235 protein-coding genes, 4 tRNA genes, 1 pseudogene, 3 riboswitches and 1 other annotated feature (1 of these 244 cut by a window edge) are annotated in these 230,686 nt (G+C 36.4%); of the genes and pseudogenes, 82 read left to right on the top strand and 158 right to left on the bottom strand.

Annotation, left to right across the window (positions count from 1 at the left end; translation table 11 throughout):
• Positions 1 to 245: 245 nt before the first annotated feature.
• From ACSBPO_RS04510 to ACSBPO_RS04500, 3 genes are read left to right on the top strand one after another with little or no spacing between them, the layout of a single operon-like run.
• Positions 246 to 575, top strand: a complete 330-nt coding sequence (locus tag ACSBPO_RS04510; RefSeq protein ID WP_442598890.1) for a PadR family transcriptional regulator — start codon at positions 246 to 248, stop codon at positions 573 to 575.
• Positions 562 to 1,152: an HAAS signaling domain-containing protein gene (locus tag ACSBPO_RS04505; RefSeq protein WP_442598889.1), complete on the top strand. Its 591-nt coding sequence runs from the start codon at positions 562 to 564 to the stop codon at positions 1,150 to 1,152. The genes ACSBPO_RS04510 and ACSBPO_RS04505 overlap by 14 nt, the downstream gene beginning before the upstream one ends.
• The gene (locus tag ACSBPO_RS04500) at positions 1,149 to 1,985 is read left to right on the top strand and encodes a DUF4097 family beta strand repeat-containing protein (RefSeq protein ID WP_442598888.1); all 837 of its coding nucleotides are present in this window, start codon (positions 1,149 to 1,151) and stop codon (positions 1,983 to 1,985) included. Before ACSBPO_RS04505 ends, ACSBPO_RS04500 begins: the two co-directional genes overlap by 4 nt.
• 74 nt (positions 1,986 to 2,059) lie before the next feature.
• On the opposite strand, the gene ACSBPO_RS04495 is transcribed toward ACSBPO_RS04500, so the two are convergent.
• Both ACSBPO_RS04495 and ACSBPO_RS04490 read right to left on the bottom strand, forming a co-directional pair.
• A complete protein-coding gene (locus tag ACSBPO_RS04495) occupies positions 2,060 to 3,382 on the bottom strand; it encodes a DUF4179 domain-containing protein (RefSeq protein WP_442598887.1) in 1,323 nt (440 codons plus the stop codon).
• The gene (locus ACSBPO_RS04490) at positions 3,375 to 3,899 is read right to left on the bottom strand and encodes a sigma-70 family RNA polymerase sigma factor (protein WP_442598886.1); all 525 of its coding nucleotides are present in this window, start codon (positions 3,897 to 3,899) and stop codon (positions 3,375 to 3,377) included. Before ACSBPO_RS04490 ends, ACSBPO_RS04495 begins: the two co-directional genes overlap by 8 nt.
• Positions 3,900 to 4,096: 197 nt before the next feature.
• On the opposite strand from ACSBPO_RS04490, the gene ACSBPO_RS04485 reads away from it, so the two are divergent.
• Positions 4,097 to 5,176: a serine hydrolase domain-containing protein gene (locus ACSBPO_RS04485; protein ID WP_442598885.1), complete on the top strand. Its 1,080-nt coding sequence runs from the start codon at positions 4,097 to 4,099 to the stop codon at positions 5,174 to 5,176.
• 323 nt (positions 5,177 to 5,499) lie between these two features.
• On the opposite strand, the gene ACSBPO_RS04480 is transcribed toward ACSBPO_RS04485, so the two are convergent.
• A complete protein-coding gene (locus ACSBPO_RS04480; RefSeq protein ID WP_442598884.1) occupies positions 5,500 to 6,069 on the bottom strand; it encodes a DUF1836 domain-containing protein in 570 nt (189 codons plus the stop codon).
• A gap of 124 nt (positions 6,070 to 6,193) precedes the next feature.
• Here ACSBPO_RS04480 and trhA point away from each other — a divergent pair, with 124 nt between their 5' ends.
• Positions 6,194 to 6,841 carry a PAQR family membrane homeostasis protein TrhA gene (trhA, locus tag ACSBPO_RS04475; RefSeq protein WP_442598883.1) on the top strand — a complete coding sequence of 216 codons (648 nt, stop codon included), beginning with the start codon at positions 6,194 to 6,196 and terminating at the stop codon, positions 6,839 to 6,841.
• A 37-nt stretch (positions 6,842 to 6,878) separates the two neighbouring features.
• Positions 6,879 to 7,343, top strand: coding sequence for an OsmC family protein (locus ACSBPO_RS04470; RefSeq protein ID WP_442598882.1), 465 nt, complete (start codon positions 6,879 to 6,881; stop codon positions 7,341 to 7,343).
• Between the two features lie 51 nt (positions 7,344 to 7,394).
• Here ACSBPO_RS04470 and ACSBPO_RS04465 read toward each other — a convergent pair whose 3' ends face one another.
• A complete protein-coding gene (locus ACSBPO_RS04465; RefSeq protein ID WP_442598881.1) occupies positions 7,395 to 9,209 on the bottom strand; it encodes a bifunctional metallophosphatase/5'-nucleotidase in 1,815 nt (604 codons plus the stop codon).
• Between the two features lie 167 nt (positions 9,210 to 9,376).
• Between ACSBPO_RS04465 and ACSBPO_RS04460 the strand changes: the two genes are divergently transcribed.
• The 7 genes from ACSBPO_RS04460 to ACSBPO_RS04430 all read left to right on the top strand — a co-directional run bounded on the left by ACSBPO_RS04460 (position 9,377) and on the right by ACSBPO_RS04430 (position 15,606).
• On the top strand, positions 9,377 to 10,000 hold the full coding sequence (locus ACSBPO_RS04460) for a YhbD family protein (RefSeq protein ID WP_442598880.1): 624 nt from the start codon (positions 9,377 to 9,379) through the stop codon (positions 9,998 to 10,000).
• A 12-nt stretch (positions 10,001 to 10,012) separates the two neighbouring features.
• Positions 10,013 to 10,735: a polymer-forming cytoskeletal protein gene (locus tag ACSBPO_RS04455; RefSeq protein ID WP_442598879.1), complete on the top strand. Its 723-nt coding sequence runs from the start codon at positions 10,013 to 10,015 to the stop codon at positions 10,733 to 10,735.
• Between the two features lie 21 nt (positions 10,736 to 10,756).
• Entirely contained in the window at positions 10,757 to 11,467 is a 711-nt protein-coding gene (locus ACSBPO_RS04450; protein ID WP_442598878.1) for a cytoplasmic protein, read from the top strand.
• A gap of 97 nt (positions 11,468 to 11,564) precedes the next feature.
• Entirely contained in the window at positions 11,565 to 13,112 is a 1,548-nt protein-coding gene (locus ACSBPO_RS04445) for a spore germination protein (protein WP_442598877.1), read from the top strand.
• The gene (locus tag ACSBPO_RS04440) at positions 13,109 to 14,212 is read left to right on the top strand and encodes a GerAB/ArcD/ProY family transporter (RefSeq protein WP_442598876.1); all 1,104 of its coding nucleotides are present in this window, start codon (positions 13,109 to 13,111) and stop codon (positions 14,210 to 14,212) included. Before ACSBPO_RS04445 ends, ACSBPO_RS04440 begins: the two co-directional genes overlap by 4 nt.
• A complete protein-coding gene (locus ACSBPO_RS04435; RefSeq protein ID WP_442598875.1) occupies positions 14,193 to 15,443 on the top strand; it encodes a Ger(x)C family spore germination protein in 1,251 nt (416 codons plus the stop codon). Before ACSBPO_RS04440 ends, ACSBPO_RS04435 begins: the two co-directional genes overlap by 20 nt.
• 1 nt (position 15,444) lies before the next feature.
• Positions 15,445 to 15,606, top strand: a complete 162-nt coding sequence (locus ACSBPO_RS04430; protein WP_442598874.1) for a hypothetical protein — start codon at positions 15,445 to 15,447, stop codon at positions 15,604 to 15,606.
• A 36-nt stretch (positions 15,607 to 15,642) separates the two neighbouring features.
• Here ACSBPO_RS04430 and ACSBPO_RS04425 read toward each other — a convergent pair whose 3' ends face one another.
• Both ACSBPO_RS04425 and galU read right to left on the bottom strand, forming a co-directional pair.
• Positions 15,643 to 16,248 (bottom strand): exonuclease domain-containing protein, encoded by a 606-nt coding sequence (locus tag ACSBPO_RS04425; RefSeq protein WP_442598873.1) that lies wholly within the window; start codon positions 16,246 to 16,248, stop codon positions 15,643 to 15,645.
• A 98-nt stretch (positions 16,249 to 16,346) separates the two neighbouring features.
• On the bottom strand, positions 16,347 to 17,210 hold the full coding sequence (gene galU / locus ACSBPO_RS04420) for a UTP--glucose-1-phosphate uridylyltransferase GalU (RefSeq protein WP_442598872.1): 864 nt from the start codon (positions 17,208 to 17,210) through the stop codon (positions 16,347 to 16,349).
• A 233-nt stretch (positions 17,211 to 17,443) separates the two neighbouring features.
• Between galU and ACSBPO_RS04415 the strand changes: the two genes are divergently transcribed.
• The 5 genes from ACSBPO_RS04415 (at position 17,444) to ACSBPO_RS04395 (ending at position 22,874) form a co-directional block, all read left to right on the top strand.
• Positions 17,444 to 19,114 carry a DUF6044 family protein gene (locus ACSBPO_RS04415; protein ID WP_442598871.1) on the top strand — a complete coding sequence of 557 codons (1,671 nt, stop codon included), beginning with the start codon at positions 17,444 to 17,446 and terminating at the stop codon, positions 19,112 to 19,114.
• 38 nt (positions 19,115 to 19,152) lie between these two features.
• Positions 19,153 to 20,181: a glycosyltransferase family 2 protein gene (locus ACSBPO_RS04410; protein WP_442598870.1), complete on the top strand. Its 1,029-nt coding sequence runs from the start codon at positions 19,153 to 19,155 to the stop codon at positions 20,179 to 20,181.
• Complete coding sequence (locus tag ACSBPO_RS04405) at positions 20,144 to 20,596, top strand: GtrA family protein (RefSeq protein WP_442598869.1); 453 nt, start codon at positions 20,144 to 20,146, stop codon at positions 20,594 to 20,596. Before ACSBPO_RS04410 ends, ACSBPO_RS04405 begins: the two co-directional genes overlap by 38 nt.
• A 125-nt stretch (positions 20,597 to 20,721) precedes the next feature.
• Entirely contained in the window at positions 20,722 to 21,987 is a 1,266-nt protein-coding gene (locus ACSBPO_RS04400) for an ATP-binding protein (RefSeq protein WP_442598868.1), read from the top strand.
• Positions 21,988 to 22,007: 20 nt separating this feature from the next.
• Positions 22,008 to 22,874, top strand: coding sequence for an aminoglycoside phosphotransferase family protein (locus ACSBPO_RS04395; RefSeq protein ID WP_442598867.1), 867 nt, complete (start codon positions 22,008 to 22,010; stop codon positions 22,872 to 22,874).
• A gap of 72 nt (positions 22,875 to 22,946) precedes the next feature.
• On the opposite strand, the gene ACSBPO_RS04390 is transcribed toward ACSBPO_RS04395, so the two are convergent.
• Genes ACSBPO_RS04390 through ACSBPO_RS04380 form a run of 3 tightly spaced genes read right to left on the bottom strand, consistent with a single transcriptional unit; the run spans position 22,947 to position 24,952 of the window.
• Positions 22,947 to 24,194, bottom strand: a complete 1,248-nt coding sequence (locus ACSBPO_RS04390) for a DUF4153 domain-containing protein (protein WP_442598866.1) — start codon at positions 24,192 to 24,194, stop codon at positions 22,947 to 22,949.
• 48 nt (positions 24,195 to 24,242) lie between these two features.
• Positions 24,243 to 24,458, bottom strand: coding sequence for a helix-turn-helix domain-containing protein (locus ACSBPO_RS04385; protein WP_442598865.1), 216 nt, complete (start codon positions 24,456 to 24,458; stop codon positions 24,243 to 24,245).
• Positions 24,459 to 24,469: 11 nt separating this feature from the next.
• Positions 24,470 to 24,952 carry a DUF2975 domain-containing protein gene (locus tag ACSBPO_RS04380; RefSeq protein WP_442598864.1) on the bottom strand — a complete coding sequence of 161 codons (483 nt, stop codon included), beginning with the start codon at positions 24,950 to 24,952 and terminating at the stop codon, positions 24,470 to 24,472.
• Between the two features lie 252 nt (positions 24,953 to 25,204).
• Between ACSBPO_RS04380 and ACSBPO_RS04375 the strand changes: the two genes are divergently transcribed.
• The 3 genes from ACSBPO_RS04375 (at position 25,205) to ACSBPO_RS04365 (ending at position 28,718) form a co-directional block, all read left to right on the top strand.
• Positions 25,205 to 26,713, top strand: a complete 1,509-nt coding sequence (locus ACSBPO_RS04375) for an ATP-binding protein (protein ID WP_442598863.1) — start codon at positions 25,205 to 25,207, stop codon at positions 26,711 to 26,713.
• 56 nt (positions 26,714 to 26,769) lie between these two features.
• On the top strand, positions 26,770 to 27,282 hold the full coding sequence (locus ACSBPO_RS04370; RefSeq protein ID WP_442598862.1) for a hypothetical protein: 513 nt from the start codon (positions 26,770 to 26,772) through the stop codon (positions 27,280 to 27,282).
• A 158-nt stretch (positions 27,283 to 27,440) separates the two neighbouring features.
• Positions 27,441 to 28,718, top strand: a complete 1,278-nt coding sequence (locus ACSBPO_RS04365; protein ID WP_442598861.1) for an MFS transporter — start codon at positions 27,441 to 27,443, stop codon at positions 28,716 to 28,718.
• An 82-nt stretch (positions 28,719 to 28,800) separates the two neighbouring features.
• Here the strand turns inward: ACSBPO_RS04365 and ACSBPO_RS04360 are convergent, their stop codons facing one another.
• On the bottom strand, positions 28,801 to 29,949 hold the full coding sequence (locus ACSBPO_RS04360; protein ID WP_442598860.1) for a thiolase family protein: 1,149 nt from the start codon (positions 29,947 to 29,949) through the stop codon (positions 28,801 to 28,803).
• A gap of 147 nt (positions 29,950 to 30,096) precedes the next feature.
• Positions 30,097 to 31,242: an acyl-CoA dehydrogenase family protein gene (locus ACSBPO_RS04355; RefSeq protein ID WP_442598859.1), complete on the bottom strand. Its 1,146-nt coding sequence runs from the start codon at positions 31,240 to 31,242 to the stop codon at positions 30,097 to 30,099.
• Between the two features lie 188 nt (positions 31,243 to 31,430).
• On the opposite strand from ACSBPO_RS04355, the gene ACSBPO_RS04350 reads away from it, so the two are divergent.
• Complete coding sequence (locus ACSBPO_RS04350; RefSeq protein WP_442598858.1) at positions 31,431 to 31,652, top strand: hypothetical protein; 222 nt, start codon at positions 31,431 to 31,433, stop codon at positions 31,650 to 31,652.
• 65 nt (positions 31,653 to 31,717) lie between these two features.
• Here the strand turns inward: ACSBPO_RS04350 and ACSBPO_RS04345 are convergent, their stop codons facing one another.
• The 3 genes from ACSBPO_RS04345 to ACSBPO_RS04335 form a co-directional block, all read right to left on the bottom strand.
• Entirely contained in the window at positions 31,718 to 32,791 is a 1,074-nt protein-coding gene (locus ACSBPO_RS04345) for an undecaprenyldiphospho-muramoylpentapeptide beta-N-acetylglucosaminyltransferase (protein WP_442598857.1), read from the bottom strand.
• Between the two features lie 453 nt (positions 32,792 to 33,244).
• Positions 33,245 to 34,015 carry a MerR family transcriptional regulator gene (locus ACSBPO_RS04340; RefSeq protein ID WP_442598856.1) on the bottom strand — a complete coding sequence of 257 codons (771 nt, stop codon included), beginning with the start codon at positions 34,013 to 34,015 and terminating at the stop codon, positions 33,245 to 33,247.
• Between the two features lie 97 nt (positions 34,016 to 34,112).
• Positions 34,113 to 34,646 carry an NUDIX hydrolase gene (locus tag ACSBPO_RS04335; RefSeq protein ID WP_442598855.1) on the bottom strand — a complete coding sequence of 178 codons (534 nt, stop codon included), beginning with the start codon at positions 34,644 to 34,646 and terminating at the stop codon, positions 34,113 to 34,115.
• Positions 34,647 to 34,827: 181 nt separating this feature from the next.
• On the opposite strand from ACSBPO_RS04335, the gene ACSBPO_RS04330 reads away from it, so the two are divergent.
• Both ACSBPO_RS04330 and ACSBPO_RS04325 read left to right on the top strand, forming a co-directional pair.
• Positions 34,828 to 35,178: an ASCH domain-containing protein gene (locus ACSBPO_RS04330; RefSeq protein WP_442598854.1), complete on the top strand. Its 351-nt coding sequence runs from the start codon at positions 34,828 to 34,830 to the stop codon at positions 35,176 to 35,178.
• A 13-nt stretch (positions 35,179 to 35,191) separates the two neighbouring features.
• On the top strand, positions 35,192 to 35,638 hold the full coding sequence (locus tag ACSBPO_RS04325) for a hypothetical protein (protein ID WP_442598853.1): 447 nt from the start codon (positions 35,192 to 35,194) through the stop codon (positions 35,636 to 35,638).
• Positions 35,639 to 35,676: 38 nt separating this feature from the next.
• Here the strand turns inward: ACSBPO_RS04325 and ACSBPO_RS04320 are convergent, their stop codons facing one another.
• The 12 genes from ACSBPO_RS04320 to ACSBPO_RS04265 all read right to left on the bottom strand — a co-directional run bounded on the left by ACSBPO_RS04320 (position 35,677) and on the right by ACSBPO_RS04265 (position 52,882).
• A complete protein-coding gene (locus tag ACSBPO_RS04320; protein ID WP_442598852.1) occupies positions 35,677 to 37,851 on the bottom strand; it encodes a PhoX family protein in 2,175 nt (724 codons plus the stop codon).
• A 154-nt stretch (positions 37,852 to 38,005) separates the two neighbouring features.
• Positions 38,006 to 38,536 (bottom strand): GDYXXLXY domain-containing protein, encoded by a 531-nt coding sequence (locus ACSBPO_RS04315; RefSeq protein ID WP_442598851.1) that lies wholly within the window; start codon positions 38,534 to 38,536, stop codon positions 38,006 to 38,008.
• Complete coding sequence (locus ACSBPO_RS04310; RefSeq protein ID WP_442598850.1) at positions 38,529 to 39,602, bottom strand: DUF2157 domain-containing protein; 1,074 nt, start codon at positions 39,600 to 39,602, stop codon at positions 38,529 to 38,531. The genes ACSBPO_RS04315 and ACSBPO_RS04310 overlap by 8 nt, the downstream gene beginning before the upstream one ends.
• Positions 39,603 to 39,900: 298 nt before the next feature.
• Positions 39,901 to 42,012 (bottom strand): methyl-accepting chemotaxis protein, encoded by a 2,112-nt coding sequence (locus ACSBPO_RS04305; RefSeq protein ID WP_442598849.1) that lies wholly within the window; start codon positions 42,010 to 42,012, stop codon positions 39,901 to 39,903.
• Positions 42,009 to 44,081 (bottom strand): EAL domain-containing protein, encoded by a 2,073-nt coding sequence (locus ACSBPO_RS04300; RefSeq protein WP_442598848.1) that lies wholly within the window; start codon positions 44,079 to 44,081, stop codon positions 42,009 to 42,011. Before ACSBPO_RS04300 ends, ACSBPO_RS04305 begins: the two co-directional genes overlap by 4 nt.
• Before the next feature lie 442 nt (positions 44,082 to 44,523).
• The gene (locus ACSBPO_RS04295; RefSeq protein WP_442598847.1) at positions 44,524 to 46,110 is read right to left on the bottom strand and encodes a DUF4179 domain-containing protein; all 1,587 of its coding nucleotides are present in this window, start codon (positions 46,108 to 46,110) and stop codon (positions 44,524 to 44,526) included.
• Positions 46,100 to 46,627 carry an RNA polymerase sigma factor gene (locus ACSBPO_RS04290; protein WP_442598846.1) on the bottom strand — a complete coding sequence of 176 codons (528 nt, stop codon included), beginning with the start codon at positions 46,625 to 46,627 and terminating at the stop codon, positions 46,100 to 46,102. The genes ACSBPO_RS04295 and ACSBPO_RS04290 overlap by 11 nt, the downstream gene beginning before the upstream one ends.
• 315 nt (positions 46,628 to 46,942) lie before the next feature.
• Positions 46,943 to 47,752, bottom strand: a complete 810-nt coding sequence (locus ACSBPO_RS04285) for a protein phosphatase 2C domain-containing protein (RefSeq protein ID WP_442598845.1) — start codon at positions 47,750 to 47,752, stop codon at positions 46,943 to 46,945.
• The gene (locus ACSBPO_RS04280; RefSeq protein ID WP_442598844.1) at positions 47,745 to 48,200 is read right to left on the bottom strand and encodes an HIT family protein; all 456 of its coding nucleotides are present in this window, start codon (positions 48,198 to 48,200) and stop codon (positions 47,745 to 47,747) included. Before ACSBPO_RS04280 ends, ACSBPO_RS04285 begins: the two co-directional genes overlap by 8 nt.
• 43 nt (positions 48,201 to 48,243) lie before the next feature.
• Positions 48,244 to 48,460: a binding site (T-box leader), on the bottom strand.
• A 69-nt stretch (positions 48,461 to 48,529) separates the two neighbouring features.
• Positions 48,530 to 49,012: a DinB family protein gene (locus ACSBPO_RS04275; RefSeq protein ID WP_442598843.1), complete on the bottom strand. Its 483-nt coding sequence runs from the start codon at positions 49,010 to 49,012 to the stop codon at positions 48,530 to 48,532.
• A gap of 103 nt (positions 49,013 to 49,115) precedes the next feature.
• Positions 49,116 to 49,838, bottom strand: coding sequence for a CPBP family intramembrane glutamic endopeptidase (locus ACSBPO_RS04270; protein WP_442598842.1), 723 nt, complete (start codon positions 49,836 to 49,838; stop codon positions 49,116 to 49,118).
• Positions 49,839 to 50,140: 302 nt separating this feature from the next.
• A complete protein-coding gene (locus tag ACSBPO_RS04265; RefSeq protein WP_442598841.1) occupies positions 50,141 to 52,882 on the bottom strand; it encodes a pullulanase in 2,742 nt (913 codons plus the stop codon).
• A 268-nt stretch (positions 52,883 to 53,150) separates the two neighbouring features.
• Here ACSBPO_RS04265 and ACSBPO_RS04260 point away from each other — a divergent pair, with 268 nt between their 5' ends.
• Entirely contained in the window at positions 53,151 to 53,753 is a 603-nt protein-coding gene (locus ACSBPO_RS04260) for a CBO0543 family protein (RefSeq protein WP_442598840.1), read from the top strand.
• Positions 53,754 to 54,083: 330 nt separating this feature from the next.
• Here ACSBPO_RS04260 and ACSBPO_RS04255 read toward each other — a convergent pair whose 3' ends face one another.
• Entirely contained in the window at positions 54,084 to 54,809 is a 726-nt protein-coding gene (locus ACSBPO_RS04255) for a DUF2161 domain-containing phosphodiesterase (protein ID WP_442598839.1), read from the bottom strand.
• Positions 54,810 to 54,977: 168 nt separating this feature from the next.
• Between ACSBPO_RS04255 and ACSBPO_RS04250 the strand changes: the two genes are divergently transcribed.
• The 3 genes from ACSBPO_RS04250 (at position 54,978) to ACSBPO_RS04240 (ending at position 57,752) form a co-directional block, all read left to right on the top strand.
• Positions 54,978 to 55,382, top strand: a complete 405-nt coding sequence (locus ACSBPO_RS04250) for an SET domain-containing protein (RefSeq protein ID WP_442598838.1) — start codon at positions 54,978 to 54,980, stop codon at positions 55,380 to 55,382.
• Positions 55,383 to 55,490: 108 nt separating this feature from the next.
• Positions 55,491 to 56,762: an NO-inducible flavohemoprotein gene (hmpA, locus tag ACSBPO_RS04245; RefSeq protein WP_442598837.1), complete on the top strand. Its 1,272-nt coding sequence runs from the start codon at positions 55,491 to 55,493 to the stop codon at positions 56,760 to 56,762.
• 132 nt (positions 56,763 to 56,894) lie between these two features.
• Positions 56,895 to 57,752: a hypothetical protein gene (locus ACSBPO_RS04240; RefSeq protein WP_442598836.1), complete on the top strand. Its 858-nt coding sequence runs from the start codon at positions 56,895 to 56,897 to the stop codon at positions 57,750 to 57,752.
• 65 nt (positions 57,753 to 57,817) lie between these two features.
• On the opposite strand, the gene ACSBPO_RS04235 is transcribed toward ACSBPO_RS04240, so the two are convergent.
• Complete coding sequence (locus ACSBPO_RS04235; protein ID WP_442598835.1) at positions 57,818 to 58,168, bottom strand: hypothetical protein; 351 nt, start codon at positions 58,166 to 58,168, stop codon at positions 57,818 to 57,820.
• 234 nt (positions 58,169 to 58,402) lie between these two features.
• On the opposite strand from ACSBPO_RS04235, the gene ACSBPO_RS04230 reads away from it, so the two are divergent.
• A complete protein-coding gene (locus ACSBPO_RS04230; protein ID WP_442598834.1) occupies positions 58,403 to 58,636 on the top strand; it encodes a hypothetical protein in 234 nt (77 codons plus the stop codon).
• Positions 58,637 to 58,803: 167 nt separating this feature from the next.
• Here the strand turns inward: ACSBPO_RS04230 and ACSBPO_RS04225 are convergent, their stop codons facing one another.
• From ACSBPO_RS04225 to ACSBPO_RS04205, 5 genes are all read right to left on the bottom strand, one after another.
• The gene (locus tag ACSBPO_RS04225; RefSeq protein WP_442598833.1) at positions 58,804 to 59,859 is read right to left on the bottom strand and encodes an ABC transporter permease; all 1,056 of its coding nucleotides are present in this window, start codon (positions 59,857 to 59,859) and stop codon (positions 58,804 to 58,806) included.
• Positions 59,837 to 60,580, bottom strand: coding sequence for an ABC transporter ATP-binding protein (locus ACSBPO_RS04220; RefSeq protein ID WP_442598832.1), 744 nt, complete (start codon positions 60,578 to 60,580; stop codon positions 59,837 to 59,839). Before ACSBPO_RS04220 ends, ACSBPO_RS04225 begins: the two co-directional genes overlap by 23 nt.
• 385 nt (positions 60,581 to 60,965) lie before the next feature.
• The gene (locus tag ACSBPO_RS04215) at positions 60,966 to 61,595 is read right to left on the bottom strand and encodes a TetR/AcrR family transcriptional regulator (protein WP_442598831.1); all 630 of its coding nucleotides are present in this window, start codon (positions 61,593 to 61,595) and stop codon (positions 60,966 to 60,968) included.
• A 114-nt stretch (positions 61,596 to 61,709) separates the two neighbouring features.
• Entirely contained in the window at positions 61,710 to 62,723 is a 1,014-nt protein-coding gene (locus ACSBPO_RS04210; RefSeq protein WP_442598830.1) for a DUF3231 family protein, read from the bottom strand.
• 119 nt (positions 62,724 to 62,842) lie between these two features.
• Positions 62,843 to 63,424, bottom strand: coding sequence for a YitT family protein (locus ACSBPO_RS04205; RefSeq protein WP_442598829.1), 582 nt, complete (start codon positions 63,422 to 63,424; stop codon positions 62,843 to 62,845).
• A gap of 180 nt (positions 63,425 to 63,604) precedes the next feature.
• Between ACSBPO_RS04205 and ACSBPO_RS04200 the strand changes: the two genes are divergently transcribed.
• Positions 63,605 to 64,003, top strand: a complete 399-nt coding sequence (locus ACSBPO_RS04200) for a hypothetical protein (RefSeq protein WP_442598828.1) — start codon at positions 63,605 to 63,607, stop codon at positions 64,001 to 64,003.
• 45 nt (positions 64,004 to 64,048) lie between these two features.
• On the opposite strand, the gene ACSBPO_RS04195 is transcribed toward ACSBPO_RS04200, so the two are convergent.
• A complete protein-coding gene (locus ACSBPO_RS04195) occupies positions 64,049 to 66,799 on the bottom strand; it encodes an EAL domain-containing protein (protein ID WP_442598827.1) in 2,751 nt (916 codons plus the stop codon).
• 86 nt (positions 66,800 to 66,885) lie between these two features.
• A riboswitch (cyclic di-GMP riboswitch) is annotated at positions 66,886 to 67,004 on the bottom strand.
• Between the two features lie 205 nt (positions 67,005 to 67,209).
• Between ACSBPO_RS04195 and ACSBPO_RS04190 the strand changes: the two genes are divergently transcribed.
• Entirely contained in the window at positions 67,210 to 67,737 is a 528-nt protein-coding gene (locus ACSBPO_RS04190; protein WP_442598826.1) for a sigma-70 family RNA polymerase sigma factor, read from the top strand.
• Positions 67,727 to 68,644 (top strand): hypothetical protein, encoded by a 918-nt coding sequence (locus tag ACSBPO_RS04185; protein WP_442598825.1) that lies wholly within the window; start codon positions 67,727 to 67,729, stop codon positions 68,642 to 68,644. The genes ACSBPO_RS04190 and ACSBPO_RS04185 overlap by 11 nt, the downstream gene beginning before the upstream one ends.
• Before the next feature lie 52 nt (positions 68,645 to 68,696).
• On the opposite strand, the gene ACSBPO_RS04180 is transcribed toward ACSBPO_RS04185, so the two are convergent.
• The 6 genes from ACSBPO_RS04180 to ACSBPO_RS04155 all read right to left on the bottom strand — a co-directional run bounded on the left by ACSBPO_RS04180 (position 68,697) and on the right by ACSBPO_RS04155 (position 73,665).
• Positions 68,697 to 69,008: a DUF4257 domain-containing protein gene (locus tag ACSBPO_RS04180; RefSeq protein ID WP_442598824.1), complete on the bottom strand. Its 312-nt coding sequence runs from the start codon at positions 69,006 to 69,008 to the stop codon at positions 68,697 to 68,699.
• A gap of 200 nt (positions 69,009 to 69,208) precedes the next feature.
• Positions 69,209 to 69,691: a Cys-tRNA(Pro) deacylase gene (gene ybaK, locus ACSBPO_RS04175; protein ID WP_442598823.1), complete on the bottom strand. Its 483-nt coding sequence runs from the start codon at positions 69,689 to 69,691 to the stop codon at positions 69,209 to 69,211.
• Between the two features lie 224 nt (positions 69,692 to 69,915).
• Positions 69,916 to 70,671 carry a carbon-nitrogen hydrolase family protein gene (locus tag ACSBPO_RS04170; RefSeq protein WP_442598822.1) on the bottom strand — a complete coding sequence of 252 codons (756 nt, stop codon included), beginning with the start codon at positions 70,669 to 70,671 and terminating at the stop codon, positions 69,916 to 69,918.
• A gap of 206 nt (positions 70,672 to 70,877) precedes the next feature.
• Positions 70,878 to 71,846 carry a sugar phosphate isomerase/epimerase family protein gene (locus ACSBPO_RS04165; RefSeq protein WP_442598821.1) on the bottom strand — a complete coding sequence of 323 codons (969 nt, stop codon included), beginning with the start codon at positions 71,844 to 71,846 and terminating at the stop codon, positions 70,878 to 70,880.
• Positions 71,846 to 72,886, bottom strand: coding sequence for a Gfo/Idh/MocA family protein (locus ACSBPO_RS04160; RefSeq protein ID WP_442598820.1), 1,041 nt, complete (start codon positions 72,884 to 72,886; stop codon positions 71,846 to 71,848). Before ACSBPO_RS04160 ends, ACSBPO_RS04165 begins: the two co-directional genes overlap by 1 nt.
• The gene (locus ACSBPO_RS04155; protein ID WP_442598819.1) at positions 72,883 to 73,665 is read right to left on the bottom strand and encodes a sugar phosphate isomerase/epimerase family protein; all 783 of its coding nucleotides are present in this window, start codon (positions 73,663 to 73,665) and stop codon (positions 72,883 to 72,885) included. The genes ACSBPO_RS04160 and ACSBPO_RS04155 overlap by 4 nt, the downstream gene beginning before the upstream one ends.
• 320 nt (positions 73,666 to 73,985) lie before the next feature.
• On the opposite strand from ACSBPO_RS04155, the gene ACSBPO_RS04150 reads away from it, so the two are divergent.
• Entirely contained in the window at positions 73,986 to 74,783 is a 798-nt protein-coding gene (locus ACSBPO_RS04150; RefSeq protein WP_442598818.1) for a helix-turn-helix domain-containing protein, read from the top strand.
• Between the two features lie 199 nt (positions 74,784 to 74,982).
• On the opposite strand, the gene ACSBPO_RS04145 is transcribed toward ACSBPO_RS04150, so the two are convergent.
• From ACSBPO_RS04145 to ACSBPO_RS04120, 6 genes are all read right to left on the bottom strand, one after another.
• Entirely contained in the window at positions 74,983 to 75,300 is a 318-nt protein-coding gene (locus ACSBPO_RS04145; protein ID WP_442598817.1) for a hypothetical protein, read from the bottom strand.
• A gap of 132 nt (positions 75,301 to 75,432) precedes the next feature.
• Positions 75,433 to 76,308, bottom strand: coding sequence for an aldo/keto reductase (locus ACSBPO_RS04140; RefSeq protein ID WP_442598816.1), 876 nt, complete (start codon positions 76,306 to 76,308; stop codon positions 75,433 to 75,435).
• Positions 76,309 to 76,418: 110 nt separating this feature from the next.
• On the bottom strand, positions 76,419 to 77,309 hold the full coding sequence (locus ACSBPO_RS04135) for a cation diffusion facilitator family transporter (protein ID WP_442598815.1): 891 nt from the start codon (positions 77,307 to 77,309) through the stop codon (positions 76,419 to 76,421).
• 146 nt (positions 77,310 to 77,455) lie between these two features.
• Positions 77,456 to 77,698, bottom strand: coding sequence for a hypothetical protein (locus tag ACSBPO_RS04130; protein ID WP_442598814.1), 243 nt, complete (start codon positions 77,696 to 77,698; stop codon positions 77,456 to 77,458).
• 109 nt (positions 77,699 to 77,807) lie between these two features.
• Positions 77,808 to 78,527: a YebC/PmpR family DNA-binding transcriptional regulator gene (locus tag ACSBPO_RS04125; RefSeq protein ID WP_442598813.1), complete on the bottom strand. Its 720-nt coding sequence runs from the start codon at positions 78,525 to 78,527 to the stop codon at positions 77,808 to 77,810.
• A gap of 165 nt (positions 78,528 to 78,692) precedes the next feature.
• Positions 78,693 to 79,190 carry a GNAT family N-acetyltransferase gene (locus tag ACSBPO_RS04120; protein WP_442598812.1) on the bottom strand — a complete coding sequence of 166 codons (498 nt, stop codon included), beginning with the start codon at positions 79,188 to 79,190 and terminating at the stop codon, positions 78,693 to 78,695.
• Between the two features lie 117 nt (positions 79,191 to 79,307).
• Here ACSBPO_RS04120 and ACSBPO_RS04115 point away from each other — a divergent pair, with 117 nt between their 5' ends.
• Both ACSBPO_RS04115 and ACSBPO_RS04110 read left to right on the top strand, forming a co-directional pair.
• Positions 79,308 to 79,445: a hypothetical protein gene (locus ACSBPO_RS04115; RefSeq protein WP_442598811.1), complete on the top strand. Its 138-nt coding sequence runs from the start codon at positions 79,308 to 79,310 to the stop codon at positions 79,443 to 79,445.
• A gap of 155 nt (positions 79,446 to 79,600) precedes the next feature.
• The gene (locus ACSBPO_RS04110) at positions 79,601 to 81,385 is read left to right on the top strand and encodes a M3 family oligoendopeptidase (protein WP_442598810.1); all 1,785 of its coding nucleotides are present in this window, start codon (positions 79,601 to 79,603) and stop codon (positions 81,383 to 81,385) included.
• Between the two features lie 54 nt (positions 81,386 to 81,439).
• On the opposite strand, the gene ACSBPO_RS04105 is transcribed toward ACSBPO_RS04110, so the two are convergent.
• From ACSBPO_RS04105 to ACSBPO_RS04095, 3 genes are all read right to left on the bottom strand, one after another.
• Positions 81,440 to 81,979, bottom strand: a complete 540-nt coding sequence (locus ACSBPO_RS04105; RefSeq protein WP_442598809.1) for a cysteine hydrolase family protein — start codon at positions 81,977 to 81,979, stop codon at positions 81,440 to 81,442.
• A 134-nt stretch (positions 81,980 to 82,113) separates the two neighbouring features.
• A complete protein-coding gene (locus ACSBPO_RS04100) occupies positions 82,114 to 82,626 on the bottom strand; it encodes a hypothetical protein (RefSeq protein WP_442598808.1) in 513 nt (170 codons plus the stop codon).
• Positions 82,610 to 83,095 carry a hypothetical protein gene (locus ACSBPO_RS04095; RefSeq protein ID WP_442598807.1) on the bottom strand — a complete coding sequence of 162 codons (486 nt, stop codon included), beginning with the start codon at positions 83,093 to 83,095 and terminating at the stop codon, positions 82,610 to 82,612. The genes ACSBPO_RS04100 and ACSBPO_RS04095 overlap by 17 nt, the downstream gene beginning before the upstream one ends.
• A gap of 93 nt (positions 83,096 to 83,188) precedes the next feature.
• On the opposite strand from ACSBPO_RS04095, the gene ACSBPO_RS04090 reads away from it, so the two are divergent.
• The gene (locus ACSBPO_RS04090) at positions 83,189 to 83,479 is read left to right on the top strand and encodes a hypothetical protein (RefSeq protein WP_442598806.1); all 291 of its coding nucleotides are present in this window, start codon (positions 83,189 to 83,191) and stop codon (positions 83,477 to 83,479) included.
• 70 nt (positions 83,480 to 83,549) lie between these two features.
• Entirely contained in the window at positions 83,550 to 83,807 is a 258-nt protein-coding gene (locus tag ACSBPO_RS04085) for a DUF2533 family protein (RefSeq protein ID WP_442598805.1), read from the top strand.
• A gap of 217 nt (positions 83,808 to 84,024) precedes the next feature.
• Here ACSBPO_RS04085 and ACSBPO_RS04080 read toward each other — a convergent pair whose 3' ends face one another.
• The 10 genes from ACSBPO_RS04080 to ACSBPO_RS04035 form a co-directional block, all read right to left on the bottom strand.
• The gene (locus tag ACSBPO_RS04080; protein ID WP_442598804.1) at positions 84,025 to 85,980 is read right to left on the bottom strand and encodes an LTA synthase family protein; all 1,956 of its coding nucleotides are present in this window, start codon (positions 85,978 to 85,980) and stop codon (positions 84,025 to 84,027) included.
• 271 nt (positions 85,981 to 86,251) lie between these two features.
• Complete coding sequence (locus ACSBPO_RS04075) at positions 86,252 to 86,446, bottom strand: hypothetical protein (RefSeq protein WP_442598803.1); 195 nt, start codon at positions 86,444 to 86,446, stop codon at positions 86,252 to 86,254.
• A gap of 113 nt (positions 86,447 to 86,559) precedes the next feature.
• Positions 86,560 to 86,850: a hypothetical protein gene (locus tag ACSBPO_RS04070; RefSeq protein ID WP_442598802.1), complete on the bottom strand. Its 291-nt coding sequence runs from the start codon at positions 86,848 to 86,850 to the stop codon at positions 86,560 to 86,562.
• 11 nt (positions 86,851 to 86,861) lie between these two features.
• Positions 86,862 to 87,521 (bottom strand): hypothetical protein, encoded by a 660-nt coding sequence (locus ACSBPO_RS04065; protein WP_442598801.1) that lies wholly within the window; start codon positions 87,519 to 87,521, stop codon positions 86,862 to 86,864.
• A gap of 146 nt (positions 87,522 to 87,667) precedes the next feature.
• Positions 87,668 to 87,895 (bottom strand): hypothetical protein, encoded by a 228-nt coding sequence (locus tag ACSBPO_RS04060; protein ID WP_442598800.1) that lies wholly within the window; start codon positions 87,893 to 87,895, stop codon positions 87,668 to 87,670.
• A gap of 69 nt (positions 87,896 to 87,964) precedes the next feature.
• Positions 87,965 to 89,155: an SLC45 family MFS transporter gene (locus tag ACSBPO_RS04055; RefSeq protein ID WP_442598799.1), complete on the bottom strand. Its 1,191-nt coding sequence runs from the start codon at positions 89,153 to 89,155 to the stop codon at positions 87,965 to 87,967.
• A 141-nt stretch (positions 89,156 to 89,296) separates the two neighbouring features.
• Positions 89,297 to 90,349: a DUF3231 family protein gene (locus ACSBPO_RS04050; protein WP_442598798.1), complete on the bottom strand. Its 1,053-nt coding sequence runs from the start codon at positions 90,347 to 90,349 to the stop codon at positions 89,297 to 89,299.
• A gap of 132 nt (positions 90,350 to 90,481) precedes the next feature.
• The gene (locus ACSBPO_RS04045; protein WP_442598797.1) at positions 90,482 to 91,237 is read right to left on the bottom strand and encodes an SDR family oxidoreductase; all 756 of its coding nucleotides are present in this window, start codon (positions 91,235 to 91,237) and stop codon (positions 90,482 to 90,484) included.
• Positions 91,238 to 91,481: 244 nt separating this feature from the next.
• Complete coding sequence (locus ACSBPO_RS04040; protein ID WP_442598796.1) at positions 91,482 to 91,748, bottom strand: hypothetical protein; 267 nt, start codon at positions 91,746 to 91,748, stop codon at positions 91,482 to 91,484.
• Between the two features lie 115 nt (positions 91,749 to 91,863).
• Positions 91,864 to 92,709 carry an STAS domain-containing protein gene (locus ACSBPO_RS04035; RefSeq protein WP_442598795.1) on the bottom strand — a complete coding sequence of 282 codons (846 nt, stop codon included), beginning with the start codon at positions 92,707 to 92,709 and terminating at the stop codon, positions 91,864 to 91,866.
• 174 nt (positions 92,710 to 92,883) lie between these two features.
• On the opposite strand from ACSBPO_RS04035, the gene ACSBPO_RS04030 reads away from it, so the two are divergent.
• On the top strand, positions 92,884 to 93,039 hold the full coding sequence (locus ACSBPO_RS04030) for a hypothetical protein (RefSeq protein WP_442598794.1): 156 nt from the start codon (positions 92,884 to 92,886) through the stop codon (positions 93,037 to 93,039).
• 105 nt (positions 93,040 to 93,144) lie between these two features.
• Here ACSBPO_RS04030 and ACSBPO_RS04025 read toward each other — a convergent pair whose 3' ends face one another.
• From ACSBPO_RS04025 to ACSBPO_RS04000, 6 genes are all read right to left on the bottom strand, one after another.
• Entirely contained in the window at positions 93,145 to 93,447 is a 303-nt protein-coding gene (locus ACSBPO_RS04025) for an MTH1187 family thiamine-binding protein (protein ID WP_442598793.1), read from the bottom strand.
• An 88-nt stretch (positions 93,448 to 93,535) separates the two neighbouring features.
• A complete protein-coding gene (locus ACSBPO_RS04020) occupies positions 93,536 to 93,925 on the bottom strand; it encodes a hypothetical protein (RefSeq protein ID WP_442598792.1) in 390 nt (129 codons plus the stop codon).
• Between the two features lie 235 nt (positions 93,926 to 94,160).
• Complete coding sequence (locus ACSBPO_RS04015) at positions 94,161 to 94,577, bottom strand: VOC family protein (protein ID WP_442598791.1); 417 nt, start codon at positions 94,575 to 94,577, stop codon at positions 94,161 to 94,163.
• Positions 94,577 to 94,990: a VOC family protein gene (locus tag ACSBPO_RS04010; RefSeq protein WP_442598790.1), complete on the bottom strand. Its 414-nt coding sequence runs from the start codon at positions 94,988 to 94,990 to the stop codon at positions 94,577 to 94,579. Before ACSBPO_RS04010 ends, ACSBPO_RS04015 begins: the two co-directional genes overlap by 1 nt.
• A 58-nt stretch (positions 94,991 to 95,048) precedes the next feature.
• Entirely contained in the window at positions 95,049 to 95,408 is a 360-nt protein-coding gene (locus ACSBPO_RS04005; protein ID WP_442598789.1) for a VOC family protein, read from the bottom strand.
• A gap of 67 nt (positions 95,409 to 95,475) precedes the next feature.
• Entirely contained in the window at positions 95,476 to 96,060 is a 585-nt protein-coding gene (locus ACSBPO_RS04000) for a histidine phosphatase family protein (protein ID WP_442598788.1), read from the bottom strand.
• 266 nt (positions 96,061 to 96,326) lie between these two features.
• On the opposite strand from ACSBPO_RS04000, the gene ACSBPO_RS03995 reads away from it, so the two are divergent.
• Positions 96,327 to 96,572, top strand: coding sequence for a DUF2164 domain-containing protein (locus tag ACSBPO_RS03995; RefSeq protein ID WP_442598787.1), 246 nt, complete (start codon positions 96,327 to 96,329; stop codon positions 96,570 to 96,572).
• A 121-nt stretch (positions 96,573 to 96,693) separates the two neighbouring features.
• Here the strand turns inward: ACSBPO_RS03995 and ACSBPO_RS03990 are convergent, their stop codons facing one another.
• The 10 genes from ACSBPO_RS03990 to ACSBPO_RS03945 all read right to left on the bottom strand — a co-directional run bounded on the left by ACSBPO_RS03990 (position 96,694) and on the right by ACSBPO_RS03945 (position 106,586).
• Positions 96,694 to 97,557, bottom strand: coding sequence for an aminoglycoside phosphotransferase family protein (locus tag ACSBPO_RS03990; RefSeq protein ID WP_442598786.1), 864 nt, complete (start codon positions 97,555 to 97,557; stop codon positions 96,694 to 96,696).
• A 290-nt stretch (positions 97,558 to 97,847) separates the two neighbouring features.
• A complete protein-coding gene (locus tag ACSBPO_RS03985; protein WP_442598785.1) occupies positions 97,848 to 98,183 on the bottom strand; it encodes a GNAT family N-acetyltransferase in 336 nt (111 codons plus the stop codon).
• 87 nt (positions 98,184 to 98,270) lie between these two features.
• Complete coding sequence (locus tag ACSBPO_RS03980; protein ID WP_442598784.1) at positions 98,271 to 98,567, bottom strand: NUDIX domain-containing protein; 297 nt, start codon at positions 98,565 to 98,567, stop codon at positions 98,271 to 98,273.
• The gene (locus tag ACSBPO_RS03975) at positions 98,542 to 98,736 is read right to left on the bottom strand and encodes a hypothetical protein (protein WP_442598783.1); all 195 of its coding nucleotides are present in this window, start codon (positions 98,734 to 98,736) and stop codon (positions 98,542 to 98,544) included. The genes ACSBPO_RS03980 and ACSBPO_RS03975 overlap by 26 nt, the downstream gene beginning before the upstream one ends.
• Positions 98,733 to 98,948, bottom strand: a complete 216-nt coding sequence (locus ACSBPO_RS03970; RefSeq protein ID WP_442598782.1) for a hypothetical protein — start codon at positions 98,946 to 98,948, stop codon at positions 98,733 to 98,735. Before ACSBPO_RS03970 ends, ACSBPO_RS03975 begins: the two co-directional genes overlap by 4 nt.
• Before the next feature lie 233 nt (positions 98,949 to 99,181).
• Complete coding sequence (locus ACSBPO_RS03965) at positions 99,182 to 100,201, bottom strand: DUF3231 family protein (RefSeq protein WP_442598781.1); 1,020 nt, start codon at positions 100,199 to 100,201, stop codon at positions 99,182 to 99,184.
• Between the two features lie 180 nt (positions 100,202 to 100,381).
• Entirely contained in the window at positions 100,382 to 101,095 is a 714-nt protein-coding gene (locus ACSBPO_RS03960; RefSeq protein ID WP_442598780.1) for an MBL fold metallo-hydrolase, read from the bottom strand.
• 837 nt (positions 101,096 to 101,932) lie between these two features.
• The gene (locus ACSBPO_RS03955) at positions 101,933 to 103,624 is read right to left on the bottom strand and encodes a methyl-accepting chemotaxis protein (RefSeq protein WP_442598779.1); all 1,692 of its coding nucleotides are present in this window, start codon (positions 103,622 to 103,624) and stop codon (positions 101,933 to 101,935) included.
• Between the two features lie 163 nt (positions 103,625 to 103,787).
• On the bottom strand, positions 103,788 to 105,902 hold the full coding sequence (locus tag ACSBPO_RS03950) for an MMPL family transporter (protein WP_442598778.1): 2,115 nt from the start codon (positions 105,900 to 105,902) through the stop codon (positions 103,788 to 103,790).
• Positions 105,903 to 106,010: 108 nt separating this feature from the next.
• Positions 106,011 to 106,586: a TetR/AcrR family transcriptional regulator gene (locus ACSBPO_RS03945; protein WP_442598777.1), complete on the bottom strand. Its 576-nt coding sequence runs from the start codon at positions 106,584 to 106,586 to the stop codon at positions 106,011 to 106,013.
• A 361-nt stretch (positions 106,587 to 106,947) separates the two neighbouring features.
• On the opposite strand from ACSBPO_RS03945, the gene ACSBPO_RS03940 reads away from it, so the two are divergent.
• On the top strand, positions 106,948 to 107,313 hold the full coding sequence (locus tag ACSBPO_RS03940) for a DoxX family protein (RefSeq protein ID WP_442598776.1): 366 nt from the start codon (positions 106,948 to 106,950) through the stop codon (positions 107,311 to 107,313).
• Between the two features lie 510 nt (positions 107,314 to 107,823).
• Here ACSBPO_RS03940 and ACSBPO_RS03935 read toward each other — a convergent pair.
• The 3 genes from ACSBPO_RS03935 to ACSBPO_RS03925 all read right to left on the bottom strand — a co-directional run bounded on the left by ACSBPO_RS03935 (position 107,824) and on the right by ACSBPO_RS03925 (position 110,024).
• Complete coding sequence (locus tag ACSBPO_RS03935) at positions 107,824 to 108,879, bottom strand: lactonase family protein (protein WP_442598775.1); 1,056 nt, start codon at positions 108,877 to 108,879, stop codon at positions 107,824 to 107,826.
• Between the two features lie 77 nt (positions 108,880 to 108,956).
• Entirely contained in the window at positions 108,957 to 109,415 is a 459-nt protein-coding gene (locus ACSBPO_RS03930) for a CBO0543 family protein (RefSeq protein ID WP_442598774.1), read from the bottom strand.
• A gap of 60 nt (positions 109,416 to 109,475) precedes the next feature.
• Positions 109,476 to 110,024 carry a hypothetical protein gene (locus tag ACSBPO_RS03925; RefSeq protein ID WP_442598773.1) on the bottom strand — a complete coding sequence of 183 codons (549 nt, stop codon included), beginning with the start codon at positions 110,022 to 110,024 and terminating at the stop codon, positions 109,476 to 109,478.
• Between the two features lie 338 nt (positions 110,025 to 110,362).
• On the opposite strand from ACSBPO_RS03925, the gene ACSBPO_RS03920 reads away from it, so the two are divergent.
• Positions 110,363 to 110,710, top strand: coding sequence for a hypothetical protein (locus ACSBPO_RS03920; protein WP_442598772.1), 348 nt, complete (start codon positions 110,363 to 110,365; stop codon positions 110,708 to 110,710).
• Between the two features lie 46 nt (positions 110,711 to 110,756).
• Here the strand turns inward: ACSBPO_RS03920 and nfsA are convergent, their stop codons facing one another.
• The 4 genes from nfsA to ACSBPO_RS03900 all read right to left on the bottom strand — a co-directional run bounded on the left by nfsA (position 110,757) and on the right by ACSBPO_RS03900 (position 114,580).
• Positions 110,757 to 111,506: an oxygen-insensitive NADPH nitroreductase gene (gene nfsA, locus ACSBPO_RS03915; RefSeq protein WP_442598771.1), complete on the bottom strand. Its 750-nt coding sequence runs from the start codon at positions 111,504 to 111,506 to the stop codon at positions 110,757 to 110,759.
• 193 nt (positions 111,507 to 111,699) lie between these two features.
• A complete protein-coding gene (locus ACSBPO_RS03910; protein ID WP_442598770.1) occupies positions 111,700 to 113,178 on the bottom strand; it encodes a SulP family inorganic anion transporter in 1,479 nt (492 codons plus the stop codon).
• Between the two features lie 361 nt (positions 113,179 to 113,539).
• Positions 113,540 to 114,073, bottom strand: a complete 534-nt coding sequence (locus tag ACSBPO_RS03905; RefSeq protein WP_442598769.1) for a GrpB family protein — start codon at positions 114,071 to 114,073, stop codon at positions 113,540 to 113,542.
• Positions 114,074 to 114,160: 87 nt separating this feature from the next.
• A complete protein-coding gene (locus ACSBPO_RS03900) occupies positions 114,161 to 114,580 on the bottom strand; it encodes a universal stress protein (RefSeq protein WP_442598768.1) in 420 nt (139 codons plus the stop codon).
• Between the two features lie 148 nt (positions 114,581 to 114,728).
• Between ACSBPO_RS03900 and ACSBPO_RS03895 the strand changes: the two genes are divergently transcribed.
• Together ACSBPO_RS03895 and ACSBPO_RS03890 are read left to right on the top strand one after the other, a co-directional pair.
• The gene (locus tag ACSBPO_RS03895; protein WP_442598767.1) at positions 114,729 to 115,295 is read left to right on the top strand and encodes an RNA polymerase sigma factor; all 567 of its coding nucleotides are present in this window, start codon (positions 114,729 to 114,731) and stop codon (positions 115,293 to 115,295) included.
• Positions 115,296 to 116,267, top strand: coding sequence for a DUF4179 domain-containing protein (locus tag ACSBPO_RS03890; protein ID WP_442598766.1), 972 nt, complete (start codon positions 115,296 to 115,298; stop codon positions 116,265 to 116,267). It begins immediately after the preceding gene.
• 63 nt (positions 116,268 to 116,330) lie between these two features.
• On the opposite strand, the gene ACSBPO_RS03885 is transcribed toward ACSBPO_RS03890, so the two are convergent.
• Together ACSBPO_RS03885 and fosM are read right to left on the bottom strand one after the other, a co-directional pair.
• Entirely contained in the window at positions 116,331 to 117,683 is a 1,353-nt protein-coding gene (locus ACSBPO_RS03885; protein ID WP_442600307.1) for a redoxin domain-containing protein, read from the bottom strand.
• A gap of 114 nt (positions 117,684 to 117,797) precedes the next feature.
• The gene (gene fosM, locus ACSBPO_RS03880) at positions 117,798 to 118,217 is read right to left on the bottom strand and encodes a FosM family fosfomycin resistance protein (protein WP_442598765.1); all 420 of its coding nucleotides are present in this window, start codon (positions 118,215 to 118,217) and stop codon (positions 117,798 to 117,800) included.
• Positions 118,218 to 118,318: 101 nt separating this feature from the next.
• On the opposite strand from fosM, the gene ACSBPO_RS03875 reads away from it, so the two are divergent.
• Together ACSBPO_RS03875 and ACSBPO_RS03870 are read left to right on the top strand one after the other, a co-directional pair.
• Positions 118,319 to 118,792 carry a hypothetical protein gene (locus tag ACSBPO_RS03875; RefSeq protein WP_442598764.1) on the top strand — a complete coding sequence of 158 codons (474 nt, stop codon included), beginning with the start codon at positions 118,319 to 118,321 and terminating at the stop codon, positions 118,790 to 118,792.
• A complete protein-coding gene (locus ACSBPO_RS03870) occupies positions 118,789 to 119,286 on the top strand; it encodes a hypothetical protein (RefSeq protein ID WP_442598763.1) in 498 nt (165 codons plus the stop codon). Before ACSBPO_RS03875 ends, ACSBPO_RS03870 begins: the two co-directional genes overlap by 4 nt.
• Before the next feature lie 47 nt (positions 119,287 to 119,333).
• Here ACSBPO_RS03870 and pepF read toward each other — a convergent pair whose 3' ends face one another.
• Positions 119,334 to 121,130: an oligoendopeptidase F gene (gene pepF / locus ACSBPO_RS03865; protein WP_442598762.1), complete on the bottom strand. Its 1,797-nt coding sequence runs from the start codon at positions 121,128 to 121,130 to the stop codon at positions 119,334 to 119,336.
• Between the two features lie 153 nt (positions 121,131 to 121,283).
• Positions 121,284 to 122,072, bottom strand: coding sequence for an MBL fold metallo-hydrolase (locus ACSBPO_RS03860; protein WP_442598761.1), 789 nt, complete (start codon positions 122,070 to 122,072; stop codon positions 121,284 to 121,286).
• Positions 122,073 to 122,232: 160 nt separating this feature from the next.
• Here ACSBPO_RS03860 and ACSBPO_RS03855 point away from each other — a divergent pair, with 160 nt between their 5' ends.
• Positions 122,233 to 122,661, top strand: coding sequence for a winged helix-turn-helix transcriptional regulator (locus ACSBPO_RS03855; RefSeq protein ID WP_442598760.1), 429 nt, complete (start codon positions 122,233 to 122,235; stop codon positions 122,659 to 122,661).
• 214 nt (positions 122,662 to 122,875) lie between these two features.
• On the opposite strand, the gene ACSBPO_RS03850 is transcribed toward ACSBPO_RS03855, so the two are convergent.
• Complete coding sequence (locus tag ACSBPO_RS03850) at positions 122,876 to 123,562, bottom strand: HAD family hydrolase (RefSeq protein WP_442598759.1); 687 nt, start codon at positions 123,560 to 123,562, stop codon at positions 122,876 to 122,878.
• A gap of 185 nt (positions 123,563 to 123,747) precedes the next feature.
• Here ACSBPO_RS03850 and ACSBPO_RS03845 point away from each other — a divergent pair, with 185 nt between their 5' ends.
• Together ACSBPO_RS03845 and ACSBPO_RS03840 are read left to right on the top strand one after the other, a co-directional pair.
• Positions 123,748 to 124,950, top strand: coding sequence for an MFS transporter (locus tag ACSBPO_RS03845; RefSeq protein ID WP_442598758.1), 1,203 nt, complete (start codon positions 123,748 to 123,750; stop codon positions 124,948 to 124,950).
• Between the two features lie 152 nt (positions 124,951 to 125,102).
• Positions 125,103 to 126,032, top strand: a complete 930-nt coding sequence (locus tag ACSBPO_RS03840; RefSeq protein ID WP_442598757.1) for a YitT family protein — start codon at positions 125,103 to 125,105, stop codon at positions 126,030 to 126,032.
• A gap of 65 nt (positions 126,033 to 126,097) precedes the next feature.
• Here ACSBPO_RS03840 and ACSBPO_RS03835 read toward each other — a convergent pair.
• From ACSBPO_RS03835 to ACSBPO_RS03795, 9 genes are all read right to left on the bottom strand, one after another.
• Positions 126,098 to 126,171: transfer RNA gene (locus tag ACSBPO_RS03835), tRNA-Gly, on the bottom strand.
• Between the two features lie 23 nt (positions 126,172 to 126,194).
• Positions 126,195 to 126,268 (bottom strand) — tRNA-Trp (locus ACSBPO_RS03830).
• Positions 126,269 to 126,412: 144 nt separating this feature from the next.
• Positions 126,413 to 126,488, bottom strand: a tRNA-Val gene (locus tag ACSBPO_RS03825).
• A 65-nt stretch (positions 126,489 to 126,553) separates the two neighbouring features.
• A tRNA-Glu gene (locus ACSBPO_RS03820) sits at positions 126,554 to 126,628 on the bottom strand.
• Positions 126,629 to 127,161: 533 nt separating this feature from the next.
• Complete coding sequence (locus ACSBPO_RS03815) at positions 127,162 to 127,836, bottom strand: AlkZ-related protein (RefSeq protein WP_442598756.1); 675 nt, start codon at positions 127,834 to 127,836, stop codon at positions 127,162 to 127,164.
• A gap of 16 nt (positions 127,837 to 127,852) precedes the next feature.
• Entirely contained in the window at positions 127,853 to 128,176 is a 324-nt protein-coding gene (locus tag ACSBPO_RS03810) for an Mpo1-like protein (RefSeq protein ID WP_442598755.1), read from the bottom strand.
• A gap of 123 nt (positions 128,177 to 128,299) precedes the next feature.
• The gene (locus tag ACSBPO_RS03805) at positions 128,300 to 128,782 is read right to left on the bottom strand and encodes a sigma-70 family RNA polymerase sigma factor (protein ID WP_442598754.1); all 483 of its coding nucleotides are present in this window, start codon (positions 128,780 to 128,782) and stop codon (positions 128,300 to 128,302) included.
• A 259-nt stretch (positions 128,783 to 129,041) separates the two neighbouring features.
• On the bottom strand, positions 129,042 to 130,019 hold the full coding sequence (locus ACSBPO_RS03800; protein ID WP_442598753.1) for a ring-cleaving dioxygenase: 978 nt from the start codon (positions 130,017 to 130,019) through the stop codon (positions 129,042 to 129,044).
• A gap of 241 nt (positions 130,020 to 130,260) precedes the next feature.
• A complete protein-coding gene (locus ACSBPO_RS03795) occupies positions 130,261 to 130,842 on the bottom strand; it encodes a GNAT family N-acetyltransferase (RefSeq protein ID WP_442598752.1) in 582 nt (193 codons plus the stop codon).
• A gap of 248 nt (positions 130,843 to 131,090) precedes the next feature.
• On the opposite strand from ACSBPO_RS03795, the gene ACSBPO_RS03790 reads away from it, so the two are divergent.
• On the top strand, positions 131,091 to 131,234 hold the full coding sequence (locus ACSBPO_RS03790; RefSeq protein WP_442598751.1) for a hypothetical protein: 144 nt from the start codon (positions 131,091 to 131,093) through the stop codon (positions 131,232 to 131,234).
• 155 nt (positions 131,235 to 131,389) lie between these two features.
• The gene (locus ACSBPO_RS03785; protein WP_442598750.1) at positions 131,390 to 131,914 is read left to right on the top strand and encodes a CBO0543 family protein; all 525 of its coding nucleotides are present in this window, start codon (positions 131,390 to 131,392) and stop codon (positions 131,912 to 131,914) included.
• Positions 131,915 to 131,958: 44 nt separating this feature from the next.
• Here the strand turns inward: ACSBPO_RS03785 and ACSBPO_RS03780 are convergent, their stop codons facing one another.
• Positions 131,959 to 133,134, bottom strand: a complete 1,176-nt coding sequence (locus ACSBPO_RS03780; RefSeq protein WP_442598749.1) for a M20 family metallopeptidase — start codon at positions 133,132 to 133,134, stop codon at positions 131,959 to 131,961.
• 301 nt (positions 133,135 to 133,435) lie between these two features.
• Here ACSBPO_RS03780 and ACSBPO_RS03775 point away from each other — a divergent pair, with 301 nt between their 5' ends.
• Positions 133,436 to 135,043, top strand: a complete 1,608-nt coding sequence (locus tag ACSBPO_RS03775; RefSeq protein WP_442600306.1) for a ribonuclease J — start codon at positions 133,436 to 133,438, stop codon at positions 135,041 to 135,043.
• 71 nt (positions 135,044 to 135,114) lie between these two features.
• Here ACSBPO_RS03775 and ACSBPO_RS03770 read toward each other — a convergent pair whose 3' ends face one another.
• Positions 135,115 to 135,501: a RidA family protein gene (locus tag ACSBPO_RS03770; RefSeq protein WP_442598748.1), complete on the bottom strand. Its 387-nt coding sequence runs from the start codon at positions 135,499 to 135,501 to the stop codon at positions 135,115 to 135,117.
• A 231-nt stretch (positions 135,502 to 135,732) separates the two neighbouring features.
• Between ACSBPO_RS03770 and ACSBPO_RS03765 the strand changes: the two genes are divergently transcribed.
• A complete protein-coding gene (locus ACSBPO_RS03765; protein WP_442598747.1) occupies positions 135,733 to 136,908 on the top strand; it encodes an LL-diaminopimelate aminotransferase in 1,176 nt (391 codons plus the stop codon).
• Between the two features lie 190 nt (positions 136,909 to 137,098).
• Positions 137,099 to 137,923 (top strand): STAS domain-containing protein, encoded by an 825-nt coding sequence (locus ACSBPO_RS03760; protein ID WP_442598746.1) that lies wholly within the window; start codon positions 137,099 to 137,101, stop codon positions 137,921 to 137,923.
• 42 nt (positions 137,924 to 137,965) lie between these two features.
• Here the strand turns inward: ACSBPO_RS03760 and ACSBPO_RS03755 are convergent, their stop codons facing one another.
• On the bottom strand, positions 137,966 to 138,391 hold the full coding sequence (locus tag ACSBPO_RS03755; RefSeq protein ID WP_442598745.1) for a VOC family protein: 426 nt from the start codon (positions 138,389 to 138,391) through the stop codon (positions 137,966 to 137,968).
• Positions 138,392 to 138,828: 437 nt separating this feature from the next.
• On the opposite strand from ACSBPO_RS03755, the gene ACSBPO_RS03750 reads away from it, so the two are divergent.
• The 4 genes from ACSBPO_RS03750 (at position 138,829) to ACSBPO_RS03735 (ending at position 140,936) form a co-directional block, all read left to right on the top strand.
• Entirely contained in the window at positions 138,829 to 139,257 is a 429-nt protein-coding gene (locus tag ACSBPO_RS03750) for a hypothetical protein (protein ID WP_442598744.1), read from the top strand.
• Positions 139,245 to 139,535 (top strand): YxcD family protein, encoded by a 291-nt coding sequence (locus ACSBPO_RS03745; protein WP_442598743.1) that lies wholly within the window; start codon positions 139,245 to 139,247, stop codon positions 139,533 to 139,535. Before ACSBPO_RS03750 ends, ACSBPO_RS03745 begins: the two co-directional genes overlap by 13 nt.
• Positions 139,536 to 139,662: 127 nt before the next feature.
• Positions 139,663 to 140,436: a hypothetical protein gene (locus ACSBPO_RS03740; protein WP_442598742.1), complete on the top strand. Its 774-nt coding sequence runs from the start codon at positions 139,663 to 139,665 to the stop codon at positions 140,434 to 140,436.
• 17 nt (positions 140,437 to 140,453) lie between these two features.
• A complete protein-coding gene (locus ACSBPO_RS03735) occupies positions 140,454 to 140,936 on the top strand; it encodes a hypothetical protein (protein ID WP_442598741.1) in 483 nt (160 codons plus the stop codon).
• Positions 140,937 to 140,992: 56 nt separating this feature from the next.
• Here ACSBPO_RS03735 and ACSBPO_RS03730 read toward each other — a convergent pair whose 3' ends face one another.
• From ACSBPO_RS03730 to ACSBPO_RS03710, 5 genes are all read right to left on the bottom strand, one after another.
• On the bottom strand, positions 140,993 to 142,171 hold the full coding sequence (locus tag ACSBPO_RS03730; RefSeq protein ID WP_442600305.1) for a M20 family metallopeptidase: 1,179 nt from the start codon (positions 142,169 to 142,171) through the stop codon (positions 140,993 to 140,995).
• A gap of 4 nt (positions 142,172 to 142,175) precedes the next feature.
• Positions 142,176 to 143,405, bottom strand: coding sequence for a Zn-dependent hydrolase (locus tag ACSBPO_RS03725; protein ID WP_442598740.1), 1,230 nt, complete (start codon positions 143,403 to 143,405; stop codon positions 142,176 to 142,178).
• A gap of 170 nt (positions 143,406 to 143,575) precedes the next feature.
• Positions 143,576 to 144,775: a hypothetical protein gene (locus ACSBPO_RS03720; protein ID WP_442598739.1), complete on the bottom strand. Its 1,200-nt coding sequence runs from the start codon at positions 144,773 to 144,775 to the stop codon at positions 143,576 to 143,578.
• Between the two features lie 245 nt (positions 144,776 to 145,020).
• Entirely contained in the window at positions 145,021 to 146,997 is a 1,977-nt protein-coding gene (locus ACSBPO_RS03715) for a hypothetical protein (RefSeq protein WP_442598738.1), read from the bottom strand.
• Positions 146,990 to 147,499, bottom strand: a complete 510-nt coding sequence (locus ACSBPO_RS03710; protein ID WP_442598737.1) for an RNA polymerase sigma factor — start codon at positions 147,497 to 147,499, stop codon at positions 146,990 to 146,992. Before ACSBPO_RS03710 ends, ACSBPO_RS03715 begins: the two co-directional genes overlap by 8 nt.
• Before the next feature lie 343 nt (positions 147,500 to 147,842).
• Here ACSBPO_RS03710 and ACSBPO_RS03705 point away from each other — a divergent pair, with 343 nt between their 5' ends.
• The 3 genes from ACSBPO_RS03705 (at position 147,843) to ACSBPO_RS03695 (ending at position 150,667) form a co-directional block, all read left to right on the top strand.
• A complete protein-coding gene (locus tag ACSBPO_RS03705; RefSeq protein ID WP_442600304.1) occupies positions 147,843 to 148,799 on the top strand; it encodes an alpha/beta hydrolase in 957 nt (318 codons plus the stop codon).
• Between the two features lie 352 nt (positions 148,800 to 149,151).
• On the top strand, positions 149,152 to 149,688 hold the full coding sequence (locus ACSBPO_RS03700; RefSeq protein ID WP_442598736.1) for a sigma-70 family RNA polymerase sigma factor: 537 nt from the start codon (positions 149,152 to 149,154) through the stop codon (positions 149,686 to 149,688).
• A complete protein-coding gene (locus ACSBPO_RS03695; protein ID WP_442598735.1) occupies positions 149,666 to 150,667 on the top strand; it encodes an anti sigma factor C-terminal domain-containing protein in 1,002 nt (333 codons plus the stop codon). Before ACSBPO_RS03700 ends, ACSBPO_RS03695 begins: the two co-directional genes overlap by 23 nt.
• 50 nt (positions 150,668 to 150,717) lie before the next feature.
• Here the strand turns inward: ACSBPO_RS03695 and ACSBPO_RS03690 are convergent, their stop codons facing one another.
• Positions 150,718 to 152,022 (bottom strand): MFS transporter, encoded by a 1,305-nt coding sequence (locus ACSBPO_RS03690; protein ID WP_442598734.1) that lies wholly within the window; start codon positions 152,020 to 152,022, stop codon positions 150,718 to 150,720.
• Between the two features lie 166 nt (positions 152,023 to 152,188).
• On the opposite strand from ACSBPO_RS03690, the gene ACSBPO_RS03685 reads away from it, so the two are divergent.
• The gene (locus ACSBPO_RS03685) at positions 152,189 to 153,412 is read left to right on the top strand and encodes a helix-turn-helix domain-containing protein (protein ID WP_442598733.1); all 1,224 of its coding nucleotides are present in this window, start codon (positions 152,189 to 152,191) and stop codon (positions 153,410 to 153,412) included.
• 132 nt (positions 153,413 to 153,544) lie between these two features.
• Here ACSBPO_RS03685 and ACSBPO_RS03680 read toward each other — a convergent pair whose 3' ends face one another.
• The 14 genes from ACSBPO_RS03680 to thiM all read right to left on the bottom strand — a co-directional run bounded on the left by ACSBPO_RS03680 (position 153,545) and on the right by thiM (position 168,012).
• The gene (locus ACSBPO_RS03680) at positions 153,545 to 154,693 is read right to left on the bottom strand and encodes an ABC transporter permease (RefSeq protein ID WP_442598732.1); all 1,149 of its coding nucleotides are present in this window, start codon (positions 154,691 to 154,693) and stop codon (positions 153,545 to 153,547) included.
• A gap of 12 nt (positions 154,694 to 154,705) precedes the next feature.
• Positions 154,706 to 155,899 carry an ABC transporter permease gene (locus ACSBPO_RS03675; protein WP_442598731.1) on the bottom strand — a complete coding sequence of 398 codons (1,194 nt, stop codon included), beginning with the start codon at positions 155,897 to 155,899 and terminating at the stop codon, positions 154,706 to 154,708.
• A gap of 14 nt (positions 155,900 to 155,913) precedes the next feature.
• Positions 155,914 to 156,849 carry an ABC transporter ATP-binding protein gene (locus tag ACSBPO_RS03670; RefSeq protein ID WP_442598730.1) on the bottom strand — a complete coding sequence of 312 codons (936 nt, stop codon included), beginning with the start codon at positions 156,847 to 156,849 and terminating at the stop codon, positions 155,914 to 155,916.
• 152 nt (positions 156,850 to 157,001) lie between these two features.
• Positions 157,002 to 157,670, bottom strand: coding sequence for a response regulator (locus ACSBPO_RS03665; protein ID WP_442598729.1), 669 nt, complete (start codon positions 157,668 to 157,670; stop codon positions 157,002 to 157,004).
• Positions 157,667 to 158,860 carry a sensor histidine kinase gene (locus ACSBPO_RS03660; protein WP_442598728.1) on the bottom strand — a complete coding sequence of 398 codons (1,194 nt, stop codon included), beginning with the start codon at positions 158,858 to 158,860 and terminating at the stop codon, positions 157,667 to 157,669. Before ACSBPO_RS03660 ends, ACSBPO_RS03665 begins: the two co-directional genes overlap by 4 nt.
• A 296-nt stretch (positions 158,861 to 159,156) precedes the next feature.
• Positions 159,157 to 159,543 carry a DUF1697 domain-containing protein gene (locus ACSBPO_RS03655; RefSeq protein ID WP_442598727.1) on the bottom strand — a complete coding sequence of 129 codons (387 nt, stop codon included), beginning with the start codon at positions 159,541 to 159,543 and terminating at the stop codon, positions 159,157 to 159,159.
• Positions 159,544 to 160,330: 787 nt separating this feature from the next.
• The gene (locus tag ACSBPO_RS03650) at positions 160,331 to 161,098 is read right to left on the bottom strand and encodes a 3-oxoacyl-ACP reductase (RefSeq protein ID WP_442598726.1); all 768 of its coding nucleotides are present in this window, start codon (positions 161,096 to 161,098) and stop codon (positions 160,331 to 160,333) included.
• 15 nt (positions 161,099 to 161,113) lie between these two features.
• Positions 161,114 to 162,559 carry an acyl-CoA reductase gene (locus tag ACSBPO_RS03645; RefSeq protein WP_442598725.1) on the bottom strand — a complete coding sequence of 482 codons (1,446 nt, stop codon included), beginning with the start codon at positions 162,557 to 162,559 and terminating at the stop codon, positions 161,114 to 161,116.
• 1 nt (position 162,560) lies between these two features.
• Entirely contained in the window at positions 162,561 to 163,667 is a 1,107-nt protein-coding gene (locus ACSBPO_RS03640; RefSeq protein ID WP_442598724.1) for a LuxE/PaaK family acyltransferase, read from the bottom strand.
• Complete coding sequence (locus ACSBPO_RS03635; RefSeq protein ID WP_442598723.1) at positions 163,664 to 164,971, bottom strand: solute carrier family 23 protein; 1,308 nt, start codon at positions 164,969 to 164,971, stop codon at positions 163,664 to 163,666. Before ACSBPO_RS03635 ends, ACSBPO_RS03640 begins: the two co-directional genes overlap by 4 nt.
• A 6-nt stretch (positions 164,972 to 164,977) precedes the next feature.
• On the bottom strand, positions 164,978 to 165,496 hold the full coding sequence (thiW, locus tag ACSBPO_RS03630; protein WP_442598722.1) for an energy coupling factor transporter S component ThiW: 519 nt from the start codon (positions 165,494 to 165,496) through the stop codon (positions 164,978 to 164,980).
• Between the two features lie 94 nt (positions 165,497 to 165,590).
• Positions 165,591 to 165,713, bottom strand: a riboswitch (TPP riboswitch).
• Between the two features lie 36 nt (positions 165,714 to 165,749).
• Positions 165,750 to 166,388, bottom strand: a complete 639-nt coding sequence (gene thiE, locus ACSBPO_RS03625) for a thiamine phosphate synthase (RefSeq protein ID WP_442598721.1) — start codon at positions 166,386 to 166,388, stop codon at positions 165,750 to 165,752.
• The gene (thiD, locus tag ACSBPO_RS03620; protein ID WP_442598720.1) at positions 166,385 to 167,200 is read right to left on the bottom strand and encodes a bifunctional hydroxymethylpyrimidine kinase/phosphomethylpyrimidine kinase; all 816 of its coding nucleotides are present in this window, start codon (positions 167,198 to 167,200) and stop codon (positions 166,385 to 166,387) included. Before thiD ends, thiE begins: the two co-directional genes overlap by 4 nt.
• Positions 167,200 to 168,012, bottom strand: a complete 813-nt coding sequence (thiM, locus tag ACSBPO_RS03615; protein ID WP_442598719.1) for a hydroxyethylthiazole kinase — start codon at positions 168,010 to 168,012, stop codon at positions 167,200 to 167,202. The genes thiD and thiM overlap by 1 nt, the downstream gene beginning before the upstream one ends.
• 266 nt (positions 168,013 to 168,278) lie before the next feature.
• Positions 168,279 to 168,388, bottom strand: a riboswitch (TPP riboswitch).
• A 197-nt stretch (positions 168,389 to 168,585) separates the two neighbouring features.
• Between thiM and ACSBPO_RS03610 the strand changes: the two genes are divergently transcribed.
• Entirely contained in the window at positions 168,586 to 169,404 is an 819-nt protein-coding gene (locus ACSBPO_RS03610) for a YitT family protein (protein ID WP_442598718.1), read from the top strand.
• A 41-nt stretch (positions 169,405 to 169,445) separates the two neighbouring features.
• Here the strand turns inward: ACSBPO_RS03610 and ACSBPO_RS03605 are convergent, their stop codons facing one another.
• Together ACSBPO_RS03605 and ACSBPO_RS03600 are read right to left on the bottom strand one after the other, a co-directional pair.
• The gene (locus ACSBPO_RS03605) at positions 169,446 to 169,586 is read right to left on the bottom strand and encodes a hypothetical protein (protein WP_442598717.1); all 141 of its coding nucleotides are present in this window, start codon (positions 169,584 to 169,586) and stop codon (positions 169,446 to 169,448) included.
• A 146-nt stretch (positions 169,587 to 169,732) separates the two neighbouring features.
• A complete protein-coding gene (locus ACSBPO_RS03600) occupies positions 169,733 to 171,022 on the bottom strand; it encodes an ATP-binding protein (protein WP_442598716.1) in 1,290 nt (429 codons plus the stop codon).
• A gap of 328 nt (positions 171,023 to 171,350) precedes the next feature.
• Between ACSBPO_RS03600 and ACSBPO_RS03595 the strand changes: the two genes are divergently transcribed.
• Positions 171,351 to 172,049 carry a Na-translocating system protein MpsC family protein gene (locus tag ACSBPO_RS03595; protein ID WP_442598715.1) on the top strand — a complete coding sequence of 233 codons (699 nt, stop codon included), beginning with the start codon at positions 171,351 to 171,353 and terminating at the stop codon, positions 172,047 to 172,049.
• A gap of 112 nt (positions 172,050 to 172,161) precedes the next feature.
• Here ACSBPO_RS03595 and ACSBPO_RS03590 read toward each other — a convergent pair whose 3' ends face one another.
• Complete coding sequence (locus ACSBPO_RS03590; RefSeq protein WP_442598714.1) at positions 172,162 to 172,746, bottom strand: vWA domain-containing protein; 585 nt, start codon at positions 172,744 to 172,746, stop codon at positions 172,162 to 172,164.
• 96 nt (positions 172,747 to 172,842) lie between these two features.
• On the opposite strand from ACSBPO_RS03590, the gene ACSBPO_RS03585 reads away from it, so the two are divergent.
• On the top strand, positions 172,843 to 173,349 hold the full coding sequence (locus tag ACSBPO_RS03585) for a hypothetical protein (protein WP_442598713.1): 507 nt from the start codon (positions 172,843 to 172,845) through the stop codon (positions 173,347 to 173,349).
• A 141-nt stretch (positions 173,350 to 173,490) separates the two neighbouring features.
• Here ACSBPO_RS03585 and ACSBPO_RS03580 read toward each other — a convergent pair whose 3' ends face one another.
• Positions 173,491 to 174,090, bottom strand: coding sequence for a hypothetical protein (locus ACSBPO_RS03580; protein ID WP_442598712.1), 600 nt, complete (start codon positions 174,088 to 174,090; stop codon positions 173,491 to 173,493).
• Positions 174,091 to 174,269: 179 nt separating this feature from the next.
• On the opposite strand from ACSBPO_RS03580, the gene ACSBPO_RS03575 reads away from it, so the two are divergent.
• From ACSBPO_RS03575 to ACSBPO_RS03560, 4 genes are all read left to right on the top strand, one after another.
• Complete coding sequence (locus tag ACSBPO_RS03575) at positions 174,270 to 174,452, top strand: hypothetical protein (protein WP_442598711.1); 183 nt, start codon at positions 174,270 to 174,272, stop codon at positions 174,450 to 174,452.
• Between the two features lie 187 nt (positions 174,453 to 174,639).
• Complete coding sequence (locus ACSBPO_RS03570) at positions 174,640 to 176,049, top strand: phospholipase D-like domain-containing protein (protein ID WP_442598710.1); 1,410 nt, start codon at positions 174,640 to 174,642, stop codon at positions 176,047 to 176,049.
• A 96-nt stretch (positions 176,050 to 176,145) separates the two neighbouring features.
• Positions 176,146 to 179,325 (top strand): DEAD/DEAH box helicase, encoded by a 3,180-nt coding sequence (locus tag ACSBPO_RS03565; RefSeq protein ID WP_442598709.1) that lies wholly within the window; start codon positions 176,146 to 176,148, stop codon positions 179,323 to 179,325.
• A gap of 349 nt (positions 179,326 to 179,674) precedes the next feature.
• Positions 179,675 to 180,967, top strand: a complete 1,293-nt coding sequence (locus ACSBPO_RS03560) for a serine hydrolase domain-containing protein (RefSeq protein ID WP_442598708.1) — start codon at positions 179,675 to 179,677, stop codon at positions 180,965 to 180,967.
• A 35-nt stretch (positions 180,968 to 181,002) separates the two neighbouring features.
• On the opposite strand, the gene ACSBPO_RS03555 is transcribed toward ACSBPO_RS03560, so the two are convergent.
• The 3 genes from ACSBPO_RS03555 to ACSBPO_RS03545 all read right to left on the bottom strand — a co-directional run bounded on the left by ACSBPO_RS03555 (position 181,003) and on the right by ACSBPO_RS03545 (position 183,743).
• Positions 181,003 to 182,073, bottom strand: a complete 1,071-nt coding sequence (locus tag ACSBPO_RS03555; protein ID WP_442598707.1) for a tellurite resistance/C4-dicarboxylate transporter family protein — start codon at positions 182,071 to 182,073, stop codon at positions 181,003 to 181,005.
• A 105-nt stretch (positions 182,074 to 182,178) separates the two neighbouring features.
• Positions 182,179 to 182,829, bottom strand: a complete 651-nt coding sequence (locus ACSBPO_RS03550) for a class D sortase (RefSeq protein WP_442598706.1) — start codon at positions 182,827 to 182,829, stop codon at positions 182,179 to 182,181.
• Between the two features lie 56 nt (positions 182,830 to 182,885).
• On the bottom strand, positions 182,886 to 183,743 hold the full coding sequence (locus ACSBPO_RS03545) for an LPXTG cell wall anchor domain-containing protein (RefSeq protein ID WP_442598705.1): 858 nt from the start codon (positions 183,741 to 183,743) through the stop codon (positions 182,886 to 182,888).
• Between the two features lie 416 nt (positions 183,744 to 184,159).
• On the opposite strand from ACSBPO_RS03545, the gene ACSBPO_RS03540 reads away from it, so the two are divergent.
• Positions 184,160 to 186,235 carry a hypothetical protein gene (locus ACSBPO_RS03540; protein WP_442598704.1) on the top strand — a complete coding sequence of 692 codons (2,076 nt, stop codon included), beginning with the start codon at positions 184,160 to 184,162 and terminating at the stop codon, positions 186,233 to 186,235.
• Positions 186,236 to 186,369: 134 nt separating this feature from the next.
• On the opposite strand, the gene ACSBPO_RS03535 is transcribed toward ACSBPO_RS03540, so the two are convergent.
• Complete coding sequence (locus tag ACSBPO_RS03535; protein ID WP_442598703.1) at positions 186,370 to 187,362, bottom strand: phosphotransferase enzyme family protein; 993 nt, start codon at positions 187,360 to 187,362, stop codon at positions 186,370 to 186,372.
• A 346-nt stretch (positions 187,363 to 187,708) separates the two neighbouring features.
• On the opposite strand from ACSBPO_RS03535, the gene ACSBPO_RS03530 reads away from it, so the two are divergent.
• Entirely contained in the window at positions 187,709 to 188,950 is a 1,242-nt protein-coding gene (locus tag ACSBPO_RS03530; protein ID WP_442598702.1) for an ATP-binding protein, read from the top strand.
• An 84-nt stretch (positions 188,951 to 189,034) separates the two neighbouring features.
• Positions 189,035 to 190,150 (top strand): AbrB family transcriptional regulator, encoded by a 1,116-nt coding sequence (locus tag ACSBPO_RS03525; RefSeq protein WP_442598701.1) that lies wholly within the window; start codon positions 189,035 to 189,037, stop codon positions 190,148 to 190,150.
• 98 nt (positions 190,151 to 190,248) lie between these two features.
• Here ACSBPO_RS03525 and ACSBPO_RS03520 read toward each other — a convergent pair whose 3' ends face one another.
• Positions 190,249 to 190,809: a sugar O-acetyltransferase gene (locus tag ACSBPO_RS03520; RefSeq protein WP_442598700.1), complete on the bottom strand. Its 561-nt coding sequence runs from the start codon at positions 190,807 to 190,809 to the stop codon at positions 190,249 to 190,251.
• A 115-nt stretch (positions 190,810 to 190,924) separates the two neighbouring features.
• Positions 190,925 to 191,266 (bottom strand): annotated as a pseudogene (locus ACSBPO_RS03515) (NUDIX hydrolase); the annotation flags it as partial.
• A gap of 171 nt (positions 191,267 to 191,437) precedes the next feature.
• Here ACSBPO_RS03515 and ACSBPO_RS03510 point away from each other — a divergent pair.
• On the top strand, positions 191,438 to 191,773 hold the full coding sequence (locus ACSBPO_RS03510) for a hydrolase (protein WP_442598699.1): 336 nt from the start codon (positions 191,438 to 191,440) through the stop codon (positions 191,771 to 191,773).
• A gap of 222 nt (positions 191,774 to 191,995) precedes the next feature.
• Here the strand turns inward: ACSBPO_RS03510 and ACSBPO_RS03505 are convergent, their stop codons facing one another.
• The 8 genes from ACSBPO_RS03505 to ACSBPO_RS03470 all read right to left on the bottom strand — a co-directional run bounded on the left by ACSBPO_RS03505 (position 191,996) and on the right by ACSBPO_RS03470 (position 198,196).
• On the bottom strand, positions 191,996 to 192,310 hold the full coding sequence (locus tag ACSBPO_RS03505) for a YciI family protein (protein WP_442598698.1): 315 nt from the start codon (positions 192,308 to 192,310) through the stop codon (positions 191,996 to 191,998).
• Between the two features lie 66 nt (positions 192,311 to 192,376).
• Positions 192,377 to 192,898, bottom strand: coding sequence for a GNAT family N-acetyltransferase (locus ACSBPO_RS03500; protein ID WP_442600303.1), 522 nt, complete (start codon positions 192,896 to 192,898; stop codon positions 192,377 to 192,379).
• Positions 192,899 to 193,194: 296 nt separating this feature from the next.
• On the bottom strand, positions 193,195 to 194,214 hold the full coding sequence (locus tag ACSBPO_RS03495) for a DUF3231 family protein (RefSeq protein ID WP_442598697.1): 1,020 nt from the start codon (positions 194,212 to 194,214) through the stop codon (positions 193,195 to 193,197).
• A 283-nt stretch (positions 194,215 to 194,497) separates the two neighbouring features.
• On the bottom strand, positions 194,498 to 195,001 hold the full coding sequence (locus ACSBPO_RS03490) for a cupin domain-containing protein (protein WP_442598696.1): 504 nt from the start codon (positions 194,999 to 195,001) through the stop codon (positions 194,498 to 194,500).
• Positions 195,002 to 195,062: 61 nt separating this feature from the next.
• Positions 195,063 to 195,485 (bottom strand): EamA family transporter, encoded by a 423-nt coding sequence (locus tag ACSBPO_RS03485; RefSeq protein ID WP_442598695.1) that lies wholly within the window; start codon positions 195,483 to 195,485, stop codon positions 195,063 to 195,065.
• Between the two features lie 434 nt (positions 195,486 to 195,919).
• On the bottom strand, positions 195,920 to 196,189 hold the full coding sequence (locus ACSBPO_RS03480; RefSeq protein ID WP_442598694.1) for a 2TM domain-containing protein: 270 nt from the start codon (positions 196,187 to 196,189) through the stop codon (positions 195,920 to 195,922).
• 306 nt (positions 196,190 to 196,495) lie between these two features.
• On the bottom strand, positions 196,496 to 197,521 hold the full coding sequence (locus ACSBPO_RS03475; protein ID WP_442598693.1) for an LCP family protein: 1,026 nt from the start codon (positions 197,519 to 197,521) through the stop codon (positions 196,496 to 196,498).
• A gap of 330 nt (positions 197,522 to 197,851) precedes the next feature.
• Positions 197,852 to 198,196 carry a lmo0954 family membrane protein gene (locus tag ACSBPO_RS03470; RefSeq protein WP_442598692.1) on the bottom strand — a complete coding sequence of 115 codons (345 nt, stop codon included), beginning with the start codon at positions 198,194 to 198,196 and terminating at the stop codon, positions 197,852 to 197,854.
• Between the two features lie 184 nt (positions 198,197 to 198,380).
• On the opposite strand from ACSBPO_RS03470, the gene ACSBPO_RS03465 reads away from it, so the two are divergent.
• Positions 198,381 to 199,304 (top strand): nuclease-related domain-containing protein, encoded by a 924-nt coding sequence (locus ACSBPO_RS03465; RefSeq protein ID WP_442598691.1) that lies wholly within the window; start codon positions 198,381 to 198,383, stop codon positions 199,302 to 199,304.
• Positions 199,305 to 199,495: 191 nt separating this feature from the next.
• Here the strand turns inward: ACSBPO_RS03465 and istB are convergent, their stop codons facing one another.
• Together istB and istA are read right to left on the bottom strand one after the other, a co-directional pair.
• Positions 199,496 to 200,254, bottom strand: a complete 759-nt coding sequence (gene istB, locus ACSBPO_RS03460) for an IS21-like element helper ATPase IstB (protein ID WP_442594255.1) — start codon at positions 200,252 to 200,254, stop codon at positions 199,496 to 199,498.
• Positions 200,254 to 201,537, bottom strand: a complete 1,284-nt coding sequence (gene istA / locus ACSBPO_RS03455; protein WP_442594257.1) for an IS21 family transposase — start codon at positions 201,535 to 201,537, stop codon at positions 200,254 to 200,256. The genes istB and istA overlap by 1 nt, the downstream gene beginning before the upstream one ends.
• Before the next feature lie 477 nt (positions 201,538 to 202,014).
• Between istA and ACSBPO_RS03450 the strand changes: the two genes are divergently transcribed.
• Positions 202,015 to 202,269: a WYL domain-containing protein gene (locus ACSBPO_RS03450; protein ID WP_442598690.1), complete on the top strand. Its 255-nt coding sequence runs from the start codon at positions 202,015 to 202,017 to the stop codon at positions 202,267 to 202,269.
• Between the two features lie 49 nt (positions 202,270 to 202,318).
• Here ACSBPO_RS03450 and ACSBPO_RS03445 read toward each other — a convergent pair whose 3' ends face one another.
• A complete protein-coding gene (locus ACSBPO_RS03445; RefSeq protein WP_442600302.1) occupies positions 202,319 to 203,506 on the bottom strand; it encodes an aminotransferase-like domain-containing protein in 1,188 nt (395 codons plus the stop codon).
• Between the two features lie 342 nt (positions 203,507 to 203,848).
• On the opposite strand from ACSBPO_RS03445, the gene ACSBPO_RS03440 reads away from it, so the two are divergent.
• The gene (locus ACSBPO_RS03440; RefSeq protein ID WP_442598689.1) at positions 203,849 to 204,685 is read left to right on the top strand and encodes an RMD1 family protein; all 837 of its coding nucleotides are present in this window, start codon (positions 203,849 to 203,851) and stop codon (positions 204,683 to 204,685) included.
• A gap of 50 nt (positions 204,686 to 204,735) precedes the next feature.
• On the opposite strand, the gene ACSBPO_RS03435 is transcribed toward ACSBPO_RS03440, so the two are convergent.
• The 5 genes from ACSBPO_RS03435 to ACSBPO_RS03415 all read right to left on the bottom strand — a co-directional run bounded on the left by ACSBPO_RS03435 (position 204,736) and on the right by ACSBPO_RS03415 (position 208,118).
• On the bottom strand, positions 204,736 to 205,161 hold the full coding sequence (locus ACSBPO_RS03435; RefSeq protein ID WP_442598688.1) for a PH domain-containing protein: 426 nt from the start codon (positions 205,159 to 205,161) through the stop codon (positions 204,736 to 204,738).
• Between the two features lie 39 nt (positions 205,162 to 205,200).
• Complete coding sequence (locus ACSBPO_RS03430) at positions 205,201 to 205,722, bottom strand: DinB family protein (protein ID WP_442598687.1); 522 nt, start codon at positions 205,720 to 205,722, stop codon at positions 205,201 to 205,203.
• A 59-nt stretch (positions 205,723 to 205,781) separates the two neighbouring features.
• Positions 205,782 to 206,222: an SRPBCC family protein gene (locus ACSBPO_RS03425; protein WP_442598686.1), complete on the bottom strand. Its 441-nt coding sequence runs from the start codon at positions 206,220 to 206,222 to the stop codon at positions 205,782 to 205,784.
• A gap of 82 nt (positions 206,223 to 206,304) precedes the next feature.
• Positions 206,305 to 207,504, bottom strand: coding sequence for an MFS transporter (locus ACSBPO_RS03420; protein ID WP_442598685.1), 1,200 nt, complete (start codon positions 207,502 to 207,504; stop codon positions 206,305 to 206,307).
• 413 nt (positions 207,505 to 207,917) lie between these two features.
• Positions 207,918 to 208,118: a hypothetical protein gene (locus tag ACSBPO_RS03415; protein ID WP_442598684.1), complete on the bottom strand. Its 201-nt coding sequence runs from the start codon at positions 208,116 to 208,118 to the stop codon at positions 207,918 to 207,920.
• A 391-nt stretch (positions 208,119 to 208,509) separates the two neighbouring features.
• Between ACSBPO_RS03415 and ACSBPO_RS03410 the strand changes: the two genes are divergently transcribed.
• Positions 208,510 to 209,073 carry a TIGR00730 family Rossman fold protein gene (locus ACSBPO_RS03410; RefSeq protein WP_442598683.1) on the top strand — a complete coding sequence of 188 codons (564 nt, stop codon included), beginning with the start codon at positions 208,510 to 208,512 and terminating at the stop codon, positions 209,071 to 209,073.
• Between the two features lie 47 nt (positions 209,074 to 209,120).
• Here ACSBPO_RS03410 and sstT read toward each other — a convergent pair whose 3' ends face one another.
• The 4 genes from sstT to ACSBPO_RS03390 form a co-directional block, all read right to left on the bottom strand.
• Positions 209,121 to 210,359, bottom strand: a complete 1,239-nt coding sequence (sstT, locus tag ACSBPO_RS03405) for a serine/threonine transporter SstT (protein ID WP_442598682.1) — start codon at positions 210,357 to 210,359, stop codon at positions 209,121 to 209,123.
• Positions 210,360 to 210,658: 299 nt separating this feature from the next.
• Complete coding sequence (locus ACSBPO_RS03400; protein WP_442598681.1) at positions 210,659 to 213,010, bottom strand: polyprenyl synthetase family protein; 2,352 nt, start codon at positions 213,008 to 213,010, stop codon at positions 210,659 to 210,661.
• Positions 213,011 to 213,522: 512 nt separating this feature from the next.
• Entirely contained in the window at positions 213,523 to 215,628 is a 2,106-nt protein-coding gene (locus tag ACSBPO_RS03395; protein ID WP_442598680.1) for a transglycosylase domain-containing protein, read from the bottom strand.
• A 47-nt stretch (positions 215,629 to 215,675) separates the two neighbouring features.
• Positions 215,676 to 215,876 (bottom strand): hypothetical protein, encoded by a 201-nt coding sequence (locus tag ACSBPO_RS03390; protein WP_442598679.1) that lies wholly within the window; start codon positions 215,874 to 215,876, stop codon positions 215,676 to 215,678.
• A 380-nt stretch (positions 215,877 to 216,256) separates the two neighbouring features.
• Between ACSBPO_RS03390 and ACSBPO_RS03385 the strand changes: the two genes are divergently transcribed.
• Positions 216,257 to 216,520 (top strand): CD3324 family protein, encoded by a 264-nt coding sequence (locus tag ACSBPO_RS03385; protein ID WP_442600301.1) that lies wholly within the window; start codon positions 216,257 to 216,259, stop codon positions 216,518 to 216,520.
• A gap of 107 nt (positions 216,521 to 216,627) precedes the next feature.
• Complete coding sequence (locus tag ACSBPO_RS03380; RefSeq protein ID WP_442598678.1) at positions 216,628 to 217,266, top strand: FusB/FusC family EF-G-binding protein; 639 nt, start codon at positions 216,628 to 216,630, stop codon at positions 217,264 to 217,266.
• Positions 217,267 to 217,347: 81 nt separating this feature from the next.
• Here ACSBPO_RS03380 and ACSBPO_RS03375 read toward each other — a convergent pair whose 3' ends face one another.
• The 3 genes from ACSBPO_RS03375 to ACSBPO_RS03365 form a co-directional block, all read right to left on the bottom strand.
• Positions 217,348 to 217,893, bottom strand: a complete 546-nt coding sequence (locus ACSBPO_RS03375; protein ID WP_442598677.1) for a GNAT family N-acetyltransferase — start codon at positions 217,891 to 217,893, stop codon at positions 217,348 to 217,350.
• Positions 217,894 to 217,952: 59 nt separating this feature from the next.
• Positions 217,953 to 218,129: a hypothetical protein gene (locus ACSBPO_RS03370; protein WP_442598676.1), complete on the bottom strand. Its 177-nt coding sequence runs from the start codon at positions 218,127 to 218,129 to the stop codon at positions 217,953 to 217,955.
• A gap of 492 nt (positions 218,130 to 218,621) precedes the next feature.
• Positions 218,622 to 219,542: a winged helix-turn-helix domain-containing protein gene (locus tag ACSBPO_RS03365; protein WP_442598675.1), complete on the bottom strand. Its 921-nt coding sequence runs from the start codon at positions 219,540 to 219,542 to the stop codon at positions 218,622 to 218,624.
• A gap of 116 nt (positions 219,543 to 219,658) precedes the next feature.
• Here ACSBPO_RS03365 and ACSBPO_RS03360 point away from each other — a divergent pair, with 116 nt between their 5' ends.
• From ACSBPO_RS03360 to ACSBPO_RS03350, 3 genes are all read left to right on the top strand, one after another.
• Positions 219,659 to 220,897 carry an MFS transporter gene (locus ACSBPO_RS03360; protein ID WP_442598674.1) on the top strand — a complete coding sequence of 413 codons (1,239 nt, stop codon included), beginning with the start codon at positions 219,659 to 219,661 and terminating at the stop codon, positions 220,895 to 220,897.
• Between the two features lie 13 nt (positions 220,898 to 220,910).
• A complete protein-coding gene (locus tag ACSBPO_RS03355) occupies positions 220,911 to 221,897 on the top strand; it encodes a S41 family peptidase (protein WP_442598673.1) in 987 nt (328 codons plus the stop codon).
• 466 nt (positions 221,898 to 222,363) lie between these two features.
• Positions 222,364 to 223,296, top strand: a complete 933-nt coding sequence (locus tag ACSBPO_RS03350; protein WP_442598672.1) for a hypothetical protein — start codon at positions 222,364 to 222,366, stop codon at positions 223,294 to 223,296.
• A 250-nt stretch (positions 223,297 to 223,546) separates the two neighbouring features.
• On the opposite strand, the gene ACSBPO_RS03345 is transcribed toward ACSBPO_RS03350, so the two are convergent.
• The 3 genes from ACSBPO_RS03345 to ACSBPO_RS03335 form a co-directional block, all read right to left on the bottom strand.
• Entirely contained in the window at positions 223,547 to 223,792 is a 246-nt protein-coding gene (locus ACSBPO_RS03345; RefSeq protein WP_442598671.1) for a glutaredoxin family protein, read from the bottom strand.
• Positions 223,793 to 223,879: 87 nt separating this feature from the next.
• Positions 223,880 to 224,596 carry an SDR family NAD(P)-dependent oxidoreductase gene (locus tag ACSBPO_RS03340; protein WP_442598670.1) on the bottom strand — a complete coding sequence of 239 codons (717 nt, stop codon included), beginning with the start codon at positions 224,594 to 224,596 and terminating at the stop codon, positions 223,880 to 223,882.
• Between the two features lie 177 nt (positions 224,597 to 224,773).
• A complete protein-coding gene (locus ACSBPO_RS03335) occupies positions 224,774 to 225,301 on the bottom strand; it encodes a DUF1456 family protein (RefSeq protein WP_442598669.1) in 528 nt (175 codons plus the stop codon).
• A gap of 296 nt (positions 225,302 to 225,597) precedes the next feature.
• Between ACSBPO_RS03335 and ACSBPO_RS03330 the strand changes: the two genes are divergently transcribed.
• A complete protein-coding gene (locus tag ACSBPO_RS03330; RefSeq protein WP_442598668.1) occupies positions 225,598 to 226,659 on the top strand; it encodes an LLM class flavin-dependent oxidoreductase in 1,062 nt (353 codons plus the stop codon).
• Positions 226,660 to 227,082: 423 nt separating this feature from the next.
• Here the strand turns inward: ACSBPO_RS03330 and bglX are convergent, their stop codons facing one another.
• The 3 genes from bglX to ACSBPO_RS03315 all read right to left on the bottom strand — a co-directional run.
• Positions 227,083 to 229,299 carry a beta-glucosidase BglX gene (gene bglX / locus ACSBPO_RS03325; protein ID WP_442598667.1) on the bottom strand — a complete coding sequence of 739 codons (2,217 nt, stop codon included), beginning with the start codon at positions 229,297 to 229,299 and terminating at the stop codon, positions 227,083 to 227,085.
• A 74-nt stretch (positions 229,300 to 229,373) separates the two neighbouring features.
• Positions 229,374 to 230,366, bottom strand: a complete 993-nt coding sequence (gene mgrA, locus ACSBPO_RS03320; RefSeq protein ID WP_442598666.1) for an L-glyceraldehyde 3-phosphate reductase — start codon at positions 230,364 to 230,366, stop codon at positions 229,374 to 229,376.
• Positions 230,367 to 230,434: 68 nt separating this feature from the next.
• Positions 230,435 to 230,686 carry the 3' portion of a carbohydrate binding domain-containing protein gene (locus tag ACSBPO_RS03315; RefSeq protein ID WP_442598665.1) on the bottom strand. It continues 2,682 nt past the right edge of the window, so the window shows 252 of its 2,934 coding nt (coding positions 2,683-2,934); the start codon falls outside the window, past its right edge; its stop codon occupies positions 230,435 to 230,437.

Below are 230,686 nucleotides of genomic sequence, written 5' to 3'. Positions count from 1 at the left end.
TGGTGTAAACTCTTTTCTATGTATACGTACAAAATGACATGTTAGCATCGAAATTTTTACTTTTAATAAAACTAAAACTTTTGTCCTGTTAATTGGAATTTTTTTCATTCAGTACCTTGCAATATTCAGTACTGTGTTATATGATAATACTTGTGGGAAAATTTGTTATTTTTTCACATTACTACTATACATTAGTCAGTACTAAACATGATAAGGTAACTGATAAAAACTAGGAGGTTAATTCCTTGAATGTTCAATTTAAAAAAGGGGTTCTCGAGCTCTGTGTACTGCTCCTTATTTCTAAAAAGGACCAATACGGATATGAATTAGCCCAAAATATATCCAATAAGATTGAAGTGGCGGAAGGAACCCTTTATCCATTGCTTAGAAGGCTAACAAAAGATGACTATTTAACAACATACTTAGCAGAGTCGACAGAAGGACCTCCAAGAAAATACTATTCTTTAACCCATCTAGGTAAAGAATATATGAATCTTTTGGTTGAAGAATGGAAGCAGTTTTCAACTGCTGTAAATCAATTTATAGAGGAGGGAATTGGAAATGATGCAAAATGAGTTTTTAACTAAATTGGAAGAATTATTAAGTAGAGTCCCTGAACTAGATCGTAAAGAAATGCTTTATGACTATCAGGAACATTTTGAAATTGGCTTAGCCAATGGGAAGAGCCAAAGAGAATTAATGGAAGAGTTAGGTGACCCTCATGTTATAGCCCGGGATTTGTTAGCTGAATACCGAATTGGAAGAACTGAAAAAGAAAAGGAAACGGAAACGGATGAAGTAAAGGATAAGCCTTCAACAAATATATTTCGATCTATTATTGCTGGGGTTAGTTTAAGTTTATTTAATCTCATTTTTATAATTGGACCTGTCGCTGGTCTATTTGGAGCTTATGTTGCTCTATGTGCGGTTTCATTTGCATTAACAGTACTACCCTTAGTGATCCTAACCTCCTATTTTCTAGGATATAGTTATGAAACCTTTGCTGTTAATTTCTTTGTGTCGCTTACAGCAATTAGTTTAGGTTTGTTAATGAGTATCGGTATGATTCAGCTCGGCAAACTTTGCTCAAGGGTGATTCTTCGATATATCAAATTCAATGTAAAAGTAATCAAAGGAGGTCAAGCGGCATGAAAAAACTAATCTACAGCTTGTTAGTATTATTTATTATTGGAGTAATAGGAACTTTAGTATCTGTCAGTGCCTCCGGCGGGTTTTCATTAGACACATATGATGTGAGTGACCAAGCAGTAATTAATAATACTGATATCTCTGAAATTGAAATGGACTTATCTTCTACTGATATATCTATGCATCCAACCGAGGATGAAAAAATCACTGTAGATTTTAACGGAAAAATAAGCAAGAAATTGAAAAATAAAATCACATTGGATGTACAAGAAAAAGGCAACAGGCTAAAAATCGGCTTAAAAGGGGAAGACCAAGTTAAATTAAATATTGGGGTATTAATCATTGATACCCAAGTGGATGTTTATTTACCGAATAAAGTTTATGATTCTTTAAAAATTGATAATTCATCTGGCGATATTGAAATGAAGGATTTAAATGTAAAGGAATTATCACTTGAAACAAGCTCTGGTGACATCATTCTTCATAACGTGAAAAGTAACAGTCATTTATTCCACACCTCTTCTGGAGAAATGAATCTTTCAAATGTTATAGGGGATTTGACACTTGAAAGTTCTTCTGGTGATATTTTTATCCAAAATGAACAAGCATCCGGTAATATTAACGCGAACACTAGCAGTGGAGATATTTCTGTTGAATTTCAGAAGGAACCGAAATCATTAAGCATCAATTTTGGTGCAAGCTCTGGCGAAGCTGATGTTACATTAAATGATGTGAATTATGAGGTGAAGTCAGAACATCAAGTAATTGGTAAAATTGGCTTAGGAGAATATAAAGTGAATGCTCACACTTCTTCTGGTGATTTTTATTTAAAATAAGATCTGTCCTAAAGCCTTTCAAAAAATCAAATAAAGAATGGCAGCTTACATCGGCTACCATTCTTTATTTTCTACTATTTTAATTTCACTTTTACCTTTCCTTCGATCCAAGCTGGGAAGAAGCTAATTTCGAATGATAAAGGGCCCTTTTGATTTTTCAGATTAGCTATTTGAACTCCAAACTCCTTCTCAATCTCCTGTTCCCCTATGCCACTAAAATAGGATGTTTCAGGATGAATTTCAGTTCCATTTCCATCCATAATTTTTCCGAAAACAAAATACGGGAAATCCTCACCATTTTTCATCGTAAAATCAAGATGGTCACCACTCACCTTAACACTTTTTAATATTTCACCTTTTGGTTGCTTCAGAATTTGTTGTTTTTCCGTGTCTACAACTACATATTTTTCAGCCTTATCAATAGCTTGCAATTTATCCATAACAAGATACAATTCCTTTGGTTTTCGGAAATAATTGCTTTGAAGATAAATAATCTCTTCGTCATCAGAGATTCTAGAGGCAGAAGTACCGTTTGTATTCTTGTTCCATGCCTCACCATTTTCATCCACAAGTCTTAAGTCCTTAAACTCTAGTATTTTCTTCGTATTATTCGGATCCATTTTTAGATGTACCGCTACTCTTAAGGGCTGTACTGTTGCTGTTAAAAACGTCATTTTTTGCCCTTCAATCTCAACCGTTTTATTAATTTGATACGTTTTTTTCGTTTGCATTTCTTTGTTAAGTGTAAAAGGAATAGTATAGCTGGACTCAATATCCCCTTTTAACTGTAAGTTAAGCTTATATTCCCCTAATTTGATAGGCTTTTTGAAGAAGTAATCTAGCGTTCCGTGATATGACCTTTCCCCTTCTTGCGAAAAGTGGGAAGACCCATATGATATAGATGACAAATCTAATTTCTCTCCATTTAAGCTTTCAATAATTGCTTTATCGATGTACAGCTCCTTCACTTTTTCATTTGATTCTAATGTGTAGAAAAGCACCATTCCACTTTCATCTGCAATGGCTCCATCAATCGTTACTTTTAATCCTTTATTTTCTTCAAAAGCTCCGATAGGCTGATAGTAATCATTTTCGATTGCTGACATCATTCCTTTGTCATAACGAATTAACTCTACTACTTTTTCCATTCCAGGAATCACCGTAATATAATCAGCAAATGCTGGTGACATTCGAATGGAAGTGAAAAAACCTATTAATAAGATGGCAGCTGCAGTCAAACTATACATCCATTTTTTTCGACTAGGTTTCCGTTTTTCTTCTACCTTCGCTTTTTGAAACCCAGCTAAAATCGCCTGGTCCAATGATTCTATCGATATCGGTATTTGGTCATACATTTTTTTATACTCATTTAATTTTTCTTCTTCATTTTTAAACATGGAAGTTCCCGCCCTTCTCTTCTAGCTTTCCACGAAGTGACTTTAGCGCTTTGTTGAGCCAAGTTTTTACTGTACCTTCTGGGCACTGCATCGAGCTGGCTATATCCTTAATTTTCAAATCATGAAAATATTTAAGCGTTAAGATTTCACGCGAACGCTCATCAAGGCTTAACATTGCATCCTTTATTTCCAGTTCCGCATGATTTTCGGCAGTACCCTGGGTCTGGATCATTTCGTTATCTACTATTACTCTCTTATTTCTTTTTAATTGGTCATTACAATAATTAATCATGATTCGAATGAGCCAAGTTTTAAAATAAGAAGTTTCCCGAACGGTGTGAATATTTTTATAGGCACGATACGTAACCTCCTGTATCGCTTCCAAGGCATCTCCCTCATTTCGAAAAAATGAAAGTGCCGCCTTATATAAATCAATCTTGTAAATATGAATCAGTTCTAAAAACGCTTCATCGTTCCCTTGAATCGCTTTTCGAACTAGTTGCTCATCAGTATTCATATCATCGCCCCCCTTACTTCCCTATGGTTGTATCTATTAGACATCCAAGTTGGAAAAAAGTTTTGTTATGTGAAAATTTTTTTATTTATTTCCATTATATTTATTTACCAAATAATGATAAAATGGTTTCTTGTAAATCAATCACTTATATAACTAACATAGAATTGCATTGAAATGGGATTAGGAGAGGAATGTACATGTTAAAAAAAGGTTTTATGGTGTTCGGAATTGCGTTAGTCCTACTAGTGGTAGGGTTTGTTGCTATGTTTGTTTTTTCTTCATCTTTTAACCCTAATAAATATGAAGGCAGTACATCTGAAAAAATTGCACAGTATATGGATGATAAAGGTGAAACTTTTCAAGGAACTGTGCTAGTTACAAAAGGTGAGGATACTATTTTTGAAGAAAGCTATGGATGGGCAGACAAAAAGAAAAAAATCAAAAATGATGTTCAAACTCAATATCAAATTGGCTCCATTACCAAATCCTTCACATCTGCAGCCATCTTAATGCTTGAAGAAGAAGGAAAGTTAAAAACGAGTGATACCATTGATCAATACCTCCCAAAGTTTCCAAGAGGGAATGAAATAACCATTCATCAACTATTGACTCATACTTCGGGAATCTATAATTACACGTCTGGTAATTTTAATCAGAAAAAAAAAGTATCACCTGAAGAGATTGTTCATTGGTTTGAAAATGAAGAACTAGATTTTGAACCTGGGAAAAAGTTTTCCTATTCTAACTCTAACTACATCTTACTAGGCTTGATTATCGAAAAGGTATCCGGTATTCCTTACGAACAATTTTTAGAAAAAAATATCCTTAAACCTGTTAATCTGAACATGACAACAGCAAATCGTAATGAAGCTGAGGGGCTTGCTGTTGGCTATAAAGGGACTAAAAAAGACACGTTAATGGATAACAGTATTCCATATGCTGCAGGAATGCTCATTTCTACCGTTGGCGATTTAGATGCTTATATCAAAGCCATCCATAAAGGAAACCTATTAAATGAAGAATCCCAAAAGGAATTATTTCGTCCAGAAAAGGAAGATTATGCTTACGGCTGGATGAACAAGGAAGTATTAGGGGAAAGAGTTCATATGCATAACGGGGGAATTAACGGATTCCGTTCTATTATGGAGTATTATCCCGAAAAAGATTATACAGTTATTGTCCTAAGTAACAATGTCATGACCAATGTTGACAGTATGGCTCTAGACCTTTCAGCTATTTTATTGAATAAAAAAGTAAATGTTTTCAATAGATATTAGGAAAAAGGATGGTGTAGTTCATTTGCACCATCCTTTTTATTTATTTTCTGACGGTGTTATAACTGAATGTTGATTTCAATGTGTTTGAAAAATAGACGGAAAAATTCCTTTTATTTTGAGAAATACCCATATTTCCTTTAAAATAAGGGGAGTTTTTCCGGTTATCCTATCCAAACCTTTGGGTTTCTGTTGTATTTAGAGCCGTTAAGCGGAATTTCTCCGCTTATATCTACTTCTTTAACTTCCTCTATATACATTAGCCGGAATTTCTCCGCCTATTAATTCATACCTACACGAAAATCAACAATGAATAATAACAAAGCCTATTTTTTTAAACTTGCAGGTAGCTCATCAATTAGTTTTTCCGCTGCTCTTCTATACATATTACTAATATTAGCTAAGGAGGCGATCATTAAAATTTGTTCTAATAAAGGATCATCCATATTCCCAATTCCCTCATTTACTTCTTCAGCATGAAGCTTTAATTCCTCATAAAAACTCTCAGCATTTTTAGTATGAATGGTTAGGTAACTATTATAGAACGCTTCTAAATCAATTTCTTCCTTTTCAATTTTGACATTAATACCATCAAGAGTTGACTTAATATCACCAATCGAAAGAGCTCCTTTTAGCTGATAAATTAAACTTATTAGGATCAGGTGCTCTTTCGAATACTTTTTATTTTTAATAGGGAAAAATAACTTTCCTTTTGCATAGTTATTAATCATCGTCTTCGTTAATACTTTTTCATCCTCATTTCGCTTAGAACGACTGAATTTATTTTCAAATAGTTGTATCACTTGGTCCATATACAAATCTATTTCCGGAATATCGTCTAAGTGAAGATTATGGTTTAAGCCCAGTTCTTCCATCCATTCTTGTAAATTTTTCATTACATTACCCTCTGTTTTCTTTCAAGATTATTTCTATTATAACGAATTAAATTATGATTGACTAGGTTCTGTTATCTATGTATCATTATATGTAGTATTAAAAACTACATAAAGGAGTGTTGATATGAATACTTATATTCGAGAGCCAATTAATGGACTCACCCATTTAGTCGGAGCCATTTTATCCTTCATTGCTTTACTAGCTATGGTCATCAAAACTTCGATGACGACTGGTTCACCGCTAGCCATTACAGCTGTTATTATTTTTGGCCTTAGTATGATTTTACTTTACTCTGCATCGGCCACCTATCATATGGTGATGGCACGAGACAAAGTGATTGCTTTTTTGAGAAGACTTGATCATTCCATGATTTTTATCTTAATTGCAGGAACTTACACTCCTTTTTGTCTCATAAGCTTAAAAGGGATAACAGGTTGGATTTTATTTTCATTAGTAACGACAATTGCTGTTTCAGGTGTCATTTTTAAGCTCGTTTGGTTTCATTGCCCAAGATGGCTATCAACCTCTCTTTATATTGGAATGGGATGGTTAATTATCTTTTTTGCGGCACCTCTATCAGAAAATTTAAGCCCTCAAGGTCTTTTCCTACTTATTCTTGGAGGCGTTTTATATACAATTGGTGGCGTCATTTATGGAACAAAACCGAAATTTTTAGAATTAAAATATATGGGCTTTCATGAAATCTTTCATATTTTCATTATGCTTGGAACCTTAGCACATTTCTTGTCTGTCTTTTTATATGTAATATAATAGACAGAAGAACTGCATGAAAATAGGAGGAACGGATTTGGCAGAGCATAGATTTCTTTTGAAGGCTAATTGGCCAGGATTACGTAATGATGTGGGAGACATTGAAACAGGCCATTTAAAAACAAAGGTCTCGATACCACCTGAGATGGATGGACCCGGTATCGGAACAAATCCTGATGAAATGCTCCTTGGGGCAGCTGCAACTTGTTATATTATCACTTTAGCTGCGATGATGGAAAGAAGTCGTTTAGAAAAGGATCAGTTAACCATGACGTCTGAAGGTATCGTGGATGTAACAAAAGGTGTTATTACGTATAAAAAAATTATTCATCGTCCGCATATCATTCTTAAACATGATTCATCGAAAAAGGATTTGCAATTAGCTGAAAAGCTGGCTAGAAAAGCAGAATCATCCTGCATGATTAGCCGTGCTATTAAGGGAAATGTGGAAGTCGAATTACATGCGACGATCGTAGTGAGTCTTAAAAATAAGCAGGAGTAGTTTCTAAATGGAAACTACTCCTTTTTTGCCTTTCTATAATAGTAAAATGTTTTAATACTGAACCTTCTGGATACGATTATCCAACTGATAAGTAAACGGATTTGGAAGTGATTTAAAATAATCCACCAGCGCATCCAAATCAACTGGTCCTATCACTTTATTTTGTGCTTGAGTAAATACCGTGAATCCATCTCCTCCACCTGCAAGGAAGGCATTAGCCGTTACCGTATAGGTTTGATTAGGGTCTATCGCAGTTCCATCTGGAAGGAGAATATTTAATACTTTTTGTCCAATAGGTAAGTTAGCATCCCATGTATAGGTAAATCCTGATATTTGAAGCATATTAGTTTTTGTGGTGCTCCATTGCTGATTTAAAACATCCCGGATTTGCTGACCTGTCATGGTCATTTTCACAAGGTCATTATTAAATGGCTGAACCGTGTAAATTTCTCCCCACGTAATGTCCCCAGGATTGATATCAGCACGAATGCCTCCAGGATTCATCAGCGCAATATCCGTTTTCATCACCGCCCTTTGTGCATCGGCAATTAAATCACCCATGACTGATTCGCCATTTGCATTTTGCATAGCAGTTAGATTTGAAGTAGTGGAACCTACTACTCTATTTACAATAGGTTCCACTTTCGCTTCGTATTTTTCAATCATCTGTTTAATTTCTGGATCTGGATTCATTCCTTCTTGGAAGGTGGTGACAATTTCAGCATTTTTGGAGACAATATCCTTTGTTTTTGGATCGATTTGGATATCAACATCCGAAAAAGCTGTACCGTACGAATAAGATTGTACCACTAATTTTTTATCAAACGTTGCATTCATATAAGCATGGTTGTGACCACCAAAAATAATATCTACTTCATCATCGACACCATTTGCAATCCTAACTAGGTCGCCTGTTGGATTTTCCCCATTTACACCTGAGGTTCCTGGGTTATGGGCTAATACTATGATGGATTTCACACCTTGTTTTTTTAACTCTGATGCATAACGGTTTACAGCTTCTACTTCGTCTGTAAACTTCAATCCAGCAACACCGCTTGGTACAACAACAGTTGGTGTTTCAGTTGTCACCACTCCAATAAAGCCAATTGGCATACCGTTTACTTTTAAAACTTTATAAGGTGGTAAGATTGTTTTACCCGACTTTTCATCGATTACATTTGCGACCACCCAGGGAAAGTTAGCACCAGCAAAGTTCCCTGTTTTTTCATGCGTTCCCCCGTTAATTAACCGAAGTAATTCCTTTACCCCTTCATCAAATTCGTGATTCCCTACCGTTCCAATTTTAAAACCAAGTTTATTAAGGATTTCTATCGTAGGCTCATCTTGTAAAAGAGCTGAAACAGGTGGACTTGCCCCTACCATATCCCCTGCCTGTACAAGTAATGTATTCGCATTTTCTGCTGCCCTTTGCTTTAAATAAGCTGCTAAAATGTCCACACGTCCGGCAGGTTTACCAGCGACTTTTCTAGTAACATTTAATTGACCGTGTAAATCATTTATTCCCAATAGTTGCACTTGAATAAAACGGTTGTTGGCCGCAGGTGGCTGTTTCTTTTCTTTACGTAATTCTAATTCTGGACGATTGGAAATATGACCATGGTATTCTTCAGATAACCCTTGATCATCAATTGACGTATTTGTTTGGTTTTGGTTGTCATATTGATTTTGAGCATTATTTGTTCTTAAAAGATTAACCTTATTCATTTCACCTTCTGTATTACCAACCCGTCTTAGTCCCTGACTATCTCCATTATTTTGACCAAGTTTTGATGCACCTTGATTCCCTGTACAGCCAATTAAACTCAAAATAGCTAGAGAAATAAAGACTTTATAAAACCATTTCATAACCTACCTCCTATTGCAGTCATTACTAACATTGGTATTTTTTGTGTCACAAGATAGAATTATTCAGTCCCTAAGACCCCACTAAAATTTGTAAAAAAGTTTTCCACCACGCCTTTACAATGTAACAGTGTTATGTTACATTGTTTTCATAGGAAGGTGAACGTAAAATGGTTAATGATTTAATTTCTAAAAAGGATTTATTAGATTTGACTGGTATTTCTTATGGTCAGCTTTATAGATGGAAACGGAAGAATTTAATTCCTGAGGACTGGTTCATACGAAAGTCAACATTCACAGGCCAAGAAACCTTTTTTCCAAAAGAAAAAATCTTAGAACGAATTGAAAAAATTCAATCGATGAAAGAAAATCTATCTTTAGATGAATTGGCTGATATGTTCTCTCCTTCTCTTGGAGATGTCCAATTAAATCCTGAAGAACTTTTAAAACGTAACATTGTTTCAAAACCTGTTCTCGACTTTTATTTAACCCATTATGGAGACATACAAGAATTCACTTTTGAGCGTATTTTAGAGCTCTTTATTTTAGAAAAACTTCTTCAGTCTGGAGAAATCAACCTTGAAGAAGGCAAAATGGTCTTGCAAGTTCTAAATGACCATTACAAAGAAGGGCAATCCACACACACCCAGTTACTATTTATTCGCAAACTTGGAATCTCTTCTTGTTTAATGGTCTCTAATGAAGAAAGTTTATACTTTGAAAAAGGCACTCGAGTCGTCGTTGTTCAATCGATTGCAACATGCACAGAAGAATTAAAAAGCAGATTACTGTAAGGAGGAGAAACAATGGTTACAGATAATAAATTAGGCGATTTGATGATAAATGGTTTTGGCAGTGCAAGCGGCGGTGAATTTGACCAGGTTAGTATTAATGGAAAAGGAACGGTCAATGGAGATCTGCAATGCCATCTTTTTGAATGTAATGGTTCTGGGGCTGTTAATGGCGATATAAAGAGTGAAAAGGTGAAGATTAGTGGGAACGCCAAAATAAATGGTAAAGTCTATACTTCTGATTTAAAGGTTGAAGGTCGAGGAGTCATTAAAGGTAATGTTCTTATGAGTAAAATGGTCGTTTCCGGCACTACATCTGTCGATGGGAATGTAAAAGGTGAAGACCTGAAAGTCCAGGGAAAGATTGTGGTGGATGGCGATTGTGAGGTTGAAGCCTTTAAGGCAGAAGGTCAGTTTAAAGTTGAAGGACTTTTAAGTGCAGAAACCATTGAAATTTATACGTACGGAGAATCGAAAGCTAAGGAAATTGGCGGCCAGACGATTAAAGTAAAGGAAAAATCGAACTTCCTTCTTAATCTTATAAAAACAGTTAAATCTGTACAACTAGAGGCCGATCTTATTGAGGGAGATCATATTACATTAGAAAATACAAAAGCCCAAGTGGTTCGTGGAAATCACATTATCATTGGTCAAAATTGCGAAATCGCACTTGTGGAATATAAAGATACCTTTAAAACAGAAAAAAATGGCTATGTAAAAGAAAATAGACAAATCTAGTGTCGGGGATGAGGGAGAAAAATGGCAGAAAAACGAAATCTAGTTATTAATGGTTCCGGAAGCTCTGGTGGAGGATCCTTTCATAAAATTAATATCCGTGGTGAAGGAACGATTACCACAGACTTTGATTGTGAGAGTTTTAAAACATTTGGTTCTAGTGATATATTAAAAAACGGCAAAGCCAATAAATTTGAAATTTTTGGTGAAACCGAGATTCACGGAAATCTTGAAAGCCAGCAAATGAAAATCTTTGGAACCACGGAAGTAGATGGTTATGCTCATGTAGGTAAAGCAAAAGTATGGGGAACGCTTGAGGTAGGAAACCGTTTTTATGGTGAAGAAGCTGATATAAAAGGCAGCCTTTCTGTAAAGGGAGACGCGGAGTTCGAAACATTTCGTTCATCAGGTGCTTTTGATATTAAAGGATTATTAAATGCTGGGACTATTGAAGTGAATGTACGTTTTGGACAGAGTTCTGCCAATGAAATAGGCGGAGATAAAATTACCGTAAAGAAAAAGCTTTCGTTCTTTCCATTTTTGAAAGGTGAAGGTTCTCTACATGTTAAGGTGATCGAGGGTGATGATATTTTTCTAGAAAATACAATAGCTGATATTGTACGGGGAAATAACGTTCAAATCGGCTCAGGCTGCGATATTAAAATGGTTGAATACAAAAATAGCTATAAGGTTCACCCTGATTCCAAAGTTACTGAGTATAAACAAATGAGCTAGATGCCTATATTGGCGTCTAGCTTTTTTTCGCCTACTTCTTACATAATTCTTATCTGATAGTGGGAAAATGTAGAAAAAGCTATTTAGAGAGGTTTCTATGTTTAAAAAAAGAATCAATAAGCTAATGGATAAATTGAAAATGGATGAGCAATATAGTGAACAATCTTCATTGAAAGATATCAATTTAAAGGAACAAATCATTGATTCTAGCTTAGAAAAAAATATTGAAACATTCCAGTTCCTTTATTCCATTCCAACTAATACGGATGTTAAAATTCGTCAGATTAAAATGAGCGGTTTTCCGAAAAAAGTAGCCATCTTGTATATCAGTTCCATTATTGATACCAAAATTATTGAAGATAACGTGATAAAAGCTTTACAACAAAATAACGACCCTTCAGCTAGGATCGAAAATATTATATCAGCGGAATCTGTAAACATTTTACAAAAAATAGAGGATATCTTAAAGGAAATTAACAAAGGAAGTGCAGCTCTTTTTGTGGAAGGTGAAGCAGAAGCATATTTGATTGGTGCTGCCAACTTCCAAGGTAGAAGTATAGAAAAACCTGAAAACGAAGTATCTCTTAAAGGCCCAAAAGAAGCTTTTAATGAAAAAGCGATGACCAATATTTCGCTTATCAGAAAAAAAATCAAAAATGAAAACCTTGTTGTAGAATCTACGACCATTTCAAAACGCTCAAAAAATGAGCTATATATTGTGTATATAAAAGATTTAGTGAACAATGAGCTTTTACAGAATGTGAAAGATAAGGTAAACAGTTTTGATATAGATGCCATCCAAAATCTTTCAATCTTGGAAGAACTGATAGATGAACGACCAAGGTCTCTTTTCCCAACGATATTATATACAGAGCGTCCAGACCGTGCTACTCATTACATTGAGGATAGTTTTATTGTATTACTGATGGAAAACTCGCCTGGTGCGTTAATTTTACCAGCCACCTTTTGGTCTTTTTATCATTCATCCGATGATCGCTATCTTCGTTTTTTATATGGCAATTTCACTCGTTTTATTCGTATACTCGCTTTATTTATCACATTATTTACATCTGCCATTTATGTAGCGATAACAAATTTTCATGCTGAAATGGTCCCTGCTGACCTTCTCTTAGCGATATCTGCAAATAGAGAAAAGGTTCCTTTTCCCTCATTTATAGAAGTGCTCATGATGGAAACAGCGTTTGAATTAATTAGAGAAGCTGGTTTAAGGGTGCCAAACCCTATTGGACCAACGATTGGGATAGTGGGAGCCCTTATTCTGGGTCAGGCTGCTGTACAGGCTAATATTGTAAGTCCAATTGTGGTTATTGTTGTCGCTTTAGGTGGGTTAAGCTCTTTTGCAGTCGGAGATATCAGTATGAATTTTGCTATAAGGTTGAGTAGATTTTTTATCATATTTTCAGCCGGGGTATTTGGTATTTATGGTATGACAGCCATCTTTACATTGGCTCTATTTTATTTTGTTTCCTTAAAATCCTTTGGTGTTCCATATTTAGCTCCAATGACTCCTAAATACATATCTTCACAAGATACGATTTTTAGAAAAATTATTAAAAACGAAAGATTTAGACCAGGATACTTAAAACCAAAGGATATCGAGAAAAAAGCGGGAGACACAAAATGAATCAATCAGGTGGAAAAATTGGAATAAAAGAATACGTAGCATTGGTCACTCTCGTAATCGGGACAAAATTAGCGGATAATACTCCTGCCATTCTATATGAGAAAATGGATAATGCAGCTTGGATGTCCCCTATCATTATTGGGATAAGTTCCATTATACCCATCTATTTTCTATTAAAGGTACTATCTTTATATCCAGATAAAGGTTTAATGGAAGTGTTCAAACATCTCTGCGGAAAATATATCGGTTACTTGATTGTACTGGTTTTATGGCTGATTGGTTCCTTTGCCATTATTATTGATTCTGCCATTTATACTGATATTATTGGAACAATGTACTTTACCAAAACACCAACACTCATCCTTTATCTAATCCTTATGGGTGTTAGTGCATATGGCGCTAAAAAAGGATTAGAACAAATTGGCTCAGTTGCCTGGTCGGTTATTTTTTATATAAAAATAACTTTATTCGTTGCATTAATTTTATCATTTAAGCAGGGAAATATTGATTATCTATTTCCCTTTCTAGGACAAGGTCAATGGGATATTTTGAAGGAAAGTTCACTGAAATTGTCTCTTTTTGCTGAATTTCTTTACTTAGGGATTATTGCTTCAAATATTAAATCATTTAAGTACTTTCGAAAAGGTACATGGATATCACTTATTATGTTAACGATTGAATTACCAGTTGCCATTGCATCTTTTTTAATTCTGTATGATTATGAACCATTAAAATTAGTGAACTACCCTTTCCATGAAACAATTCGGTACTTATCACTTGGCTTTTTATCAAATATTGAAACCTTCTTTTTCCCTTTTTGGTTGATATCAGCCTTTGTTCGCTTTTCTTTCTACTTATATCTATCTGGAATGATGTTTGGCTGGCTTTTTAAAATCAAAAATTTTGAATATGTCATTCCTTCTTTAGCGACTTTATTTATTTTTTTAGGAATGATACCTGAAACTCCAACCTTTCAGATTTACCATGTACGTGATAATTTGCTTACCCTTATCACTCCCTTCTATTTTTTCTTACCTATATTATTGTGGGTGATCGCTAAGTTAAAAGGAGAAACCAAAAATGATAAAAGTGATAGGTAAATCGTTATGTATGATACTTCCTTTACTCCTTATAAGCGGTTGTTGGGATCAAAAGCAGGTGGAAAAAAGGGCCTATGTTTATGCGATTGGTTTAGATAAAGCGGAAAAGGAAAATCGGTTCAAAATTACCTACCTTATTGTGAACCCTGAATACGGTACATTAGCAACAGGAGGAAGTTCTGACGCAAATCCATATGAAATAATCAGCTTCGAAACCCCGGATTTAATCACCTCTAGAAACCTTGCTAATGCAGTAGTGGCTAAGGAAATAACTTACGACTTATTAAAGGTATTTTTAGTATCAGAAGAGCTTGCTAGAGATGAAAATTTTATAAGATGGATTTATGATGCGACGAAGGACCGAGAAATTCGCAGAGATAATTATTTTGTAATAACGAAAGAAAAAGTTACAGATTTTTTAGAGGAGAATGACCCAAAACTAGAAACAAGAATCCAAACCTATTTTAATTTAATACTCGAACGTGGTATTGAAACAGGTATTATCCCCAAATCTGAATTACATAGATTTTTCAAAATAACAGAAGCAGATGCCGATTTATTTTTAGCCATATATGGAACCACTCGAAAGGAAGATGAAGAACAGCAACCTAAAGAAGAGGATGATATTTTGGCTGGCCAATTAAAAACAAAGGGCATCACTAATAAAACACAATTTCTTGGTTCAGCTGTTTTTAAAGAAGGAAAGATGATTGCAAAACTGACTGGGGAAGAAACTAGGATTTCCGTCTTATTAAACGATACACTAGATACCTCAGACATCTTAACGACGTATCCTGATCCTTTTGATGAGCGATTTCAAATTGCAGCGAGAATTGTGAAAAAAAGTCATAACAAAGTAAAGATGAATTTTAAAAATGGCCCAGGAGAAATAGATGTTACCGTCCCTTTAACCGTTGAAATATTGTCTGACCACAGTATGACAAACATTGGAAAAAGTTCACAAAAAAGGGAGCAGTTGAGAAAATTTCTTGAAGAAAAGTTAAGTCAAAAAATGCGAGTCTTTATAAAAAAGACCCAAGAAGAATTTAAAGGTGAGCCCTTTGGTTGGTCATTAATTGCCAGAAAGCAATTCCTAACCATCCCAGAATATGAAAAATTTGATTGGATGAAATCTTATCCAAATATGAAAGTAAATTTAAAAGTGGACGTTCATTTTGGGAAATTTGGAAAGCAAGGTGAAGTGCCTAATCTAAATAAAGTGAGGGATTAATTTGACTGCCTTTACGATTGTGCTAATCATCTTCATCTTTTTTTACACCGCAGGCTACTCTTTACAGCTCTGGAAAGAAAAAAATAAACTAGGCTCTATCTCTGTTTTTATTTTAGCCTTAGCACTTGTTGTGACACCATTCTTTACTGTGCTAAATAAATAAGGTGCCGTTTTTGGCACCTTTTTGTTTTTCTTCCTATTAACCTAGATTAGATTGTGTGACTGGCTGATATTTTCTCATTGGCCCCTTTTTTAAGGCATCTTTTAAATAGGACTCCCCGTTAGGACCCGTTTTCTTTAATAGCTCCATCAAGTATGTAATATCATCCATTGCTCTATGAGTTTGATATTTGGTAATGTTATGAGCCTGCAAGAGAGTTAAAAGTTTACTATTGGTAAAGCCATATTGTTTCCACGGTATACTTCTCATAGTACAATACCATTTTAACTCATTTATTTCTGGATACATTCGATACATAAAACTACGGTCAAATGATGCATTATGAGCAAAAACAGTCTCTGCCAAGTAGAAGTATTTTTTTATTTTCACATCTGGAAAATCCTTTCCACTAACTGCTTCATAAGGAATGCCATGCACTTGGAATGCCCTACTATAATTCCTCTTCGCTGTTGAGGAAATAGGTTCTCTTAAAAAGGAATCCTCTTCCTTTATATCAAGAATTTCTCCTGTATCTTCCCGATAGGAAAACAATTTCATGGCTAATTCGATGATTTCATCTGAATCAGGTCCAAGGCCAGTTGTCTCTACATCCAACATCAAACCTAGCTTTTCATTTATACTCAACACGATCCCCCGCTTATCCATAATAAAATAAGCATATAACAGCTAAGCGGGGAATTCCAGATAAAATAGCTGACTAGCAGCCTCCAATCATTTCCATGTTATTTTTCCATCAATCTTTTCATATAATCTTGTAATTTTCCCTTAAGATCAGGTCTTTTCATGGCAAAATCAATGGAAGCCTGTAAAAAACCGAACTTATCCCCTACATCATACCGATTTCCTTCAATGATATAAGAGAAAATATTTTCGTTGTTTAATAAGATATCTAAAGCTTCTGTAAGCTGAATTTCTCCATTTGAGTCCGGGGTGACACTTTCGAGAATATCAAAGATTGCAGGAGTTAAAATATACCTTCCGATAATGGCTTGAGTGGAAGGTGCCACTTCTGGTTTCGGTTTTTCAATAAGCTTTTTCACTCGAAACATATCGTCAAATGGTTCAGTATAATGGACAATCCCATATTTCTGTACATCTGACCACGGAACCTCTTTACAGCCAAGGATGCTTGAATGGACTTTATGATATTGCATGAGCATTTGTTTGAGGGCTGGAACTTCACTATCGATGATATCGTCACCAAGAAGGACAGCAAAAGGCTCATCTCCTATAAATTTTCTAGCACATAATACGGCATGACCAAGACCTAATGGTTCCTTTTGTCTAACGTAATGGATATCTACCATATTAGAGATACGATGGACCATTTCATGCAGAACATCCTTGCCTGTTTTTCTTAAAAGTAATTCAAGTTCGACAGACTTATCAAAATGATCTTCAATTGCACGTTTATTACGTCCCGTGATAATAATAATATCTTCTATCCCTGATTCAACCGCTTCCTCAATAATATATTGAATCGTAGGCTTATCGACGATCGGCAGCATTTCCTTTGGTTGTGCCTTGGTTGCCGGTAAGAATCGCGTACCTAATCCTGCAGCTGGTATAACCGCTTTTCTAATCAAACTTTTCCCCTCTTCCCTCTTTAGCCAGATTCAGATTACCTCTATATTATTTTATGCAGCTTTAAGGTTGGCCTAGTTCTTTCACATTCAACGAGTAAAATCATTCTTTATAGTTTTAAAAGCAATAAAGTTTTAGAAAAGATCCTTTGTAAAAAATGGATAGTTTGTATTTTAAATGCAAACCTTAAGGAAGAAGTAAGGAAAATCGGGTTTTAGAGGTGTAGAGATTGGGTTTGTTTAAAAACATCACGGAGCAAAAACTTTTATTCTTCGCTTTACTCGGCATTGCTATTTGTCTATCACCACTTTTTATCTTAGGTGAGGACGCTCATATTCGAGTACATGATAATTTAGACTCCAACCTTGCCTGGTATAAAGTTTTAACGAATAGCGGAGAAATAGTTGGGCCGATTGATGCCACTATTCTACAAGTGATAAATGGATTGCCACGAAACGCATTTGGAACTGAATTTAGCTTAATTGTTTGGATCTATGCTCTTTTTCCAACGATGTTAGCTTACGCCATCAGTCAAGCCATTACTCGAGTTGTAGCATTCTTGGGCATGTACCTTCTTCTTAAAAAACACTTCTTAACAAAAGATGAGTATGCCTTTATACGTATTGGTACTTCTCTGGCATTCTCCCTTACGCCCTTTTGGCCATCTGGAATGCTCAGTACACTAGGTATGCCACTGGCCCTTTGGGCTTTTCTAAATATTCGTAATGGCGAAAAAGCATGGACAAACTATTTTGTTCTAACTCTTTTACCCTTTTATTCAAGTATCGTTCTTGGTTTTTTCTTTTTTTTGAGCGCAATGGGAATATTTTGGCTTGTTGATGTCATTCGTGGAAAAGGATGGAACCCCCGTTTCTTTCTATCCATTGCCTATATGACATTGATTTTTTTTATGACTGAATATCGATTGGTTTACTCATTTCTTTTTGACGATGAACCCAATAGTCGAGATGAATATTTTCATGCCAGGCTTACCTTTTGGAGGAGTCTTCGATTAACATGGAAAAACTTTATCTACGGACACCATCATGCAGCAACGATTCATACAGCTGTCATTTTGCCAGTTATCTTCATTGCTCTTTTTTTCGTTATCTATAAAAAAATATGGAAGCAGGAAAGAGTATTTGTCATTTTGTTTTGGCTAAATCTCGCCCTTTCAGCTTGGTATGCCTTTTGGTTTTACAAAGGATGGCTACCTTTAACAGAGAGGTTTCATTTTTTAGATACCTTTAATTTTGCTAGATATCACTTTCTTAGGCCGTTAATTATTTATGTTCTTTTTGCCATTGCCCTTCGGATTATTTGGCTACAAGGTCGAAACTGGCGGAAATGGACAACTATACTAGTTTTAGCACAAGTGACCATTGGCTTCCTAGCAAATGAAGAAATAATTTATCAAAATAAACCTACATTTCGAGAATTCTTTGCTGTCCAGCAATTTAAACAAATTAAAGAACACATTGGGCTGCCACAAGAGGATTATCGGGTAGTAAGCATCGGACTCCACCCTGCTATTGCTCAATATAACGGTTTTTACACTCTTGATACCTATAACAATTTTTATCCTTTAAGCTACAAATATAAATTTCGTCAAATCATCGAAAAAGAACTAGCCAAAAACAAAACCATTCGTACTTATTTTGATACCTGGGGCGGCCGTTGTTACATTTTCACAGCAGAGCTTGGGAAGCATTATATGTTTAAGAAAAAATCCAAAAGGCACTTAAAGAATCTTGAATTAAATTTAATGCCTTTTAAGGAAATGGGCGGAAAATATATTTTCTCTGCTATTCCGATTGAGAATGCTTCTGATAACAACCTCATTTTGGACAAAGTATTTGAGTCAAAATCATCTGCTTGGAAAATTTATCTATATAAAGCGCTATAAGCATTTCAACTAGTGACTAAACATCAGGAGGACTTTTCATGAACGAACCGATACTAACGATTGTAGTCCCGTGTTTTAATGAACAAGATGTTTTACCCGATTCTATTACACAATTAAGTGATTTTTTAAAAAATCTGATCTCTAATCAGGCTGTTTCTGCCAATAGTAAGATTTTATTTGTGGATGACGGTAGTAAAGATCAAACATGGTCCATTATCTATAAAGAGAGTTTGCAAAATCAGCTAATTAAAGGATTGAAGCTTTCGCGAAATGTTGGCCATCAAAATGCCTTACTTGCTGGTTTATTTGCGGTAAAAGATGCCTCTGACTGTGTCGTTTCGATTGATGCTGATCTTCAGGATGATATCCATGTCATCAGTAAATTTATAGATAAATTTAAACAAGGTTATGAAGTTGTGTATGGGGTTAGAGAAAGCAGATCAACGGATACCTTTTTTAAAAGAAGTACCGCTCAATGGTTTTATAGGGTAATGAAGAAGATGGGAGTTGAGCTAATTTATAACCATGCTGATTTCCGATTAATGAGTAAACGTGCCCTTTCTGAGCTAGAACGATTTGAGGAATCTAATATGTTCTTAAGGGGGATTGTTCCTCTCATCGGTTACCGCTCTACTAGTGTTTATTATGACCGAAAGGAACGCTTGGCAGGTGAAACAAAATATCCATTAAAAAAGATGGTCTCCTTTGCTTTTGATGGAATCACATCCTTTTCGATTACTCCGATTCGTTTTGTATTAATGATTGGCTTCCTATCGTTTTTTATCAGTCTCATTTTTGGTGTTTATTTTGTTGGATTAAAGTTTTTCGGCAGCACTGAAACAGGCTGGACATCCCTGATTACCTCTGTCTGGTTAATAGGGGGTTTACAGCTAATCGCCATTGGTTTAATCGGAGAGTACATAGGTAAAATTTACAAAGAAACGAAACGCAGACCAAAATATTTTATCGATATTGATACATTCAACCTTCCAGTTCCACGTCATCTCATTCACGCGGAGGTCCAACCAGATGAATTATTTAACGTTGAGATTAGGAAGCTTACTTAAACGAAGCCATCCCTTCACTAGATTTTTACTCGTTGGAGTCATCAACACTTTAATGGGATTATCCATTATGTTTACCTGTTTTCATATCTTTGGATGGACGTATTGGATTTCTACCTTTATAGGAAATAGTATGGGGGCTGTTGTGAGTTATCTGCTAAATCGAAAATTTACTTTTAGCAGTAATGTGACATTGAAAAAAGGATTACCTAAATTTATTTTTGTTATCCTTTTTTGCTATTTTTTAGCCTTTTCGACAAGTGAATGGTTTTGTAATTGGATGACTTTCCTAAATTGGCAAACCTTTATGAGTCAGGAGGAACAATCGATTTTAGTAGGTTCATTCCTTTACACCCTATTAAATTATGGCGGACAAAAATACTTTGTTTTCGGAGTGTTGAAAACACGACTTTCTTAATGTTAGTCGTGTTTTTAGGTTTCTTTTTTTAAATCGGTAAATAACTTTTGAAAATAGACTGTACAAATGATATTTTTTATAAGGCAGTCATTTTTACTAGAATTTATTTAGCTGGAGGGTATTTTTTGATTACTCTTATAAAACCACTATTAGTTAACATCACGATCTTATTTTCTTTTACTTTTAATGCAAATTTGTTCTTTCCGTTTCAATCCAAGATCCCTCTTACTAAAAAACAAAAAGTCATTTATGGCTTAATCGGTGCATTTGGTGCTCTTCTTTGTATGTTTTATCCCATCGAAACTTTAGGTGAAACTTTTTTTGATTTAAGAATGATTGCCATACTCATCATTACTTTATATGGGGGATGGCTCTCTGGTGCCATTGTTTTAATAGTGGTATGTATTTTCCGATATGTTCTTGGCGGTAAGTTTATTTTAATAGGTATACTGGTATCTATTATGGCCTTTTTAGTTGGGATCGTTTTTCGAAAAATTCCAAAACGAACGTTACCATTATTCTTAAAAGGGTCCATTATCGTTCTATCCTATTTTGTCATCTATATAACCATTCTTTATTTTACTGTCCAATCTTTAGCTTTATCCTTTTATTTGATTTACTTTTTTGCCTTTTATCTAACTTTTATGGCCTTACTTTTCGTAATAGATATTTTAGTTCGGATTAATAAGCAGTTTGAGGAAATGGTCTATATGGATAAATTAACGACGATTGGTCAATTAACGGCTTCAATTGCTCACGAAATTAGAAATCCCATTTCAACCGTTCGGGGATTTATCCAATTTTTAAGCAAAGACACGAATGATGATCAATTCAAAAAGTTCTCCCCTTTAATCCTGGAAGAACTAGACCGAACGAACAGTATCATTACAAACTATTTAAAAGTAGCTAAGCCTGAACCCTTTCAAGTCGTCAATGTAAGATTGGACGAGATTATCAATGACTGTGTACAATTACTAAGACCTCTAGCATCCTATTATAATGTGACCATTGAGATTGAACATACAGCTCCATATTATATCAGAGGCGATGAGCAGCATTTAAAACAAGCATTTATGAATGTTATCAAAAACGGAATTGAATCGATAAAAGGGCAAGGTACAGTTTTGATCAGCCTTCAAGCAGATTATTTTAAAAATACGGTTGAGATTAAGATCAAGGACAATGGAAAAGGAATGACTCAAGAGCAGCTAAAACATATTGGATTGCCTTTTTATACAACTAAAACAAAAGGTACTGGACTAGGAAGTATGGTTACAAATAAAATTATCCGTGAAATGAACGGGGCAATAGAATATGATAGCGAACTTGATAAAGGAACTACTGTAACGATCAACTTCCCCATGCTTTCTGGCAAAGATATAAAAAATTGATGATTTAGGAGTGTTCTTGTTTGAGTGAACAAATAGTAAAAGATTGTTTAAATGAAAAGTATGGAGATTTTATCCCTATTCGATTAGCTGGCGGCTACACAAATGAAACGTTCTTATTACAAGGGACAGACCCCTTAGTGATTGCCAAGTTATCTCGTTCGTTAAATGGTGATGTAGAAAATGAAAAAAACGCTCTACTACTCCTTCGTGACACCGGGATAGCACCAAGATTCTTTGATTTTATTAAAACGAGTGAATATTTGATAACAGTCATGGAGTTTCGAGCTGGTAGGAACGGACAATCTATTTTAGATCATAATGAATTAGAAATGACAAAAGAATTATATAAAAGCTTAGGCGCTGCACTTGCGCGAGACATCCATTCTATTAAGTATAGTGATTCTGCTAAAGGGATAAGGGAATGTAATGTATATGAAGTGAATTATGATTTAGATTTTGTCCCTGAACCATTAAGAGAAAAATCTAAAGAAACCATAAAAGCCCTCCAAGATGAAAAAAAAGACTGGGTTTTAACACATGGTGATTATGGAATACATAATGTTTTATATTCGGATGCTAAAGAACTAATTGTCATTGATTGGGAATGGGCGGAATGGGCTAACCCTTTAACAGATATTGCATGGGTATGTTGGTTTACAAGATTACACTATCCTAATTATGCTAATGTTCTAAATTCATTGTTTACGAATGAATATAGTAGGAATGGCATCGCCTTCTTGTCTCCTGAAAAACTTCAATCATATTGTATTTATAAGGTTTGGAAGGTACTGTATAAAGTAAAAAATGCTCCTCAAGAAGTACAAGAGGAATGGGTTAGACGTTTGCAATGGACGTTTGAAACGGATATATTTGATTTTTTTAATTGAGAGAAGCTTGTGATAAAGGAATCACAAGCTTTTATAACTTTCGGTAGCTATCTGTACATTAATATAGCGTTTCTAATCAAAAATGATAGGAAAAGTAAATGTAACGAAAGCTGCCCAAAGTCCATAGACCGGCAAATACTTCGTAACAGCATCTTGTATAGATGAAGGTCCGGATTTGTTTTGTAGGAAACGCATATAGGAGAGCATAATCCAAATTAGATTTGCCCAGATAAGTATGTTTACTCCTAAAACAGCAAGTCTATTAGGTGTAATCCCATAAGAAGAAAGTCTGAACACAATAGCTGACAAAGCTACACTGTCAATGATTAGCGCAAGCACAATTAAGGCAAAATTGATATAATCTGAAATGTTCTTTTTCTCGTCTGAGTCGCTCTCGGTAATGGAAAATATCGTAACGGCCAATACACCAAGAAGGATACCGTTAAAAGCAATCAAGAAATTGCGGTCTAAGAATGGATTTTTTCCGACCCATATAACCGTTACAAGATAGACCAACAACGTGACCAGGACAAGAGGACTAAAAATTTTAGCTATATAGGGTGTAATGTTCTTAGCAAGCTTAAGATTCATTGAGACCAGGTATGCAGCCACAATCGCGAGAGCGGCAGCACCAAATAAAACGACATTACTAAAATAAAAGTCTTCTATATTCAAGCCGACAAAGCTAAATAACCGCATGGTTAATGCTGCCAGCACCATTCCGCTAACTGCCATGCTGGCGTAGAGAATACCATATTCCAAATTAAATTTAATATAGGCTAATCTTGTACTGCCTTTTGAATATTCATTTCCTGTAAATGCCAACCCTAACAATACCCATAAGAATATAGGAAGGTGTATATAAGCAAGGATCATACTGTCCTTATAATTTAAAGGCAGCATATTAAGATAAAACCCGGAAATTAGAAACAACACTGCTAGAGAATAAATAACACTTTTTTTCGGAGTATTATTGAAAACAAAATAGGCAGCGATAAAGGGAATGATACCAAAAACCAGATTAATGGGAGCAATGGCTTCTTGTTCAACAAAATGGAAAATGATCCTGGTGCTTATCCCGGCCAGAATAGCTAGAATGCCCATGACTAAGAAACCTTTTTGAAGCAAGGAGGTTTTTTCTGTATTAGCCGTCTCCTTGAAATGCAATCTTTCATACCAAAAGCCAAGAACCTGAGAATCAGGATTTTGTTCCCACGCGTGTAAGAATGACTTTTTAAAAGCTTTCGGGTCTTTTCTGTACATTTTCTCCAGTTCATGGGGATTAGCAATATTTTCAATAATAAGATTGTTAATGTCCATAGTCATACCTCCCCTAATATTTGTTAGACTACATTTCTTCCACAATGTTTAACGGTCTTCGTCACTCTTGTATTCTAAAATATCACCTGGCTGACATTCTAAAGCCTTACAAATGGCTTCTAAAGTGGATAATCGAATCGCTTTTGCCTTCCCATTTTTCAATATAGAAAGATTCGCCATTGTGATTCCAACCTTCTCCGAAAGTTCTGTTACGCTCATTTTTCTTTTTGCTAACATTACATCAATATTGATTATAATTGCCATTGTTATTCACCTCAGACTGTTAAATCATTTTCAGATTTTATAGCAATTGCTTCTTGTAATAGTTTTTGCAGGACAGCCGCAAAGACTGCAATAACCATCGATGCAAAAGGAACAACCAATCCGACCAAGATAACTCCTGGTGCGTCATCTACTTCCGCAAAGAGATAAAAGAGTGGCCAAACCAGCACATGCAAAATACTGATGGTGATTGCACAGTATTTGATTTTCTTTAAAGCTTTTACAGATAAATCGGAGAACGCATTATTTTTGTCAATATAGCGTAAGAGTTTGAAAGCCTGAAACAAAGCAAAGTAAAAAGGTATCGCTGATGCATCAAAAACGATGAAAACAAGATATTTTATTAATGAAAACTCTGGAAGCAATTTTGTTGATAGATGTGCCAACTCAGGCACCAAAAAGATGCACAGAGCAAGAACGGGGATTCCTAAAAGAATAACAGCTATTTTTAAAAACAACGTTGTTACTTTTTCCATAAAAAGCACCTCACTTATTTATTCTGATTTTGATTCTAATATATATTTTATTGTTTCTCAATAAATTTTTATTAAATTTAATAATAATTTTATTGTTAGGTTTTAATTTAGTAATAATAAAAAACATTTCTTATGTAAAGAAATGCCTAAACGTTAAACCAACGGTTATTTTGTCATCTATTGACTAGACAACAAGTTTAACGGAAAATAATTCTAATGAATGATTATTCGTTTTTAAGGAGCAGATTCCTTTTGGCATTAAAACGTGAATATAAGCACATGTTTAAGTACCTTTTAATTTATATAAGTGTGACGTTAATTCCTTCTCTGATCATTAGTTATTTTATCGCGCACAAGCAAGTAAATGATTGGAGGGATACTTATAAGGATAGAGCGCAATGGTATGCCAATTTTCATTCAATGACGATTGAAAATTTTCTTGGTGAAACCATCGGTAGCTTAGAAATGCTGGCAACGTCTATTAAAATCCAGCATAACAATCTAGATGAAATTAAGAGTATTCTCATTGAAACACATGGAAAAGATCCTCGTTTTTCGGGCTTCTATTGGGCTAATCCTAATGGTGATTTGGTTATTAGTACAAACCCTACCGACAAAATCGTCAATGTAAGCGATCGTGACTATTTTCAGCAAGCTTTAAAAACAAAGAACACAGCGATATCTGATGCACATATCGGGAGAGTCACAGGTCGATATATCGTGACAATTGCTTCGCCTATCGTCATTCGAGGTCAGGTTAATGGTGTTCTACTTGCTAGCCTACGATTAGATAAAATTGAGGAGAATATTAGAAGCCTACTTAAGGAAGAAAAAATTGTGGTAACGAATCAAGTTGGACAACCATTAATGAAAGCTGGACTCATTGAGCCACAAAATAATTATATTAAATCAAGCCAAAAAATTACGGAAATACCATGGACAATCACTGCCTTTATACACTCCGATGATGAAATGGTCTTTCGAAATTCCTTTATTCAGGATCTAGTTATCTTTCTTACGATAACAAATATTATTTTTTTATTAATGAAATATATACTTTTAAGACGGAAAGTAAAAAAGGAAAAAGAACTTGCAGAATTACAAAAACTCGAGCTCATTGGCAATCTTGCTGCAAGTACAGCCCATGAAATACGAAACCCTTTAACGGGAATAAAAGGTTTAATCAAATTAATGAATGAAGACAATCATGATTCAAAAATGAAATACTATTTTGATGTCATCCAGACAGAACTTGATAGAATCAATACCATTGTTAGTGAATTATTAGTGCTTGGAAAACCTTCCGTTCAAACATTAAAAACCTGTAATGCCAATGATATTATTGCTGAAATAGAGCCCATTCTTTATTCGGAGGCGAATTTTATGAATGTACAGCTGTCTGTTCATTATTCTCCTTTCGAGCTTTCTATTTCGTGTGTAAAGGACCATTTAAAACAGGTTATTTTAAATTTATCGAAAAACTCCTTACAAGCTATGCCTAATGGTGGAAAGCTTACGATTTCTTTGGAAAAGTGGGATGAAACTTGCGTTATTAAAGTTACTGATACAGGCGACGGAATGCCAAATGATACGATTAACCAAGTATTCAAACCATTTTTCACGATGAAAAAAGATGGTTCAGGATTAGGTTTAACTGTTTGTAAACGTATCATCGATACCCTTGGTGGCAACATCACTTTAACCAGCAAATTGAACGAAGGAACACAGGTGGAAATTACCTTGCCTCTTTCTAAAGACTGAGATTTACTGTTTTTTTTAATCAAGGGCAAATAGATGTACCAAAAGGAGTCATGAACGTGGAAAAAAAACAGGCTATCGAATTATCAAGGTTGATTGAGGCTTGGGGAGATTCTCATTCGTTACATTTTCAATTAGACAAATTAGATTCCATTAATAATCGGTTAGAGAACTTTCATCAGTGGACGAAAAATAAACCAATTATCGCTGGTTACAATATTACAAGGCTAGGAGAAAATAGTTATTATTTTTTATTTATCGATTGGCATCGGAACGATCATTATTATTTAGTCATATACACCCAAAATAAATCTACTACCCTTGCTGAAATAAGGCAGATCGTAGAAAATAATGACCAAATGGAACTCCAGTGGAAATATAATCCGTTGAAGCGTGATGGAAAAAACGATCAAAGAAAAGCATACTTTAAACAAGTATTTGGAGCGACCACTATTCACATACCTTTACCTAAAAATAGTGAAGAAGTAGAGATTTTTATAGAGCGACTTTTTAAACTTTGCTCTAATCGGGTTAAAGCTGACCGGATTGTAGAGGTTTTTCCTCTTTCCTAATTTAATATTATCACCATAAAAAACATCAATCTAATCGAGCTCGGTTGATGTTTTTATATTATTGATCTATATGACAGTAAAATTTATATAAATCTTAAAAATTCTTAATTTTTTTAATTCCATTTTCCTGTACAATATTGGTAAAGGGGGCAAATACCATGAAGCGTTTAACTAAGGAAGAAAATAGTTGGGTTTTCTATGATTGGGCAAACTCTGCTTATTCCATTATTATTACGACAGCTGTTTTTCCACTTTTTTATAAGGCAGCTGCGACTAATGCAGGTGTTAGTGCTGCAAATTCCACTGCTTATTTAGGCTATACTATTGCCATTGCAACCTTTATTTTAGCAATGTTAGGGCCCGTATTGGGTTCGATTGCTGATTATCAAGGGCTAAAGAAGAAGTTTTTCACCTTCTTTTTCTCATTAGGAGTAGCGGCTACAGCTCTTCTCGCATTTATTCCAAGTGAAAATTGGTTATTATTATTAGTTTGTTATACCATAACGGCTATCGGCTCTGCTGGTGCCAATGTGTTTTATGATGCATTTCTTGTTGATGTGACCTCGGAGGAACGCATGAATCGAGTTTCTTCTCGCGGATTGGGTATGGGCTATATTGGAAGTACCATTCCTTTTATCATAAGTATTGCTATTATTATTTTAGCTCAAACAAACACCATTCCCATTACAACTGGTACAGCTAGTAAAATAGCATTTTTAATAACAGCCGTTTGGTGGGGGCTATTTACCATACCGATGTTTAAAAATGTACATCAACGCTATTATATAGACCGTGAACCAAATCCCGTCATGAATAGTTTTAAACGTCTTGGCAAAACACTCAAAGAAATCAGTCACTATCGCGCCTTATTTTTATTTCTACTAGCTTACTTCTTTTATATTGATGGGGTAGGTACGATTATTTCGATGTCAACAGCTTATGGTTCTGACCTTGGCATTAGCTCTACCAATCTTCTAATCATCCTTTTTGTAACACAAGTGGTGGCAGCTCCATTCGCTATTTTATACGGGAGACTCTCTGAACGATTTACCGGTAAAAAAATGCTTTATGTTGGAATCATGATTTATATGGTGGTTTGTATCTATGCCTTTTTTCTAAAAACAACCTTAGATTTTTGGATTTTAGCCATGCTTGTAGCGACTTCTCAAGGAGGCATTCAAGCCCTAAGCCGTTCGTATTTCGCCAAGCTTGTTCCTAAAGAAAACGCCAACGAGTTTTTTGGCTTCTACAATATTTTTGGAAAGTTTGCTTCCATCATGGGACCATTATTAGTAGGGGTCACAGCCCAGATGACAGGAAATTCTAATAGTGGCGTATTCAGTCTCGTTATTCTGTTTATCATTGGTATCATTATTCTAGCGCGTGTTCCTGAACCGAAGGCCGACATTCCAAACTCGATTCAACAAACATTATAAGAACGACCAAAACCGCTTAGTCTGAAACTAAGCGGTTTAAATTTAGCCTATTAGGCACATTCCTCTATAGGGAAAGATAGGGTTATATACGTTCAATAATTGTGGCATTCGCCATTCCATGACCTTCGCACATTGTCTGTAAGCCAAAGCGTCCGCCAGTTCGTTCTAAATCATGCATCATACTTACCATAATCCTTGCTCCGCTGGCACCTAAGGGATGACCGAGAGCAATCGCACCACCATTAGGATTGAGCTTTTTCGGATCCGCACCAGTTTCCTTTAGCCAAGCCAGCGGCACAGGTGCAAATGCTTCATTCACCTCAAAAATATCAATATCCTCAATGGAAAGACCTGCTTTTTGTAAAGCTTTTTGTGTTGCTGGAATTGGCCCTGTTAGCATTAAAGTCGGATCAGAGCCCACCACTACTCTTGTGTGTACAAGAAATCTTGGCTTCAAGCCTAACTCTTCTGCTTTTTCACGGGACATAAGCAGTAATGCAGCAGCTCCATCACTAATTTGGCTAGCATTACCTGCATGAATAACTCCCCCTTCTATAAAAGAAGGTTTTAAGTTTGCTAGAACTTCTGGTGAGGTTTCTTTCCTTGGACCAGAATCAGCATTCATCACTGTTTTTTGTCCATCCGATTGTGACACTTCTATTGGAAATATCTCTCTTTTAAAATAACCTTCTGCTTGCGCCTTTAACGCCTTTTGGTGACTTTCATAGGCGTACTTATCAAGTTGTTCTCTAGTAAATCCATATTCTTTAGCAATTCGTTCGGCTGATAAACCTTGATGAATGATTTCATGCTGTTCCTTTAGTCGCTCGCTAAACGGTGCTCCTTGATAATTTGAACCAATTGGTACCCGTGACATGTTTTCCACACCACCCGCAATCACCACATCCATATCACCTGAAAGAATCGCCTGTGCTGCAAAGTGAACGGCTTGTTGGCTCGAACCACATTGTCTATCAATCGTTGTTCCTGGTACATGAATAGGAAATCCCGCAATCAGCGCGGCCACTCTAGCAATATCCCCCGCTTGTTCACTAGATTGAGTGACACAACCTAGAATCACGTCATCCACTATTGCCGGATCGATTCCTGCTCTATTTATTAATTCTTTTAATGTTTCTGCTGCTAAATCGTCAGGGCGAATGTCCTTTAACAAGCCATTTCTTCTCCCTACAGGTGTCCGTACGCCTTCTACTATGACTACTTCACGCATGTTCTACGTCCTTTCTAATGCCTTTTTAAAATTTATCCATCAAACTTGGGAGTAATTCCGTCAAGTTTTATGTTAATTCCGTCAAACTTGGGAGTAATTCCGTCAAGTTCACAATTTATACAAACTTGCAGGCATACTCATAACATTTTACAGGCCTAAGTTTTTCGCAATAATTGTTTTCATGATTTCATTTGTACCTGCATATATACTTGCTACAGGAATATCCCGATATCTTCTGGCAATCTCGTATTCTTCCATATAGCCGTAACCGCCATGAAGCTGCATACATTCTGAGGCAACTTTTCTCGCTGTTTCAGTCAGCTTCCACTTTGCCATTGAAACCTTGGTCACAATATTCTTTCCTTCTATATGCTCTCCGATTAATTGGTCTAAAAAAGTTCTTCCCATCTCAATGTCAGTTGCCATTTCAGCTATTTTAAATTGTGTATTTTGAAATTGGCTAACGGCTTTGCCAAAAGCCTGACGTGATTTCACATAATCGATTGTCATGCGGAGCATTTCTTCTGCGGCTACCTGTGCAGCAATTGCAACCACCAATCGTTCCTGCTGTAATTTTTCCATTAAATACAGAAAGCCTTTCCCCTCTTCACCAATTAAATTTGACTTAGGTACAAAGCAATCTTCAAAAATCAGTTCTGCTGTATCCTGGCAATGCAAGCCTACTTTATTGAGCTTCCTGCCACGTGAAAATCCAGGTGTATCCCTTTCAACTGCAATCAAACTTACACCTTTATGCTTTGGTATTGCTTTTGGATCTGTTTTACATGCGACGATAATTAAGTCAGAATGGATTCCATTTGTAATAAATGTTTTCGAGCCATTTAGGACATAGTGGTCATCCTTAAGAACAGCGGTCGTTTGGATATTAGCTAAATCTGATCCCACACCTGGTTCTGTCATAGCAATCGCTGTAATCATCTCGCCTGTTACACACTTTGGAAGCCATCTTCTTTTTTGTTCCTCAGTGCCATAGGTTGAAATATATGGAACAACGATATCATTGTGCAAGCTAATCCCTACTAAACCAGAACCCACCCGTTCAAGCTCCTCATTAATGACAGCAGAGTAACCCCAATCTGCTTCAAATCCCCCATAAGCTTCATCAAGATCAGGACAGAGATATCCTCGTTCCCCCATTTTCGTCCAAAAAAGCCTGGGAACCATTCGCTCTTCTTCCCACTTTTCATAAAAAGGATAGGCCTCTTTTTCAAGATATTTTCTAAACGCTTTGCGAAAAATATCATGCTCAGGCTTTAAGTAAGGATGGTTCATTTTTTCCCCTCCTATCTTTACTGCAGCTTCATCTCTCATTACTTAACAACTATTCAATGATCACTTCTATTATACTAAAAATTCAGTCAACTTACTTTCTTAAGTTTTTGTCCCAACATATGGATATTTCTATAAATACTGGAGAAATTAAACATGAATCTTTGAAAAAATCAGGAGGATTGTTTATTTTGAATTTATACAGCAACATGGAGTTTGAAATGAAAAGCACCTTTATTCCTAATATCAGTAAATCGGACAAATTAAAAGTCATAGAGGTTACAGACGGAAGTGTTATCGTTCAAATGGAAAATTCTAATTGCCGAGGCGTTTTTCCATTAGATAACTTTCAATATTGGATTAAAAGAAGCTCACTCGTTCATATAAATGAACATGCAAAAAAAACTTCTTAAGTATAACACTTAAATTGAAACACCTCTTATATCAATTATGATTTAAGAGGTGTTTATTATGGCGTTTATTTTTTTCTAATTTGATTGATTTCATCTACAAGTACCTTTAAGCCATTCCCTTGTACAGATGCTTTCATTGTAGCTTTATAGGTTTCTTTATTTTCTTGAAGCTTCTTTAAGTGATTGTTTAGGGTTTCACTATTCAGGTTTTCCTCTTCTAATGTTAAAGAATAGCCCTTTTCCTCAAAGGCCTTTGCATTTAGAATTTGGTCCCCTCTACTTTGTTTTTTACTTAACGGAATAATTAACATTGGAATTTTCAGTGCTAAAAATTCAAAAATGGCATTGGAGCCGCCCCTTGTTAAAACAAGATCGGTTGCTGCCAATATATCTGGTAATTCATCACTTACATATTCAAATTGTTTATATCCCGAAACCTGAGCTAAGGATTGGTCGACGTTTCCTTTTCCACAAAGGTGAACAATTTGATATATTTTCGTCAGTTCTGTTAATGAATCTCTGACGGTTTCATTAATTTTTTTTGCTCCTAAACTCCCTCCCATTATGGTTAATATCGGGAGCCTATCGTGGAATCCAAGGAGTTCTCTTCCTTTTTGGGCAGAACCAATTAATATTTCATTTCGTATAGGTGAGCCAATCACACGCGTTTTATCTGCTGGGAAAAACTTTTTAGTCTCTTCAAAAGAGGTAAAAATTCTTGTTGCAAATCTTTGCGAAATCTTATTCGCTAGTCCTGGTGTCATATCACTTTCATGAATATAAATAGGAATCCCCAGTGATTTAGCCGCCACTATAACGGGAACAGATACAAATCCACCTTTTGAGAAAACTAATTGTGGCTTGATTCGTTTTAACGTTGAGCGAGCTTCTAAACAGCCCTTTAAAACTCTAAACATATCAACGACATTTTCAAAATCTATATATCTTCTGAGTTTTCCACTTGTAATCGGATAATACGGGATATTTAATTTTTCAATTAATTCTTTTTCAATTCCCTTTTTCGATCCAATATAATGGATATCCCAATCTTCAAAACCAATTTCATTTATAATTGCTATATTTGGTGTCACATGTCCCGCAGAACCTCCACCTGTGAACACAATCTTCTTCTTGGACATAGTTCCTCCTGTAAAACCTTTATTTCATCATATATAGTATATTTCAAATCAAAATTAATCATGACAGAATCCGTTTGCTACGACAATAGCTACACGAAAAAAAAGCTGAAAAAATCAGCTTATCTCTGCTCCTTACATTATGAACTGCTTCATACATAAATACAAATGGTTAAATCCTTAGTGAAGCCCATAGACATCCGATTTAATCGGACACACGTTCCGTTAATTTAGGAAAACGATGTATTTTAAGAGGATTATCGGACTATGGTTCCGTTATTGCACCTAAAGTATGTCTTTTTCCAATTAAATATAGTGACTAACGGAAGCTGTGTCCGATAACATGGGGAAAAACGTTTATTTTAGCAAAATAACGGAACCTGTGTCCTATAATACAATTTGAAGGTTATAAAAAAATACACCTGATCCATAAATGATCAGGTGTACACCAAAGATTTATTTCTCTTGCATTCCAGTGTAAATCAGTATGGCATCTCTTAAAAATTCGGCGGTGCCAGGCTGTTTTTTATCATAATAAGCAGTAAACCGCTCATCATCTACATACATTTGGGCAAGACCGGCATGTGCTTCCTTACTGTATTCTTTCCAATAGTAAGTTAACCATTTTTTGTGTAAATCTGCCGCTTTTTGTGCCAGTTCGCATGCTGGGTCACCTGTCTTAAATGCTTCTGCTAGGGTTGACTGTACTTGGTCTGCAAGTGCCGTTACCTCTTCATATTGTTCTTGAGACATGTTCTTTAGCTTAGCGTTTGATTCTTCAACCCTCTCATCACCGTATTTTTTACGGATCTCCCCTCCATATTTCTTTTCGTTTTCATCTATCATTTTTTGTTTGAATCCTTCAAACTTTTCATGGTTGGACATTTGATCTATTCTCCCTTCCGTTAAAGCAATTGTTTTTTCAACATTTGCAATTAACAAATCCAATTGATTTCTTTTTCCAAGGAGCTTCACGCGATGTTCTCTAAGTGCCTTTTCTCTATCAAATGAAGGGGACATCACTATTTCTCTAATACTTTCTAGATTTACACCCAGTTCTCGGTAAAATAAGATTTGCTGTAGCCTATCCACTTCAGCTTGACCATAGATCCGATATCCAGATGAATTGATTCTTGCCGGCTTAAGAATCCCAATTTCATCATAATATCGAAGGGTTCTGGTGCTAATGCCTGCTAGATTACTTAGTTTTTGTATGGTATATTCCATGCGATAACCTCCTTACGAGATTAAGATACACCTTTACGTTACGTGAAGGTCAATTACTTTAACAAAATTTTTTCAAAAAAATAAACCACCTTTGCAATCATGCAAAGTGGCCATTTTTTGTTATTTGAGCAATTTTAATAATTTCTTCTAAATAGTAATAGGTATTAAATTTTCCTTGAGCGATTAATTTTCTAATTTCTTGAATCGTTGCCCATTTTACTTCACTAACCTCTTCGACCTGTAACTTACATTCTTCAAGACTAAAATCTTGTTGAATGAACCAAACATCACAAAAATTATTTTCTCTTTTTAAAGATAAAACAATTTCTGCATATCCCTTCTCTGCCTTCAACCCCACTTCTTCATACAGTTCACGCTGACAAGCAGTATAGCTATCCTCTCCTTTAATGGCGGAGCCACCTGTGATGGCCCACATATTAGGATTTGAGGAAACGGTACTTGCTCTTTTTTGAATTAAAAATTCCCCTTTGCTGTTTATGATCCATATATGGACAACTAAATGGTATTCATTTTCGTGAAGCTTTTCACCTCTAATAATGGTTCTGCCTGTTCTTTCTCTATTCTCATTATAAATATCCCAAACTTCCACATTATCCTCTCCAACACTCATTTTTCGTTTCGACCTCTGACCCGAGTTAAACTATAATTCTTCATAATCCGCGAAACTCCTTCTTTTCCTTTTTCGGAAGACTATTTCTAAAAAATTGGCTGGTGATTCTCACCACGTTTGGCACTTATTCTTATTTTATGATAGTGTAATGGAGTATTATATTTAAGGAGGATTTTTAAATATGACAAATCAACATGATTCAAATGCATTACCACCTAAAACTTGTTCAGTCGATCGTTTAGTTACGTTGCCAGCGGATGTTGAATTGGTACTTGCAGGTAAAAAAACAGCTACCCGTCGAAACGGCCGCTACGCTGACGTAGGAGAAATCATGACTCTACAAGGTAAGGATTTTGTAGTGGAGAAGGTTTATTCTCAATCTTTAGGCGAGTTAACTGACGAGCATGCCAAACAGGAAGGCTTTGAGACCGTAGAAGAGTATAAGCAATCCATTCTTTCTTATCACCCTGGTATGCCTTGGCTTCCACAAATGAGAGTTTGGGTGCATGAATTCCGTCCAGTTAACGAGTAAACAATTGTAAGATATGTATATTTTTTATCGTATCCTTCTTTTTTTACACGTGAGCAGCGTAATTATGTCAGTAGGACCCTTCTTTGTTTTAATTGCCATTGTAAAAAAGCTAAAGACAGCAGAAGGAAAAGTCCAAACCATCTACATAGATATTTTTCGTTTAACGGTAAGAATGGTGAAACATGCTGGTCATGTGTTGGTAGGCTCGGGGATTCTTTTAATCATATTAAGCGAATATTGGTCATGGAAAACCCCTTGGATCGTTGCCACACTCTTTGTCATGTTTGTATCCATTTTCTTCTTAGCTCGGGCATTTACACCTGTTCTTAAAAAATTTAATGAACCTAATCCAAATAAGGAGCTTCTGGTTAAAAAATTAACCCGTACCGTTTGGATTTATCTGTTCTTATTAATGACCATGCTTTGGTTCATGGTTGCAAAACCTGCCTTATGGCAATAAAAACTGGATGGCGCCTACGCACCATCCAGTTTTTTAATTTATTTTAAATTAGTGGGTAATGCAGAATACGTTACTTTGGAATCAAATTTAATAACTTGTTTTGCCCCCACATGGTAGATCTTGCTTTTGGTATCCATGCTATAAACACGGTATCCGCTACCTGAGTTTAAGGTTCGCACCTTCTCAAGACCTTTTGACGTTTGTTTGTATAAGGTAATTTTACCTTTTAACATAACTTTACCAATCTGACCTTCTTTTACTTCAACCCCATCCCAGTACTTTTTCTTTTCAGGAGCTGGCTTTTTTGGTTCATCTTTAGGCATTACAGTCATGGATGGTAATCCAGAAATATAACCAACTCCACCCGTTTTGTTGATACCTATTTCTCGATCTACCGCTTTTAGTAATTCTTCTTTGTTTACTGCCGTTATTTCTTTCCCGTCAACCTCATCACCAGGATGTTGGAAATTACTCATCAGGTAAGCAAAACCGTTCCGATCATCTGCCATTTGTAATCCAGTTGATTCGGCTCCAGTAGGAGTGGATAAAACACGTGATAACTCCTTCGTATCGACATTGTACGCCCATACAAAGTTGTTTGTATGCATACCACTGTCTTCACCAATAAACAACGTTCTCATTGCTTCTGAAAAGCTAAGATTATCTGGATTAGCAATCTTATCCGGGTTAGCTGTATTTCCATAAGCATCGGGAGTAGCAAGATCCTCACCTACTAACAATCCATTCATAGAAGAAGCAACATAAGCACTATGAATACTGTTCCCTTTATGATCTTTTTGGCCACCAGAAAGGTTAATTTGGAAAGTTACACCTGATTTTCTTTTTGGTAATTGAATATGGTCAGCAGGGTCTATACCTTTTGTATCCTTTTCCATTGATTTACTTACGTCTGACATCGCCACATATACTTTTTTATCTTTATTATTTACCGTCATACCCTCCATTTTATTAAATTCGGAAGTAGCTCCTAAGATGGCAGCATATCGACGTGATTCAAGAAAGGCAGCGGCTTTTTCCATACCTTTTTTAACCTTTAAATACTCCGTTTTTCCGTAAGAGTATTGCTTAATAGCTGTAAAACCTTCTGTAGGCTGATCAGAAGTTTCAAAGATGTCGCTAAATTTTGTTCCTTTATCAATGATTTTTTTAATTTCAGTATCAGTAGCATGTCCAAGGTTTATCCATTGAAGTTCACCAGACCCGCCATTTTCTGTACCCGTTTGATTAAACTTAGCCGCATATAACGTCCCTGAAGATAGGTCAGCAGCTTTGTCTGCCACATACATAAACATCATCGTGTTTGTACCATCATCTCCAAAGAAGACTGTACGGTTGTCTGCCATAACTTTCGATAATTCATGAGATTTTCGACCCATGCTATAGTGCTTGACTACTTTTGTAGAACCATCAGCATTTACTTTAATCTCTGGAACATATCCATAAAAATATGGGTTTGCTTTCTTTTCATCACCAAAATATAATTTGGCATAACTTTTTGTCCAAGTTGCTGCGGAAGATTCTGGATCAAATTCAAAGCTACGTGCATCTGGCTCATACTCTTCTGAACCTAAATGTGTGTTCCAAGGAGAAACAGAACCGTTACATGGGATCCAAAGCCCGTTCACTTCAGAAAAATCAATTTTCTTTACTTCAGCAACCGTTAACTCACCTGTATTTTTGTCTTGATTAAATTTAGTGAGAGACATAGATGCTGGTACTAAGCCGTAAGTTGAATTCCCTGCTGCATCCATTGTGTCATATTCATAATGAGTAACCATATATAGATTACCGTTTATTGGATTTAAAAAACTATTTGAATCTGGTGCATCCGATACAAAGTAAGTTTTTTCTGGAGTGCTTGGATCGACAATAGGATTTCCATTTACATCAATTGGAATCCCAGCTGCAATCTTTTCCCCTTTATTCGTTGCTACTTTATCTTCTGATTTGAATAAATAATGATATGTTAATGGAAACTTCTTAACGTCGCCGTTACTATATTTCACTTCTACAGATGCATCCGTATAGGTTTTCACCATTTGCTCTACGGTTGTTGGTGCCTTCATTCCATTAAACTTAACAGAATCAATTTTTACATCCTTCACAGATGCTGCTGTGGCAGGAGTAACAGCGGGAATCATCAGTCCAAGTGCTAAGGCAAATGCTAACGTCTTTTTATTAGAGTTTTTCATTGTAAGGATAACCTCCAGTTTTTTGTTGGTTACTACTCTTACTATTAAACTAAATAATTGTAAACGTAATATTAGATTGATATATAGTTTTTGTTATGAAATTATTAAGCTAAAGTAAAAAATGGATGGTTTCTAAGAACCATCCATTTTTTAACTATTTCTTCTTAATATCTACCAAATATGCATAACCATTTTTTACTTTTACTTTTGCTAAAACTTCACCCTTCGCAGCTGCATTTTCCCATTCAAGCCCTGTGTTATCTTCTACAAAGTATTTATCTAAACTATAGCGGATATTCGCTACTTCTTTTTGACCGATATCCGACCAAACATAACTAAGCTTCCCTTTAAGATAAATGCCCTTTTTAGGTTTTTGCAAGGTTACGTGAATAGGAACATGAACCCCATTCTTTTTTTCTAAGGCAACAAAAACGGTAACGTCACCATGTCCTTTATCCAGCTCAGCTAAGACATCCTTTTCCAACAAATTACGAGGCACTTCCTCTGCTTCATAACGGAGAGTGATATAATCGCCACGAAATAAATCTGATGGGTCAACCGGCTTAGTTTGAAGAAGGATTTCATCACCAACTAATAGCGTGTAAAGCGGAGTTACAGCCATAGCTAGTAAGATGAGAACTGGCAGTGCACATGCTAACCATAAATGTTTCGTTCGTTTAGTCATGACCAGTTCCCCCTTTTTTACGTTGTTTTTCAAAATAAAAACCGAAGCCGAGTAATAGTAGACCTCCGATGATAAAAACAAACGACTTTGGTAAAAACGCAAAAGAAATATCTAAATAAAAACGGAAAATCATGAAGCATAAAATAACGATACTTAATAAGCTTCCTCTTTTGATCAGATAAAATAAAAAAAGCACATATAATAGAGAAAAAGGAATATAAATCCAATCGTTTGGCCAAACATCCTCAAAGGATAATAGGAAGGCTGCTGCGCCGTGTACTAGGTGCCCTAGCGAAATATATACATTTCGGATGTTTGATCTAACCAAAACAAGTGCTAGCCCTAACACTAAATACACTAGTCCATATAGGTAGATCCATTCATCATCGCCTCTTATGAAAAAGTTTAATAGTGTTCCAATGAAAGCAAGTAGTTGTATTCCTGTAATAAAGCCTGTCACCTTTGAAAAACCGATTTTCTCATTTAGTACATAGATAGCTCCTATCCATAGGAGGATCCAATATGGGATAGTACCAGAAAACCAATCTAGTTGGTTACTTAAATAGATAAGAACAAACAATGAGGCTAGCATTAAAATCCATTTATCTTTTAATACCCAGGCAAGTGGTAAAATTCCTAATGACCACCATAAAAAGGCATCCTGAAATTCTCCTCCAAAGTTAAACATTTGTCCTATGAGGAAAATGCCTGCTCCAAATACGAAAACTCCTAAATAATAAAAGCTTTTTGACGTTTTGGGGTACTGAGTTTCCATCTTAAAACCGGCAAAAATACTTCCAACATACAATCCAAGTATAAGAATAAATTTGGCTAGTTTACCGATTTCACCCCAGTTGCTGGCGATAAAGCTAAGGATTCCAGCACCAATTAAAATCGAGCCAACATATAGAAGTGTCTTAGTAAAAGATAAACCTGGTTTTACTTCATATAAATCTTGAATATCCTTTGATTGTTCTGCTGTGATTCTCTCCGTTTCTTCAAGATAATGAATCTCTCTTTTTAACATTTCCAAATCTTTTGCTTTTAGGCTACGCTTTGTAGGCAAATTCTCACTCCTCTCTTTTTGCTTCATTATTATATTCACTATGACTATTTAATATAATTTTGTTTTTTCACCTTAAGTATAGCGTATTTTTTAAAATGATTGTTGCATTTTGACAAAGGTAGTTACACATAGAAAAAGAGCCCACAGTGAGCTCTTTAAATTTAAAAACCAAATTCCATCTTATATTATTTTAATAAACCACTTTCAATAAAATGACTAAGCAATCCCTAATCTATTCCAAATGAAAACCGACTAAACCAAACAAATATTTTCTCTTTTAAACTTATCTTTAAAAAATTCATCCAATTTTGAAAGTATCAATTATATTCTGTAAGTTTTCTGCTCTAACATTAAGTTCATTAACAGAAGATGCAATTTCTTCCATGGAAGCTAATTGTTCTTCTGTTGAGGCAGCAACCATTTGAGTATTCTCGTCTATTATTTTCACTTGCTGTGAAGAACTCAAAATAGAAATATTTAACTCTTCTGCTTTTTTAGACATCTCTTCAGTATAAACAACAACGTTTTTAATTTCATTTGCAACATCATTTGTTCTTCCATTTATACTAGAAAATGATTCCCCAGCTACTTGAATTAAAAGCATTCCCTCATTTGTTTCTTTTGAGACAGATTCCATTGAAGAAACAGTCAATAAAGTATCTTGTTGGATATCGAATATTAACTTCCGTATTTTCCCTGCTGAAGATGAGGACTCATCAGCCAACTTTCTTACCTCGTTAGCAACTACGGCAAACCCCTTACCATGTTCCCCTGCACGTGCTGCTTCAATGGCTGCATTTAAACTTAAAAGGTTTGTTTGCTCAGCAATAGATGTAATAACATCTAAAATTGTGCCAACTTCTTTTGAACGTTCGACTAATTTTTGTATTACCTTTAACGTTTCATTTACAGCCTGTTCTATCGTTTTCATTTGATTTATAGCTTCTTTTATATTCTCATTCCCTAATTCTGCCTCTTCTGTGGTTTTCAATGTAAACAGCGATACCTTTTGGGACCTTTCTGTAATAAACGATAGTTGTTCAGATAATTTTGTTACTAAATCCACATCACTATTTGCTTGAATAGATTGCTTCTCTATAAAGGATGCAACCTCTTCAATAGAAGAACTAATGGTATTGGTTGCTTGGGTCGTTTCTTCCGTAATAGCAAGAAGTTCTTGGCTTGCTGCCGCTACTTCTTGAGACACATTTTGGCTATTGAGAATTACTTCGCTAAACGATGATACCATTCTATTTAATGACTCACTTATTGTAGCAAATTCATCACGTGAATAAACTGAGATTTTCCCCGACAAATCTCCAGCTGCCACATACTCTGTGAACTTCTCTATGTTTAAAACTTGATTCTTAATTCCAAAATAAAATCCCAACACCAGATAAACTAGAAGAAGTATCCCCCCTGTTACAGAACCAATAACTACTTTCTGCCCTGATTTCATTTTTTGTATATCTGAGAGTAGTAATCCGTCAAGTTGTCTTGATTGGATTTCAAGTAGGCTAAATATTGAATTTATTGTATCAGTCGTTTTTTCAAAATATAGACCAGGCTCAATTGTAATTTTCTTTGCTGATAACAATTCTTTATCAATGATTTCAACTATTTCTCTTGCATTGTCAATAGAACTTGTAAATTCTTGTCCTATTGTTTTTTTGAAATTTGGATCTAGTTCAATGATTGTCTGATAGTTTCGATTGGTAGTAGTAATATATTCATCCATCATTTTCATTAGGTAAATAAGTTGAATTCGTTCCTCTTGCGTCATTGTTTGTCTCGTCGCAATTCCAACGCCTGTTGCTCTTGATTTCCCCATATATTCTGTGATTTGGGGTAGATTATTTACTAACAAATTGTTCAGGTGATTGTTTACCAAATTTGGATCTAATGAAAGGTTTGTTTCATCAGAATTATTAATTAAAATTTGAAACAATAGATTTATTAATTCGTTATGGATATTAATGCTATCGGGAATGGATAGATGAATGCTCTCTCTATCCACTTCGTTCCATTTGGCCTGAATATTTTTTATTCCATTAGACACCTTAGGTATATTTTCTTCCTGCTTAACATGCTTTTCTAATACGATTAACTGATCCTGAATTTTCAACTTAACTTCATTTAATTTGGATTCAGCTTCACGATCACCACTCAGCACATTTACGGTCAGGCCACGATGCTGTTGTGCTAATTTTATAAGTGGAAAAATTTCCTGTAAGACCTTAACGCCTGTGCGTTCTTTTTCAGCAAAAGATATTTCATTTTGAGTTTTAATTACCATGTTCATGGATAATACTGACACAGTTAAAAGGATAATGAGAAAGAGTACCATAAATTTTTTAAAAAATGATAATTGATTCAATAGCTTTACAGCGGGACCAAAAACTACTTTCATAATGGTGAATTCTCCTTAGTTTCTTTATTATCGGTCAATGGTGATAAGTAAATTAAAAGTTCTTTAAAAGGCAATGGTTTCGTATAAAGGTAGCCTTGTACTTCATCGCAACCCATCTGTTTTAATATTGTATATTGCTTAGGAGTTTCAACGCCCTCTCCGACTACCCTCATGCCAAGTTCATGGGCAAGCTTAATAATCATTGCTACAATACTTTTTCCTTCTTTATCCCCCGTTATCTTATTTACAAAGCTACGGTCTATCTTTAATACGTCCGTTCGAAATTCTTGAAGATAGTTAAGAGAGGAATATCCGGTTCCAAAATCATCTAAGCTAATGCTAAAACCATATTCACGAAATCGATTAATAACTCTGTTAACCCGCTCTTTATTATGGATAAATACTGATTCAGTAATTTCAATTTCAATAAAGGAAGATGGGATTCCCATGTTCTCAATCATTTCTATGTATTCATTCACAGAATTTACACTCAGTAATTGCTGAACTGAAAAATTAATTGATACCTTATATGAACTATGAAACTTTTCATTTATAATTTTTAACTTTCTACAAGATTCTTCAAAAACCCACTGGCCTATTGAAATCATTAACCCGTTTTGTTCTGCTACACAAATAAACTCATTAGGACTTATAATTCCTAATTCAGGATGATTCCATCTAATCAATGACTCAAATGAAACAATCTTATCTGTCACCGCATCAACTCTAGGTTGAAAATAGACTTCTAACTGATGGTTTCGAACGGCATTTCTTATGTCATTCTTAATTAAAAACGCGCGATAATTCAGAATAGCTAGAGATGTATCAAAAATCTTATATTGATTTTTCCCTTTTTCCTTTGCAAACTTCATTGAACTTGTTGTATAGGTAAGTAAAGTCTTCTTTTCCGCTGCATCAATTGGAAAATGACAAAGTCCCAAACTAATCGTCATATAGATATCATTTTCATTAACAATAAAAGGCTTTTTAAACATGTCCATCATTTTCTCGCCAACAGTTTTACAGAAATGTCTATCACCTGGTACAATTAAGGCGAATTCATCACCTGCTATCCGAGCAAGAAAGCTATCTTTCTTAAGATTAGTAGTTATTCGATTTGAAATTAACTGTAGAAGTTGGTCCCCTACCTCATGTCCAAATATGTCATTGATGTGTTGAAAATCATCGATATTAAATATAGCTAATACCCAATTATTCCGATTCTCCACCATGGTTTTTAGTCTTGATTTGAAAAACAATCGATTAGGCAAATTAGTCAAAGGGTCATAAAACTCTTTAACTTGTAACTGTTGCTTGATTTTTTTTTCTTCTGTTAAGTCTCTAAAGTTTATTACCATCCCATTAATTCCTGGGTGATCGTAAAAATTGGTCAAAATTAATTCATGAACATAATATAATCCGTTAACATGACGTGCTCGTATTTGGAAACGGACAGGCACTTGTGGATGCATCAATGCTTGATCATACTGTTGATAAAAATAGGAGCAATCCTCTCTATGTATCAATTGCACCACGCTTTGATTTAATACTTCACGTTCGTCCTTTTGGGTTATTTTCTTATATGTTGGACTCATATAACAAACATTAAAATTAGAATCGATGATGGCAACCCCTTCATTTGCATGTTGAATCATCGCATGGATCCGTTCTGCACTTTGATTTAATTCTTCCTCCATAAGTTTCTTCCGAGTAATGTCATTTCTAATAGACACAAATTGATAAGGTCTAGAATTTTTATCAAGAAAAGGGACAATGACAGTATCTACCCAATAGTTGGAACCGTCTTTTGCTTTGTTTTTTACTTCGCCTTTCCACACCTGTCCACTGCAGATGGTTTTCCACATTTGTCTAAAAAAATGGCTGGAGTGATATCCTGAATTAATTATTCGATGATCTTGCCCAACCAATTCTTCCTTTGAGTATTTAGAAAATTCACAAAATCTATCATTTACATATGTAATCTTTCCAGTTCGATCAGTAACAGCAATGATAGATGAAGCATCTAAAGCTTGTTCTAAATTACTAGAAAGAAGAGAATTAAATGCCAATGTATAGTCACCACTTTCACTTTAAAAGAGATATTTTTGTTTAAGTCAAGTCTAGGATGGTCTGAAATTGATGTGAGGCAATATCACACTTCAGCAAGAATCTTAATGATTGATACGAAATTTTAAAGACATCAATATTTTTAAAAAACATCAAAACAAATGACTTTTCTACTATATTTCTTATCCATTACTAGTTCAGATGTAACAAGCATTTAAACTATAGCACAGTGTTTACATTGTTATATCTATAAAATTCAGATGTCATAAATTGTTCAAGTTTAGAAAAAAATCCTATAACAATCTGTTGACAATTGTTATAATTTTTAAATACATTTACAATTTATACCTGTATTTATTTGACTCTTAAGGATTTTTAAAATCGGCTACATACAAAACAAATCGAGATAGAACTAAGTTCTACCTCGATTTAAACTAAAAACTATTAATCTAATGAAATTTTTACTTTTTTGTCTGAAAAAGATGTTTTTGTATATCCTTCAATATCAAATTGTACAGGAATAAATATATCTTCCTTATCTTCACTTACCATTTCAATATGGTGTTCAGATGAAAAGAATCTTGGCTGGTTAATACTGTTTAAGCGGTAGAAATAATCTTCATATTTATAAGTGGAACCGTCTTTATCAACATAAAACCCATTGATGCTTGATCCACCTGAACCATGGCCGTCTTTATTATAAAATTTTACATTTAGTACTTCATAATTTCGTTTTGATGATAACGCTTCTTTCAGCAAGATTTGTGTCGGATGTCCGATTTTAATTTCTTCAATGGAAATCTCATTACCTAGATATTCAAATGTTTGCGGAAACTTTTTTGTCATGTCGACTTTGTATTGTTGATGATCCTCTATGGTATAACCAACCGAACCAAATTGAATCTGAATTTCCTTTGGTTGTTCTAGGTAAAGTGAATCAAACATAGCTTCGGTTGAAATCCAACCATTTTTACCGCTGCCTACTCCGGTATAGCCAGTTTGTATACCTAGTCGATCATTTACATAATCCTTAATATTCGCTTCCAAACTAGAAATTTGAATATAGTTAAGCTTTTTCATAGGATCACCACTTTTATACCTATAGGACAACATGGTTACAGTTGGCGCAATGGTTAACTTCTCAATTACGACCGGATTTCCTTCCACTTGCGTTTCTATATTCAATTCATGAACAATCACATCATGTTTCTTTACTGGAATAGTGAAACTCCACTCTCCATCTATAAATTCATTTTGGCCAGTAGGTATACTTTTGTAAAACTCATTATTTGTTGAAGAATTTGCTACTTTTTCAAGTTTCTTTAACTCCAACTGAATACTTCCTTTTGCTACTGACAATGGTGCTAAGGCTAATCTACCTCTAAACACATTTTCAGAATCAGAATATAGTTTGAAATGACTTCTTATAGGTGACTCTTCACTATCTTTCCAAATTTGAGCTTGGTTCACTATTTCAAAGTCATCGTTGAAGTTAATCATATAGTTATTTTCATTCAATGTGTCCTCGATTTCATAGTAAATAAGAGTTTGGATATCATCTGCAACGACATTAGTAACCTTTACCTTGACTCCATTGCTTTCTGATACTAAGTTTAGATTTTCTGTTAAACCATGTTGAACATTCTTCTCGATTTTTTCATTTTCTTTGTGACTTAAATCTTGCCACCAATCCATTACCGATGTAAAACCATTGGTAGCAAACGCCGTGCCGACAAAAAAGGTTAGCAACAATCCCGCAACTAAGCCCATCGTAGCCTGCTTTTTGAATAACTTTTTATTTTTCTTCTGGGTACTCTCTACTTTGTGTTTCACATTTTTCATAAATTGATCTGGCACTTCAATCGATTCGTTTTCATGGTAGAGAATGGAGATCACTTCCTGAATTTTTCTCCAATCCTCTTGGCAACTTCCGCATTGTTGAAGGTGCTTTTCTACTTCTTGTCTATTTTTTTCACTTAGATTTCCTTCCAATAAATCTACTAAGCTTTCTTGAATAGCATTACAGTTCATTACCTTCACCACCCTCGATTACTTTTCTTAGCAAAATAAGTCCCCTATATAATCTGGATTTTATTGTCCCTACTGGTACCTTTAAAATCTCGGCAATTTCATCCTGTGAGAAACCCTTCATGTACTTTAAAATGATAATTTCTTTATATTTTTCATCCAGCTGAGCTAGTCCGTCTAGCACCTCTACCTTGGTCTCATGCTGACTCATATCTTCCGTAACAACGGGCCCCTCCATTTCTCTTTGCTTATTTTTTCGATAAAGGTTTCGACACTCGTTTATAAAAATAGAGGTTACCCATGTATCAAAATATTGCTCTTCCTTAAGCTGATGGATTTTTTCATGAACTTTGATAATCGTATTATGAAAAACATCCTCGACATCATGGTGACTTTTTAAATAGGCCCATCCGATTTTATAAAACTTTGATTTCCGTGTATCAAACCAATGGATTATGGCATTCATATCTTGTTTTTTTATCTTCTTTAACATCCTTGAATCCGATAAAGATACAATCACAATCGTCTCCGCTCCTTTCCCTTTGCTGCTTTATGTATCAATTAGAGTTTTTAAGTCTATGAAAAGTTCCATCACAATGAAAAAATTTTACAAAAGGCTGTTTTCGTATAGTTTGTAGTTTTCGTAAAAATCCCTAAAGCCGGATTTTTACAGGGTCTCTTAATTTGCGCTCAGCTCTTTTCTTCATTTCCTATGAGTTTCAACACCCTATATAGTGAAATGCTATTTATTAGTTAGAAAAAGCAACAAAGTTTCAGAAAAGAGCCTTTCAAAACAAAAAAATCGCCTAAATGGACGATTTAATTGCATCATAACTTATTTCATATCGCTCGGTAAACTAGCTTCTTCCTTTATATGTACAAACCAGGAAAGAATAGTGGTGCTGTCTCTCACATTTTTATCTCTAATTTCCTCTAACAGCATTTTGACACTTTCTTCATTTGAAAAGTTTGCAAATGGCTTATGGATTTCTTTAGGGTCTGTAAAAAAAGTATTCGGGCATTCTGTAAGACCATCTGTTGTAAGAAATAGTTGATTCTTTCCTTTTCTAAGTTCTTTTCTTCCAGTACTGTAACAAGGAACAGGCAAATCAAATGTATTCACCTGTCCTACCCATTGATAAAAACTTCTTTGATTTTGCTGGTATTCGTTTAAGGCAGATAATTCCGGATGAAACAAATATAGAATACAATCTCCTATTGATAACCACCAAAGAAACTTACCTTTTCTTGCTACGCATAAGCAAGCTGTTTCTCCTTGAACCTTTTGACATGCCTCTTTAAATGATTCACTTTGGAAAGTGGCTAAAAGTTGTTCATTTAAACGGTTGAAGGCTTCATTGATAGGTAGATCCAAACAATTTTGGATTTCCTTTTTATGATTTTGAAAAGTATGGATAACTAATTCAGCACTTTCAGCCGTATGGTGAGCATCTAACAGGATGACAAATTCCCAATCCTGCTCCTCATTGACCCAAATCAAACATCCATCTTCATTTTTATACTGCCCTTGAGCTGAGTTTCCGCCGAAGCGTCCCAACACGATCTGACCAATCGGATGTATATCTAGTTCATCTACATAATTCTCTTGACTCCCTACCCAGTAATACTCTTTTATTTTATTCATAATGATTCATCTCTAAGTAAGCTTTCAATCTATTACACAATTCTATTACCTTTTGATTGTTACCCATAGGAGCATTAGGTGCATCATAAACAGCAAAAGGTGCCCAATATTCTTCAGGTGTATGAGGATAGCGAGCAATAACATGCATATGAAGATGAGGAACAGCATTTCCTGAAACAACTGCATATACATGCTCCGCTTTTTCTGTCTCTTTTAAGGCTTTACTGATTCTTGCCATAATCATTCCGAATGCTTTTGCCTCGTCTGGGTTCATTTCTGCTAGCGTTGGAACATGTCTTTTTAAGTCAATCATCATATGACCTAAATAATTGGGCTGTCCATTTCGGTCAATATGTCCAACATAGACAAATTCGTCCTCATAAACAATGCTGCCTGCTGTTTGGATTTTCCCGTTATGCTTGTCACAAATAAAGCAATTTTCACTCATGATTCTTGTCCCTCCCCGAAAAAATAAAAAGCCTATCATCTCATAAAGAGACGATAGGCTATGCTAACGTGGTACCACTCTTCTTAGTTTGTAAACCACAAACTTTCTCAAGACTCGATTACGGGAGTAAACCGTTTAGACCTACTTTTTTCAGCCTAACCACTCCTAGGCGAGTTCGGGAATGGTATTGACTGTCTTTCACCAACCGACAGCTCTCTTCACAATACGAATTCCTTACTATTCCTAATCTCAGTGTTTTATATGGAAAACTTTTACTTATCTTATAAAACTTTGAAATATTCTGTCAAGTACTCTATGAAAAAATGGATCTATTTTTTCGTAGTAACCAAGCCTCGACCAATCAGATTTGCAGAAACTGGCTTCTTACCAATTTCCCTTGCCCAAACAGATAGTTGACCCATGTGATGTATTTCGTGGGCAATCATATGTCTCATTACTTCTCCCCATGTAAAAATTTCTATTTTCCCATCAGAATCGTGATCTTCTAATAATCGATTTTCCATATTCTCGTTCCAGCTCAGCACAAATTCTTCCACTTCGATATGAAAACGATTATTGAGTTCTCTTATTCTGTCTATGCTGCGATACTCTTCAAAATTCTCTTGAAAATCAGTTTTCCCTTGAATAATACGAATCCAGCTCCACTCCACATCGATAATGTGGAAGAGGGTATGTAGGATTCCCCCTACTCCTCCAGTGCGATTTACTAATAACTCTTCTTCCTTCACATCCTCACACCACTGTAACCACTCTTCCCTAACCATCCAATTATATTGAAACAAAGTTTGCATGATAGTTGCCTCCGATTCAATGATTCTCTTAATTTCCTAATTTTAACATATTCACTTAAAGTATACTAAATAGAAAAAAACTGCTTTTCAAAGAAAAACAGTTTTAAAGTAGAAATAACATACAATAGCTGTAAAAATTCCAAATGATATGAATGGTAATCGAAACCCACAGCGATCTTGTATATAGATAACTTAGCATAAATAAGAGACCCATGAAGCCGGCTGAGATATACGCGCCTGTATGACCTGCTGCAAAAACAACAGTCGAAAGGCTAATCAGAATGAGAACATGATATTTCCCCAACAAAAGCTTTGGTAATAAGCGGTATAGTATTTCTTCTTTTACTGGGGTGAGAATGGCAATAGCTAGGAAAATCAAAAATAAGGTTATCCAACTATAATGATCATTTGGATCTAAATTTAAGCTTTTTAATTGCTTGTCATTCGATTCAAGTTGATAAATTCCATTAACAATTTGTTGAAAAACAAAGTTTGTGACAAGAACACCAAGTATCACTATATAGGTTTTACGTTGTTTAAACACAGCAAGCTGCCAAGTTGTTTTTCTAAAAACCTGTAGCCTAAATGGTCGTATCATTAATATGACAAGGAGAACAATAATTGCATCTAGAAATAATCCCTGATAGGGTCCATTTAAAATTTTGTCACTAAATCTTGTTCCTGTTACTTCATCAAATATGACTAATGGAATAATAGAAGCAAACATGAGCAATCCATATACAAGGACAGCAAATATAAAGTGCTTCCATTTAAAAATGGAAGGGTCTATTGGAGGCTGAGAGTTTTTAAGTTCTAATTTTTCCATAAATGTGGTTCTCCCCATAAATAATAATCAAAATAATCATATCATGGTGGTCTATTTTTGTCTGAAGGCAGTTGTTACTAAGCTTGGATATTTGTTTTTTGTTTAAAATTTGGGATGTTTCCGACTTTGTCACAGGGTTATCCGACTTTCTTAAGTAGTTATCCGACTTTCTTTCGTACTTATCCGAGTTTTTCACAAATGTTTCCGACTTTGACACCATTCTGTCACATTCTTATGCAATTACCCCACCATTCATGTCCAAAAAAAAATGACCGCCACATCACGACGGTCATCCGATACTATTAGTTATTCATTTTAATTATCACACTTGTTAATGGTTCAATGGTGATGCTTGTTTTTGTTAGTGTAAATCCTGATTTTTTAGTTACTCCATTTACACTAGCTTCGTCACTATCTGCCAGCACTTTACCACTTGTGAGGTCTACCCCTAAAGTTAGTTTACGCGCCTTCGTATCACCATTCACAAATACATAATAAGCATCTTTACCATTAGATGATACATTTTTATAGCCAATTAAAACGTCCATTGACTTTATTTCCGGAGCTTCCATTAATGTGACATTAGAATCGACAAGTTCCTTCGTTGGTAATCTGAATGCGTCCGTTGATCTTCTAATGTTGATAAGACCTTTTGTATATTCCATCGTTTGTTTATGAATTCCTGGTTTCGTTACCTTATTCCAGTCAAACATATTGATGGCATCAGTAGAATCAAATGAGTTACGGATAAAGTAAGGTTGTTCAAATGGATTCCCGTTTTCATCCACCATATAAGTAAAGTCACTTTCTGGTTGTCCCTCAGCCAACCATTGCTTAGTACGACCATATTCTTGACCAGCATGGATAAAGGACGTACCTTGGCTTGTTAAAAGAATGGTGTTACCAAGGCGAATTCGTTTTTGAATTTCGTCCTCATGTTTTGCGGGATCCTTTTTAATCGAAAGCGCAATGATGTCATGAAGAGTTAAATCATCATGCGCTTCAATATATTGAACGACATCGCCTGGATCATCCGCAGTGAAGTTTCCTGGTTGTGCCTTAATATTGTTTAAGATTTTTTGGATACTTCGTGCCCCATTTGTGATAAATCTCGGCTGACCTTCAATACCATGCCCGGATTTTAATTCATTTCGGATATCGTCGGAGAATGAAGCAGCACTGTCAGTAAAGGCCATCCAACCTTGGTCCGCAGCCATTACGCTCTCCTCACCGTCATCACCATCATACAGTCTCCAACCTTCACCAATCATAACAACATTAGGATTGATCTTTTTGGCTTCATCATAAGCTAGCTGAATAGTATCCGCATCATGGTCTCCCATTAAGTCAAACCGGAAGCCATCCACCTTATATTCGTCCGTCCAGTATTTAATAGAATCTACTAATAGTTTTCGTGACATTTTATGAGTGGTTCCAAACTTACCGCCACCATAGCTCTCTTTCGGATTTCCATCAATGTCCATAAAATGATAATAGCTAGGGACAAGATCCTCAAAAATCTCTGCTCTTGGATTATGGTTGTATACGACATCAAGGACAACACCCATGCCCCTTTTATGAATTTCGGCAATCAGTTCCTTTAATTCTTCAATTTTTAACTCAGAATTAGCTGGATCCTCTGAATACATTCCTGTTGGTGAAAAATAGCCATGCGGGTCATATCCCCAGTTATAGTTATTTCCTTGCGAAGAATAGTTCATTTCTCGTTTATGATTTTCAAACTGATTTCCATTGTAGTAACTCATGATTGGTAACAGCTGGACATGGGTTACACCTAAATTAGCAATATAATCAAGCTTATCAATGAAAGCCTTGTACGTTCCAAACTGGGCATTTAATTCTGGCTCTATGCTTGGATCAGACGTAAAGTCTCTGACATGAACCTCATAAATAATTGAGTCTTCTCTTTTTTTGAATCCATCAATATTAGCATACTGAAGCTTAGGACCAAGCATGGAAGGTTCAACAATGGTTGCTTTTCCAACAGGGTCACTGCCTTTATCGTTAAATCCTGCGATCGATTTCGCATATGGATCTAGTGCAAGATTTGTTTGACCATACACATTTACCTTATATTGATAATAGTAACCTCTTAATTGGTCTAAGCCTGTATTTGTTTCATTTAAAGTGACTTCCCAAACTCCGTTATTTCCCTTCGTCATGGAGATATCTTCTTTAACGACTTTTTCCTGCTTATTTTTATCATATAACACAACGGAGACATTCGTTGCTGGCGGTGACCATAGTTTTAAGGTAGCTGTCCCATCTTGATGTAAAGTAGCCCCTAAATCATCACCATCATAAGCAAATTCTTGATCCAAAAGCTTCCAAGATACTCTAGCCCAAGTCTTATTTCCTTTATATTTAACTAGGTAAGAGTGATTTAAATCAAGTTCCTTAGAAGTAGTAATAATAAGATTCATCTGCTCTATCTTCACATCACTGATATCTATTTTTTCATCTTTATCATTTAGAATTTCGATATCATCCTTTTTAATCGAATCCAAGCTGACACTTAACTTAGCTTTCACTGTATTTTTAGTCATCACTTGAGCCGATTTTAAACCAGCTTCGAAGGAAGGCTCACTCACATAAACTTCTTCATTACCTTCTACCAACCAAAATTCTCGTTCTCCTGTAATCGGGAATACTCTATCTTTATCCATATCCTTCGTATCTCCTTTATGAGGAATAAAATTTAATCCATTTTTTATATCAATGACTTTAATATCCACATACTTGCCCCATTTTGATTCTTGATCAAACAAAACAGGACGGTTCCAATCTACAGCCAAATCGATAGCTTTTTTACTCTCATTCTGATTCCAAAGGTGTAATCCCCACCCATCGTAATCCGCTTGATTCCGATGATAATGAACCCTTATATATCCTTCTGGTACTGAGGAAACAGCAACCTTATCTTTATTTTCTTTTTTAGCGGGTTCGTCTGTTTTACACCCTGTTGTAATCACCATGAGGAATAAAATAATCAAAATGACAAATTTATTCATACTGTGTTTCAAATCTTCATACTCCCCTTTTTATAAAAAATGAGGTATTTCACCCACCTTTAAAAGTAGCACCTACTTTTTATTACGTTTTAAAAATTACGCAAGCGTTTGCACAAAAAGATATGACTAAACTAAAATTCAAAAGATATCTCCCCTATCCAAACGACTACTTAAAGTTTAACAGTACCTTTTCCAAGGTACAACAAACTTTTTCTAAATATGGAAGGCTGAATGAAATATTTCAAAAAAAGGACATAATATGTCTAAGGATGTGACTCTTATGTTTCATTTGGCTCAAGACTTCATTCTATTTTTTTATAACACCACTACCTTAGGAAATATATCTTACGATGAGGTAATAAAGGCAGAAAAAGTTTTTTATAAATTGCTTAAATCCTACTGGTACCAACAAAATTTTTTAACAGCACGATGGTGGTTGTTAATTTTTTTATCGATTGCCCCTCCATTTATTTGGTGGAAGTTTTTAGATAAAAAGAGAGTTATTGAAATTACTGCATTTGGACTTTTTTATGGAGTAGCTGCTATTATTCTCGATACAATTGGTAGTAATGCAATGATTTGGTCGTATCCAGTTCGCCTGTCACCTTATTTATATCCGCAAGTTTACCCTTACGATGTTGGTTGTGTGATTATTCCATTCATGTTGGTTTATCAAAAATGGGGTGAAAAATTTAAGAAATACTTCATCATGACAGGAATTCTTTCTTTTCTTTTGGCTTTTGTTGCAGAGGTGATCATGGAATGGCTCGATATTTACCATGGGTATAGTTGGAAACATGTCTATTCGTTCCCTGTTTATTGGCTGCTTGGGATTATTTGTTGGGGGATTATTACAAAGTTTAAAAAGTTAGAGCAGGAATAAAATTTTTATTATCAAAGATCTGTTATTATTCATTGTTGATTTTCGTGTAGGTAAGAGAATTAATAGACGGATAAATTCCGACTATTGTATATAGAGGAAGCTAAAGAAGCAGATAAAAGCGGAGAAATTCCGATTAACGGCTCTAAATACGACAGAAACCCAAAGTATTGGATAGGATAACCGGAAAAACTCCCCTATTTTTAAGGAAATATGGGTATTTCCCAAAATAAACGGAATTTTTCCGTTTATTTTTTTTACACATTGAAATCAACATTCAGTGATAACATAGCTATTATAAAAAGAAAAACGATACTCCTAATTGGGGTATCGTTACTCAGGATCATGTTCGATAAAATATTGGACTTGTTCTGGATACTCTAATAGCTCTTTTTTACCTTTTTCACTTATCGAATAAAGGCCACGTTGAATTTTATCATACCAGCCATAGTAGTTTTTATTTAGGATGGACAAGGTTTTTTCACCGGTTCCTCTTTGACGCAATAATTTCGGTGACAGGGGACCATGACGGGCAAGCAGCGTTGCAATGTGAATACAGCTTTCCTTATAGGCAGTCATAATTTTTGTTTTATTGCTTCCACCTACATTATAATCCCCATTGCGTCCTTCTATTTCTTTTAATAGCTGTACCCTTTTCTTTTTGTTTAACTGCCTACTTTTAGTACCATCAAAAGGGGCCGGAGAAACAACCACGTCCATTTTCGTACTGCTTTTTAAAAATTGGACGATGATTAGTCCTAATTCTAACCTTCTCATAAGATGAAGGATATCTCTCCACTTTTTCGACCTTAGACTGTACTTTGGCTTCGGAATAGCAACATAAACAAGGTCCGTTAAGCGTTGGCGTTTTGTAGCTTGAATGAGTAAATCGACTGTTAAATTTAGTTTTAGTTCTATGAGGATTAATTCATTATCTTTAATGACAGCCATATCACAGTGCTGAACTTCCCCATAAACATTAAAGCCCTGTTTGGTAAAATAATTACGTATCGGTTTATATAAATCAGTTTCATTTAATTTCACTTTTTTGTCTTTCATTTGAATCCCCTCTTTAAGAGGTAGTATAACATTAGTGAGCTCCCATTTTTCTAATTTTTTTCCTATATTCATTCGTTAAACGGGAATAATGAAGAAAAAACATTTGCATTTCTTTCGGTTAACTGTCAATCTTAATAAATATAGAAAAGAATAGTAGGTGATTGAACTATGATTGAAGTAAAAACTTCCACCCTAAGCGATGGGGAACTTAATAGAGGGGTATTTGCTACCCGAGATATAAAAAAAGGCGAGCTCTTACATGAAGCACCCGTTCTGCCGTACCCAAATGAGGAGCATGAACATATTGAAAAAACAATGTTAGCTGATTATGCGTTTGAATATGGAATCAATCATTCTTGTATCCTTTTAGGATATGGAATGTTGTTTAACCATTCTTACACACCAAATGCTACTTATGATATCAATTTTGATAATCACACATTTGATTTTTATGCTTACACGGATATTAAAGCGGGCGAAGAGATTTTGATTAACTATAATGGTGAAGTCGAAAATGATGATCCCCTTTGGTTTCAAAAAGATTATGAAGAGAGAATAAAGGAAACCGACTGATTTTTTCAGTTGGTTTTTATTTTGTACTTTTTTTGAAGTTGCATTTTCCTCCTGAATTAAGGGAATGTTATCTTTTGTGAAATTTTTCTAACCATGGAGGAAATGAACTTGAGCGAAAATTACGTATGGCAGGATGTACTTCAAACTGTAAAAAAACTAGATCCCAAAAAACTTGAAATCGTCAAAGCTACGTTACCTGCAGTACAGCAACATGGTGAAGCCATTACAAGAAGATTTTATCAACGCCTATTTGAGAGTCATCCAGAATTACAAAATGTCTTTAATATGACACATCAAAAAACGGGACATCAACCAAAGGCTCTAGCTGATGCTGTCTATGCCGCTGCCGCAAACATTGAAGATATGAGTAATATCATGCCTGCACTAGAACGAATAGGGCAAAAACATAGAAGTATGCAAATTAAACCTGAGCAATATCCCATTGTCGGTGAAAATTTATTACGGGCGATTAAAGAAATTTTAGGTGATGCCGCAACCGAAGAAGTTATTGATGCATGGGCAGATGCCTACGAGGTTATTGCAGATGTCTTTATTCGTATGGAAAATGAACTATACAAAACCGCAGAGAATCAGCCTGGAGGATGGGCAGGCTTTAAAGACTTTAAGATTTCCAATAAAATTGAGGAAAGCGAAGTCATTACATCCTTTTACTTAAAACCAAAGGATGGTGCAGAGTTACCAAGGTTTATACCGGGGCAATATATCACTCTCCATATCGATATTCCTGAGGAAAAATATATTCACCAGCGTCAATACAGCTTATCAGATCGACCTGGTACAGATTATTTTAGGATTAGTGTAAAACGGGAAGATGCTCCTGTGGATGGTGCTCCTCCAGGTGTGGTTTCAACAGATTTGCATCAACTATTTAATGAGGGAGACACGCTTCCAATTTCAGCCCCGGCTGGAGATTTTTATTTAGATATGGAAAGTGACACACCGGTAATTTTGATTAGTGGCGGAGTGGGTCTTACCCCTATGATGAGTATGTTAAACACGCTCGTCCATGAACAGCCGAATCGAAAGGTTTATTGGATTCATGCCGCCCAAAATAGTAAGGTTCATGCCTTTAAAGAACACGTTCAAGAAGTGGCATCTAAAAGTGAAAATGTTAAGGCGTTTACGATTTATGATAGTCCAACTGATGAAGACAGAAAAAATAACCAATTTGATAAAGAAGGATACATTACGTTAGAGTGGCTGCAAAGTGTCCTTCCATCCAATGAAGGCCAGTTCTATTTCTGTGGTCCTACACCTTTTATGAAAGCTGTTAATAGTGCTTTAAAAGAATGGGGCGTTAGTGAGGAAAATATTCGCTATGAGTTCTTCGGTTCCTTCGGTAATATAGAAAGTGTTTAAGGAATGGTACACTCCTAAGTCCTTATGTGGGGCTAGGAGTCTTTTTCTTGAAACTTTTTCCTCTCCAGAGTCCATCCCTCTTTTTTTCTCCGTACACAGACTGTAAAATGGACATTGAAAGGATGTGGCCACATGGCAGTATTATTGCCTCACATTGAAGATTCCAATAAAACCAATTACTTCCCTCCAAAGGGTGAATACGAAACATTTCAAGACGAAGCGCATTATGCCGAAAAGGTTAGGGAATGGGGACTAAGTTCCACAAAGGATGTAAAAAAAGAATTTTGGTATAAAGAGAAAACACATCAGCGACTAGTGACCATAAAAGGATATGAAATCTTTGGACAAACCGGAGAATATAATACCATCGTTATCGAGTTTCAAGATGGAAATGTGTCTTGTATCCATCCTGCCTACTTAAAGGAAATGCAGTCATCCAGCTTTGGTAAGGAATTAAAGACTGTAGATGAAACAGATTCAACTGAAGAGAGTACTGAGACGTCGAAGCCTAAAGCTCAGACTAAAAAAGAGCAAACAGAGCCAATAGCTGAAGAAAGTATAGTTTCTGGACAAAAATCTGAAGAAAAGCAGAGTGCTGTGGCTGTGACATCCCCTTCTAAGAAGGAAACGAAAACGAAAAAAGAAAAGCCAGCAAAATTAGTATTACCCGAGGATAAAGTACATTTTACAGCAACGGTTAAACAATTTGCCTTAAGCTGGAATCATTTTAATGAAGAAAATGATGAAGTAGTTGTACTTGAAAACGTCATGATCGAACAGGAAGAACCAACAGAAGTTGGACTTGCTTGGTGTGCGCATAGTAAAACGTTGAAGAAATTTGAACTCGCTGTAGGAGATACTTTAGAGTTTGATGGAAAAATCGTTAAAAAGAGTCTTCCAAAAGGTAAGGATGTAGAAGATGAGGCAATGCGACTGGAAGTTAGTGTTGCTTATAAAATCAATAATCCTTCAAAGATAGTGAAAAAATAGATAAACACCAAATGGCTTGGGAGCTAATCCCAAGCCATTTTTTTTGCAAATTACTTCGTAAACCATTATTCATACACCGTTCTAGCCTGTGAATTATATTTTATCCATTCACCTAATTCTGTTTTATTAAAGTACTTGTTTCCATGTACCTCAATGTAGGGTATAAAACGGTATGTATCATGAACTGAGAGTTGTTTTCTTTCAGAATCATCCATGATGATGATTTTTTTCAGTTCTTCCGGAGACATACTTAAATATTTGGCCGTTTCTTCTAATGTTAATAATCCTTGGTCTGTAACAAGATTTGTAGGATTACCCTTTCCTTCATCATTAGATGATTTTCCTATCTGAAATCCTGCATAAGCGATGGAAATGCTTAATAATACAATCGCTGCTGTTAATACATAATTTTTCATGGAGATCCCCCTAATAAATATTTATGTATCTCTCATTCTATAATATGGGAATAATTACCTCAAATAAAAACTTTATTTATATAAAAAATGAGGCCACCAAAAGGGTGACCTCATTTAAATAGTGCTATCTAATACGGATAATTACTTCTTTAGTATTATTCCTGAAAAAGGAAATTGCTGATATGATGTACTTAAGTAAGTATCTTTATTAAGTAGGAAGGGAGACAGCTATTTATGAAAAAAACTGAATTAAAACAAATGCTGGAAACCCTTTTACAATATAAAGAATCTGATATTACTTTAAATATTAATGGACAAAGAATTGTTCGTTTTGATAAAGAATCTATGCGCTTTCAAATGACGAAACTGGAAAATGGTTTAACAGAAAGCTTTCTGGATATCGCTACGACCTTAGTGGCTATTTTAAAAGAATTTAATGATGACTTCCAAGAAGCGGCAGAAATTTAGCTGCTTCTTTTTTAATAGGTTAGAAAGTATAACTTTTTGGGACTAATCAAGGCGCTTGCGCTTTTCTTATAATACCCAGATTCTATTACGATAAACCTATTAAAATCTTTTCTTTTAAACAAGGGTAAGAATTTAATAGAAAAATACTCCTCAGGGTTTTGGCTAAATTATAATGCTCGATATTTTTTTAGTGCAAAAACGTTCAGCACAATAAATACCATTGCAAATAATACTAATGCTAGGATGTCCCCTCCGATTGAAGCAATACTTAACCCCTTATACATGATTCCCTTTAGAGCGTCTGCCGCATAATACATAGGCATTACTTTTCCAAAGGCCTGTAGCCAATCTGCCATTCCCTCCATTGGAAATATTCCCGCAAAAAACACCTGTGGTATGACAGCAATTGGGATAAATTGAATCATCTGAAATTCCGATGCAGCAAAGGTCGACAGTAATGTTCCTAATGATAATGCCACAAGAGCTAGTAGTAAATTAACTAGGATCACATTCCAAATTGACCCGACCATGACCATATCTAGAACCGTTATGGAAAAAACAACTACAATAACCGTCTGAATAATAGCGAAGATGCCATAGCCTATCAAATAGGCGACGACGATTTCACCACGTTTAATCGGTGTTGAAAGTAATCTTTCTAATGTTCCGGTAGTTCTCTCTTTTAATAAACCAATACCTGAGATAAGAAACACAAAGAAGAACACAAAATAACCTACTAAAATAGGACTTAATATATCGAAGAAAACGGTATCACTATCACCATAAACATATTCAGTCTCAATCTCTTTTTTGGTCATGGTTGTTGATGCATTGCCCTGCTGGATCTGTTTTGCTTGAGCGAAGGATGCTACAGCTTGATTGACCTTCATTTGCAACGCCTTAGAAGTGGAAGGATTACTATTTTGCAAGGTTAATGTAAACTCTCCATTTTTCATTTGCAAAAGGCCATCCAGATCTTTATCCACTACCATATTTTCAGTTTCCTTTTCGTACGTTTGGACATGAATATCCGCTTGCTCTAACACTTCCACCAGATGTTCATCAACATTTACGATACCTAGAGTAAGATCCACATCCTTACCGTTAAATAAAAAATACATAAGAGTTAGGATGAGTAAGGGGGCAACAAATAACAGTGCAAGAGTTCGTTTATCGCGAAGCATTTGTTGGCATATTCGTTTAATGATGGCCCATATTCTCATAAATTTTTCCTCCTGCCTTCAAGAATACTTCATCAAAGTTATCAGCCTGGTAAAAGGCTTTTAATTCTTTTGGTGATCCACTAGTTAAAATTCGTCCATCCCTTACCATTGCGACCACATCACATTTTTCCGCTTCATCCATCACATGTGTGGTGACAATGATTGTTTTTTCTTCTTCGGTTTTTAAACGAATAAGTTCATTCCAGATAGATAATCTTAATTCGGGGTCAATCCCGACTGTTGGTTCATCTAATATTAAAATCTTTGGATCTTGAATCAAGGCGATTGCCAGTGATAAACGGCGCTTCATTCCTCCTGAATAGGCAGCAACCTTTTTATTTAAGTCTGGTGTCAGGTTAACTAACTCAGCTGCATAGGTTATTCTCTCTTTCTGTTTTGCTCTATTAAGCTTATAAAGAGATGCAAAGAATGTTAGATTTTCTTTCCCAGTCAATTCTCCATATAGAGCATCTGATTGTGCCATGTACCCTATTTCCTGTAAAACCTCTAAGTTAGGCATCTTTTTTTCTAAAACTTGAATGGTCCCGCTATCTGATTGATCCATTCCAACAATCATTTTAACTAATGTTGTTTTACCTGCCCCTGAAGGCCCGATAAACCCATATATCTGCCCTTTTTCAATGTTGATTGTCACATTGGTAAGAACTTCTTTTTTCCCAAAACTTTTGCTCACTTTCTCTACCTTGATCGTTTGAGTCACGTCTTATACCTCCCCTGCTTGATAAAAAATGAACATCGTGTTGATTAAGTTATATATTTAGCTTACAGGGTAAGTGCCTGTAAAACAATAAACAATATCGGCAAAAGTGTTGATTTATTTTTTGAAGAAAACAGCAAGAGGTGTATTTCAGAAGTTTTTTATAGGACTCAGAATCCCTTATTTCGGTAAATAGCAATGAATTGGCCACCTTAAAGGACTCAGGATCCTTTATTTATCAAAATTAATGATAAAATGACTGTTTTTAATGTAATAGCGGAATGTGAGTCCTTTCCACGGGAATTAATAGCCTTTTTTTCACAAATAACGGAACGTGAGTCCTTTCTCCCCAATGTAATAGAGTCCTTCATACGAAAGTTCTCTACTTCTATATAAAACTAGTTGGTCCCTTGATTCCCGCAACATGAGCGGGTCCTAGGAAAGTCATTTTGGCTAAAATTAATGACATTTCTCTCGGGGACTTCTCCATACCCGTTTCTAACCAGTGTTGGATAACCCCCAGATGGGCCGAGCTAACATAGGCGATTAAAAAATCTACCGGAACCAGCATGTCTTCTTTATTCAACTTAATAACTAAATGCTGAAGAAAACTCTTCTTAATAAACTCTTTTAACCTAACCTGAAAAGAAGCATCACCATTTGGACCGAGAATCACCTTTAAAAAATTTGAATTCTCCTGAAAGTACTCAAATAGTTTAATCAGGAAGGGTAAAGGTTCATTTTGTAGGTTATGTTTCATGACCTCGAGAGGGTTTATTTGACTGACAACTTGTACAATCGTTTCTAGCTCCTGAAAAATCTCATTTTCGCTTTGTTCCAATAAATCAAATTTATCGCGATAATGAATATAAAAAGTTCCACGATTAATTTCTGCTTTGGCGGTTAGGTCTCGGACTGTGATGCCATCAAACCCTTTCTCCTCCATAAGCTCAGTTAGGGAGTCCCTTATGATTCGTTTTGTTCTCATTGTTCTTTTATCTGATAGACGTTCTGACATTTTTGTGCATCCCCTATTCCTATTGATAGTCAAATTATAAGTGTACGACACTCTTTTCATCAACACGGTGTTTATTTTTTTACAAAAAAAAGACTTAGTCCATGACTAAGCCAGTTATTTATCCTTTTCTTTTATTAACCTTTTTCGATCGTCAGTTTGTGGAGGTTCCTCCATCCATCCATGTTTAATCATAATATTAGCACCATCTTCGGCATATAAGGCGATTTCAGGTATTAACATGGCATACCTTGCAGCCAGGTCCCGTCTTGGACTTCCCGACATAGATGAACCATAATTTCCAATTCCGGCAGCAATCATCGCAGAAACATGAAACATCATCAGTTTATCTGAAAAGACCTGTTCTGTTGAATCCGATAGAGCGGTATCCCAGGTCATCGGTGCAGGTAAATCCTCTTTTTTCAAAATATCACTAAAATAGTCCATATGTTTTTGAGCGATTTGCTTGCCTCTCATTAAGTATTCTTTTACCTCTTTACGCTCTGCGAATTGGGCAAATCCAGTTATCAAGGTTTTTCCTATTGCGTTCGTTTGAATATTATTAAAAAGTAAAGTAATTTCAATGGCAGTTAATGGTCTTTTATCTCCAAAAAAACCAGCTAAAAACTGCTGTTTTTTAACAAAATCGACTTTATCTGGATTGGAAATAAAAGGAGGTCTAATATAAGTGCCTTGTTTCAACATTAATTCCCTTGTTAAATCTTGCAGTCCCACTGCTGTTTTTAAAACATTCTTAAAAAACTGCACAACATCAGGTCGAGTGGCGAATCCTAAAGCTAGACCACTTGCAGCCATTCCTAAAATGGACACGTTCCGGATGTACATTAACACATATGTATCAGAAAATAACTTGGGTGCATTAGGACGAACATCCTGATCTGTGAATCCAATGGGAATCGGAAATTTTTCTTGAGTGAAAAAATCTCGTAAAAAGGATATATTTTTTTTCGAACCGTTAATAGCAAACTCAATCACAGGGCGTACTTCTTCATCTTCTACTTTTTCTAAAAAATGTTTCATTACGCATATAGAGGCCGTATCATTTATATACTGTGACCATAAAGGGGATATCTCCCCTGCAGTTAATCGTATCTTGGTTTTATCTTCCACTTATGACACCTACTTACGAATTATATATGGATAGTATTCCCAAGATTTTAAAAATATATGAGAGATTGCTTGATATGTTAAAAAACTAGGCAAAACAACAACTTCTCGTAAGTAAATTTTTAAACAAACACTTTAATAGACTTTATGGATGTCATAATAGAGGCCATGATACCGACAATTCCAACGATTACAAGTGAATAAAGCATTCTTTCATCCTTGAGTACAAAAACGCCTGTTAAAATAACTGCCGTATCAATTAATAAAATGATAAATCCTACATTAATTGAAAACCATTTTGAAACCATTAAGGCAAGGAGGTCCATTCCCCCAGGGCTGGCATGAATCCTGAGCATCATCCCGACCCCTGTCCCAATGAAAAGCCCCCCTATTACCACGTTTGCCAATAGAGGTAAATGAAAGAATCCACTGATGGGAAAGAGCAAATTTATACCAACAGCTGAAATAAAGGTACCTAGCAGCCCTTTAAAGAAATAGTTCAAATCAAATGTAATGGCTAGAAAGTAAATAGGTAAATTTAAACAAACAAACGTTATCGCTAATTTATAGCCCCATAAATAATTCGCCAATAGACTTATTCCCCATAGTCCCCCATTTACCAAATGAGAGGGGAGAACAAAGCCATTAACACCAACAGCAATAAGAACACTCGCCACTCCGATCGTAAAGATACTTTTTATCATGTAAATCTCCTTAAAAAGTATTTTTACTTGAATTATATGAAAATGAAACAAGCTTAATTCCTAAATACAATTAGATGTTCCTTTCCCCTTTATATTTCAATCTCTAGTTATATTGTGATTTTCTATTTAATACTCTTTTAGTAAGGCTGTCCATTTATGTTCATTGGAGGAGGAAATCGATTGATAAGGCTTAAGGATGCAGTAGAGGAATTGGATGAAATAGCTCTTAATCTTCAATTTTTACAAGGTCATTATTATGAGGATCAACATTTTTTTAATGAAAAAGACCTCGAGACCTTAAGGGATCATTTACAGCTTTTCAGTGAAAGATTTTCATCAGCCTATATTTATCAGGATTTGGAATTAATTGATTATGGAACTATTATCGAAAAACTAGTATCACTAAAAGAAGTGGATTACCAAGACTTGGAGCATGATGGCATATTGAACCCTGATACTGTGGATGTTGGTTCCTTTATTACTACTATAACTGAGGAGCGTTATTCGGCTCTATTTTTTGAAGCACAGCCACACTTAAACGAATTACGATTCTGTATCAACAAAATTTTAATTCTATAAAAGAAAGATACCCAACCTTTAGGGGTTGGGTATCTTTCTTTTATCTTATATCTTTTCTGTAACCTTCCCAAACTTCTCCACAAAATCTTCCGCTGATAAAGGCTTGCTAAATAAATATCCTTGGACCTCATCACAGCCATGAGTTCGAAGGAATTGAAGCTGTTCTTCTGTTTCAACCCCTTCTGCAATGACTTTCATTTTAAGGTTATGTCCCATTGTAATAATGGTGGTAACAATATCACGATCATTAGAATCCTTGGCAATATCCTGGACAAAACTTTGATCGATTTTCAAACGGTCTATGGTTAATCTTTTTAAATAGTTTAAGGAGCTATAGCCAGTTCCAAAATCATCTATCGCGACTTTTACCCCAAGTTGCTTTAATTCTTGAATTATCCCGATAGCCATTTCCACATTCATTGTCATGCTTTCAGTTATTTCCAGCTCAAGGTACTGTGGATCAAGCCCCGTTTCTTCTAAAATTCTACATACCATCGAAATTAGATTTGCTTGAAAAAACTGGCGTATCGAGAGGTTGACCGAAATCACTAAGGATGGCCAGCCGTTATTTTGCCAAATAACATTCTGTTCACATGCTGTTTTAATGACCCATTCCCCAATTGGAACGATTAAACCTGTTTCTTCCGCAACTGGGATAAAGCGATTTGGTGGGATACTGCCTAGTTCTGGATGATTCCAACGGATTAAAGCCTCAACTCCACAAATTTGATTAGTTACTAAATCCACTTGCGGCTGATAGTGGAGAACAAATTCATCACGTTCTAATGATTTACGAAGGTTTTGTTCTAAAACAAGCTGATCATTTAAAACTTTTTCTTGTGTGAGTTGATAAAATTGGTATGTATTTTTCCCTTGACGTTTTGCATCATACATAGCTATATCTGCATTACGAATTAAAGTTTCAGGATCATGACCATGAGTAGGAAACAAACTTATTCCAATACTCGGTGTAATCACGACTTCATGCCCCTTCAATCGGAATGGACGTGATAAAGCCTTAAGGATTCGCTTTGCGACAAACTCTGTTTCTTCCTTTGTCGATTCTTCAAGAAGGATCAGAAATTCATCTCCTCCTTGGCGTCCAATAAAATCCTTTCGACGTAAACTATATTTCAAGCGATTAGCTACTTTTTGCAGCAATAAGTCCCCAATACTGTGACCCAGCGAATCATTGATGACTTTAAAGCGATCTAAATCTAAAAATAGTAAACTCGCTTCTATCCTTTTTCCAGCTATTTCTTCTAATGTATGTTCAAATCTCTTTTTAAAAAGACGTCTATTCGGGAGACCCGTTAATGGGTCATGGTAAGCCATGTGGTTAATCGTATCTTCTGCTTTGTAATGTAAAATAGCCAATTTAGCCAGATAGGTTGCTTTTTCAATGAGCTTTAATTCTGCCTCTGTTGGTAATGCAGGTTGGTTAAAATAGATAGCAAAGGTTCCTAATACCATATCCTGATTATCTAGGATTGGGGATGACCAGCAAGATACTAACTGATATTTTTGAGGGATATCTCGGTATCTTGTCCATAATGCATCCTTACTAATATCCTCTACGATTACCATCTTCTTATAGTGCGCTGAAGAACCGCAAGAACCTGCACGAGGTCCGATAGATATACCATTTAATGCTTCCATATAACCCTTTGGTAGATTAGGAGCAGAGCCAATATGAAGTCTTGACTTGCTTTCATCGGCCAGCAGAATCGAACAGCGTCCTCCGTTTGATAGCTTTTCAATCATATAAATGATTTCATCGAAAACTTTCGTGATGAGTGCACCTTTAGCGATCATCTCCAGCACCTTAGTCTGTCCGTCTAAAAGGAGTTGAGCTTTATTATTTTCGGTAACATCCTTGATAATACTGAATACCCCGACAATCTGACCATTCGTGTAAATCGGCATATTCTTTACACTTAAATCTAGTCTTTCGCCTTTTTTATTGTACATAGCTGTTTCATATTCTAATGGATTCCCTGCCTTAACTTGTTCAAAAAATTCAACAACCCTTTCTATATCTTCCGGAATGAGAAGATCTTGAAAGGACATGGATAACAATTCCTCTTCAGAGTAACCGGAGCACATTTCTGATTCGGGATTTACACTTGTAAAACGCCCTTCTAAATCAAAGCTTAAAACCGCATCCGTATTATGTACAAACAATGATTTATAACGTTGTTCACTTTCAATTAATAAGGACTCCATTTTTTGGCGTTGTGTAATGTCTCGGGCAATTCCCGTCACTCCCACAATATTTTCATCCACAATAAGGGGGACAGCCGTGACATTGAACTCCATCTGTTCACCTTTACTATTAAAAATAGACATTTTAAAGGTTTCTCTATTCCCTTTTAAAGCGCTATAAAACTTTTCGTTAGCAAAATTTCTTTCTTTTCGGGGTACTGTTTGGAGGAAATTAGTATCAATGAGATCATTCCAATTAAAACCTGTTAACTGCTCTACTGTTGGATTGGCATTGATAAAATTCCCGTCCTTATCAAGGAAAAAAATAATATCAGGATTATAATGAAAAAGGGAGTGAAGTTGTTTTCTACTCCATTCGTGATGTTGAATTAATTTTTGATATTTTGTATCCGTTTCTATTAAATGGTCGTTAGCTTTTATATATTTTCTGATAAAAATAGCAAGGATGAGGATAGCTGTTAATGATATTCCACCAATTAACCCTTCGTTTTGTTTCCAAATCAAGTGTCCAAAAAATTCTACAAAGGCTAATACAATTAAAACTAGTATGATATACTTCGACAACTTCATTACAGCACCTCTTTACTCTAGAACAGTATGTATCTAAAAAAAACTATTCCAAAAGGAATAGTCATCACTAAAAATTTACGATGCTATTCGGCAACCCGGCGATCATGGCTGATGATGAAATCAACTGTGTGTTCTTATTTCATCGGTAACTTTAGACCCGTAGCTTTGCGTCCCAAACTTTCGTATTGGTTTGCCTTTTTCAAAATAGGAATATGTAACTAATTTTTAATTATTTTAACAGTTAATTGGCATGAAATAAATAGATTCTTCAAATTTAACAGTGGGAATAATTAACAGTTTGCAAGTATAATCATTCATAGACTCCTAGCCTAAAAAACTTTTAATAAAAATAAGCCAAATAGAATAGCTTACCGTCTAATGGTTGTATAAAACGTCAAAAACTGGAGGTCATGACCATTAATCACTTAGTCAAGAAAGCTCAAAAAGGAAACGAAAAGGCTTTTTTAACCCTTTTCCAACAGTATGAAGAAGATATATATAGAACAGCATTTGTGTATGTTAAGAATCAAAATGATGCTCTTGATATTGTTCAGGAAACGGCTTATCGCTCATTTAGTAAAATAAGCACCCTAAAAAACCCGGAATATTTTAAAACTTGGTTAATCAAAATCACCATTAATGCCGCTCTTGATTTTTTAAGAAAGGAAAAGAAGGTCATTCATTTGAAACCTGAAACATCAGAGTTCATTCCTACCCCTGAGGTAGACCTTTCTCTTTCCATTACGCTTAAGGATGTCATGGAAAACTTAACGGAAAAAGAAAAAAGTGTCATTCTCTTAAAATATTATTACAATCATACCTTTGCTGAAATCTCAAGTATTCTCGAGCTTCCATTAGGAACTGTAAAATCCGTCATCTATCGTGCACTCGAAAAACTTCGTACTCATTTAAAGGAGGAAGATATTTGTGAGAACTAATCTGAAAGAAGAAATGAGCAAAATTGAAATTCCAAATGAACTTCATAATAGAGTAGTTTTAGGTGTAACAAGAGCAAAATTAGAGAAAAGGCCAAATGTCCTTTTCACAAGAAAAAGAATATTTGCAGCTGCAGCAGTTGTGATTATTTTAGGGTCATCCATCACTCTCGGTTCTTCCCAAATAGCAGGTGCAGTAGAATCGTTTATCACTCGGATTTTTGGTTCGGAACAAGAATTGAAGCAAAGTTTTCCAAATGCAAGTGGTGAAGATTTGAATCAATTTGAAAAACATCTGGAATTAGCCAGTGCCAATCTGACTGCTGAAGAATTTCGTGATTATAGTCAGTTGCAAAAAGAGGCTGCAAAATTAGTGAAAAAAATGACTGTGACAGAAAATGGCCAAGTTATTCAAAAACCGGAGGAATTAACTGCTTCAGAACAAAATAGACTAGATGAAATCAGTCAGCAATTACAGAAATATGAAGCAAGGTTAGATGCTATAACAACCCATACAGTTGAAGAAGCTCAAAAAATGGTGGATTATCCGATTAACAAACCAGCGTTTGTTCCAGAAGGTTATCAATTAATAAACAGCACTGCCCATTCAGATGAGGAGCAACCTGGAAAAAAACCGATTGTCGTATTCGAGTATCAGAAAGGGGAATTTGGATTTAGAACCTTCCAGCAATCACTAGATCAAGAGGATGATTTAGATAGACGTTCTTTTGAACACTCTGATTCTTATTTATTGAAGGGCTATAAAATGGATTTCCACTACTCAGATGGAACTAACGTTCAAGGGATGAGACTTATGAGCGAAAACCAAAACTTTAAAATTGTTATCGTGGCAGACATTTTATCTAAAGAAGAGATGGAAAAGATTTTGCTATCCATGGTATCAGAATAAAAAAAATACAAGAAGCAACCCCTTTCTATATTAGGAAGGGGTTTTCAAGTTATCAACTTTCGTTTGTCTGATCTTTCGGGTTACCGGAAATAGGGTCTGTACGAAAAACCTCCAACCCCTTTAAGAAAGCATCCCCACCAATACCAGCCAGAATCGATATAAAGATAATTCTAAATAATGAGTCTGTATCAGCTGATATGACGAGAACCACGGCTGTAAAAGCCCCCATAAATACTTCCTCTAGAAATCCCAAATAGATAAATTTTTTGGTTTTTCTAGGGATAATGATTTTCCCCCTTTTTCTCACATGACCCAAAATACCAACCAGTCCACCAATCAGTAAAGCGAAGGCAATGTTTCTCATCCATCTTCACACTCCTAAAGCCGAGATTTTTGTTGCGACCTTAGGTAAAATCTTGGTGTATTTCCATTATATAGAATTTAATCATAAGTTAGTATGAATAAATATACCGAATTTTCTGATATATATTAGTAGGACATGTTTACTACCTTATGAGCGATAGCTAATACAATTCGTACTTTTCGCTCAGGCGGTAATAGCTTTTATACATCCTTTGCAAGGTCTACAATGGAAGCCTCGGTCACTTTTTCCAAGTCTTGAACAGATAGCTCCATCTGCATACCAATTTTCCCACCGCTTACAATAATTGTATCTAAACCATTTGCACTACTATCAATAAACGTCGCATATGACTTTTTCATTCCGACAGGAGAGCAACCACCTCTAATATATCCAGTCCATTTTTGAATATCCTTTACAGGGATCATTTCAACCTTTTTTTCTCCTGCTGCTTTGGCTGCTTTCTTTAGATCAAGCTCCACTTCAACTGGGATGACAAAAACGAATATAGCTTTACTATTTCCCTGAGCAACGAGAGTTTTGTAGACCATCTGAGGGTCCTTTCCAATTTTACCAGCTACCGAAACTCCGTCGATTTTTCCATCTTCATGATCGTAGGTCATTAACTGGTAAGATATTTTTTTAGCATCTAGTATTCGCATTGCATTTGTTTTACCTTGTGCCATGTTCGATCACTCCTTAACGTCTTATCTTTCTTTATCATAAAAGCTGTTTTCGTATAGATTGTGGTTTTAAGGCACTCTTACTAAGTGCTCAGCTCTTTTCTTAAGTTTCATATGAGTTTAACACCCTAGATTGTGAATCGGCTATTAAATTTGTTAGAAAAAGCAGCAAAGTTTTAGAAAAGAGCCTTCATAAATTAGGCTGCAAACAGTGAATAGTACTATTCTCAAACTAGGCTTGGCCTAAATCTACTGGCTAGTAACCTACTCGCCTGCTGTGGGTCAATCTCGTAAGCTAATAATTCCTCGACATTACGCTTGGCTGTTATTAATCTTTCACCTGAGGGAGAAATAAGACTGGTCGTACTCTCCTGACCATCAAGTGCATAATTCACACTAGCAAAATAAATATTATTTTCTAAGCTTCTTCCTACCATTGCTCCATTAAAAAATTCCGGATTATGTACCTTGCCTGTAAATTGTGGATGAAATACAATACTTGCTTCACGTAAAGCTGCCCATCTTACCGTTTCCGGATATCTCCAGCCTTCGTGGCAAATGACGATTCCAAATTTAACGTCATGAATTTCAAATATTTCTCGACCTTGTCCTGGTTGATAGCCATAAAAATCCTCATCAGGATCGATCTGATTTTTCGTTTGATAGCCCAACACTTCACCGTTTTCATCTATCACAAAAGCAACCAAGTGTAGGCCTAATTCGTCTTGCCATTCGGTCGGTAAAATCACTGCCAACTGATATTCTTTTGCTAAGGTACAAATTTCTTCTATGGCAGCCTTCATTTTTTCGTGATGATATTCCTCTACTTGAAAACCAACCCCACGTAAACCTGGAAGGATAGACTCTGGAAAACAAATAAGCTGACACTCCTCTTTCTTGGCTAACATCATCATTTGTTTCACTTTTTCAAGCCCGTCTTTTAATGATTTTGGAAATCCCGTTTGAGCCAATCCAATCTTCATGATTTTTTCCCCTTTTTATCTTATCTATGTGGATTATTTTACCATAGGTTTTTAAAAATCGTAAAAACGGAGAGTGAATAGGAAAACTAGCGGACATATAATCCGTTCGGAATAAGCTACCAAGAAAAGACAAGCCCAGAGTCCTATAAACTCTGAGCTTGTTGGTGTACTGTTTATTGTCGAGGATAATCTGTTTCCCTTTTAGTTTATGCCCACCACATATTACCTGGGGTTTCGCGAATCAAGACATCATTTAAATTTTGCACCGCGCGTGAAAAACCTTCTTCAATAGACATTAGCGGGTCTTCATGCTCGATGCTCACGACGTAATCGTAACCGTATGTACGTAGCGCACTCATCATATCGGACCATTCTTGCATACTATGTCCACAACCAACACTGCGGAAGGTCCAAGCACGTGTTTGAACATTTCCATATGGTTGCATGTCAGTTAAACCGTACATATTCACATTATCTTGGTCAATATACGTATCCTTGGCATGGAAATGGTGGATAGCTCCTGCTTTTCCTAATATTTTAATCGCCGCAACCGGATCAATTCCTTGCCACCACATGTGACTAGGATCCAGATTGGCACCAATTGCTTCACAGGTTGCCTCACGTAGCTTTAACATGGTATACGGTGTGTGAACAAGAAATCCTCCATGTAGCTCAAGACCAATTTTCACATTGTGCTGCTGGGCAAGTTCACCGATTTCTTTCCAGTATGGAATCAATTTGTTTTCCCATTGCCAAGTTAACACATCAGCATATTCCATAGGCCAAGGAACAACTGGCCAGTTCGGTTGTTTTGCGTCCTCACTATCTCCCGCAGTACCTGAGAATGCATTGACAACTGGTACCCCTAATAATGAAGCAAGCTTAATGGTTTTTCTTAGTGTTGCATCTGATTCTTCAGCAAATGCTTTGTCAGGTGTAAGCGGGTTTCCATGGCAGCTAAAAGCGCTAATGGTTAAACCACGGCTTGTAACTGCGTTTAAATATGCGTTTCTTTTTTGTTCATCTTCTAAAAGCTCATCCAGTGGACAATGTGCATTTCCAGGATAGCAACCAGTTCCAATTTCAACTGCGTCTAGTCCAGATGCTTTTACATGATCAAGCATTTCTTCAAATGTTTTATTAGCAAATAATACTGTAAATACGCCTAACTTCATTACGCTAGCACTTCCTTTTTGAAAGAGATAATTTGTTTCGTTTCTTGAGATTCAAGCGCTGCTAAAATTATTTCCAGTGATTTCATTCCTTCTTCACCAGTAATAAGAGGTTCTTTATTTTCCAAGATGCTTTCCACAAAGTGATTGATTACATGTGAAGTGGTTTGGCCGCCTTCATCATTCGTTTGAATTTTATCTAACTTATGGTTTACCACACTGCCGTCACGATATTCTTCAATTAAAGAATAAACCGGATCGGCTTCAAGTCGAAGGATACCCTTCTCACCATATATTACCGTGGAATTATCGCCACCTGCAACATACGCCCAGCTTGCTGTTAGTGTGCCGATAATACCGCTTTCTGTACGTAAAATACAAACGGCATTGTCATCCACTTCTGTATTTTGCTTCGCATTAGTTTCAATAAATGCCCCAACCTCGGAAAATTCCCCTAATAAATAACGCATTAAGTCCGCCTTATGAACACCAAGGTCTCCCATCGCACCGATGAAGGCTTTTTCTTTATTGAAGAACCAGCTTCCTGCGCCGTCTACACTCCAGCTCTCAGGACCAGGATGACCGAATGTTGTCTTAAAGCTATAAACCTTTCCAAGCTTGCCACTTTCGATGATTTCTTTTGCTTTACGATGCGATGCAACAAAACGCTGGTTATGAGCAATCATTAACTTTTTCCCATTCGCTTTTGCAGCGGCAATCATCGCTTCTGCTTCTTCTTTAGAGGTTGCCATTGGTTTTTCGCAAAGAACATGCTTACCTGCGTTTAATGACGCAATCGAAACTGGCGCATGTAAGTAGTTTGGCAAGCAAACACTAACGGCATCTACTTCTTCTAGATTGATAGCTTCTTGATAATCCGTAAATGCCTGGGCACCGTATTGCGCTGCCATTGCTTCGGCTCTTTCAGCCACGATATCGCATACAGCAACAATCTCTACTTTATTATGAAGATGATATTCTGGTAAATGTCGATGTTTAGCAATGCTTCCACATCCAATAACGGCTACTTTTAATTTTGTCATTGTCTTTTTCCTCCAATATATTCATTATTCATCAATGTTTTTAAATAGTTCATGCTGATTTCAATACTTTTAAATGGTGTAAGGCTACTTTGGTCCTGTTCAACAACCCACCATTCAACACTAGCCGATTCCCCTAAGTGAAGAATACTTTCAATATCAACGCCACCTGTTCCAAGCTCTGCGAAAAATTGTTCTTCGTCTTGAGTCATATCTTTTAGATGGATAATGGGGGTTCGATTTTTATAACGGTTGATCCATTCAATCGGATTTTCACCTGATTTTGTTAACCAATAAACGTCTAACTCGGTTTTGAGATTTTCCGGAGAAGTGTCATCAAAAATGGCTTCAAGCGCCATCCTGCCATCGGATAAACGAGTTAATTCAAAATCATGATTATGGTAAAGTAATGTAATGTCTTCCTGACGGCATCTCTGACCTATTTTTTCTAATAGTGATATGAGTTTTTGGTAGTCAGCCTCACTTCTCCGATTTTCAGAAATATAAGGACAAACGATATATTTACTGCCAAGAGTCTTCTGATCTTGAATAACCTGCTCTAAGTTATTTTCTAAATCCTCAAGGGGGACATGACTACCAGCTGCCTTTAATCCCAATTTATCCAAAATGAATTTAACTTCTTTTGGAGGTAATCCACCATATCCGGCAAACTCAACCCCATCAAAGCCAAGCTCGGACACTTTTTTCAATGTACCAGGAAAATCCTTTTCGCTTTCCTCACGCAAAGTATACATTTGTACCGCTATGGGAATTTTTTTCATCGTTCACCCTCTTCTCCCTTATTTTCAAAAGGCTATGTTCGTATAAATTGTAGTTTTGGTAAAAATCCCAAAAGCCGGATTTTTACATCTTTTCTTAAAAAGTGAGCAGCTCTTTTCTTAATTGTTATATGAGTTTTATCATTCTACACTGAGAAATCCCTTAAAATAAATTAGAAAAGCAACAAAGTTTTAGAAAAGAGCCTTTCTAAAACATTACCTATTTGCTTTTCAGCTTACACGATGTCTGTTTTCATGAACATAGATGATATAATTGTTATATACACTATTTTGCTATTTTCATATTTTGGATGTGAAAAAAAATGACGATTAAAATCCGCTACTGCGGTTATTCCTATCATAAACAACCCTTTTATTCTCACTATAGATCCGGCTACCCATTCTACTTATTTCGTTTACAAACAGAAGGCTTCTGTGATGCGATTGTTAAAGGAAAAAAATTAGAAATTGAAAAGGGAGATTTATTGCTGATTAAACCAGGAGATCATTATGAATTGCTCATTGAAGAAACGCAAAAGGTTTCCAAAGAGCCTATGGTAATGAGTGGGGATTATCACTTAGTCTGCGAAGGCTCGTGGGTGGATGAGTGGTGGAATCGTTCTAGTAAACCTACCATATCGAGAATTGACCTTGATGAAAAGTTGATATCATTATGGCGGCATCTCATGATCGAAGAGCGCCGTCCTGCCGCTGAAGAACATAATGAACTATCAAGCTATTTAATGAAAGCTCTTTGTCTTTCTCTTGAACGGGCAGTGAACGAAACTGCTCCATCGTTTAATCGGCCATATGCTGTTACACGGATGATGCGCTATATTGAAGAGCATGCGACCACTGCATTTAAAGTGGACGATGTGGCTCGTCATGTCGGTCTAAGTGTCTCAAGGTCTGTTCATTTATTTAAAAGCAGTGTCGGAAAAACGATGATTCAATATGCACTGGATATTCGTTTATCTGTTGCTGTGGAGCGTATGAAATATACCTCTATGACACTAGAGCAAATTGCCGAGGACTGTGGATTTGGTGCTTATCCTTATTTTCATCGAGTGTTTCATAAGAAATATGGGATCGCGCCCGGGGCATATCGGAGGCAGGAGTAGGGGTGATTGGGATTAGGGGTTGGGGGTTGGGAGTTGATAAATGTAAAATGCGGTTGATAAAGTCGGAGTTGCGGTTGATAAATGGGGATTCCGGTTGATAAATTTCTAAAAGCGGTTGATAAGTGAATTATTTATTGGTAAAAAACAAAAGTCGATGGGGATTCATCGGCTTTTGAGTTTGTCTTATTTAAAAAGCTTGTTAATCTCTGTCAATAAGTTGAGCATATACATCAGAGGTCAGCATACTTCTCTGAAAGTCGAGCATATCTTTGTGAAAGTCGAGCATATCCTCTTGAAAGTCGAGCATATCTTTGTGAAAGTCGAGCATATCTCTCTGAAAGTCGAGCATATCTTTGTGAAAGTCGAGCATATCTCTCTGAAAGTCGAGCATATCTCTCTGAAAGTCGAGCATATCCTCTTGAAAGTCGAGCATATCTTTGTGAAACTCGAGCATATCCTCTTGAAAGTCGAGCATATCCTCTTGAAAGTCGAGCATATCTCCCCGAAAGTCGAGCATATCCTCCTAACTGCCGAGCTATAATCAAAGCATTTTTCAAAAACAGGATCGGATCTCACTCAAAAAATTGAAAAATGGGTATCTAAAACGAAAAAAGTTCATTTAAATAATCAAATCTCATCCCAAAATACGTTAAACTTGTCCAATCCAATTGTCATCATGACGTTTAAACGCTGCTCTTATTTCATTAACCATATCAACTGGAAGTGGGCCCTTTTCAACAAGCTTCACGTTATGTTTTAGGTGTTCAAGATTACCTGTTCCTACGATACAGCTGCTTACCCCATCTAAATATGCGGTAAATCTTAATGCCAGTTCTCCCAAATCGATACCATGTGGATTCAAATTCATCTTCTGCAATCTTTCCCAATATACCTCGGAATAATGTCCCACTGGACGTTCATTGAATCTCCATGGTGCATTGGCAATGGGGCGTTTTGCAATGACCCCCATTGATTTTGTGTTTGCTTGAGCCAATCCATTATCTATAACACGCTGGTCACAGATATTGATAGAGGTTTGAATGCTGCCAAAGGCCCCAGTGGATATGGCATATTCTAATGCTTCATTCTCTCCAGAATAAGCAGCGACTCTCACTTTTCCTGTCTTAACCGTTTCTTGAAGAGCTTCTACTACTTCCCCTTTTTGTAACGTTTCTAAAGGACAGGAATGAAGATGAACAATATCAATATAATCCGTTTTCATTGTTTTTAGTGCTAAATCTACGCCAGCCATAATACAATCATAGGTCCAGTCCTCAAATCCAGGAACACTATATCCTACTTTTGTGGATAGAACAAATTCTTGTCTTCTTTTGGATAAAAACTTGCCTATACGTTCTTCTGAAAGTCCGTAGCCACGTGCTGTATCAATAAGTGTAATCCCAGCATCTAAAACTTCATTTAATAAAGTTTCAGCAGAGCTATCATCCATCTTAGAATCTCCGATATGACCTGCACCAAAACCAAGTACAGACACCTTTAAACCTGTTTGGCCAAATTCTCTCATTATTTCAGACCACCTTTCAATCTCTACACCCATAGTGTGCTGCTCCTGATTCCTGATTGTCAAGCCTGTTCCAGGTGAAAAAATAAAGAAGACGATACATGTCGTCTTCTCTATTCTGGAAAGTATGGATTTAAATGAATAAGCACTTCTTGTATATTGTCATATTTATCCATAAGGGTTAGTTTAATTTCCTTTGAAAGGTCGTGCCCCTCTTTAATTGTCTTCTGATGATCGATTGAAATTCGAAGGTCCATTAATATGTAATGACCATGCTCCCTGGCTCGTATTCGGTCAATTCTTTTTACCTCCGTAAACGATGAAATCAGACCGATATATTCGTCAAGTGTCTCAGGGTCAATATTCCGTTCAAGGAGGATATCAAAGGCTTCGCCCAACATTTCCTTGGCTATTTTAAAAATAAGATAGGCAACAAAAATACTCGCCACTTTATCCCCGTACATAAGGAAAGTAATATCGAATTTATCTCCCAAAATGGATAAAGCAACCCCAATGGCAGCTGCAATCGAAGCTACTATATCTGCTTTGTGGTCTAAAGCTATTGCTTCAATGGCCTTACTGTTATGACTTTTGGCCACTCGTAAAGAATATCGGTATAAATACTCCTTAATCGCATAAGAAGCGATCGCCACCCACATGGCTAAAATATTTGGAGTAGTAATTGGATGGAATAATCCAAGGATTCCTTCCACCACGACATATATGGAAACTAGCAGCAGGAGGATTCCAACAATTCCTGATACAATGACTTCTGCTTTACCATGGCCATATGGATGTTCCTTATCGGCAGGTTTATTGGCTATTCTAATGACCAAAAGAACGATGATAGAAGCAAAGACGTCTGCTGCGGAGTGAATACCATCTGCAAACACGGAATCACTGTGCCCGATCCAACCAATAACCATTTTTCCTATTGTTAAAATAATATTAATCCAAACACTTATCCAAGCGACTTTTTTCGCTATATTTTCCCTTTCCCCCATAATCTTCTCCTCAAAAAATAAAATAGATTTGTCCTTCTTTTCATCCCTAAAACATCGTAACAATTAAATACTGTGTGGGTCTACAGCAACCTTTTTTCATTAACCTATACTATTAATAGACGGGAAAAAGTTTTGCCTTAAGGAAACTAGTCCAATTTTTCATCAAAGAATCCTAATGCATATTTTATTCCCTCTTCGATTTCATTTGTTTCATACGCCACTAAATCCTCATGTGAAATTTGCAGCTTTGTTTTAGTTAGGGAATAACCGCTATCTAGATTAATATCAAGCAATACTTCATACCCTTCTGCTGTTGATGTGATATCAATAATGTCATAGTCACGAATGGACGTTCCAATCTCATATTCCAAAGGCTCTAGTTCTGACATAAAAGCACCTCCTAGGTATTCATCGTAACGTTCACTATTTTATCCTAAACAGTTGGCTGTCATCCGTAAAAAAAACAGACCTCTTTTTTAAGAAGTCTGTTTTTATCTATTATTCACCTAAATCAACATTATGATATACTTGTTGAACATCATCTAAATCTTCTAATGCATCAATTAACTTTTCGAATTTTGCTTGAGCATCTTCTGGAAGTGTAATCTCGTTTTGTGCAAGCATCGTTAATTCGGCTACAGTGAATTCTGTAATTCCTGCATTTTTGAATGCTTCTTGTACAGCATGGAATTGGTCTGGTTCTGCATAAACAATCACTGATTCGTCTTCTTCTAAAATGTCACGCACCTCTACGTCTGCTTCCATTAATAGTTCAAGAACTTCATCAGCTGATTTGCCTTCCATCCCAATGACAGCTGTTGCATCAAACATGTAGGCTACAGAACCACTTACACCCATGTTTCCGCCGTTTTTGCCAAATGCTGCACGTACATCTGATGCTGTACGATTCACGTTATTGGTTAATGCATCTACGATGACCATAGAGCCATTTGGTCCAAAGCCTTCATAACGAAGTTCAGAGTACGTTTCATCTGAACCGCCTTTTGCTTTGTCAATCGCACGGTCAATGATGTGTTTTGGCACATTGTATGTTTTAGCACGTTCTAACACAAACTTTAACGCTTGGTTCGACTCTGGATTTGGATCACCAGATTTTGCTGCAACAAAAATTTCTACACCAAATTTTGCATAAATACGGCTAGTATTTGCATCCTTTGATGCTTTTTTTTCTTTAATATTATTCCACTTACGACCCATTTCGTTCCACTCTCTTTCGACTTCTATTCTACATCCCTTGATGTATTTATAAGCGCTGCTTTTACAACACTTTTTCAAAATATGAAAAATAAGTTCGAGATGCGTTTAAAATGCATTCGGCCTGTTATATTATAACGCAAATTTGCTATTTGTTAAAACAAATAGTTAAACAACCAACACCATAAGTTCATCATCAAAATACGTATCATCTATTTTAATGGCTTTCTTATCTATACCGTAAGTCTCAAAGCCTAGTGATTGATAAAGTTTTTTCGCAGGTTCATTGGATGCGATCACACCTAAATAAATCTGTTCAATATGTTCCAGGGTTTTAGCTTTGTTTATAGCTGCCACCATCAAAGCTTTCCCAATCCCTCTCATGCGGTTATGAGGGTTTACGTACATCGCCGCAATATTTGCTCTGTGTTTTAGCTTGTTTTTCGTTTCAAAAATTAACGTCACCACTCCCACTAACTCCTGCTGAAAAAACGCACCAAACGTTAAGGATTCCACGCCGTTTAATCGGCCTTTATATCTTTCTAACAAATAATCCTTTTCCTCCTCATAACTGGAACTAAAGCTGTCTGGATTAGTTTGTAACCCTTCCAATCTAATTTTTCTATATTGCTCTGCATCATTAGAATCGAGAACTCGAACTTCCATCTTATCTCCCCCTATTCTGGATCTCTACCCATACAATAATGGATTTACAAATTGTTTGTAAATATTGATTTATTACCTCTACAATTTAGGACATCCTACTGTTAGGAGGTGAATCATATGAAAAAGCAAAGCTCTTCAAAAGATGAAGAAATTAAAAACAGCAGCCCGATCAATAATGAATATTCCATCTCAGATCTTATTTATTCTGAACAGGATGATCTAAATAATCAACAAATGAAGCACAACAATGAGTGAATATCTTATCGCAACAGCAATTTAAAAAATTGATGTTTTTTGTTTCGAAAATATTTAGCGTGTCGAAATAAAATGGTAAAAAAATCCCCTAAGTTATGCTATACTAAATATAGTTTTTTCAGAAATTTTAGAAAGATATAAAAGGGGAGATTATGGTGACAAAGGTGAAATATCCTGAAGTTTGGGACTTGGATGTATTTTTCCCAGGAGGTAGTGATTCTCCACAATTACGGGAACATTTAAATCTTATTGCCCCACAATTAACAAGCTTTGAAGAAAAAGCACAGCAATTTAAGGTACCGGAATCAGTGGCTGCTGCGGGTGAAATCGCTGAGTTGCTTGAGGAAATCACAAAGATTCGCACCGATATTGGTCAAGCTAGATCCTTTATTGGATGCTTATTGGCTCAAAATACGACAGATAAAAAAGCTTCTGTTCTTCAAGCTGAAGTATCTGGTATCCAAGCCCAACTTACTACCGCTATGCAAAAAGTACAAAAAACGCTTACAAATACAGAGGATTCAGTATGGCAAAGTCTGCTTGAAATGGAATCTCTTCATCCATTTACGTTTGTTTTAAACGAATGGCGTGAACAAGCAAAACAAAAGCTTTCTGAAGAAGAAGAAAGTCTTATTACAGCTTTGACAGCAGATGGCTATGAAGCTTGGGGCAATTTATACAACTCTGTTGTCGGTGAAATGAAGATACATATTGGAGATAAAGCATTATCCGTTGGTCAAGCAAATAACTTAAAATCCAATTCTGATGAAAATATCCGAAAAGAAGCTTATCAAGCATTAGAAAAAGCCTGGACCGAAAAAGAGGATTTATTAGCGAAGATTCTTAATCATCTTGCTGGATTCCGCTTAAACGTTTACAAAAAACGCGGATGGAATGATGTGTTACAGGAACCACTTGCCTATAACCGAATGAAGCAAGAAACGTTGGATGCCATGTGGGGCGCTATCAGCAAGCATAAGCAACCATTTGTTGATTATTTAAAACAGAAAGCTACATTACTAGGAAAAGAAAAGCTTGAATGGCATGACCTGCAAGCACCTGTATCGAGCAGCACACAAAAATTGGAGTATCAGGATGCGGCTGAATTTATCTTAAAGCATTTTGGCCAATTTGGACCTGAATTAGAAAGCTTTTCACGAAAAGCGTTTGAGGAAGGCTGGATTGAGGCTGAAGATCGTCCAAATAAAAGAGTGGGTGGTTTCTGTACTGGTTTACCAAAATCAGAACAATCCCGTATTTTCATGACGTATAGTGGAACGATTGGCAATATGGCAACACTAGCTCATGAATTAGGTCATGCCTTCCACTCCCATGCTATGAAATCTGTACACGGGTTAAATAGACAGTATGCGATGAATGTTGCCGAAACAGCTTCCACATTTGCAGAAATGATTGTTTTTGATGCGGCTGTGAAGGAAACCACTTCAGATGCAGAAAAAATCTACTTACTCGAAGAAAAAGTGAAACGCAGTATGATGTTCTACATGAATATTCATGCTCGCTTCTTATTTGAAACGCGTTTTTATGAAGAAAGAAAGAACGGCATTGTTTCCGCTTCTCGTTTAAATGAATTAATGCATGAAGCTCAAAAGGAAGCCTATGTCGGTGTATTAGATGAGTTTGACCCACATGCTTGGGCATCCACCTTGCATTTTTACATTACCTATGTTCCTTTCTACAACTTCCCATATACCTTTGGCTATTTGTTCTCATTGAGCATTTATGCAAAAGCATTAGAGGAAGGAGAAGGCTTTGAAGAAAAATATATGGCCATGTTACGTGACACCGCTGTCATGTCAGCAGAGGATCTTGCGATGAAGCATTTAGGTGAGGATATCACGCAAGAAGCCTTCTGGGAAAAAGGTATCGCCTTATCCGTGAAGGATGCAGAGGAATTTTTAACACTAACTTCAAAATAGGTATAACAACAAAAAAGCTTCTTTCTAAGAAGCTTTTTTGGTTGTTATACGGGACTATGAGAAATTTAATACCTGATCCGTCGTTACGATGGTAGCAAACTCCTCGCTTAAATTCACCATTGTCATATTATGAATCTCATCCGCTTCATAGACTTTTCCATCTGGTCCTTTACGGTCAAAGGTTGCCGTCGCATCGGTCACTAGAAAAGTATGAAAACCAAGGTTGCCAGCCATTCTAGTTGTCGTTTCTACACAATGATTCGTCGTAAGACCCACAATCACCAATGTATCAATGTTACGTTCTCTTAAACTACTTTCAAGATTCGTCCCGATAAAGGAACTATTTACACTTTTGCGAATGATTAACTCCCCTTCTAAAGGAACAATAAAGTCTTTAAACTCCCTTTCAGGGGTAAAATCACCTTCCACATGCTGAATATGGTAAATAGGTCGCTCGGTCTCTCTCCATTTTTTTAATAACCGTTCAATATTATCTTCCGCATGTGGATTATTTCGTTTCCCCCATCTAGGATTTTCAAAAAACTTTTGTACATCTACAATAATTAGAGCCGTATTTCTTGGTAATTGATTCATTATAAGCCCCCCTTTATTCCAAAATTATAAATCTACTTTCGGAAAAAATTAACATTATTTCCAAAGCCTTTCATTGGATTTACTTTAAAAATGAAACTTTTTAAAGGATTATTTTTTAGAAAAAAAATAGACCCTTAACTAAGGGTCCTTTGCGCATTGGTGGATGTTTTCATAATGACGTGATAGTAAATGATTTGGAGCGTTTGGGCTAAAAGATAAATAGGGATAGACCAATGCATTTTATACCCTTTTTCGTAATGGAATAATCCTAGTTTATGACCAATCCATTCCATAAGAAGCGAAAAAGTGCTCCAGATTAATACATAAGGAAGATGCCCAAATCCTTTGACATTTAGTTTTTTATAGAAATAGATAAAAAAGTAACCATACGGTCCATACATGACATAGCTTAAAAAGTCCATAAACTGATAGGCGGAGCTATCGTTCACATCGTAATAGTCCCAAGGCTCCACACTTATCGTATGATCATAAAACATACCAATTAGAAAACCAAATATAAAATGGGCAATTCCTTCTAATAACGTAAAAATTTTGGGCATGATCCAGATGGCAATGGCTAAGACAATAAGACTGATAATAACCATCCATTCATTTGCATCAAAGGATCTTTCATAGACTACGTTCATGTTTGGTTCCTTCCCGTTTTGAAAGTAATAGCAATAGTTTGCTTATTAGTAATCCAATTAAAAGGTAAGCAATGTTAATAAATAAATCACTTATCATATTCCATCGGAGGAACTTTTCTACTTTAAAATATACGGATAGAACGTCCATCACCTGTAAAGTGCTTAATATGAGGATAAAAGCGCTCACTTTTTTTACCCAACCATCAGAAAGCAAATAAAGATTGCAAAATATGAGTACTAATAAAGGAATGATAATTTCTCTGTGGATTAGTAAAAATATAAATAGGACCTCATTATCCGTGGTTTTTATTTTCTTTAGTACCAATGACATGATGCTTATATAGTTTCTAGTGGAAATCTCCATCAGCATAAATAAAATGGAGTTTTGTAAAAATGACATACTTTTTTTCATAAAAAAAGCGATATATGAAATCACAACCACTAAAATAATCGATAAGGGTAAAGCCATATTTTATTCTCCTTATTCTCCTAATAGGAGTAATGTCTATATTTTCTCCTTGTTATATGAAAAAATGCCTATAATTTTATTGGGAGGGTTAGAATGAAAAAAAAATTCATCTATTTATTTGAATTATTCTTAACCTTGATTTTTTCTCCGCTCTTTGAATATAGAAGTTTAGATACCAGAATGGTTGATCGTCATATTAATGAATTAAAGCAATACTCATGGTTTCTTCTTCTATACGAAGACGAGAAGTTCAGAAGATTATTTTATACAAACTATAAAATTCGAAAGTATCTAGAAAGTCCCTTTCGAGTCGAGAGGCTAATGAAAAATAGCCATGCTCAAGAAAAATTTAAACAATACCTAGGAAAACAACTATTGAAATAAATGGGATTCTCTTGCGTTTTCCTTGTTTGTGATATAATGACGAAAGTGACATATTGGAGAGGTGACAAGGATGAGTGTACATAAAGATTTAGCCGAACATGCATCAAAACAAAATGAAACGTTTAAAGAGTTTTTAGCTCTTGATCAAAAACGAGAACAATATATAGAAGAGGCTGTCTCACTATGTAAGCAAGGCAAACCTTTTTCAACGGATAAGATAAATCAAGTGACTAACATAATGAATCAAATCAACCTGCGTTTCGTCCCAGAAAGAAAATTTGTAACAGTTGAAATGGTTGAGGAGTTTGTAAAAAGAAAAGAGAGCTAACTTCTTTATTGAAGTTTAGCTCTCTTTTTTTGTGTGATAGGGGTAAAAGTTGATAAATAGGAAATTTGGTTGATAAATGCTTGTTTACGGTTGATAAATAGTCGAATTTGGTTGATAAATTTCAAAATACAGTTGAAAAACCTCAACAGAGGTGAAAATTTTCATAAAAAAAGGCTATCTATGAATTCCTCCTTAGACAGCCTTTTTGGATTTTAGTTTAATTGTTTGGTTCGTTTTCTTGTGATTCTTTATTGTAATCATATAGTGTTCGATCAATCGGCTTAAATCCTTCTGGTGTATAGAAACGTAATAAGTCACCATTTACCACTTTGTCAGAGTAAAATAATTTTTGCTCGACACTCTTTTGTAGCTTATGGGCTTCTTCCAATCGATTCTCATCTAACAACAAGCCAGTTTTTGAATCATAGAAATTACCCTTTGCGTAAGTGATAGTAGGACTTACATAATCACCATTTCTAAAAGCAACAAGATCATCATGTTGTTTCGATAATAGATCCGTTCCAAATTGAACATAATCTTTTGTATCCAAACCTAGTAAGTGAAGAAGCGTTGGTAAAATATCCACTTGACCACCGTATTCGTGGTTGACTCCACCGTCTACACCAGGCACTCGAATGAACAATGGTACACGTTGTAATCCAGCTGTTTCAAAAGGTGTAATTTCTTTGCCAATAACTTGTTCCATTGCTTTATTATGATTTTCTGAGATACCGTAGTGGTCTCCGTACATAATAATAATGGACTTATCATATAAACCTGATGCTTTTAGATAATCAAAGAATTGCTTTAAAGCTTCATCTGCATATCGTGCTGTTTGGAAGTACGTATCAACAGATTTATCACCCGTTGTATTTGGCGCTATTGTCGCATCTTCCTCTTCTATCGGATAAGGGAAATGGTTAGATACGGTAATAAATTTTGTATAGAATGGCTGAGGTAATGATTCCAATAATGGAATGGATTCCTCATAGAACGGCTTGTCCTTAAGTCCGTATTCAACCATAGCTTCTTCGTCCATTTGATAATAGTTTGAATCAAAGAAATGATTATATCCAAATGACTTATAAATCTCATTACGATTCCAGAAGCTTCCAGAGTTACCATGGAATACAGCAGATGAATAACCATGTTGACCTAAAATACCAGGTGCAGCTTGGTAAGTGTTCATCCCTTTAGTAGTAAAGGCTGAACCTTGCGGTAAACCAAATAATGAGTTTTCTAACATAAATTCAGCATCAGATGTTTTCCCTTGTGCTGTTTGATGGTAGAAATTATCAAAGTAAAACGTATGCTTTTCATTTACTAATGAATTTAGGAATGGCGTTACTTCTTCTCCATTTAACTTGTAGTTAATGAGGAAGTTTTGCATCGATTCAAGGTGTAGATAAATGACATTCATTCCTTTTCCAGCACCAAAGTACGCTGGATTTGGAGTTGCATAATTTGACTTTGTAAAGTTAATAACTTCTGTAATATCGCTGCTATCTGCCATAACTCTTTGAGCAGATGCTTTTGTACTTTGAACCGCATCATAAATCGTGTAATTATACATACCTAAATATTTCACAATATAATTACGATCAAACCCTCTTGTTAATAATTGAGGCCGGTCTGTTTCGGCTAAAGAAATATTGGCACTTGAGATCGCTAAGGCGATTAAAAATAATGCCGCTACTTTCCTGCGAGTCATATTTTTCACTTCAATTTTCACAGAACGGAAAGCAAGTAATAATATTAAAACAATATTATCAAGGAAAAATAAGAAATCATATGGTTTTAAAAGAGACGTTACACTTGTACTTACATCACCAAAGTTTTGAGTCTGTGTTAATGTTGGCAATGTAATAAAATCATTAAAGAAACGGTAATATAAAATATTGGCATATAAAAGGAATGATAATACGAAGTCGATAATCATTAACCAAATATACTTTCTACGTCCTTTAAAGAGGGAAGCAAATCCTAAGAATAGAATAGCCGACCCTAATGGATTAATAAATAAAAGAAACTTCTGTAAAGTATTTTCAATTCCTAAGTCAAATTGCGTTAACTGAGCAATGTATGTTTTCATCCAAAGGAAGAATACCGTCAAAAAGAAAAAGCCAATATATTTAGTAGAAATACTTTGACCCTTTTTTAATAAGTTATTCATTTTTATTGCACCTACCTTATAGCACATTATTATGGCATAAATGAAGTATGATTGAAATATGAAATTTGAACCAATTAAACTAGCATCTATTTTAACAGTTAAATATGAACATTTTATGAATAAGTCCAATTTAATTTTTAAAAATTTGTCTCTCACAAGAACATTACTATACTCCTTTTACAGGAAATGTCAAGACCTAAAATATCTGTTTTTTAACATAAGTTTGTCCTCTCCTCACCATAAAAAAAAGGCCGTCAGTGACGTTCCTTTTTTAAAAAGGTCCTCCATTATCATTTCCATTTTTTATATTATTTAAGTATGTTTCGGCGTAGATTCTTTCGGATGTTGAAATGTTCTTTGCATTTTCATCGGGGTTGAAGTTTGTGATGCCATGCTTTTTATGCCACCAATCAACCAGTAACCCGAAGCCAATTAAGATCGCCATAAAAACGATTAACCACCACATATGACCCCTCCTTTAATGTATTAACCACCTATTTATTTTATTCCCTATATATTAGACGTTTTTATCCTTAAAAAGTTTCATAAAAAAAAATGCCCTTTACGAGCATTGCCAAATCAATTGAATATTTCTAAAAACCATGGGTAATCAAACTGTCCCTCGGATATCTTTATAAATTTCCCGGCAATCCCAAGATGGGTGACCCCGTTTTCAAAGGCGACAACTGGGGTATAAGTCGAAAAGAAAAGAAAATTCAACCTTTCTAATTCTGTTGGCAGATTGGAATCAGGTTGCTTCCCATATATTTTTTCAGAAAATCGATCATAATCATCTTCTGTTGGATTCGTTGTAAAAAGAAATCCAAACATAAAAACAGCAGTGAAGATACTTATTTTCCATTTTTTCATTTTACTCTCCTTTAAAGAAAGCATTTTGACCGAATGAACTCTTTAAAATTTGCTTCACCAGCTTTTTCAACCAGATCTTGCAAATTAATTTTCTCTAATACATACTCTATTACCTCTTTATAGATTTGATAACCTGAATCTTTGTCTGTTTCTATAATTCCCCATATTTCGTCTTTGTTTAGCTGTTGCGGTCGATCTTGAAATTGTTTGGCTGTGTGGATGGCAAATCCTTCAAAAAACCACTTTGGTCCCATCTTTTCCTCTTCACCATGAAGGATTCTAATATGTAATTGATGGGCCAATTCATGGATGATCAGTTTCTCATAGAAATCACTCTCATATCCTTGGGGATAAATATCTAAGTAAACTTCTGGAGAAACCATAAGTAAATGATCATTTGCAACAATTGCCGACGCCGTTTTTGGGATGATGACATTTTCTTCTAAGCCAAATGCCATACAAACTGCTTTATCGAAATCCTCTTTTGTCGAAAAAATTTCAACTTGATTAATTAAAAAAGTATTTGTATAAAAATTCCAATTGCGTGATTTTGCAAAAAGGTTTATGTTTTCCATAGCCTTCTTAATCATTGCTTGGTAAGTCCCCCTATTTTTTTCCAAAGAGTCTGGTAAAAGAAGAGGCAACTCAAACTCCCCTATGGTTCCTAACATACTTCTCCCCCTATTACTTATATAATAGACAAAACAAATATCAACGTACTATTTCTTTTTAGAAATATGTATAAAAATGTAAAATTGATCCTTTATCTAATTTGCTTTAGTTTAATTTTATCAACAAAAAAAATCTAGTAGCAAGACTAGATTCTTTTTTTTATCTCTTCTCTTATATCTTCTATTATATTGTCAGTCAATTTTGCTGGAAGGGAGTGTCCATCTTCGAAAATCCATGCATTTAATAATTCAAGGTCTTCTTTTTTAAATGTAATGCTATATTCTTGATGATCATAGCTAAATTCTGCAGTAACCGATTCTTCACCATAAAAATCATCATCAATAATCATGTGTGTCACTTCATATTGGTTCACTTTTTAGTCTCCTTACTAACCATTCTTAATTTTAGAATTAGCATTAATAGAATGTTTATTCATCTATAATCATGGGCTGGAAATCCTGGCTTCGGAAGCTAAGGGAGCTCTAATTTTAACTTTTAATATACATAAAAATGCGAGGACCATACTTCCTGCTGCGGTATAGAACAAAATCCCAAAACCAAACCAGTCAATTAAGAGTCCTAATGTAGGGGGAGAAATGATCGCTGCTAAAGAGGAAACTAGATAATATAAACCCGTTCGTGTTCCATAACTATGTTCACTTCCGGTAGCCATAACAAATGGGTATGCATTGATATTGACAAGAGCCCAGAACATGCCTCCAACTAGAAGAATAGATCTTAAAGCTAACGCTGAATGAACACCGCTTAACAATATAAAGACAATAATTAATCCTAATATCCCAACCATAATTACTTTTCTCTCACCATACTTCGCGCCTAGTAAACCACTTGGTATTGAAAAAAGAACGAAACTTAAAGAGAAAAAAGCTAAAGAGAAAGCAGAAGCACTTCTAGATAAACCTATCTCGTTGACACCGTATAGTGTAAATAAGGCTTCCATTCCCTGAATGGAAATGAACCAGAAAAAAATGGCTCCTAAAAGAAAGAGTGTTTGCTTATTTAATTCTGTTTTATATTTCATTGTAGGTTGTTGGATAAAATTAGTTGAGATTCCGTCCCTTGATTCATTAATATTTTTATAAATGACCCACAATGCGATTAAGAAAATGATAGAAACAGCTATAAAAGGTAAGGATTCCATGACACTAAATAAGAATGCTCCCACGCTAAAGGCTAAAATAGCCCCTAACCCTCCCATGAAGTTGATGATACCGTTTGCTTTCGTGCGATGGGCTTCGGGCGTAATATCTGGCATAAGAGCGATAGTCGGGGAACGAAAAATAGCCATAGACAAGTTCATACACAACATAAAAATTATGAGCGTCACTAAACTTTGATGAAAAGGAATAAGCGCAAAAAAGACAGAAGCAAGAGGGATGCCAACCAATAGATAAGGCATTCGCCGACCAAAACGGCTACGCGTTCGATCACTTCGGCTCCCAATATAGGGCTGCAAAAAGAGGGCGATATAATTATCCATTGTCATCAGAAAGCCAATTAATGCCGTACTTGATAAATAATTATTTAGAAAAAATGGAACAAAGCCATTGTAAAGTGCCCAACCTATACTAATACTAAAAAATCCAAACCCTAGCAGCCATGTTTTTTTCATTGCAACACTCCTTTATGGGTGTCTACTCCCAAAAAAAGGAGCGCTACTATTGTATGCGTAGTAGCGCTCCTTTTTGCTTGTATCAACTTTTTAAATAAACGAATGAAAGAATAAGGCGAATAGAACAGCATCCCTCTATCCTCATCTTCGATCTTTGCATAAGCTTTGTCGATCCACCGCATCCGGCGGTTGTTCCATCCACCCATGCTCGATTAACATGTTGGCCCCATCTTCCACAAATAAAGAGATATTCGTGAGAGATTTCAAATACATTAATCCAATGTCACGTCTCCCGTTAACCGCCAGTGAATTTCCAAAAGCCCGTATCTTCATAGAAAACATATCTACTTTATGAAAGATCATTAATTTATCAGAAAAAGGAGCAATGGTTGATTTCGTTACTAAATGGTCAAGTAAGGATGGTGAAGGTAAATCATTATTATGCAGCTGTCTCATATAACGTTCTATTGATTTTGCCGTAATTTCTTCACCCTTCAAGAAAAACTTACGGGCTTTTTCCATTTTTGCCACTTGACCAAATGCAGTTAATAGCGCTTTGCTTGTTGTATTGTTTTCAATATTATCGTACAGATGAGTTATTTCTAATGCATGTAATGGTCGAACATCTCCAAAAAAACCTTTTAAAAAATCTTCATCTTTTACAAAGTCTACTCTTTCTGGAATCGGGATAATCGGAATTTTAACGATAAATCCTTTTTTCCAAAGGATTTCATTAAGTTGACCTAACAATGCTATCGTGCGTTCTATACAATGGATAAAAAAGTCTTTTACATCTGTTCTCAACATTAAGGGAATCGCAACTCCATAAATACTCATTCCTGCTTTTGCTGTGTATTTTAAATAATGGACATAAAACTCATCCTCAAATAACCGTGGAGCATCTAAATTGACATCGTCTTCTGTAAAACCCACTGGAATTGCGCAGCCTTCCTTATGAAATATATCCTCAATGGTACTGATAAAGTCATTACATAAGTTTAAGGCATTTTGGACTACTATTCTGATATCCTCATCATCTACATGCTTTAAAAAATAACGTAAAATACATTTTGACATACTGTTCCCGATATACGAAGCCCATAACTTTCCTAATTCAGCTGCTGTTAATTTTTCATCTAAATTTGATTTAGGTGAGCTTATATGTATTTCTTCCAAATGTCCCTTGTTTTCCATATATATCCCCTTGCGCTTAGAAGAAATAGAACTTCTTCCGTGTTTTACCTTATTTTTATCTATTTTGAAAAAAATATTCTATCCTAGCCAAGCTTTTCCACAGAAATATATATTAATGGGATATCATAAAAACTACCCTCGCAAAAACCCACCTTCCGAATGTATAACCTGTCCGGTAATCCAACCAGCTTCTTCACTAGTTAAAAATGCAGCTAAGCGTGCCGTATCTTCAGGCATTCCAATCCTACCCATAGGGAATTTGGGTAAAAGGTGTGTTCTTATGTCATCTGTCATCCATGTCGTGTCTGTCGGTCCGGGATTAATGGCATTAACTGTGATGCCTAAATGAGCCACACCCGCTGATAAGGACTTAGAAAAAGCAGTTATCGCTCCTTTTGTTGATGCATAAGCTAATTCATCAGACATAGGTCCCAACTCTTGACCTGAAGTCATATTAATGATTCTTCCAGCACTCATATTCCTTTTCTCAAAACGTCTAACAAATTCTACGGATAATAAAAAAGTAGACCTCATATTAACGGCGTAGTGGTCGTCAAGTATCCTGGCATCTAAATTCATATAACCATCATTTATCGAGTGGGCAGCATTGTTTATTAATATAGAAGGAAAGGCTAATTGTGAGGTTACATTGTCTAATATTTTATGAGCAGCATCCGCTTCTGATAAATCTATTTCTAAGCTATTAGACCGAACACCAATCTCCGATAACTCCTTTTGAAAAATATCCGGCCACCCCTTTTCTGCATTCCAATGCGTAAAGAATATATTTATTCCTTGTGATGCTAATTTACGACAAATAGCAGCGCCAATCCCTCTTTCACTGCTTACTCCAGTAATTAGGGCAACTTTATTTTTTAAATGATTCATTCTTGATTCCTCCATTAAACTAACGTATTCATTTTATTCATAATAAAAAGCAGACCCTTGAGAGGTATCTGCTATCCTTAAATGTTGTTCTTTTCATTCCTAATAATAACACAATTGGGATTTGTTGTATGTATTGGTCTTATGGTTGAAATCCCCCCTATCAAACAGGGCAGCTGCCTAGTAGGCAGCCCTGACTTCTAGTACTCCATTTTACTTAAAAAGTCCCTAGTCTAAAGATATCAAATTATCGCTTATACGTTCCATGTCCATGATGATAACCGTGACCTGGAATATAGGTACCATGTCCGTGATGGTAACCATGACCAGGAATATAAGTGCCGTGTCCATGATGATAGCCTTGGCCTGGATGATAGGTGCCATGCCCGTGATGATAGCCTTGGCCTGGATTGTAGGTACCGTGTCCATAATGATAGCCTTGGCCTGGATAGCCCACATGTATTGGATAATAGCCGTGGCCAGGAATAAAAGCACCAGGGTAATGTCGATCCATTCTTTTCCCCTCCTTGAACGAATTAACATATTGTATGTTTACATCCTCCAAATAGGGTAGATTCCCGCCCAAGCTTGTAAAATAAAAAAAGCCGCTTAAACGCGACAAAATGAAGTTATCCTATAGATAGCTCTATGGAGTGAATAGCCTTAGATAAAGTTGATTTAATCGAAACTTTATGGAAGGAAAGTCCCAATTGCACAGTTGTTTGAGCTATTTCAGGTCTTATCCCAGAAAGAGTAGTCCTCACACCAATAAGATTTAAAGCTTCAATTAATTGAAAAATCTGATGCGCTACCATCGTATCGATGATAACCACACCGGACAAATCAAGAAGTAGTTGATTTACTCCTAGTTTGGCACATTGCTCTAATGTACTCTCTAGCATGAACTTGGCACGTGCTGTATCAATTTCTCCCACAAGAGGTAATATAGCGACATCTTTGTTTAATAAAATAACAGGTGAACTTAATTGGATAATCAACTCTTGTTGGGCTTGAAGCCTTCTCTGTGAATGATTATTATACTCCTCTGTAAACCAAATCATGACTTCACTAAACGTTTTGATCACAATTCGGTGCCAGGCATCGATTTCACTTTTGGAATATTGATCCTTATGAATTTCACTAAATTCGATAATTAAGTTGAGGTATTGTTCTTGTGTTCGAAAAAATTCTCTGAGTATATATTGAATAGGGGTTTTTAAATGATTTTCGTCTTGGGCTACCTTCACAATCCACTTTTCCAACTCACGAAAGAATTCCGTTTCCTCTTTTACAAAAACCTCACAAAAATGCTGGTGAAATTCATAGTTTTGCTTCTTAATATTTTGAATGATGTCAGAATCATTAGAGGCATACACACCAGAATCTTCACTTTTATCTAGCGCTTCGTACCATTCTTCCGTTAATTGCCAAGTTTTTTCTATAAAAAATTGATATAATTCTTTATTTCGATGCATTTCTTCTCCCCCTACTTTTTGGACACAAGTACGTTTATATTAAGTGTGGCTTCTCTTAAACTATCGAATCATTACTATTTACCCTTTTTCTGAGTAATAAAACCTATATTCTTTATTTTTCCGATCCTGTATAGGCAAATTTATTTTACAAACGATAATAGTGGAGGTGTTTATATGCCAAGTAATCAAGAAAATGACCAAACAATTAAATATAGTATATGGGAAACACGTACGAATAGTAATCAACCTGCTATAAATGGAAAAACTCTAGAATCCATGCAAATAATTAACATGGAATCCAACCCCATGGATGAACAAGAGAAATCATAAAAAAGGTTTAAACAGAAATAGAAAAGACCAAATCCTGAAATGTGATTTGGTCTTTTTTTGTATTATATACAGCAGAACCTACTTAACGGGTTGTCATTATTATTCTTATAATTTTGCTTGAACTGAATTTAATTTGCTCTCCATCGAATGGACTTTATCTCTTCTGTCATCGATTCGAATGTTGGTACAAACTCGCTGTAAGCCTTTTTGAAATGGGACTTCATGAATCTCTTGAACAACTTCTAGTAAAACCTTTAAATCCCCTTCAATCAGTGTACTCATTGGAGTTAATTGATATTTAATTTCACCTTCATGCTTTGCTAATACCTTTTGTATTTCAGCTACATACTCACTTACACTTGGGGTGCTTGTTCCTACTGGGATGACCGTAACATCAACAATTGCCATCTTACTTCCTCCTGCATTCCTATTTTTTCTTATCATAACACAAGGATGGACTACACACGAAATGGCAGGAAGGAACTCCAGAGGATGGTCAATTTTTCTTTAAAAGAATAAATTGCATTTTCTCCTCTTGAATGCCTTTTTCTTTCCAGCTAATAAAAGCTAACAATTCTTTATGTTTTTCAATATATCTGCATTCCCCTTTACATTTCCATGTATAAGTACCATTATTGTTTAACTTCGGAGTCCCCATTGCATAATAGGGATGGATATTCATTTCTACATTACTTACATTATGCTTCCCTTTATACTGAATCCTTAGATTATAACTTGTTTCCAAGCTAACAATCTTTGCACGGTATTTTACTGTCCAATCATCCGTTTCACCTTGATAGGAAACAGACTTTGTTTGAAGGAAAATGATATAAAAAGTAGTTAATAGGAAAAGTATAATTAAAAAACGAATTAGTTTCTTCCACATAAAAAAACACCTCTTATATAAGGCTCTTTTCTGAAACTTTTTGCTTTTTCTAACTAATAAGTAGGCATTTCACCATATAGGGTGTTAAACTCATATGAAAAATTAAGAAAAGAGCTGAGCTCTTATTAAGAGAGCCTGTAAAAATCCGGCTTTAGGGATTTTTACGAAAACCACATTCTATACGAAAACAGCTTTATTTAAAGAGATGTCCAAATCTAACATAATATGTGGAAACTTATGAAATATTATATTTTTCTTTAAAGGTTGGACTTAATTCGCTCCAAACATCAAACTGGTTGCCATCTTTATCCCAAAATACAAAGTTTCTTCCCTGATGTCCTCTATTTTCGATTTCTCCCACTTTTATATTTTTCTCAAGAAATTCCTTATGTAAATCCTGCAAGGCATTCAATCCATTTACTTCAAAGGTGATAGAAAAACGGTCATACCCTTCTTGATCAAGAAAATTAGAGGTTTGATTGTCTTTTGCCTTTACTAAAAAGAAACTTTGATTTGCTAAATTAATGATTGCTTTATCATTGTCTTTGTAACTTAATTCAGCTCCTAAATTGGTTACATACCACTGGGCTGATTCATCAACATTCTGAACAGGTAAATAGGTTGTTCCCACCCTTAAAAGTTTCTCTTGCATCACACTTTCCTCCTTTCATCTTCTACTTTTCCTAAAATAGTGTTCATTCTGTCAGCTTGTTCCTGTTTATTTATGTACTCAAAAAAGCCAAGTCTATTTCCCCACGGGTCCGAAAAAGTTCCCCATTTTACTGGGACCTCTGCCTTTGAGAATATTTCAAAATCCTCTATATATAATTCTTTTCTAACACGACCCTGTTCTGCCTTTATATCCGGTACCCCAAACCGAATGGGGCCACATCCATCAGATGGTGTTCCTTCTGCTAATTGTAACCAAGTTCCTGGAATTAGCTCCCACTCCGCGAACCCCTCATGAGGAATAAAATCAGGCCTTCTATTAAGTAAAGTAGAATACCATTTTTCACCTTCTGAAAAGTCAGTTACTCTTACTTGATAGGTAATTTCAAAAATCATTGCTCCCTCCAAAAAATAAAGGGTGGCAAAGAGTCACCCTTTTTTTATTTACATATTCTTAATCAAATTGTAAATACTCTAATACATTTCCAAAAGGGTCACGGAAACTGATAAACTTTCCTGGAGGACAGGAGGTTGGCTCGTCAATGATAAAGGAAACTTTATGTTCTTTTAATTTTTCTACAGTCTGATAAATATCTCCCGTTTTTAGGGCTAAAACCACTCCTGGCTTATAGCTTTCTTGGTTATGGGAAGAAGTTTCTGATTCCTCTAAGACAATCGGCAGCTCCCCATGCATAAGGGTAACGATTTTAGGACCATATTGTTTATTGATTTCAAAACCTAAAACCTTTGTATAAAAATGAATGGCCTCTTGAAGATCTGGTACATAAATTCCGATAACGCAAACTTGACTCATCACGTTGTCTCCCTTCTATTACACTTTATAGAAGGTATTCTACACATTACAGAAATTCCCTTTTAATTTATTGTAATTCTAAATGTTTGGTACAATTAAAAAGAATACATTCCCACTTTCTTTCTATATTCTTGAGAATGGTGATAGACGTATTATCCATATTGGTTTTTGAAAAAGTTTCTGGCATTAACCGTTGTAAGGTAAGACCAATCAAGGCACCGTGACTTACTACCAATATTCGCTTTCCTGGATAGTTTTGAACGATTTCTTCTAAAAATTCTATTCCTCTCTGCGAAACATCTCCTCGTGGTTCCATCCCAAGATTTAGTTCACGCCAATTTGTTCCCCATCTTTGAATTCTTTCTTCCTCTGTTGTACCTTCAATAAGACCACAATTTATTTCTCGAATTCTTTCATCTATAACCGTAATTGGCAAATTTAGTTTATCAGCTATGATTTGTGCTGTTTCCCTTGCACGAGTTAAGGGACTAACCGCAATCATATCCCACTCTTCTTCTAATGCAAGTCTATGAGCTAAGGCCACTGCCTGTTGTTTACCTGTACTATTTAAAGGAATATCAATGATTCCCTGTGACTTTCCAAGTTCATTCCACTCCGTAATTCCATGCCTAATGAATCCTATTGTAGTCATGAGCCATCTCCCCATTTTAAGTGTAGCTTTCTTAGGTTAAATTTTACCACTTTACAATTTTACTTAAAAACTAGATTGCGAGATTTTCATCCCAAATAAAAAACAACAAATGTAGCAGTCCAATTAGTATATGAATTGGGTTGCTTTTATTTGTTGCTATAAAAGAGTTTATGCGTGTACATATATTTTTATAAAAATATAGCCTTTCATTTCTTGAATTTCCACTATATAGTTACAGGGAAAATAATTTTTAAGGAGTGGCGCAAATGTTTATTAAACTAAAAAAAGAACAACAAGAACTCATGATATCTGACATTCAATATTTCTTTTCTCAAGAAAGAGATGAAGAAATAACTGAATTTGCTGCAGAAAGAGTATTAGATTTCATTAAGGAAAAGCTTGCACCACACTTTTATAACGCCGCTGTCTTAGATGTAAAACATGTAGTTGAACAGCAATATTCTTCTCTTGAGGATGAAATCTTAACACTTGAACGTCCGATCAAAAGATAAAAATTATAGGGATAGATGATTCCCTTTTCAAAATAATAAGCTGAAAACACAAGTAAGGAATAAAAACTTGTATATTTTCAGCTTATTGTAGTGAAATTTGAATAAATGGAATCACTATATTTTAGAGTAACCATTTTTTTAATCTCGTTAAATTTTCTTCTAGAAAAAGTGCATTTTTTTCAATTCCTCGACGTTTGCACCATCCAATACTATTGAAGGCATCAGTAAATCGATAAAATGGTAATACATTTTCTAGGTCAATTAATGGTCTGATACTTTTATAGCCTTCTTGATAGGCTTTATAGAAGTTAACATCTAAACTTAAAAAATCGCGATACAATTTGGTGAAATCTATTTCTGTTGAACCAAATCTCACACTCTCAAAATCGATCATTCCTATAACTTTACCATCATTAACAATAATATTGGCTGGACGAAAATCCATATGTACAAAGCTTGGTCCATCCGGAGACGGGAGCTGCTGTTTCATCTCTTCATATTTTTCAATGGCTTTTTTGTATAATGGTTCATCCAAAATATCCCTTACATCTTCAGCAAAACTATAAAATTGGTGTTCAACAAAATTAGACCAGTTCGGATATTCATTATCTATACCCGTTAACACTTTCTCTGCAGGAGGACGTATGGAATGCATCTCAGCATGAAGGATTCCCACTTGGTACGCTATTGTTTCTGTTGCCATAGATGTTAACGGTTTTCCTTTTAATTCAGATAATAAAAAAGCACCATAACATTCCTCATCACCAGACCAGTAATCTATCATTTCAGGAATGGAAACATTTCCTTTTAAAATTTCATAGGCTTCCAATTCCCTTTGAAACTTTAATTTTGTAAAAGGAATTTTCAAAAAAACATTTTCACCATTTGACAACGTACATCTATAAACGGTTGAGCTATGTGAGTCCTCAACCTCATTAATTGATTGTACCTGCAATCCAAATTGTTGAATGACACGATTTAACATCAAACTTACCCCCATTTTAAAATAAACCTACCTCTTGTTAACAATTCAAATTATTAATAAAACTTGTATATTTTTAGTATATAAGATCAATTCGTTATGGAAAGAAACTAAATTTTAGTTCTTGATGAATTTCTTGTTAAAGAGAAAGCTTATATTGAATTAGTTGTGTCTGCACCCCTAAGTATTCTTCATAACCAAATTTACTTATTTCTTTAAAGCCTATTTTCTCAAACATTTTTCTTGAGCGCACATTGGTTTCGTTTGTTTCTGCGATAAATACCCAAGTTTTTTCAGGCATAATTCACCATACATAAAAGAGAATGATAACCAATACCCTTCCCCCAGAGTTTACTTTCACCAATAGCAATTCCTACTTCCGCAGTATTACCTTTAATACACGCCAAATCCGCATAACCAATTAACTTGTCATTAAACTCTATTCCCATTCGAACAAAATCTTCTTTTTTATTATTCACACAGTTACTCCACCATAGAGATAGTTCCTCATCACTTCTATTTTGCGGCCATCCGTTAGCAATACAAAAATGAATATCCTTACTCCAATTCAAGGCTATCTTATAATCATCTAACTCTAAAGGTCTTAATTTTATATCGTCAGGTTCCAATGCCTATCCCCCTAACTATTATATTGTTGATATTCAGATGCTAAGGTTCTCCATCTATCCATCCAAAGATCCATTAATTATAAAATACTATTTTATTATTGGTGTTCTATTCCCTTCTGCCCAATCATCTATAAATGGTTTTTGACGCGGATTTAAGTTCGAAGGAAGTTCTGTCTTTCTGAAGAACCGATGTCTTCTACTTTCGTCATCTTTTTGTTTTATTTCACCTATATATTCTTTGGCTTTGAAAATAATCTGAACACTAAAGACCATATCTCCATTTGGATATTCCACGAAACATTTTTCTCCTGAGTAGATACCAAAAAGGTCTAAATCTACTACTTTTAGTCCCGTTTCTTCATAAGCCTCTCTCTTTGCGACCACCTGGAATGCACCAATTATCTTCATCCATGCGATGCTGCAATAGTATCTGTTCATTATCCTCTTTAATTATCCCGCAACCAACTGTTAATAGGGTCTCATGACCAATATACTTTCTCATATCTTTTATATAATCCATCTGATAGTCTCCTTCATCGAACTTATTTTTCATTCTTCGACAAATAGTATCCAAAATCCAATGGTAAACAAAATCACTGAAAGGATAATACCGAATGATATTTGGAATAGCATTTGCTTGAATTTCTTATCATCATTTTGAGCTTCTTGGCAGTCCATAAAAAAAGACAATAATCCCGATGTGAATATGGTATCCCATATTTTCCATATTTTATCTTTCTTATTTTTGTCATTTTTATAACCCAAGTTTATCCCTCCCTTAATGTAAGATTACCATATAAACCCATTATCATTTTTAAAGTAAACTGTTTTTTATCGAAATTCGCACCAAAAAAGCCGATATAAACAAGAATAAAAACTCGTTTATTATCGGCTTTCTGAATTATTTACTTATGCTACAATAGCACTTCGTTAGCTTATGTACAATATTTCACAATCCTGTTTTTGGTATAAAAAAGGCGACCTACGTCCCTTGAAGATCACCTTTGAGATAGAGCTTTTCTATCTACCGCTTGCGGTTGTTGCTCTAGCCAACGATATTTAACCATCAAAGTTAACCATTCATTAGCTTCATTAATTGTTCTCGCCATTAATTTAACGTAAATAGCGATTACATCAGCTCTTGCAGAAGTTGCTAGAGCTGCTCCATAATATGCGATAGCTGCACTTATCTTGAAGCCTATATGAAACATCATTACTTTGTCAGAAAAAGGACTGGTAGTTATAGGTAAGACATCCGCTTCCCAAGAATGTGGAGTTGGAAGATTATCCTGATGCAATAAAGCACTTAAACTTCTTATACTTCGATCAGATTGGTCGGTTGCTTTGGCAAGAAATTGCCTTACATCATCATTTTGTGCAATTTGGCTGAAAGCCATAGTACCAATCTTTAATAACATTGTCTTTTTTATATTAAAGTAAAGATTACTAATTTCCATAACGTTAAGCGGTTTTGGGTCTGCAAGCAAATCAGAAATCATTCCCTTTTTTTCAACGAATTTAATGTTTTTCGGTGGTGGAATTATGGGTGACTTACCGAAATTCCCTCTTGATTTACTTAAACTGATGAGTTTATTTAATAATTCTGAAGTTTGTGCTGAACATTCTATATAATAATTTCTAATATCATCCCGCTCACAGGCAGAAATGGCTAAACTGTAAGCAGTTAATCCATGAATCGTCATTATTTCCAAATCATAAATAACCAATGGATTCGAAAATATTCGAGGGGCTTCGAAGTTCACATCATCCTCTAATGTATACCCAATTGGAATGGGGTAATTGGCTTGATTGAAAAAATCTGTGATTTTCTTTATATGCTGTTTGGACAATTGCAATGCAAATTCTAAAATAGATTGAATCTCTTTGTCCTGAGTATGTTTATAATAAAAGGTATACATACAAATAGACGAAGAGTCCCCCAAATATTGGTTCCAGAGGTTAGCGGCTTCGGATGCGGTGAGGGTTGTATTCGATTCTGTAAAGTTGATGTTTCCCATAGTGACCTCCTAATAATGTTCCACATGGCATTATTTTTTGTTGGAATTTAAATTACAATTCACTAATGTATAAATCTTTTTGGGAAAGATGTGTTAGCGTTTAATGTTGATTAAATACTATTAAATTAGGCTGCCATAAAATGACAGCCTAATCGTTTTTTTGTTTAACTAATGCCTTCGTTAGCTTAATAAGTCTCCAATTTGTTTTTTATCCTTAATATTACATAATCCCCCGTGGTAACAAATCACATTTTCAATATCAAGGTTTAAAAATTTCTCAAGAGAATCAATTGCAGTTTTCAAATCCAATGTCGTTTGGGGTATGGGTCTCCGTAAAACACCATCTGCCACTACCATAGCATCACCTGCGACAAGAGTTTTGCTTTGCTTTAAATAGAGACTAATATGACCAGGAGTGTGGCCTGGTGTAAAAATAATTTGAATACCACCACAATATGAAAGTTCTTCACCGTCTTCTAATGTTTTATCTACCTTTGATTTTGGCGGATTCTTATATAGAAATTGCATTTGTTCTGGTAATGATGCCCATTCTTCTTCGCTCATTCGATTGGGGTCAGTTTTAATAAGAGGAAATGTTCCTTCAATAAATGGCTTATCGAGAATATGTGCGTAAACTTTTATATTGTTATTGGATTGGTATAGTATTTCTGGGAGGGAACCTATATGGTCTAAATCCTGATGAGTTAAAATTACAGCTTTCAATTTATCAAAGGAGACTCCGACTTCGCTCATAGCGAGACGTATTTGTTCGAATTGTCCAGGCATACCAGTATCAACTAAAACAGCCGTATCATCATCCCATATCAATGTGGGATTTAATCCAAAACCCTGGATCTTTAATTCTAAGATTGCCAATCCTTTATCGATTCTCATTCAATCTCCTCCTAATTTATAAACAAATTAAATCTGATTACATAGATTAATTTATCATCCAGAGGGATTTTTTACAATGCGTAAATATTTAATTTTACCACATAAAAATATTTTTGTCAATATTTATTTATGTTAAATTTTACCTTTACTTTTAAAATTAATTAATGTCTTATAGCGCTAACCTTCCCTTATATACAGTATCGATAAAAAAAAGGTTAATAGAATGCACCTTTTATCGTTGATTACATGTAGTCATAGATACAACTTTTTAAGGGGTTGATTTAGCCCTATATGGGTACACTTGATCCTGAAATGCTGAAGCAGTATTTTATCAGGCAACTAGTCTATCCTTCATCCCTACCGCGCTTTCGCTTACTAGCCTAGAAGTTTAGTTTGGAAGGAATACACTTCCACACTAAACTTCTAGGTTGTATCTTTCCCCTGCTAGACATGCTATTTCCATATCTTTGAAAACGTTAAATACTATAAAAACTACCTGTATATAATAAGTTCACAAAGTTAAAAATCTGGTCATTTTTGTATCATTACATACGTTGAATACGGTAGAAATACATACTGTATATAACTTCCCGTTAGTTCCTTAAGAAAACTTTTTATTATTGTATAAATATTAGCCCCTCTACAATCGTTGATCCTTGAATTACAGTCTAAATAGTAGTTGATTTTACAAGTTAAACCTCACATTAAACAGACAAAAAAAGCTCAGAGTGGCTCTGAGCTTTTTTTATAAGTCTTATTCCCGTGTATCCGCTTCAAATTTCTATTCGTACGTCCTAGTTCATTTTAACACCACAAACCCTGACTCAACATCCTCTATTATACTTTAAATCTTCTAATCAATAATTGCAGTTCTTCTGCCATCTTAGAAAGGGAAATAGCTGAAGAGGTGATTTCTTCCATTGTAGCGAGTTGTTCTTCTGTTGCTGCTGAAACTTCTTGGGTATTGGAAGCAGCTTCTTCCCCAATTTGCGTAATATATTTCATTGCTTGAACCATTTGTTCGGAACCGGCAGCCATTTGCTGTGCAGCTGACGAGACCTCATGGATTTGATTGTTTACTTTGTTTACAGAGCTTTCAATATGATTAAACGACTCCCCAGCATTATGAATAACTTTAATCCCACCAGAAACCTCTTGTATAGCAACACCCATTGACTGTACAGCTTTATCCGTTTCCGCTTGGATGGCTGTAATCAAAGTAGAAATTTGTTGGGCTGATGCGGCAGATTGTTCGGCTAACTTACGTACCTCGTCTGCGACAACGGAGAATCCCCGACCATGTTCCCCTGCTCTTGCCGCTTCAATGGCTGCATTTAAGGCTAATAAATTGGTTTGAGCTGAAATGTCTGTAATCGCATCGATAATTTGACTAATTTCGTGAGAACGTGCTCCTAATCCATCTATTACTTCTGCTAAACCATTAACGGTTTGATTAATAGAATTCATTTGTTGAACAGCAGTTTGGATCGATTGTCCGCCTTCTGTGGCCTTTTCAGAAGCCTCCAACGCTGTGGCGGAAACGACTTGAGAACTGCTGGCAATTTGATGAACACCAGTGACCATATCATCAATGATTTGCGATGTTTCTTCTACACTCTTAAACTGCTTATCTACACCTGCTGCTACCTCTTGAATAGTGTAAGTAATTTGTTCAGAAGCCTTACTTGTTTCTTCTGCACTTGCGGAAAGTTCTTCAGAGGTTGCCGCAACATGTTCAGCATTAATACTTACCTGCTGAATTAATTCTCTTAAATTTGCAGCCATCTGGTTAAACGACCCAGCTAAATCACCAATTTCGTCTCTATTTTTGATGTTGATTCTTTCAAGAGTTAAGTCACCTTCCGCAATTTTTCCAGCAGCTTGATTTATAGCAATTACTGGTTTTGAAATGATTTGACTAATATAGTAAGCAATCACCATAGCAAGTAATATGGAAACAATACTTAAGATTGAAACAAGTTGTCTAATGGAATCCACTTTCTCCGTTGTTTCAACATTTCCATCATCTAACAACTTTTGCTGAAATGTACTTAGTTCTGTTACTTTTGCGTTAAAACGATCGACGATATCTCGACCCTCAGTCAAAACTAATCTCGTATACTTTTGAGTTTCATTATATTGTCTAGCTTTCATCGCTTCGTCTGCAAATTCACGGAACTCTTTCTCTACATCGTTTAGTTCCTTTAATAATTTTTTAGCTTCAGGCTGTTTAATTATTTTCGATAGGCTTTCGCTTGTAATCTTATATTGCTCTTCTGCCTTTTCATAATTTTGTAACGATAAATCATCCCGTGTAATGAGGTAACCTCGTAAAACACTTTGCTCACTCTTTGCTGCAACTTCCAATTCTTTAATCATAATCAGCTTTTTAGCCTTATCTTCAATTAAATTTGTGTAGTTTTGGTCTACAGCAGTTAGTTCATAATAGGCAACTCCCGAAATACCTATTAAAATCAGTAGAACTGCCAGAAATCCACCAAATAGTTTTTTCCTTATGGTCATTTTCATCGTGATGTCTCTCCTTAAATAGTTGATTAGAAAACTTATCTTTAATATCGGCTAAATAGCACCAGTTTTTTAGGTAAAACGGACTGTTCATAGCAAAGCTTGTCTAATAATTGCTATTTTTGTCACAAAAAAACCCGCAGTACCATGACTGCGGGATGAATCTTTATTTTGCACTTTCAGCTTTTACCGATTTATCTTTTTCCAATAAAACAATCAGTGCTGGTAATAATACCCCTCTAATTAAGAACGTATCTAAGAGAATCCCTACCGCGACGATAAAGCCAAACACAAATAATACTTGGATTGGCTGGGTCATTAAAACAGCAAAGGTAGCTGCTAGGAGAATCCCAGCTGAGGAAATCACTCCACCTGTGGTCGATACCGCAATTTCTACCGCCTTTTTAACGGAATGCTTTCTCTTCTCCTCAAGATAGCGGGAAATTAAGATGATATTGTAATCAATCCCAAGTGCTACTAGGAAAACAAACGAATAAAGTGGGACACGGTTACTGATCGAATCAATATCAAAGAATAGGCTGCTAAGGAACATTCCTAAACCGACGGCTGCCAGGAAGGAAAGTAAAATCGTGCCCATCATATAGATTGGCATTTTTAAAGACTTAGTTAGGATAATAAGCATCAATAAAATTAAGATTGTTTCAAGTAAGACAATCACGACCAAATCCCGATTATTGACAGAGCGATCATCCACTTTTACGGCTGTTTCACCTGCAAAATATAGCTGGCCATTTACATTCGCTTTTTTAAGGAGCTGTGGCGCTTGATTACGCATTTTTTCTAAAGCATCCATTGTTTGAGCTGAGTATGGACTCTCTTCAAATGTTAGTGAATATTGAATGACCTTTCCGTCTTCAGCCACACCATTTAAGCGAACATTTTGAACAAGAGGCTGGTCATCTAAAACCTTTTTTAAGTTTGTTTGATCTTCTTCTGTGATAGTCTCTTTTGCCTCTAATAATACTGTTGTTGGGGCCAAATCCCCTTTTTCAAACTTTGCTTCTATAATTTCATAGCCTTCTCGCGACGGCATATCCTTCGGAAATGATTTGATCGTATCAAATTCATATTTCATATTAAACATATTCCCTGCAGATAAAAGTAAGAAAACGCCAACTATCGCCATAGAGAGGACTGGCTTATTGACAACCATGCGTCCAACCTTGCTCCAAATGGAGTTGGTCGACATTTTTTTCTCTCCTACCTTTGGAATCTTCGGCCAGAAAGATTTTCTTCCGAAAAGGGTAAACAACGCCGGAACGAGTGTGATGGACGCAATCATAATCACTGCCATTGTTGTTCCAAATATAGGAGCAAAGTTTCGATAATCACCATACTCTGCAAAAAAGAGTACAAGCATGGCGGCTAAAACCGTTCCTCCCGAGAAAAATACAGGTGTCCCCGTTTCTCTCATCGCCGATTTCATAGCATCAAATTTATTTTCGTAATGCTTTAATTCTTCACGATAACGAGAGAAAACAAATAAAGAATAATCAATCACGGCGGCAAATAACAAAATCGTCATAATGGATAAGGATTGATTATTCAATAACAATCCCGCTTTACCCATTAATCCAAGTGTTTGGTTTACTACTTCATAGACAAAAGCAGCGGCAAGTAATGGAATAAACGCTAATAAAGGCGAACGATATATCACGATTAATAAAATTAAAATTAATCCGACAGTGGAAAGAAGCAGTACAATATCTGCTCTAGAAAATAGATTTAAAGAATCCACTGCAATTCCTGCAGGTCCAGTAATTTTCAACGTGAGGTTAGTAGACTTATCTGTAAGCTTCTGAAGCTGTTCTAATCCCGTTCTTAGCTCTTTCGTTTCTAGCGCTGAATCAAAAGAAAGTGGAATAACAGCAGTTTTTCCATCCTCTGAAAAGAAACCGGCTGTCGCTTGCGGCGGCAATGAAGCTAACGGAATGATCTGGTCGAGACCTTCAATCTTTTCTTTTTCTACCTTTTCTAGAAATTCTATGAGACTAGAAAGTTCAATTTCCCCTTTTTTCGATTGAAAAACCAATAATGCGGGAACCCCATCATTGTCTTTAAAGTAATGATCCACTTTTTCTTTCGCTATAATAGACTTAGCATCTTTGGGAAGCGAATCAATCTTTGACACTTCATAATCCTTCGCACTCGGTGCAAGACCTCCCATCAGGACAGCTGCAAAAAACCAAATGGCCAACGTTATCCACATGCCCTTTTTCGTTGAAACAAAATCTGTTATGGATTGAATCCAGCTTTGCATGATTTATCCCCCTTATAACCATAGGTTGTAAATGTGACATTTTTGTCACTTTCGGTAAAAAAAAGACACTTTAGTCATCATTATCATTTAAAGTGACAAAAGTGTCAATTACTTTATTATAAACATTCCATGACAAATAATTTCCTTAATGGATTGGACCCATTCCGATTTTGGAATACCAAAATGGTTAGGGATAGCGATGGTTTGAAAAATCATTCCTAATATAAGCATATCTGGAAGCTGTGGTTTTAGAAGTTTTTCTTCTCTTCCTAATTGGATAAAACTTTTTAATTGTTCGTACATCACTTGATGAGATTTTTCTAGTTGCTCAATATTCGTTCTAACCTTTTCATTGGCATGTGCCTGAAGCTGATGAGCGAGCCCCAATAGCTGATGAACTGTACTATGGCTAAACATTAAGTTAAATAAAAAATCGAATTGAGCTTGAAAACCCTCGTGTGTATTAATTTCTTTAAGATCAACAAGAAATTGATTCATTTCGTAGATCATAAAATCTGAGATTAACTCTTCCTTGTTCTCGTAATATTTATATAGAGTTCCTCGTGATACTTCTAAACGATTGGCAAGCGGACCGAAGGAAAATCCGTCATACCCATGTTGGACGACAAGTTCTCTTGTTTCTTGAAATAATTGTTCGATTGAAAACTTTCTTTCCCGTGCCATAAATATGCTCACCCCAATTCTTATTATAAGGAAAGGGATGAGGGTAAACAATGTTAATGGTTAGTTGGATATAAAAAATGGGGATTCTTAGTTTGTGATTTTTGGGGATAGTTGTGACAAAGTTAGTAATAATGCCGATTTGGTCAGATATATTCCTGAAACAGTCAGATATATGAGCAAAAGAGTCAGATATATCCCTATTTTGGTCAGATAAATGTTTCACTAGATCTTAAGCAACCCTGATTTTTGGCTACACACCTTTGAATTCCTTACCAATAATCAATTATTTTTTATAATGTAAAGGTTTATGTCATCGTTTATCCCCTGAAGTGCATACAATTTCTAAAAAGGGGGACGAGTTATGCATATAAATGTTTCTGCCATGAACCTTTTACGATATGTTGTTGCATATGTTTTTATCATTTCGGGTGTGATGAAATTTATCAGTACAGAACTAGGGAATCATTTTATCCATTTGGGATTGCCTTACCCTTTAACCATTATGTATGTGGTAGCGATTGTAGAAATCATTTGCGGAGCAATTATCTTAATGAATAAGAGCGTAAAGAAAGCCACGATGCCTTTACTCGTGATCATGATTGCTGCTTTTTTATTAACAAAGGTTCCCCTTCTACACTCAGGACTTTTCACATTTGCTTTTAATGCGAGATTAGATATTGTCATGTTAGTTTTATTGTTTATCTTATATAAATCCCATCATCGATAAGAAAAAAAGGTATCTCCTTGAAAGTAACCCGTTCGGTTGTGGCGGAAGAAAATGCTAATTGCACTTTTAAAAAACACTTAAATCCACAAATAAAAAAGCCGTCGATTTTCAATGTTGGAAAATCACGGCTCTTTTTTTTGGCTAACAAAATGAGAGGATGAGATTCAATGTTAATAGACATAGCTTGATAGCAGGACGTGTGTCTGATGGGAGTGGAATTTATTAATAGCGGATTGTAAGTCCGATAAATGTTTTCTTTTGTTTTTATCGGACATAGGGTACGCTATTTGTGTCAATTAACGTTATTTGGAGATGTTATCGGACACTGGGTACGCTATTGGCTTATCATCGCACTAAAATGGGCACCTTTTACCTCGATAGCGGAACGTGTGTCCTATAAGGGTGAGAAAACACCCATATTTTTATAAATAGCGGATTGTAGGTCCGATAAAAGTTTTCTCACATAAACACTGATATATTAACGAAAAAAAGAGGTGCCTGCTTTTTCCACTATAAAAATTTCACACAAACTGGATTCGGAACGGTAATATCTGATTGTAAAAGAGTTAATTTTCCAGTTTCTATATCCCTTGAATAGATCACCAGGTTGCTGGAGTTTTGATTGGCAGCAATGATGAATGCTTCTGTTGGGTCTATCACAAAGTCTCTTGGCCAATCTCCTTCCGTTGAAACACGTTCAACCAATTGAAGCTGACCGTTGTCACTATTTACACTGAACACGGCTATACTGTTGTGGCCACGATTACCTGCATAAACAAATTTACCATCTGATGTGATATGTATCGCACTGCCTTGGTTATTTTCAGTAAAATCAGCTGGAAGAGTGGAAATGGCTTGAGTTTGAGTAAAGCTGCCATTTTCATAATTAAATGCTAAGGTTAATACCTCTGAACTGAATTCTGTCATAACGTAAGCAAATTTTCCGTTTGGATGGAATACTAGATGTCTTGGGCCACTGCCAGGTTGAGTGTTTAAGCGTGAAACTTCGGTTAGTTCTCCATTTTCACTCACTTCATATGTAAGGACACGGTCTGCACCTAATTCCACAACTGCCAGAAACTTTTCATTTGGTGTGACGCCAGCATAATGAGTATGAGGTTTTTCCTGTCTTGGATCTGGGCCTGACCCTTCGTGATTCATGATGGAAACAGGTTCGCTAATCCATCCCGTTTCTTTATCTAATAAATAAGAGTCAACAGTCCCTTTATGATAATTGGCACTAAATAAATACTGATTCTGACTATCCATGCTCACATGACAAGGAGAAGAGCCTGGTGCCATTTGGCTATTAAGCAGTTTCAATTCAAAGGAATTTGAGTCAATCGAAAAAGCTGCAACTCCCCCTTCTTCCCCCTTTTTTATAACGGAGTAAAGAAATTTTTTGTCTTTACTAATATTTAAATAAGTCGGATTCTCTAAATGGGCCGCTTCCCTTACATTCGTAATCTTTGCTTCCTTTGTATGAAACTCAAATGAATAAATCCCTCTACTTTCACCGTTTGTATAGGTACCTATATATCCGATAAACTTTGTATTCTCTGTCATGGTGATGCTCCTTCCATTTATTTTCCTGCTTTAATTTACCATAGTTTTTTTAAGAGACTCAAATTTTCAGTTTGGAGTCATCGAGAATTCTTTTTTAAAAAATAAATAACGAGTTGATGAAAGCCGACTAAGACCAAGAAAATAAGGGGATATAAACACAATGAATAATAAATGTTCCAACCGTTGTAATAAAAAGTTCCACTCCATAAATATAGATTTTCGAAAACGACGGCAAGAAGAACACACCCAAACAGAAAATAAAGTTCGGATTGCCACTTTTTATGATATGGATATAGATTTAAAAAAATGGTATTCACTGCTGGATAGATACCAATAACATATAGTAAACTTTCATAATCCGGGCCTTTTTCAAAGTATCCATATAAATCATACCTTAAGTCTAAATAAATATCTGTTATCAACTGAAAAATCATGGCAAATAAAGTGGTTGCCACTATTTCTATCGCTGAAATTCGTTTCGGCATGTAGTAAGCAATGAGATTAAAAATGATGACGGTTGTTAAGAGAAAAACCATGGAAATAGCTCCGTTCTTAGTTAACTACTTTCTTTTCCTGTTCTTTAAAATTCCTTCATTCTAATTCCGCATGGCTAAATAGAAAACACCAAATAGAGCATAAATCACTATCAAAATAAATAGGCCCCAATAAATGTTTGATTTGGTATAGATAGGCATTCGATATTGTCTAGGTACAAGACGGTCACCGATATAGTTAAACAACCGTACATAAACCCAATAAAGAGAATAGGAATCCCAAAAATCCCAACCATTTCTGAATTTTATAAAACCCCAATATTCTTTTAATAACACTTCAATGGTAAAAATACTTGTGATCATCATAAAGAAAAATGGAAAGGTATGTCTCTTTGGTTTAAATCTTATTGTGATTAGCACAAGTAGACTGAAGCTAATGGCTACTGCAGGAAGTACCTGCCAAAGCGGAAGGACAAAACGATAAAAACCTAACCAATAAAAGACTAGGCACAAAAAGGACGATAGCAATAAACTAAGCAAAAGGACTAGCCTATATCCAAGAAAATTCTTTATTAATAGGTAAAGGCAGCCCAAGCCATTGAAAAAGATAGCAGAGAATAAAATCATATAGTGAATTTCTGTTTGGTTCATAAAAATCCCCTCATAAAGAGATTGAATATTTCTAGGTTTCACTTGCCATCTTTTTTTATTCCTTATATTAGATAGGAATGTAAAGAGCAAAAGTAATATTTAATAAGGACATGCATACATTTTTAATAAGGCTCTTTTCTGAAACTTTGTTGCTTTTTGTAACTAATAAGTAGGCAAATCACAAATAGGGTGTGATAAACTCATATGAAAATGAAGAAAAGAGCTAGGCACTTCTTAAGAGAGCCTGTAAAAATCCGGCTTTAGGGATTTTTACGAAAACCACAATCTATACGAAAACAGCTTTTAATAAAGATTTGGTGGACAAAGGGGTGATTTTTATGAAGAAGTTTATAACCTTAATTGGTTTATGTGCGATTTTTGGATCGGTTATTTATTTAGATTCTTCTACTAATTTACTTTTGGATGATTTTAGAACCTCGGTATTGTATCCTTATGCCCCTGAAGAGGTAAAAGCAGAAATGGCTGAAGAAGTAGATGCTCAAGCGCAAGAGAATGATGAAAATGCCCTTATTCCTTCCCTGGAACTCCTGTATGAAAATGAAGAAGAGATAGATGGCTATATCGTAGAGACATATCGTGAATACGAAATATACAGTGATGAAAAAGGAAACAAGATTAAACAGGTTCCTACCTCACACTTCGAATATATTCGCTATAAAAAATAAAAAAGAGTCAGATATCCCTCATTAGGTATCTGACTCTTTGCTTTTTTTACTCTAGGTTATAGCCTTTCTTCTCCACAAACTCTTTCATATACATCCTTTTTGGGCTATGTAACATTTGAGCCATTTGTGCGGTCCATGTATCTTTTCTTTTTCCATTTGTACGTTCATGGTAATACTCAGAGATGAGTTCATTATATTCTTTCAGCTGCTGCTCGTATGTTTCCTTACTTGGTTGATAGGTTTCCTCATGATAAACATTTTCTAAAGGTAATCTTGGTTTTTTATCCGTTTGCTGTGCTGGATAACCTACCACAACACCAAAAAGAGGAATAACTCTTTGTGGTACTTTTAACAACTCACAAACAGCTTCTAAATTATTTCGTAACCCACCTATATAACAAGCACCTAAGCCCATAGACTCCGCAGCAATAACTGCATTTTGTGCTGCCAAGGAGGCATCAATTAAGGCTACCATAAATTTTTCCGTACTTTGTAGGGATCTCATTAAATCTTGGTTTTCCATTTCCGCAACCAACTCATGACGATGAAGGTCTGCACAGAAGACAAATAGATGCCCATTCGATTCAACATAAGATTGATTTCCAGCAATTTCAGCAAGCTTGCGCTTCGCATCCAAATTTTTAACCCCTATAATGGAATAAGCTTGGATAAAGCTTGAAGTAGAGGCCGCTTGGGCACTTTTGACAATGGTTTCAATTTGTTCGGTTGATAGTAATTGTTCTTCAAATTTCCGAATGGAACGATGATTTAAAATCAAGTCAATAACCTGGTTCATATCGTGCAACTCCTATTCTTTTTATGTATTTAAATATAAGTTTAGTATAAAGTGCAAAAAATAACCCAAAATTTGTTTTAGATGAGAAAAGCGCAAGCGCCTGTTGGAAGCAAGCCATTTTTCGAAGTTCCAGAAAGTTATGCTTTCTTTTATACAAAAAAACACGCTGAAGGGTCAGCGTGTTTCACTTTTATTAGTGGTTTGCGACTTTTTCAAGTCCACCTGGTTTATTATGAATAGCTATTTTTTCAACTAACTTGTTACTTTCTTTATTTAAACCAATGAGGTTAACCTTTACTCCGTTTTGGTGATATTTGATGACCACTTTATCGATGGCTCCAACTGCAGAATCGTCCCATAAATGGGCTTGAGTTAGATCTAAAGTTACTTCTTTTACATCTTCAGTAAAGTCAAAACTCTCCACAAAATCAGTGACAGAAGCAAAAAATAACTGACCGGAAACACGGTAAATCTTTTTATGTGAGCCTTCTGATGCCAAAGTTGTTACCTTAACTTTTGAAATTTTTGAAGCAAAGAAAATGGCACTTAGAATGATTCCGATTAAAACACCCTTTGATAAGTCATGAGTCATGAGGACCGTAATGACAGTTGCAATCATCACTAACGTATCGGTTAAAGGCGTTTTGTGGATCGATTTCAATGCTGACCAATCAAATGTCCCAATGGAAACCATAAACATGACCCCTACAAGGGCAGCCATTGGAATTTTAACAAGAAAACCATTTAGTAAAATAATTAAGATCATTAAGAAAGCACCGGCAACAAACGTTGACAGTCTTCCTCTACCACCTGATTTAACATTAATAACCGATTGTCCAATCATCGCACAACCAGCCATACCACCGAAAAATCCAGATACGATGTTAGCTATTCCTTGTCCTCTTGCTTCCCTATTTTTGTCACTTTTCGTATCTGTCATATCATCGACAATCGAAGCTGTTAATAAAGACTCAACTAGACCAACAATCGCAATTGATAAAGAATATGGGAAGATAATCTGTAGGGTTTCAAAATTAAATGGAATATTAGGAATTAAAAAGATAGGTAATGATTGAGTTAACTTTCCTAGATCTCCAATCGTGCGAACATCACTACCAGTAAAGATGGCAATAACCGTAATGACGATAATCGCTACTAAAGGCGATGGAACTGCCTTTGTAAAACGAGGCAGTATATAGATAATCGCTAACGCCCCAGCTACCATTGCATACATAGCCCAAGACTCACCAACAAAGTGTGGTAACTGTGCGGTAAAAATTAGGATAGCTAACGCATTTACGAATCCTATCATTACAGAACGTGGGACGAATTTCATTAACCTTCCAAGCTTTAACGCTCCCATAACAATTTGAATCAATCCTGTCAAAATCGTGGCAGCAAGTAAATATTGCAATCCATGGTCAGCGACAAGAGTCGTCATCAGTAAAGCTGTTGCCCCTGTAGCAGCAGAAATCATCCCTGGTCTTCCACCCACAAAAGCTGTCACAACAGCAATACAAAAGGATGCATACAAACCAATCATCGGGTCTACACCTGCGATGATCGAGAAGGCAATGGCTTCCGGAATTAGAGCCATCGCTACGACCATTCCCGCAAGCACATCCCCCTTAATGTTCCCAAACCACTCATGTTTCATTGTATTTAACTTCATTAAGCACCTCTCTCCAACACTTCACCACATTAACGCACCGGGGGTCTGACCCCCGGTGCGTTAATGCGATAAAGCTTTTATTATATTGTTTTTGACTTTCAACTCTCATGAAAGTCGGGGTCCGTTGTTAACAAAATAGAGTATATATAAATGTGACAGATTTGTGAAATTGAATGGAAGCGGAAACATCCGTATTTTCCTTAACTATTCTCGTCATTCCTTCCATTTTCGTTATAGGTTTCATAAATTGAAATTATCATTTGGAAATTAGAGGCAGTTTAAACAAGATAAAAAATAAAAGAGCTTCTCTGCAACAAAAGAATGTTGACAGAAGCCCTTTTCACTTTCTAACTTTATACCTTTATACATTTGAATTCATTTTTGATTGTTGTTCAGAAAACCAACGGGTCGCTCTTTTCTCCATTTCCGAGACAAATGGTTTCTTTGCTGGGCTATAATCACTTGTGAGATTGAATCGCTGCGTTAGCTCTTCTTTAAATTGACTATACCTAGCTACTTCCTCAGGATGGGCTCTTAAATAATCACGAAATATGATGTGCCGTTCGATTTGCGGATTATCGAATTGATAAAAATGAATGTGATGGGTTCTTTCTTCTCCACCTTTTCGAAATAATCTTCTACCGGCTATACCCCAGTCTCCTGCAACGTCGTACCCGAGAGATGCCATCCTGTCATTAAAAGTATCAATCTTATCAATATCTTTTACGATACACATCATATCAATAACAGGTTTGGCTTTTAGGCCTCGTACGGAAGTGCTTCCAAAATGTTCAAATCTTTGTATTTCATCACCAAAAATCGATTGGAGAATTTGGACTTCATCCTGAAATCTTAGAGCCCACTCTTCACTAAACTCAGATAAACGCACTTGCATATGTATCCCCCTATCACTAATCACTTTTCTATACATATAAAAAACTAAGAGATTAGCTCTGCTGAAATCTCTTAGTCCTGTAACCGTCTATTTCACAATTAACACTGGACAATTTGCCCGTTTTGCGACTTTGTGACTTACACTTCCCAACACAAACTCCTGAAAAACATTTAATCCTCTGCTGCCAATCACTACTATATCAAATTGATGTTTATTGGCATAATCTACGATAGTTGGACCAGGCTCTCCATGCAATATTTTTATTTCGTACGAAACTTTAGATTCCTGGGCGATTCGTTCCACATCTTTCATTCGTGCTTTTCTTTTGTCCTCAAAATTAGCCGAATTCCAATTTTGAAGAACATCCGATTTTACTTTATCATGATCAACTACATATATGACTTCAATTTTGGAGTTAGGGCTACTTTTGGCAATATGAATAGCATTTTCAGCAGCACGTTTGGAATGCTCCGAACCGTCTGTTGCCAACAATATCTTTTTGTACATATTCCATTCCCTCCCTTACTTTCTATTTCTTTATTAACCCAAAATATTCCTGTCTAAATAATCGTCCAGCATCCTTTTTTCAGTTATATTTAAAAAGTTGAATCCAAAATCCATTTTTAAACGCCTTATAGATGTAAACCTAGAGGAGGTGTTTCAAATCGAACATACACAGTATTTGATCAAACAAATTCAAAATGGGAATCAAGACGCTTATACAGAACTGATTCATCCACTAATCGAAAAAGCTTATAAAACTTCTTATTACCTATTAAAGTCCAAAGAGTATGCAGAAGAAGTGGTGCAAACTGCGATGATCGAGGCTTATTCCAATATCATGCAAGGGAAGGAATTTCGAAATTTCCCAGCCTGGTTTCATAAGTTAGTTTCATCTAGAACCTATGACCTTATTAGAAGAGTGACTCGTGAACGGAAGGAAACACTGGATGTTGAATTAACAAATATTACGCTGAGCCAAACAACATTTGATCATGTAGTTGATTCTGAAACAAAACATGAAATTAGTGATGCAGTGTTATCACTTGAAAAAGAAACGTATCGAAACGTCATCGTCATGTACTATTATCAGGATCTATCTATTTCAGAAATTGCCGAGATTATGAATCTAAATAAATCAACGGTAAAAACACATTTAAGAAGAGCACGAGAATCGATGGGGAAAAAATTAAAACTCAAAAAAATGATAGAGGTGAACTAAATGCTAAAAGTCGATCATCTTTTAAAAAGAGAAAACGAAGAAAGTTTACAAAACATTGAAGTTCCTTCATCACTCTATTCTTTTGCCGAGAAGGTTCCTGAAATTTTCAAGCAAGAATATCAAACAATTACTAAAAAGCCTGTCAATAAACGATGGGAGAAGAAAGCAATTTCCTGGGCTGCTGCCGCTGCCATCATAACTTTTGCCGTCGGTCTTTCTTCGGACGTGATTGCTAATTATTTCGAAAATGTACCATTTATAAAAATGGAGAAACAAGAAGGCTTTAAAGAGAATTTTAGCAATATGCTTCATGCAGCAAAAAATGAGCAGTTTACCTCTATCGGGCAAACAGTTGAAGATCATGGTATCAAAATGGTTATTACCGATGCTATTTACGATGGCTCTCAAGTGGCGCTAAGCTTCTCTTTCCAAACGAATAAAGAAATGAATCACGTTTCTTCTTCTAAAATGAAATTACTTTTTAATGGAGACAAGGAAAGCTGGTCATCTATACAGGATTTTTCCAAAGTGAATCAAAATGAATATACCGGAGCTATGAAAATCTGGGTTCCTGACACGAAGGTAAACAAAGAAAAATTAAATGTAGAACTACAATTTTCTGAAGTATTAGGTACACAAGGAAAATGGAATTTTGACCTTAACTTAAACAAAGTCGGACAGACATTCACAACCGGCTCTTCCCTTCCCCTACAGGACATGGATCTACGAATTGATAAAGTTATGTTCACTCCATTAAAAGTAGAAGTAACCTCAACGGGTAATGATGTAAAAAATGTCATCATCAACTTGAAAACTCCTGAAGGGGTGAACTTGGCTGCGATTGATAGTTTTGAAAAAGAGAAAGAAAAGAGGTTCCAATATCAACCGATTAACTCAATCCCTCAATCGGTCATTTTAGAGGTGACAAAAGGAGGAACTACAAAAACAGTTATCCTCCCATTAAGTAAATAAAGTTGAAGTATTACGATTCCATTTAAGCAGAAATATAAATTTTCCAGAAAAAACGTCTTTCCGTTAGGAAAGACGTTTATCTAATTCTAATAGAAGTTTATTGTTTTCTTGTATATCTTGATAAATACCTTCAATTTCGGTTGAAATGGTATTCTCTTGTTCTTTTATAGATTTAAGCTGCTTCGCTGCTTCTTCCTGTTGGTTTGTAATTAGTTTCAATCTGTTGGCTAGTTCTCCACTTTCTGATTGTATGGAAAGAATGCCTTCAGAAACAAATTTTAATTCCTCATTCTGATCCTGTACTTTTGTGTTCATTTTATGCATAACATGATCAAAATCATTAAAGGATGAGAAACTTTTATTGATTTTATCTTCAATTCCATCTAATTGATCAGATATTTTTTGAGAGGCTTCCGCCGAGGCTGTTGCAAGCTTCCCTACCTCTTGTGCTACGACTGAAAATCCTTTACCTTGTTCACCTGCACGAGCTGCCTCAATAGATGCATTTAGCGCTAGGATTTTGGTTTGTGCAGCAATACCAGAAATGGTAGAGCTTATCGTTCCGACTGTTTGAGTTAAATTCACAAGTTCTTTTAATAGGTTTGACGTTTCAACCATATGAGAAGTCGCTTGCTTATTATCATTGATAATCTCAATGGATTCTTCCACAACATGGTGAATTTTATCGGTATAGGTGTTTATTTTGGATTCCATCGATTCAAACACCGTAAAAAATTGCGATAAGTCATTGGTATTGCCTACAAATTCGTTTTCTAATTGATAAATGGAAGTAAAGTTATGGTTAACACTATTCTTTATTGTTTGAGTAGATAAATTTATATCATAGAAAGTTTCCTTTAATGCTTCAACAAAAACAGTTGAGTCACGATTGTTATCACTTAATTCGTTTTCCTGATTCGAAGGCTTAATTTCCTGTACCTTGGTTAAGATATCTTCAATGGCAGGTCGATCAAATTGAGAATCACCTATGTAGCTATAACAAATCGTATGATTTTTATCTAAAATATAGGTACTTGGTATGGCAATACGAAAACTATCCCATTTGATTGGCACAAACACTTCATATTGTTTAATAACCTTTCGATCCTCATCAGAAAGAATCGGAATTTTGATACCTTCATGCTCCACAAAAGTTTCAATACTCTTTAAGTTTTGACCTGCAATTCCTAAAAGTTGAACGCCTTTTTCTTGTAGTAACTCAGAATATTCATTCAGCTGAACCAGCTGTTTCCGACAATTAGGTCACCATGTTCCTCTTAAAAATGTAATAATAACAGGCTGACCAGCAAAGTCTGATAAACGAAATGTCCGATTAAAAGTTGCTGGTAGATTAAATTCAGGTGCTTTTTCCCCAACACGTAAACCTTTATTCGCCAAGAGATCACTTCCTTCCACTACGAATTCAATAACAAGTTAGTCATGTTATTATCGGATTAAAATTTATATTTGTTTAGACATTTATATTTAGAAAAAGGACTATTGGAATAACAGCCCCTTTTCAATTTGTTATCAAAAAAACTCCATATGATGTTTATCTTGATTATAGTAATCCAATCGATCTTGCAAGGTCCCTGTATGGAATTCAAATTTATGGCCATCAGGGTCAGTAAAATAAATCGACTTTCTATCTCTATCATCTCTTGGTCGACCCGTTAAAATGTTTACTTGTAATCGAGTTAATTTTTCAACCATTTTATCGAAATCCGTTGCATCTATCGAAAAGGCAATATGAGTATAAGAATGAGCAATTTCATTACGCGGAATACCTTTTTCAACGTTCAATGCCAACCATATACCATTCAAATCAAAATAAGCTGTACTTCTGCCCTTAACTAATAATCTGGCATCCAACACATCTTGATAAAATGAAATGGATTTTTCTAAATCTGAAACAGAAAATAAAAAATGATTGATGCCTTTAATGGTCATGCGGACACCTCCTTTTCTTGATTTTAAGTGAATTGCACTTTTTTTCGTATTAATGATAAGGAAATAGCAAAACTATAGTTAAAAGAGTTAGGAGGTATTCTATGGGATTTGTAGTCTTTTTCTTCGTATCATGGCTTTTTATTTCTATCTATTCGACGATTAAGAAAAGGCTATCAATAGTTGAAAATACCTTTGTTTTTCTAATCATACTGATTATTAGCATTAATTACTCATGGATTGTTATAGAAGAATTAAAGTTTGTATCCGTTTCAAAAAACCGCTTGGATTACGCATCATTTCTTCTAAATCGGAGCATTAATATCCCTATGTTAATCATTATCCACTTAAATCTATTGCAATGGTGCAAAACTCTAGTAATGAAAACAGTTGTTATTCTTTCTACGGTAGCCATATTAACTGGTTTAAGCATCTTTGCGAACCATATGAATATGAGTAAATATGAGCATTGGAATTTTGCTTTTGATGCTATTTTCTTTATGTTTTTAAGCTTAATTGCCATCTTGTTGTATAAACTATATGCCAAAGTCACTCTAAATGCGGTGGATTATTCATGATACTATGGGAAAGTTTTGATAAAAATGAAATATATATTCTAAGCATGTTGGTGATTGCATATGTTGCTTTGTTTCTTTTCCCCAAAAAATTACCTCTTAAGCTGACTATTTTGTTTCTAGTTTGGGGATTTGCAAGTTCCACTTTGTTTGATTTTACAATTGGTGGCGGCTTGCTTGATTATTACAAAGTCAACGATTCCAATAAGTATGAATTGACCGATTTATTATCCTATTTTTTGTTTGCACCGTTTAGCTACTTTTTCATTTATTTCTATGTACGTTTTAAAATCAATAAAAAGAGGTTCATTTTTTATATCCTTGGATGGTGTATCATAGGGCTAGTTATGGAAAAAGTGTCTTCCTTTATGGGTGTTACCCATTATCAACATGGCTATAAAATTTATTATTCATTTGTAGTATTTTTAGTTGTCCAAACAACAACCGCACTTTATTATGAATTAGTCAAAAAGCACCTTAAAAATTATTCCTTATAAAAAGAGAAAGCACTCTTTTGTTATTCAATAAAGAGTGCTTTTCTTGTTTATGCCAAGTTAGAAAACTCTTCTACCAATTCGTTGAAACGGTTAAGCGCATTTTCGATTGGGGTTGGTGTCGTTAAGTCTACACCAGTCTTTTTTAATAATTCCAACGGATAATCTGAACTTCCGCTCTTTAAAAATTCTAAATACGACTCTAATGTTTGCTTGTCGCCTTCTAAAATTTTAGTAGCTAAATGGATCGCAGAAGCAAAACCAGTTGCGTATTTGTAAACGTAGAAAGGTCGATAGAAATGCGGGATTCTTGACCAACCATACTTTACTTCCTCATCAAAGATAATCGCATCTCCATTGTACTCTCTAAACAAAGCTTCATAGGTCTGATTGAAGACCTCTACATTTAATGGAACTCCCTGTTCTGCCAATTCATGCGTTCTCTTTTCAAATTCCGCAAACATAACCTGTGTAAAGAATGTTCCTTTGAATTGATCAATAAAATGATTGATTAAGTGCTTTCGAACCTCTTTGTCTTTTTCGGTGTTTAATAAGTAATTAATTAATAAAACTTCATTGACTGTTGATGCTACCTCCGCAACAAAAATACTATAACGTGCTGTAATTTGCGGCTGATGCTGAGAGCTTAGCTTGCTGTGAACCCCATGTCCACACTCATGTGCCAACGTAAATAAACTATCTAAATCATCGCGGTGGTTCAAGAGAATATATGGATGCACTCCATAAATACCAAGATTGTAGGCGCCTGAACGTTTCCCTGGCGTCTCCCTTACATCAAGATAACGTTTCTCTTTAAAATCTTTCAAGGTATTGATATATTCCTCCCCAAGAGGTGCTAATCCCTTTAACATGATTTCATAGGCTTCGTCATAAGGAATCACTTGTTTGACACCTTTTACTAAAGGTACATTCAAATCATATTGGCGAAGTTCATCTAACTGCAGCTTTTCTTTTCTAATTTCGGAATAACGATGCATTGGAGCAATATTTTCCTTTGTTGCTTTAATCAGATTTTCATAAACCTCTTTAGGTACGTTATCACTGAAAAGTGCTTTTTCTAATGCTGAAGGATAGTTCCGAACTTTTGACATGGTCACATTGTTTTTAATGGCTGCAGAAAGGGTAGAAGCAATCGTATTTTTCGACTCTACATACGGTTTGTAATAAGATTTGTATGCTTCACGACGCTTTTCCCGGTCCTCGTCTTCTATTAATTTAGAATACATTCCTCTTGTTAGCTCAACCTTTTCACCATTCTCACTCGTTACTTCTCCGAATTTAATATCAGCATTATTGATCATGCCGAAAGTGTGACTAGGTGCAGACAGTGCTTCTCCTAACTGTGATAAAAGCTCTTCCTGATCCTTGTTTAATACATGTGCCTTATAGCGGAACGACTCTAATAAATCCTCTTCAAAATATTTCAATCCATCTTCTTCTGCTATGTATCCTTTAAGCGTCTCCTCTTCCAAACTTAAAAGAAAAGGCATAAAGAAGGAAGTTGCTGCACTTACTTTGATACTGAGTGCTTTTACACGATCCAACAGGGCTTGAGATGAAGTCACTCTCGTATCTTCATCCACCTTCAACATAGAATAGGCATATAGATGATTTAGTTTATAGGACAATTCTTCTTGTTGTTTTAAAAATTGGAAAAGGCTTTGGCCATTGTGGATGGCTCCATCATATTTCTTTAATTCATCCTTTAATTGATCGATTAGCTGAAAATCTTCTTCCCAGTTATTTAAATCGCTATAAATATCTTCTAGGTTCCATTTTTCAAGAGTGGGTACTTCCGCTCTGGAAGTATATGTAGTCGTAGTCATGGGTACGACCTCCTTCTAATAGTTTGACACAAGATTATGAAAGTTCAGTATTATTGTATACCTTTTTGGGATTATGTTCTAATATTTAAGTTTTTCCACCATTCTTTCAAAAATAAAAATCCTCACCCTTTTTTTGGGCTGAGGACATAACTATTAAGAGGTAACATTCTTTCTATCTGTTTTCTCAGGATGATTTAAATTTAAAACTTCCATAGTTTCTAATAAAGCCAGATTTATATTAGAGTTTTGTGCTGCATGAAATAATCTATCCATCATCTCTGTTGTCTCTTTGTAATATGGAGGATTATCAAATGTTTTGTAATGGATAGGAACTAATGTTTTGGCTTTTAATAGATTTGCTGCTGAAACAGCTTGTTCTGGATTCATACATGCGATTTGACCACTTGCTTCCATAATTGGGATATCTATTTCGGCCCCATTAATGGGTAAAAAGGCCATATCAAAAGGTCCGAATAACCTTTCTATTTTCCACCAATATCCATGCCAGAGAGTATCACCACAATGAATGATTTTTTGGGTTCCCCCTTCTACGATCCATGCAACCTGTTCTGATCCAAAGCCATCCATTGACCAAGTAGCAGTTATCTGTAATTCTTCAATATTTAGGCTCTCCCCTATTCCTACACCTATTACATTAGTAAGTTTTGATTTTTTAACTTCTTTAACTGAATCATAGGAAACATAAACCGGAATATCAGTACCGAAAGTTTCAATAATACTCTCTGGATCAAAGTGGTCATCGTGTAGATGAGTAATGAGAATAGCCGCTATTTCTCCCAGGTCTGAAAACTTAATTAAATTTTCCTTTGGATTTCCTCCCAGTTGAAAAAATTTCTTAGGGTTTTCAATAGGATCAATTAGAATACTAGTTGTGCCTAAACTAACTTTTATACCCGCCCATGATAATTTTTGAATGAACATGAAAGATCCCTCCCAATTAAAAAAAGTGTGGAAAATTGTTCCATGTAAGTATTTTATCAATAGTGAGTATTTTTTTGCAACTTAATATTGATTTGAAATTTAAAGGTATTATAAAATAAAATAAACAATTCATTCACGGTAGAAATGAAAGGGAGAAATTATGGGGAAACAATATAACTTACCTTGCAATATTGCAAAAACATTAGATCTAATTGGGGATCGTTGGACTTTACTAATTATTCGTGAATTAATGACGGGTAGAAAAAAGTTTAATGAAATGAAAGAGGAATTAAAAGGTATTGCTCCTAATATCTTGTCTGAACGATTAAAAGCTCTCGAGGAAGCAGAGATTGTAACTTCAGATTTGTATTTACATCATCCCCCACGCCTTGAATACGAACTTACAAAGAAAGGGAAAGATTTAAAACATGTCTTAAATGCAATCGCTATTTGGGGAAACCAATATTTTGATAAGAAATATTTTGAGGTTGTTCATTCGGAATGTAATCACGAAGTTGAAATTACCTATCATTGTCCACATTGTAAGAATAATACTAGTGATTATCATTATAAATTTCTTGAAAATTAGAAGGATGCTTAAAGGAAACTTATCCAATTAAGGTTTAAATATCAAGAAGTTGATAAATTTTTAAAGCGGTTGATAACATTGAAAAATAGGTTGATAAAGTGGCGTTTTCGGTTGATAAATTTTCCAAAGCGGTTGATAAGTTGCTTTTTCAAAAAAATCTCCGTTAAAAAGAGTACTGTATTGGGTATACAGTACTCTTTTAGTAGATGTTTTATTAAATTTTAATCAATGCTGGTATATCTAAAACCTCATTTAGGTTTTTAACCACAAAATTTGGCTTCGAATCTCCTGTGGCCGCCTTGCCTTGTCTGTTTAACCAAACACTGTTAATTCCTACCTGGTTGGCACCAAGAACATCGCTTGTTAAAGAGTCCCCAACATGAAGAACCTCCTCTGGCGAATAGCCGCTAAGCTCCAGAGCATGGTTAAACATATCACGGTGAGGTTTATAAACCTTCACATCTTCACTCGTGACAACGCCATCGACTTTAATGTTCAATAATTGGATGGCTTCCATAATATCAGAGGAATCCACATTAGACAAAATATAGACAGGAAGAGTATTTTTTTCAAAGAACTCAACTGCATCCTCATAAATAGCCGGGCTTTTCCATTGACTAAACATGAGTTCGAGCAATTCTTCTTCCTTTGCACTGGATTGGAAATGGGCAAGCGTATTTTGTAATGAAGTGGTACTTACATCCCTTTGTTTGAGGAATTTCTCACCATGGCTGTTGTTTAATACTTGATTAAACTGCTTCATCCAATAATAGCCGATTTCCTCAAAGGAGCTTTCCGTATCGGATTCTTCTTTGATTTTATGACATATCTCAATGAGAGATGCCTCTTCTTCATGAACAACCGTTCCATAAAAATCTAAAAAGATTGCTTTTATTGCCATTTCATTACCCCTTTCCAAGTTGCACTCATGATGTACATTCTACCCCTTTTCTGGATAACCTTCTAACAATTTGCTTATTCACTTTCAACAAATAAAGATATCTTTTCACAGCAAATTTTAATAAAATAGAAGTACTATTTAGATAATCGAAATAATATAAAAAGTTAGGAGGAGGGGAAATTTCAATGGGTACACCTTTAATAAAAGACGCACCGTTACAAAGCGGAATAAATAAAGAAAAAATCTGGACACGTGATTTTACTTTAATATGTCTTTCAAACTTTTTTATTTTTCTTGGATTTCAAATGACTTTACCGACCATTCCCCTATTTGTTGAAAAATTAGGTGGAAACGACCAATTAATTGGAATGGTTGTTGGAATATTTACATTCTCAGCCCTTCTCATAAGGCCTTACGCTGGCCATGCTTTGGAATCATGGGGCCGACGTAAGGTCTATTTGCTGGGATTAGCGATATTTGTGATTTCCGTCGGTACATACGGAATTGTAGGGAGCTTATTCTTTCTATTTCTCATGCGAATGGTTCAAGGCTTAGGCTGGGGCTTTTCTACAACGGCATCCGGTACGATTGCAACCGATTTAATTCCTGCTAAACGACGTGGCGAAGGGATGGGATATTACGGTTTATTCGGTAATTTGGCTCTAGCGTTCGGACCCACACTTGGATTATTTTTGGCAGGTATCCTAACATTTACACAACTGTTTTTTATATGTGCAGCTCTTGGCTTAATCGCTTTAGTCTTATCATCACAGCTAAGGTTTAAAAAAGTGGAGCAGCCAAAACAAAAGACGGCAGCAAAAAAATGGGATATATATGAAAAAAGTGCCATTCGACCGTCTATCCTCTTATTTTTTATTACATTTACATTTGGCGGAATCGCTGCCTTTTTACCGTTATACACCACGCAAAAAGGCATAACAGGGATACAATGGTATTTCCTTTTCTATGCAATGGCCTTAATGTTGACGAGAACATTTGCAGGAAAGATTTATGATGAGAAAGGTCATAAGGCCATTTTTCCTCCAGGTGCACTCCTTATTATCATTGCCATGCTCTTTCTAGCTTGGTTACCAAACAGCTTAAGCCTATATGCGGCGGGTGTATTGTATGGACTAGGATTCGGGATGATCCAACCTGGATTACAAGCATGGTCAGTTGAAGCTTCTCCTGCTAACCGAAAAGGGATGGCCACTGCTACCTTTTTCTCCTTCTTTGACTTAGGAATTGGTGTAGGGGCAATGGTATTCGGGCAAGTAGCCTTTTTATTCGGATACTCCAGTATTTATATAACAGCTGCTATCTCCGTCACTGTTGCACTCCTGCTTTATTATCTATTATTAGGGAAAGCTCAAACCAAACCATTATAAAGAAAGTGTCAGGCTTAGATAAGAGCCTGACACTTTTTCTATATTCCTAGATGAAATATTTATTTTTATGCTGTATTAATCATCAAATGGCATTCATAAAATGAAAACACAACCTGTCCATTAGAAAGGAATTAAGCGGGATGCCTATACATATGAAAAGGATTGGAAAATTTTATCCCTTACTTATCTTTATCTTCCTTTATGTAAATGTTTTTATTTTATTTAGTCTTTTGTATCTTCTACTAGATTTCTTAGGCTTAGGGTCTTTAAAAGAGGAAGTTTCAACAAGTAAGCAGCATGTATTATTTCCGGAAAAAGTAATAAGAGCTTTTCATTTTAGTGCGACCACCTTTATATCCCATGGCTATAGTGAAATTAAACCAGTTGGATGGTCTAAAGCCATTGCCTTTATGGAAGAAACGATCGGATTTTTGGTACCTGCATTTATCATGGTTAAGTTTTTCTCGTTAGAAAATGAAAAGCTGGTCCGCAGTAGAATGTCTCCATCTCAATTTATTATAAGAGCCTTTTTTATTCTAATAGGGGCCCTATTTGTATCATTGGGATTGGAATTTTTCTTAGTCCCTAATAAAATTATTGATGGTGGAATTGTAGGAGTATCGATCATCATGTCCTATTTAACAGGCTTTAAATTAGAGTTTTTCCTATTAATTCTAAATCTACCCTTCCTCTACTTAGGTTACAGACAATTTGGCAAAAAGTTTTTGGTCATGACTTTGTTAGGTATTACCCTTTTATCCTTAGTGACGTTTTTTCTATACAATGTTCCAGTTCCAACTGATAATCCTTTTTTAGCATCGATTATGGGAGGTGCACTTTTAGGTATCGGTGTTGGGATGGTCATCCGGTCTGGGGGGTCTCTCGACGGTACAGAAATAATAGGGATCTTCGTTAATAAGAGGACCTCATTTTCAATAGGAAAAGTCGTCATGTTTATCAATGTCTTCATTTTCTGTTGTGCCGGATTTGTTTTTGGCTGGGACAAAGCTATGTTTTCCTTAATCGCTTACTATATCGCTTCCTATATGATCGATTTTACAGTAGGGGCATTTCAAAAATAAAAGCAAAAAAAAAACGCAATACTTCAATTTTTAAAATTGAAACACTGCGTTGGTCACAATATGTATGGAGCGGGTGATGGGAATCGAACCCACGACATCAGCTTGGAAGGCTGAGGTTTTACCATTAAACTACACCCGCATTATAGATCTGCCAAATGAAGATGGCAGGGGCAGTAGGAATCGAACCCACACTGAAGGTTTTGGAGACCTTAGTTCTACCTTTAAACTATGCCCCTAGGTTATTATTGCTTTCTCTTTTAAGGAAGTGCTTTTCGCTGTCACGATGTTAAGGAACTTTCTTTTCGCTATCGCGATTATGGAAAGTTCTTTTCGTTGTCACGATGTTAAGGAACTTTCTTTTCGCTGTCGCGAAAAAAAGTTGGTGGAGGATGACGGGATCGAACCGCCGACCCTCTGCTTGTAAGGCAGATGCTCTCCCAGCTGAGCTAATCCTCCATATTTGTTGTCGTTTCGCTGTCGCGATGTTAAGGAACTTTCTTTTTGCTGTTGCGAAAAAAAGTTGGTGACCCATACGGGATTCGAACCCGTGTTACCGCCGTGAAAGGGCGGTGTCTTAACCGCTTGACCAATGGGCCGTATTTAACAATATTACTACCTTGTGAAGACATTTATTATATTAATATATTTCTAGTATACTTTTCAAGAGGAAATTTAAAATTTTTTTAGTTTGATATTTTTCAAAGTTATAAAAGGAGTGCCATCTGTGTGTAAGTAGTTAAAATAAATTCTTTTATATTCGCCTAATTCTCAATGAAGCCCACTACATATGTTGATTAAATTATTATGGGACTGAGAATCCGTTATTTTGCAAATATCCCTCTTTTTCATAGCTCTTACGGACACCAGTTCCGTTATTTGCCCGAAATCACTAAAAATAACTTCAAATTAACTAAATAACGGAACGTGAGTCCTTTAACTTACAAAAATCATATGTTTTTACTGAAATAACGGAACGTAAGTCCGCTACATGTTCCAATCCGAACGAACTAAGAAATGATCCTGCTATTTCTATTGCTTCCTCACTTATTTGAACTAGTTAACCTAAGTTACGCCTACCTACTTTTATCTGCGTTATTTCAAAAAAACACTGTTCTAAAAGTGAACAGTGTTATTTCAATATTTTTTCGATTTTTCTCAAAGTCTCAGGGGGACAGCTTGCTTCAAAAAGATGAAGAAGCGCTTCGACAGCCTCTTTTTGATTTAATGGACAATCAGAGACTTGGTGTTTATTCGCCCAATGATCATAAGTTTCATAAGCCGTAGTACTCCAACCATTCTTTTCACCAAATTCATCTTGCTTTTCTTTGACGCCTGAAATGACGATATCCAGACTCCCCTGCAATTCAACTAATGCATTGTCAAAGGCCCTTTTATTCTCCTTATCTTTCATTCCTGCCTTTGCTCTTAAAACCCTAGTGTCAATTCCCTGTTCCTGACTGATGATGGTATACAAATCAAATGCTTCCTTTGAAACATAGCCATTATGATAACGTCCTTCTACACTCTCTGAATATCCTAAAGCAGATTTAAATAATGGAAGTTGCTCTTTTGAGAGAAAAATAGCCTTCTTCTTGATGAACTTTCCATAAGCAGCAATTCCATCGGCAGCAAATCTAGTACGACATATCCAAGGATCATTCTCGGTCCCTGAATGCCATTGATTTTTTTCAGTGATACTGTCCAATGATGGATAATCGGGTAATAACGGTGCAAGCGGCAACATTCCAACTTCTTTAATTACTTGGACTGCTTCTTCATATGTAGATACTTGATCATTTCTCATCTTAAACCCTCATTTATTAAATTTGATGACGCTTTAATTCTTGATTCAGTTTTCCCGTCAAGATATATCCATACATTTGAAAGTCTGCACGAAGTGACCAAAAGGGATGGCCAAAGGTGGCTGGCTTGTTCCCTTCAATAAAAAAGTGACTATACCAGGCTAGTCCGTAGGCAATAATCGGGGCCAATAGTAAATACCATACATTAAAAAAGATAGCTAGAATAACAAATAAAAAGACAAAAGATGTCCCAACAAAATGCCAGGCTCTTGTTGATTTTTTTCTATGCTGCGACAAATAAAATGGCCAAAACTCTTGGAAATTAGAAAAGTTTTTATTCATATGGATTTCCCTCCTTTTTTATTAATTCTATGAATATAGGGATAATCCTTCTCTCAAAGAAACAGTTAATATGAGGAACATTTCAAGGGCTAGGCTCTTCCAACTTAGCCTAGCCCTTCATTATCAATTTTCTTTACATTCCTCCAACCTTTTTCTAGCTCCAGCCCTCCAGTTTTTTACGGCTGATATCGAAACCCTCTCCTTTTCAGCAATCTCCTTCACCGTTAACTGATCCACGCAGGTGTAATAAAGCCATTTTCTCTGATGTGGCGTTAAGGTGTGACAGTGTGATTCTAATAGTAGCTCTTCCATTGGATTTTCCTGTTCCGAGTTCGGAATCATTTCCCAAAATTCTTCTTCGGGGTATATATTACGTTCCTCCAGTTTTTTCGTTTTATTTAAATCGGTTAAGATCCTTCCCTTAATAAAGGTATAGGCATAATTAGTAAAGTTCCCCTTATTAGCATCAAAGGCTTTGCTTGCATCCCATAAGGCAATGAGACCAATTTGATAAAACTCATCCTTGTTTTTATAAAGTGACAGAGATCGAATAATTTTATAAATCATTGGTTGGTATTGTACGGCTAATTCTTCAAAGCTTTCCAAGGTAATGTCCTTTCAGAAAGCGCGCTCTTCCATGTATTCCCGGGTACTTCTACCATAACGGGAATGAAAATTTCGTTCGAATCGATAAAATACAAATTTGAAGCAGTTTTTTTGCTAAAAATGCAAAAAAGGGCTCCAAATTTCAAATTTGAAGCCCTTTTTCGCATTTTTGGACAAATTCTAACCATTTTTCATTAATTTAATTGGAATCCATAAAAAACGCTTGGAATACAACATCCAAGCGTTCATGTTAAAACTATTATTCTTTTGTAAAATCAATCGTACTTCTTACCGTATCAATTGGACGAACTAGTTTTTCTATTTGTTCACGCTTCGATTCCAAAAATGGTGGCAGTGATAATTTTTCACCAAGAGTTTCATATGGCTCATCACCCATAAATCCAGGTCCGTCTGTGGCAAATTCAAATAAGATTTGAGGTGCCACTCTCGCATATAAAGACCCAAAGAAGAATCGGTCAACAAAACCTGAAGTTTGGAAACCAAAACCTCTTAATCGTTGATCCCATTCGTCAATAATGGAGCGGTCCTCAACACGGAAGGCTGCATGATGGACTGTACCAAAGCCTTGGCGCGCCTGTGGAAGAATGGTATTATACTCTACTACGATTGAAGCACCGTTTCCTCCTTCTCCAACCTCAAATAAATGGAAAGAACCTTCACTTCCTGTTTCTTTAAAAAGTAAAACCTTTTCCAGCATTTCTTTAAAATAATCAAAATTAGCCACTCGAACGAAGATTGGTCCGAGACCTGTTATCGCGTATTCTAACGGAATGGGTCCCTTTTGCCATGGAGTTCCTGTTGTGACTCCCTCATCTGTTTCATCAGAAATCAACTGATATTGTTGATCATCAAAATCGACAAAGGAGAGTGTTTTTTTACCAAATTCCACTTTTACTCCCGTGTGTTTTACTCCTAATCGGTCAAAGCGCTTAACCCAATAATCGATGGCGGCATCACTCGGTACACGAAAAGAGGTTTTTGAAATCTCATTTGTACCATGAACACCTTTAGGAATGCCAGGAAAATCGAAAAAGGTCATATCTGTACCTGGGCTACCCGTATCATCAGCAAAAAATAAATGATACGTTTGAATATCATCTTGGTTTACAGTCTTCTTTACTAATCGCATTCCTAATATATAAGTAAAAAATTTATAATTTTCTTCCGCACTGCTAGTAATAGCCGTTACATGGTGTATTCCTTTTAAATGGTTCATGATGATAAATCCTCCTTAACATCTTGGATGATATATTTTTCCTATTAAAATGAGGCACTAATCATTAATATTAAAAATTAAATTATCTTTAATTAATATATTTTTATTTCGAGATAAATTTAACACGAGAATTTATTCCCTGTCAAGCGCTGGTTTCTTTCATTGGAGTTATGGTAAGGATTTTAGTAGCAGACAGAAACACCAATTAACCCCATCATTAGATGGGGCGTTCCTTTTTACATTAACTTTCAATATTATCTAAGATGTTATCCGTTTCCTGATCTTCCTTTAAGGTCAATACCTCTTCAACAGGCTGATAGGATTCACCATAAAAGTGCTGATCTTTATAGGTATGGAACATATCATATGTCTTTTTCATTGCTTCAAAAATCATCTCTTCAGACTCATTGTTTGGTGCCCAATAAAGGATTTCCATCGAACTTATTTCTTTTGTAGCCAATGATCTTCTTTTGTAACCAATGGACTCTGCATGCTGAAAACCTTCACGCTTATAAAAACGTAATCTCTTTTCTGTATCGCTATCTTCATAGTTAACAGGCTCTACTTCGAGGATGATTGGCTTTTCTTTTTGTTTTAATTTTACCAATAGTTTGTGTCCTAGCCCTTGACCACGGGCATCTTTTGAAACAAAGAGGTAATCAACAAATACAAAGTTGTCTAATTCTACATACATTAACACATGGTTTGGCCCTTCATCTTTATGATAAATATCCCCGCGTTCCTTCAATAAGGTTTCCATATGCTCTTTTGATTTCATTTCTTCGATAGGAAAATATTGATTTAGCTTCTCATACCAATGCATATTATATCTCCTTTTATTCAAATCGAACCTTTGATACAAGAAGTATGTGTCGGGAGTTTCGTTATTATTCTACTTACAAAAACAGATGGTGAAGAATGTGAGAAGGATTATGACAACTTTATGAAAACACTTATCTCTGGTCACATTTTTTATATTTCTATGTTATAATTTATTTGTGAAATAATTCACAAATAAATATTACGCAAGCAAAAAACATTTTCAGTCCAAAATTATAGGAGGGAACGCTTGTGTTTAACTTTATCTATTATGAAATAAAAAACTGGTGGTTAGGTGAGCCTATTGACCGTGCTGAGGAATTTGAATTGATGGAATCCAAGCACACAAGAGTACATCATGACGAAGATATTTATGAAATCATTCGAGTACATTAATTTTCTAAAAATAGTTAAGAGAAGCTTTAACTCACAGCTTCTCTTTTTTTATATTAAATAATTATTAACTATCACAATAAATCTAAATAATAAATAACTTTCCATCCTTTTGGGAAAAAATAAAGTTAACTTGAGTTTTTAAAGAGGGTAACTTTATGCATATTCTTTTGAATGGTATATTCCTGCTTGCTGCAGCCAAGTGGGGAGATTGGAGACATTGGCAAAAATATTATCCTACCTTCTTATTTTTTATTGGAGGGGATTTATTTTATAACGCTGTTTTACATAAACATAGACTTTGGATTTACCAAGAAACCATCTTTGCTGAAAATCTTTTATTTGGCCATTTGGTGATTAATTTAATGATTATGGCTATCGCTTATGCATCCACAATATTAATCTTTCTTGGCCATTATCCCCAATCCAAAGTAAAACAAGTTTTATGGTTATTATTATGGATTTTTATTTATTGCCTCATTGAATTTATAAACACGAAATTTTTGAATCTACTGACATATAAGCACGGATGGAATATGCCTTTATCCATTTTATTTAACTTTGTTATGTTTCCGGTTTTAAGAATTCACATGAACAGACCATTGATAGCTTGGGGCATTTCTATCCTATTTTTTATATTCCTATACAATTATCTTGGTATCCCAAGAGATGTATTTAAATAAGGAGTTGTTCTTTTGAACAACTCCTTCATTATTTTATTAAAAGACTATTTTGCCTTTTGCTTGTTGAATTCCTCTTTAATTTGGTTTAACAGTTCTTTATTGGTTAAAACCTCATAACCTGTTAATGCCATAGCCTTTGCACCTACCATCATTGCTTCTCTAGCTTGTTCACTCATAGCTGCTTCACGGAATTCATGTGTATGGCAAGCATATGCTTCATTACATATTTTAATATACGGATGAATCGCAGGAACCACTTGGCTAACATTTCCCATGTCCAAAGATCCAGAACCGTCTCGATCTGTAAAAATCTCTGATTCCTCTACTCCAAGTGCAACTAGCTCTTTCGTAAAAGCCTCAGATAGATAGTCATTCGTGATCATATCATCGTATGAAAACTCATAGTTGGATATTTTTAAGGTAGCACCTGTTTGTAAAGCTGCTCCTTCTGCACACTTTTTCACTTTTTCAACAAGTTCATTTAAATAATCACGTCTTGCGGCCCGAACATAGAATTGTGCAACCGCATAATCAGGTACGACATTCGCTGCTTTTCCACCCTCCGGAATAATTCCGTGAATACGTACATCAGATGTGACATGTTGTCTTAAAGCATTTATGCTGTTGAAGGTTTGCAGAACAGCATCTAATGCATTGATACCTAAATGTGGACTTGCTGCTGCATGAGAAGACTTTCCAAAAAACTCAAACTGAATGGCATCCATTGCTAGAGAAGAACCACTTTTCATATAACGGTCTAATGGATGAACCATTAAGGCAATATCCAGACTTTCAAAGATACCAGCTTCCGCCATCGTTACCTTTCCACCTTTTGTTTCCTCTGCAGGTGTACCAAAAACGATGACTTTACCGCCAGTCTCTTTCATTACCTTACTTAGACCAATACCTGCAGCAATCCCCATTGTTCCAATTAAATTATGGCCGCATGCATGACCAACCTCTGGAAGCGCATCATATTCTGCCATATAACCAATAACTGGCCCTTCTTTTCCGCTGTCAAACGTTGCAGTGAATGCCGTCGGTAAACCACAAGTTCCTATTTCAACAGCAAAATCATGCTTTCGTAAAACTTCCGTTAGAGCGGCACATGCCTTAAATTCCTCATGACCAAGCTCAGGATTCTCTCCGATATAGATACTCAGGTTATAAAAATCCTCTCGGCAACGTTCAATTTCTTCAATAATGAATTGTTTCAACATTTTCCCCACCTTTTTGTTAATGTATAAAAATGCATATCCCTTTTTCTCTTTCGGGACACGAATATTTTTAAAAGCATGATTATAGCATATAAAATAAGTTGTTTTTAGACAAGTAGAAAAATTTATCAACTTGTATAAAAACGACATTATTGCTGAAATTGGTCAAAGTTTATTTATAGATAACTAAAAATGGGAATACTACCACCATCTAGCTGAATGTAGGAGGATATGAGCATTGAGTAAAAGTGAAAATCTATTATCCATTTTTGCCTTAGGTGGTATTAATGAAATCGGAAAAAACATGTATGTGGTTCAATATGATAATGACATTGTGATTATTGATTGTGGCGGTAAGTTTCCTGATGAAAGTTTATTGGGTATTGATTTAATTATCCCTGATATGACCTATTTAGAAGAAAATCAAGAAAAAATCAGAGCCTTAATCGTGACTCATGGACATGAAGATCATATTGGCGGTGTACCTTACTTTTTAAAAAAGTTAAATGTCCCTATTTATGCAACCAATTTTACACTGGGCTTAATCGAACTAAAATTAGACGAGCACCGTTTAAAAGGTGATACTACGCTTATTTCGATTCACTCGGACTCAAAATTAGAATTAGGAAAGATTGGTGTATCCTTTTTCAAAGTTAGCCACAGTATTCCTGACTGCTTAGGGATTGTCTTCCATACACCTGCAGGAAATGTGGTACATACCGGTGATTTTAAATTCGATTTAACACCTGCTAACCACCAATATTCAGATATCCATAAAATGGCGGAAATAGGTAAACAAGGTGTTCTAGTTTTAATTTCAGAAAGTACGAATGCAGAACGAAAAGGCTTAACCCCATCCGAGCTAATGGTAGGCGAGCATATGGATGAAGCCTTTATGAAAGCGGAAGGTAAAGTGATTGTTTCCACCTTTGCTTCCAATGTAAATCGGGTACAACAAGTGGTACATTCCGCTTTAAAAACCAATCGGAAGCTCGCCTTACTTGGTCGCAGTATGGTCAATGTGGTACAAGTGGCCATGGAACGCGGTTATTTAACGGTTCCAGAAGGGATGCTTATTGAAGCTCATGAAATTGAAAATTTTGCACCTGAAAGGGTTGCCATTCTTTGTACTGGAAGCCAAGGGGAACCAATGGCTGCCCTCGCACGATTATCAACTGGAAACTACCGAGATGCCGTCATCTATCCAGGGGACACCGTGATTCTCGCTGCTTCACCCATCCCTGGGAATGAGAAAGGTGTTTCTCAAATCATCGACAATCTTTTTCAGCTCGGCGCTAAAGTGATTTATGGATCAGGCAGTACCACAGGAATGCATGTTTCAGGACACGGCTATCAGGAAGATTTAAAGCTCATGCTGACCTTCATGCAGCCTACCTATTTTATTCCAATTCACGGTGAATATCGAATGCTCTATCACCACAGTCAATTAGCAGAATCTGTAGGTGTTGAAAAAGGAAACACCTTTATTATTAAAAATGGTGAAGTCGTGGATATCGAAAATTCAGTTGCTCGCCAAACTCGCAGTGTTCCTGCAGGGGATACGTATGTAGATGGATTAAGTGTTGGTGACGTTGGAGCCATCGTGTTACGAGACAGAAAACAATTATCGGAAGATGGGATGCTCGTCATCGTTCTTACATTAAGCAAAAGGGATCGAAAAATCATCTCCGGTCCGGACACGATTACCCGTGGATTTGTTTTTGTTAAGGATTCCGAAGATCTCTTAAGAGAAATCAACAGTATGGTAAGAAAAACCGTTAACGACCTGCAGGAGGACAATGTTCGTCAGTGGAATATTATCAAGCAAGCCATTAAAAAGACGGTTGGACAATACCTCTTTGCCCAAACGAAGAGAAAACCAATGATTTTACCGATTATTATTGAAATTTGATGTTCATCCTCTTAAGAAAGCAGTGTGATTTCTTCCAAGAAATCACACTGCTTTTTGTATGTAAAAATACATTATTTAGCTGCCCACACCTCAATCTCAACCTTAATTTCTGGTCTTGCTAATGCAGCTACGTAAGCTAATGTTGTTGCCGGAGGGGATTCAATGTAAAACTCACTCCATTTTTCGATGTAGAATTCTCTGCTCATTTTTTCAGTAAACCAAAAGTTAACCTTAAAAATACTACTAGCATCTAAGCCTTCACTTTTTAAAATCAATTTTATATTTTCTAAAGCATTCGCAAATTGGGCTTCGATCTCGCTTGGCAAATGACCATCTTTATCATTTCCTATTTGACCTGATAAGACAACTAGGTCCGCATTTTTAGGAATGACAACAACATGACTATACTGAGCAATCGGAGGGGCAACCTGATCAGGGTTAGATTTTTTGAATTCCATATTTTTTCTCCTTTAAATTGATAAGACTATTTTAATCTATTTACTGGTTCGCGAAAACAATTATAGAAATCATTTATAAATACTGATTCCTCCCACCCAAAAATAATGAAAAAAGGCACTAGAATGACATCCCATAGACTGTTATAATCGAAATTATATTAAAATAGTTAAAACAATTCCAAACATTCTGTTAGTAAGACAGATAATTATAACAAGTAAAGGGGAATGTCTATGAAACTCTACGGTTCGGAAAAGGTCCAGAAAATGACCTCTAGTATTTTTCAAGAGGTAGCTAACCGAAAACAGGAAGCTATGGCAAAAGGAAAAGATGTAATTGACCTAAGCGTAGGGAGTCCAGATTTCTCTCCCCCGTCTTTTGTCATGGAATCCATTGCGGAATATGCAAAAGATCCTAGCAAATATGGATATACTTTAAAAGGACTAGATGAATTTAATGAGGCAGTATGTTATTTTTATCAAAAACGTTATTCTGTTGAACTTGATGCTAGAAATGAAGTTCTACAGTTAATGGGCTCACAGGATGGGCTTGCTCATCTTGCAACTGCGATCATTAATCCTGGTGATTATGTTTTAGTCCCTGATCCAGGTTATCCAATCTATGAAGCTAGTGTAACAATAGCTGGTGGACATATTTATCCAATGCCATTATTAGCTGAAAATCAGTTTCTACCACTGCTTGATGAAATTCCTTTAGATATTTTGCAAAAAACGAAAATGATGATTCTTAGTTACCCAGGGAATCCAGTTACAGCTCTTGCTGATGCAAACTTTTTTGAAAAGGTTGTACAGTTTGCAAAGCTTCATGACATTCTGATTGTTCATGATTTCGCATACTCAGAATTAATATTTGATGGTAACCCTCAAGTTAGTTTTCTTTCTGTTCCAGGTGCGAAGGAAGTGGGAATTGAATTTAACTCCCTATCCAAAACATTTAATATGGCTGGGTGTCGAATTGCTTATGTTGCGGGGAATTCTCAGGCCATCCAAATCCTTGCCAACTTTAAATCTCATATTGATTATGGTATTTTTTATCCGATTCAAAAAGCTGCGGTAAAAGCTTTGACTTCAGATTATTCATTCTTAGCAGAACAAGTGCAACACTATGAAATGCGAAGAGATGCTTTGGTTTCAGGACTTCAAAAAAGTGGTTGGGAAGTAGCTAACTCCCCTGCAACCATGTTCGTTTGGGCAAAAATCCCCACTGGTTGGAAATCTCGTGACTTTGCTTTTGATTTGATTGATCAAGCAGGTGTTGCAGTCATTCCCGGTGATGCCTTCGGAAAACAAGGAGAAGGTTATGTACGAATCGCCATGGTTCAGCCTCCAGAACGGTTGTCTGAGGCAGCTAGACGAATCCAGCAATTTTTAGGCGTTTATACAAAATAAATCATTATCCTAGCTTCATTTTGAGAAGCTAGGATTTTTTTAGTAATGAATAGTCAAGGTCTGTAACTATACTAAATAGAAACTGTATAAGGGTAAATATTTGAAAATTTTACTAATATTTTGGTTTATTATAATAAATAAAGGGTATTAGATTTAAAAATATAGAAGCAGTATAGGGGGGAGTATGATAATGGAGAACATTCATGAAGAATTAGCGAAGATAAAAGAATTTATCATATCAAATAAACAGGATTTTGAGGACACCTTATTAAAAGAAGCCGTAAACGTAAAAGAAAAAATTGAAGAAATTTTAACGGTTGGCAATATTGATCTTGTTAATAATGCACATAAGCTTGTGATTTTTGTTATCGATGGCAAAGAAAAAGACCTTCAAGCCTTTGCCAAGAAAGAAGCCATTGCGTGGGCAACTCAATCTCTAACATTGTCATTTAAATTAGAATGGGTTCAAGCGATTAGAAGAACGTTCTGGAATTTCATTCACTTATACAACGATAAAATAAAAAAAACATCGATTGAAGATTTTTTTATTATTGAACAGCAAGTTAATAATGGTATTGATCAATTTTTAAATGTGTTTTTTATTAATTATTCTACATATAAAGATTCATTAATCACGGCACAACGACAATTAGTTGAAAGTCTTTCAGTCCCAATTATTCCTATTACACCATCCATTTGTATTTTACCTTTAATCGGTTCCATTGATTCTTTCCGCACCAGCATTTTGGAAGAAAAGGTATTAAGTGAAATTGGACGATTACGCATCCAAACCTTAATTATTGATCTATCCGGAATTGCAGATATAGAAAATGACACTCTTGATCATTTAATAAAAATTATTAAGGGAACTAAAATGATGGGATGTAATACAGTATTAACGGGGATAAGAGCGGAAGTCGTTAGAAAAATGGTTCAAATCGGCGTTAACTTTGATAAAAACACTAAAACATTAGGAACTTTACAACAAGCTCTAAAACAATATTTCATTGGTTAATCGAGATCCCTTGTACAGATGACTGCACAAGGGATCTATTTTTTACTGGTTAACTTCTGTTGATACTTGCCAAGTAATACCGAACTTATCTGTTACCTGTCCATATGCTGGACTCCAAAATGTTTCTTGTAGCGGCATTTGAACCTTTCCACCGTCTTCTAACTTTCCAAAAACCTCTTTTGCTTTTTCAACATTGTTAATCATGATCGCTATGGTAACTTGGTCACCAAGATTATAAGGTTGTCCTGGGAAAGTGTCGGATAGCATTAGTGTAGTGTTGCCAATCTTTAAATTAGCGTGTAACACACGATTTTTTGCTTCTTCAGGCGTTGGATGGTTTGGATCCTCTGGCATATCACCAAATGTTTGAAGTCCCAATACCTCTGCATCTAAAGCACTTTCATAAAATTTAACAGCTTCCTGTCCATTTCCATTCGTCACTAAATATGGAGAAATCCCTAAAATCATCCCAGTCACCTCATCTTATTTTTCAAAACAGAACTAATGTTCGTAAAAATATTACCATAGTTTTCCAAACTAAGCAATAGCCTAACATAGTCTTAACAGGAAATATTTATTTTAAACTCTTCCCTTTGCTTTAAATTACATTCTCTCCCAGTTGACGATTTGCCTAATGTTATATAAAATACATGTATAGTTAATGAGTTAAAAACTTTAATACTCCAAAGGGGAGTAGCTTACAGTTACGTCGTCAATACGTGATGGTCACATCACCGGCTTAACTGGCAACATGATGTTGTTTGCGAGACCTTTACCAGATGGTGAAGGGATAATTTTAAACTTTAAACCTTTACCGATTATGGTAAAGGTTTTTTTGATACCTTTTTTGGAGATTATAGTTATAACTCATTAAACATAAAACAAAAAATAGATGGGGGAAAAACATGAAAAAAATCATCTCTGCAATTATTACGGCAACACTATTATTTTCACCGGTTGGAAGTGTCGTTTTCCAGGACCATACCACAACGGTTGAAGCAAAAGGATATAAATCAGGTAAAAGAAGCTTTAACACTAATAAGAGTCCAAGTACCAATTCCTTTTTTCAAAAAAAATCATCGACAACGAATAAATCTACTGTTTCACCATATAAGAAAAAATCTTCAAGCGGCTTAATGAAAGGTTTAATGTTAGGTGGTCTTGCAGGATTATTATTTGGCGGTTTATTTGCCAACATGGGCTTCTTAGGGTCCATGCTTGGATTAATGGTTAATATCATTGGAATTTTGATTTTAATTTCAATTGTTCGTAAGCTTTTTACCTACTACGTGAATAAAAAAGTACAAGAGGAAAGAAATTCATGGAGAAACTAATCATTGCTGAGCAAGACATTATTAACGCGATTTGCGTTTATATTTCTCGCAAAAAGCAAATTACTCCGCAAGAGGTAGAAGTGGAATTAATGTATGATGATGATTACGGTTTTTCTGCTGAAGTTTATGTTGCTGAGCGTAAACAGGTACTGATCAATCTAAACATTATTGAAGCATTGCGCCTATGGTTAGATGAATTTTTAAACCGTGATCCTTATGCCGGAATCGAGCTTGTCCTAGATGATGAAGAAGGAATTATTGCGGTAATAAACGGATAGTGATGAATGAGGAACACCTTCGAAGTTTTCGGAGGTGTTTTTGTTTTCGAGAAATACTATTTATAGAATTAAAAGACTTTCAAATGTAAAAACTACCCATAGCATGTTCTGGAGGTGTAGGCAAAAGATGACAACAAAACAATCACAACATATCCCACGCCATATCGCTGCTTTTGTCTCCCCTTACTCCATCAATTATTTACATTTGAAAAATCCGTGGATTCCTGTTTGGTGGTCAGCTGCTTTTCCAGGATTAGGACAAATTATGATGTGCAAATATGTGATCGGATTTATTCTAATTTGTTGGGAGATTTTCATCAATCAAATGGCCCAAATCAATCAAGCCATTTTGCTTTCGATGATTGGTGAATTTGAAAAAGCAAAGGATGTCATTAATTTAAAATGGTTTTTGGTTTATATTCCCGTCTATATTTACGGTATGTGGGATAGCTACACCAAAACGGTTGTTTATAATAAAGATTACTTATTATGTTACAAAAATGGATATGAAATTATCTCGGATAATATCAATACACTGGAATTAAATAAATTAGAAAAAAGAAATCCTCTTTATGCTATTATTTGGTCAATTTTCACACCCGGTATGGGTTATCTCTATATCAATCGATTATTATCTGTAATTATCTTTTTTATCTGGTTTATTGTCATTGTATATTATTCAAACCTATTACCTTCTATTCATTTTACAATGTTAGGCGATTTTAAGGCAGCTATTAAAGCTATTGACCCACAATGGTTTCTTTACTTACCATCTCTTTACCTATTTGTCATCTATGATTCTTATGTACAAACCGTTGAATATAACAAGGTATTTGATAAAGAACAAACGACATATTTTAAACGTGAATATCAGGATCCAAACTTTAGAATGCCATTATAAAAAAGGTGGTTAGGGTTTTGTATATTGTCGCATCCTTCCAGCATTCAAAAGAAATTGAAATGGCTTTAGCTGACTTAAGTTTAATGGGTCTCAGCAAAAGTAATGTATTAGTATTACCATTAGATAAACGATTGGGTATAAGTAAAACTTTTGATTCTAGTGAATTAACAGATAGAGAAACGTTATTTGATATTGCGGCTATTTTAGGCATGATATTTATGCTCTTAGGATCCATTTATGGATTTGTATTAAAATGGGGACCCATTATATGGGGATTAATTGGGTTAGTAACAGGTATTTCGATTGGATTTCTAATCAAATTTTTATACATAAAACGAAAGCAATCGAATAGATCCCAAAAACTACCTAACGCTCCAGATATTATTGTCATCATCCATTGTGAAGAGTATCAAGTTGATAGAGCTAAAGACGTCTTATGGGAAAATAACGCATTGGGATTGACTACTTACAACAATACGCCAACCTCATCTACTAAATAAAAAAGCATCAAACGCCATTTCGTTAAAAAATAGCATTTGATACTTTTAATGATTGGTTATTTATGTTCATTCAAATAAGCCCATGCGTATTGTGCATATAGTTCAGTACCAGTTACGAGTGCGTCTTCGTCAATGTTAAATTTACCGTGATGATGTGCCCATTCTGTATCTTTCTCAGGATTTCCGCTTCCCACTAAGGCAAAACTTCCAGGAGCCTTGTCTAGGAAAAAGCTGAAGTCTTCGCCTCCCATTGTTGGCTTTTCACTGTAAAGAACATCTTCCCCAAACGCTTCTGCAGCCACCTGCTGAACAAGCTTCGCACTGTATTCATCATTGATAACAGCTTGAGACCCGCGCATATATTCAAGCTTTGCCGTGGCACCATACATGGCTGCCACCTGTTCAGCATAATGCTGTAGCTGGGTTTCAATATGATCCCTTGTTTCAGCATCGAAACAACGGACAGTACCTTCGATGTATGCATTTTCAGCAATGACATTAAAACGAGTACCTACATCCATCCTACCGACCGTTAATACAGCTGGTTTTTGGGTATCGATCGTTCTGGATACGATGGCTTGAACATTCATGACAAAGGAAGAAGCAACGATGGCAGCATCAATGCAATCATGCGGCATCGCACCGTGTCCTCCCTTTCCCTTGAACGTCACTTTAAAAAAATCCCCTGATGCAAACGAAGGTCCAGGCGTACAGGAAACTTTATGAGTCGGCATTTGGGACCAAATATGAATCCCGAAAACATTATCGACTCCTTCCATCGCCCCCTGTTTCACCATTTCCTTAGCACCTTGAGCGATTTCTTCAGCCGGCTGAAAAATAAGTCGAACCTTTCCAGGCAGTTCATCTTTTATTTCATTGAGCGCTTTTGCTGCCACTAATAACATGGATGTATGGGCATCATGACCACATGCATGCATTTTTCCAACTTCCTTTGAAGCGTAAGGTAATTCTTTATTTAATTCTTCGACTGGTAAAGCGTCCATGTCCCCTCTAAGTGCTACAGTTTTACCAGGTTTTCCGCCATTAATAGTGGCAATCACTCCGGTAGGCTCTGTTCGACGGTATGAAATTCCTAGACGTTCGAGGTATTCACATACAAAGGAGGTTGTTTCTTTTTCCTCCCATGCAATTTCAGGCAGGCTATGAAGCTTCCTTCTTAACGCCGTTAGTTCCTCCCTATTGGTTTGAATCGCTTCTTTCAATTTTGCATGAATCACTTTACTCCGCCTCCGTTAGCTTCTTGGCTGTTTCAAAGAGTATTTGTACGGCATTTGCCAGATCACGGGAATCGGACCATTCTTCCGGACAGTGGCTTAGTCCATTTTTGCTTGGTATAAAAAGCATTCCGACATCAGTAAAATCAGAAAGCACCATCGCATCATGGCCGGCTCCACTATTAATCGAGCAAGATTGGATACCTAATTCACTGCTTTTTTGTTTGAAGAGAGAAATAATGTCGGGATTCATTCCTTTTGGCTGAATATATAAAAGCTGCTCCGTTTTGGTTTGAATGCCATTTCCACTATATGATTCTATTAAACTGTATACTTTCTTCAGTACATTTTGAACGTGCTCTTCTTTTCCTGAACGAAGGTCTACCGTAAAAACGACTTTATCAGGAATGACATTAGCCCCATTTGGAAATACATTCAATCGGCCAGTCGTCATAACGGTTCCTTCGCCTTCTTCGATTGCCATCTCCGGTATTTGAGCAATGATTTTTGCGGCTGTCACTAAGGCATCCGAGCGTCGATCCATCGGTGTTGTTCCTGCATGACCCGCTTGACCTTCCACCGTTACCTCTAATTGAGTTAACCCAACAATCGCTTCTACAATCCCAATCGGAATCTGCTTTTCCTCCAAAATCGGTCCTTGTTCAATATGCAATTCGAGGAATGCCTTCATTGTTTTGGGGTCTCTTTTTTTCGGAAGAGAGGAATCTAGTCCGATTTTTGCCATCGCCTGGGCGGTCGAAATCCCATCTTTATCTTTAAGATTAAAAAAATCTTCCTCGCTAAGCAAACCGGTTATTCCTCTAGATCCCATTAGCCCGCCGCCAAACCTCGAACCCTCTTCCTCTATCATCGCGATGACTTCTAATGGATACTTCGGTTTCAGTCCATTTTTTCGAAAAAGAGCTGCCACCTCAAGAGCAGCTACGACTCCTGCTGGTCCATCATAGGAGCCACCGTTTGGTACCGAATCAAAATGGGAGCCAATCAGAACACTAGGAGAATCTTCTAGTGTTCCTTCCAGCTTGCCAAAGATATTCCCTAAACCATCCTCCCGCACCTGTAAACCATATTCTTTCATTTTTTCCTTTAGATAATTTCTAGCCTGTAAGTCTTCTTGACTATAGGTAAGCCGCGTTGTTCCTTTACCAGGTGTAGCGGTGAACTGACTGATCGCCTCTATATGTTCTTCAATGCTAGCTTGAAGGTCCTTCACTATCTACCCCTCCGTTTTTTTATGCTCTTTTCTGAAACTTTGTTGCTTTTTGTAACTAATAAGTAGGCAAGTCACAAATAGGGTGTGATAAACTCATATGAAAATGAAATAAAGCGCTAGGCACTTCTTAAGAGAGCCTTAAAACCACAATCTATACGAAAACAGCTTTTTTACAAGAGTCCGACAAAAATACCTGCGAGAATAACTGATACTATCGTAACAGTGATAAATCCACCTACTAACATTGGCGGAAGCATTTTGCTAGTCAAAACTTCTTGTTCCTTTTCATCATCTGTTAATGTTTTAATCACTTCGTTTGTAATAATGTAATCTGCAGGGAATCCATATAATGCCGTTAGGGAAACGGAGAATGCCATTTCCTTACTCACTTTTAAGACCTTACCCATGAAGAAGGAGAAGATATACATTCCCACGACACCTAGAACGATTGTACCAACTAATGGAAATAGTAGTTCCAACATCATATCTGGTGTAGCCTTTTTTAATCCATCAAAGATGAATAGCATTAGACCCATAATGGCAAATCCAAATCCATTCGCTTTTTGTAAAACCTGTCTTTCTAGGAAACCAACACTAGTCGCGATGATTCCGAATAATAAACAAATAACAAACGGGCTAATCGAAACGACTGGTGCTAATAGAGTTGAAGTTTGGAAGGCTAAGAATGCCACAAATGCCAATCTTAAAAATTTAAAGAAATCTGTGTTATATTTTTCTGGTAAATTTTTAAATAATTTAAGTTCTGTTGTTTGGGCTGTCGCTGCAATTTCGGATTCAGCTTGGCCTTGTTCTTTTACTGTTAATTCTCCATTACGATATTGTTGAAGAAGTTTTCTACCTTCTTTTTTCAACATAATGGACGTAATTGGGTAACCTGCGAAACCTTGCATGACATAGATAACGATAGCGAATACAGAAAGGGAAACAAGTCCAGCTTCTTTTGCCCCTTCCGACATGATTAAGGCAGAAACAACACCACCTACTAAAGGAGGAACAGCAACAACCATTGTTTGATAGCCGAAAATCAGCGATCCAACTGTTAATAGAATAGCGACAATTCCTAAAATACCTGAAAGAGCAATTAAGATGGTTTTCCACTGTCTTTTCAATTCTTGTAGCGATAATAGGGTACCCATATTCGTGATTAAAAGGTACATCAACATCGTTGCTACCACTGGCGGTACTCCTGCCAATTCAACGATATTTGGCGGAAAGAATGTCCAATACCCTAGTAAAAACAATGTTGCGCAAATAAACATAGATGGTACCCAAGCTTTTGTGCGTACCGCAACAACATCTCCTAAAAATAAAATGAACAAAAGAATGACTAAAGCTAACATTTGAGACATATGACCCCTCCACCTTTTTTCAGATTATATTCTTCGAGTCTCGAAAAATATGATTATATGCATGATAATACATTCTCAGTTGTCAGTCAATTAGAATTTTCGGAATATTCTTGAAACCGTTTACATTCCTAATCTAGTATTTAAATAGAAAGAATAGAACTTTTTTGATAAACTTTTTCAAATATTTTTTAAAAGAAAATAGAAAAAACACCCGCTAATCTCTTGGCAGGTGCCCTTCCAAAACTCTATGGCAATTCTACTTGTTCCTTTGCAGCATCCCATTGGTAATTCATTTCTTGCCCATTGCTTGTTAAGGTAAAATGCAATTTCTCTCCGTCCCAGTAATGCGTATGGGTACTCTCTATCACGGTGTTGGGCATTTTTTCATAAAGGAATTGATTCTTACCTTTTTCAAGATCCATGACCAATACTTGCGAACGGAATTCCTTATCATCATCTGAGAAAAGGTCTAATGCAGCATACTTTCCATTAGGAGAGACAATAATATTTTCCACGCCGATATTCTTCATACCAGCCATTTCTGTAATCGTTTCTTTTAACGTAAACGAATTCTCTTTTTTATCATAAACGATCACTTTTACGGAAGATGATTGACCCACTGATTGATCTTGTAATACCTGAAGTCCAAATACGACCTTTTCTTGATGAGGAAGATACGCTAGAGATGCGATCCGGAAATCTCCTTTTGGTAGCAGTTCTTGTGGAATGGTCTCTTTTTTAAATAGGATTTCTGTCTGCCCAGCTTTAGTTATCACAATCGAGCCATCATTTTGCTCCCCAACTTCTACTCCGTCTTGAAGATCCTTCATTTCACTTATCAAGTAACCATGATCCTTTTTTTCTAAAAAATAACGGACATTTTTAATCGAATAGTATGGATTAGCCGTGTATGCCCAATTTTCTTCCACATCCACATATTTACGATCACCTTCTGTACCAGTTCCCACCACAGAAAAATGGACGGGATGCGGATTGGAAGGGATGAAAAACTCCTGATTATTTTTTAATAGACTGCGGGCAAAATCAAGGTCTCTTCTTATCGTAGCTTGGTTAAATACTTTAACGACCTCTTTCTCAGAAAGGGCTTCCTCCGCAAGGTCTATTCGCATGATCCTCATTCTCGAGCCTTCCATATTTTGATTTTTCAACACGTAGATACTTTCGGAATCACTGCTCCAAACGGGATTGTAGTAGCTGTATAGGCCTGTAATTGTAAGTACTTGCGGAACATTACTTGGCTGAAGCTGGCTTAACCAATCCTGCTCGCTGATATAATAATGGGGTGTATTAGCCGTCACTACTTTTTTGGTTTTTCCATCAATATCGGCAATCCAAATTTGATCAACAGATTCTTCTATGAATGCATTTTTTTGTACCTCTCGGCGCTGCGATTCGGTTTTCACATAACTGATATACTTTCCATTTGCTGAAACAGATGGAAAACGCCCTTCATCCAAGACTGTTTCCTTTCCGCTTTTTAAATCTTTTAACATCACTTTTGAATCCTTTTCTAACACAATCTCTTTCTTTCCATTAACATAAGATGGGGAAGCCCCTTCACCTAGTTTCTTTAGCTTTAAGTCAGCAATATTCATTTCATAGATAGTAGATTCTTTGACTGTAAAACCATGTTCCGGGCTTTGCTCCATTATTTTTTGCACAAAAAGAATCGTATTTTCGTTTTTCCATGATGGTTGTTCATAGGATACGAGCATTCCGTCTCCTTTTAAAAGTTCCTGATAGTGTTCCTTCCCGACATCGAACAGCCCTATTGCTCCTCCCGCAGATAAAACTACCTTTGTTCCAGAAGGATCGATTTTCGCATCGGTGATATCTTTCTCCAGCAAGGAATGAAAGCCATTTTGATCATAAGCAAACAATCCTTTTCCAAAAACAGGTATATAGACAGTCCCTTGATGTTCAGAGACACCAAGCGGGCTTCCGGAACCGATATCGACAAATGACACTTGGTTTTGTACCTGAAGCTTTTCTGCTGCTACTCCCTGTATGCCTGTTGGTCCTTGGTAAGTAAAGACCCCAACTATTAACAGCGCTGCAGCAACTAGAGCCCCCCACTTCCCCCAGGGAAATCTTCTTTTCTTTTTCAAAAATTCTTTCCTTAACGTTTGTTTCAATTCTATATTGATGGGAATACGTTCTTTTAACTTGATAATGGATTCTTCCACTTGTCTTTCATCCACTCGTTCCCACTCCTTCGATACATTTTTTCACGAGAATACCAACCTTCTTCAGAAGCCGAAAAACACGTGTCTTTAAAGCTTCCTCGGTTTTCCCTATCACTTGGACAATCTCTTTATATTTTAGTTCTCCAAAGTACTTTAGCTTTATCAGCTCTTGGTCTTCTTCCGGAAGATAAGACATCGCCTTTTGCAAACATTCCATATCATCTTCCATTTCGACTTTTTCTTCAAAGGAATCGCTTTGGGCTAGTATTTCCATCACTTCACCCGTAACAACGTCCTTCTTTTTACGATAAAAATCAATAACCGTATGACGAGCGATCGTCATGAGCCACGCCTTTGCGTTTGAGTCCTCTTGAAGAGTTGAAAATCGTTCAAAGGCTTTTCGAAAAACGTCACTCACCACATCATCTGTATCCCACTTATTTCCTACCTTACTATAGACATAACGATAAACATGATTAAAAAATCGGTCATACATATCGATAAAAGGTTCTTTCATTAGGGCCCCCACCTTTCACATTACTAATAACGATGCGGAAAGAAAAACGTTACATGTTATGGAAAAAATTTCTTCACATATTTTAATTATAGATTAAAATGAAAATACTGGTAATTTAGTAGAAAAAACACTCACTAACCACTCAAAATCGACAGTCTAGTAGACTAACAGTTTTTTATTAGGAAACAAAACTTGAAGTTAATCAAACGATTGATTTATCTCGCTTCCTTGGCAATTTTATACTATTTTCATTCCTCAATGGCTATCATCTATTTCTTTGATATACTACTAGTTAGATAGAAAAAAATGAATCTCCGGGGAGTTAGCTTATATGAAAAAGAAGATGATCATTATCCTTTCTGCCATTGTTGTGGTTTTAGTGGCGGCATATGGCTTTGTAGGAAATTATTTTTATAACTATGCTTTAAATGCTCATGATAAAAAGGAATTTATGGAGGGGAATCCTCATTTAGCGGAAAGTACTGCTGTCAATGCGACGGTGGCAGAAGAAAATGAAATAGCGGATGCGGAATTCATGAAAAACCATCCTCCTACTACGATGAATGTCATTTCTTCAGACAAGCTGCATTTAAATTTGAATGGCTATGTTTTTCAAAACGATCCATCCAATCACAAATGGGCGGTGGTCGTCCATGGATATACAAGTAATGCCATGCAAATGGATCGTTGGGTCCGTCACTTTTATGAAAAAGGCTACAACGTTCTTGCTCCTGATCTTCGTGGTCATGGAAAAAGTGAAGGCGATTATATCGGTATGGGCTGGGATGACCGAAAAGATTTGCTGCTGTGGGTTGATCAAATTATCAAAAATGATCCAGAGGCTGAAATTGCGCTTTTTGGTATTTCGATGGGTGGTGCCACGGTGATGATGGCTTCAGGTGAGGAGTTACCTAAAAATGTAAAAGTCATTGTCGAGGATTGTGGGTACTCATCGGTTAGTGATGTTTTCATCTATCAGTTAGATGATCTGTTTGGATTACCTGAATTTCCAGTATTAAATGCGGCCAATACGGTTACTAAAATTCGCGCTGGCTATGATTTGTATAAAGCATCTGCCGTTAAACAGGTAGCCAAAAGTAAAACTCCGATTCTATTCATTCACGGTGACGCAGATACGTTCGTTCCTTATCAAATGGTAGATGAAGTGTATAACGCAGCAAAAGTCGATAAAGACAAGTTGGTGGTCCATGGTGCAGGTCACGGTGATTCGGAAAAGGTGGATCCTGTTGCTTATTGGAATCATGTTTGGGGATTTGTTGGGAAGTATATTAGTGAATAAAACAGAAATACACAAAACGTCCTTCTTACTTTATGTGGAGGGCGTTTCTTTTTTGTGAATATGTTTAAGATTAGTGTTAGATTTTTTTATAGGACACACAATCCGTTATTTCCCTAAAATAGACCGTTTTTACTGATTTATAGGACTCAGATGCCGTTATTCACTAAATTTCATTAGCAAAAGGCATCTTTTTAGTGAAATAGCGGAACTACAGTCCGATAATCCTCTAAAAACAATAAATATTCGTCATATAACAGAACGTGTGTCCGATAAAATTGTTTTCAAAAAAGTTAAAATGGAACTGTAACATTTTTGTAGTTCATTCGTTGTTGTAGCGAAGGGGGGCAGAAAATTGGATGAAAAGCGTAAACAAACGCTAGACGATATATATCGAAAATACGCTGAAGGCCTGTATTATTATTTACTGCATTTATCTGGGTCCCCTTCCGTTGCAGAAGAACTCGTTCAAGAAACCTTTTATCGTGCTACCATCAGCTTGTCTTTTTTTAAGGATGAGGAAGTAAAGCCTTGGCTCTATAAAATTGCTCGAAATGCTTATATTGACGAATGGCGTAAGAGACAACGGTGGAAATGGGTGCCTTTCTTTGAAAAAGAAGAAATGAAAAGCCCATACGGTATACCTGAGGAAGAAATACTTTTAAAAGAAACGAAACAAATCGTTGCGGATTTGCTAGATTTGTTACCTGAAAATTATCGAACCATTCTTTATTTCCGTGAGTATGAAAATTTCTCTTATACTCAAATACAAGAAGCAATGAATCTTAACGAATCGCAGGTAAAAGTGATGCTGCATCGTACTAGAAAGAGGTTAGCTGAACTTTCGGATAGGATGAAAGGAGTTAAAGATGAAGACGGACTGGACGAATGAAAAAGAGAAAAAGGTGTTTTGGAAATATCGTTTTCTATTAACCTTTCGTGTGATTAGAGTGATCGTTGCCCTACTTTTTCTTTATGGGATTTATATGATGTTTTTATCGATTGGCTATCATAAAACCAATTTAGATAATAAACATGAATATCTAATGAACTTAGCAATGGATTGGACCCAAGCAGGGAATTACGGAGATTTCGAGCCACATTCAACAGGTGAAATCACCCCTTTTTTTAGTCAAAAGCTATCCTTTCCACTCTATAAAACCATAGGGAAGGAAGAAAAACTAATTGGGAATGTTCACGTAACAAAAAGAGTGATCACTTCTTTTTCCACAAAAGAGATTGAATATGTAAACCCGGCTGATTCAAAAGCCTTTCACTTTTATTTACCTGAGGACCCTCGGACAGGTAAATCGTTAAAGCTTTCCGATTCAGATGACGTTTGGAATTCACTAGAAAAAGTACATGAGGGAACAGTTGCTAACTTTGCTTTTTCAACAACTCGCTATTTCGAGCCAAAGGAACTACTTCAGCTATTAGCCAAATATGATGTGGACGTTTTATGGATGCCACTGTATGCAGGTGAACTTAAAGACATAAAAGATGTCGGCTATTCCCAAGCCGGGGGAAGCTATTTATCTGTTGAAACGTTAGGGCTATCGAAAGCAAGATATACGGAAGATTACTTATCATACTCTGAACTTTTAATTGATAAGGATAAAATCGAGGAAAATGAAAAGCTAATGCTTTCAAATATGGAAATGCTCTTACAAAATGAAAGTAAAACCTATGTTGAGCATCTGCTAGGATTGAGATACTTACAGGAAAGACATGATTACTTAGAAAAAAACGGCTTTAAGGTATACGGTGCCGTTATTACTGGACCTGTAAAGGAAATCTTGAAGTTAAAAGAGCTCGATGTGATCCAAGGTGTACAGTTAGGAGAATTTGATTATTGGAATTGGGTAGAATAATAAAAGAGTACCTTTCCCATTTTACTAGGAAAGGTACCCTTTTCATTTATTTATGAAACCGCTCCAACCCGGGCTTTAACTCCTTTTTCCTCCACGATTTCCGGATGAACTTTTCGAATGACAGCTGGTCTGGCAAGGAAAAGAACTACCCCAATGAGAAGAACGGCTGACAAGATTAATACCCATTGTCCTGGGAAGATATCATAGAGAAAGCCGTATAGGACCATCCCTAATGGCATCAGTGCCATCGCCATTGTCTCAATAATGGAAAAAATACGTCCCTTATATTCATCAGCTATAATCTTTTGAAGCATAACTTGGAGAGGCGTATTCACGACCATAATCATGCTTCCGAATAGGAACATGACCAAAAGATAATAAGTAAAAACTAAACCGTAACTCCATGAAGTCAGGAGCGGTATAGAAATGGCAGCCATGATCGTACCAAGTGCCAAAATTCCACGCTTAGAAACTAGAAGTGGGAATTTCACTTCCTTTCTCATCGAAAAGTAAATCGACATTAACAGCATTCCCACGGAAAAGCTCCCTTGTGTAAAACCAAAATGCTGCGACTTCATCTCCATTTTTTCAATAAGAATAAAAGAATAACCAACCTCAAAGGCCCCAAATAAGAAATTAATAATCAAACTAATCCACATCATTGTTAAAATAATGTTTTGTAATTTTAGATATTGAATCCCTGCTTTCATACTTTGCCACATGGATTCTTTACTCTCTTCTTCCGCTACTGATTTTTGATTTGCGTATAATTTAAAATTCATCGTAGATTCAAGTAAAACCGCGACGGCAGAGGCCACAATATAAATCGTTAGAAAAACAGGAATCGAAACTGCACCATACATCAATCCTCCAACTGCCGGGCTTGCGATAGTGGCAAAAGAGATAGACATTTGATTAAGCGACATCGCCTTTTGAATTCGGTCTTTATCAATTAATCCTGTTATCGATGACGTAAACGCTACTGCTGAAAAGGAAGAGGCAATCGCCAAAATACAAGTCGTGATATAAATGGAAACGAGAGATAAACCAGATGTTATCGTGACCACTAAAAGTCCCGCTATCGTTAGCGCTGTAACGATTTGTGATACAATCACGATCATTTTTCTAGAGTATTTATCGGTGATGACCCCAGCAAAAGGGGATATTAACGTTCTCGGAAGTATATTACATATTAGATTCGTAGCAAAACTAGTTGCAGATCCTGTTAGTTGTAAAATATAAAAACTAATGGCAAAAGCATATACTTGCGCCCCAAAAGTAGAAATGAGCTTACTGACCATAAATGTATATAGATGGTATGTTGCTTTTTTTAACCTAACACTTTCCTCCATCATGACACCTCATTTTTTAAAAGTTTAATTTAATTAAACAAATCATATCATAACTTCCATTACCTGGCAACACAAAAGTTTAATTTAATTAAACAATCTAACCACTTTCCATCCTGACTGAAGTTTAATATAATTAAACTATTCATCGATAAGGAGTGTTTCGATTTTTATGCTCGGAGAACGTATTCGAAAATTAAGGAAGCAAAAAAAGATGACACTTGAAGCACTTGCTGGCGAGGAATTAACAAAAGGCATGCTTAGCCTGATAGAAAATAACAAAGCCAAGCCATCAATGGAAAGCTTAAGTTATATTGCCGAGCAACTAGAAGTGGAAGTGTCTGATTTATTAGATGTCATAAGCTCCCAAGAATTACGAGGGATCTTGGAAGAAGCTGAAAAGATTTACAACAATGAAGACATAAAGGATCAAGACAAATATAAACAACTAATGGAGCTCGTTGAACCTCATGTCTCCCACCTGACTCAAGGGTATGAAGCGGCACGCTTATTAGAAATCTATAGCTACTCGCTCTACTATCAAAAGATACACAGATGGCAAGAGCCCTCTGATCGGGCTGCAAATATGTATGATCAATTAAATCTGACATCCAAGAGGGTACAGATTGGTATTTTTCGTGCAAAAATTCGATTTACCCATCATGACTATTCTGAAGCACTCGACATTTTTTTAAAAGAACGGCACGATATCGAATTGAAACATGCGTACATCGATCCTTTGACGAGGCTTGATCTTGATTACCATGAAGCCGTTTATTTCTTCGCTGTTGGTGATTCCGACGCGGCCACACAAGTCATGGAAAGAGCCATTCAATTTTCAAAAGAGAAGAGAATATTTTATCTTATTAATGATTTGTATAGGCTTGCGGCTGCCCATTCAAGGTTATGCCAAGATGGGAATAAAAAAGAGAATTACTATAACAAATTAAAACAATATGGAGAATTTGCCGAGCACTTGCCTTCTATCTTGTTCTGTAAGCTTATGGATATTATGGACCTTATGGAAGATCGTCAGTACACGGTGGCACTCGAGGAAATTAATCTACTGTTATCCGAAACGGATCCAGTAGAACTTTTAGGACCATGGATTTCATTGGAACAAGGCAAAGTTTTCTATCATCTTGGACGATATGAAGAAGCCCTTGATAGCCTAAATAGTGTTGTTCCACCACCTTTGTACCATCCATTTGATTTATCGCTTATTTATGTACTAGATGTATACAAAGCGCTTGTACATATGGAATTAGGAAATGTGAGTGAAGCTGTGGATTATGCAAAAAAGGCTGTTCAAAACTATAAACCACTTCCAGATACATCCTTTAAGGAATTTAGCTTGAAGACTTACACAAAAGTACTTCAGGTGGCTAAATCGTGAAAAAATCGTGATGCTGATGCATCACGATTTTTTTATGATATTAAGTTTTCATCTGTCTTATGAAATACTTTATTTATCTTAGGGTGGTGCGTTTTGTTGTTCATCACGCTCGGAAGATTCTTACCTCAAAGATTATTCAAATCGAATTCTTCTCATCCCTACGACTAAGAACAATATTGCAAAGCCAAACAATACTCCTAGACTATCGACGATATCGATTAATGTTCCGCCGTTGGCCATGATTTCGGTGAACCCTTTCATCGCCCAGGTTTGCGGCATGAATTCGGCCATTTTTTGCATGAAGACTGGTTCAATTTCGAGTGGCCAATAAACTCCGCTAATCATACAGGTTGAGACAACGATTAAGTTTCCAATGGATGCCTGTTGTTCCACTGTTTTCACCATGCCTGCTATAAATAATCCTAAGCCAACTATCGCTAATAACATAGCTGAGACTAAAATCACGATGGAAACCGGATTCCCCCATTGGACATCAAACAAAAAGTGAGTGGTAATCATTAAAACTCCAAACTGGATCCAGCCAATGAGAAAGAAGGATAATAAATACCCAAAGGCAATTTCAAATCTTGAAGCGGGAGCTGTTAATAATCGATACCATACTCCATTTTTTCTCGCTTCTAAAATCGTTCCCGTTACACTCATCATCATAATCATCACAAACATAATGGAAAATCCAGAGGCACGGGCAGATAGTCCATTCAGCTGTGGAGCAGATTCCTTTTTATCTACATTTACTTGACGAACTTGAAGTGGCACCTCTTTTTGCATTTCCATTCCGTTATACATTTCTTGCCATGGTTTATCGCTATACTGGCTCCACTTCTTAGAAGCCGTTACTTCGATATTCATTTTTGCAATTTTATCCGCTACAAATTGTGTAATGGTGGCACTAGATGTAAGCTCAGGGATTTTCTGAAAGCTAACATTTTGAAGCATATCTTCCTCGAATCCTTTTTTGATAAAAATGGCTCCAGGTACGTCTTTTTCCTCCAGCAATTTTTTCGCATTTGTTGCCGATGCTTTTTCTACATCAAAAAGGGCATTATCTTCTTTTAATTGGTTATAAAGAGTATTAGAAAGAGTACTTTTATCTTGATCGACAAACAAGATTTTCATCTTTTCTTCCTCCCCATCACTAATGAGGGAGCCAAAAATTAATGTAAATAAAAGTGGCATGGCGAACATCAGCAAATAGCTTTGTGGTTTTTTTAATAAACGTTGGATTTCCATGACACATATAGCCCATGATTTTTTCATCATCCATCAAACTCCTTATCGAGCCTTTAATCGCCATGTACCGACCATTAACGAAACAAGACCCATTAATAATAAAACCGTTATTGGTAAAAGTAATGCATTCCAAGAAGTACCTGACATAATCTCTAAAAAGCTTGTTAACGCCCACTTGTTTGGGGTAATATTCGCCACCATTTGAAGAGAGTCAGGGAAAACATAAATCGGCAGCATGGATCCGCCTAATATGGCAAAAATTTGAATCCCTATTCCGCTAATAACATCAGTTGTTTTTTCTTCGGAAACAATAGCAGCAAGGATCATGGATAATCCCGAAACGGCTACGGCATAAGACATTCCGACCGCTATCACTTGTAGAACATTGCCGCCCCAATCAACTCCATAGAATAGCGTTGTGGCTGTATAGAAAATGATCAATTGAATAAGGGCAAAGAGCAGGGTGCCGAAAAACTTTCCGATTAAAATTGAACCATTACTTGTTGGTGTCATCATCAGGCGAGCTAATGTTTCCGTTGAACGCTCTTGAAGGATTGATTTAGCACCCATCGTGGCATTAAATAATAAAAACATAACGGCCATTCCTGCAGCGTAATATTGCATAGATGAAACAAGCTTTTTCCCAACCGATTCTTCTTTAATGGAAACCTGTTGTTTCCCAGCCTCCATAATGTCGGCTAGAACAGTGTTTGCTACTTCCTTCATATCTAGTTCTGATGCCTTGGATGCAGCTAAATCATTCATGACCGTATTGGTACTGACGGACAAGGTCTTTACTCGGTCACTGTAGGACTCGATGATAGACTGAATAACGGTAGCTTTTAATTCTTTATCTGATTGTGAATAAATGGCTATCTCTTTTAGGGCACCTTCACGAATATCCGAGCTCCACTCTTTCGGAAAGCTCAGGCCAACATCAATTTTTCCATCGTTTAGCATTTTTTGTAATTGTTCCTCAGAATCTACTTTCTTCACCTTTACAAACTCTAACTCTGGTAAAACCTCTTTACGGAAGGTTTGCGCTAGTTCGTCTTGGTCAGCCTGGTAGAGTCCCAATGTGGTTTCACTGAAACCGCCATCGCCCCCCATAACCGAACTTAAAGCAGCTCCCAAAATCGCTGTTAAGACGAGCGGCATAAGGATCATCGATAAAAATCCTTTTCGGTCCATTATCCGAATCTTAAAATCCTTCCAAGCTATTGTTAAACTTTTCATCGTTCATCCCTCCCTTAATCACGAAGTGTTCTTCCTGTTAATGAGAGGAAGAGACTTTCTAAATTTGGTTCCTGAACTTCAAAGGAAAGCACCTGGATTTGATTTTCCATAGCGGTGGCAATGATTTCCCCAAATGCTTGTTGATGGTTTTGAACAAAAACTTCTACCGTTTTGCTTTCGGGCTGGACGAGCACTTTTTCTACATTTGTTACACTTTTTAATGAAGAAATAAATGTTTCGTTTAAGGCATCGACAGTTAGTTTAATCATCGTTCCACCCGCTAGACGGTTTACTAAATCCGTCTTCGTTCCTAAGGCGATCATTTTTCCTTGATCGACGATACCAATACGGTCGCATAAAAACTCTACTTCTTCCATGTAATGGCTTGTATAAATAACCGTCATTCCATTTTGATTTAACTGCTTTACCGTCTCTAATATATGATTGCGGCTTTGCGGGTCAATTCCTACGGTCGGTTCATCCATAATGAGAAGTTCAGGCTCATGCATTAACGATGCTCCGATATTAATGCGTCTTTTCATCCCGCCGGAAAAAGTTTCTATCTTATCCTTGGCACGATCACTTAAACCCACATATTCTAAAACTTCGTCTGCCCGTTTTTTCGCTTCCTTACCTGATAGTCCATACATTTTTCCCCAAAATAGTAAATTTTCTTTTGCTGACATGGTGGGATAAAGCGCAATTTCTTGTGGTACGACTCCGATTTTCTTTTTTATATCAAGAGGATTTTTCTTAACTGAAATTCCGTCTACCGTTACCTCGCCAGAATCGTAGGTTAGCAGACCGCAAATCATGCTGATCGTAGTAGATTTTCCCGCACCATTAGGTCCCAGCAATCCGAAAGATTCACCTTTATTGACGGAAAACGACACGCCGCGTACAACTTCTTTTTTATCAAACGATTTTTTTATATCATTCACGATTAACATGTGAGAACACTCCTTTTTCCTAATTTCTACATTCATTGTATATCAAGAAGAAAATGTTTCCATGTAGCGCAGGATAGAATTAAATCCAATAAAAAAAGACCCATGCAGGCCTTTTTATCATTCATCTATGCCAAAAGTCATATGCTTAAAGATTATTCAAAAGTGGTAATTCCGTATCGAACCGCAAAGATAGCAGCTTGAGTGCGGTCACGAAGCTCAAGTTTATTAATTAGATTGGAGACATGATTTTTAACAGTACCTTCTGTTATAAAAAGGACATTAGAAATCTCTTTATTGCTAAAGCCATATCCAAGCTGCTTTAGTACCTCAAGCTCTCTTTCGGTTAACTCCTGGATATTTATTGGAGTCTCAATCTTTTCGTGAGAGGGTTCTAATTCCTTTGTCTTTTTCAATTCTTTAACCATTTGTCCTGTTATATCTGGTGGCAGAACGATTCCTCCAGAGTGAACCGTCATGATCGCTTTTACGATAGTGTCAGTTGACATGTCCTTTAGCAAATAACCGCTAGCACCCTCTTGTAATGCTTCAAAAATTAACTCGCTATCTTTAAAGGTGGTTAACATGAGCACCTTTACTTCGGTTATATTGTTTGTGATTAATCTAGTAGCCACAACCCCGTTAGTCCCCGGCATTCGGATATCCATTAAGACAATATCAGGCTGTAATTGTTGAGCTTTTTCATAGGCTTCATTTCCGTCACCCGCCGTCCCAACAATCTCTAGTTCAGGTCGAAGTCCTAGTAATGTGGCCAACCCGTCTCTAATCAATGGTTGATCATCAACAATCATTATTTTGATCATCTTACTCCCCCCGTTCTCCATGTTCTTTTTAAAAGTGGAAAATGAACGTTCATCCGAAACCCTTCGCCTTTGACACTTTCAAAACGCACGGATCCTCCATGTTCTTCAATCCGTTCCTTCATATTAATGAGTCCAAACCCAGGCTGTATCGATAGGGAACCTTTTCCGTTATCCTCAATAAATATGGATAACGTTTCTTCTGAGCAATCCATTTTTAATAGATAAGTAGTAGCCGCTCCATGTCTCTTCGCATTGGTGAGAGATTCCTGAACGATGCGAATAATCGTAGGCTGCAGGGAGATAGGAATGATAGCTGGATCACCGCTTAACTCCAGAATAGATTCCATCTGTGTCGTTTGATAAAAATCGGCCATTAGCTTTCGAATAGCAGGAATCACAGGTTGTTGATCCTCATCTTCCTGGTGAAGAGTTCTGACGGACAAACGAATTTCCTGAAGAGCATCTCTAGCCAGATTCTCACAAACTACCATTGTTTCTTCTGATTTCTCTATATCTAGTTTTAATAGAGCCTTGCTCAGCTCCAATTGAACGAGTAATGCTGTCATTTTATGACCAACCGTATCATGAATTTCTCGTGCAATCCGGTTCCGTTCACGAATTGTGGTTAATTCTTCTACTTGTTTGGAATAGCTTTGTAGCTGTGTATGGGCTTCTGACAAGGCATTATGGGAATCATGTAATTCTTCCAATTGCTGATTCATCGTTTCTCTAGCGGCCAGTAACTTCCGTATCAAATCTCCGACAACTGCCCCGAAAACAACGAAGGATACGCTGATCATATTATCTAGTAAATCGGGAGAACCCGTAACTTTCCACCAATACACCTCCACCAACACCCATAAAACGAAACCAATGGCCGAGCAAAGTTGTAAGAGCTTTTTATCAGATATATTGATAAAGACAGTTACTGAAACGACTCCTAGGAAAATTAAATAAAGCGTGTTTCCTGGAAATAAGATTCCGTATGTAAAGCTAAGAAGAATATCAACGAAAAGGAAAATTAGAACCCTTTTCTTCAACTTTGCCGAAAAAATTAGAAAATGATTAAGGAAAAATAGCACCCCAGCCGCTAGGACAAACCATTTCAACTGCGAGTTGTCTTCTGGAATCATCTTGTAATAGACAAAAGATAATAGGAAAATCATGATTAAACGAGTGTATGTTAACAAAGGCTCACCTCATACGTATGAATCAAATATACATTTTCATCATACTACCTATAAATGGGAAATGTATAGAAGTTTTGGGCAAAGGAAGCTTTCATTAAGATCGAACAATAGATAAATGATGTTACGATTCCATATCGGTTATAAGAGAGACTAGCTTGTTTATCGTTTTCCAATTTCTAGTTGTCGCCGAAGCGTCTAGTTTTTGAAGGTTATTGGCAAGTTTAGAATTTCGTATACTTTTACTGAATAGAAGGTATACTTCTCGTTTTATGATTTTATAATCTTCCTTTTCATCTTTATATGAACTGAATTTTTCGATACCCTCCTAAATGGGGTTCCTCAGTTAAAAATGCAACGTAAAGACTCTCTCCCTCCGCTGATGCTTCTGCAGCAGAAATCTCCGCGTCAGTGAAGGGGCAATTCTCGGCAACTAATTTAAATTCATCTGCCGTTCTTAAGGTGATGGGGACAGATAAACCAAAAACCTCTTGAATTTTATTCTCTAGTTGATTTCTTAAGGTAATTTCTTCTTTTTCAGATTCGAACAGTACATTCCCACTTTGGATATACGTTTTAACTCGACTCAATCCAATAGTCTCAAATGTATGTTTCAAGTCCGCCATTTTTATGATATTTTTCCCACCTACGTTGATACCTCTTAATAGTGCCACATAAATTGCCATCTAGTCCGATACCCCTTTTCATACTTCAAAGTATTAGTTAACAATCATTATATCTAAAAATAGTCAGGCACCACAAAAAGACTTACGTCACTACTGGGTGCCTGACTAAATAGTTTTTATTGATCTTGATGAGTTTTGTTCTTCATAGTCTTTGCTGATGGACATTTTCCAATGGAACTCTATCTGGTTTGTCCTTCATCACCCTTATGATGGACATTTTTCTAGTGGTACTCTATCTGTTTTGTCCTTCATCACCTTGATGATGGACATTTTCCAATGGAACTCTATCTGGTTTGTCCTTCATCACCTTGATGATGGACATTTTCCAATGGAACTCTATCTGGTTTGTCCTTCATCACCTTGATGATGGACATTTCCCAATGGAACTCTATCTGGTTTGTCCTTCATCACTCTTATGATGGACATCTTCCAGTGAAGCTCTATCTGTTTTGTCCTTCATCACCCTTATGATGGACATTTTCCAGGGGGACTCTATCTGTTTTGTCCTTCATCACCTTGATGATGGACATTTTCCAATGGAACTCTATCTGGTTTGTCCTTCATCACTCTTATGATGGACATTTTCCAGTGGTACTCTATCTGTTTTGTCCTTCATCACCCTTATGATGGACATTTTCCAGTGGAACTCTTTCTCTTTTGTCCTTTATTCTTAAGGTGCCATACTACGTTTATTGTGATTTTGAATTCCAAAGTGAATTTTGGAAAAATAAAAAGCGCCAAGTATGGAGATAGACAAAGTCTATCCACTGTTCCTGGCACTTTCTATTTATTTCATCACAAGTCCACCATCGACATTCAAACACTGTCCCGTAATAAAGCTAGCTAGGTCTGATGCTAAAAACAGGACCGTTCCTGCAATATCTTCAGGCAGTGCTAAACGGCGCATTGGTGTTAACTTGATGATGGTCCGTCTTACGTCTTCTTTCGTCTCAGAGCTGGAGTCCGTTGGGTACGTTAGTCCAGGTGCTACGGCATTTACGGTGATTCCAAAGGCGCCAAGTTCTTGGGCAAGGTTTCTTGATAATCCTAGTAAAGCCATTTTGGCAGTGGAATAATCATGGTAAGGAACAATTGGGAAATCGATTAAATTGCTGACAATATTAATGATCCTTCCTGACATTTGTTCCTTCATATGAGGCATGGCCGCTTTACAAATGTTAAACGCACCACGGACATTCCCGTCCCATTGCTGCTGGTAGTCATCCCACTCAATATCCCATGCTGTTTTTCTCGTTTTAGGGTTGAATGTGTAATGACTTAGAGCATTGTTAACCACAATATCAATTCCTCCAACGGAATCGATGATTTGTGCCATCATTTCATTCACTTGATTTTCATTTTGAACATCCGCTTGGATGGCGACCGCTTGACCGCCTTGGAATTCGATTTCGCTGACAACGTTTTCGGCCAGGTGTTTATTTTTCAAATAATTCACTATGACAAAGGAGCCTTCATCACCAAACTTTCTAGCGATAGCTGCCCCAATTCCTCGGCTTGCTCCTGTAATTAAGACGATTTTCCCCTTTAAGTTCATCGTTATCCCTTCCTTCTATTCCACATCCGGATCATAGCATTCAAGATCGTGTTCCACATTGCGTTCAATATCTGTTATTCGAACTAAGTCGAGCAGGTTAAAGCCTCCATCATGATGCCAACCAGGTTTTGCACGATTCATCTCCCCAATCGAACAGATTCTGTTAACTCCATATGAACCTAGTAAACTTGCCATTTTAAAAAGACGATTTGGCTTGACGGCCAGTCCACACGATTGGATATATTGCTCAAACGGTTTGATTAATACCGAATCCTTTTCTAAGTTTTCTGAAGAAAAGACATGAATCGAACGATTTAAGGGGGATCCCTCAAAACCTGGTACATCATGATAAATAACGGTCCACGATGTGTCTGTTGGACTTGCATAGACCAAAACCTTTCCGTGTTGAATCGCTTCTAACTGATAACGATTTCGCAGTTTCTGAATCGTCATTGCTTCTTCATCCGATACCTTTGCCCTTGGTCTTTTTTTCTGGTAACGTTCCAGTTCCGCGGCAAGCATTTGGGCAAATTGCTTCGGATTAATGGCTCCACCTTTTTCTACAAAAACGGTTTGCGGTGATAGACAGCTTTGCTGATCGTAAATGGCTATATCTTCAACCAATTTATAGATTGTTTCATAATAATGATCGGGAGTTAAGACTTCCTTTCCAATCATGGCAAAGCTTATCTTATGACCATAGGTTAAAAACTTTTTATAAGAAGGAACTTTGGGTCTAACATTTTGAACAGTTTCGTTAGAGCCGTATACAATGATGGCATCCGCGGATTCAATGGCAGGTTCTTCTAGATTGTCTTTGCCACCCTTCCATGGAAGAATGGCAATCGTTTCGGCTAATCTTTCATCGACTTCGGCTAATGACTTGGCAAATAAAACTGGCAGTAGAGGTTCAGATGTCGATGTTTTTCCTAAATTCGCTGATTTTAACAACAGTCCCATGACTAAACTCCAAATTTGAACACCAGGAACATTTCCTGAAAAAATATGAAAAATGGTTCTTGGTCCATAGGCTCGACTCATGCCACCAGACTTTCTAGGATGAAAGTCATCGAGCATAGCAGGCTGGTCAAACTCTTCATCCAAAAAGCGCAGCAGCTCTTTTTTCCGAAACGTTCTCATATACCTTTTAAGCTCTAGACGAACCATTTCGGCATCATATCCAGTTATCGATGGAATCAGTTTCTCTGCTAACTTTCGTAAAGGGTATTCTGGGTCCAACCATTTTTGAATGGCTAAATCTATTTTTTTCACAATTTCATAGACTGGGAGGGCAGCAAGATATTGATCGCGATTCACCTGAACTGCATTTGCAGCTTCTTTTATCTTTTCGTTTGTTAAGATTGGATATTTTAAAACATAGTCGGTAGCACCATGGATGATTTGTTCGTTAAAATCCGTTAATTCTACCGATTTTGGTACGTGAAACACTGATATTTCCATTTTACCTGACACCGCCTAGATTGGATTGCAGCAGTTGATCGACGGCAATGGAACAACCTCTTGCCTCTGAACCCTTGATTCGACCAAGAAGTTTAAAACCGTGCTCCGTTTTATAACCGATATCCTCCGTTAAAATGGCCAGGCAGGAATTCCAATTGGCGAGATCATAATGAGCAAGGACCCCTGTTTCTCCATCTTCAACTGGCTCTAAAGTATCGGTATTTAATACAATTGTTTTCACCCAAGCAGGACCTTTTTTTTCAAAAACAAGTGAGTCATTTTCATAGTTTGATAGAATGGTCTGGTCATAAATTTGCGAGCTTAATTCGGTCATGCCGTACATGTTGATGCAGTGACTACGCTTAATATGGAAGTACTGGTGAAAATCCGCATATAATTGTTCCATTTCAACCTCACGCGATTGTCCCTTAAAACCTCCTGTATCAAAAATTCGACTTTCCTCTGAAAGCTGAAAATGTATCCCATTTCCCTTCAAATAATCCAGCAAGTGAACATAGGCGAAGGTAGCTCCCATTAACATAATGGGCTCTTGGCGTTGTTCACATTTTTTCAATTCGTTAACAAGCTGATCCATTTTCAAGCCTGTTTCATCAAAGAAAAATTGACTATTTTCTGTTCCAAAATAAGTTACCGCATTCGTAAGGTACCTTGAAAGAGAAGAATTCTGATTCAAATCTGCAGCCGGCGATAAAACAAATATAGTAACTTTTTCACGGTCAGGAAGAACATAGTGCTTAAATGGTCCTCTCATAGAGGCATCCCAGACGGAGAGCGTAGGGTGATAATTTTTCCCCTTTGCCTCCGGGTTGGTCGTACCACTTGTCATAAAAATGGCTTCCGCTTCTTCCAGTGGTTCACATGATAAAGTTAATTCCTTATACCCTTGAATAGGCATTGGCGTAATTTGAGTCCAATGCTTCACGGTTAACGGTGTTTTTTTACGATTCTGGCAAAACTTTTTATATGGTTGATTATATTGAAATTGGTAGCGAAAAAGCTTTAAGGCTAGGTCGTTAAAATGAGAGTCCTCGTTAGAATTAATGAATTGTAGTATGTCTTTGGTAATGTTTAGCGAATCCTCTCTCATGATTGTTCCTTCTTTCTAAGTAGGTTCGGTATGTTGACAAGAATAAGCTGAAGAATAATGGACATAAACGCTCCGATTAAAATACTGTTGGTGAAAAAGGTTCCAATAATTCCTTTTGCATTGGATGCAAAATCAGGTAAAGAGATGGCGAGCATGATGGAAATTCCAATTATCATATAATTCTTATCGTTTTTTTCGACCTTGGCTAGTATTGAGATACCAGTGTAGATTAAGGTTGCTGCAGCTGGTAAAAAGATACCGCCTACAACCGCATCTGGTGTTAAGGCAAGAAGAGCACCTGCTTTCGGGACAAGCCCTAAAATTAGAAATAGAATGCCTGCTACCATCACTGGGAATCTTGAGCCAACTCCAGTTAATCGTAATAACCCGACATTTTGTGCATACGCCGTCGTAGGAAATCCTCCAATTAAAGAGGAAACCATCGAACCAGCAGACTCTCCGGCAAAGCCGTTACGTATTCGTTTCGAATCTAACTCTGTGTTTAACATCGATGCGGAAGCCTGGTAAACACCCATTGCTTCAATTACCGCAACAATATACGCTACAAAAAAGGTAATAAAGGTGCTCCACTCAAAGGTTAATCCTCCATAAGGCAAGAAATGAGGCAAACCGAACCAGGCTTTTTCAGAAATCATAGAGAAGCTAGTTTTTCCATTCATCAAAGCAATAACATCCCCGATAACGAGGGCAATTAAGAAAGAAAATGACTTCCAGATTCCCTTCCCAAAAAGAGACAATAGTAGAACAATGATCGCTGTCGGAATCGATAAAATTAAGGTGGATGAACTCATAAAGTTCTCATCCCCGGGTGACCCGCCTAAAAATTCATATAACGTAAAACCTGATAACGATATCCCCACCAAAAAGATGACAGTTCCAGAGATCACTGGTGTGAAAATACCCTTCAAACGATTAATCACGCCCGTTACAGATAAAATAAATACAATAATCGCACTTAAAAAAATACCTCCACTGGCTGCTGCCAATCCATTGGCTTTACCAGCTGAAATCATAATCGAATCAAAGGCGGCGGAAGGCCCTTGTATGATTGGTAGTCGAACTAGTTTAGTAGCTTGAACTAGAGTAACGAGCCCTGCTGCAATAAAGATGGCGTTGACCATATTAGCCGCCATCGCAAAAGGTAATCCAATCATGGCCGCTACAAAAATCGGGTCAAGCCAAACATTTGATACGAATACATGCTGCAGGCCATATAGTAAGTTTTGAATAGGTGGTAGCTTTTCTTCTATACCAATTGATATTTCATTTTGAGTGTTTTCCATTTTAGGTTAGTCTCCTTTTATATCTTGTTGTTGGATATTTTGAAAGATCACTACCTTCTTTTTTAAAAAGATCGAGAGAATGATAGCTCCGATTAATGCTCCAGCAAATGAGCTGAAAATAAATAATGGGATAAACCCAAATAACGTCGCCTTTTGACCAAGAACGAATGTGGCAATCGGGTAAGAAAGCAAAGCCCCAAGGATTCCTGTTCCAATCACTTCTCCGAAAAAGGCCATATAGATTTTTCTCGTTTTTAAAAATAACAGCGAAGCAAGGAGTGCCCCCACCATACTTCCTGGGAAAGCAAAAATAGAGCCGGTCCCCATCATATTTCTTATTAAGCTGGTACATAGGGCTTGTGCCACCGCATAATATGGCCCCAGCAGCACTGCAGATAATACATTAATAAAATGTTGAACGGGAAAAAGCTTGGTGAACCCAATTGGAATAAAAAATAGATTACTAGAAATGGTTCCAATGGCGATGAACATGGCTGTCAGTGTGAGCTTATGAGTTTTACGCATAAAAAAATCCCTCCAATGTTTTTAATAAGCACTGAGGGATGACCTTTTCATACATTCCATTCCTGAGATTACAAGACTGGTACATGTAATAAGTTATCACTATTTTACACTTCCCTACGCTGGTATGATCCAGATCAGGTGCAAGGGTTTAAGACCTTTTGTGTTAGTGGTCTAATCTCAGCCTATTGTTTCGATTTTGGCTCCCCCAGTGCTGGTATTTAGTTTTTAGTTGTATGGTAATCAGCTTTCAAGACTACAATGACTCAAACACACTTTTTCTCAATTCTCTTGCGGCTTCACGAATAGAATCCGCATGGCTTATTGCAGTAATAACGGAGACGCCATCAGCTCCACCTTTCATAACAACACCAGCATTTTCAGCTGTAATCCCTCCTATTCCTACGATTGGAATAGTGATTCCTTTTGCACGGAATTCTTCTATTAGAGTGGTACCTCGTGATTCCTTCGCAGCTTCCTTTGTTTTAGTCGGAAAAATGGGCCCCAATCCAAAGTAATCAGCTCCGCCTTCTATCGCGATCATGGCTTCTTCCAAACTATGAACAGACACGCCAAGAATTTTATCGCCTATTATCTCTCGAACCGCCGCGACCGGTTCATCTTCTTGCCCAATATGAACACCATCGGCATCGAGCAAAATAGCCAATTCAATGTCATCATTCACGATAAAAGGGATTTGATGGGCTTTGCATATTTGCTGAAGTTCCTTGGCTAGTTTCACTTTTTCCTCACCTACCAAAGCTCCGCTTCCCTTCTCACGAAACTGAAAAAGAGTAATTCCTCCTTCTATGGCTTCTTCCAATACTTCACTTGGCGTCTTCCTGCAATTCGTACTTCCCATAATAAAATAGACTTTTAATAGTTCCGTAATCATTTTCCCCCAACACCTACCCAATTTCTTTTTCGATAAGCCCAATGATTAGTTGGTCCATGTCCTCGCCCAATTTGTAAATCATCCTCAATTGCTGCCTGGATAAAGTTCTTTGCCTTTGAAACGGCTTCATAGACACTTAAGCCCTTTGCCAATTCTGCTGTAACCGCCGCTGAAAAAGTACAGCCTGTTCCATGTGTATTCTTAGTGCTGATTCTTTTACTTGAAAAAGTGGTAAATTCGTTTCCATCAAACAATAAATCAATTGATTCCAAATGATTTTCATCATGGCCACCTTTAATCACCACATGTTTTACCCCTAAATCATAAAGCCTTTGAGCTGCTTCTTTTTTATCTGCAAGGGTTTGAATAGACATATCAGTCAAAACCTCTGCTTCTGGAATATTCGGTGTCACGATCATTGAAAGCGGTAATAAGTATTGCTTTAAGGCAGAAATGGCTTCCATTTGTAGTAATGATGCTCCTCCCTTTGCAATCATAACGGGGTCAACCACGACATTTTTCCAACCGTAAGTTTGAATTTTTTCAGAAACCGTTTGGATAATTTCTGCATTAAAAAGCATCCCTGTTTTCAATGCATCCGTTCCCATGTCATCTCCTATCGATTCGATTTGCTTGACTACTGCTTCTGCTGTCATCGGGTATACAGCTTGCACCCCTAACGTATTTTGGGCCGTCACAGCGGTTAAAGCAGACATCCCGAATACCTCTAATTCTTGAAAGGTTTTTAAATCGGCCTGGATTCCAGCACCGCCGCCACTATCTGAACCTGCTATGGTTAAGGCTTTTTTCATCACAAAGACTCCCCTCGTTTGTTGAACTGACCATGCTGCTGAATATCTTCCTCAGATACAAGTGATAATTGATTTAAAAACTCTATTTGAAAACTACCCGGACCGCTATTTGTGAGAGCGGCTTTCTCTGCAGCAACCCCATAGAAGGTTAAAGCGGAAACAGCTGCCAATAGAAGGTCTTTTTCTACTCCGGCAAAAGCACCAATGACAGAAGTTAACAGGCACCCCGTCCCTGTTACTTTTGTTAAAATTGGATGTCCATTGGAAACCAAGTAAGTGGTTTCTCCATCCGTTATGACATCGTCTTTCCCAGTAATCACAACAATGGTTTTTAATCTTCTAGCAGCAGCTACAGCCAGCTCCAAGTTATTCCCCTGATTTTCACCAGCATCAACGCCCTTGATTTCCCACTTTTCCCCTACTACATTGGCAATTTCAGCTGCATTTCCTCTTATGATCGATATGTTTACTTCACGCATGATTTTTTGAGCGGATTCCGTTCGGAAAGGAGTAGCCCCTGCCCCAACTGGGTCAAAAATGACGGGAATTCCATAAACGTTTGCTGTTCTTCCTGCTAGAATCATAGAATCGACCACTTCACGGTTTAGTGTTCCAATATTCAATACAAGTGCACGCGAAATTTTTGCCATATCCGCTACCTCTTCTGGTGCATAGGCCATTACCGGCGATGCTCCTAAGGACAATAATCCATTTGCTGTAAAATTGGTGACTACTACGTTGGTGATATTATGTACAAGCGGATTTAACTCCCTCACCTTTTGCAGAGTTGAACTGATACTGTTGTGATCCATCAACTTTCCTCCATTCATTTAAATAAGCTGTTTTCGTATAGTTTGTGGTTTTGGTAAAAATCCCTAAAGCCGGATTTTTACAAGCACTCTTAATAAGTGCTCAGCTCTTTTCTTCATTTTCATATGAGTTTTTACACCTTATATTGTGTTAGGTCTATCTATTAGTAAGAAAAAGCAACAAAGTTTCAGAAAAGAGCCTTAAAAAAAACAAAAAAAGCCAGATCCAAAAAAAATTGGACCTGACTTCAATAGTCTGAGAACAAAAAACATTCACACGGCTACTTTCCTACGCTGGTATGATCCAGATCAGGTCCGAAGGGTTAAAAAACTTACCGTTTTCCTCTCAGCCCGAAACAGGGCACCCCTAGTAGTTCACATTTATTTAATTCAATCTTATGATAGTCTACATTTTTTTATTAGTAAAGCATTTTCTTCAATTGAATAAATATTCATCACCACTAAAGTTGTATGCATTCTAGATATATAAAAGTTTAAATTATCTTATAAATTCATTTATGCAAATTCTCCTATATAATGAGGTTTATTATCTCTTGACTTTAGGAGTGATTTTGATTGAAAATCCTTGGAATTATAACAGGTTCTATAATTGTATCCATCGCCTTTAATCTATTTTTAATCCCCCATGAAATTATGAGCAGTGGCATTAGTGGCTTATCCCTCATACTAGGAATGATTACTCCTTTGAATGCAGGAATATACAATTTTTTGTTGAACTTACCATTATTAATCATTGGTTATATAAAATTAGGAAGAACATTTATTTTTTATACGATACTATCTGTTGTGACTATTTCCATTAGTATGTATTTTATTCCGATTGATGAGATTGCCAGTAACTCTATTTTATCCTCTGTCTTTGGCGGAGCTTTAGTCGGTTTAGGCATTGGGATTATTTTTCGCTCGGCTGGTTCATCCGGTGGATTTGATATTATCGGAATGTTATTATCTCGTCATAAGGATTTTCCGATGGGGACATTGTTATTTGCAATGAACGGTTTTGTTATTCTGATTTCCGGTTTTCTTTTAAGCTGGGATGCTGCATTAAATACGTTAGTTTCCATTTTTATTACCGGAAAAGTGATTGATTCCATTCATACTCATCATGTCAAAATAACCCTTATGATTATTACGCAAAAAGGGGAAGAGATGAGACAGCATTTGTTGTCCAATGTGTATAGAGGAGTCACAATCATTGATTCTGTAGGAGGGTATTCTAACGAAAAAAGTAATATCCTTATAACTGTCATTTCCCGTTATGAATTAACAGAAGTGAAGTCACTCATTCATGAAGTCGACCCAACTGCCTTTGTGAACATCACGAAAACGATTGAAGTAATGGGATTATTCCATCGAAAAGAAATTGCCTCATAAAAAGGTAGGCACCGTATACGATTACGGTGCCTATTTTCTTATTATTGGCCATCTGCTCCATTTGAGGTTACACGTCGAGTATGATCATCTTCAAAATTATTTTTTCGAAGAGCTTCTACTTTGTCTTCTAATAATTGCTTTTGGTCCACTTGGGAAGAAGGCGTTGTCTTATCCTTTGACATCTTTTCCCCTCCTTTTCACTAGATTTTTCACCCTTTTATTTTGCATTGAATTAAAATTATCATTCCTCACCCACAAAAAAAGTGCCTGCCCCAGGTAAGAACCTTGAGGAAGACACTAGATGGATAAGTCATATTTTCTATTATAATTATTCAGTTACATTTTCTTGAATGATTTCAGCAGGAATCATGATTGAAAAATGTGTACCCTTGCCTACTTCACTAGAAACTTTAATGATGCCACCTAAAGCTTCAATAATCCGATAACAAACCATGATTCCAATTCCAGTTCCTGTTTCCTTTGTCGTAAAAAATGGTTTTCCTAATTGTTCAATTTGTTCAGGGGTCATACCAATCCCTTGGTCAATGATATCAATCGTGACGTATTTATTTTGTTTTCCAGCCTTAATTTGAATCGTGCCACCTTGTGGCATAGCTTCAATGGAATTTTTTATTAGGTTTACCAATACCTGCTCCAATTTGCTTCTTTCCGCCCTAATAAATAGTTGGTTTGCAACAACTGTATGAAATTCAACTCCCTGCACTAATGCATAGGGTATCATCACATTTACTGCTTTTTCTATTTTGGTTTTTACCTCAAATATCTCAAGATTCTCTGGATCTGATTGTGGGCGGGCAAAACTTAAGTAATCCGTTATGATCATCTGTGCACGATCTAATTCATTTAACATGATTTCACCAAAAACTTGCAATTTCTCCTGATTCATATTTTCTTTAGCAAGCATTTGAATAAAACCACGAACAACGGTTAATGGATTTCTAACTTCATGTGCAATAGAAGCCGCAAGATGACTAACAACACGCATTTTCTCCGCTTCTTGTAATTCGTCTGTAATTTGTATGTGTTCCCGGTGTTTTTCTATTAAGAAAATCAAGATATTAATTCCTAATGTGTTTGATATAACAAAATATAAAAAGAAAATAACCATGTCTTTTGTTATATAAAAACCAGACCTTAAACTGATTGCTGTTAAAGAGACTGTCATAACCATTACTGATAAAAAGAAACTAAGTAAAGTTGATACCTTTAATCTTTTTTTATGCGAATAATGTGGGAACTTCTTGATTTGATAGAAAATAAATGGAAGAACAATAATATGTGATATAAGGGTTAGGTATATCCCCTGTCCGCCAATAATAACACGGTAACCAAACATAAAGGCAGATAGAGAAATCCCTACCCAAGGACCTCCATATAAAATTCCAATAATTAACGGAACATCACGTAAATCATATAAGTATCCGTCAAAAATGGATATCGGAAAAGACATACAAAGCCAAATTGAAACACTGCCAATCATGAATCCAATAAGTACATCTCTTTTAGTTGTATTTAAGGAGTAACCTTTTGTCCCAAACATTTGATAGAGCAAAATAGGAAGCAGTGTGCTAAAAAGTTGTACAATGAGGTCCTTCATTTGTTAATATTCCTTCCGATTCAGAAATTAATTAGGATGCACTCAATATACCCCTTGGCGGTATGTAAAACAAAAAAGCCAAAATAGAACTCCTTATGGAGCGTCTATTTTGGCTTATGCATGAGCTCAATCGAAATTGTCTATCCATCTTCCAAACAAAGTTTTTATGAAATTTACAGAACCGCAACCGATTTTAATATTAAAAAGATAATGACTTCCATTCATCCATCCTTTTCAACTGTAACTTAATAAAGCATGATTAGCAATAGAATAGGAAATAATAGTAAAAATAGAATACTACCACTTCATATTCGAAAGGCTGAGTGTAATGCAAGCTTCTATTCAAGAAAACCTTTTAAGTATCAGCAATTTGACAAGTAAATTATTAAGAAAAAATTTCGGAAGAGGTCCAGACTCGTGTCATGCCTCATTAAATAATCGTTTTCTTGTCTTTTACATACGGGGATTTCTTACACCAATGGAAACTGTTCTTCTAGAAAACGGGAATTCAGATAATATTGAAATTTCGAGAAATATTGTTATGCAAAATTTACTTTCCCAATTAAAAGGGGTACTTGAAATTGAATTTGAGCTTGATGTTGTATCTTATTATCATGATTGGAACTACCCGAACAATACAGGAACCATTATCGTTGAATTTGAAAGTGCCATTATTACTGTTCAGAACATCGATTCCTTCCCACAACATGAGCCTTTAGTTAATGAAGTAAATCGAATTAGTATATTGGTTGAAAAAAGCCCTGAGAAAATTGAGGCATACCAAATAACGAATAAACTTTTTTTGGTAAAGAGGATTGGTGTTCTAGTTCCAATCGAAAAAGCACTGATAGCAAAAGGGTTTCAACAAACACTGAATATAACAAAAGATGAATTAGAAAAATCCTATCTACATCGTGATGGTCGTTTTGAAACGATTTTTAACCAACCGGTACTCGATATCTTTGTTGATTGGAATTTTAACGAAGATAACAGTGTCATATGCTTTGTTCTAAAATCCTTGCCTTAATTCAGATCAATTAGTGGAAAACGAATAGAAATAATCCATTTATAACAAAAAAAATGCTTCAAATAAACTCCTCATATCTATTTTTAATGAGGAGTTTTTTTGAACATAAAATTTATGAACGTCTTTTCTCTGTTATGGCCTCAGAAATCATGTTATACATTTTTTCTACACCCTTTTCCGAAGCTTCAAAATGGTAAGCATGATCCGTTGAAATTCCCATATTTTCTGCCTCTTTGGCTACATCAATATTGGCCCCCATAAAAATAAATTCCCAATGATATTTCTCTTGTTGATGCAAAATGAGCTCCTTTACTTTTTTATAGGTGAATTCACGGCTTGCGTTTTCCATTCCATCCGTTGTAATAACAAAAATCACCTTACCTGGTCTATTTTCTTCTTTTGTGCAAGACAGCCTATAACCTACATCTAAAATCGTCTTTCCAACCGCATCCAAGAGTGCCGTACAACCGCCAACGAAGTATTCATTTTCTGTCAGTTTGACCTCTTTCGCATCTATACCGTTCCATAATACTTCATACTCATTATCAAATAATACTGCCGTTACTAAGGTTTCCCCCTCCACTTCACTTTGTCTTTTTATAAATGCATTAAAGCCTCCTATCGTGTCACCTTCAAGTCCAGCCATTGAACCACTGCGGTCAAGTAAGAAAATAATCTCCGTGAGTTTGTTAGTCATCTCTACATCCTCCTCAAGTTCATCATGATATAATAGTAGCTATGTATCACCATTAGTTGGTCGCCTAAAAAGCGACATTTTTAGGAGGTATGTTTTGTGATAAATAGAATGATTCTAGAAGAGCTGCAGGAGTATATCGATCATCACTTAAACAAAATGATTTTAGCGGAATCAATGATTTCCTCAAAATATATAGAGCATCAAATTCTCGAGGACCTGCACTCTAGCGAATTAGAAGATTTTATTAAAACAAAACGAAAACCTACTTTTCAGAAAGTTTTATTTCAATACATTGATAAAAAAGAAGCTAGCGATGTGGAGATTTACAAAAAAGCAGGACTAGACCGTAAGCTATTTTCCAAGATACGGTCAAACGCTAACTACCACCCTAGGAAAAACACGATAATTTCTCTTGCCCTCGCTTTGGAGCTAAACATAAAAGAAACCGACAAGCTTCTCAGCTCTGCCGGTTACTCTTTGTCGGACAGTGACACCTTTGACTTAGTGATTCAATTTTGTATCGAGAAAAAAATTCATGATTTGGATGATGTTAATCAAGCATTAGATTATTTTAGTTTAAAACCGTTGAGTGGTGTAATTTAAAAACTCTCAGGAAAAGTCCTATTCCTGAGAGTTTTCTTTTCTACATAAAGAGATGAATTTTTTGTCTTTCCAACTTTTATTTCCTCGGAAATTGTAATTTTAAAGAACCCCTACTGGTATGAATTGTCACATTTTAGAAGCTTATTGGAAAGTCTCAGTTGGTAAAAGTGGGTGGTTATTTAAGATATTTTCAACTTCTTCGTAGCCAATTGGAAAAGCAAAATTATATCTTGCTGGCAGTGCAAAAACGTATTTTGAGTTCCGTCCTAGCTCACTTGGGCCAATCGGTGCAGCACCAATATGGAACGTCTCATTTTGAAGTGATTCCCATTGTGAGAGTGTAAAAACAATAATAGGGATATCTTGTCGTATGTTTTGAGAAGTCCACTCTGGATGTCTAATCAACACTAGCGGTCCTGTTTCGACAACCTTTTCCCCTTGTGAGCCATCTAACGCAAGCCCCTCCCACTTTTCAGTCACAATCTTATAACTTTCCCAGCTGGCAGGTAAGGTGAAATCAAATCCATATTTAGTATTATGATACATTACAGAACCGGCTTCGGATTGTTCCTTGTTCACTTCTTCTGTAGTTTCATTTGTTTGCTCTGATTCACCTACTGTTTGCTCTGAATCATTTGCTTGATTAGGGTCATTTATTGGAGAAGCTTTTCCTTTAGATGCACAACCATACAACGAAAGACTTAACAATAACATAAGGGCGATTACACCCAATTTTTTCATATGATAACCTCCTGAAAATACCTTATATATAATAAGACGGAACTGTTTCGGTTTCGTTTCATAAAAATAAAAAGAGGGCTTAATTTTTTAGTACCCAATCGAAGGAATGGACTATTGCATAAGACTGGCTTCCATAAAATATGATAACAATAAGAGTCCTAATGGAAAGGATGATGAACATGGCTATTTTTAATAAAATTGCTTTATTCTTTGTTGTTATATATTCCGTCTGTATTATTTTGAATACGTATTTAGGAGAATATGAACGAGTACAATCAAATGTGATCTACTTCTTAATGAATGGATTTGCTTATATCGTATCGGCATGGGAAATGGAGAAAGAAAAAATAGTACTAAATTAATTAAAAAGCCACGCTTTTCCGACTTGGAAAAGCGTGGCTTTTTTTCATATCACCTAACGGACTTGTTGTTATTTCCCCTTTGATCTTTCATATTGTAAAAAATGTTGAACAAACTAATAGCAATGATTATCGGAGTTTCAGGGTTTCAAAGGAGGTAAATTCCATAAAGAAGGTTAGGAGAGCATTTATGATTATTCTTATTTTTTGTTTACTTTATATCACGATATTTGGAGTAGTTATTTTAAAAGATAAACATCCAAAGATAAGTAACTCCTTTAAGGAACAGCATCAAGTACAAAGGTTCTATGGGAATGAACCTTCGCAAGACCGCGTTATTTTATTAGAGGAAAAAACCTTTGCGGGACTTGCACGTGTCAATCTAATGGAAAATGCACAAGAATCGATTGATCTTGCTTATTACGCCATTCATAAAGGATACATTACCGATTTGATTTTAGGAATGATTTTAGATGCGGCTGATCGAGGTGTAAAGGTTCGAATCCTACTGGATGGAATTTTCCATGGGCTAAGATTTAGTTTAAAAGATACTCAATACGCCTTAATCAATCACCCGAATGTCGAAATTAAATATTATGAGCCGTTTCATCCACACCTGCCTTGGACGTGGCATAATCGACTCCATGATAAGTTATTTATTATTGACCATAAGTATGCAGTTATTGGTGGAAGGAATATCGGGAATCGTTATTTTGTTGAAGAAGGTGAGAAAAACCCTACCAATGACCGAGATGTTCTAATCCTTAATACCGAGCCGGAGTCAAAGGAAGGCAGTGTCCTCAACCAAATGGAAGGGTACTTTAATGAAGTATGGAACCATCCATATACAAAACATCCATTAGAAAGGCTATCCGAACGGCAACAAAAGAAAGCCAAAGAAGCTAACCAGCAATTAAAAGAGAAACTGGAGAATTTAAGAAAATCGGATAAAACCTTATTTAATAATTATTATGATTGGTTGAAAATGTCCCTTCCAACTAAAAAGGTTACCTTTATTCATAATCCAATCCAAAGGTTTAATAAAGAACCTTGGGCATGGTACGATTTAACGAATTTAATGAAAAATGCTAAAAGGTCTCTTGTCATACAAAGCCCTTATGTCATTCCAACGAAACCGATGCTTCCTTATATGGATAAATTACAAGTTGCGCCAGAGAATACGACTGTTTTAACAAACTCGTTAGCATCAACGGCTAATGTTATTGCCTATTCAGGACATATCAAACATATCAATGGCATGGTTAATAAGGGTGTGAATGTATTAGAATATCAAGGGCCAGACTCTATCCATGCCAAGACCTTTATCTTTGATGATCGTTTGAGTGCCATTGGTGCTTTTAATATGGATGCCCGGTCTGCGTTTTTAAATACCGAATCTATGGTGGTTATTGATAGCGAGGAGTTTACCGAAGCCCTTAAAAAGGAAATGGATCATTATTTTAATAAGAGCTTAAAGGTTGCGAAGAATAAAGAATATGTAGAGGACCCACACTTAAAACCAGGTAAAGTAAGCTGGTTTAGATCTTTCAGTGTTAAGGGACTATCCTATATTACCGGTTTATTTCAACATTTGTTATAAAGATGTCTCCTTCCAATAAGACTATAAAACTTTTCTATTCACTCATGAAAGATTATAATGAGAAAAATAGTAACTTACTTTGGAAGGAGAAGAGCATTGGATATCAAATTAAATCAAAAGATCATTCAAGATTTGTGTGGTACAGTCTCCTTCAAAAGAGGAGACTCTTTTTATCGTAATCATAAAGTAACGCTTTTAACATATAGCCCGGACCTATGTGAAGCAACGGTCACAGGTGGTGAAGATTTCTATGTCACAATTAAGAAAAATGTCCATGGTGGTTTTTCGACTAAATGCAGCTGCCCTAAGCTCGCTTCTTTCCAAAAAGATTGCCAGCATATTGCGGCTGTTCTCCTTGCCATTCAGGACAAGCAACGGCAAAAGGTCTTACACCAGGATAGCGATATAGAACATCAAGAACTTTCGAATGGATTATTAACCCTTTTTAACGATAAACCTAATAGGTCTAGTGGCCATCAGCGTCATTTTGAAAATAGAGAAGTTTTAGATGTAGAGTTTACTTTTCAACCTGTTTCACTAGGAAATGAGGAACATCTTTTTACGGTGAAACTTACAATAGGTAAATACCATGTTAAGGATATTCGTAGCTTACTGGGGCACGTAAAAAGAGGCACGCCCTTCCTTCTTTCTGATACGTTCACTTATAACCAAAGCCAACATTGCTTTCAGCAACAAACGGATGCCATGCTGCAACAGTTAATCTATGTGATGGATGATGAAAAATGGTACAACAAAGGTCAAATGGCCATTGATTTAACCAACTTACTTATTCCCCCTTCCTCTTGGGAACGGATTGTACCTTTTCTTAAAAAAGCGCCTTTGGCTAAGCTTACTTATGATAGACAAACTTTTCACCAACTGTCTTTTTCAAATGAAGACCTCCCTATTCATATTAAATTGGAGGAATCGAATGCTGGTTATCACCTAAACATAGAGGGTTTAACCAACCTAATTATTTTCCAGTCATATGGTGTTGTTTTACATGAAGGGAAACTGTTTACAGTGAAAACGGAGGATAGTGAGCGACTCATCGAACTAAAGGGGATGCTTTATACTTCTGAAAAAAATCATATCCCCATTCCGAATGAGCAACTTGATTTATTTTTTGAAAAAGTGCTCCCAGGATTAAAAAAACTGGGATATGTTCAAATAGCCGAGTCTATAAAAAGTCGAATGGGTAAGTCACCTTTAGTGGCAAAGCTTTACTTAGATCGACTCGGAAATCGTTTGCTTGCTGGGCTTGAATTTCATTATGAAAATTGGGTGATTAACCCACTCGAGGATCATCAAAAAAGCTCCATTGTTTTACGTGATACAAAAAAAGAGGCGGACATCCTGCAGTTAATGGAAGAAGGCCAATTCGCAAAAACAGAAGGCGGATATTATTTGCATAATGAAGAACTGGAGTATGAATTTTTGTATTACATTGTTCCAAAGGTTCAAAAGCACGTGCAAATATATGCAACGACAGCTGTTAGAAATCGAATTTTTCGAGAAAATACTCGCCCTCAAATTCGTGTAAAAGTAAAAAAGGAACGCACCAACTGGCTTGAATTCAAATTTCAACTAGATGGTATTGCAGATAAAGAAATTCGCGACATCCTTCAAGCGTTAGAGGAAAAACGCAAGTACTATCGTTTGAAAAACGGCTCGTTGCTATCATTGGAAACGAGAGAATTTGAAGAAATCCAACGCTTTCTTCGTGCAGTTCCTGAACAGCATGAGGATTTAGAAAGTGGTTTGAATGTCCCGATTGTTAGAGGACTTCAGCTGCTCGATTCGGTTGATCACCAGACTACCTTTGAATTTGAAAAATCATTCCGAGGGTTTTTGGATGACTTCTACCATCCAGAAAAATTAGAATTTGAAGTCCCCTCTTTATTAGCTGACATTTTAAGAGATTATCAAGTCAAAGGCTTTAAATGGCTAAAAACTCTGGCTAACTATGGATTTGGGGGAATATTAGCGGATGATATGGGGCTAGGGAAAACCTTACAAAGCATTGCTTTTATTATTTCGGAGTTATCCACGATACGGGAAAGAAAACAGCCTGTATTAGTAGTTTGCCCGGCATCTTTAACTTATAACTGGCTTAATGAGCTCATGAAATTTGCTCCCGATGTTCAAGCCATTGTCATCGACGGGACAAAAGAGGAACGCTTAAAAGTGGCAAAAGAAATGGATGAATTAGACGTGGTCATTACCTCCTATCCGCTGTTACGCAGAGACATCAAGTGGTTTGAACAACGAGAATTTCACACGGTTTTCTTTGATGAGGCCCAAGCCTTTAAGAATCCATTAACCCAAACAGCACGAGCGGTAAAAAGAATATGTGCAGACCATCTTTTCGCTCTAACAGGTACCCCTGTCGAAAATTCCCTAGAGGAGCTTTGGTCGATTTTTCATGTCGTATTTCCTGAACTTTTTCTTGGACTAAAGGAATTCAGTCATCTGACAAAGGTAAAGGTTGCCCGGCGTGCTCGTCCATTTCTATTACGCAGACTAAAAGAGGATGTATTATCTGAGCTTCCTGAAAAAATCGAATCTGTTGACTCGGCTGAATTACTTCCCGACCAGAAAAAACTGTATGCTGCCTATTTGGCCAAGCTTCGTGAAGACACGTTAAAGCATTTAGACAAAGACACCTTTCGTAAAAATAGGATCAAAATCCTTGCTGGCTTAACTCGCTTGCGCCAGATTTGCTGTCACCCAGCCCTTTTTGTGGATGGCTATAAAGGAAGTTCTGCTAAATTTGAACAGTTGCTGCAGATCATCGAGGAATCGAGAATCTCAGGCCGACGAGTATTAATCTTTTCGCAGTTTACAAAAATGCTTGGATTGATTGGCCGTGAATTTACTCGACGAGGACTTCCGTTTTTTTATTTAGACGGACAAACACCTCCAGAAGAACGAGTTGAAATTTGTGAGCAATTTAATGGTGGCGAACGAGATTTATTTCTCATTTCTTTAAAGGCTGGAGGTACTGGCCTAAACCTAACTGGTGCAGACACGGTTGTCCTCTATGATCTATGGTGGAATCCAGCTGTCGAAGAGCAAGCTGCTGACCGAGCCCACCGCATGGGCCAAACAAAGGTCGTCCAAGTCATAAAGCTCGTTTCACGAGGAACCATCGAGGAAAAAATGAATGAACTGCAAGAGAAAAAGAGACTGTTAGTGGAAGAAATTATCGATCCTGGAAAGAATGGTACACAAACGCTTAGCGAAGAGGATATTCGTGAAATTTTGATGATTTAAAAGGATTTTGAGCACCACCCTTTTTTGAGGGGTGGTGCTTTTTTAGTGGATTAAACTTGAAAACTAGGTTGGGTGCTGATTGATTTGTTGATTTTTTAGAGAAACCCACATGCTTTTGAACAGTGGATTTCGTTTTATCAACCGGATTTCCACATTTATCAACCGTTTTGGCCCATTTATCAACCTCAAATCAGACTTTATCAACCGATTTTACAATTTATCAACTTTTCGGTAAAAAATCTCTTTGATTGTTTCTCTTTCTGCCCAATTTTAATAGTACACATAAAGGGTTTCGGAGGTAATTAACTATAAATTGTCGAATACCTTTTTAATAATAGGAGGTAATGTTATGGCAGAATTTGATTGGATGAAATTAGAAGAATTTATATTGAATAAAATGGAAGAAGAGAATATTGCAGGAGTTTCAGTTGGAATCTCATCCAACGGAGAAACGATTTTTCAAAAAGGGTTTGGTTATCGAGATGTGGAATTACAGTTGCCAGTGACTCCAGAAACGATCTTTGGAATTGCTTCCGTAACGAAATCCTTTACTGCCTTAGCCATTATGGATTTGCAAAATCAGGGTTTGTTATCTGTTCAGGATTCTGTGATTCAATATTTACCAGAATTCAAACTTTATGGTGTACATGATATGAATTCGATTAAAATCTGCCATCTTCTTTCTCACACGACAGGAGTTCCACCTATGGAACGATTTGAAGCTTGGAATCATTTCAGGGATCATTCTGCCTATTTAGCAAAAGAAGAGTACGAGTTATTAGGTGCCCCTGGTGAATATTTCAGTTATTGCAACGATACTTTCCTATTATTAGGCGCGATTATCGAAAGAATAACAGGAAAACTTTTTCGAAGATATATGACAAATCAGCTGCTCGAGCGACTTGAGATGGACAGATCCACTTTTAGCTTAGAAGAGTTAGAAAAAATGGATAATGTGTCTGTGCCTTACCATTTTAATACTAAATTGAATAAGGTTGAAAAAGTAGATTGGCCCAAACTAGGAAACTTCGAGGTAGGCGGAGGAATCCGTTCAAATGTCGTAGATTTACTGAAATATGGTCAAGTATACATAAATGGTGAGTTTCCACATTCTCAAAAAATGTGGGAGCCCTTCATTCAGGTTGGACGAAATTCCTATTATGGGTATGCATTAAATGTCACTCCTAATTATGCAGGTGAATTTACACTTGTCCAACATGGCGGGGGGCAACCAGGTGTGTCATCAAACTTTGGTTTTGTTCCTGAGAAAAAATTAGTTGTTACGGTGCTAACCAATGTTGGTGGTGTAAGTGCCGGTGATATTTGGCTTGCTGCTGTGAATACGGCTCTTGGGTTACCAATAGAGCATAAACAAAGTGAAGAACCGTTTTACGAAATGTCAGTTAATGAAATAAAGAAATTTGTGGGTACCTATACTTCAAAAGAAGGCGGCAATACCAAGATACTTTTTGAAGATGGAAAATTATATGTAGAGATGGATGATCAAAAGTTTGACCTTCGAGCAAGCGGGCCCGATACCCTAGTTTTAGTAAAATTTGAGAAGCCGATAAAGTTCTATTTTAACAACAGTGATAAACCTTGGGCTTTGTTTAACGGCTCTAGAGTTTTAAGAAGAATATAGTTACAGATGGCACCACTACTTGTGGTGCCTGAAATTTAGCCTTCGTAAAATGAGTCCTCTGCTGGTAATTTTGTTTTGCGGATGAAATGATGAAACAAGTGATGAACTAAGCCTAGAAAAACAAATATCCATGCAGCCATTGCGATATACACCATGAATTTTGGTATAACCATCAAAAATGGAACATCTAATGCCTTGGATAGTTGAAAGGTGCTGGCTGTGTACATGGCCAGAGGGAACGCCATACCCCAAAACTGTGGATCATAAGAAAGCGGGTATCTATGATAAAAGTGACGCCATATCATCAGAATGAATAACAACGGAATCCACCATGTGCCCATAATCCAGAAAAACAGTGTAAACCCTTTTAAAAAAGGGGTGATTTCTAACAACAGGTTCCAGTCATGTGAATGAAGGATGAGCGTGGAACCTGCCAAAGTGGTGATCGCAACTGCCCCCATATTAATCCAGTATGGCGGGGTGAGAGCAGAATGATCTAATTTTAAAAAAGTAAATCGATAAAAGATTAGCGTAATGATGTTTAGATATAACATACATCCTAAAAAGTACATACATAATGTAATAAATAAAATGATTTCCTGCCCATTTTGGACATACGAAGAAAGCAGAGTTCCAAGGATGGAAATGGATTGAGAGGCAACAACCGCAATCAACCATGCCCCATTGATGCCATCAGCAATAGGTGGTTTTTCCTTTCTCACCGTAACACCCGCAAAAAAGGTATACATAATGACAATCCACAAAAGAATAGCTAGTACCCATAAGTATTTAGCGATGGAAACATAATCAGCAACGATAATCAGCTGGCTTCCTAAAACACAGGTTCCAGCCACTAATGTGAAAAATCCAGGGCCAATGGTGTGACTTGTTATATCCGCTACTACTCTAGGAAAATAGCAAAAAAGGCGAATGAGGGTAAGCAGCCATAAAATAAGGTAAGCAACCAAATTGACATACAACAAAAGCCTGCCAATCCACTCCATCCCAAGCTGATAAGTTCCAATGGATAATGCGCCTGTTGCCATAACTAACGCAAAATAGCCTGGAAAGAGATTTACTGCTTTTTGTTTCAAATAGTCAAACACGTTCTCACTCCTACAGAGATGAAATATTGAACCATATCTATTTTAGCATAAAAGAAAATAGGGGGTTCTCCCCTCTGCTTTATCATATCTCTATAGTTGGAAATCTCAATTAGTTTCTAGTTTAGCATGGATAATTAAGCGATGAGTACCTGTATCAATTGGATCACAGGTGATGAGAGTCAGGATTTTATGCGAACCTTGTGACTCTAGAACAGATAAGTTATCAGGATTTACAATTAAAATGTCATAAACTTGATAAGTATAATGATTCTGTTTATCCTGTACCTTTATTTCGTCTCCAACCTGTATTTCATTAAGTCTATTAAACATTTTTCCAAAAGCACGGCTTCTATGGGCAGCAATGGCTGAATTCCCCACTTGACCAAGTGGAGCTGTACCCTCTAAATGCCCTGCTGCAATCTCAAGATTTTTAAGGTCCGCACCTTCTAAAATAGGCAGCTTTAAATCAATTTTCTTAATTTCAATCGTTCCTATCATCCCTTGCTGCTGGTTTTCGTCTGATTTCTGCTGAACGCTTGTTTCTGAATGTGATTGCGAATCATTGTCTTTAGAGAATGCTTTTTCTAGAGTTTTATAGCTTTCTTCTAACTCAGAATTTCCCACCTGCTGTTGCTGTTCCCATTCTTGGAACAGCTTTTCTTGCTTATATGAACTATAAATCTGCATTCCTTTAGGATAGAGCATAGTTCCAAGACCTAAAAGGACTAATAAAACGGCTAAGAATTTCTTCATCATTGAGCACCTCTATTTAAAAAGAGAGAGAATGATTCTCTCTCTTTATTTAAGCTTAATTATTTTCGTTTTCTAAAAAGGTAGAAGACACCAAGTGAAGCTAATAGAAGTCCTAATAGATAAAAATAAATTGGACTGGATTCACCAGTTTTAGGCAGTACACCTGTTAAGGTTGGATTCTTCTCATTAGAACCTTTACTTGTTTTTTCTTCAGCCTTTTCTTCACTAGGTTTAACCTTTACCTCCTTGGAAGGAGTGACCTTTTCAGAAGAAACAGGCTTAGATATAACTGGTGCAGATTCTTCTTCCTTCTTAGGCTTTTCACAGCTCTCTAACCAATAATTAATTGTCCCCTGTGCCTCAACGCCAATTCTTACTTGGTCAATTGGGACAACGACTTCCCCTGTTGGTGTCATAAGTTTAAACCCTGTTATATCATCTTTTACATATTCGCCTTTGTCCTTTAGCTTATAAAGCGGAGAATTCCCTTGTGTATACATTTGCTTCCATTCACCGTTCCACTGAACGAATACAGAAGTAACGGATTTCCAACAATTTTTTAAATGAAGATGAATTTGGGTGCTCTTGTTTGTATTAGACTGATTTTTTGAAGAGGTAGTATGGTTCTTTTTTTCTGTTTTGTTTGGAGTATTTTTTTCTAGAGAGTTATGGTTATTTTTAAAAGCATTTTTTTGAGGAAGATGAGTGGATTTTTGATTAAGCTGTTTTTTGGGGGCTGCTTTATCCCTGCCATGTCCTACATATGGTTGATGGGTTTTATGTTGGTTATTATTTTTCATATGATCTTGTTTATTATCAGAGCCTTTCGCCAGACCTACTGTAGGAAAAATTAATAGGAAGGTTAGGATAGCTGTGATCATTAGAGAAATGATTCGGTTTAAGCGGATATTTTTCATATTCAACCTCCTTTCCCTTCTAAACTAAGATTAGATAACTAGTGATTTATACTATTCATTTCTTTTCTATGAGAAACCCTATCGATTTTACTAAAAGTGCCTACAGTTCCTATTACTTTGTATGAAAATAGAATTATGAAAGAAGTACTAGGATAGGCGAAAGTTGATAAATCTGGTTTACGGTTAATAATGTGCTCTAGTTGGTTGATAAATGTACAAATGCGGCTGATAAAAACGAAAATCCGGTTGATAAAATCATTTTTTAGATGCTAATAGGAAAAGTGTATAAATGGATTTCTATTAAAATATAGGGATTTAATGTTAATAGCAGCCCCTGTAGAACTAGATATGCAAACAACTGCACGCCAATTTGGTAGACGAATATACTAATAGGAATCAAATACTGAGGTGATGGTATGTACTCATTAGATTTCCCTACGATTCTTGCTGGACCCATTATTCGTCGCCTTGCCCCCTCTGAAGTTTATATATGGATTGCGTTAAGTCAGCGGCAGGCTATAAATTCCGAAATTTACGAGATTACCATAAATGAAGACAAAACCCATTACGACTTACTTCCAACATATACCATGGCACAAGAAATCCAACTAGGTAAGCAACTATATGTTTATCTTATCAAAATATCCCCTAGTAACCGATCCTTCCCTACTGACACCCTACTTGGCTATAATTTAAAGTTCTCCGCAGGGAATCAACATTTGGATCTGAGCAGTTTTGATTTACTCCATCCTCATCAACCTCAATCGATTGTATATGGAAATCTTCAGTATCCTACGTTCCATATTAAAAAAAGGTATGATTCAAAAGTAATATATGGCTCTTGCCGAAAAATTCATGGGGATGGCGAGGATACTTTAACTCTAGCGGATTCACTTCTTCAAAAGGAATTTAATAATTTCGCCGAACGACCAGATTCACTGTTTCTCATGGGGGACCAAATATATGCGGATGATATTCCTGACCCGTTAATTCATGTCCTAACCAAATTGGGTAATCAACTTATCGGGGATGAATATCTTTTAAATATTGATAAACAACTAGATAATGAACCTTTTAAAATGGCTCTGGAACAGGTAAATGGCAGACAATTTATCATGGAACACTTATGTAAATTCACCTCAAATACCGCTCATAACCATTTAATTAAACTTGGGGAGTACGCTGCACTTTATTTACTATCATGGAGCCCGGATCTTTGGGAGCTAGCTGTGGAAAATCAACTATTCGAATCATTTGAAGATTTACTAGAAAATAATGGAATATACTTTATTTTCTCAAACGAAGACCATCAATCAAAGGAATACCGGTATGAAAGGTCCAATTTACAAAAGAGATATTTAGAACAGCAAGAAGCATTAATTCCATTTCAGCATTCTCTTTATCAAATAAGAAGACTGTTAGCAAATATTCCAACGTATATGATGTTTGATGACCATGATATCACGGATGATTGGAATCTTAGCTATGATTGGAAAAATAATGTCTATTCCGCACCACTTGGCCGGCATGTCGTTGCAAATGGGCTAACGGCTTATTGGGCCTTTCAAGGTTGGGGAAATCAACCAAAGAATTTTGACCTTTCTTTTTTAAATGTGGTCGAACAATACTGCCATTCTTTGATTGCTGGAAAGATGTCCAGCCAATACAATCAATGGTTAGACTTAATGTGGCACTTTAATGGTTGGCAGTTCGTTACAGCTACTCAGTCACCAGCACTATTTTTAGATATTCGCACCCATCGAGAATACGAGTTAACTCCCCAACCTTTAAAGTTTGGAAAAATCATTAAAGAAAAACCACCTGCCCCTATTCTTGTAAGTGAGGAAGGATGGGCTGCCGCTTCTAACCTTCTAAGGGAGAGTGGTTGGAGAAGCCCACAAGCTCTAATCATTATTTCCCCTACACCTGTATACGGTCTGGGATTGATCGAATCCTTCTTACATGATTATGTCTATCCTCTTAGAGTTCTTGGAATCAATATTCAAAATGCCATTGATTACGAAGCGTGGAAATATAATGGGAAAGGATTTACCGAATTCCTACTTCATATAGCGGAGTGGAATCCGAGTGAATGCATCATTCTTTCAGGAGATGTTCATTATGCTTCCTCAGTTAGGTCAACCGTTTCTTTTCCAGATGGCCGTGACTTACAAATTAGCCAGTTTACTAGTAGTCCTATTAAAAACTCAAGCTTTTCTGGGTTTGGAGGATTGCTTTTAAAAATAGCGATGATGTTCAATAGTTTCCAGCGTAAAAATAAAGATATTCATAGATATTGTGATGAATTTTTCCATATTACCCGGACAGATACTGAACCAGAATTTTTTGTTTGGAAAGACAAACTCCGGTATCAACCATTACATTCTACTAACCTTATTGAAACAAAGAACAATCTTGGAATTTTAACATTGAACGGTAAGGGAGTTCAAAACAAGTTAATGATAAAAGAAGAGAAAACTTCAAACGGTTGATAAATTTTTGTGGCGGTTGATAAATGTGGAAATGCGGTTAATAAAAGTTCAGGATCGGTTGATACTTCGGCCAAAGCGGTTGATAAAAAAAAATAGAAGTAGTCACCCTAAAATGACTACTTCTACTAAAAATATTACCTAACATATGAAAAAGAAGCACGATATTGGTCTAAACGATTCAATAGCTTTACTCTTAAGTTCGCTAGCCATTCCGGATGGTTCGCAGATTCCGCTATATCAACGGCTTTCAGCACTCTAGCAAAAGTAACTAGATTATGCATTCGTCTAAACATGGACAAGTCTTCTAGTAGACGAAAATCAAGTTTAGTTTCACTCTTATACCCTGAGATAAATGCTTGGAACGATTCATTATTTACATCTACTTCATCTTCAAAAAGATCTCTTAAGGCAAAGGCAATATCAGCTACATACCAATGATTCACACAATCATCGAAATCTAGCATTCCAATCTGCCCGTCTTTCCAACGCTGGTTATCTAGCTCGAAATCGAAATGAATCAAACCGAAATGATCATCAGAAACTTCTAATCTCTCTGCCCAATTTAAAATCTCGTTTAATTCATCTCTTGCAGCCGTTTCTTCAACCGGTAAAAGGTTTTGGACAAAGGATAATTGATCCCTCCAACTTTCGCGTTTTAAACGGTATTGTTCAGGCATCATTTTAATAACCTCATGAAGCTTTCCTAATGCACTTCCCCATGTAAAAAATTGTTCAAGCTCTAGCTCTTCTGTTTCAAATTGTTTGCCAGGTAGAGCCTCAAAAACAACCGCATAAAAAGTGCCTAATTCCGTTTCAACCGTTTCTATTAAACGGTCATTTTGTGATTTCACCGGCAGTGCGACTTTCACTGGCTGTTCACGAAGATATTCAAGAATCTCCATTTCAGCTTCCAGTAAAGCTAGATTTTTTTCAGAGGCATCACTGAATCTTAAAAAGTAGTGAACCCCTTCTCTCTTAAAAACAAAAAGAAAGTTGGCGCTTGCACGGAAATAGAAAACCTGTCCTTCGTCATACCCCCATCTTTCAAGAATTTTCTCTGCTAACGGGCTTTTCCATTCCTCATTCACTGTTTCTACTACTCTTTGCATCATACTTAAATTCATCATTTTATTTTCCTCCAGTATAGGTAATTTGAAAATATCCAACTGGATTGAATGTCATAGAAAAAGCCACAGGGTCAACAACCGTAACCCTGTGGCTTAAACGTTTTTTCTAATAGTGTTGTTTACTCTACACACGTAGGAGTAAGAGCTATTCCATTCAATTCCAAGGTTATCTTCATTTGGTTTTGCATCGTAAACTCTCACTCCCTTCTCTTAAATGTAAGGAAACTATACCATTAATTCCATAAATAGTAAATTATTATTTTTATCTATTTGTCATTTCCACCCATTTGTTATGTTGTATAATAATAAACGGTGTATGGTGTTTTAATTGAAAGGACGTTATCCCTTGTTTGAAACCTTACTATTAAACTTCTTATTTTTACTATTTCCAGTTGTCATTGTTTTAATATTTTTTGAAAACAGACCACACTCTTATAATAAAAAGTTATTGATACTCCTATCTACCCTAACGATGATTCTATGTATTACCATGCCAATCAAACTAAAAATTGGTTTCATTTTTGATTTACGATACATTCCGTTTATCATCGTCGCTCTCTTTGGAGGATATAAACATGTTTTCCCCCTATATGTTGTCTTAAATGTTTATCGTTTTTATATAGGCGGAGAAGGAACCATTCATTCCTTTCTTTTTTCAACATTGATCTTTATACTAGTTCCACTCCTCCATAAAAAGTTTATACAAATGGATTCCAGACATCGAATCGTAACTGCCACAATGGTTTCGTTTTTAACGATGGGACTTTACCTTACCATCTTAAGTATCATTTTTGGAAAGTTAACGAAGGAATTTTGGATTCTCACCTTTAATGCATTATCCACGCATGTTGGGGTGATGGTCATTATTATGATTCTAATCGAGCAAGTCAGAACCAATATTAAAAATCGTGAAAAATATCTACAATCTGAAAGATTAAATGTAGTCGGTGAGTTATCGGCGAGTGTTTCTCATGAAATCCGAAATCCTCTAACCGTTACTAGTGGATTTCTACAGCTATTAAATCAATCCAAAACCATCACACCTGATGAAAAAAGATACATAGAATTATCGTTACTCGAATTGAATCGAGCCGAAAAAATCGTTAGTGATTACCTATCATTCGCCAAGCCACAGTCAGAAAATATGGTGTATTCCAACTTAGAGGCAGAGGTAGAATATACGAGAAATCTGATTATTCCTTATGCCAATATGCATCAAGTGGATGTTCAATTTCATTTTCAAAATTCATTACATACCCATTACGACCGAAATCAAATTCAGCAATGCCTAATTAATTTATTTAAAAACGGAATTGAGGCAATGAAGGATACTGATGGTGGTACACTTTTCATCCATATATCGGAAAAAAAGCAAACGATTGAGATTAGAATACAAGACACTGGCATTGGCATGACAAAAGAAGAAATTGCACGACTAGGCAAGCCGTACTATTCCACCAAGGAGGAAGGTACAGGACTTGGTATGTTGATGGTTTACAGTACAGTCAATAAAGTAAAAGGGATTATCGAAGTGGAAAGTGAAAAGGGCAAAGGTACAACCTTTTTGATTAAAATTCCTGCAAGTTAAGTGAGGTAAATTCGTTTTTTTTATTTATAAGGTTATAATATATTGTTGAGTTATATTGAAAAACTTGTTAAAGAAGGTTCCATCATGAAAATTTCAGCTCTATCAGAAAATAAATTGAATCGATTTCTTGGAACACTAGTCATTGCCCTTATTGGCGGATTTCTTTTTAGTCTTATCAAGATCCCTGTTCCATGGCTATTAGGTTCAATGACTGCTATTTTGATCACATCGCGGTTCCGCCTTTTTCACTTTTTCACATGGCCCAGTTGGATTCGAGACATTGGATTGATCATTGTTGGGTATTCAATGGGATTATCTTTTACCAAAAGTGCTTTACTGCAAATGGTTGTCAAACTGCCATCCATGCTTGTCATGACATTGACCATTATCTTATTTGGAGCAGGGATGGCGTATTTCTTCTCTCGTCTTACTGGAGTCGATTATCCCACCGCTTTAACGGGGAGTATTCCAGGTGGTCTTTCGCAAATCATTACTTTTGCGGAAGAAGTAAAAAATATTGATATCACGACGGTCGCTTTTCTACAGGTGACAAGAGTGCTCATGATTGTCTTTTTTGTCCCGCTTCTGATCTTCTCTCCTTTATTTCCAAAAGGAGAATCATCTGTAGCAACAGATTTATTTTTAAAAGAACATGGGAATTTTTCCATTCCCTTATTCATTTTATTTATGTTGATTTCTTTTGTTTTTGCATTGCTGGGTAAAAAGATGAAATGGCCTACACCCTATTTACTAGGTCCAATTTTTAGTACAGCAGTTCTAAATATTATTGGGTTTGAAGGCCCTCCAGTTCCCTCCGCCTTATTAGTCATTTCACAGTTAATGATTGGCGGTTATATAGGACTGTTATTAAAGCCTGAAAAATTGCAACATAAAGGAAGAATCATCACATTGGCCTTATTAAATGGGATGGTTATGGTAGCTGCTTCATTTGTGTTAAGTTTACTATTTGTCCATTTTTACCACTTCACACCAGTGACAGCGTTCTTGAGCTTAGCCCCTGGTGGTGCGGACCAATTAGGGATCATTGCACATGAAGTGAATGCCGATCTTTCGATGGTAACCGGCTATCAGTTATTTAGAGTATTCTTTATCTACTTTGCTGTCCCACCCTTGTTAAAATGGGTATTGGTGATAAGTCAGCGAAAAAAGCAAAATAAACTCTCGGAAAAGATATGGTGAAAAGAGCATGCCAAATAGCCTTCCTAATTTTTTAGGAAGGTTTTATTTTTTTTGTTTACTTAGTTGTTGCCCAACTACCTTGCTTTTTAAATACTTTGCTATATATCAATCTGTTTTATTACTTTAGCTGGATTACCTCCAACGACAACATTGTCTGGTATATCTTTAGTCACTACTGCACCCGATGCGATGACAACATTGTTTCCAACCGTTACGCCTGGGTTTACTATTGCACCTCCACCAATCCATACATTGTTTCCAAATGTAATCGGTTTTGCATATTCTCTTCCGGAATTACGTTCATTTGGATGAATCGGGTGTGTTGCTGTATAGATTTGGACTCCAGGTGCAAGCATACAATTATTACCAAATCGCACTTCACATACATCTAAAATGATACAGTCAAAGTTTGCAAAAAAATTCTCTCCAACGTGTGTGTTGGACCCGTAATCACAGCGTATATTCGGCTCCATAAATACATTTTCCCCAGTTGAACCGAGTAGCTCCTTTAATAACTGTGTCCGTTTTTCTCCTTCGGTTTCTAATGTTTGATTATATAATCTTACTTTCCGTCTTGCTTCCTCACGTTCTTTTACTAATACAGGATCAGTAGGATCGTACATTTCACCAGCCAACATCTTCTCTTTTTCAGTTCTCAAAGTACCATCTTCCTTTTCTAAATGAATATATTGGTCTTTATATTTCCATTTTTTAAAATATAAAATGCTTACTCCACTATACTGCCCCTTTAATGCCTTAACACACTAATCTTTCAAGCTCCGATACTTTTATCCACTTGCTGTCAGAAATTTCATTTTCTACGAGATTTAAATATCCCCCAGTAACCTCTCCAATAAAATGAAATAAAATAACTTGATCGTTCGTACTACTAATAAAATTATATACACCAGTCGTGCCAATCAGTTTTACCTTAAACCCCGTTTCCTCTTTTACTTCCCTCAGAGCTGAATAGAGAATGTCCTCACCATATTCAATATGTCCACCCGGAAAGTTCCATTTATCCAAAGCAGTAGGTTTACTTTCTTTAATAATCAAGACTTTATCATCAATAAAAATTGATACACTCGCTACTAAAACAATTCCATTTTGCGACATCCATTTCACCTCAATTTCTTTAGTACATTGCAGAACGATAAAAATATGTTTATACCCTACTTATTTAAAAAGAAAATGTATGGTTAAACCACTTAATTTGTCCAAGCTATTGCTATTTTCCTTCATAAAGTATTCTGTAAGTAAATATTTTCGAAGGGAGGAATTATATATATGGGAAGAGAATATCGCTATAAGGAAAAAAATTATGACAATTCTCATGAATGTGAAGAATGTATGGAACATGAGAAAAAGGAATATGGAAAAAAAGAACATGAGAACAAATGTAAGGGATGTATTTGTGACCAGTTAAGAAAACTGCAACCAGGAACTGAAGTAGATTTATTTTTATCTAACGGTGCACGCATTGAAGATGTAGTATTTGTTGCTTTTAATGACAAAAATTGTTGTGCTTTCTTTACGGGACTTGAGAATGAACCGCCTGGTTCAACTCTTATTGTGGATTGCAAACGAATCGATGCGATTAATATTGAAGGTAGAGAATGTTAATTCATACCTTTAACTAATATTTAAATCCCTTCTTTACGCAAGACCAAATTTTTATCAATTGAATTTGGTCTTGTTTGTTTATTATGCTCCATTCATGTTTGCAGGGTCATGATTGGTTTTACTTTACAGAATTTATTGCAGAAACCCCTCAAAATGAAGGGAGCCAATGCCTTTGTCACATTTGCCCCATTTACATTTTATTTAGGATGAGGATGAAGAGTGTTATTTCGGTAACACAGCCTTCATTGGATAAACTTCCGTTTTTAAAATTCCTGCAATAACGCCAGGGTCATCTGCGATGAGCGTTGGGACTTGCTCTGTGTTCTCAACTTCAACAATAACAATTCCGTGCGGGTCATTCGGATTTAGGACTGGTCCGAAAACCACAACAATCCCTTGATTTAGCTTGTCCGTCCAGTAGCTAACATGTTGCCCCATGATGCTCCGTTCTTCTTCGGTCATGTCTTGAGAAAAAGTTGTTCTCGTTGCGATGATTTTCAACAAAAGGTGCTTTTTTTCCGAGGTATTACCCGACATATGAAAAACCTCCATTAGCTACATTTGTATTTTTATTGTCATGATTCACCGTTAGTTGATTTGTGTTTAAACAAATTTATACATAAGAATATCATCTACATATATGTCCTGACTAAACTTTACTTCTTTAATTTTACGTCCCTCTTCTATAAATCCCATACTTTTGTACAATGCGATAGCACGCTGGTTTGTTGATAATACACCTAAACTAACCTTCTCAATTAGTGGGTTCTGTTCGGCCCAATTTAAGAGTTCTTTAATAAGTAGTTTTCCAATCCCTTGATTACGATACTCTTTTTTAACCATTGCAGTAAAAGAACCAGTGTGAGAAAGCCTTTTGGTACTGTTAGATCGAAAGACAATCATACCAACAACTTTCCCGTTGATTTCAGCCACAATTAATTGTTTTCTTTTATTCTCTAAGATTTCCCCAATCCAGTTTCTTAATTGTTCTGATGTCTCTTCAAACTCTTCTATTACGGAAATCATATACTCATTTTCTAAAAAAACCTCTTTTTCAAGTTCTAACACAGCTTCTGCATCATTTATATTTCCTGTTCTTAAGGAAATTTGAATAGGATTTATCATCATTATTACCTCAGTTATCCTTGTTTTTTTGTAATACAATTCCACACATATGAAGTAGATACCTTCTTTCCCAACCCACTGCGTTTGTTCCATTTAGAAAAAGTATCATCAAATTGCATGGAGACTTTTTTGAATATAATTGTATTAGCTGTAATAATGATTATCTTCTTTATTATTTTAATGGGTGTTTTTTGGAATGAACCTTAAGGTGAATTCCCCTATAAAGGTCAGAAAAGCGATCCTTCGTTATTGAAGAATCGCTCTATTCCTTAAGTATCATTTTTAATGTCGTTTTATCATTGATTCTTTTTCCTTATTAATTCATCTCTATCAGATGCCATAGGAGGTTGTTCCAACCATCCATTTTTTATCATAATATTTGCTCCATCTTCAGCATACAACTGGATTTCTAAGGATAGCCTGTTATACATGGCATTAATATCAGCTCTTGGACTTTGACTGATAGCTGTACCGTAAAAACCTATACTCAAACCAATTAAACCAGATGTGAAGAACATCATTAGTTTATCAGAAAACGTATAGGTTGTACTATTTGTTATTTCTGAATCCCACCCCATAGGTGACGGAAGTTTACTCTCCTCTAACTTACCTCTAAATAATTGAAAATGTTTATTTCCAATTTCTAATCCTTTTAAAAAGAATTGTTTTATATCCTTACCTTTTGCAACCTGACTAAATCCAGTAAGAGCCGCAACTCCCAAAGCATTTCTTTGGAGATTGGCAAATAAATTGTCTACTTCAGCAGCTGTTAATGGTCTTTTCTCGCCAAACACATCAAACATAAACCATTGCTTTTTCACAAATTCAACCTTCTCTAAATTAGGTATGTTAGGAGATCTAATAAACAATCCTTTAGATAAAAGTAATTCGGTTGATTTTTTATTTAATTCCATTGTTTCAGTAAGGCAATCCATATAATAAGTTTTAATGTCATCCCTTACAGATGTTGCTACGCTCGCAGCATATGAGGTAAGTCCAATCTTAGACATTTGGTTTATAAAATTAAGGACAAAACTGTCAGAATAAAGTCGAGGAGCAGTTATGTCAACATCCTCTTCTATTTTAAAACCATATGGAACAACATTCTTTTTCTCAGTTAAAATATCTGTAATTTTTTGAATATGTGATTGAGATAACTCTAGAGCAAATTTAATGATTGGCTTAATTTCATCATCCTCAGCCTTTTCTAAAAAATACGAAAGAACACATATGCTTGAACTATCATTTAAGTATTGCATCCAAAGTTGGGCAATCTCACCTGCTGTTAGCCGGATCTGGCTTCCCTTTTCCTTCATAAGTAACCTCCAAAAAAGATATACTAAAATATACCTTCCCCATAAATTACCTATAATATGTATTAGTTACACCAATCCCCTGATGTGCAAAATTAGTAATGCTATGGGAACATTCTAGCTTAAACTCCTTCCGTTATTGCTTAAAAATGATCATGTTATTAGAGGCTATATATATTAAATTAATCCCAATAAAAAGAAGCCTATATCTTTAGATTACTTAGTAATCTTAGATACAGGCTCTATATTTTGACAACTGCCTTAATTTTAAAAGGCCACTGAATTCTTAACTCTTATCTTTTGATTGATAAGCCATCTTTCTGATGATTTTCTCATGTTGAGGATACAATTCCAGTAACTCCTCTTGGTCAAACAATTCAAAGTCTTCAAAGTCAAATCCAGGTGATACCATACATCCTACTAAGGAGAAGGTGTCTTCTTCGTGAACTGAGGAACCAAATATCGTATTTTTAGGTACTAATACTTGGGGAACTTCCCCTTTTTCAAAATTTAGACCTAACTTCATTTCTTTGTATTCTCCACTTTCATCGATTACATGAACCGTTAAGGAGCTTCCTCCATGGAAATACCAAAGTTCATCCGATTTTAGTCGATGAAAATGAGAGATATCATTGGATCCTAAAAGAAAATAAATACTAGTGAAAAGTTTACGCTCCTTGATACCTGGAATGACAGCATCCGAGGCATATGTACTTTTATAATAGCCTCCCTCTGGATGGGGAAGGAGTCCAAGATTGGTGATCCAATATTGCGCATTTTTTTCGATCATAATGAATACCCTCTTTTTAGATTTAAGTATTTCATAAAAACCTTCTTTTGTTAACCATTTCTCAAGCCAATGCCACAATAATGACTCCCACCGCTATGAGACCAATACCAATCCCACCTAATAAGCTGATTTTTTCACCTAAAAATAGAACAGCAGCTATCGTAACAATGACCACACTAAGTTTATCGATTGGGGCGACTTGAGAAACCTTTCCATACTTTAGAGCTAAAAAATAGAAAATCCATGATGTTGCCCCCGCCACTCCAGTCAAAGCAATATAAAAAAGGGATTTTTTGTCCTCGAAAAGAATCGGAATTTTATTCAAATTACCTTGAAAAATTACTACCAAAATAAGAAACAACGACATAATAATCGATCGGACCGCAGTAGCAGTATTAGAATCAACCGTTTTAAGTCCCATCTTCCCAAAAATCCCAACCGCCGCTGCCGTCACAGCGGATAAAAGGGCATAGACTAGCCACATATAATAACACTCCTAGATAGGCTTATTAAAAATAGTGTAAACCTAATAGGTGGGAAGATATGTATGTTTGTGAATTTTGTACTCGAGCATTTCTCCCTGAAAGTCGAGTATATATTTTTCAACTCGGTCATTTCCCCTTGGAAAGTCGAGCATTTATTTTTTAACTCGAGCATTTCCCTTCGAAAGTCGAGCATTTATTTTTTAACTCGAGCATTTCCCCTCGAAAGTCGAGCATTTATTTTTTAACTCGAGCATTTCCCCTTGAACGTCGAGCATTTATTTTTTAACTCGAGCATTTCCCCTCGAAAGTCGAGCATTTATTTTTTAACTAAAGCATTAATTGGATGCTATTTCGGTTGATTAAATGGAAAAACCGGTTGATAACCTAAATAAATAGGTACCAACCGGTTCTGATTATTAATTTTATTGTAAGTTTACTGGTCTTTGTCCATATATTCTTTGATTTTTCTTTCTTCCCAGGCTGATCCGAAGTTGCCATATGCAAAAGTGGATATACCATGGGCTAAAATCCCAATTCCCCAACCACCTAGTGGATATAGGAACCACCAATTGCCAGCATCTGAACTAAGGTTAATGACAAAAAGTAAAATATTCACTAAAATGTAGAGCGTTAAATGTAGGTAAAACGCTTTAAGCATTTGCACTTTTTTCTTCGCTCTTAAATATTTTTCATTCTTTTCCATTTCTTCATCTCCCTCACAAATACAAAATTACCCATTTTATTAAAATTATACCACCGCTAGCTCGTTTAAGGGGGAATAGTTTTTACTCATAATTCTTTTCGAAGTCTTCTTCTGTCAAGTTGGATTGATTCTCTGTTTTTTGAATCTGAACCATTAATTTTTCTATAAAATCAATTTGTAATTGGTAGTGCGCAAACATGTTTTCATTTGATAAAATGCTAGTTCATCGGTAAATGGCTCATATTCCTCATCATATAAATAGGATTATCGTATTCTTCTAGATTTCCTAGCATCATGTATTCTCCTTTATCTTACATCCGCATTCGTTTCAAAGTCATGATCCTGGTCTAATCCTAAACTTTCAAGAAGCTTTTCGTGAACTTCTTCTAATCCCTCTCTTGTCGGAATAAAATAAGACCCTCCGTTTACCCTCTGATCTTGACCTGCAATCGCCAGAGATTGGATAGATGATCTATTTATTTTAGAGTACCGTCTTTGAAGATCATATATTTCTTCTGCGGTTAAATCGGATTCCACGTGTTTGCCAAGAATTTCTGATATTTTGCCAACTTTTAAGATGGTTTTAGTTGAAACAGCTTGATCGACTAAGGCATGTAAAAATTGTTCTTGTCTTTCGTCTCTTGTATACGTTGCATTGACGGCTCTTTTTCTCATACGAACAAAGGCAAGGGCTTCTTCTCCGTTCAAATGAGTCATTCCCTGTTCAAAATGAATTTTCTTGTTATCGTCAAAAATGTTTTTTTCCCAAAACCCTTTCTTTATATCGATATCCACACCACCTACCGCATCGACAATTTCACGAAAACCGTCAAAATCAATGGCAATAAATCGATCAATAGGTACATCTAATAATTTTTCAATTGTTTCAATTTGAAGTTTAGCTGCACCATATCCAGTGATCGATCCATAGGTATAGGCTGAATTGATTTTATGAATGCCCGTATATTCGCCTGCATTGTCAATCATCACTCTCGTATCTCTTGGAATCGTGACCATCTTCATTTCATTGGTATCGGGATTCAGCGTTACCACCATCTGTGTATCCGCACGCCCATCCTTGCCATCTGTCGAATACTTTTCAACGCCTAATAGCAAAATTGAAATAGGCTCTTTCCCAAATATTACTTCTTCTTCCCTAAGTTCCGACTTATTTCCATCTCTTTTTAAATCTACATAAGTATTATTAATTGTTTCATTTGCTTTATAAATTAACATGGCTCCATATCCTACTACTGATAAAATTAATACCCCTAAGATGAGCAAGATTGTCTTTTTTTGGCGTTGCCTTTTACCTTCTATTGTTCTAGTCAAAATGAGTGTAGCTCCTTTTTATATAAATCTTCCTATAATATAAAACGTTTTAATCTAGTAAAAGGTTGCATTTTCATGTAAAAAAGTGAGGAGATTCCTAGTTTAAGTGTTCTCCGGATAGTAAAGAAAGAGCCTCCAGTTAGGAGGAGGCCCTTGTTGTACGATTAATTTATTTTCTTTTTATCCTTACTCATAATAATGATTTCATAAGGATCGTTCCTTACAGTTTTGGTTCTTTAATCTGTCTTTGGCAATAAAGACTTGTTTTTACCGTATTGGTATTTTATAAATGGATTTTCTACAATTCATGCCCCTGCGCCAATCGAACCATTATTTCACGATTTCATTCCATTGCTTTTCAAAATTTACAAATGAATCATTGTCTTCTTTACGGGTTTCAACTTTTGTTTCATTCCATTCTTTATAAACAAGGTATAAAACAAATGCGGCCCCAACTGCCATAATAGCAGGGATGTGATGGAAAATAGCATTTAGAACAATGAACCCAATAATGACCAAGAAAATTTTCTTACCCGTAGATTTTGTTTTTAAGAACTTTTTAAAAATATAATAGAGCAATCCTAAACCGATTAGAAGTCCAATCATCGGACCGATTGTATGAAGTAAGATGATAGCTGCAACCCCACCAACTATTAATAAACCAAGTTTTTTCATTGTTTTTTCCTCCTAATGTTATCTTGATTTCATCTTACCTTTTTTTGTTATTTCATATAATTGAGCTTAAGCTTGATTTTTATATAAGACTTGAGACCTAGGGAAGGTAGTATTCACAAATAATACATTATGCGGCCTTGAGTTTTTTTATTAAAATTGAGTTTAGAAAGGAGTGAAGTAGATTATGGTTTTTAAAGAACGAACGGAATCAATACTCTTAAGAATTTTAAGGATTCTACACTACCGCGGTGATATGACACCAGAGGAAGAAAAGTATTATTGGAGCCTAGAAAAGGGCTATGAGGGTGAATGTCAGTTTGATCGTTTGACTGAAAAACTTCAGAATGAGAGCTACGTTTTGAATGACCTTTTACTAGAGTTTAATAATAAAGAATTTCAAATTGATACTACGATTATTCATCAAGGTACGATTTTCCTTTTTGAAATAAAAAATTTGGAAGGGGATTATAGTTATGCTCCAGATAACTTTCAAATGGTTTCTGGGAAAGAAATTAGCAATCCTTTAGATCAGCTAAAACGAAGTAAATCATTGTTCCACCAACTTCTCCAACATTTGAGAATTAACTTAGAGATTGAAGCCTACGTGGTCTTTATTAACCCCGAGTTTACTTTATATCAAGCCCCTATGAATATTCCTTTTATTTTTCCAACACAGATTACTCGCTTTTTGAAAAAGCTAGACATGAAGCCATCACATTTAAATAGTTCCCATCAAAGGCTAGCTGAAAAATTAGTTTCACTCCATAAAACAGAATCGGCCAATTCCAAACTACCATCCTACGACTATCAACAGCTTAAAAAAGGAATAACCTGCAAGACATGTTATTCATTCTCAGTGTACGTAGAGGGGAGGAATGTAGTTTGTAGCGATTGTGGTGGAGTAGAATTGATATCGGCAGCGGTTATGCGTTCTGTTGAGGAGTTGAGGCTTCTTTTCCCTGAGAGGAAAATTACCACCAATTTAGTACATGAGTGGTGTGGGGTGGTGGAGTCGAAGAAGAGGATTAGGAGGATACTTCATAAGAATTTTACAAGTTCAGGTGTTCGTCAATGGAGTTATTTTGAAATTAGAAAAGATCGTGAGTAACTGTTTTAAATTCCATCCGTTTTGTCCATCATGACTCTTATGATGGACACTTTTTATATTTTTCTATACCATTTTGTCCATCATGATTCTTATGATGGACATTTTCGTATTTCTCCTATACCGTTTTGTCCATCATGATATAAATGTCAACACAAATATGTACAATTTCGCTTGTATAAGGATGTACAAAATTACTCGTTTTCTTTAGCTAAATGATCTTTTAAACGATATGAATTGCCTACCATTGTCACCACAGTCGCATGGTGTAAAATTCGATCTAATATCGCATTAGCTAGCTTTGGCTCCTGGAAGACTTCATCCCATGCTTTAAAGTTTATATTCGTTGTAAATATCGTACTGCGCTTTTCATAACGCATATCAATAAGTTGAAAAAACATTTTCGCATCCTCTTGATCAATCGGTAAATATCCAATTTCGTCAATAATCAAAAGCTTATATTTTGCATAGTGTTTCAATCGATTTTCTAAGTGATTTTCCAACCTCGCTCTTTTCAGATTCTGTATCAAATCATGGCACTTGATAAAATACGTACTTGTTCTCTTCTTAGCTGCGTGAATCCCAATTGATGTGGCCAAGTGGGTTTTACCAACACCACTCGGTCCTAAAAAGACGATATTTTCATTTTTCTCAATAAATCGTAACGTTAAAAAATCGAAAATTTGCTGTTGATTGATGGACGGTTGAAAATCAAAGTCAAAATCCTTCACTTCTTTTAAATGTGGAAAAGCTCCAACCTTCACCATAGAATGAATCATATTTTGTTCACGCACATCAATTTCGTAATTTGTTAATTTAATAAGGGTGTCCACAAATGATAATTGGTTTTGTACGCTGAAATCTATAACTTGATTTAGATGCACCATCATTTGTTTGAGTTTTAAATACTCTAAATTATTTAGTAAATGTTGATAATTTGTACCGGGATTCATTATTTATACACCTTTCCAATCGCTGCTAGATTTTGTTTGGCTAATTCATCAATCTCAGGATAATACGGGGCTGAAACAAGTAGACTTTCTCTATAATGTTCTTCCTGATAATTGAGTTTTGCGTTACTGATTGAGTGTTGAGCGATGAGTTTCGTGTTATAATAAATCCATAGTTGTTCATCGTACACTTGTAAGCCTACTTTTTTTCCTCGGTATTCGGCTGGTACCGAATATTGATTGGATTTGTAGGAAATCATGTTAGACGCATTGACTTTTACTTGTGTATGTTTGATGCGATAGGAATCTCTTACTTTTTCAGTTGGTAGCTGGAGTAAGTGATTCCTTTCTTTTTTAAATTCAAAAACCGGTATTTTACCTGTTCCTTGATGCAACTCGTGATTAATTCGATTACATAAATCTTGTATAAACTGATGTAGCTCTTCTAAAGTTAATTGCCCTTGGTAAGCATGAATTTCATCTAATAACTTCATCGTTGATTCTACTTTTCCTTTGGTCCTTGGGCGGCCTGCAATACAAGGTTTTACTTTAAAACCAAAATCCTTCGCAAACTGCTCAAACTTTGAATTTACTTTCCCGCCAGAAAATTCTGTTCTTGCCTCGTCCATTACGGTTTTCATATTATCCGTTACAATTTCAGTGGGTACGCCTCCAAATGCTTCAAATGCCTCCGTTAAAAAAGAGAGCAGTACACTTTGAGACTTAGAGATACTTAAATAGAAAGCACGGAATCTAGAATACGATAGAAGTAACACCGCAACATTGACTTCTACTTTTTCCCCATCTTTTGTTTCAAACTGAATACTTTCCTTCCAATCTAGTTGAGCTTGTTTGCCTGGAGGTGTTTCAAAACGAACCGTCCCCGTAGGGGAAGAAATACGCTTCTCATCCTCAAAATAGGCTTTAAATTCTGGTGTTCGTGCAATATAGGCACGGAATGCAGAATCAGAACAATTTAAACCGTGGTTATCCTTAAGATATTGCCAAAGCACTCGCCGATAATAAAAAACCTGCTTTGAATCTTCGCTAAGAAGGGCTGCAATAACTTCATAGTATTCATCAATTTTAGAAGGCTTTTCTCGTTTGCGTTTCGGGACAAATCCCCCCAGATACTTATCAATCGTTCTTCGATCCACACCTAATTCTTCTGCTAATTTACTTTTATTAATTTTCATTTTTAAATGCTCCATTAGTTGTTTAAATTTTGGCAAGTCTGAAAGACTCTTAATCTCAAAATTAGTTTCAACATTTAGCGTTATATACATACTAATCCCCCCAAGATTAGTATGAAATGAGCAATCGATTTTGTACATTTTTATTCAAGCAAGAATGTACATATTTAAATTAGCATTTCTAATCATGACTCTTATGATGGACACTTTCGTATTTCTCCCATACCAATTTGTCCATCATGACTCTTATGATGGACACTTTCGTATTTCTCCCATACCGTTTTGTCCATCATGACTCTTATGATGGACACTTTCGTATTTCTCCCATACCGTTTTGTCCATCATGACTCTCATGATGGACACTTTCGTATTTCTCCTATACCGTTTTGTCCATCATGATTCTTATGATGGACACTTTCGTATTTCTCCTATACCGTTTTGTCCATCATGACTCTTCTAATGTACACTTTTTATCCCGCTTTATCCAGTATCCCCCCTTCCCCAAGGCAAAACTTACATGTATATTTCTAGAACAAACGTTCTATAATATATAGTAAAGGAGGGAGAGATATGCGCGGAATCTTGTTAAGAGCATCAGAAAGGCAGTTGCCAGTTGAAATGATTTATCTTTCAAAAAATGGGGCTATTTCTCAAAGAAAGATTAGAGTTGTTGATTTAAAAGAAGACAGAGTCAAGGCTTATTGCTTCTTAAGAAAAGGTTATCGTATATTCTGCCTCTCAAATATTTTGTCTGTTTCCCCTATTCAGGATAGAAATAAAGGTGCTTTTAAAAAAAGTGTCAGGGTCTCTGATAAGAGAACCTGATACTTTTAAAGTAGTACGTATCTAAAAGAAGCTTCAAGATTAGAAACCATCAATTTACGGAAACTAGCTGTCCCAATCTCCGAATCCCTTTTTCAATCTGCTCTTCATTCGCATAACTAAACGATAACCGCAGATACTCCGCACCGTCCTCAGGTTCCAGGAAAAAATACTTTCCTGGGATAAAGGAAACACCTTGTTCAAGAGCTTGTGTTAAGAGTTCCGACGTATCCACCCCGGGGATTTTTACCCAAACGAAGTAGCCCCCGTCAGGCACATACCAGGTAACGGAATCAGGAAGAAATTCCGCTAATGAACGGACCATCGCAGTACATTTTCTCCGATATATATCTCTTAAACTATCCAGCTGCTTTTCGAAGTCTAGATTTTCCAAATAGGCAGCCATACTAGATTGTGCGAATGGATGATCTAAGTCCTTTTTGAACCAAGATAGTGCATGAATAAACTCACTTGCCCCTGCTACCCAGCCGATGCGCATTCCTGGGGCGACCACCTTGGAGAGTGATCCGACGTGCAGAACTCGGCCGCTTGAATCCATTGCTTTTAGTGGCACTGATGGCTCTGAAAATGACAATTCCCCGTAAGCATCATCCTCAACGATGAGGAAATCAAATTCTGCGGCCAGCTGCAACAAATGCTTGCGGCGCTCTTTTGTCATTGTCGTGCCGGTTGGATTTTGAAAGGTTGGGATGGTGTATAAAAATCGGGGTATAGCAAGTCCATCACGCTTTCGTTCCACCAGCAATGCTTCTAATTGTTCCGTCAGCAATCCCCTCTCATCTACAGGCACACTGATAATCTGCTTGGTATAGTTTTGAAAAACTTCTAGGGCTTCCATATACGTGGGAGACTCGACAGCCACGACCGCGTCGCTATCTAGAAAGATGCGGGCAATTAGGTCGATTGCCTGACAGGCTCCTGAGGTAATGATAAGTTCCGTTTCGTTAATCATCATTCCTCGTTCTGACAATCTTTTTAAAATCAATTTCTTTAACCCTTCTATCCGTGGACTTCCGGTATAATGTAGCGGCAAATCCTTTTCTTCCTCAATTAAAGTTGCCACCGCCTTTTTCAACTCAGTTGCTGGAACCACTTCTGGGTCAGGATGGCCTGAACTTAAGCGAATACACCCAGCTGGAAGATTCGGCATCCATGCTCCAGGCGGGTCATTCTTTAGAGCTGAGCTAATTTTTTCAGAAAAAAATGATTCTAAATTCAATTTGCACACACCTTTTCTTCTGTTTCTTGAAATTCCCCTTAGATCTCCTAGTGTTTTAGTCATTGCCATCGTATTAGGTTTAATTGTAGCAAATCTACTTTTAAATGGGGCATCCAATTCTAAAAACATCCGTCCAAACAAATCAACGAATCTATAAAACAGTAGGTCTGCTCTTATGTGAGCAGGCTTATTTTTTTCCAATTATCTCCACAACCCATAAATAAGTATTAGGTTGAAAATCAAAAACATATTCTTTAGTAAGTATTGGGGTTGTTAACACCGTTTTTGGGATAGAATGACATAGTAAAAATATGGCCAATTTCGCTGGAAAGAGTGGAGAACATGAGGGAAATTACCTTTAAGGCTTATGCTGTCACGAACGAAATTGATTTAAACAAAATCGCCGTTCACTGTGGGATTCCAAAGAAATTCACTTGGGAACAACCCTTATTTTTAAGAGGAGATATGCTGAAATCCATCCTGAATAGTCATGTCAATGAATCGCAGAATGTCCTCGTCTTTTCCTTTGGGAGTGTGGTTTTTATTAATCACACACATGCCGGTGAAATCAATCGGTTTTTAGGCTTCATTCAATCCTTTGAACCGGAAATTGATTTAAAAAGTCTAGATAGGTATACCGACGATTACAGCTTGCATATTAGTGAGACGGATGAACTCGAGCTGACGGATGAATATGTCAATGTGCCTCAATTTGAAACGTTCTATCCTGAGCTGATTTCCACCGTATTAGCCAAATCAGTGGCATTGGAAAGAACGGAAGAACAATTAGGAAAAATTCATGATAAGCTTGAAACGATGATTGATCGTCTTGAAAAGGGGAAACTAAGAATTGGAAATAAGGAACTTGCACGGACAACGGCAAAAATTGTTCGTCATGAGTATAACACCCTCGCCTATATCATGATTTTAGATAAACCAGACATAACTTGGACCAGCAGTGATGCGAGTGAATTTTATGATAAGATGACGGAGTTTTTCGAGTTGAATGACAGATATAAAATTTTAAAAAGTAAAACGGATATTCTGTATAACATCATGGATGGGTTTTCGACCATCAGCCATTCGATTCGGGGTTTATTCGTCGAATGGATTGTCGTGATTCTTATTTTAATCGAGATTCTTTTAACTGTCTTTCAGATTATCGGTTGGATTCCGTGAGCTATGACCCAAAAGAAAACACCCAAAGCCATTTGGGTGTTTATTTTATGTTACATTTTAATATTCGCTCGTGGACACTTTTCAGCAAGAATCTTCATGAACTCCTCTCGATCCTTTGGGGAAATAAGGGCCATACCATATTGCCCGTAAGAGATTTCTAGTCTCTTTAATGATAAAGCTGGACTAGATAATGGGTTCATGGTTTTCTTTACAGACTTAATCGAGTGTAATGGAATAGTTTTTTTGAATGGACCATACCGAATGACTAAGTTTTGATCATCTAAAACATAATTGGTTGTTAACCAAATCCAGATAATAAAAATCGGGAGTACGATAGAGGACAGCAATAAAACCAGTAATGTCCCGATATTAGATAAATTTTCTTCGATTTCATAAAAAACGCTTCCGATGGCAAATAGCATGGCTCCCCAAACAATAATGGTTAACCACCAGTCTTTTTTCGAAGGGAATTTCAATGATTCCACCTCCAAGGTATAAGACATTAATCTAAACGGTTATTTCATCACACGAAGATTGGCTTTCCACGGCCCAACATCCTCTTTATAACGACCGGCCATCACTCTTGTGATTTGGGCGATATGACTGAGATCATGGGCGGGCCACGTAGCTAACAGATTTCCTAGTTTGACGGCTCCAAAATCGGGATGAACTCCTGTTTGTTCTAAATCCGTATCATGCCGGATGAGCATTTTAAGTTTTTCTATGTTTTTTTCACGGAGCTCTGAAAACTCCTGAAGTAGTTGGTCTATTGTCTTTTCTTTATTTAAAGCAATTTGGCTAAAACGGTCGAAGGGTTGGAAGGTTACAGCTTCACCTTTAGATAAAATCAATTCTATCCGAGGAACAATATTATACTTTTCAGATTCAATGAGATGTCCGACTACATCAAAAGGGCTCCAAGTGGACTCCCCTTCATTGGCATAAATCCATGTGTCCGACAAGCCTGAAAGTAAACTATGTAACGTTTTCGGCGTGCGTTCAAGAATTTCAATCGCTTCTTCGATTTTAAAATTCACTGCAAAAACCTCCCTTAGTGAGTTTTATATTACTACCTAATTTTACCATAAGTAGGTCATTAATGAATTAAGGAAGCTCTTAAAGTATGTGTTTCATTTTCTAAATAAGCTTTTAAACAGGTTAACATGTAAACCCAGCCGCCTTTTTGACCGACCATTTTATTCAATAATTGGGGATCTTCCTCTTTAAAACCTGACTCGGTTACTTCAATAGCAGTTGTTGAGGCATCCAATTCTGTTATAGAAATGGTTACAATCGTTTCGTCGCCATTTCCGCCCCAAGAGTACATGATTTTCTGATTCTCGACGACTTCTAAAACATGAATGACCACTTCTGCATTGTATTCTTCATATCTCCAAGTAATCGTCTTACCTTGCTCCACTCTATCAGTTCCTGATGAGAACCAATAGTTTGCCATTTTTTTAGGGTCCACAATGGCTTCAAACACTTCATTCTTAGACTTGAGAATTTTAAATTTCGTTGTAATTTGAGTATCCATTCTAAAACAACTCTCTTTCGATTTATTTTATGTAGTTACTGATAAAAAAGAGATGGTTTTCCCCATCTCTTCTGATTCCTACTTAGCTTCGTATCATTATTCTTTTTTTCAAATAAACAATTGATTGAACTAGGATTAAGATCAAGAGTATGATTCCTAGCATTTGAAAGCTAACGTGAATTGAAAACAATTTGGAATAGTATCCAAAAAGCAGACCAACAACGATACTGACCACATTATTGAAAAAGGATGAGACGGAACTAATAGTCACCCTCAATTCATCTGGAGATTCATCCAGGATGAATCCAGTATAGACAACTGTTAAGGCTTCTAATATTCCGATAGCAATCATCAGAAACAAAACGCCCCACCATTCCAAAACGGTTCCAAATAGGATAATGGATAAACCTGGAATTAGGAATATCAAAATATAGAAGAATGGCTTTTTAAGCATTTCTTTTATTTTTTCAGCAAAAAATCCCGAAAACGCTGAAATGACCGTGATACCTAAGCTAATTAAGCCAAAATATTTAACGCTGATTCCTTGATCGGGATAGACTAACATACTCATTTCATGAAGCTGGCTATATAAGACAGCCCCAATGATGGCGCTAACAAACAATACATTTTTTAATTGGGGATTTTTCCAGCTCAGTTCCAACCCCGTTTTTAAAAGGGGGAGCATGGAAGTCCATTCTACCTTTTTGGCAGCTGATATACCGATTTTTTGTTCATGCAGGTTTAGAATCAAGACAATGGCAATAGGGTACCCAAATAAGGATAGCCAATAGTTCATTTCATAGCCGAAACGGTCGGCAACAAAACCTCCGATAATCGCGGCGATTCCTGAAACAGTGTATTTTACAAACTTTAACCGTCCACTAATCTGTACATAGGAATTTTCTTTATTTTCTTCTTTTAACGTTTGATATAAAAAGGATTCCAAGGTTCCAGACCTTAATGAACCACCTAATGCAGCTGCAAAATACGCTAAACCAAACATGGGAAAACTATGCGAAAAGATACTTACAAAGAACTCAAAAAAGCAAATGGCTAATCCAAGAGCCAGCGTGTATTTCTTTTTCCAAATATCCGCTAGGACACCAGCTGGAATTTCAAAAACAATACTAAATACGGAATAAAGAATTAGGAGATACTGCATATCAAGAACGGTAAGTCCTCGTAATTCTGCAAACACTCGTTCAATCACGTACGCAAATATCAACGACTGAAAAATGGTAATCCCATAGATTAAGGTTAGATTAACTTTTAATTTGTTCATAATGATCCTCCTATCATTGACTGTGATTTTTAAAATTCATCAAGTCAATTGGAGGAGGTGGCCTCGGTAGAACGGATCAATATCAACTGCTGCCTTTATTAAAAAACATGTTGGTTTGCTCCTTTCCTAGGTTATTGTCTCCAATAAATTCCATACATTCATTTTATTATGAACGTTTGGATCGGAGCAATAGCATGTTAAAAAGTTTTAGGATTGTGGTTTGTTGGGAAGTTGATAAGTAGTGGATTGCAGTTGATAAATGCGGAATGCGGTTGATAAATTCTTGTTTCCGGTTGATAAATTTAAAAATTCGGTTGATAAACCGTATTTTGAATGATAAAAAGCCTAATACTAATTACAAAAGGTCTTATCATTCCCAAGTTGGAAGGATAAGACCTTTTATATATCAATATTCATTTCAGTTTTCCTTTTCTTTCATCTAATTTCTTTGTTTTTATTTGGCCATTCACACTTTCAATTTGTATTTTCCTTATACTCATGTCACCTTTCTCTATAAAACTATTCTTTTTTTTGATTGATACCTCACTTTCTATGGATTTACTCCCTACAGGATGTTTATACAGTTCCCTCGCTTTCTTTGCAGCTATTTTCACTTTTCTACCCTTTCTACGTACCTCCTTCTTGAAGAATGTTTATACGATCTTCTACCCTCCCTCTTCTATTTTTCAATTTACCACTTACTGTATGTAGTAAGTTCGCCTATCCTTTTATCATTGGAAACATCCCTTTCTTTATGGTAAGATGCTTGAAGTTGTGTGGCGTATTCTTATATTAAACACTTATCTGTATATTGTAAATATTCAGATTATTTTATTTTCAGCCAATTTATTATCATTTTCGTAGGAATTCTGCCTATTTCTCCAAAATGCGCACTATTTCGCAGTTTTTAATAATTATTTTCTAGTTGAATTTTATCTATCCCAACCTTCCGTTTTTTCAATAGCTCGTTATACTAGAATTAGTTACAGTATTGGAGGGAATGTCATGAAAAGTTTAGCGGTTTTCTGCGGTTCAAGTCCAGGTGCATCGGAAGCCTATACAACGGAAGCGATTCGGTTTGGAAAAGAGTTAGCGAAACGCCATATCACCTTGGTGTACGGAGGGTCCAGGGTTGGAATTATGGGGGCTGTTGCTGACGCTGTTTTAAACGAAGGCGGAAAAGTTATTGGGGTTATTCCTCAATTTTTAGAAGCGAAGGAAATTTCCCATAAGGGTCTAACGGAGCTACATACGGTGGAAACGATGCATGAACGAAAAGCAAAGATGGCAGAACTAGCCGACGGCTTTGTAGCCCTGCCAGGTGGAACGGGTACCCTAGAGGAATTCTTCGAAGTATTGACTTGGGCCCAAATTGGATTGCATCAGAAACCATGTGGGCTGCTCAATATTAATGACTACTACAGTCCCTTGAAAAATCTATTTGAGCATATGGTAGATCAGCTATTTATCCAGGAAAAATTCAGATCGATGGTGATCATGGAAAGCGAACCAACGGAATTGCTGGACAGGTTTCATCAATATATCCCGCCAGCAGTAAAGTCCTTTTAAAAAAATGCACAATAAAGCCCCCTTTGAACTCATTGGGGGCTTATTCTTTATGCTGTTTTGTTAAAATTAATTTTTTTGCCTTCTTTCAGATTCTTTCTATACTCAGCTGTTGCTGTGAAAACAACGTCCGTTGAGGAGTTAAGTGCTGTTTCAAAGGAATCTTGTAGAACACCGATGATAAAACCTACTCCGACCACCTGCATCGCGATATCATTTGGAATACCGAATAAGCTTGTTGCTAGAGGAATTAGTAATAACGAACCGCCTGCAACCCCTGAAGCACCGCAAGCACTAATGGCTGATACTAAGCTAAGAAGAATAGCTGTAGGTAGATCTACATGAATGCCTAATGTATGAACAGCCGCTAGTGTTAAAACGGAAATCGTTACCGCCGCACCAGCCATATTAATGGTCGCCCCTAACGGAATCGATACGGAATAAGAATCTTTATCTAAACCTAGATTTTCACATAATTTCATATTTACAGGAATGTTTGCTGCTGAGCTACGTGTAAAGAATGCGGTAATACCACTTTCCTTAACAGCTTTAAACACAAGCGGATATGGATTTTGGCGAATAGCGACAAACACAATAAGTGGATTGACAACAAAGGCTACAAATAGCATACAGCCAATCAAGACAACCAGTAGTTTTCCGTAGCTTAGTAATGATTCAACTCCATTTGTCGTAATCGAATCGATGACTAGACCCATAATTCCAAGTGGAGCAAACTTGATCACCCAAGTAACCATTTTAGAGATGGCATCTGAAAAATTAGAAATGACTGTTTTCGTTGTATCGGACGAATTTTTTAAAGCTAACCCAAGAAGTATCGCCCAAGCTAAGATACCAATATAATTTGCATTGAAGATGGCTTTTGCTGGGTTATCCACAACATTTAGAAGTAATGCTTTAAGAACCTCTACAACACCACCAGGAGCAGTTAGATCCTGAGCACCCTCTGTAAGAGTTAAGCTTACAGGGAAAATAAAACTAACAATAACGGCGATTAATCCAGCTAAAAAAGTCCCTAAAAGATACAAAAAGACAATTGACTTCATATTGGTTTGATGACCGCTTTTGTGTTTAGCGATGGCTGACATAACCAAGAAGAGTACCAAAACAGGTGCTATAGCTTTAAGAGCTCCGACAAATAAAGAACCAAAAATGACTAATGGTTTTGCTACTGTTGGTACGAATACAGCTAAGGCAATACCCATAATGAGACCAATAATGATTTGTTTGACCAAGCTGATTTGATTCCATTTTTTGAGCAAATTTTTCATAGAAGTTTTCTCCCCCACTTTTTCATATCTCATAAACGTTGTTTCCTTCACGATGATCCAAAGCTGATGACTTTAAATCTATTATGTTATATTATAGTGAAAATTCGGATATATTACAATAGTTTTATGAAAGGGCTTACATTTTCATAATCCCTTTAAATTCAACTGTTTTCACCATTTAAATACTTTTATTTTAAAAATAATAAAAATTTACCAAAATAGTATTTTCACTATTAAGAAACAAAGAACCGATTCTCATGCATCATTTTTTTGATGCACAAGAACCGGCCCCCTAACTCCTAACGTTCACGACTCACCATATAATTTAATAGATGCTTAAGAAAGCTGATATTGCGGGGGAGTTCTTGCAATGCTTCAACCGCAAGGCAATAATGATCCCACATTTCTTTTTTAGCTCCTTCTTTACCTAACACGGAAACAAACGTGGAATTATTGTTTTCAGCATCCTTCCCTGTTGGTTTTCCTAGTAAACTCAAATTCCCCTCTACATCTAAAAGGTCATCTTTAATCTGAAACGCAATCCCAGCGTGATGGGCAAATTTTTTCAAAACGTTCATCTCGGACTCTTTAGCTTGGGCAAGAATGGCTGGCATGATCAGAGAAGCTTCGAATGCCATTCCTGTTTTATAAAAGCACATCGTATTTAACTCTTCCAAGGTCAATTTTTTTCCTTTGGAATTGAGGTCCATCGCCTGCCCCATACACATCAAACCTGTCATTCTAGCAGAATATTGGATTAATTGGAGAACGGTTTTTGAATCAAACTGTTCAAGAGAGGTTTGTTCCTCAATAGCCTTTTGTGTCAGAAAAAGACCCGTTAATTCTGCTATGGCCATATTATAAACTTGATGCACGGTTTTGCGTCCTCTGCGGATGGATGCATTGTCCTGGGACGGCAAATCATCAAAGATTAAGGATGCCGTATGCATATATTCCAATGATTTTAAAAGCGGCAAAATCGCAGATTGATTTAATCCATATTCTTTAACACCCATAAACCAGGCCACGATTGGCCGTAACCGTTTGCCATCACCTTCGAGACTGTAGTTTCCCGCATCCGTAATTGGTTCATCTAACTCCGTTTTAGGAATACGAAGCGTACTATTTATTTCTGTTCGGACGGTTTCAATTGTATCTATAAATTCTTGTTGCTCTTTCCTATCATTTTTTAGATTCGTAATAATGTGGTCCCGTAACAGTTTATCAAAGAAATCCACATCATCGGCTTTACTGACCAGCTGTTGAACAAGTCGGTTAAAGGTCGGATTTCCAGAAGCAAACAACTGCATGACTTCATTATATTTTTCTTTTCCTATTCGTTCTTTAAAGCGCTTAAGACCGTTGATGGCTCGGTCTAAAATCACTTCACATGTCGTAGGGTCAGAGTGATAAACGTTGTGAATCAAGTTGGAGATAACCGTCCAATATAATTCAAAGGGATTAATTAAATCCTTGCGCGTGCGGTGATATTTCAGATAGTAGGTATAAGGCGTGACAGCACCTTCCTCTAAATCATCAAACATATCCGCAAAATCATCAGCCAGCTGGTTGTAGATGCCGTAGAAGAAGGTTCGATTGTCAAAGCCTTCATCCTCATTGGCACTTAAGACAGAACGTACGATTAATCGTGAGGACGATGATTTTAAAATAATCGGTATGTAAAGCTCTTCATTCGTGTAATGATGATTCGATAAATCCTTTGTGCGGTCCACTTCCTGCGAATGAAAAAATATATAAGACTGATCGAAAAATATGGGAAGCGTCTCAGGTCTTTGATGGGATTTAATATATTGATAGGCTTCGCGAAGTTCAGAATGAATATAGCTGATTAAATTCTTGTTAGGGCCGGTCCAATCGCCTAATCGCGGTACAGATCCTGTTGTAAGCGTAGTACGAATTAAATCTGAATATCTTTCCTTCTCGCTTGCAGATAAGACGTTTGCATCAAGAAGATCGTCTATAAAGGGATAGGTTAGGCCATAGGAATACCCTAGTCTAATCGCCTCATCCAGTTTTTGAGAGCGTTGTTTAGGTGAAATCCCCTCATCCATTTCATCCATCACATGCATAAGGACTCCAGCGATGATTTTAATGAGCTTTCGCTGAGCATGCTCCGCGTCCATCCCTTCTGGAATATGGGTGGATACGGTTCTTAGTTTGTTTATCAACCAAATGATGGTCGACTCGATCCCTTCCCTCTGGGCCCAGCGATACATCCAGGCCAGGTTGAATTCTTCTTCTTTGTTTTTGGAAGTCAGGTGATTCTTTAAATGGTCCACCATACGGCGAACTTTTTTCCGAGTCTCAGGTTCATCTAAAGCTTTTCCCAAGTCGCGCATAAAAAGATAGGAGATGCTTCGGTTGAGGTAACCGTCCAATTTACCTGTATAATCTAACCATTGGATATAATGATGATATCCCTTTGAGAGAGGTTGTGATTTTCCTTTTAAAAAAATAGATAATAGCGGATGGCGAATATGGTTGTGTTTCCAAGATTGAAAATCTTTGGTTAAGGTAGATATATAGACCTTTTTTTGGACCTGATTGTATAGTGTTTGAAAATATTCTGCAGCCCTTTGCTCTGCCAACTGATAGCATGCATCAGCGTTTTTAATGGATTCAGGATTCATACTATCATCCTCTGCTCAAAATTCTTCGTTTATGCTTATGTTACCAATTCCTTTATATGAAATCCAACCAGTACATGAAAGTTTTATTTATGTTTATCTATTAATATATGTCCAACCTGTACTTATCAAAACATTTTCTATTAATCTTTTTTTATTTCCTTTAAGGTTTGGATTTTTAAACCATGGACTGGAGTGCTATTGGACAGCTTATAACTTTGGGTGGCTCGGTTTGTCCATTAGAGCTCTTCTAATGGACAAGTTCTACCTCCGGACCACTTGTTTTGTCCATTAGACACCTTCTATTGGACATTTGCTTTATGATTTGGAGCAGCTTTGTCCATTAGACACCTTCTATTGGACATTTGCTTTATGATTTGGAGCAGCTTTGTCCATTAGAAAGCTTCCACCTTTTGATCGCTAGTTTGTCCATTAGAGAGCATCACCATTCCCCCCAAAAAATAAGGCACCGTTTGCGGATAAAAACATCCACGAACGGTGCCTTGTTTGCACTTTTAATGCTTCTTCTTCTTTCCTTTTTTAGGTCCCTTCTCTTTCCACTTTCCTTTTCCCTTCCCATGTGACTGTTTGATCACTGGTTTTGGTTTTGGCGGAGTATCCGGTGATCCTTTAATATACAGGTCCACTCCCACTCGGTACACATCGCTTGGCTGCTTGAAACTTGCTTTTTCCGTTCCGAATGCCTGCATCATTTGTTTAAACATGAGCTGAGCGATTTTGGTGGTGTCTCCCTCCATATAGTTTCCAGGTCCATTCTCTGAATATCCCGTCCAAACGGACATGGTGTATTGCGGAGTATAACCGATCATCCAGCTATCATTGGTTACTTTTTCGGGATAGCCATATTTGGCGCGGGTTTTTCCATCAAAATTGGTGGTACCCGTTTTTCCGGCAATATCTAGACCTGAGACATTGGCCGTTTTTCCCGTCCCTGCGTCAAGGACATTCCGTAACATGTCGGTAATCATGTAAGCTGTATGCTCCTGCATGACCCGTTTTGGCTTCGGTATAAAGCTAACTTCCTTATTATTTGGAAAAACCACTTTTTGAACAAAATGCGGTTGATTATATACACCATTGTTTCCAAATGCACTGTACGCTCCAGCCATCTCAATCGGATTTACCGTGTTACTCCCAATCGAATACGATTCATAGATTTGATTATTTTTAAAATGGATGCCTAACTGTTGGGCAAAGTTTTGCGCCTTATCCATCCCGACTTCCCTAAGGGTCAAAAGGGCGGGAATGTTATAAGACCATTGAAGCGCTGTACGTATCGATAACATCCCATGGTACCTTTGGTCCCAGTTGGAAATCGATTGGCCAGTGGAATAGGTAGTCGGTTTGTCGTTCAACTGGTGATGGGTAGACCATTTTAAATATTCTATTGCAGGTCCATAGTCCAAAATCGGTTTGAAAGTGGACCCAGGCTGACGTTTTAAATTAACCGCGAAATTGTATCCACGGAATGAGGCTTGATAATCATTTCGGCCACTTCCGATTGCCCGTATTTCACCCGTTTTGGTATCTAAAAAGACAAAAGCACCCTGGAAACGTTCGTTAGGATAGTTGATTAATTGATTCGTCTGAAGCATCTTATCCGCATATTCCTGTGTTTTCGGATCAATCGTCGTGTAAATCGATAACCCATCCGTACTGATATCTACATTCTTCAGTTTTCCTTCGACCTCTTTTACAGCGGCGTCAAGAAACGCTTCATAAGGCATCCCCAGTTTACTTTTAGCAACTATTCCTTTGGTAACCGGAACCTGCATGGCCTCCTGCATTTGTTTCTCGCTAATATATCCTCTTTTTTGCATGAAGGACAAAACAAGATTACGCCTTTTCGTAGCAGATTTGACATTTTCCGGATTGGTAGGATCATAGTTATTTGGACTTTGCGGTAAGCCCGCAATCAATGCAGCCTCTGGCAAAGTTAATTGATCTAAATGCTCGACATCCAGTCCGTAATAATTCTTGGCAGCAGCTGCTATACCATAAGAACGGTTACCAAGATAGATTTTGTTCAAATACATCATCAAAATCTCTTGCTTCGAATACTTTTGCTCTAATTTATAGGCAAGGTACCATTCCTGCACCTTCCTTTTTAAGGTTTTCTTTGGTGTTAAAAAAGAGTTTTTGATGACCTGCTGGGTAATCGTACTTCCTCCCTGTGATCCAAAGTCCCCCGTCACATTCACAAAAATAGCCTTAGCAGTTCGTTTCATATCAATTCCATGATGCTCATAAAAATGAGAATCCTCTGTGGCAATAAAGGCATTTTCCAAATTTTTAGGAACCTGCTCATAACTGATTTTGGTTCGTTTTTCCTTCCCATATTCATAGAGGAAATTTCCGTCTTTATCATAAAACTTAGTAGAAAGTGGATCTACTAGATTGGAAGCATTCAGCGGTGGGGCATCCTTAATCATATTGGCAAATGTAAGGGCTCCGGCCACCATTAACATGAGCCCAAGCACCAAACAGGCAAGTAAAAGCTTTCGAATAAGAGAACCTTTCTTAGGTCCTCTTTTACTTCTCTGCTTCTTTTCTCTTTCCGCTTGCTTTCGTTCCTCACGATAACGATATGGTTCTGACATAAATGTTCTCTCCTATGTTGAAGATACATGATGCAAAAGTAAGTTTTTTATAATACACGTACGTAACGAATCGAAGAAGTATTAATCCAGTAATCTCCTTGTTCACTTTTAGCGATAAAGGAATTTTGATCAAGAATTTTTGCTAATACCTCTTGGATCACTTCTTGTTTATTCACATCTTTCTCTTTTACAAAACGCTCTTGTTTTATTTCATTTTCTAATGTGTAACTCACAACATATTCCTTCAAATGAACCCACCCCTTGAGTACGATAAAAGAATTTTAAAAAATAATATGCAAAAATACCTATTCGAAACGTCACTCCTTTTTATGGGGGTAGAGAATTGGGAAGGTTCTTGTGATCCATTTTTTAGAGCACTAAAATCGCCCCTTGCCTCAATCTGAACGGTTATTTTATAATGATGGGGAACGAAAATTTTCGAAAAATAAAGGGGGCTATCAAATGGCATATCAATTCCTATTGCCTAAGTCTTCATTCACTCATGCAAAGCCTGTTATTGGAAAGGCGATCCTTTGCATGGGGTTTAATCTTGATTCATTGAATCGCCAATTTTGATAATCGGCTTTGCACCTTATTTGCTAAAAAAATAAATAAGGGGCTGGCAATGATGAAATACTTGAAAGCGAATGCCGTTTTACCAGAAGAATTAATTATGGAAATACAAAAATATGTCCAGGGAGAAACCATCTATATCCCCAAATCTGACCCCACTCGTAAATGGGGAGCCAAATCCGGGAGCAGACGGTTTTTTGAAAATCGAAATTCCTCTATTAGGACTGCCTTTAAACAAGGAAGAACGATTGCATACTTAGCTGACGAATACTTCCTTTCCACTGAAACGATTAAAAAAATTGTTTATGCAAAGCACTGATTCTTTCAGTGCTTTTTTATGTCGAGTTTGATTAGAATGAATTTCGACCTTTTCCGATGCCAAATGAACGTTTATAGTAATAGAGTACGAAGGGTGGGATGGTCATCATGGAACCATTTTTAAGAGTAGATCAGTATCAATTTATTAAAAACCAAACGAAACATCTCATAAATGGATATGCAAGCGTGAACGACAAGAAGGTGCTGAACGCACTAAAATCAACAGTATATGATAAGGTACTGAATCTCTTTCATTCTATAAACGAGGATCAAAAACTGCTGGTAGACCGGATTATCGAGGTGGAGGATCATGCAAAAGCAGAAGAATATTTATCTGCCTTAAAACCTTATGTCATTCCTTTTCAGATGGTGACAGAGCAGACTTTAAAAAAGCTTTTTCCGAAAGCAAAGAAGCTTAAGCTGCCTTCACTAGATGAGATAGACCTAAAAGAAGTAACCTACCTCGGCTGGAATGATAAAGGTACAAACAAAAAGTACATCATTGCCTTGCAGCCAAAAGGGTTCGTCGGCCTTGAAGGCTCCTTTACCCCAGCAAGTAAAAAAGGGATATGCACCCTTTGCAGTCGACATGCTCAAGTTGGTCTGTTTATGTCCGAAACAAAAGGCGCTGTCCAAGGCACCTATACAAGAAGAGGCAACTACATTTGCCAGGATAGTATAAAATGCAATGAAAACCTCACGTCTGTCGAGAAGCTGGATGAGTTTATCGAGCTTCTGAAAGGATAAGAGAAGGGGACAGCTGTCCTGCTTGAAAGCAAAGGGGCGGTTCTTATGCTTCATTTGAAGCACGAGAACCGCCCCCTTGTTTCATTTTTTCAATAACGCTGCTACTGCCGAATCCACGAATTTCCCTTTTTCAAAGTATCGTTGATATAAAATCCCTTCATCTTTAAATCCTAGTTTAGCTAGAACCTTGCGAGAGGCTTCATTTTCAGGATTATAAATGGCCTCAATACGGTTGAGTCCCATTTTTTCAAAACCAAAGGGAAGAATAGTTTGTAGAACCTCGGTCATAACACCCTTTCTCCAATGTTCGGGCGTTATCTCATAACCAATTTCCGCCTTAAAATGCTCCGGCTCCAATTTATGATAGCCACAGGAGCCGATTAACTGATTGGTTTCTTTAAGGGCAATCCCCCAACGAATCGCCTTCTGTTCTTGAAATCTTTGTTCAAACCGCTGGATTAAATCCTCAGCTTGTTCAATGGAAGTAAATGTATCAAGATTATAGTATTTTGTCACTTCATCCTTTGAAAAATAGTGAAATAGATCGTCCGCATCCGATAATTCAATTTTTCGCAGATAAAAACGCTCTGTTTCAAGTACGGGAAAGCTTTCAAAAATCGTGTTCATATTATTACTCCTCTGTGATGTGTTACTTATAAATACGACATTTTGAAAAATTCCCCTGTTTATGGGGCAATTTTTCGCCGAACAACTGAAATTTCAATATTTAATGAAGGGTGTAAATAATATTCTATTAAACCCATCTGTAATTTTTTGCTTTTAAAAAATACCAAAAGACAATGATGGACAATTCTACTTTCCTTCTTACTCAAAATGTCCATCATTAACTCGATGATGGACAAAACGATTCTCCTTCTTACTCTAAATGTCCATCATCAACTCGGTGATGGACAAAACGATTCTCCTTTTTACTCTAAATGTCCATCATTAACTCAGTGATGGACAAAACGATTCTCCTTTTTACTCTAAATGTCCATCATTAATTCGGTGATGGACAAAACGATTCTCCTTTTTACTCTAAATGTCCATCATCAACTCGGTGATGGACAAAACGATTCTCCTTCTTACTCTAAATGTCCATCATTAACTCAGTGATGGACAAAACGATTCTCCTTTTTACTCTAAATGTCCATCATTAATTCGGTGATGGACAAAACGATTCTCCTTTTTACTCTAAATGTCCATCATCTACTCGGTGATGGACAAAACGTTTCTTCTTTTTACTCAAATGTCCATCATCTACTCGGTGATGGACAAAACTCACCTTGAACAACAATCGAAAATAGTCAACCAGGCCCGAAACGGTTTAGGTATGGGGCGATTATTAGCACCTTTTAAAACTTTACTCTATTTTCAAAAACATAGCTTTCAATGTCCTCTTTAAGTGCGGAAAATCCTAGTGGACGAGTTTCGTACTTGTCCGGTTCTTTAAATTTATAGTTGGTTATCCGAACTAGTCCGGCTGTTCGCAACAAAGTTAAATGATAGTGAAGATTACTTTTGGAAAGCTTCATCTCTTTACCAATCTCCGTAAAGGTTTTCGGCTCCGAGGTTGATAGATATTGTAATATTCGTAATCGTTTCGCGTCCGCTAGTGCTTTCGTTTTTCGCATAAAACTAATAGATGGAATGGTAGCACTCTCGCTTGGAGGATCAACGGCAATATGGACAAATAAGGTATGTTTCAGATCATGGAATTGATTGAGAGGTGCCACATGATAAGCGGGCACTAATATGACATGATGCAAATCCTCCATCGGATATACGCGAATACCATTTGTGCATCTTTCAACGAAATCGATTGGATCCATGGTTTTTGCCTCTTCTTTTAAAATAGGTACCCGATCGGCTAACATCTTAATGATCTCATCATCCATTGAGTAAGCTTCATTCCAACTAGTTAGTATTTCCGTATAGAACTCACGAAAAGCTACGAGATCCTTCGGGTGCTCTTCCCCAAAATAAGGGTATAGCATTTCATACATTTCTCCCACGGAAGATTGATGAAACCACTCTAAAAACTCCGATAAAGAATTCTTATTCGGACACTTCCACATCAAGATCATGACATAACCTAAATATTCCAGCTGTTCCTCATTCTGAATCTTTTCCTTAAAAGAGGAGCTTACTTTTGATTCCATCGTTTCAAACCACTGTCTATCTAGATCATAATTAGATTTTTTATGAGTAAAAACCATCATACTCAAGGCTAATTCGTAGAGAGGATGAAAATCGATTTCTGTTTGATAGGTCATAACGGTTACAATCCCCTTTATTTGGAAAAAAATAATTGACTTATTCTGAATATAAAATATAATAGAACTAATTTCAAGTTCAAAAATTTTTGAACCCTAACAAAAGGAGGGTTGATATGCTTGACTTATTAAAAAATCGTTCCTTTTTTATCGTTTGGCTAGGTCATGCTATATCGAGCTTAGGGAACACATTTTCAGCCTTTTCCATTGCATTTCTTGTCTATGATATGACTGGTTCTAAGTTGGCGATGGGCAGTATTATGGTTGTCTTTTTTGTATCCAGGTCAACAAGCTTATTATGGTTTGGTCCCTATTTAGATAAATGGGACCGAAAAAAAGTGATGATTTTTTCGGAATGGTCAGGGGCCATTGTATTCCTATTCCCTTTACTTATGTATTCCTTAGGGAAGCTTGAAATATGGCATCTGGTGGTCGTGTTAGGGATTACGGGATTAACCGTCCCCTTGTACCAACCATCTTGTTTGGCCTATATCTCGCAACTTTTGCCAAAAGAAAGACTTTTAAAAGGAAACTCTATCATGGATAGCACAGGTCAACTGATGATGCTAGTAGGACCTGCCTTAAGCGGAGTACTGCTCTATTCGTTTGGGGTAAAAGTGATTTTGATAAGTTTAGTCTGTTTATTGAGTATGGCAGGAACTCTACTACTATTTGCTACATCTTCCTCCCATTCTCAAAAAAGGGAGCAAGAAAGCTGGGCAACCCGATTTAAAGAGGGCACTTCCATCTACAAAGAGCATACGTTTTTATTATGGTTAGCCTTATTGCTAGTGATTCTTAATTTTTGTAAAGGTGCCTTCTTTCCGATGTTCCTGCCCTATATCACAGAAGTTATTGGCGGTTCAACCTTTCAATTCGGACTTTTTGAATCATCGTTAGGGCTAGGCATGATTTTAGGAACATTATGGGTTGGTTTTAAAAAAACCAATCCTAAACATCTACGCACAGTTATACTTGGTTCTGTCATCGTGGACGGATTATTTTCAATGACACTCGGTTGGGTACCCTCCTTCACTCTTGCGGCTCTATGCATCATTGTTTCTGGATTTTGTATGCCAGTGATGACCGTGAACAACACCACTCTTTATCAAAAAAATGTTCCAGGACATTTACTAGCAAGAGTGTTCAGCGTTCGAATTCTCCTGACTACCATCGCGACTCCTCTAGGAGCGGTAAGCGGTGGGGCAATAGCAGAATGGTGGGGAATTCCGGTGCTTTTTACGTTGATTGGAATATTGATGATTTTTACTTCATCCATGGCCTTCTTCCTGCCAAGTCTTCGAAAAATCAATTCATTAGATGAAAAAGAACTATTACACTATAAAACCATTTAAAGGAGTGTTTTACATGATAGCTCAAAACCAATTAGTAACGAAGGAAATCCAAAAAGAAATCATTCACAAAATTGTAGAGCATATGAATAGTGATTATATTTTTCCAGAGAAAGCCATTGAAGTGAGTGACTTATTAATTAATAAGTTACAAAAGGGCGAATATGATAGATTGGAAGATTCAACTGACTTTGCAGCTGCTTTAACGAAGGATTTACAAAGTGTCACCTTAGATAAGCATATAAGAGTGAGATTTAACCCTGAGCTGACTTCTGCTGAGGCTGAAAAGAGTGAGGAAGAATATTTTGCGGAATATCAACGAAAAGCAAAAACAAATAATTATGGTTTTCATAAGGTAGAACGATTAAGTGGAAATATCGGCTATATCGATCTTAGAGGTTTTGAGGATCCACAGGTAGGTGGCGAAACAGCCATTAACGCCATGAACTTTATTACCAACACTGAAGCGCTTATTTTTGATTTGCGTAAAAACGGCGGTGGAAGCCCTGGCATGATCGCTCTTATTTCAAGCTACCTTTTTGACGATGAAACGCATTTAAATAATTTTTATTATCGTCCGGATGATTCTTTTCATCAATCTTGGACGCTGCCTTATGTACCAGGAAAAAAATATGGCAACAAACCCGTTTACGTTTTAACAAGCAACTATACCTTCTCCGCAGCAGAAGAATTCACTTACAATCTTAAAAATCTAAAAAGAGCAACCATCGTTGGAGAAGTAACAGGCGGCGGTGCACATCCAGGCGGAGTAAGACAGCTTAGCAATCATTACCATGTCTTCATACCAACCGGAAGAGCCATCAACCCCATCACAAACACAAACTGGGAAGGAACTGGGGTCGAACCTAATGTAAAGCTAACGGGAGAGGAAGCTTTTGATTATGCTTACCGGGAAGCGTTGCAACATGTAAAAGAGAAGTATCAGGATCAATTTGGATATAAGTTTTTAGTAGATGAAGTGGATAGTGCGTTGAATTCTTGATAGATAGATTGTAAGTGCCAGGCAGCAGTGTCTGGCACTTTTTTTAGGTGTTTTTTGGCTGGGAAGTTGATAAACCTGTAATTCGGTTGATAAGTGGTGGATTGCGGTTGATAAATCTCCCGTTTCGGTTGATAAATCTTCAAAAGCGGTTGATAAACGAATTTGGAAGAAGGATCTCAAATTAAAATAGTGTCATTTAACAATTAGACAAAAGTCTTTTTGCAGAAATGACACTTTTTTATAGAGTCGACCTAGTTTATTTCTAAATCATCTTACTCGTCTGTAGGGGATAAAAGGAGATTATTAGAATTAATTTCTAATTCAAGTTTTTTTAAATAAAAGGACCTACATATATTGTGCCCCTTTTCTTCTAAATTAAAAAAACTGCCAATATTAACAAAATAAAATAGAACAAATGTTCCTATAATGGTATAATAAGTTGAATAGTACACATAAGGATGTGGTGATGAAGATGTTGGTTTTGGAGAAGCCAAGGGAGTATAATAGTATAGATTATGATGGACTTTGGAAAAAACTTATTCAAGAGCTTTTTGAAGAGTTTGTCATGTTTTTTGCAACTGATCTCTATGAGGACATAGATTTCCTCAAAGAACCTGAGTTTTTACAACAAGAACTTTTTCAAGAGCTTATTCAAGAAAAGAAAGGAAAACAAGTAGCGGATCAAATCGTGAAGGTTTTTCTAAAGAACGGTGATGAGAAATGGATCCTTATCCATATTGAGGTACAAGGTGGCCGTGACCAAGATTTCTCAAGAAGAATGTTTCGATATTATTATCGTATTTTCGATAAGTACGAACGTGATATTGTTGCTATTGCCCTTTTAACGGATGAATCTAAACATTTCCGCCCTAATGTATATCAACGCTCATCTCATGGTACAGTATTAACATACCGATATAATATCTATAAATTTATCGATCATTCTGAGGATGAACTATTACAATCTAGAAATCCTTTCGCAATTGCCGTTTTAGCTGGAAAATATGCTAACGAAGCAAAGAACGATGTTGAAAAAAGATACAGATTTAAACACAAATTAATCCGATTAGTCTTGCAAAAAAATAACATTCCTCAACAAGAACAACGTGTTTACATATCTACGCTAGTTTACTTCATTGATTATTTACTACAACTTCCACAAGAATTATCACAGAAATTAAGAAATGAGATTATCTTATCCAAGGAGGTTAGCCAAATGTGGCATTTAGATCGAAAAAATCTACCACCTACTTTAAGTGAATGGGAAAAGATTTTTAGAGAAGAAGGTCAAGAGCAAGTTGCTATCGAGCTTCTAAGAGACGGACACCCGATAGAGTTTGTTGCCAAATATGTAAAAATCCCAATAGAAAAAATTGAAAAACTAAAGGAAAGTTTGTAACTAAATAAAGTGCCAGACACCACTTTTGAAAATTTTCTCCTGTGGTGCCTGGCTCTTTTTTTCCGTTTTTTTTGGGGAAGTTGATAAACTTGAAATTCAGTTGATAAATGGTGGATTGCGGTTGATAAATATCCATTTGCGGTTGATAAATCTTCAAAAGCGGTTGATAAACGGTTTTTTGAGAAGCCTCTGCTAATAAATAAAGTGTGATTTACAGGTAAATGCCTGTATAATCACACTTTTCATGGAATTAGTTCGTCTTTGCTAATTCTATTAGCTTATCCAGTTCAGCAGGATTAAATCCTTTTACCGCTTGGTCACCTACTGCTGTTACCGGGATTCCCATAAAGCCGAACTTTTCAACTTCTTCTTGATATTCCGGATTGGCTAATATGTCTCTAACCTCAAACGGAATTCCTTCTTCTGTAAGCATATCTTTCACCTTCGTACAATCTGTACAGCCTTTTGCGGAATAGACAATTACTTGTTTAGTCATCTATAGTGAGCCTCCTAGTGCAAATCTTTAGTGATTTTTCTATGCGAAGTATACCATTTTCTTTCTTCATCTTCTAGCATGAAAACTTTAAACATTCATATCCATCATTGCCGGCATATTGATTTCTTTTACACAGGAAGCTTTGGAAAGAAGGGTAATGGCTTTTACTAATGAAACAATATCCTGAACAGGAATACACCTTCCATTATAGTGTTCTAAAGCCTTTTCTACTCCTTTTTCAAATGGTATACCCGTTGCGATACTGCCTGGATTTATACAAGTTACACCTATCTCATAGTTCCTTAGATTTTCACGTAAGGCACTGGCAATGCCACGAATTCCAAATTTAGAAGCGACATACGATAACTGCTTGCTTCCGTTATTTTCGATACCATCTGTAGATCCTATTAAAAATACCTTAGCATTTTTAGATTTTTTTAGATTTGGTAATAGTTTCTGAGTACACAGGATTGCTGCGGTTGTGTTGACATGGAGGATGTTTACAATATCCTCTGGATCATCCTTTTCAAAATCATAATGACTTTGCCAACCTTCTTTTTCCCAAATCCCTGCATTATAGATAAGAACATCGATTGGCTCATTTTTTAAAGCTTCTGCAATATGTTGGATGGAAGATTTCAACGATAAATCGGCCTCAATCCATGTCCGAAGAACACCATCTTGAATGTTTATACTATCTGGTTGATTTCTTGATACCATCCAAACATGGTCACCTTTTTCCGGCAGCCCTTTTACGAAGGCATCACCTAGTCCTCTGCTGGCGCCTACTATTAGATAATTCACTTGTTTTCCTCCATTCCTTTTTAAAATTGGTTGTTAATCTATGATACACCTTATGGGAGGGAAAACATTATCTAAAAGTCTCAACATCTGTCTAGGGTGGTTTTCATAACAAAAAAAGTCACCATGCTTTTCCAATCGCATTGGTGACCAAATTTTTTTTTATAAGAAGCCTCTTCCCTAGGCTATACCGCGGTATTTCATCGCTAGCCCCTTTAAGAAATTTCTCGCGTATTTATCTCCACATACAACATATTTCGGATGACCTTCTTTTCGAAGAATGGCACCGAGTTCCCCTTTTGTTACTGTAACACCTGCGAGTTTCAAGATATCTAGCATGTCCTCACTGGTTAACGATAGTGCTATTTTGACTTTTTTCAGCAATACATTGTTCACATGTCTGTTATCCTTTAATGTCATTTCAGGTTTTTCTGGTTGTCCAGGTTTAGGTTCTTGTTTTCCTCTTTTAAAAATAATTAGGCCATTTAAAAAGGACTCTAACATGAAAGGATTACACTTTATATAATTTTCCTCATCTTCATCTAAAGCTGCTTGATGATCGCTGTCCTTTGATTTGATGAGCATCTTTTGCACTTCTTCTAATGTGACTTTGTAGTCTCCAAGTTTAAAAATCTCGATCATTTCGGCATCTTTTAGATTTAGTGCATATCTTAATCGAATCAAAATATCGTTATTATTCATATCCATTTTATCTATCCCCTTTTATCACAGCCATATATATTCAACATATCGTTCATAGTATCGCCAATATTATGTGTTTTTGAACAACCGATTAGATTACTATCATTGTCAAAGTAATAGTTTACCACTTTCAAGAAGTGTTTTTAAGAGGAATAGAAGAAAAAACAGGAACCATTGTTTCTTCATGACCATTTATAAAAAATGGCGGCTTTCACGTATGTATGATTGATTACTATATTATTAATACCTTTTTAAAATTATTGAATAGTATGAAACAAAATCTATTTGTGGAGGAGATGAATTTGGAGGAGGAACGCCAAAATGGTATGGAAATTGGAATTTATACATTAGCGGATTTATACCCGGATCCACATACAGGAAAAACCATCAGCGCAAAACAGCGAATAGAAGAAATCATTCAAGCAGCCAAAATGGCGGATGAAGCAGGACTGGATGTCTTCGGGGTAGGAGAACATCATCGTTTAGATTACGCAGTGTCCTCACCAGCAGTCGTGTTGTCAGCTATTTCACAAGTCACAAAGCAAATTAAGTTGACCAGTGCTACAACCGTCTTAAACACGATAGACCCAGTACGTTTATTCGAGGATTTCGCAACACTTGATCTTTTGTCAAATGGGCGTGCAGAAATCATGGCGGGGCGTGGAGCTTTTTTAGAGTCCTTTCCCCTTTTCGGGTATGATACTAAGAATTATGACGAATTGTTTGTAGAACACCTGGAACTTTTACTTCATCTAAACGCGAAGAAAATCGTTACCTGGGATGGTTGCTATCGTTCTTCATTGAAGGATGCTGAAATTGCACCACGACCTGTTCAACAAAAAATTCCAATCTGGGTAGGTGTGGGTGGCACTTTGGAAAGTGCAGAACGAGCAGGTAGAATAGGTACCGGCTTAGCCATCGTAATTCTGGGCGGAGAGCCTAACCTTTATAAGCCTATGGTTGACCTATATCGAATAACAGCTGCTCAAACTGGTCATCCTCTAGATAGCATGAAGGTCGCCGTTACTGGGCACGCTTATATTTCAAAAACAAATGAGCTGGCCATAGACGAATTTTACCCATATCATTCCAATTATTGGCTTCACCTCAATCGTCGGTATGGAAAAAATACCACTTTTTCAAGAGCTGATTTTGAACAGTTATCTGGAAAAGAAACAGCTCTTTTTGTTGGTAGCTCTCAACAGATCATTGAAAAAATCATGCGCCAATACGAGCTGTTTGGCCACCAACGCTTTATGGCGCAGATGGACATAGGCGGTATGCCTTTCAAAAAGGTTGCCGAAAACATTGAGCGGTTGGCAACAGAAGTCGCACCTGTGATTCGAAAGGAAACCAGGAAGTAGTTTATGTAAAAGCATTTTTAAAGCAGGTTCTTAATAGTGCCCTGCTTTTTGTATCTATTTTTTCAATTTGTATCTTCGATGTCTTCGATGTCTTACTTTATAGGACTCTCGTTCCGTTATGTGTGACAAATCCGCTATTTTGGAGGGGGGATAGGACTCACGTTCCGTTATTACTATAAAAAGCAGACATTTCCTATTATTTATGTTAAATAACGGATCCTCTGTCCTATAATGCTGTAAATTTTGGCTTTTTTGAGGGAATAGCGGATTCTGTGTCCTATAAAAAAGCGACCATTAACCAAGTTACTTGAACCTTGAACCTCGTCTTAAAAAAATTCCTCATAAATTCAAAAGCTTGGATTACAGTTAATCCAAGCTTTTTTGAGTGCAGCTACAATTCAGCAAAATTAAGCAACCACAGGGTTATTTAACTAAGGTAAATTCCACAAAGTCCTCTATACAACTGTCAGGACCAATAAACACTTTAAACTTTCCAGCTTCACTTTCCCATTTCTTACTGGCGGTATAAAATTTTAACATTTCTTCGGTGATTTCAAAGGTGACTGTTTGAGCTTCACCTGGTTCTAAACTAATCTTTTTAAAACCCTTCAGTTCTTTAAGTGGTCTTACTACACTTCCTACTAAATCTTGAATATACAATTGCACCGTTTCTTTACCGGTATATGCTCCCGTATTCTTCACAGTAACCGAAGCAGTCAAAACTTCTTCTGATGACATAGAAGCTTTATCTAGCGTTAAACCAAAGTATTCGAAGCTAGTATAAGATAGCCCGAATCCAAATGGATAAAATGCTTCATTTGGGATATCGGTGTATCTTGAAGCAAATCGATTTCCCTCATTCCCTTTTTTGAATGGTCGGCCGGTATTAAACATATTGTAATGAATCGGAATTTGTCCAACGGAATATGGAAAACTCATGGATAGTTTTCCAGAAGGATTTACATCATTAAATAAAACATCTGCGACAGCATGGCCACCTTCTGTTCCTGGGAACCAGGCTTCCACAACCGCACTTGCCTTTTCATGTACTTCCCTTAAATCAAGCGGTCTACCATTAAAGAGGACGACGATAATCTTATGATTAACGGCATGAATTTTCCGCAATAAATCAAGCTGAATCTCAGGTAGGGTAATCTCGGCACGGCTTCCACCTTCCCCACTTTGAACCACATGCTCACCTAATGCTAAAACAACCACATCTGCTTTCTCCGCTAGCTGAAGCGCTTCTTTTAAATCCTCTTGGGCCGCGACCGAGTCGTTTGGACCAACTGTCGGCTCTCCACCAAATCCTCCAATTAATACACCAGGATTTAGAATCTCGCATCCCTTTGCAAAGCTTACATCAGCCTCACCAATCTTATCCAAAACCGCTTGCTTAACCGTCACAACCGTTTCCTTGTCACTATGAATCGACCATAGCCCACTAAGTGAAGTATTATCGACATACGGTCCTATAAAAGCGAGCTTCTGATTTTGTTTTTGCAATGGCAGGACACCATCATTTTTCAGTAAGACAATGGATTCCCCAGCGATTTCTCTTGATAGACAACGATGATCGTCACAAAGTAATAATTCCTTCTCAAGCTCCTCACTCGCATCTCGATAAGGATTTTCGAACAAACCTAATTTATTTTTCAGTTGTAACACTCTCATAGTAGAATCATTAATCAATTTTTCAGGAATAACGCCTTCTTCTACTAATCTCTTTAAATTTTTAACGTAAATGGAGGTCATCATGTCAATATCGACACCAGCTTCGATTGCTAAACGTGCTGCTTCCTTTTCATCGTCTGCAACACCGTGGGTCATGAGCTCAGCAATAGCGGCATAGTCGGAAATTAATACACCGTCAAAGCCCCATTCTCCTCGAAGAATATCATTCATGAGTGTTTTGTTTGCTGTCGCGGGAATGCCATCGACCGTATTAAATGCCGTCATGACTAACTCACAGCCTTCGTCGATCGTCTCTTTATATGCTGGCAAATAGTCCTCTCTTAATGTTCGCTCTGAGAGATCGACGGTATTATAATCTCTTCCGCCAGCAGGGGCTCCGTATGCTGCAAAGTGTTTGACACAAGAAGCGATAGTGCCGCTCTCTAACAATGATTCACCTTGATAGCCTCTAACCATGGCTCTTCCCAACACGCCATTCAAATAAGTATCTTCCCCCGTTGATTCCATTACCCTTCCCCAACGCGGGTCTCTTACTAAATCGACCATGGGTGAAAAAGTAACATGAAGCCCAGAAGCACTTGATTCCTTCGCAGCAACAGCTGCACTTTTTTCCACTAATTCAGGATTAAACGTACACCCTTGTGCCAATGGAATCGGGAATACTGTTTTATAACCATTAATAATATCCGCCATAAACAGTAAGGGAATTTTGTGACTATTTTTTTCCAGATACTGTTTCTGAATGTGATTTAACTTTTTTGCTCCAACGACATTTAAGCTTGAGCCTGTCAGGTCAACGGTTTCTTGTGTCAGTCCTAAATAACTTGTAGGACCTGTAACAACATCCTCACTTTCAAAAAATTCTCCTGTTAATTGAAGCAATTGATCGATTTTTTCATCTAACGTCATTTTCGATAATAGTTGATCTAATTCTGTCTGTTCCATCCTTTTTGCACCCCATTATCTATCTACTATTCTTTTATTCGTGTCCATTTTTATCAAACTATTTAACGCCATCGCTATGAATTCAAAATTTCATCAATAGCGGTCAACTCATCCTCACTGAATGTTAGATTATTTAGAGCCTCAACGTTTTCTTTAATTTGGCTGACTTTACTTGCTCCTATAAGAGCTGAAGTAATTCTTCCCTCTCGTAACACCCAAGCTAGAGCCATTTGTGCAAGGGATTGGCCACGATCACCTGCTATAACATTCAACTTCTTCACTTTAAGAATGACATCTTCTGTCACGTCGTTTTTATTCAAAAAGCTATTTGGCTTTAAGGCTCTTGAATCGCTTGGAACACCATTTAGGTACCTGTTAGTAAGCAAACCTTGTGCCAATGGTACGAAGGCAATGCTACCAACTCCATGATCCTCAAGAAGTGAGGTAAGTCCATTTTCAACCCAACGGTTAAACATCGAATAAGCTGGTTGGTGGATCAGCAGTGGTGTACCCAGCTGATTTAAAATGGAAATCGCGCGTTCTGTCTCTTCCACACCATAATTAGATATACCCACATACAAAGCCTTTCCTTGCCTAACGACATGATCGAGCGCCATCATCGTCTCTTCTAACGGAGTTTCAGTGTCTGGTCTATGGTGGTAAAAAATATCAACATAATCTAATCCCATACGAGACAGACTTTGATCAAGACTAGATACAAGATATTTTCTCGATCCCCAATCCCCATAAGGTCCTGACCACATCCCATATCCAGCTTTGGTCGAGATGATCATTTCATCACGATAACCGGTAAAATCTTTCTTTAAAATTGCACCAAAATTTTCTTCAGCAGACCCTGGCGGTGGGCCGTAATTATTAGCGAGGTCGAAATGGGTAATTCCTAAGTCAAAAGCAGTACGAATAAGGGAGCGCCCATTTTCAAAAGTATCCACCCCGCCAAAATTATGCCAAAGACCAAGGGAAATGGCCGGTAATTTTATTCCTGATCTTCCACAGCGATGATACTTCATCGATTCATATCGTTGTGTATTTGGTTGATATGACAATATTAAAACCTCCTACTATTATGAAAAAGAGGGCAGATTCTCCTTCCTTTTCTGCCCCCTTTTTATCGTTAATTTTTTTGAATGACGATGTTATCTAAGTAAACATTGGTTGCAGCATTTCCATCTACTATATTGCCTAATTCAAAGACCAATTTCCCATCATCATACGATTCTTCTAACATATCAAAGGTAAAGCTATATGTTTTCATTTCATTGGTTAAGTCAAAAGTTTGTGTAGCCGCATATGGAATAAACCAAGGATCATTGCTTAGTTCTTTTCCAATATTTACGTTCATTTTTCTTGGAGCTTCGGCTCGAGC

The organism is Neobacillus sp. D3-1R, from assembly GCF_052180215.1.
Classification (GTDB): domain Bacteria; phylum Bacillota; class Bacilli; order Bacillales; family Cytobacillaceae; genus Pseudoneobacillus.
This window is presented reverse-complemented; position numbering and strand designations above follow the sequence as displayed.

What these genes read in the sequence shown, in the direction of transcription:
- ACSBPO_RS03360 (WP_442598674.1), top strand. Translation starts at nt 219,659, where the DNA reads ATGCTTGACTTATTAAAAAATCGTTCCTTTTTTATCGTTTGGCTAGGT.
- ACSBPO_RS04095 (WP_442598807.1), bottom strand. Translation starts at nt 83,095, where the DNA reads ATGGCTTTACCCTTATCGATTATTTTAGTGGTTGTGATTTCATATATC.
- ACSBPO_RS03335 (WP_442598669.1), bottom strand. Translation starts at nt 225,301, where the DNA reads ATGGATATGAATAATAACGATATTTTGATTCGATTAAGATATGCACTA.
- ACSBPO_RS03860 (WP_442598761.1), bottom strand. Translation starts at nt 122,072, where the DNA reads ATGTTCATTCAAAAATTATCATGGGCGGGTATAAAAGTTAGTTTAGGC.
- ACSBPO_RS04410 (WP_442598870.1), top strand. Translation starts at nt 19,153, where the DNA reads ATGAACGAACCGATACTAACGATTGTAGTCCCGTGTTTTAATGAACAA.
- ACSBPO_RS03510 (WP_442598699.1), top strand. Translation starts at nt 191,438, where the DNA reads ATGGGAAGAGAATATCGCTATAAGGAAAAAAATTATGACAATTCTCAT.
- ACSBPO_RS03750 (WP_442598744.1), top strand. Translation starts at nt 138,829, where the DNA reads ATGAAAAAAATCATCTCTGCAATTATTACGGCAACACTATTATTTTCA.
- ACSBPO_RS03495 (WP_442598697.1), bottom strand. Translation starts at nt 194,214, where the DNA reads ATGAAGGAAAAGGGAAGCCAGATCCGGCTAACAGCAGGTGAGATTGCC.
- ACSBPO_RS03845 (WP_442598758.1), top strand. Translation starts at nt 123,748, where the DNA reads ATGGGTACACCTTTAATAAAAGACGCACCGTTACAAAGCGGAATAAAT.
- ACSBPO_RS03545 (WP_442598705.1), bottom strand. Translation starts at nt 183,743, where the DNA reads ATGAAAAATATCCGCTTAAACCGAATCATTTCTCTAATGATCACAGCT.
- ACSBPO_RS03950 (WP_442598778.1), bottom strand. Translation starts at nt 105,902, where the DNA reads ATGCAAAGCTGGATTCAATCCATAACAGATTTTGTTTCAACGAAAAAG.
- ACSBPO_RS03380 (WP_442598678.1), top strand. Translation starts at nt 216,628, where the DNA reads ATGGAACCATTTTTAAGAGTAGATCAGTATCAATTTATTAAAAACCAA.
- ACSBPO_RS04230 (WP_442598834.1), top strand. Translation starts at nt 58,403, where the DNA reads ATGAAAAAAACTGAATTAAAACAAATGCTGGAAACCCTTTTACAATAT.
- ACSBPO_RS03485 (WP_442598695.1), bottom strand. Translation starts at nt 195,485, where the DNA reads ATGTGGCTAGTCTATGCCCTTTTATCCGCTGTGACGGCAGCGGCGGTT.
- fosM (WP_442598765.1), bottom strand. Translation starts at nt 118,217, where the DNA reads ATGACCATTAAAGGCATCAATCATTTTTTATTTTCTGTTTCAGATTTA.
- ACSBPO_RS04125 (WP_442598813.1), bottom strand. Translation starts at nt 78,527, where the DNA reads ATGGGTCGTAAGTGGAATAATATTAAAGAAAAAAAAGCATCAAAGGAT.
- ACSBPO_RS04365 (WP_442598861.1), top strand. Translation starts at nt 27,441, where the DNA reads ATGAAGCGTTTAACTAAGGAAGAAAATAGTTGGGTTTTCTATGATTGG.
- ACSBPO_RS04480 (WP_442598884.1), bottom strand. Translation starts at nt 6,069, where the DNA reads ATGAAAAATTTACAAGAATGGATGGAAGAACTGGGCTTAAACCATAAT.
- ACSBPO_RS04100 (WP_442598808.1), bottom strand. Translation starts at nt 82,626, where the DNA reads ATGAACGTAGTCTATGAAAGATCCTTTGATGCAAATGAATGGATGGTT.
- ACSBPO_RS04205 (WP_442598829.1), bottom strand. Translation starts at nt 63,424, where the DNA reads ATGATAAAAAGTATCTTTACGATCGGAGTGGCGAGTGTTCTTATTGCT.
- ACSBPO_RS03840 (WP_442598757.1), top strand. Translation starts at nt 125,103, where the DNA reads ATGAAAAGGATTGGAAAATTTTATCCCTTACTTATCTTTATCTTCCTT.
- ACSBPO_RS04505 (WP_442598889.1), top strand. Translation starts at nt 562, where the DNA reads ATGATGCAAAATGAGTTTTTAACTAAATTGGAAGAATTATTAAGTAGA.
- ACSBPO_RS03600 (WP_442598716.1), bottom strand. Translation starts at nt 171,022, where the DNA reads ATGAAGGACCTCATTGTACAACTTTTTAGCACACTGCTTCCTATTTTG.
- ACSBPO_RS04280 (WP_442598844.1), bottom strand. Translation starts at nt 48,200, where the DNA reads ATGAGTGAAAATTGCTTTATTTGTGACAAGCATAACGGGAAAATCCAA.
- ACSBPO_RS04130 (WP_442598814.1), bottom strand. Translation starts at nt 77,698, where the DNA reads ATGTCAGAACTAGAGCCTTTGGAATATGAGATTGGAACGTCCATTCGT.
- ACSBPO_RS04075 (WP_442598803.1), bottom strand. Translation starts at nt 86,446, where the DNA reads ATGTGGTGGTTAATCGTTTTTATGGCGATCTTAATTGGCTTCGGGTTA.
- ACSBPO_RS04435 (WP_442598875.1), top strand. Translation starts at nt 14,193, where the DNA reads ATGATAAAAGTGATAGGTAAATCGTTATGTATGATACTTCCTTTACTC.
- ACSBPO_RS03810 (WP_442598755.1), bottom strand. Translation starts at nt 128,176, where the DNA reads ATGAATAAAAACTTTTCTAATTTCCAAGAGTTTTGGCCATTTTATTTG.
- ACSBPO_RS04275 (WP_442598843.1), bottom strand. Translation starts at nt 49,012, where the DNA reads ATGCAAACTTTGTTTCAATATAATTGGATGGTTAGGGAAGAGTGGTTA.
- ACSBPO_RS04345 (WP_442598857.1), bottom strand. Translation starts at nt 32,791, where the DNA reads ATGTCCAAGAAGAAGATTGTGTTCACAGGTGGAGGTTCTGCGGGACAT.
- ACSBPO_RS04490 (WP_442598886.1), bottom strand. Translation starts at nt 3,899, where the DNA reads ATGAATACTGATGAGCAACTAGTTCGAAAAGCGATTCAAGGGAACGAT.
- ACSBPO_RS04225 (WP_442598833.1), bottom strand. Translation starts at nt 59,859, where the DNA reads ATGAGAATATGGGCCATCATTAAACGAATATGCCAACAAATGCTTCGC.
- ACSBPO_RS04255 (WP_442598839.1), bottom strand. Translation starts at nt 54,809, where the DNA reads ATGAAAGACAAAAAAGTGAAATTAAATGAAACTGATTTATATAAACCG.
- ACSBPO_RS03765 (WP_442598747.1), top strand. Translation starts at nt 135,733, where the DNA reads ATGAAACTCTACGGTTCGGAAAAGGTCCAGAAAATGACCTCTAGTATT.
- ACSBPO_RS03870 (WP_442598763.1), top strand. Translation starts at nt 118,789, where the DNA reads ATGATACTATGGGAAAGTTTTGATAAAAATGAAATATATATTCTAAGC.
- ACSBPO_RS03490 (WP_442598696.1), bottom strand. Translation starts at nt 195,001, where the DNA reads ATGATCGAAAAAAATGCGCAATATTGGATCACCAATCTTGGACTCCTT.
- ACSBPO_RS04500 (WP_442598888.1), top strand. Translation starts at nt 1,149, where the DNA reads ATGAAAAAACTAATCTACAGCTTGTTAGTATTATTTATTATTGGAGTA.
- ACSBPO_RS03645 (WP_442598725.1), bottom strand. Translation starts at nt 162,559, where the DNA reads ATGGAAATATCAGTGTTTCACGTACCAAAATCGGTAGAATTAACGGAT.
- ACSBPO_RS03690 (WP_442598734.1), bottom strand. Translation starts at nt 152,022, where the DNA reads ATGATGGAGGAAAGTGTTAGGTTAAAAAAAGCAACATACCATCTATAT.
- ACSBPO_RS04015 (WP_442598791.1), bottom strand. Translation starts at nt 94,577, where the DNA reads ATGCAAGAGAAACTTTTAAGGGTGGGAACAACCTATTTACCTGTTCAG.
- ACSBPO_RS03905 (WP_442598769.1), bottom strand. Translation starts at nt 114,073, where the DNA reads ATGCAAGTGCGTTTATCTGAGTTTAGTGAAGAGTGGGCTCTAAGATTT.
- ACSBPO_RS03740 (WP_442598742.1), top strand. Translation starts at nt 139,663, where the DNA reads ATGACAACAAAACAATCACAACATATCCCACGCCATATCGCTGCTTTT.
- ACSBPO_RS03395 (WP_442598680.1), bottom strand. Translation starts at nt 215,628, where the DNA reads ATGTCAGAACCATATCGTTATCGTGAGGAACGAAAGCAAGCGGAAAGA.
- ACSBPO_RS03930 (WP_442598774.1), bottom strand. Translation starts at nt 109,415, where the DNA reads ATGGTTTTTCTCTTAACAACCGTCATCATTTTTAATCTCATTGCTTAC.
- ACSBPO_RS04390 (WP_442598866.1), bottom strand. Translation starts at nt 24,194, where the DNA reads ATGGACATTAACAATCTTATTATTGAAAATATTGCTAATCCCCATGAA.
- ACSBPO_RS03540 (WP_442598704.1), top strand. Translation starts at nt 184,160, where the DNA reads ATGTACTCATTAGATTTCCCTACGATTCTTGCTGGACCCATTATTCGT.
- ACSBPO_RS04260 (WP_442598840.1), top strand. Translation starts at nt 53,151, where the DNA reads ATGTTTCATTTGGCTCAAGACTTCATTCTATTTTTTTATAACACCACT.
- ACSBPO_RS03745 (WP_442598743.1), top strand. Translation starts at nt 139,245, where the DNA reads ATGGAGAAACTAATCATTGCTGAGCAAGACATTATTAACGCGATTTGC.
- ACSBPO_RS04355 (WP_442598859.1), bottom strand. Translation starts at nt 31,242, where the DNA reads ATGAACCATCCTTACTTAAAGCCTGAGCATGATATTTTTCGCAAAGCG.
- nfsA (WP_442598771.1), bottom strand. Translation starts at nt 111,506, where the DNA reads ATGAACCAGGTTATTGACTTGATTTTAAATCATCGTTCCATTCGGAAA.
- ACSBPO_RS04035 (WP_442598795.1), bottom strand. Translation starts at nt 92,709, where the DNA reads ATGCATCGAAATAAAGAATTATATCAATTTTTTATAGAAAAAACTTGG.
- trhA (WP_442598883.1), top strand. Translation starts at nt 6,194, where the DNA reads ATGAATACTTATATTCGAGAGCCAATTAATGGACTCACCCATTTAGTC.
- ACSBPO_RS04325 (WP_442598853.1), top strand. Translation starts at nt 35,192, where the DNA reads ATGTATATTTTTTATCGTATCCTTCTTTTTTTACACGTGAGCAGCGTA.
- ACSBPO_RS03995 (WP_442598787.1), top strand. Translation starts at nt 96,327, where the DNA reads ATGTTTATTAAACTAAAAAAAGAACAACAAGAACTCATGATATCTGAC.
- ACSBPO_RS04465 (WP_442598881.1), bottom strand. Translation starts at nt 9,209, where the DNA reads ATGAAATGGTTTTATAAAGTCTTTATTTCTCTAGCTATTTTGAGTTTA.
- ACSBPO_RS04080 (WP_442598804.1), bottom strand. Translation starts at nt 85,980, where the DNA reads ATGAATAACTTATTAAAAAAGGGTCAAAGTATTTCTACTAAATATATT.
- ACSBPO_RS03945 (WP_442598777.1), bottom strand. Translation starts at nt 106,586, where the DNA reads ATGGCACGGGAAAGAAAGTTTTCAATCGAACAATTATTTCAAGAAACA.
- ACSBPO_RS04065 (WP_442598801.1), bottom strand. Translation starts at nt 87,521, where the DNA reads ATGTTAGGAACCATAGGGGAGTTTGAGTTGCCTCTTCTTTTACCAGAC.
- ACSBPO_RS03955 (WP_442598779.1), bottom strand. Translation starts at nt 103,624, where the DNA reads ATGAAAATGACCATAAGGAAAAAACTATTTGGTGGATTTCTGGCAGTT.
- ACSBPO_RS03525 (WP_442598701.1), top strand. Translation starts at nt 189,035, where the DNA reads ATGAAAATTTCAGCTCTATCAGAAAATAAATTGAATCGATTTCTTGGA.
- ACSBPO_RS04240 (WP_442598836.1), top strand. Translation starts at nt 56,895, where the DNA reads ATGGCAGTATTATTGCCTCACATTGAAGATTCCAATAAAACCAATTAC.
- ACSBPO_RS03480 (WP_442598694.1), bottom strand. Translation starts at nt 196,189, where the DNA reads ATGGAAAAGAATGAAAAATATTTAAGAGCGAAGAAAAAAGTGCAAATG.
- ACSBPO_RS04190 (WP_442598826.1), top strand. Translation starts at nt 67,210, where the DNA reads ATGACCATTAATCACTTAGTCAAGAAAGCTCAAAAAGGAAACGAAAAG.
- ACSBPO_RS04405 (WP_442598869.1), top strand. Translation starts at nt 20,144, where the DNA reads ATGAATTATTTAACGTTGAGATTAGGAAGCTTACTTAAACGAAGCCAT.
- ACSBPO_RS03590 (WP_442598714.1), bottom strand. Translation starts at nt 172,746, where the DNA reads ATGACTAACAAACTCACGGAGATTATTTTCTTACTTGACCGCAGTGGT.
- ACSBPO_RS04165 (WP_442598821.1), bottom strand. Translation starts at nt 71,846, where the DNA reads ATGAAGTTAGGCGTATTTACAGTATTATTTGCTAATAAAACATTTGAA.
- ACSBPO_RS03800 (WP_442598753.1), bottom strand. Translation starts at nt 130,019, where the DNA reads ATGAACCATTTAAAAGGAATACACCATGTAACGGCTATTACTAGCAGT.
- ACSBPO_RS03710 (WP_442598737.1), bottom strand. Translation starts at nt 147,499, where the DNA reads ATGAAAGAACCTTTTATCGATATGTATGACCGATTTTTTAATCATGTT.
- ACSBPO_RS03875 (WP_442598764.1), top strand. Translation starts at nt 118,319, where the DNA reads ATGGGATTTGTAGTCTTTTTCTTCGTATCATGGCTTTTTATTTCTATC.
- ACSBPO_RS04070 (WP_442598802.1), bottom strand. Translation starts at nt 86,850, where the DNA reads ATGAAAAAATGGAAAATAAGTATCTTCACTGCTGTTTTTATGTTTGGA.
- ACSBPO_RS04235 (WP_442598835.1), bottom strand. Translation starts at nt 58,168, where the DNA reads ATGAAAAATTATGTATTAACAGCAGCGATTGTATTATTAAGCATTTCC.
- ACSBPO_RS03655 (WP_442598727.1), bottom strand. Translation starts at nt 159,543, where the DNA reads ATGGCAATTTATGTGGCACTATTAAGAGGTATCAACGTAGGTGGGAAA.
- ACSBPO_RS03960 (WP_442598780.1), bottom strand. Translation starts at nt 101,095, where the DNA reads ATGAGAATCGATAAAGGATTGGCAATCTTAGAATTAAAGATCCAGGGT.
- ACSBPO_RS04360 (WP_442598860.1), bottom strand. Translation starts at nt 29,949, where the DNA reads ATGCGTGAAGTAGTCATAGTAGAAGGCGTACGGACACCTGTAGGGAGA.
- ACSBPO_RS03535 (WP_442598703.1), bottom strand. Translation starts at nt 187,362, where the DNA reads ATGATGAATTTAAGTATGATGCAAAGAGTAGTAGAAACAGTGAATGAG.
- ACSBPO_RS03410 (WP_442598683.1), top strand. Translation starts at nt 208,510, where the DNA reads ATGAAAAGTTTAGCGGTTTTCTGCGGTTCAAGTCCAGGTGCATCGGAA.
- ACSBPO_RS04335 (WP_442598855.1), bottom strand. Translation starts at nt 34,646, where the DNA reads ATGAGTGTTGGAGAGGATAATGTGGAAGTTTGGGATATTTATAATGAG.
- ACSBPO_RS04000 (WP_442598788.1), bottom strand. Translation starts at nt 96,060, where the DNA reads ATGACTACAATAGGATTCATTAGGCATGGAATTACGGAGTGGAATGAA.
- ACSBPO_RS03760 (WP_442598746.1), top strand. Translation starts at nt 137,099, where the DNA reads ATGGAGAACATTCATGAAGAATTAGCGAAGATAAAAGAATTTATCATA.
- ACSBPO_RS03570 (WP_442598710.1), top strand. Translation starts at nt 174,640, where the DNA reads ATGATTATTCTTATTTTTTGTTTACTTTATATCACGATATTTGGAGTA.
- ACSBPO_RS03900 (WP_442598768.1), bottom strand. Translation starts at nt 114,580, where the DNA reads ATGTACAAAAAGATATTGTTGGCAACAGACGGTTCGGAGCATTCCAAA.
- ACSBPO_RS04305 (WP_442598849.1), bottom strand. Translation starts at nt 42,012, where the DNA reads ATGAAAGTAGTTTTTGGTCCCGCTGTAAAGCTATTGAATCAATTATCA.
- ACSBPO_RS03665 (WP_442598729.1), bottom strand. Translation starts at nt 157,670, where the DNA reads ATGATCAAAATAATGATTGTTGATGATCAACCATTGATTAGAGACGGG.
- pepF (WP_442598762.1), bottom strand. Translation starts at nt 121,130, where the DNA reads ATGACTACGACTACATATACTTCCAGAGCGGAAGTACCCACTCTTGAA.
- sstT (WP_442598682.1), bottom strand. Translation starts at nt 210,359, where the DNA reads ATGAAAAATTTGCTCAAAAAATGGAATCAAATCAGCTTGGTCAAACAA.
- ACSBPO_RS04270 (WP_442598842.1), bottom strand. Translation starts at nt 49,838, where the DNA reads ATGGAAAAATTAGAACTTAAAAACTCTCAGCCTCCAATAGACCCTTCC.
- ACSBPO_RS03925 (WP_442598773.1), bottom strand. Translation starts at nt 110,024, where the DNA reads ATGAACCAAACAGAAATTCACTATATGATTTTATTCTCTGCTATCTTT.
- thiM (WP_442598719.1), bottom strand. Translation starts at nt 168,012, where the DNA reads ATGGATCACAACAGTATCAGTTCAACTCTGCAAAAGGTGAGGGAGTTA.
- ACSBPO_RS04050 (WP_442598798.1), bottom strand. Translation starts at nt 90,349, where the DNA reads ATGGAAAACAAGGGACATTTGGAAGAAATACATATAAGCTCACCTAAA.
- ACSBPO_RS03375 (WP_442598677.1), bottom strand. Translation starts at nt 217,893, where the DNA reads ATGAACACGATTTTTGAAAGCTTTCCCGTACTTGAAACAGAGCGTTTT.
- ACSBPO_RS03550 (WP_442598706.1), bottom strand. Translation starts at nt 182,829, where the DNA reads ATGATGAAGAAATTCTTAGCCGTTTTATTAGTCCTTTTAGGTCTTGGA.
- ACSBPO_RS03640 (WP_442598724.1), bottom strand. Translation starts at nt 163,667, where the DNA reads ATGAGAGAGGATTCGCTAAACATTACCAAAGACATACTACAATTCATT.
- ACSBPO_RS03975 (WP_442598783.1), bottom strand. Translation starts at nt 98,736, where the DNA reads ATGAAAAATAAGTTCGATGAAGGAGACTATCAGATGGATTATATAAAA.
- ACSBPO_RS03470 (WP_442598692.1), bottom strand. Translation starts at nt 198,196, where the DNA reads ATGAAAAAACTTGGTTTATTAATAGTTGGTGGGGTTGCAGCTATCATC.
- ACSBPO_RS04440 (WP_442598876.1), top strand. Translation starts at nt 13,109, where the DNA reads ATGAATCAATCAGGTGGAAAAATTGGAATAAAAGAATACGTAGCATTG.
- ACSBPO_RS03890 (WP_442598766.1), top strand. Translation starts at nt 115,296, where the DNA reads ATGCTAAAAGTCGATCATCTTTTAAAAAGAGAAAACGAAGAAAGTTTA.
- ybaK (WP_442598823.1), bottom strand. Translation starts at nt 69,691, where the DNA reads ATGGCACAAGGTAAAACAAATGCAATGCGAATACTAGATGCTAAAAAA.
- ACSBPO_RS04315 (WP_442598851.1), bottom strand. Translation starts at nt 38,536, where the DNA reads ATGACTAAACGAACGAAACATTTATGGTTAGCATGTGCACTGCCAGTT.
- ACSBPO_RS03940 (WP_442598776.1), top strand. Translation starts at nt 106,948, where the DNA reads ATGCATATAAATGTTTCTGCCATGAACCTTTTACGATATGTTGTTGCA.
- ACSBPO_RS04055 (WP_442598799.1), bottom strand. Translation starts at nt 89,155, where the DNA reads ATGAAAAAAACATGGCTGCTAGGGTTTGGATTTTTTAGTATTAGTATA.
- ACSBPO_RS03850 (WP_442598759.1), bottom strand. Translation starts at nt 123,562, where the DNA reads ATGGCAATAAAAGCAATCTTTTTAGATTTTTATGGAACGGTTGTTCAT.
- ACSBPO_RS03605 (WP_442598717.1), bottom strand. Translation starts at nt 169,586, where the DNA reads ATGTCAAAGGATAAGACAACGCCTTCTTCCCAAGTGGACCAAAAGCAA.
- ACSBPO_RS04010 (WP_442598790.1), bottom strand. Translation starts at nt 94,990, where the DNA reads ATGATTTTTGAAATTACCTATCAAGTAAGAGTAACTGACTTTTCAGAA.
- ACSBPO_RS03795 (WP_442598752.1), bottom strand. Translation starts at nt 130,842, where the DNA reads ATGCATTGGTATGAGAAGCTAAATCAATATTTTCCTATCGAAGAAATG.
- ACSBPO_RS03365 (WP_442598675.1), bottom strand. Translation starts at nt 219,542, where the DNA reads ATGACCTATCAAACAGAAATCGATTTTCATCCTCTCTACGAATTAGCC.
- ACSBPO_RS03785 (WP_442598750.1), top strand. Translation starts at nt 131,390, where the DNA reads ATGCATATTCTTTTGAATGGTATATTCCTGCTTGCTGCAGCCAAGTGG.
- ACSBPO_RS04150 (WP_442598818.1), top strand. Translation starts at nt 73,986, where the DNA reads ATGACGATTAAAATCCGCTACTGCGGTTATTCCTATCATAAACAACCC.
- ACSBPO_RS04140 (WP_442598816.1), bottom strand. Translation starts at nt 76,308, where the DNA reads ATGAGAGAATTTGGCCAAACAGGTTTAAAGGTGTCTGTACTTGGTTTT.
- ACSBPO_RS04330 (WP_442598854.1), top strand. Translation starts at nt 34,828, where the DNA reads ATGACAAATCAACATGATTCAAATGCATTACCACCTAAAACTTGTTCA.
- thiD (WP_442598720.1), bottom strand. Translation starts at nt 167,200, where the DNA reads ATGAAAAAAGCCTTAACCATAGCAGGTTCAGATAGTGGCGGCGGTGCT.
- ACSBPO_RS03560 (WP_442598708.1), top strand. Translation starts at nt 179,675, where the DNA reads ATGGCAGAATTTGATTGGATGAAATTAGAAGAATTTATATTGAATAAA.
- ACSBPO_RS03355 (WP_442598673.1), top strand. Translation starts at nt 220,911, where the DNA reads ATGATAGCTCAAAACCAATTAGTAACGAAGGAAATCCAAAAAGAAATC.
- ACSBPO_RS04045 (WP_442598797.1), bottom strand. Translation starts at nt 91,237, where the DNA reads ATGAATCATTTAAAAAATAAAGTTGCCCTAATTACTGGAGTAAGCAGT.
- ACSBPO_RS03720 (WP_442598739.1), bottom strand. Translation starts at nt 144,775, where the DNA reads ATGTCTCAAATGTTAGCTTTAGTCATTCTTTTGTTCATTTTATTTTTA.
- ACSBPO_RS04160 (WP_442598820.1), bottom strand. Translation starts at nt 72,886, where the DNA reads ATGACAAAATTAAAAGTAGCCGTTATTGGATGTGGAAGCATTGCTAAA.
- ACSBPO_RS03420 (WP_442598685.1), bottom strand. Translation starts at nt 207,504, where the DNA reads ATGAACAAATTAAAAGTTAATCTAACCTTAATCTATGGGATTACCATT.
- ACSBPO_RS03910 (WP_442598770.1), bottom strand. Translation starts at nt 113,178, where the DNA reads ATGAAGTTAAATACAATGAAACATGAGTGGTTTGGGAACATTAAGGGG.
- ACSBPO_RS03500 (WP_442600303.1), bottom strand. Translation starts at nt 192,898, where the DNA reads ATGATAAATCCTATTCAAATTTCCTTAAGAACAGGAAATATAAATGAT.
- thiE (WP_442598721.1), bottom strand. Translation starts at nt 166,388, where the DNA reads ATGATTACGGAACTATTAAAAGTCTATTTTATTATGGGAAGTACGAAT.
- ACSBPO_RS03465 (WP_442598691.1), top strand. Translation starts at nt 198,381, where the DNA reads ATGGTTTTTAAAGAACGAACGGAATCAATACTCTTAAGAATTTTAAGG.
- ACSBPO_RS03635 (WP_442598723.1), bottom strand. Translation starts at nt 164,971, where the DNA reads ATGGAAAACACTCAAAATGAAATATCAATTGGTATAGAAGAAAAGCTA.
- ACSBPO_RS04285 (WP_442598845.1), bottom strand. Translation starts at nt 47,752, where the DNA reads ATGAATAAAATAAAAGAGTATTACTGGGTAGGGAGTCAAGAGAATTAT.
- ACSBPO_RS03345 (WP_442598671.1), bottom strand. Translation starts at nt 223,792, where the DNA reads ATGACTAAACAAGTAATTGTCTATTCCGCAAAAGGCTGTACAGATTGT.
- ACSBPO_RS03685 (WP_442598733.1), top strand. Translation starts at nt 152,189, where the DNA reads ATGCTCGGAGAACGTATTCGAAAATTAAGGAAGCAAAAAAAGATGACA.
- ACSBPO_RS04380 (WP_442598864.1), bottom strand. Translation starts at nt 24,952, where the DNA reads ATGGAAAAAGTAACAACGTTGTTTTTAAAAATAGCTGTTATTCTTTTA.
- ACSBPO_RS04120 (WP_442598812.1), bottom strand. Translation starts at nt 79,190, where the DNA reads ATGGAAGTTCGAGTTCTCGATTCTAATGATGCAGAGCAATATAGAAAA.
- ACSBPO_RS04115 (WP_442598811.1), top strand. Translation starts at nt 79,308, where the DNA reads ATGAAAAAGCAAAGCTCTTCAAAAGATGAAGAAATTAAAAACAGCAGC.
- ACSBPO_RS03755 (WP_442598745.1), bottom strand. Translation starts at nt 138,391, where the DNA reads ATGATTTTAGGGATTTCTCCATATTTAGTGACGAATGGAAATGGACAG.
- ACSBPO_RS04485 (WP_442598885.1), top strand. Translation starts at nt 4,097, where the DNA reads ATGTTAAAAAAAGGTTTTATGGTGTTCGGAATTGCGTTAGTCCTACTA.
- ACSBPO_RS03400 (WP_442598681.1), bottom strand. Translation starts at nt 213,010, where the DNA reads ATGAATCCTGAATCCATTAAAAACGCTGATGCATGCTATCAGTTGGCA.
- ACSBPO_RS03855 (WP_442598760.1), top strand. Translation starts at nt 122,233, where the DNA reads ATGGGGAAACAATATAACTTACCTTGCAATATTGCAAAAACATTAGAT.
- istB (WP_442594255.1), bottom strand. Translation starts at nt 200,254, where the DNA reads ATGAATCCCGGTACAAATTATCAACATTTACTAAATAATTTAGAGTAT.
- ACSBPO_RS03695 (WP_442598735.1), top strand. Translation starts at nt 149,666, where the DNA reads ATGAAGACGGACTGGACGAATGAAAAAGAGAAAAAGGTGTTTTGGAAA.
- ACSBPO_RS03350 (WP_442598672.1), top strand. Translation starts at nt 222,364, where the DNA reads ATGAAGATGTTGGTTTTGGAGAAGCCAAGGGAGTATAATAGTATAGAT.
- ACSBPO_RS04005 (WP_442598789.1), bottom strand. Translation starts at nt 95,408, where the DNA reads ATGAGTCAAGTTTGCGTTATCGGAATTTATGTACCAGATCTTCAAGAG.
- ACSBPO_RS03770 (WP_442598748.1), bottom strand. Translation starts at nt 135,501, where the DNA reads ATGGAATTCAAAAAATCTAACCCTGATCAGGTTGCCCCTCCGATTGCT.
- ACSBPO_RS04455 (WP_442598879.1), top strand. Translation starts at nt 10,013, where the DNA reads ATGGTTACAGATAATAAATTAGGCGATTTGATGATAAATGGTTTTGGC.
- ACSBPO_RS03780 (WP_442598749.1), bottom strand. Translation starts at nt 133,134, where the DNA reads ATGTTGAAACAATTCATTATTGAAGAAATTGAACGTTGCCGAGAGGAT.
- ACSBPO_RS04145 (WP_442598817.1), bottom strand. Translation starts at nt 75,300, where the DNA reads ATGCTCGACTTTCGGGGAGATATGCTCGACTTTCAAGAGGATATGCTC.
- ACSBPO_RS03580 (WP_442598712.1), bottom strand. Translation starts at nt 174,090, where the DNA reads ATGAAAAAATTGGGTGTAATCGCCCTTATGTTATTGTTAAGTCTTTCG.
- ACSBPO_RS04135 (WP_442598815.1), bottom strand. Translation starts at nt 77,309, where the DNA reads ATGGGGGAAAGGGAAAATATAGCGAAAAAAGTCGCTTGGATAAGTGTT.
- ACSBPO_RS04250 (WP_442598838.1), top strand. Translation starts at nt 54,978, where the DNA reads ATGATTGAAGTAAAAACTTCCACCCTAAGCGATGGGGAACTTAATAGA.
- ACSBPO_RS04180 (WP_442598824.1), bottom strand. Translation starts at nt 69,008, where the DNA reads ATGAGAAACATTGCCTTCGCTTTACTGATTGGTGGACTGGTTGGTATT.
- ACSBPO_RS04025 (WP_442598793.1), bottom strand. Translation starts at nt 93,447, where the DNA reads ATGGCAATTGTTGATGTTACGGTCATCCCAGTAGGAACAAGCACCCCA.
- ACSBPO_RS04040 (WP_442598796.1), bottom strand. Translation starts at nt 91,748, where the DNA reads ATGGATCGACATTACCCTGGTGCTTTTATTCCTGGCCACGGCTATTAT.
- ACSBPO_RS04195 (WP_442598827.1), bottom strand. Translation starts at nt 66,799, where the DNA reads ATGAAGTTGTCGAAGTATATCATACTAGTTTTAATTGTATTAGCCTTT.
- ACSBPO_RS04495 (WP_442598887.1), bottom strand. Translation starts at nt 3,382, where the DNA reads ATGTTTAAAAATGAAGAAGAAAAATTAAATGAGTATAAAAAAATGTAT.
- ACSBPO_RS04155 (WP_442598819.1), bottom strand. Translation starts at nt 73,665, where the DNA reads ATGAAAAAAATTCCCATAGCGGTACAAATGTATACTTTGCGTGAGGAA.
- ACSBPO_RS03670 (WP_442598730.1), bottom strand. Translation starts at nt 156,849, where the DNA reads ATGTTAATCGTGAATGATATAAAAAAATCGTTTGATAAAAAAGAAGTT.
- ACSBPO_RS03650 (WP_442598726.1), bottom strand. Translation starts at nt 161,098, where the DNA reads ATGAACTTAAAGGGGAAAATCGTCTTAATTACAGGAGCAAGCCGAGGA.
- ACSBPO_RS03595 (WP_442598715.1), top strand. Translation starts at nt 171,351, where the DNA reads ATGCAAGCTTCTATTCAAGAAAACCTTTTAAGTATCAGCAATTTGACA.
- ACSBPO_RS03675 (WP_442598731.1), bottom strand. Translation starts at nt 155,899, where the DNA reads ATGAAAAGTTTAACAATAGCTTGGAAGGATTTTAAGATTCGGATAATG.
- ACSBPO_RS03990 (WP_442598786.1), bottom strand. Translation starts at nt 97,557, where the DNA reads ATGTTAAATCGTGTCATTCAACAATTTGGATTGCAGGTACAATCAATT.
- ACSBPO_RS04295 (WP_442598847.1), bottom strand. Translation starts at nt 46,110, where the DNA reads ATGAACTGTAATGCTATTCAAGAAAGCTTAGTAGATTTATTGGAAGGA.
- ACSBPO_RS03705 (WP_442600304.1), top strand. Translation starts at nt 147,843, where the DNA reads ATGATCATTATCCTTTCTGCCATTGTTGTGGTTTTAGTGGCGGCATAT.
- ACSBPO_RS03575 (WP_442598711.1), top strand. Translation starts at nt 174,270, where the DNA reads ATGGCTATTTTTAATAAAATTGCTTTATTCTTTGTTGTTATATATTCC.
- ACSBPO_RS04090 (WP_442598806.1), top strand. Translation starts at nt 83,189, where the DNA reads ATGAAAAAAAAATTCATCTATTTATTTGAATTATTCTTAACCTTGATT.
- ACSBPO_RS03385 (WP_442600301.1), top strand. Translation starts at nt 216,257, where the DNA reads ATGAAATACTTGAAAGCGAATGCCGTTTTACCAGAAGAATTAATTATG.
- ACSBPO_RS04450 (WP_442598878.1), top strand. Translation starts at nt 10,757, where the DNA reads ATGGCAGAAAAACGAAATCTAGTTATTAATGGTTCCGGAAGCTCTGGT.
- istA (WP_442594257.1), bottom strand. Translation starts at nt 201,537, where the DNA reads ATGTATATAACGCTAAATGTTGAAACTAATTTTGAGATTAAGAGTCTT.
- bglX (WP_442598667.1), bottom strand. Translation starts at nt 229,299, where the DNA reads ATGGAACAGACAGAATTAGATCAACTATTATCGAAAATGACGTTAGAT.
- ACSBPO_RS04460 (WP_442598880.1), top strand. Translation starts at nt 9,377, where the DNA reads ATGGTTAATGATTTAATTTCTAAAAAGGATTTATTAGATTTGACTGGT.
- ACSBPO_RS03450 (WP_442598690.1), top strand. Translation starts at nt 202,015, where the DNA reads ATGCGCGGAATCTTGTTAAGAGCATCAGAAAGGCAGTTGCCAGTTGAA.
- ACSBPO_RS03440 (WP_442598689.1), top strand. Translation starts at nt 203,849, where the DNA reads ATGAGGGAAATTACCTTTAAGGCTTATGCTGTCACGAACGAAATTGAT.
- ACSBPO_RS03680 (WP_442598732.1), bottom strand. Translation starts at nt 154,693, where the DNA reads ATGATGAAAAAATCATGGGCTATATGTGTCATGGAAATCCAACGTTTA.
- ACSBPO_RS03775 (WP_442600306.1), top strand. Translation starts at nt 133,436, where the DNA reads ATGTATGTGGTTCAATATGATAATGACATTGTGATTATTGATTGTGGC.
- ACSBPO_RS03505 (WP_442598698.1), bottom strand. Translation starts at nt 192,310, where the DNA reads ATGTCGGGTAATACCTCGGAAAAAAAGCACCTTTTGTTGAAAATCATC.
- ACSBPO_RS04215 (WP_442598831.1), bottom strand. Translation starts at nt 61,595, where the DNA reads ATGTCAGAACGTCTATCAGATAAAAGAACAATGAGAACAAAACGAATC.
- ACSBPO_RS04385 (WP_442598865.1), bottom strand. Translation starts at nt 24,458, where the DNA reads ATGGCAATTATAATCAATATTGATGTAATGTTAGCAAAAAGAAAAATG.
- ACSBPO_RS04085 (WP_442598805.1), top strand. Translation starts at nt 83,550, where the DNA reads ATGAGTGTACATAAAGATTTAGCCGAACATGCATCAAAACAAAATGAA.
- ACSBPO_RS03920 (WP_442598772.1), top strand. Translation starts at nt 110,363, where the DNA reads ATGAAGAAGTTTATAACCTTAATTGGTTTATGTGCGATTTTTGGATCG.
- ACSBPO_RS04340 (WP_442598856.1), bottom strand. Translation starts at nt 34,015, where the DNA reads ATGGAATATACCATACAAAAACTAAGTAATCTAGCAGGCATTAGCACC.
- ACSBPO_RS03935 (WP_442598775.1), bottom strand. Translation starts at nt 108,879, where the DNA reads ATGACAGAGAATACAAAGTTTATCGGATATATAGGTACCTATACAAAC.
- ACSBPO_RS04030 (WP_442598794.1), top strand. Translation starts at nt 92,884, where the DNA reads ATGCCAAGTAATCAAGAAAATGACCAAACAATTAAATATAGTATATGG.
- thiW (WP_442598722.1), bottom strand. Translation starts at nt 165,496, where the DNA reads ATGCGTAAAACTCATAAGCTCACACTGACAGCCATGTTCATCGCCATT.
- ACSBPO_RS04445 (WP_442598877.1), top strand. Translation starts at nt 11,565, where the DNA reads ATGTTTAAAAAAAGAATCAATAAGCTAATGGATAAATTGAAAATGGAT.
- ACSBPO_RS04105 (WP_442598809.1), bottom strand. Translation starts at nt 81,979, where the DNA reads ATGAATCAATTACCAAGAAATACGGCTCTAATTATTGTAGATGTACAA.
- ACSBPO_RS04020 (WP_442598792.1), bottom strand. Translation starts at nt 93,925, where the DNA reads ATGTGGAAGAAACTAATTCGTTTTTTAATTATACTTTTCCTATTAACT.
- ACSBPO_RS03965 (WP_442598781.1), bottom strand. Translation starts at nt 100,201, where the DNA reads ATGGGAAACATCAACTTTACAGAATCGAATACAACCCTCACCGCATCC.
- ACSBPO_RS04320 (WP_442598852.1), bottom strand. Translation starts at nt 37,851, where the DNA reads ATGAAAAACTCTAATAAAAAGACGTTAGCATTTGCCTTAGCACTTGGA.
- ACSBPO_RS03815 (WP_442598756.1), bottom strand. Translation starts at nt 127,836, where the DNA reads ATGAGAAATGATCAAGTATCTACATATGAAGAAGCAGTCCAAGTAATT.
- ACSBPO_RS03425 (WP_442598686.1), bottom strand. Translation starts at nt 206,222, where the DNA reads ATGGATACTCAAATTACAACGAAATTTAAAATTCTCAAGTCTAAGAAT.
- ACSBPO_RS04170 (WP_442598822.1), bottom strand. Translation starts at nt 70,671, where the DNA reads ATGAAGATTGGATTGGCTCAAACGGGATTTCCAAAATCATTAAAAGAC.